Here is a 230,686-nt window from a genome sequence, read left to right on the forward strand (position 1 = left end):
CTCGGAACAGTTTCCTGACTAAAAGGATTGCCTCATGGCTCTCGACGTTCAAGAAAAAGCTCAAATCGTAGCTGACTACCAGCAAGCTGTTGGTGACACGGGTTCGCCAGAAGTGCAAGTTGCACTGCTGACCGCCAACATCAACAAACTGCAAGGTCACTTCAAGGCCAACGGTAAGGATCACCACTCCCGTCGTGGTCTGATCCGCATGGTAAACCAGCGTCGTAAGCTGCTGGACTACCTGAAAGGCAAGGACGTGAGCCGTTACAGCGCTCTGATCGCTCGCCTGGGTCTGCGTCGCTAATCAGCGATTGCGCTAGAGGTTGGTGGTCTGTCGTGCGTCAGTGGGTTTCCCGCTGGCGGATGGCAGGCTCCCAGCCTCAAGTTTTATCTGGATACACGTTTTACCCTGGACAGGCGTCGGGCCGATTCCCGTCATTGCCCAAGAATTTCGCAAGAAGACAAGTTCCCCAAGAGCCACAAAGAAGGTAGGACACCGTGAACCCGGTAATCAAAAAATTCCAGTTCGGTCAGTCGACCGTTACCCTCGAGACTGGCCGTATCGCCCGTCAGGCCTCCGGCGCAGTGCTGGTCACCGTTGACGACGACGTCAGCGTATTGGTGACCGTTGTCGGTGCCAAGCAAGCCGATCCAGGCAAGGGCTTCTTCCCTCTGTCTGTCCACTACCAGGAAAAGACTTACGCTGCCGGTAAGATCCCTGGCGGTTTCTTCAAGCGCGAAGGCCGTCCTTCCGAGAAAGAAACCCTGACTTCCCGACTGATCGACCGTCCGATCCGTCCGCTGTTCCCAGAAGGCTTCATGAACGAAGTGCAGGTTGTCTGCACCGTCGTCTCCACCAGCAAGAAAACCGATCCGGACATCGCTGCGATGATCGGTACCTCGGCGGCCCTGGCCATCTCCGGTATTCCTTTCGATGGCCCGATCGGCGCTGCCCGTGTCGCGTTCCACGAAAGCACCGGCTACCTGCTGAACCCGACCTACGAGCAGTTGAAGGCTTCAAGCCTGGACATGGTCGTGGCCGGTACTTCCGAAGCCGTGCTGATGGTTGAATCCGAAGCCAAAGAGCTGACTGAAGACCAGATGCTGGGCGCCGTGCTGTTCGCCCACGACGAGTTCCAGGTGGTGATCAACGCCGTCAAGGAACTGGCCGCCGAAGCCGCCAAGCCAACCTGGACCTGGGCTCCACAAGCCGAAGCCACCGAACTGCTGGGCGCGATCCGTGCCGAATTCGGCGAAGCGATCTCCCAGGCCTACACCATCACCGTCAAGGCTGACCGTTATGCGCGCCTGGGCGAGCTGAAAGACCAGGTCGTTGCCAAGCTGTCCGGCGAAGAAGGCCAGCCATCGGCCAGCGACGTCAAAGCCGCTTTCGGTGAAATCGAATACCGCACCGTTCGCGAAAACATCGTCAACGGCAAGCCGCGTATCGACGGTCGCGACACTCGCACCGTGCGTCCGCTGAACATCGAAGTCGGCGTCCTGCCGAAGACCCACGGTTCGGCACTGTTCACCCGTGGCGAAACCCAGGCGCTGGTCGTTGCAACATTGGGTACCGCCCGTGACGCGCAACTGCTGGACACCCTGGAAGGCGAAAAGAAAGACCCGTTCATGCTGCACTACAACTTCCCTCCGTTCTCGGTAGGTGAGTGTGGTCGCATGGGTGGCGCCGGTCGTCGCGAAATCGGTCACGGCCGTCTGGCCCGTCGTTCGGTCCAGGCCATGCTGCCAGCCGCTGACGTGTTCCCGTACACCATTCGTGTGGTATCGGAAATCACCGAGTCCAACGGTTCGAGCTCGATGGCTTCGGTCTGCGGCGCTTCCCTGGCCCTGATGGACGCGGGTGTGCCGATGAAGGCACCGGTGGCCGGTATCGCCATGGGTCTGGTTAAAGAAGGCGAGAAATTCGCCGTCCTGACCGACATCCTGGGTGACGAAGACCACCTGGGCGACATGGACTTCAAAGTGGCCGGTACCGCCAAGGGCGTCACCGCACTGCAGATGGACATCAAGATCAAGGGCATCACCGAAGAGATCATGGAAATCGCCCTGGGCCAGGCCCTGGAAGCGCGCCTGAACATCCTCGGCCAGATGAACCAGATCATCGGTCAGTCCCGTACCGAGCTGTCGGAAAATGCTCCGACCATGATCGCGATGAAGATCGACACCGACAAGATCCGTGATGTCATCGGTAAAGGCGGCGCGACCATCCGTGCGATCTGCGAAGAAACCAAGGCTTCGATCGACATCGAAGACGACGGTTCGATCAAGATCTTCGGCGAAACCAAGGAAGCGGCAGAAGCAGCACGCCAGCGCGTCCTGGGTATCACCGCAGAAGCCGAGATCGGCAAGATCTACGTCGGCAAGGTTGAACGCATCGTCGACTTCGGCGCGTTCGTCAACATCCTGCCGGGCAAGGACGGTCTGGTTCACATCTCCATGCTGAGCGATGCTCGCGTCGAGAAAGTGACCGACATCCTCAAAGAAGGCCAGGAAGTGGAAGTGCTGGTACTGGACGTGGACAACCGCGGCCGTATCAAGCTGTCCATCAAGGACGTCGCAGCAGCCAAGGCATCGGGCGTTTAATCACCCCGTCGCCTGACCGCTGAACAAGCAAACGCCCCGACTGGTTCGGGGCGTTTTGCTATGTGACGAAAATCCCTGACAGGCAGGTTGCCTGGCCACCGGGGACGGTGCTAGTTTTAGCCACCGCCCGTGTAGCTCAGTCGGTAGAGCAGCGCACTCGTAACGCGAAGGTCGCAGGTTCGATTCCTGTCTCGGGCAAGATCTCTCCCTCGTTATTTCACCTTCCTGCTCAGTTCCTCGACCGTGCGTTTGAGCTGGTCCATCTGACTGTCCTGATCGCTGAGTTCCCGCTTCAGGGACGAAATCTCGCTGTTGCTCGAACTCGAACTGGAGCCGCTATTGCGCTTGAGTTCTTCCACTTGCTTGCCAAGGTCCTTCAGATCGTCTTGCTGTTCCTTGATCGTGCGCTTGAGCTCGTCAATTTCCTTGCTGCTGGAGGTGGAGCTGGAGCCGCTGTTGCGCTTGAATTCTTCGATCAGGCGGGCCTGCTCGCTGAGGGTGCGCTTCTGGTTTTCCAGTTCGGCGGCGTTATCCTTGACTGCTTCTGGCAAGTTTTCCAAGTCACCCACGCTGATATTGGTCTTGATGAGAACATCTTTATCAAATGAGTTGCGGAGCACGGGGATTGTGTCGGAAGGCAAAGGTGTACCGGAGCTAACTTCGACAGCCGCTTGAGCAAGGCCGGCCAAGGTCAGGCTGCCGAGCAGCAAGGTTGCGGTTGCAAGCTGGGTCGACGAACGTTTCGAAAAGCTGCGCATCACTGGGGTTCCTTGTGAAGTGCCGGTATGGCACATGGCTATGACTGGTTATTTTGACAGATGTTCCAAAGCCCACGAAGCTTCTTCCGCACAGGATTTTTTGTGGAATAGATGTAAAGAACCGTGTAAATCACCGGCAAAACGTCCTATATTCGTTGCCTGCATGTGCACCGCCCAGCAGTTTTCAGATGATCCCCGAATGGTTCTGAAGGCCAGATAAACCGGGCTTCACACGGTTTTTTGCGTCAGAGAGATCCTTGATGATCCAGATCCATCTTCCATTCCCCAGATCAACGAGAACGCCATGACTGTTAAAGCATTGACCCAGGAAGCCAGGCACGAAGAAGCGCTGAAGAAGTACGTGCTGGATGCGCCCCAGTTGCTGGAAGAGATCAAGGACTTGTCCGCCGACGATCAGAAAGACCAGATCCAATGGGCATTCGAGGACGAGGCCGAAGCCCAGGGGCTGCAGCCCTGGGAGTTGACGCTCAAGTACACCAGCACGCCTGAAGAATTCGAGACGCAGCGCCTTGCGTTGCACAAGGAGGCGGCTGAGGTGCTGGGTGTGGAATGGGATGAGTACTGCGAGATGAACAATCTGGTGGTCTGAAAAAAACGCCAGCCTTTCAGGGCTGGCGTTTTTTATTGTCAGAGGCTCAAGCGCATCGACAGATCCACCGCCTTCACATCCTTGGTCATCGCGCCGATCGAGATGTAGTCCACCCCGGTCTCGGCAATCGGGCGCAATGTGCTTTCGTTGATCCCGCCGCTGGCCTCCAGCTTCGCCTTGCCGCCATTGAGGCGTACGGCTTCACGCATGTCGTCCAGGCTCAGTTCGTCGAGCATGATGATGTCGGCATTGGCCGCCAGCGCCTCTTTCAACTCCGCCAGGCTTTCCACTTCAATTTCCACCGGTTTGCCCGGTGCGATCTTGTGGGCCGCCGCGATGGCCTGGGCGATCCCGCCGCAGGCGGCGATGTGGTTTTCCTTGATCAGAAAAGCGTCGTACAGGCCGATGCGGTGGTTGTGGCAGCCGCCGCAGGTGACCGCGTACTTCTGGGCCAGGCGCAGCCCAGGCAGGGTCTTGCGGGTGTCCAGCAGCTTGACCTGGGTGTCGGCGACGAAATCGGCCAGGTAGCGGGCCCGCGTGGCGACGCCCGAAAGCATTTGCAGGAAGTTCAGCGCGCTGCGTTCGCCGGTCAGCAGCGAGCGGGCCGGGCCTTCCAGGTGGAACAGCACCTGATCGGGGCTGACTCGGTCGCCGTCGCGCACTTGCCAATGCACCGCGACACGCGGGTCAAGTTGCCGGAACACGGCATCGACCCAGGCCGTGCCACTGATGATCGCCGCATCGCGGGTAATGATGGTGGCCTTGGCCAGGCGTTCGGCGGGGATCAGTTGCGCGGTGATGTCGCCGCTGCCGACGTCTTCGAGCAACGCACGGCGCACGTTGGCTTCGATTTCGGCGGTCAGATCGGCGAGGCGTAGATTCGGCATAACGGGCTCCACAAACAAAGTGGCCTGATTATAGGGTGTCGAAACCTGCATTTGGTCGCGTCCTCGCAACATTTCCTCATTTTCCCGGTCACTTATTGCGCCGTATTTCGAGCTGGATCACAGAGTACTGCTGGTACGACGGGGTTGTTTTACCCGATAATCCGCCTTTCGATTGACGTCATGACTTTGACGTTGCGAACCGAAAACCGTTTCAGGAGGCCAGGATGCACAACGACGGGAATGTAGTGCCTTTGCACAAGGTGGCTACCGATCAGGCGAATCGCTCGCCGCTCGCCCGCTTGCCTGTGATTCTGCTTCAGGTTCGCGACAAGGCCGCCCAACAGTTACGCCTGGGCTTGCAGGGGCTGTTCGATAACGCCGACGACACCTTGTTTGAAATGGCCGACCGGGCGCGCGACGACGTCGAGCAGAACCTGTACTTCGAGGCCATGCGAGACCTGCGCCTGAAGCGCAAAAGCATCGAGCGGGAATTCATCGAGCAGTTTTTCGAGACCTTCGTCAGCCTGGCCCAGTACGACCTGACCCACGCCAGCTTGGCGCCCACCCTGGCGCCGGACGGCCAGACCCAGCGCTCCCACGATGAGCTGGAACGTCATCTGGCGGTCGACGCCATGGTCACTCGGGTGCTCAGGCGCGATGGCGTGGCGCTGGAGCAACTGACGGCCCGGCTCGGTGTGCTGCTGGACCGACCGCTGGCCAATCAGCACAACCCCCTGAGCCCGGCACTGCTGTGCGAAAAGTTCCTGCAGGCCGGGCGTAACCTGGGCGTGGGCATCAAGGTCAAACTGATCCTGCTCAAGCTCTTCGAGCGTTATGTGCTCAGCGAATGCGACCAGCTCTATACCGAGGCCAACCAATTGCTGGCTGCCACGGGCATCTTGCCGGAGCTCAAGGTGACCCCGGCGCGCCGGGCGTCGGATCGCCCCGAAGATAACCCCAGGCCCAATGCCGAAATCGCTGCCAAGCCCAGCGATGCCGAGGTCGACGACAGCGTGCAGGAAGTGTTCGCCGCGTTGCAGAAACTATTGATGCAAGTGCGTGGCAGCGTGGCGCCGACCCTGGAAGCCAGCGCATCGCCCCAGCCGATCTCCACCCGTGACCTGCTGCGGCTGCTCTCGCATTTGCAGCAGTACGTGCCAGCGCCTGCCGTGCAGGACGAATTCGACCTGCGTAGCCAGCTTGAACAACTGTTGACTCGGGTCAGCGTCAGGAGTGGCAAGTCCCGGGTGGTCGAAGGCGCCGATGAAGATGTGATCAACCTGATCTCGATGATGTTCGAGTTCATCCTCGACGACCATAACCTCCCAGACTCATTCAAGGCCCTGATCGGCCGCCTGCAGATCCCGATGCTCAAGGTCGCGGTGCAGGACAAGAGCTTCTTCAGCCGCGGCAATCATCCGGCCCGACGGCTGCTGAACGAAATCGCCGCCGCCGCCATGGGTTGGGGCGATTGCGACGATCATCAGCGCGACAGCCTGTATTTGCGCATCGAACAGGTCGTGCAGCGCTTGCTGAACGATTTCGTCGACGACCCGGCAATCTTTTCCGAACTGCTGGCTGACTTCCTGGCCTTCACCAGTGACGAGCGGCGGCGTAGCGAGTTGCTTGAACAGCGTATCCGCGACGCCGAAGAGGGCCGGGCCAAGGCCGAACTGGCGCGCCAGCGCGTCGAAGGGGCGCTGAACCAGGTGATGCTGGGCAAAGTCTTGCCGCAAGCCGTGGTGGAGTTCGTGCAACACGCCTGGAGCCAGGTGTTGTTGCTGACCTGTTTCAAGCACGGCAAGTATTCCGCCGAGTGGCAAGCCGATGTCTTGACCTTGGAGCAACTGATCTGGAGCGTCCAGCCCCACGACGAACCCGACGCCGGCCTGCGCTTGCTGGCGATGGTGCCGGAGCTGCTCAAGGCCCTGCGTGAGGGCCTGAGCCGTTCGGCGTTCGACCCGTTCGCCACCAGCGAGTTTTTCAGTGAGCTGGAAGTCCTGCATGTGCAGGCGCTCGAGCGCACGGGCCAGGCAACGGAACAGGCCCAGCCGTTCGATTCGCCGGCCATGGTCGAGGTGCGGGACAGAATCGTCCTGCGCCCCCCGCAAAAATCGGCGGGGGAAAGCGTGGCGGTGCATTTGCCGGCGGATGATGTCGGCCTGCTGCAGGTCGACCAGTTGCACCTGGGGAGCTGGGTCGAGTTCCAGGAGGACGATGACAATACCCTGCGTTGCAAACTGGCGGCGATCATCGAGGCCACCGGCAAATACGTCTTCGTCAATCGCACCGGCCTCAAGGTGCTGGAGCACAGCCGCACCAGCCTGGCCCTGGAGTTTCGTCGTGGCGCGGCGCGGCTGTTGGACGACACCCTGTTGTTCGACCGGGCGCTGGAGTCGGTGCTGGGCAATCTGCGCCAGCTCAATCGCGGCAAGTGATCGCGCAGCCTGGTCCGATCACGGCATACTGACGGCATTCACCGTCGTCATCGAAGGAACCTGTATGCAGTTGGACTCCGCGAGCGGTTGGTGCGAGGGGGTGCGTCATTGCCCATCGCCCAACTTCAATGCGCGCCCGGAAGGCGAAATCTCCCTGCTGGTGATCCACAACATCAGCCTGCCCCCGGCACAATTCGCCACCGGCAAGGTGCAGGAATTCTTCCAGAATCGTCTGGATGTCACGGAACATCCCTACTTTGCCGGTATCGCCGACCTGCGCGTCTCTGCGCATTTTCTGATCGAGCGTGACGGCGCCGTGACCCAGTTTGTCTCTTGTCTGGATCGCGCGTGGCATGCGGGCGTTTCGTGCTTCGAGGGGCGTGAGACCTGTAACGATTTTTCCCTGGGCATCGAGCTTGAGGGCACGGATGATCTGCCGTTCACCGACGCGCAATATGTGGCATTGGTGGACCTGACCCGGCAGTTGCAAGCGGCGTTCAGGGCGATCACTGTGCAGCGTATCTGCGGGCACAGCGACATCGCGCCGGGGCGCAAGACCGATCCGGGACCGGCATTCGACTGGGTGCGCTATCGCGCAGCCCTGACAGAAGGGGAAGGACAATGAGTTTTCTGGTGTTGCTGCTGGCCGTCTGGATCGAGAAATTCTCGGCCTTGCGCCAGCGGGTCCAGCGCGACGGCGGTTGGCTGAGCGAGCTGAACAAGCTCGAGGCGAGCCCACGGTGGGTCAACCGACCCTGGGTGGTGCTGACGGTGATGGTCCTGCTGCCCGTGGCACTGCTGGCGTTGCTTTTGTGGGTACTGGAGCCGGTGGCCTATGGTTTTCTGGCGCTGCCGGTGCATTTGCTGGTGGTGATTTACAGCCTGGGGCGCGGTGATCTGCTAGCCGCCCTCGGGCCGTTTCGCGACGCCTGGCGTCGGGAAGACCTGCAAGCGGCGGCCCATGTGGCCAAGCGCGACCTGGACATCGAAGCCGATGACGGTGAGCAATTGCTGGAGCGGGTCCAGGGGCATCTGTTGTGGCAGGCCTACCAGAGCTTTTTCGCGGTGATTTTCTGGTACTTCGTGTTGGGCCCGGTGGCGGCCTTGAGCTATCGACTGCTGGCACTGGCCGCCGAGCACAGCCAGAACCCCGGCGTGGCCGAGCGGGCCGCGCAGATGCGCCATGCCTTCGACTGGGTGCCGGTGCGGTTGCTGGCGGCGAGCTTCGCCCTGGTGGGCAATTTCGTCGCGGTCAGCCGGGTCATGTTGCATGAGCTGTTGAACTGGAACATCAGCGCCGCCGATCTCATCGACAAGGTTGGCTTGGTGGCTGGCGAAATCCCCAAGCCCGTCGCCGGGCCGGATGGCATCAACAGCCTGGACCGTCTTTGGGAATTGCTGCTGCGTGCGGCGGTGCTCTGGTATGCCGGGTTCGCGTTGTGGACGGTGTTGGCCTGATCAACGCAAGCAGGGTTGTGGCTAGGCGCTTGTGTGGCGAGGGAGCTTGCTCCCGCTCGGCTGCGCAGCGGCCGCAAACCCGGACAACGCGATCTTCCTGAAGAAAACCCGGGGGCCTGCTTCGCAGGCCAGCGGGAGCAAGCTCCCTCGCCACGGCGCTACTGTGGTGAATCTCGCTCGTTAACCTTAAGTTACAAATCTCCCCGCCGATTTAGGCTATACAGGGACAGCGCCCGAATAGTGGCTTTCTGCTGTCTCCGTGCGCGAGTTCATAACAATAAGAACACTACCGGGAGACTTCCTTGTGAAGAGTTTGCTCTGGCCCGCCGTCGCGTTGATGAACCGCCTGAGCTTCGGCATGAAGTTCAGCCTGATCAGCGTGCTGTTCCTGCTGCCCATGTTGGTGACCAACTTCTTTCTGGTGCGTGATTCCTATCGGGAATTCCAGGGCACCCGAGTGGAGCTGCAAAGCCTCGACCTGCTGGGCAGCAGCCTGACCCTGCGCCGAGACCTGGAAACCCTCAACAACCTGGTGCAGATCAACGCCAGCCTGGGCCAGTCCGGCAAGGCCGGGGATGTGGAAGCGAAGATCGGCAGCCTGGAACAACAGGTCCTCACGCGCCTGCAAGGCATGACCGCCATGGCCATCGAACCTGAGCAGGTCAGCGCCTTCGAGGCCAAGCGCGACGAGATGATCGGCGCTTTCAAGGCCCAGCAGGCGGAAAGCTCCCTGCAGAGCAAAAGTGCGCTGATCGGCAAGTTGCTCAACAGCGCCCAGATGTTCAGCCAGATCATCGCCAGCCAGGCGGGGCTGAGCCGCGACAACCAGAGCGACATCCGTCAACTCAGCGAATTGATCATCGGCACCACCCCCAAGGTCACTCAGATCCTCGGCGAAGGCCGGGCATTGGGCGCGTCCTCATTGGGGCTGGGGTTTCTCAACTCGGCGTCGAGCACCCGCTTCGACGAGTTGCTGGCGCAGATCGAAAAGCTTCAGGGCGAGTACGACTTGAAACTGCAGGACGCCCTCGGCTCCAGCAAGGCCGCCGGGCAAGCCCTTGGCATCCAGGCTGACGGCAGCAAGAGCGCCCTCAAGAAAGCGTCGGAGTTGATTGAGGAACAGGTGGTGATGGCCGACACCCTCGATGCGCCATGGCCGGCGTTTTTTGAGCAGGTCAGCGGCCTGATGGAGCAGACTTATCGGTTGAACGAAGCGACCCAGGGTTTTCTCGGTGTGCAGTTACAGCAGCGCCTGGAGCAGAATCGTAGCCATATGGTGCTGCAGGCCGTGGCGCTGGTGGCGGTGTTCCTGTTGATTTTTTACCTGTATGCCGGCTTCTATGCGTCGACCCGCACCACCCTCCAACACCTGGGCCAGATGATGGACAAGGTGGCAGCGGGGGACATGACGGTCAATTTCGTGGCGCGCAGCAAGGATGAACTGGGCGAATTGGGTGAAGTGTTCAACGGTACGGTGGCAAAGATCCATGACCTGATCGAACAGGTCGGCCGCACCGTCGCGGAAGTCGAACGCCAGGCCGGGCAGGTGGAAACGGTATCGGCCCAGAGCAACCAGGCCGTCGCCGGCCAGCGCAGCCAGATCGAGCTGGTGGCCACGGCGATGAACCAGATGTCGGCCACGGCCCAGGAAGTGGCCCGCAGTGCCGCCGCTGCCGTGAGCAGCGCCCACAGCGTGAACGACGAGACCCTCAGCGGACGCGGGCTGGTGGAATCCCAGCAGGGCAGCATCGCCCGCTTGGCCAGTGAGATCGATCAGTCGGTGCAGGTGATCAACCAACTGGCGACCGACAGCCAGGCCATCAGCCGCGTGCTGGATGTGATCAAGAGCATCGCCGAGCAGACCAACCTGCTGGCCCTCAATGCCGCCATTGAAGCCGCCCGGGCCGGTGAGCAGGGTCGGGGGTTCGCGGTGGTGGCCGATGAGGTGCGGACCCTGGCCAAGCGGACCCAGCAATCGACCGAAGAAATCGAAGCGATGATCACCCGCTTGCACGGCGGTGTTAGCGCCGCGGTCAAGGCGATGGGCACCAGCCATGAGATGGCCAGCGGCACGGTTGGCCAATCGGAAAAGGTCCAGCAGGCCTTGGAAAATATCCTCGGTGCGGTCGGCATGATCGTCGACCAGAACCAGCAGATCGCCGCCGCCGTGGAGCAACAGACGGCCGTGGCCCATGACATCGACCAGAACATCGTCGAGATCAACCGAGCTGGCGAACGTACGGCCGAAGGCGCGCACCAGACCGAAAACGCCAGCCGTGCGTTGTCTGCCCAGGTGGTGCAGCTCAAGCAGTTGATCAATGCATTCAGGGTGTGATTGCCACTGATTCACCGCAGGTCAGTGTGGGAGCGAGCTTGCTCGCGATAGCGGTGTATCAGTCAAAAACAGGTTGCCTGACATTCCGCTATCGCGAGCAAGCTCGCTCCCACAGGAGGCTGTCACCAATTGAACAGTTGGCGGGCGTTGGCCGTGCTGGCCTCGGCCAGCCGCTCAGGCGTCACCGCCATGATCCCCGCCAGCGCCTCGCAAATCGCCGGCAAATGCGCCGGGCTGTTGCGTTGGCCGGGAAACATCGCCGGGGCCATGTCCGGTGAGTCGGTTTCCAGCACCACCGCGTCCAGCGGCAGTTTCGCCAGCACCCGGTGCATGCGCAGGGCCTGGGGCCAGGTCGCGGCACCGCCGAGGCCAAGCTTGAAGCCGAGCTTGGTGTATTCGCGGGCCTCTTCAAAACTGCCGGCGAAGGCGTGGATAATCCCCGCGCGCGCCGGGCGAATGCGCTTGAGGGTCGCGATCACGGCAGCATGGCTGCGGCGTACGTGGATCAGTGCCGGCAGTTCGAACTCCACGGCCAGTTCCAGCTGCGCCTCGAACAGCGCTTGCTGGCGGTCACGGTCCAGGGTCTCGATGTAATAGTCCAGGCCGATTTCCCCCACGGCGCACAATTGCCGGTGCCCGGCCAGACGGCTCAGCCAGTCGCGCAGCAGCGCCACGTCGTCGGGTCGATGCTGGTCGAGGTACACCGGATGCAGGCCCAGGGCGGCATGCAGGTCCGGGTCGCTTTGCACCAGGTCCCAGACCCGCTGCCAATTGTCCCGGTACACACCCAGTACCACCATTTGTCGCACGCCCAGGGCGCGGCTTTCGGCCAGCAGCGCCGGGCGGTCCGGGTCAAAGTCCGGGAAGTCCAGGTGAGTGTGGGTGTCGATCAACTCCATGCATCAATCCTGAAGAAACGTCAGCCCTGGTGGATCCGCTGCTTGAACGTGCGTGCGATGGCCTGCACGCCAGGCTGGTAGTCATCGTTTTCAATGGCCGCCAGGGCCAGTTCCAGAGCCTTGTCGGCGATCAACTGATGTTGTTGGGACATGGCATTGACCGGCAGCGGCAGGAAATCCAGCAATTGCGTGTCGCCAAACGTGCCCAGGCGCAATGGCCGCGTCTTGAGCGGGAAGTCGTGCAGAGCGTCGAACACCCCTTGCAGCAGCACGTAGGACGTGGTGATCAGCGCATCGGGCAGATGCCCCAGGCGCGCGAGCATTTCATCCATCAACTGGCGGCCGCATTCACGGCTGAACGACTCGCCATGTTCGATCAACACCTGGCCCTCGAACCCGGCCAAGGCTTCGCGAAAGCCGGCGGCCCGTTCCTGGCTGATGCTCAACTCGGGACGGGCGCTGATCAAGGCGATTTGCCGAGGGTGGGTTTCCAGCAGGCTGCGTGTCAGGTGCAGGCTGGCCTGGCGGTCGTCGCTGATCACCGAGCAGAAATGCGCCGGTTCCATCACCCGGTCGATGGCGATGATCGGAATGCCCTTGGCCTGCAACTGCTGGTAGCTGTCGTCGCCGGCCGGCAGGCAACTGGCGACAATCAGCGCATCGCAGCGCCGGGCGCGGAACAATTGCAACAGTTGCCTTTCACTGTCGGGCGCATCATCGGAGCTGGCGATCAGCAACTGATAGCCCCGGGCCCGCGCGCCTTGTTCCAGCAACTTGGCGATGCGTGCGTAACTGGGGTTTTCCAGGTCTGGCAGGATGAAGCCCAGGGTGCGGGTGTGCCGGCTGCGCAGCCCGGCGGCCTGGGGGTTGGGCGTGAAGCCGTGTTCTTCGACCACCGCCCGCACCCGTTCGACGGTGGCGCTGCTGATGCGTTGCTGTTCGGCCTTGCCATTGATGACATAGCTGGCGGTGGTCACGGACACACCGGCCAATTGGGCAATATCACTGAGTTTCAACCCGGTTTTCCTTGTTTTTTCGAGTTAGCCCCGACGATAAGGGCCATCCTACCCGATTCAAGCCGACGGTTACCGTCCAAGCGCTTACGACAAGTTGCACTTCAACGATGAGAGATTATCGAGTAACGTGCCAATCTTTCTAGATTAAACGTTTCAGCAAGCGTATTTTCAAGGCTAGCAGGATTTTTGGCCGTGCTGCCGCGATACCGCCAAAAGCCGTCCTGTAACGCTAAGCTGATTCATTCAAAACAATACCTGGCGCCAACCCGGTCGCCAAAAAGGAGAAAGCATGCTCGAGCTCACTCTAGAGCAGATATCCATGGCGCAGACAGCTGTGGATAAAGACGCTGCACTGCAACTGCTCGCCGACAAACTGGTGGCCGATGGCCTGGTAGCCGAGGGTTACCTCGCTGGCTTGCAGGCTCGCGAAGCCCAGGGTTCGACCTTTCTTGGCCAAGGTATTGCCATCCCCCACGGCACCCCGCAGACCCGCGACCTGGTCTATTCCACCGGCGTGCGTCTGCTGCAATTCCCCGAAGGCGTGGACTGGGGCGATGGCCAGATTGTCTACCTGGCCATCGGCATCGCCGCCAAGTCCGACGAGCACCTGCGCCTGCTGCAGCTGCTGACCCGCGCCCTTGGCGAGACGGACCTGGGCCAGGCCTTGCGCCGCGCCGGTTCCGCCGAAGCCTTGCTGAAGCTGCTGCAAGGCGCGCCGCAGGAACTGGCCCTGGATGCCCAGATGATCGGTCTCGGTGTGTCGGCTGACGATTTTGAAGAACTGGTATGGCGCGGCGCCCGCCTGTTGCGCCAGGCCGACTGCGTGAGCAACGGCTTTGCCGGCGTATTGCAGCAAGTCGATGCGCTGCCCCTGGGCGATGGCTTGTGGTGGCTGCACAGCGAGCAGACCGTCAAGCGCCCGGGGCTGGCGTTCGTCACCCCGGACAAACCGATCCGTTACCTGGGCCAACCGTTGAGCGGTCTGTTCTGCCTCGCCAGCCTCGGCGAGGCCCACCAGGCCTTGCTGGAAAGGCTCTGCGCCTTGCTGATCGAAGGCCGTGGCCACGAACTGGGTCGCGCCACCAGCAGCCGCAAGGTGCTGGAAGTGCTCGGCGGCGAATTGCCCGCCGACTGGCCCAGTGCCCGCATCGGCCTGGCCAATGCCCATGGTCTGCATGCGCGCCCGGCGAAAATTCTTGCCCAGTTGGCGAAAAGCTTCGAAGGCGAGATCCGCGTGCGGATTGTCGATGGTCAGGACAGCGCCGTGTCGGCCAAGAGCTTGAGCAAGCTGTTGAGCCTGGGCGCCCGTCGCGGCCAGATCCTGGAATTCATCGCCGAGCCGAGCATTGCCGCCGATGCGTTGCCGGCACTGTTGGCGGCCATTGAGGAAGGCCTTGGCGAAGAGGTTGAACCGCTGCCACCACCGAGTGCGCCGCGGGAAACGGTAATGGCCGAAGTCGCGACCGTCATGTTGGCGCCCGAATCCGGCAGCCTGATCCAGGCCGTCGCCGCTGCCCCGGGCATCGCCATTGGCCCGGCCCACATCCAAGTGTTGCAGGCCATCGACTATCCGTTGCGTGGTGAATCGGCGGCCATCGAGCGTGAGCGCCTGCAGAACGCCTTGAACCAGGTGCGCCGCGACATCCAAGGCTTGATCGAGCGCGCCAAGGCCAAGGCCATCCGCGAGATCTTCATCACCCACCAGGAAATGCTCGACGACCCGGAACTGACCGACGAAGTCGACACCCGCTTGAAGCTGGGCGAGAGCGCGCAGGCCGCGTGGATGGGCGTGATCGAAGCCGCCGCCAAAGAGCAGGAAGCCTTGCAGGATGCCTTGCTGGCCGAACGGGCCGCCGATCTGCGAGACGTCGGCCGTCGAGTGCTGGCGCAACTGTGTGGCGTCGAAACCCCGAACGAACCCGATCAACCCTACATCCTGGTGATGGACGAAGTCGGCCCGTCCGACGTGGCCCGCCTGGACCCGACTCGCGTGGCGGGGATTCTCACCGCCCGTGGCGGCGCCACCGCCCACAGCGCCATCGTCGCCCGCGCCTTGGGTATTCCGGCGCTGGTGGGCGCCGGTGCGGCGGTGTTGCTGCTGGCACCGGGCACGTCCTTGCTGTTGGATGGCCAGCGCGGTCGCTTGCACGTAGACCCTGACGCCGCCACTTTGCAGCGCGCCAGGGACGAACGCGACACCCGCGAACAGCGCCTCAAGGTCGCCGCCGAGCAGCGTCACGAACCGGCGGTGACCCGTGACGGGCATGCCGTGGAAGTGTTCGCCAACATTGGTGAAAGCGCCGGTGTCGCCAGCGCGGTGGAGCAGGGCGCCGAAGGCATTGGCCTGTTGCGCACCGAGCTGATTTTCATGGCCCATACCCAGGCGCCGGACGAAGCGACCCAGGAAGCCGAATACCGCAAGGTGCTCGATGGCCTGGCCGGTCGGCCGCTGGTGGTGCGCACCCTCGATGTGGGCGGCGACAAGCCGCTTCCGTACTGGCCGATCGCGAAAGAAGAAAACCCGTTCCTCGGCGTGCGCGGCATTCGCCTGACCTTGCAGCGTCCGCAAGTCATGGAAGCGCAACTGCGGGCCTTGTTGCGTTCGGCGGACAGCCGTCCGCTGCGGATCATGTTCCCGATGGTGGGCAGCGTCGATGAATGGCGCCAGGCCCGGGCCATGACCGAGCGCCTGCGCCGGGAAATCCCCGTTGCGGATCTGCAACTGGGGATCATGATCGAAGTGCCGTCCGCCGCATTGCTGGCGCCGGTCCTCGCCAAGGAAGTCGACTTCTTCAGCGTTGGCACCAACGACCTGACGCAATACACCCTGGCGATCGATCGGGGTCATCCGACCCTGTCGGCCCAGGCCGATGGCTTGCACCCGGCCGTGCTGCAACTGATCGACATCACCGTGCGTGCCGCCCATGCCCATGGCAAATGGGTCGGTGTGTGTGGCGAGCTGGCGGCCGATCCGCTGGCGGTGCCGGTGCTGGTGGGCCTGGGGGTGGACGAACTGAGTGTCTCGGCCCGCAGCATTGCCGAGGTCAAGGCGCGGGTCCGCGAGTTGAGCCTGGCGCAAGTACAAACCCTGGCCCAAGCGGCATTGGCCGTGGGCAGCGCCGATGACGTGCGCGCATTAGTGGAGGCGCTGTAATGGCGAAGATTCTTACCCTGACCCTCAACCCGGCGCTCGACCTCACGGTGGAGTTGGCGCGCCTGGAGCCGGGCCAGGTCAACCGCAGTGACGGCATGCACGCCCACGCCGCCGGCAAGGGCGTGAACGTGGCCCAGGTGTTGGCCGATCTCGGCCATACGCTGACGGTCAGTGGCTTTCTGGGCGAAGACAATGCCCAAGTGTTCGAGACGCTGTTTGTCCAGCGTGGTTTTGTCGACGCCTTTATCCGGGTTCCCGGCGAGACCCGCAGCAATATCAAGCTGGCCGAGCATGACGGGCGCATCACTGACCTCAACGGGCCCGGCCCGGTGGTCGATGCCGCCGCACAGCAGGCCCTGTTGGCGCGACTGGAGCAAATCGCCCCCGGCCATGACGTGGTCGTGGTGGCCGGCAGCTTGCCCCGAGGCGTCAGCCCGCAGTGGTTGCAGGCATTGATCACCCGCTTGAAGACACTCGGCCTGAACGTGGCCCTCGACACCAGTGGCGAAGCCTTGCGCGTTGCCCTGGCGGCGGGGCCGTGGCTGATCAAGCCGAACACCGAGGAACTGGCCGATGCGCTGGGTTGCGAGGTGGTGAGTGAAGTGGCCCAGGCACAAGCGGCGCAGCGCCTGCATACCCAGGGTGTCGAGCATGTGGTGATTTCCCACGGCGCCGATGGCGTGAACTGGTTCAGTGTCGGTGCGGCGCTGCATGCCTCGCCGCCCAAGGTCAGCGTCGCCAGCACCGTGGGGGCCGGGGATTCGCTGCTGGCGGGCATGCTCCACGGCTTGCTCAGCGCCGACACCCCGGAACAGACGCTGCGCACCGCCACGGCCATCGCCGCCATGGCGGTCACGCAGATCGGTTTTGGCATTCACGACACCGCGATGCTGGCGTCGCTTGAACAGGGCGTGCGCGTGCGCCCCCTGACAGAACAATAAGAGGGTTCGCAAGAATGAAACTAGCCATTGTGACGGCCTGCCCGAACGGCATGGTTACCAGTGTGTTGTGCGCCCGCCTGCTGGATGCCGCGGCGCAGCGCCAGGGTTGGAGCACCAGTGTCGAGGTCCATGACGCGGCCCATCCGGAACGCCAGTTGTCGGCGGCGACCCTCGAAGCGGCCGAGTGGGTGTTGCTGGTCGCCAGCGGCCCGGTGGACCTGTCGCGGTTCGTCGGCAAGCGGGTGTTCCGCAGCACACCGGCCCTGGCCCTCCAGGACGTTGATGCGGTGCTGCGTCGTGGCGCCGTAGAGGCTGAGGTACTGGGCGAGGCAGACGTATTCGCGCAAGAGCCGGCGGCGTCGACCGACCGTGCCCCGCGCCTGGTCGCCATCACCGCATGCCCGACAGGCGTTGCCCATACTTTCATGGCCGCCGAGGCCTTGCAGCAGGCGGCGAAGAAGCTGGGCTATGACCTGCAAGTGGAAACCCAGGGCTCGGTCGGTGCGCGCAATCCGTTGAGCGCCGAGGCCATCGCCGAAGCGGACGTGGTGCTGCTGGCGACCGACATTGAGGTCGCCACCGAGCGTTTCGCCGGCAAGAAAATCTACCGTTGCAGCACGGGCATCGCCTTGAAACAGGCCGAAGCGACGCTGAACAAAGCGCTGGTCGAAGGTCGCCAGGAAAGCGCCTCGAGCGGCGCCAGCGCCCCGGCCAAGTCGGAGAAGACCGGCGTCTACAAGCACCTGCTCACGGGCGTTTCGTTCATGCTGCCGATGGTGGTGGCCGGTGGTTTGTTGATCGCCTTGTCGTTCGTGTTCGGCATCGAGGCCTTCAAGGAACCTGGAACCCTGGCGGCGGCGCTGATGCAGATCGGCGGCGACACCGCGTTCAAATTGATGGTGCCGCTGCTGGCCGGCTACATCGCCTATTCCATCGCCGACCGGCCGGGCCTGGCGCCAGGCATGATCGGCGGGATGCTGGCGAGCACCCTCGGCGCCGGCTTCATTGGCGGGATCATTGCCGGCTTCCTCGCCGGTTACGCGGCCAAGGCGATCAACCGCTACGCGCGCTTGCCCCAGAGCCTGGAAGCACTCAAGCCGATCCTGATCATTCCGCTGCTGGCGAGCCTGTTCACCGGCCTGGTGATGATCTACATCGTCGGCAAACCGGTGGCGGGCATGCTCGACGCCCTGACCCATTTCCTCGACAGCATGGGCACCACCAATGCGATTCTGTTGGGCGTGTTGCTGGGGGCGATGATGTGCGTCGACCTCGGCGGACCGATCAACAAGGCCGCCTATGCGTTTTCGGTGGGGCTGCTGGCTTCGCAGAGTTATGCACCGATGGCCGCGGCCATGGCCGCCGGCATGGTGCCGCCCATTGGCTTGGGCATCGCCACGTTCATCGCCCGGCGCAAATTTGCCCAGACCGAGCGCGAAGCCGGTAAAGCGGCGCTGGTGCTGGGGCTGTGCTTCATTTCCGAAGGCGCGATCCCGTTCGCGGCCAAGGATCCGCTGCGGGTGATCCCGGCCAGCATCGCCGGCGGTGCGCTGACCGGTGCGCTGTCGATGTACTTCGGCTGCAAGCTCATGGCCCCCCACGGCGGCCTGTTCGTGATGCTGATCCCCAACGCCATCAACCATGCGTTGTTGTACTTGCTGGCGATCGTGGCGGGGAGCCTGCTGACGGCGGTGGCGTATGCGCTGCTCAAGCGGCCCGAGGTGGTGGAGATGGCGTTGGAGCCGGCGAAGGCCTGATCACATCCTTTGAAGCAATGAAATCCCCCTGTGGGAGCGAGCTTGCTCGCGATAGCGGAGTGTCAGACCACATTTTTGTCGGCTGATACACCGCTATCGCGAGCAAGCTCGCTCCCACAATGGTTTTGGGGTGTTCATGAGGTCCTGTCACACCCACTTCACACGGCCATGCTTAAGTTTTCCCATTTCAAGGGAGAACACCATGAGCGAATTCGACCTGGGCCGTCGTCGGGTGATGCAAGCCGTGGGGGCGGGGTTGTTGTTGCCGGGGCTGGCGCCGGCGGTGATGGCTTCGGTCAAGGATCGTCCGGTGCTCACCGACGGCGTGCAGTCTGGCGACTTGCAGGGCGACCGGGCGATGATCTGGAGCCGCAGCGACCGTCCGGCGCGGATGGTGGTGGAGTGGGACACCCGCAGTAAATTCAGCAATCCCCGTCGTTTCGTTTCGCCCATGGCCGACGCCCGCAGCGATTTCACTGCCCGGGTCGAACTCACCGGGCTGCCCCGCGACCAGGCGATTTTCTACCGGGTGCATTTCGAAGACGCCCAGAGCGGCGTTGCCAGCGAACCCTGGCTCGGCCACCTGCGCAGCGTGCCGCAGTTCAAGCGCAACATCCGCTTTGTCTGGAGTGGCGACACCGTCGGCCAGGGCTTCGGGATCAACCCGGACATCGGCGGCATGCGCATCTACGAAGCCATGCGCCTGCGCCTGCCGGATTTCTTTATCCACAGCGGCGACACCATCTATGCCGACGGCCCGGTGCCGGCGCAAATCACCGTCGAGGGTGGGCGCATCTGGCGCAACCTCACCACCGACGCCAAGAGCAAGGTCGCCGAGACCTTGGATGAGTATCGCGGCAACTATCGCTACAACCTGATGGACGAAAACGTACGTCGCTTCAATGCCGAGGTGCCGCAGATCTGGCAGTGGGACGACCATGAGGTGGTCAACAACTGGTCGCCGGGCAAGCAACTGGACGAGCGTTACCAGACCAAGGATATCCACACCCTCGTGGGGCGTGCGCGACAGGCCTGGCTGGAATACGCGCCGATGCGCCGGCAGAAGGCCGACGGCGGTGGACGGATCTACCGCAAGCTGGGTTACGGGCCGCTGCTGGATGTGTTCGTGCTGGACATGCGCAGTTACCGCGAAGCCAACGACGCCAACCTCGGTGCGGCCAAACCGTTCCTGGGGCGTGAGCAATTGAATTGGCTCAAGCGCGAGTTGAAGCAATCCCGCGCCCAGTGGAAAGTCATCGCCGCCGACATGCCCATCGGTCTGGGTGTGCCGGATGGCGAGGTCAGCCCCGGCGTGCCGCGTTGGGAAGCGGTCGCCAACGGTGACCCGGGCGCAGCCCAGGGGCGTGAACTGGAGATCGCCGAACTGTTGGGTTACCTGCGCAAGCATCAGGTGCGCAACTACGTCTGGCTCACCGCCGACGTCCACTATTGCGCCGCCCATCACTACCACCCCGAACAGGCCGCCTTCCAGGATTTCGAACCGTTCTGGGAGTTCGTCGCCGGGCCGTTGAACGCCGGCAGCTTCGGGCCCAATGGCCTGGACAAGACCTTCGGCCCGGAAGTGGTGTTCCAGAAAGCCCCCCCGGCCCAGAACACCTCGCCGTTCGCCGGGTATCAGTTTTTTGGCGAAGTGAACATCGACGGGCCGAGCGGGGAGATGAGCGTGGTGTTGCGGGATCTGGAGGGGGTGGCGGTGTTCGAGAAGAAGTTGCAGCCGGTTTGACTGTTTGGCCGTAGGTATCTCCTGTGGGAGCGAGCTTGCTCGCGATGGCGGTGTATCTGTCAATGAAGTGTTGACTGAAGATCCGCTATCGCGAGCAAGCTCGCTCCCACAGGGTTAGTGCTTTAGCTGGGGCCCGTCAGTAGACATCCCGTCGATACCGCCCCTGCTCGATCAGTCGCTCCACTTCCTCGCGCCCCAGCACGCTGTTGAGCACGTGGTCCACCCCGGATGCCATGCCCTGCAGGCTGCCGCAGACGTAGATCACCGCGCCGTCGGCCAGCCATTGCTTGAGCAGCGCGGCCGATTCCAGCAAGCGGTCCTGGACGTAGATTTTCTGCTTCTGATCCCGGGAGAAGGCCAGGTCCAGGCGTTCCAGGTCACCGGAGGTCACCCATTCCTGCAGCTCATCGCGGCAATGGAAATCGTGTTCGCGGTTGCGTTCGCCGAACAGCAGCCAGTTGCGCTGCATGCCCTCGGCGACGCGAGCCTTGAGCAGGCTGCGCAGGCCCGCCAGGCCCGTGCCGTTGCCCAGCAGGATCATCGGCACGCCCTGGGGCGGTAGGTGGAAGCTGCTGTTGCGGCGCAGCCGCAGGCTGATGGCGCTGCCCAGCGGTGCGTGCTCGGTCAGCCAGCCGGAACCGACGCCCAGGCTGCCGTCGACGTGACGTTCCTGGCGCACGATCAACTCCAGTACGCCGTCGGCCGGAATCGAGGCAATGGAGTATTCGCGCATCGCCAGCGGTGCCAGCGCATCCACCAGCGCCTGGGCATGCAGGCCGACCAGGTGGGCGCGGTTTTCCGGCAACTGGCGGGTCGCCAGGGCCTGCTCGAGGCTCTGGGACAGGCCGTCGACTTGCACGCGCGCCTGGCCGGAAAGGCCGAGGCCATCGAGGAAATGTTCGATGGCCCACAGGTCATTGCGCGGCAGGATTTCCACCAGGTCACCGGCCAGCCAACTGCTCGGCCCGGGGGCGCTGAGGCCGAGCAGGTACACGCCCGAACCGCTGCTGTCGGGGTTGAGCAGGGTGCGTTGGCTCAGTGTCCAATTTTCGAAACGGGGCGCCTGCCAAGTCTCCGCGGGCGCCTGGCCGGTCAGTTCGGCCAGTTGTTGTTGCCAGTGGCGCAAGGCGTAAGGGTCGCCGCTGTCGACTTCCACCGGCGCGAACAGGGTCTTGCCGCCGTGTTCCGCCAGCCAGGCGTGCAGACGCCGGGCAAAGCCGCAGAAGTGCTCGTATTGCCGGTCGCCCAGGCCCAGCACCGAATACTGCAAGCGCTCCAGGCTCAAGGCCTGGCCCAGTACCTTGCGTTCGAAGCCACGGGCACTGTCCGGCCCTTCGCCGTCGCCAAAGGTGCTGACGACAAACAGCGCGTGGGTGGCGTTGTTCAGGTCTTGCTCGCGAACACCGGCCAGTGGTTGGACGTTCACGGGCAAGCCGGCGGCCTGGAGTTGGCCGGCGGTCTGCCAGGCCAGTCGCTCGGCGAAACCGCTCTGGCTGGCGAAGCCGATCAGCCAGGCCGGCGCATCGGTCGGGTTGGCGAGCAGGGCCTGGCGAGCATTTCTGGCTTGGCGCTTTTTGCGGCGACGGTCCAGGTACAACAACCAGCCGGTGATGAAGAACAGCGGCATGGTCAGCGCGGCGACGGTCACCAGGATCCGCCCGACCAGGCCGAAATAGCTGCCGATATGCAGGGCATAGACACTGGTCAGCAACTGCGCCTTGAGGCTCTTGTCGCTGTAACGACTGTGGCGGCTGATGACGCCAGTGGCGGGGTGGAGAATGAGCTGGTTCAGCGCCCGGTCGTGGGGTGCGTCGTTCAGCAGGTAGAACACGGTCGCCGGCTGCCCGGCCACGGGCGGCATGCGCACGTTATAGGCGGACAGGCCCGGGCCGGCGGCGCTGTAGATGCTGCTCCACATGGCCCGGTAATCGGCCACGGGCAGTGGGCCGCTCGGCGCCGGGCCGCGATTGCGCACCCGTTCCTCTTCCGGCGAATCGGAGAGCAGGCGGGTCACGCCTTTGTTGTACCACTCGTAGGACCAGGTCAGCCCGGTCAATGCCGCCAGCAGATAGAACACCAGGCACCAGGTGCCCGCCACCGAGTGCAGGTCCCAGTTGAAGCTGCGACCTTTTTTCCGCCAGTCGAGGGTCAGCCAGGCGCGCCAGCTTTTCCATTGGCGCGGCCAACGCAGGTACAGCCCGGACAGGCAGAAGAGCACCAGGATCAACGTACAGGCCCCGGTGATTTGCCGGCCGACGTCATCCAGGGTCAGGACGCGGTGCAGCCTGAGCATCAGGGCAAAGAAATCCTGGCCGGTCACCTCACCCGTGAACTGTGCGGTGTAGGGATTGAAATAGCGCATGGGGCCACGCTTTTCCCCAGGAGGCGCCGCGAAAATCACCCGCGCGGCGTTGCCACTGTCGGTCTCGACCCAGAGCAGGGCGACGGTCTTGCCGGAAGCGGCTTCGATCTGCTCCACCAACTCGGCGGGCGGCAAAACGCCGGCCGGTTGCTTCTCGACCGTCAGCACCTGCGGGTTCAAGGCCCGCAGAATTTCATCCTGAAACGACACCACCGCCCCGGTAACGCCCATCAACGCCAGGACCAGCCCGGCACTGATGCCGAAAAACCAGTGCAACTGGAACAGGGTTTTCTTCAACACGTCGCCCGCCTTGTTCATCTAATACTGTTCATCACGGTGCGCATTATGCCGTGTGTTATCGAGAAGCATTCATAAACACACCTAAAAGTCCCGATCATTTGCATGAACGGGCAGGCGACGAAATCCTGTGGGAGCGAGCTTGCTCGCGAAGAGGCCGGCACATCCAACATCTTCGCTGACTGGGACACCGCCTTCGCGAGCAAGCCCGCTCCCACATTAGAACTGCGGCAGACCCCAAATTTGTGTGCACCCAGAGTCTCTTTGTGCGAGCTTGCTCGCGATGAGGCCGGCACATCCAACATCTTCATTGCTGAGCCACCGCTATCGCGAGCAAGCTTTGCTCCCACAGATCCGATGGGTGTACGACCGGGAGAGCCAGGTCGGCTATCAGGCCGCCTCGCGGTGGACGTTGATCTCGAGCGCCCCGTTAACCACGCTGGCCGAACGCAGGCATTGTGGAGTGGGTAACCCGGCATGGATGCCGGGTTAGCCGCGCTGGGCCATGGATGGCCCTTCGCGGCGGGCCCACGGAGCAATGTCTGCGTTCGGGCATGCCGAGCCTAGGCGAGGCACCGAGTGGTGGGGCATGAGCGTTTTGGTTACTTTTGCGCTCTTCAAAAGTGACCCGCCGTCAGGGCGGAACCATAAGCCGCCGTTACCGAAATAACGGATATACACACCAACCCAACGGCAAAATACTCTCTCAAAACCAAAAAAACGGCGCTTTCCATTTCTGAAAAAGCGCCGTTTTTTATTACGCAACAGAACTACAAAGGCTCAAGCCCCCAAGCGCATCACACGTAAAACGATTTCAACGGCGGAAAGCCATTGAACTCCACCGCGCTATAGCTGGTGGTATAGGCCCCGGTCGACAACCAGTACAGGCGATCCCCAATAGCCAGGTTCAACGGCAACCCGTACTTGTAGTTCTCATACATGATGTCAGCGCTATCGCAGGTCGGCCCGGCGATGACCACTTCTTCCATCTCGCCTTTCTTCTCGGTCCAGATCGGAAACTTGATGGCTTCGTCCATGGTTTCGATCAGGCCGGAAAACTTGCCCACATCCGTGTACACCCAACGCTCGACAGCGGTACGGGACTTACGCGCCACCAACACCACTTCGCTGACCAGGATACCGGCGTTGGCGATCAACGAACGGCCCGGCTCCAGGATGATTTCCGGCAGGTCGTCGCCGAAGTCTTCCTTGAGGAAACGGATGATTTCCTCGGCGTAGGTTTCCAGGCTGTTGGTGCGAGTGATGTAGTTGGCCGGGAAGCCACCGCCCATGTTGATCAACTGCAGAACGATGCCGTCTTCTTCCTTCAGGCGCTCAAAGATCACCTTGACCTTGGCGATGGCGGCGTCCCAGACGCTGATGTCGCGCTGTTGCGAGCCGACGTGGAACGAAATGCCGTACGGCACCAGGCCCAGGTCGCGGGCCAGGATCAGCAGGTCCATGGCCATGTCGGTCTGGCAGCCGAACTTGCGCGACAACGGCCAGTCGGCGGTGGTCGAGCCTTCGGTGAGGATGCGCACATAGACCTTCGAGCCCGGTGCGGCCTTGGCGATGTTGCGCAGGTCGGCTTCGGAGTCGGTGGCATACAGGCGCACGCCCTTCTCGTAGAAGTAGCGGATGTCGCGGGATTTCTTGATGGTGTTGCCGTAGCTGATCTGATCCGGGCCCACGCCACGGCTCATGACCTTATCCAGCTCATAGATCGAGGCGATGTCGAAGTTCGAACCTTTTTCCTTGAGCAGGTCGATGATTTCCACCGCCGGGTTGGCCTTGACGGCGTAATAGACCTTGGCGAATTCGAAACCGGCGCGCAGGTCGTCATAGGCCTGGGAGATCATCGCGGTGTCGATCACCACGAACGGGGTTTCCTGCTTGTCGGCGAACGCTTTCATTTTCTGGAAGGTTTCGCGCGCGAAATAATCTTCGACCTGGATCGACATACTTGGGACTCCTACTGGCAAACATCAGGATCAATGGGTGTGAAGGCTAGCAGCCTTCGTGAACGTCCTCCGTATCCCCACTTTGGTTCGCCTACTTCCCAAGGCATGTCGCCGAAAGCAAAAAGGCCACGGGATGCGTGATGCCCTTGGCCTTGCTGTCTCGTCGTCAGTACTTGAGCCGGATGGATCGTTTCCAGCATGGACGTTCGGCGCGAACTTTAGGGCGTGAGGGGCCTGAGATCAACTAAAAATGTCGCGTTTTTGCACGCATCCGTCGTGCGGCCGGCGACAGCTCATGATGTAACCGACCTGCGTGACAGATTGATGTTCCCTTGGATCGAGTGCCGAGCCTGCCCTGACCTCGAAGGAGAGCGCTTTTTCTCCCTTGATTGTGCGTTAGCGCTGGTCAAGGGAAGCCGCTTTTTGCGGGGCCGGCCTTGATCCGCGGAAACGTTGGCTTTCGCTTCGCTAAACCGGACGCAAAGGAGTGGCGCGATGGAAATAGCGGCGTTGTTTTTTATATCTACATAGTCTTTCGAAGGGCTGCGCACTGTTACTTCTGACAGGTGCCAAGTAGTTGGCACCTCATTATGGTAATGACACCCGCCGCTTGAATGCATGGCCAAAAACTGTCTTCCAGAAGCGTAACGGGCAGTCCAGCACTCGGGCATTTTGGCAACTCGTCCTCGAAGTTATCAATAACGTTGAGCGAGTGACTGTTCCTGTGCTGAAAGCGAAAATTGCCAGGAGAGCAGACATGAGCACATGTCCGGTAGTAAAAGTATTAACACTTGGCGTTCTGTTAGGGCTTGCATCGGCATCCGGCATATCGCAGGCCAGCCCGGGCACCGATACGGCATCATTGATGGAGTACTGGTATCGACTGACGGCGAGGGATTGCGGTGGAAGGTTGGCATCCGATTGTTCAGGGCTGGTGTTCAGAGGGATAACCAGTAAACAGGTCTTTCTGCCTTGGGACCCCAGCCCCTATTCCCATAGCCTCGAAGCGGGGGGCACCGGGATTGCGATGGGAGGTACGTCGGTTTCATATTTAAGAACAGACACTGAGTATGATGGCCTTGGCTTGTTTAAATTCAATGGTTTTGCACTGATACCCAATGATTTTGTAAACAAGGAAAAACATTTCACGCTCAAGGTACTCTGCGCTTTTCCCATCGATGCGTGGACGAATCTTCGGACCGAAGGCGGCTGCGGTGATTACCAGGAGAATGGGAACACGCTGGGGGTGGTTGAAGACTATTGCCAGAAATTGAGCATCGCCACCGCCAAGGCCTGGATGGATCATTATTATCGCCAGGCCAATGACCCCGACCCGAACAAGGCACACAAATTTCAATGTGGTTTCGACACCACCAGGGATTATTTTGCTACGTACACCAAGGCCGACGCATTTAATACTTTCGTGGAGGCACGCAAGTTACTGGCCAGTGATCCCCAGGAATCGGCAGATGCGCGAGTGACCCAGACCGAGTTGCGAGTTGAAACATGGCCGAATAATGTATTTTGGAAGCGAGACTGGGGCAGTTCCGGACGAGTAAAATTTGACGCGCCGGTGTTCAGTGACAATGACCCGTTGAAAGCGACATACCGAGAACTTCCTATCGCTGCTTTCGTGTACATAGGCGATATCGGTAAAACAGATGCTCAAATGCTCGCTGCTCTTGAGCTTGCTCAGGATGACCAACGCCGCTGGATTGAACAAGGTAACAGTTGGAAACCGATCGTCAGGGTGCAGTTACCGAGAACGACAGCTGAGGATGCAAGATTTGCCTACTATGCGCAGGATCAGAAAGCCGCACCGCCTGTGGACAGCCGTTCATGCGACCAATACATAGAAAAGCTCGAGTGGACTGACAATTATGTGGAACCGGTAATGGGGACGATCTCGTCGCTTAGAATAACGCCAACCGTCTGCGGGAGACGGGCCGGAGTCGGGAAAACCGATGTGGTGCTGGCCGAGGTGGCGATCAAGTCCGCTGTGGTTGCTCCGAATCATAAGGATTGGAATTTTGATCGCATGGGCACCAGCATGCGCCGCCAGCTTGCCTGTCATCTGGATTCGCCCGAGATTGCCCTGAATAAACCTACTTGGAGTATTGAGCCGGCTCGTCCCTACGTGGCTCACGATGTGATCATGCAATTGCCGGGCGACGCCAAATGTAATCCGCATTGATTGGGAGGGCCAAGGGGCCAAGCCGCCGTCGAGCGGCTGGCATCCGTGGCGTCACCGAGGTCAGTTCATCGCCGTTTCTGCTGGCGAAACGATGCTGGTCTTGCCTCCACGAGAGCGCCCCGAGCTCAGGTACTCGGCAATCGACTCCTGGGTCACTTCCCCCAGGAACACCCGCTCGGCGTCCAGCACCGGCAGCCACGAACGGTTGAACTCGTACATGCGCGACAGCAGGATCCGCAGGTGTTCGTCGTAGGCGGCAGTGGCGTTGAATTCGCGCAGGTATTGGCCGCACGTACCGCTCTGGCGGTGCAGGTCGCGACGGCGTACATAACCCAGGGCCTTGTTCTCGGCACAGGTGACCACCACGTAGCGTCGGTCATGTTCGTCCATCAACTCCAGCGCCTCACCCACTGGCGTTTCGGGGCTGACCGACGGGGCGTTGTCGGCGGCGTCTTCGGCCTTGACCAGCAACAGGCGCTTGAGCGTGCTGTCCTGGCCGACGAAGTTGCTGACGAACTCGTCGGCCGGATGCGCCAGCAACGTGTCCGGGTGATCGCACTGGACCAGCTTGCCGGCGCGGAAGATCGCGATCTTGTCCCCCAGCTTGATGGCCTCGTCGATGTCGTGGCTGACCATGATCACGGTCTTGTTCAGCGCCCGTTGCATCTCGAAGAACTCGTTCTGGATCATCTCGCGATTGATCGGGTCGACCGCGCCGAAGGGTTCGTCCATCAGCAGCAGCGGCGCATCGGCCGCCAAGGCCCGGATCACGCCGATCCGCTGCTGCTGGCCGCCGGACAGTTCACGAGGGTAGCGATGCAGGTACTGCTTGGGTTCGAGCTTGATCATGTTCATCAATTCGCGGGCGCGGTCGTGGCATTTCTGCTTGTCCCAGCCCAGCAGACGCGGGACGACGGTGATGTTTTCCTCGATGGTCATGTTCGGGAACAGGCCGATCTGCTGGATCACGTAGCCGATGTTGCGGCGCAGGGTCACTTCGTCGAGGCCGGTGGTGTCTTCGCCGTTGATCAATACCTTGCCCGAGGTGGGCGGGATCAGCCGGTTGATCATCTTCAGCGTGGTGCTTTTGCCACAGCCCGACGGCCCGAGGAACACGCAGATCTCGCCTTCATTGACGATCAGGTTCACCGAGTCCACGGCCTTGACGTCTTTGCCGTTGCTCTTGAAGGTTTTGCTGAGGTTTTGAAGTTCGATCATTTCAGTAGTCCTTTTGGGGTCAGCGAGCGTTGCAGCCATTGCAGAAGCAGGTCGGCGAAGATGGCCAGGAGACTGACCAGCACGGCGCCGACGATCAGCATCGACATGTCGCTGCGGCTGATGGAAGCGAGGATGAGCACGCCCAGGCCACCGGCACCGATGGTGGCGGCGATGGTCATGACGCCGATGTTCATGACCACGGCGGTGCGTACGCCGGCCAGGATCACCGGCACGGCGATGGGCAGTTCGACCATGCGCAGGCGCTGGGCGAAGGTCATGCCGATGCCGCGGGCGGCTTCACGGATGCCCGGTTCGACGCCGGTCAGGGCCAGGTAGGTGTTGCGCATGATCGGCAACAGCGAATAGAGAAACACTGCGGTGATCGCCGGCATCGGGCCCAGGCCCTGGCCGAATTTGGAATAGAACGGCAGCAGCAGGCCGAACAGCGCAATCGACGGAATCGTCAGCAGCACCGTGGCGCTGGCCTGTAGTGGGCCGGCGAGCGCCGGGAAGCGGGTCATGAAAATGCCCAGGGGTACGCCGACGACAATCGCCAGGGTCACGGCGATGCCCACCAGGGTGATGTGCTGCCAGGTCAGGTGCAGCACCAGCGGCCAGTCCAGATGGGAAAAGGCGTCAAGAAAGTCCATGGCTTTTCCTCCAGGTCATTGGGTTGAGAGCAGCGGATGTTGGCGCAGGAAATCGGCGGCAACGGCGGAGGGGCTTTCATGATCGACGTCCACGCGGGCGTTGAGCTGGCGCATGGTTGCATCGTCGAACAGCTCGGCCAGGGGCTTGAGCTGTGCGGCCAGTTGCGGGTGCGCGTCGAGGTACGCCTGGCGCACCACCGGCGCGGCGGTGTAGTCGGGGAAATAATGCTTGTCGTCTTCCAGCAACTTCAGCTTGAACGCGTTCAGCCGGCCGTCGGTGGTATAGACCAGGCCGGCGAACACCTGGCTATTGCGCAGGGCGGTGTAGACCAGGCCCGCGTCCATCTGCCGGATATTCTTGCGGGTCAGGTTCATGCCGTACTGCTCGACCATGCCCGCCAGGCCGTCGGAACGGTTGGCGAACTCGGTGTCCAGGGCCACCAGATGATTGTCATCGGCTTCGGCTTGCAACACCGTGTTCAATTGGCTGATAGTGTTGATTTGCGGGTATTTCTGCGCAACCTTTTCCGGCAGGGCCAGGGCGAAGGTATTGCTGAATTTCGACGGTGCCAACCAGACCAGGCCCTTTTTCGCGTCGAGTTCTTTCACCCGGGCGTAGGACTGGGCGCTGTCGAGTTTTTCCGTGACGTGGTTGTAGGCCACCAGCGACACGCCGGTGTACTCCCACAACAGGTCCAGTTGCCCGGTCTCATGGGCACTGCGGGCCAGGTTGCTGCCCAGGCCGCCGGTGATCTGCGCGTCGTAGCCCTTGGTGCGCAAATATTGCGCGGTGATTTCCGCCAGCAGCGTCTGCTCGGTGAACACCCGGGCGCCGAGGCGGATCAACGGTTTTTCAGCCGCTTGGGCGAACCCTGCGAACAGCAGGACACAGCCCAGTATCAAGCTCAACTTCTTCATAAACGATTTCCTTTTTCCAGCCGGACTTATGACGGTCGCAGACCGCGTTCCAGCCAGAGGCGGCTGGCCAGTGTCACCAGGCCGTCGAGCAGCAGCGCCAGCAAGGCGGTGCAGGCCGCGCCGAGCAACAGCTGCGGCTGGTTGTTCAGGGCGATGCCGGGGAAGATCAGGCTGCCGAGGCTGTTGGCGCCGATCAGGAACGCCAAGGGCGCGGTGCCGACGTTGATCGCCAGGGCCACGCGCACGCCACCGACGATGATCGGCACGGCGTTGGGCAACTCGACTTTCCACAACACCTGGCGCGGGGTCATGCCGATGCCGACAGCGGCCTCCTTGAGGGAGCCCTGGACATTCTTCAGGCCTTCATAGGTGTTGCGCACGATGGGCAACAACGAAGCGAGGAACAGGGCGAAGATAGCGGGCCCGCTGCCGATGCCCAGGATGCCCAGGGCGATGGCCAGTACGGCCAGGGGCGGTACGGTGTTACCGATGTTGAACACTTGCATGAAGCGTTCGGCGCGCCCGACCAGGCCAGGGCGGCTTAAGGCGATGCCGGCGGGGATGCCGACAATCAGGGCCGCCAACATGGAGGCCAAGACAAGCATCAGGTGCGCTTGCAGGTAAAACAGCAGATCGTCGCGGTAATGTCGGATCGTATCGATGCCGATCCAGTGGACCAACAGGGCCAGGAGGGCGACGACGACCGCACCTCCGATAAGCCCTTTGCCATAGCGGATAGCCACAGGCGGACTCCTTTGTCTTTCAGTCGGCGCACGCTTTCCCGGGCGGCAAACCATCACTGGTTGCCGGGAAACGTTCGCGAGAAGCAGCTCTTTGCAAGGCCGGTAAAACGGCCGTCGAAGTGAGCCATGAGCGCAGCCTCGTCAGGCTAACTTGCTGATTTTCAGACCCTGACGAATAGCCGTAACAGGGGGTGGACGCCTCCACGCGGCAAAAGGTTCCCATGTAAGGGAAGATCTGGCCACCCTGGATGTGCTCAACGGTTCGGTTCCTGGCGCAAGTTGAGCTATAATCGCCGCCCTTTTTTGAATCACCTGCCAGGCGATTTCCCATGACCAAACAGGCCGCCGAAGTCGCGAAACGCCGCACTTTCGCCATTATTTCCCACCCCGATGCCGGTAAGACCACCATCACCGAGAAGCTCTTGCTGATGGGCAAGGCGATTGCGGTCGCCGGCACGGTGAAGTCTCGCAAGTCCGACCGCCATGCCACCTCCGACTGGATGGAAATGGAAAAGCAACGGGGTATCTCCATTACCACGTCGGTCATGCAGTTTCCGTATCGCGATCACATGATCAACCTGCTCGACACCCCGGGCCACGAAGACTTCTCCGAAGACACCTACCGCACCCTGACCGCGGTGGACTCGGCCTTGATGGTCCTCGACGGCGGTAAAGGCGTCGAGCCACGGACCATCGCGCTGATGGACGTCTGCCGTCTGCGGGACACGCCGATCGTCAGCTTCATCAACAAACTCGACCGCGACATCCGTGACCCGATCGAACTGCTCGACGAGATCGAAGCGGTCCTGAAGATCAAGGCGGCGCCGATCACCTGGCCGATCGGTTGCTACCGCGACTTCAAGGGCGTGTACCACCTGGCCGACGACTACATCATCGTCTACACCGCCGGTCACGGGCACGAGCGCACCGACGTCAAGATCATCGAGAAGCTCGATTCCGACGAGGCCCGCGCCCACCTGGGCGATGAGTACGAGCGTTTTGTCGAGCAGTTGGAACTGGTGCAGGGCGCCTGCCATGAGTTCAACCAGCAGGAATTCCTCGACGGCCAACTGACCCCGGTGTTCTTCGGGACTGCCCTGGGCAACTTCGGCGTGGACCATGTGCTCGACGCCGTGGTCGACTGGGCTCCGCGCCCGCTACCACGCGTCGCCAACGAGCGCACCGTGGAGCCGGTGGAAGAGAAGTTCTCGGGCTTCGTGTTCAAGATCCAGGCGAACATGGACCCCAAGCACCGCGACCGCATCGCCTTCATGCGCATCTGCTCCGGCAAATACGACAAGGGCATGAAGATGCGCCACGTGCGCACCGGCAAGGACGTGCGCATCGGCGACGCCTTGACCTTCTTCTCCTCGGAGCGCGAACAACTGGAAGAAGCCTTCGCCGGTGACATCATCGGCCTGCACAACCACGGCACCATCCAGATCGGCGACACCTTCACCGAAGGCGAAGCCCTGGGCTTTACCGGCATCCCGCACTTCGCCCCGGAACTGTTCCGCCGCGTGCGCCTGAAGGACCCGCTCAAGTCCAAGCAATTGCGCCAGGGCCTGCAGCAACTGGCCGAAGAGGGCGCCACCCAGGTGTTCTTCCCGGAGCGCAGTAACGACATCATCCTCGGCGCCGTCGGTGTGCTGCAGTTCGACGTCGTCGCCAGCCGCTTGAAAGAGGAATACAAGGTTGAGTGCTCCTACGAGCCGATCACCGTGTACTCCGCCCGTTGGGTCGAATGCGGCGACAAGAAGAAACTCGAGGAATTCTCCAACAAGGCCGTGGAAAACCTCGCGTTGGATGGCGGCGGCCACCTGACCTACCTAGCCCCAACCCGGGTCAATCTGGCACTGATGGAAGAGCGCTGGCCGGATGTCAAATTCCGCGCGACGCGTGAGCATCACTAAGCAATAAGCGTTAAAACCGAAAACCTGTGGGAGCGAGCTTGCTCGCGATAGCGGTGGGACAGTCAGCATCTGTGCCGGATGTGCCACCGTCATCGCGAGCCGGCTCGCTCCCACATGGGTCTTGTGCCAGTGCTCAATCTCCCGGTCATCCATAACCCCTGTGGGAGCGAGCCTGCTCGCGATAGCGGTGGGTCAGTCAGCATCTATGTCGGATGTGCCGCCGTCATCGCGAGCAAGCCCGCTCCCACACTGGCTTCTGGCGTTAGTTGGTTTGGAGATAACGCTTATTCGAAACCAATCTGTCGGGCAGCGGCATTTCTGTTGGTTCTGTGGCGTCCTATCTGGTGAACCGGCCTGTTCAGAACTAGATTTTCTTGAGCGCCGTCGGGCCCCGGCTTTATCCGGAAAAAGAAGGAAATGGCTATGAATAAGCTGCTACGCATGATGTTTTTGCTAAAGGTACTGGTGATGCTTTCCCTCGGTTCAACGGCTGCGTGGGCCGAGTGCGATGAGCATGAGAAGCACGCGTCGAGTGGCTCGGTGGTTCAGGGTGAGTTGATGCTTGCCGCGACCGATGCGGACGCAGGTGATCCGGACGATGGTGAGGACGATGATGGTTCGCCAATCGACACCCCGGATGACGATGAGGATGCAGAGGGCGATAGCCAGACGTAGAGGTCTGTTCTAAAGAAAACCCCTCCAGCCCCAACTGAGACTCAGTCGGGCCTGGAGGGGTTTTTTATGCAGGGTGCATGACCCAAGGCGAAGACTTACCCCTGTGGCGAGGGAGCTTGCTCCCGCTGGACTGCGTAGCAGGCCCGAAAAAGAGGGGCCGCTGCGCGGCCCAGCGGGAGCAAGCTCCCTCGCCACAAAGGCTCTATTTGCCTTTGCCTGACACCTTACGCCGCGCCGTCGAGAAACCGCTCGGCGTAGTGACACGCCACCTGCCGGTTATCGAGCAACCGCAACGCCGGTTCTTCGGTTTGGCAACGCTCGGTGGCGTACGGGCAGCGCTTGTGGAAGGCGCAGCCGGACGGCGGGTTGAGCGGGTTGGGCAGTTCGCCGACGATCTTGATCTTCGGCTTGTTCGGGTCCGGGTGGATGGTCGGGGTGGCCGACAGCAGCGCCTGGGTGTAGGGGTGCAGCGGGCGGCTGTAGATGTTCTCGTTGGGGCCCATTTCCACCGGGCGGCCGAGGTACATCACCATCACGTCGTCGGCCACGTGCTGCACCACTGCCAGGTTGTGGGAAATGAACACGTAGGCGGTGTTGAATTCCTGCTGCAGGTCCATGAACAGGTTCAGCACCTGGGCCTGGATCGACACGTCCAGCGCCGACGTCGGTTCGTCCGCCACCAGCACCTTGGGTTGCAACATCATGGCGCGGGCCAGGGCGATGCGCTGGCGCTGGCCGCCGGAGAACATGTGCGGGTAGCGCTGGTAATGCTCGGGACGCAAGCCCACCTGCTTCATCATCGCCTGGACTTTCTCCCGCCGCTCGGTGGCCGACAGGTTGGTGTTGATCAGCAACGGCTCGGCCAGTTGATCGCCGATTTTCTGCCGTGGGTTGAGGGACGCGTAGGGGCTCTGGAAGACCATCTGCACGTCTTTGCGCAATTGCTTGCGTTCGGCCTTGTTGGCGCCGGCCACTTCCTGGCCGGCGATTTTCAAGGAGCCGGCGGACGGTTCTTCGATCAGCGTCAGGGCCCGGGCGAGGGTGGATTTGCCGCAACCGGATTCGCCCACCACGGCCAGGGTCTTGCCGGCTTCCAGTTCGAACGACACACCGTTGAGGGCGCGCACGGTCGCATGGCCCTTGAACATGCCACGGGACACTTCGTAATGACGGGTCAGGTCACGGGCGGTAAGTACGACGGCCATCACGCCACCTCCTGGTTCAACGGGTAGAAGCAGCGGGCGAGGCTGTTGGATTTCGGATCGAGGGCCGGGCGTTGTTGACGGCAGTTGTCCTGCACGTACGGGCAGCGCGGCGACAGCAGGCAGCCTTGTGGACGGTCGTAGCGACCGGGCACGATGCCCGGCAGAGTCGCCAGGCGTTCGGCGCCCATGCTGTGCTCCGGAATCGCCGCCAGCAGCGCTTCGCTGTAGGGGTGGGCCGGAATGTCGAACAGCTGCGGCACCTGGCCCACTTCCACGGCCTGGCCGGCGTACATCACGCACACGCGCTGGGCGGTTTCAGCCACCACGGCCAGGTCGTGGGTGATCAGCACCAGGCCCATGTTCTGCTCTTTTTGCAGGGCCAGCAGCAGGTCCATGATCTGCGCCTGAATGGTCACGTCGAGGGCGGTGGTCGGTTCGTCGGCGATCAACAATTTCGGCTCGCCGGCAATCGCCATGGCAATCGCCACGCGCTGGCTCATGCCGCCGGACAGTTGATGCGGGTAGGCGTCCATGCGGCTGGAGGCGCCGGGGATCTCGACCTTTTCCAGCAGCTCGATGGCGCGCTTGCGGGCGGCCTTGCCGGACATCTTCAGGTGCAGGCGCAGCACTTCTTCAATCTGGAAACCCACGGTGTAGCTGGGGTTGAGCGCGGTCATCGGGTCCTGGAACACCATCGCCAGGTCCTTGCCGACGATCTGCCGGCGCTGGCGGTTGCTCAGCTTGAGCATGTTCTTGCCATCGAAGTTCAGCGCATCGGCGGTGACGATGCCGGGGTGCTCGATCAGGCCCATCAGCGCCATCATGGTCACGGATTTACCCGAGCCCGATTCGCCGACGATGGCCAGGACTTCGCCTTTTTCCACGCTCAGGTCCAGGCCGTCGACCACCGGCACGGCGGTGGCGTCGCCGAAGCGAACGTTGAGATTCTTGATTTCTAGCAGTGACATGGGAATCTCCTCAGGCGGCATTCTTGAGTTTCGGGTCCAGCGCATCGCGCAGCCCGTCGCCCATCAGGTTGATTGCCAGCACGCTGAGCAAAATGGTCAAGCCAGGCAGGCTCACGACCCACCAGGCGCGTTCGATGTAGTCGCGGGCCGAGGCCAGCATGGTGCCCCACTCCGGGGTGGGCGGTTGCACGCCGAGGCCGAGGAAGCCCAGGGCGGCGGCGTCGAGGATGGCCGAGGAAAAGCTCAGGGTCGCCTGGACGATCAGCGGAGCCATGCAGTTAGGCAGCACGGTGATGAACATCAGGCGCGGCAGGCCGGCACCGGCGAGGCGGGCGGCGGTCACGTAGTCGCGGTTCAGTTCGCCCATCACCGCGGCACGGGTCAGGCGCACGTAGGACGGCAGCGACACGATGGCGATGGCGATCACGGTGTTGATCAGGCCTGGGCCGAGGATGGCGACGATCGCCACGGCCAGTAGCAGCGAAGGCAGGGCGAGCATGATGTCCATCAGGCGCATGATGGTCGGGCCGAGGATGCGCGGGAAAAACCCGGCGAACAGCCCCAGCAGGATGCCCGGGATCAGCGACATCACCACCGATGACAAGCCGATCAGCAGCGACAGGCGCGAACCCTGGATCAGGCGCGACAGCAGGTCGCGGCCCAGTTCGTCGGTGCCCAGCAGGAACTGGATCTGCCCGCCTTCAAGCCAGGCCGGCGGCGTCAGCAGGAAGTCGCGGTATTGCTCGCTCGGGTCATGGGGCGCGACCCACGGGGCGAAGATCGCGCAGAACACGATCAGGATCATGAACAGCAGCCCGGCCACGGCGCCCTTGTTGCGGGAAAACGCCTGCCAGAATTCTTTGTACGGGGACGGGTACAGCAGGCTTTGATCGACTGCTACCGCGGTAGTTGGAGTACTCATGGTTTTGATCTCAGCGCTGGTGACGGATGCGTGGGTTGGCAAAGCCGTAGAGGATGTCCACGACGAAGTTGACCAGAATCACCAGGCAGGCGATTAACAGGATGCCGTTCTGCACCACGGGGTAGTCCCGGGCGCCGATGGCTTCGATCAGCCACTTGCCGATGCCCGGCCAGGAGAAGATCGTTTCGGTCAGGACCGCACCGGCCAGCAGCGTGCCGACTTGCAGGCCAACCACGGTCAGTACCGGGATCAGTGCGTTGCGCAGGCCATGCACGAACACCACGCGCGACGGCGACAGGCCCTTGGCCTTGGCGGTGCGGATGTAGTCTTCACGCAGCACTTCGAGCATCGAAGAACGGGTCATGCGGGCGATGACCGCCAGCGGAATGGTGCCCAGCACGATGGCCGGCAGGATCAGGTGGTGCAGGGCATCGAGGAACGCGCCCGGCTCGTCGGCCAGCAGCGTGTCGATCAGCATGAAGCCGGTTTTCGGCTCGATGTCGTAGAGCAGGTCGATCCGTCCCGACACCGGCGTCCAGCCCAGGGAGACCGAGAAGAACATGATCAGGATCAGGCCCCACCAGAAGATCGGCATAGAATACCCCGCCAGGGAGATGCCCATCACCCCATGGTCGAACAGGGATCCTCGCTTGAGTGCCGCGATCACCCCGGCCAGCAGGCCCAGGATACCGGCGAACAACAGGGCGGCCATGGACAGTTCCAGGGTCGCGGGAAACAGGGAGCTGAACTCGGTCCATACGCTTTCACGGGTACGCAGCGATTCGCCGAGGTCGCCGTGGGCCAGTTTGCCGATGTAGTCCAGGTACTGGGCATACAGCGGTTTGTTGAGGCCAAGGCGTTCCATTGCCTGTGCATGCATTTCGGGATCGACCCGACGTTCGCCCATCATCACTTCCACGGGGTCGCCGGGGATCATGCGAATCAACGCGAAGGTCAGCAAGGTGATGCCGAAGAACGTGGGGATCAGTAATCCCAATCGGCGGGCAATAAAACTAAACATCTTCAGGTGTACCTCATCAGCCGGTTAGGCGTGCCCGGTAGCCCTCGGATAAGGGATACCGGGCGTTTTCTTATCTACTTCACCTGGGTGGTGGCGAAGTTGTTGGTGGTGAGCGGGCTAATCACATAGCCCTCTACGTTGTTGCGCATTGCGGTGAACATGCGGGTGTGGGCCATGCTGATCCACGGTTGGTCCTGGTTGAAAATCACCTGGGCCTGTTCATAGAGCTTGGCGCGCTCTTCGGGGTTCACCGTGGCGCGTGCCTGGTCGATCAGCGTCTGGAATTTCTCGTTGCACCAGCGCGCGTAGTTTTCGCCGTTCTTGGCCGCCTCGCAACTGAGCATAGGCGTCAGGAAGTTATCCGGGTCGCCGTTGTCGCCCGCCCATCCGGCGGACACCATGTCGTGCTCGCCGTTTTTCGCGCGCTTGAGCATTTCGCCCCATTCCATCACGCGGATGTCGACCTTGATCCCGACCTTCGCCAGGTCCGCCTGCATCATCTGTGCGCCGAGCATCGGGTTGGGGTTGGTCGGGCCGCCGCCGTTGCGGGTGAACAGGGTGAACACGGTGCCTTCCGGCACGCCGGCTTCCTTGAGCAACTGGCGGGCTTTGTCCAGGTCGCGGGTGGGGTTCTTCAGGTCGTGGTTGAAGCCCAGCAGGGTTGGCGGGTACGGGTTGACCGCCACGGTGGCGTTGCCCTTGCCGAACAGCGCGTTGACGTAGGCTTCCTTGTCGAAGGCCAGGTCGATGGCCTTGCGCACCCGCACGTCGCTCATGTATTTGTGGCTGGTGTTCAGGGCGGTGTAGGAGACGGTCATCGCGTCCAGTTCAGTGACCTTCAGGTTCGGGTCTTTCTTGATGCTGGGGATGTCATCGGGTTTCGGATACAGCGCGATCTGGCACTCGTTGGTCTTGAGTTTTTGCATGCGTACGTTGTTGTCGGTGGCGATGGCCAATACCAGCGCATCGGCCGGCGGCTTGCCACGGAAGTAGTCCGGGTTGGCCTTGAAGCGAACCTGGGCGTCCTTGTTGTAGCGCTGGAAGACGAACGGCCCGGTGCCGACTGGCTTGCTGTTGAGGTCGCCGGCCTTGCCTGCCTTGAGCAACTGGTCGGCGTATTCGGCCGGGTAGATCGAGGAGAAGGCCATGGCGATGTCGGCCAGGAACGGCGCTTCGCGGCGGGTCAGGCTGAACTTGACCGTGTGCTCGTCGACTTTCTCGACGCTTTTGAGCAGTTCCTTGAAGCCCATGCTTTCAAAGTAGGGGAAGCCCACGCTCGACAGTTTGTGCCACGGGTGGTTCGGGTCCAGCTGGCGCTGGAAGCTCCAGACCACGTCGTCGGCGTTCATGTCGCGGGTCGGCTTGAAGTAGTCGGTGGTGTGGAACTTGACGCCCTTGCGCAGGTGGAAGGTGTACGTCAGGCCATCGTCACTGATGTCCCAGGATTCGGCCAGGGCCGGAATCACTTCGGTGGTGCCGGGCTTGAAATCGGCCAGGCGATTGAAAATGGTTTCCGCCACGGCATCGGCGGTGACTGCAGTCGTGTACTGGACCATGTCGAAGCCTTCCGGGCTGGCTTCTGTGCAAACCACCAGGGGTTTGGCCGTGGCGCCAACGGCGACGCTCAGCAGCGCGGCGGCGATGGCGGCGCGTAGGGGAATCATGTTCATCGTCAATCCTCTGCAATCGGGTCAATGGCAAAAGACCGGGCGGACGACCTCGTGAGTCGACCGCCCGGTGGCAGTTTAGAGAATGTTGAACGGGATGGTGGTGACCAGGCGGAACTCGTTGAGGCTGCCGTCGGCCTGGTTTTCGCTGGCGCGGTGTGCGGTGTAGGTCGCACGGATCGCGGTGGCTTTCAGAGGACCGCTCTGTACGGCATAGGACGCGCCGACGCCGTATTCGTAGTGGTGCTCACCGTCCATGGCCCGCACGTCGCTGTAACCGGTGCTGTTGTAATGCGTACCGTCGATGCCCCAGCCGCGCGCCTGGTAGATGTTGAACTTCAGGCCGGGCACGCCGTATTCGGCCATGTTCAGGCCGTAGGCGATCTGGAAGGATTTCTCGTTCGGGCCGTTGAAGTCCGACAGCAGGGAGTTGGCCAGGTAGATGCCGTTGGTTTCGTGCAGGTAGTCGAAGTACTCGTTACCGTTCACTTCCTGGTACGAGAACGTCAGGCTGTGGGCCTGGTGCGTCAGGCCGAACGACAGGGAGTAGGTGTCGTTGTCGATCTCGCCCAGCTTGCTTTTGCCCGAGTCCACGGTCTTGTAGTAGTTCAGGCCGGTGGTCAGGCTCAGCACCGAGCTGTCGCCCAGTTCATGGGTGGCGCCGAAATAGTACTGGTTCCACATGTCTTCGGCTTCGGTCGCCCAGAGGCTGGTCTTCAGGCTGGCCAGTGGCTGGTAAGTGATACCAGCGGTGTTGACGTGATCGGTCTCGACGCTGCTGTCACCGTATTCGGAACGGAACTTGCGCTGGCTCTCTTCGGTACGCGGCGAGTTGCGGTCGAAGGTGGCGATATCGAACGCCAGGTTTTCGAATTCTTCGCTGTGCAGGCTCACACCTTGGAAGCTGGAGGGCAGGGCACGGTTGCCGATGACGTCGACCATCGGGCTGCTGAAGTTCTGGCGGCCGGCGGTCAGGGTGGTGTTGGAAACACGGGCCTTGAGGTTGGCCAGGCCCAGTTTGCTCCACTGGCCCACGGCGTCGCCGCCTTCGCGGGTCAGGGTACGGTTGTTGCCGGCGCCAGGACGGGTGGTCGGTGCACCGCCATTGTTGGACGCCAGGTCCTTGCGGTCCTGGTCCAGGGCGATAGCGTTGTAGGCGGCCACTTCGGTGCTGAAGCCTACGGTGCCTTCGGTGAAGCCCGAGTTGTACTTGACGATGGTGCCTTGCACCCAGTTGATCCGGCGGTCGGTCTCGCGTGCTTCACCGTTTTTGCGATAGGTGAGTTTCGTGCCGCGCTTGAATTGCTCGTTGGCGTACCAGTTGCGCGTGGTGCCAGTGATGGACTGGCCATCGATGAAACCCTTGGCTTCGCTTTGCTCGCTGGTGGTCTTGAGGGTCACCGGGGTGACGGCCTGGCTCTGGGATTCTGCAAACGCCGTTGCGCTAATGCTGCTAATGGCCAAGGCCAGTATCGCGGTGCTGCTCAGTTTCATCGGTAACGCTCCTTTTCTTTCTTTTTTAATGCCGTTCTTTTTTGGTGATACGGCTATCGGTTTTACAACTCATTCACAGCTTGCAAACGTTTGCTTGATGCCTGATTGGCGAATTACGGCAAGACGTCGGCGTGGGGCTTCCAAAGGAAGCCCGCGCTGTGTGGCTAACGGTTATGGGTTCAGGCTGACGCCCGAGAAGACATTGCGACCGAAGGGGCTGACCTTGAACCCTTCGACTTTGGTACTCAGCGGCTGGTTGACCGTCGAGTGGGCAACAGGGGTGATCGGCACTTGCTGCTTGAGCAACTGCTGGGCCTGTTTGTAGAGCACGGTGCGCTGGTCGCGGTCGGTGACGACCTTGGCCTGCTTGATCAGCTTGTCGTAGTCCTGGTCACACCACATGGAGTAGTTGTTGCCGCCAATCGCATCACAGCTGTACAGCGTACCGAGCCAGTTGTCCGGGTCCCCGTTGTCACCGGTCCAACCGATCAGGCTCACGTCATGCTCGCCGTTCTTGGTGCGCTTGATGTACTCGCCCCATTCGTAGCTGACGATCTTCACTTTCAAGCCGATCTTCGCCCAGTCGGCCTGGAGCATCTCGGCCATCAGCTTGGCGTTGGGGTTGTACGGGCGTTGCACGGGCATGGCCCAGAGGGTGATTTCGGTGCCTTCCTTGACCCCGGCGGCCTTGAGCAACTCCTTGGCTTTTTCCGGGTTGTAGGCGGTGTCCTTGATGGTGTCGTCATAGGACCACTGCGTCGGCGGCATGGCATTGACCGCCAGTTGTCCCGCGCCCTGGTACACGGCATTGAGAATGCCTTGCTTGTTCACCGCCATGTCCAGCGCCCGGCGCACTTCGACCTGGTCGAACGGCTTGTGGCGGGTGTTATAGGCGATGTAGCCCAGGTTGAAGCCGGGCTTCTCGATCAACTGCAGCTTGGGGTCGTTCTTCAAGGCCGGCACGTCGGCGGGACGCGGATGCAGGGTGATCTGGCATTCGTTGGCCTTGAGTTTCTGCACCCGCACCGAGGCATCGGTGTTGATGGAGAAGATCAGGTTGTTCAGCTTCACCCGCTCCGGCGCCCAGTATTGCTGGTTGGCGACGTAGCGGATGTTGGAGTCTTTCTGGTAGCTCTTGAACTCGAACGGCCCGGTGCCGATCGGCTTCTGGTTGATGTCGCTCGGCTTGCCGCTCTTGAGCAACTGGTCGGCGTATTCGGCGGACAGGATCGCGGCGAAACTCATGGCGATGTTCTGGATGAACGCGGCGTCCACGCTGTTGAGCGTCATGACCACGGTCAACGGCCCGGTCGCTTCCACCTTGGCGATGTTCTTGTTCAGGCTCATGCCGTTGAAGTAGGGGAACTCGGTGGGGTAGGCCTTGCGGAACGGATGCTGCGGATCAAGCATGCGGTTGAAGGTGAACAGCACGTCGTCGGCGTTGAAATCCCGGGTCGGCGTGAAGTAGTCGGTGGTGTGAAACTTCACCCCTTCGCGCAGGTGGAAGGTGTACTTCAAGCCGTCTTCGGAAATGTCCCAACTGGTCGCCAGGCCCGGGACGACGTTGGTCGCGCCTTTTTCGAACTCGGCCAGGCGGTTGTACAGCGGTTCGGCGGCATCGTTGTCGGTGGCCGTGGTGTATTGCGCGGTGTCGAAACCGGCGGGGCTGCCTTCGGAACAGAACACCAGGCTACCGCCGGCGGCCTGGGCTGCGGATGTGGCGGCCAGCAGGCCGGTGCCCAGCAATGCGGATAAAACCAAGGTATGGCGCATGACGCTCCCTCTCTCGTTCGGGGTGTTTTAACAGTGAACCGGTGTCCTTCCGGGGACAGGTCCGGCGTACTGAGCTCGTTCCATTGCGTAGCGATGCCGCAGGGCTGGCAAGCCGTCCAGGTGCCGACGGTATGAGCCGTGGGCCGGGCGGTAAATGCGTAATACCTGAAAGACTTGTGGGAAAAGGCGATACGTCCCAAACCAACTGCTGTGGTACGCAGTGCTTTTGGATGTAGGCGTTTTCCTGGGTCTTGGCTTAAAGCAACGGCATGCCGTGGGAGCGAGCCCTGCTCGCGATGGCGTTGTTGGTACACCGCCATCGCGCTCAAAAGAGGGGCTGCTACGCAGCCCAGCGGGAGCAAGCTCCCTCGCCACAGGTCACCTTATTTGCTGACGCTGACGCCGTAGAAGGAGTTCAAGCCAAATGGGCTGATCTTGAAGTCCTGCACGTTGGCGCGCATGGGTTGATACACCGTCGAGTGAGCGATAGGTGTCATTGGCACGGCATCCTTGAGGACGTGTTGTGCCTGTTTGTACAGTTCGGTGCGTTTGGACTGGTCGGTGGTGCGCTTGGCTTCCTTGACCAGGCCATCGAATTTCTTGTCGCACCATTTGGAGAAGTTGTTGCCGGCCAGCGAGTCGCAACCGAACAGCACGTTGAGCCAGTTGTCCGGGTCACCGTTGTCGCCGCTCCAGCCGATGATCATCGCCTGGTTCTCGCCGCCTTTGGAGCGCTTGATGTACTCGCCCCATTCGTAGCTGACGATGTTGACGTTCAGGCCGATCTTCTTCCAGTCGGACTGCAGCATCTCGGCCATCAGCTTGGCGTTCGGGTTATACGGACGCTGAACCGGCATCGCCCACAGGGTGATGTTGGTGCCTTCCTTGACGCCGGCTTCCTTGAGCAGCTCTTTAGCTTTCTCAGGATCGTACTTGGCGTCCTTGATGGTGGTGTCGTAGGACCATTGGGTTGGCGGCATGGCGTTGACCGCCAGTTGGCCGGCGCCCTGGTAGACCGAGTCGATGATCTGCGGCTTGTTGACCGCCATGTCCAGCGCCTGGCGGACTTTCAGGTCAGCCAGCACGTTTGGCTCGTTGCTGCCCTTGATCTTGTCCATCACGTTATAGGCGATGTAGCCCAGGTTGAAACCCGCCTGGTCCGGCATCTTCAGTGTCTTGTCTTCCTTCAGGGCCTTGAGGTCGGCCGGGCGTGGGAAGAGGGTGATCTGGCATTCGTTTTTCTTGAGCTTTTGCATGCGCACCGACGGGTCGGTGGTGATGGCGAAGATCAGGTTGTCGATCTTCACGTCGTCAGGCTTCCAGTAGTCCTTGTTCCCGGTGTAGCGGATGTTGGAGTCTTTCTGGTAGCTCTTGAATACGAATGGGCCGGTGCCGATCGGCTTCTGGTTGATGTCGGGGGCCTTGCCTTCCTTGAGCAACTGGGCGGCGTATTCGGCGGACTGGATCGAAGCGAAGCTCATGGCCATGTTCTGGATGAACGCGGCGTCGACATCCTTGAGGGTGAACTTGACGGTGTGGTCGTCGACTTTATCGATCTTGGTGATGTTGGTGTCCATCCCCATGTCGGTGAAGTACGGGAATTCGGTCGGGTAGGCCTTACGGAACGGGTCGTCCTTGTTGATCATCCGATTGAAGGTGAACAGCACATCGTCGGCGTTGAATTCGCGGGTCGGCTTGAAGTACGGGGTGGTGTGGAACTTGACGCCTTCACGCAGGTGGAAGGTGTAGGTCAGGCCGTCTTCGGAAATGTCCCATTTGGTCGCCAGGCCAGGAATCACGACGGTGCCGCCACGTTCGAACTGGGTCAGACGGTTGAACATGGTCTCTGCAGAGGCGTCGAAGTCGGTTCCGGTGGTGTACTGACCCGGGTCAAAACCGGCCGGGCTCCCTTCGGAGCAGAACACCAGGTTAGTCGCGGCTTGGGCGAAAGGTGCGCTGGCTAATAAGCTTGCGCCGACTAAAAACGGAATGACCGCTTGTTTAAGCATGTTGGCCTCATGATTTGTTGTCATTTTTGGATTTGAGGGCGACCTCGTGAGTCGTCCTGCGGATACTTATGCAGGCCCCATACCCAATGCAAGATCCAGAGCGGTTACAAGTCTGAAACAGTGGCACGAACGTACCTTAATGTCGCATCTGTGTAACTTCCGACGCATTTGATCGTTTGCGCGCGTTTTTTAGGGGCGAATTGCGCCCTTTCCCGGTGCGCCGCGTGGCTTCGATGCACCGGGAATGGGCGGGTATTACTTCTTCAAACCCACGCCGTAGAAGGGTGTGAGGCCGAATGGGCTGAGTTTGAAATCCACCACCTGCCTGTTTATCGGCTGGAATACCGTGGAGTTGGCGATCGGGGTGATCGGCACCTGTTGCTTGAGGATTTTCTGCGCTTGTTGGTACAGATCGATCCGTTGCTGGCGGTCGGTGGAGACCTTGGCCTGCTGGATCAAGCGGTCGTAGGCCGGGTCGCACCACTTGGCGTAGTTGCTGCCCTTGACCGCCGCGCAGCTGTACAGCACCCCCAGCCAGTTGTCGGGGTCGCCGTTATCGCCGGTCCAACCGTAGATCATCACATCATGTTCGCCATTTTTCGCACGCTTGATGTACTCGCCCCATTCATAACTGACGATGTTGGCCTTGATCCCGATCTTGGCCCAATCCTGCTGGATCATCTGTGCCGACATCCGGGCGTTGGGGTTGGAGGCGCGTTGCACCGTCATTGCCCATAAATTGAGGGTGGTACCCGGCGCAACCCCGGCCTCCTTGAGTAGCGCCTTGGCCTTGGTCACGTCGTGGGGCGCGTCCTGGATGCTCGGGTCGAACGACCACTGGGCCGGCGGCAAGGCGTTCTGCGCCAGTTGTCCGGCGCTCTGGTACACGGCCTTGATGATCGCCGGCTTGTCGATGGCCATGTCCAGCGCCTGGCGGACCTTGAGTTGGTCCAGGGGCGGGTGCGTCACGTTGTAGGCCAGGAAGCCCAGGTTGAAACCGGGCTGCTTGAGTACTTGTAGGTTCGGATCCTGTTCGATCACCTCGATGTCGGCCGGGCGTGGGTAGCCACTGACCTGGCATTCGCCGCGCTTGAGTTTTTGCAGGCGCACGGCGGCGTCTGGGGTGATGGAGAAAATCAGGTTGTCGAGCTTCACGTCCTCGGGTTTCCAGTACGCGGTATTGGCGGCGTAGCGGATCTGCGAGTCCTTCTGATAGCGCTTGAACACGAACGGCCCGGTGCCGACGGGTTTCTGGTTGAGATCGCCGGCCTTGCCTTCCTTCAACAACTGCGCCGCGTATTCGGCGGACTGCACGGAAGCGAAACTCATCGCCAGGTTTTGCACGAAGGCGGCGTCGACGTTGTTCAGGTTGAAACGCACGGTGTGTTCATCGACTTTTTCAACGCTTTTGATCGTGGTGTTCAGGCCCATGTCGGTGAAGTACGGCGATTCGGTGGGGTAGGCCTGGCGGAACGGGTGCTGCGGGTCGAGCAGGCGCTGGAAGGTGAACAGCACATCGTCGGCGTTGAAGTCGCGGGTGGGGGTGAAGGTGTCGGTGGTGTGGAATTTCACGCCGTCGCGCAGGTGGAAGGTGTAGGCCAGGCCGTCGGGCGATACGTCCCAGCTCGTGGCTAATCCAGGTTCGACCTCGGTGCCGCCGCGTTTGAATTGGGTGAGGCGGTTGAAGACGGTTTCGGCTGAGGCGTCGAAGTCGGTGCCGCTGGTGTATTGGCTGGGGTCGAATCCGGCGGGGCTGGCTTCGGAGCAGTAGACCAGGGTGGTGGCGGCCTGGGCCAGTGGGGCGCTGCTGATCAGGGTCAGGGTGAGCAGGAGGGGTTTGAAGGTGGTTCTGTCCATGAAATCCCTTGGGGGGTGGCGAGGTTTTCAGGAGAGTAGCGTTGCGGGTGGGGGTGTTGGAAATATCGAAAAGTGAGGGGGACTGTTGGGTTTGGGCATAGCGCTTTGGACGAGGCGGCCTTATAGCCGGCCTGTTTCTCCCGGGTGTACACCTGTCAGGTTTGTGGGAGCAAAGCTTGCTCGCGATGGCGGCCTGAGGGACAACCTCAAATTGCGGGCCGACCACAAAATCGTGGCGAGGGAGCTTGCTCCCGCTGGGGCGCGAAGCGGCCCTAAACAGCGACTCCATTCATCTGACACTCCGAGGTGTTGGTTGGGGGGCTGCTGCGCAGCCCAAGCGGGAGCAAGCTCCCTCGCCACGGGTTTGCGGGGACCTGAGAAGCGGGATGAGTCATTCATTTGTGTCGGAAGGATCATCGGCCCCGAAACGAAACATCCCACAGCTTTTTAGGGTTGTCCCTCGGAAATGCGCTCTCTAACCTTTGAACGTCGCTGCCTAATCAGCGACCGGGTGTGGAAACCTGAACCTTTAGCAGTGGCATGGCTGAACATCGTGTTGCCGACGTCTCGTTTCGTCTGCAAACTGCGTCTTGGCGGCTGTGCGTGGGCAGACTTCGGTCTGGCCGGGTCCTGCTAACCGGTATTTCCACCCCGCGTACCGCTGCCACCTTATTGTCGCGTGGAAACGACACAGGGATGGCTCCAATTTTTAAGCAGGAGCAATGAATATGGATAAGTCAGTCCCCGACCCACCCTTCAACAAAACCAACCCTCTTTCCGGCTTCGATTCCATCGAAGACCTGCTCAAAGACCGCGCCGCCGCCGAGCGCGCCCTCAATCATTACCTCAACCCAAAGCCTTCAGAGCCAAGCACCGATCAGCGCATCGACAGCCTGTTTTCCGTCACCGCCAAAGCCGACGCCGACACGCTGTTGACCAGCACCTCCGAAACCCTGGCTTCGATAAAAGCCATGGCCGAGGACCTGGCCTTTGAAGTGGAGGGTACGCGGCGCAGCGTGGCGCTGGGGATTCATCAGTTAGTGGAGTTGTGCCAGTTGCTGGTGGACAAGGCGTTGGATCAGCTTGAGGCACCGGTCAGCCCGGCAGCGTGATCCCCCGTGGCGAGGGAGCTTGCTCCCGCTGGGGCGCGAAGCGGCCCCAACAGCAGCGACTGCATCCAGCTGATACACCGAGGTGTCAGGGTTGGGGCTGCTGCGCAGCCCAGCGGGGATAAATCCCCTCGCCACAGGGTTTCTCCTCGCAAGTTTGAGAGGTTCGGTCCGTATGGGCGTCCACCTGTCAGCTCTGACAGTAGACGGTCTCGGGGGCGTGGTTAGGATGCTGGATACGGGCGTGCTTTATTCAAAGCAGCGATGCCGTACCGATCTAACTTAACGGATGAGGTTCGATGATGGCCGCTAACGAAATCCGCATATCACTTAAAGATCTTGACCGTGATGAAAACCCTGAGGTTCGGCTCAAGTTCTATCGTGACGAACAGTGTTACCTCGATACCTTTGTGTCGTCCTCTCTGAAGGATGGCCGCTACGACAAGGTGGGGATAAAAACTGATTTAAACGAGGATGGCGCGCGCGACGGGCAAGATATCGAATTGCTCACCAAGCTCGCGCAGGCGGCTGCGCCTTTGCTGAAGTAAAAACATAGCAGACAGTTTGATCGTTCCTACGCTCCGCGTGGGAATGCCTCCACGGACGCTCCGCGTTCGGCTTTGGACGGGACGCAGAGGGTCTCGGGCTGCATTCCCACGCGGAGCGTGGGAATGATCGGCTCAGGCGGGTTACGGCATCAACACCTCAACCACCCCATCCGCCGTCATCGTCACTTGGCTGGTGCCAGGTACGACTTCCGGCGTGACCGACTCAGCATCCATGGACGCCGCTTTCATCATCATTTGCGGGCGCATGTACGGTTGTGGATAACCGTTGGTGTTGAAGTTCAGATTGACGATTTTGTAACCCTTGCCGCCCAGGGCATCGGTGGCCAGTTGGGCGCGGGCCTTGAAGGCGTTGACGGCATCTTTGAGCAGGGCGTCTTCGCTGCTCTGGCGGGTGGCGGTGGCGATGGCGAAGTCCATGCCGCCCATTTTCAGGTCGCCCAGCAGTTCGCCGGTGAGTTTGGACAGGGCGGCGAAGTCGGCGCTTTCCAGGCGCAGTTCGGCGCGTTCGCGCCAGCCGGTGATTTTCTGGCCTTTGTTGTCGTAGATCGGGTAACTGCTACGGCTGCCCTGGCGCAGGGTGATGTCCTTGACTTGTTTGGCCTGGTCGATGGCTTTGTTCAGCGTAGTGCTGACGGTCGCGGCGAGTTTGGCCGGGTCGGTGTTTTGTTCCTCGGTGTAGAGGGTGACGATCATCAGGTCACGCGCCACGTCCTTGTTGACTTCGGCGCGCAGGGAAATCTGGTTGTAGTGAAGCTCGTCGGCGGCCAGGGCCGGCAGGCTGGCGACGGTGCCGAGGCTGAGGGCGAGCAGGGCGGCGGGGCGACTGAACGTGTGCATGAAAGCTCCTTGAGGATGATGCGCAGGGGTAGGTTCCAGGCCTGCGTGAACGATAAGACTCTAGCTTTTATGGGCGGGTTCGCACAGTTACAACTTCTATACAGATCATGCCCGGCGAAAAGCTCTTGTGGCGAGGGAGCTTGCTCCCGCTCGGCTGCGCAGCAGTCGTAGTCTTTTTGGGCCTGCTGCGCAGTCCAGCGGGAGCAAGCTCCCTCGCCACAAGGGGATCTGTGGCATCCAGGGCTGTGGCGCTTTGCCGCATATCTGCCGCGGCAACCCGCGCCTTGGTTATACTCCGTGCGATCCGCCTGGAGCGCTCATCAGGAGAGCTCATGCTCGCCCCTTTGCAAATGACTTCCGCCTCTCGCCAGAACCTCTGGCGTCTGACGTTTATCCGAATTCTGGTCCTGGCCGCCCAGGCCGGGTCCGTGGGGCTCGCCTATTGGTTCGAGCTGCTGCCGCTGCCGTGGCTGCAATTGGCGATCACCCTGGCCTGCTCTTCGATACTGTGCGCGCTGACCGCCATCCGTCTGCGCACCTCGTGGCCGGTGACCGAGCTGGAATACGCCGTGCAACTGGCCTGCGATCTGTTTATCCACAGCGCGCTGCTGTATTTCTCCGGCGGCTCCACCAACCCCTTCGTCTCCTATTACCTGGTGCCGCTGACCATCGCCGCCGTGACCTTGCCCTGGCGGTATTCGCTGATCCTGTCCGGCATCGCCCTGGCGCTGTACACCTTGCTGCTGGCGCGCTTCTACCCACTGGAAACCTTCCCCATCGCTCGGGAAAACCTGCAGATCTACGGCATGTGGCTGAGTTTCGCCCTGGCTGCGGCGGTCATCACGTTTTTTGCCGCGCGCATGGCCGAGGAGCTGCGCCGTCAGGAAGAGTTGCGGGCGATCCGTCGTGAAGAGGGCCTGCGGGATGAGCAATTGCTGGCCGTGGCCACCCAGGCCGCTGGCGCCGCCCATGAGCTGGGCACACCGCTGGCGACCATGAGCGTGCTGCTCAAGGAAATGCGCCAGGATCATCACGACCCTGCGTTGCAGGAAGACCTCAGCGTGCTGCAGGACCAGGTCAAGCTGTGCAAGGAAACCCTGCAATACCTGGTGCGCGCCGCCGAGGCCAATCGCCGGCTGGACATCGACATGCAGGCGGTCACCTTCTGGCTCGACGATGCCCTGAACCGCTGGCACCTGATGCGCCCGGAGGCCAGTTATCGCTTCCAATGCCTGGGCAAGGGGGTGGTGCCGCGCATGGCGCCGCCGCCGGACCTGACCCAGGCGCTGTTGAACCTGCTGAACAATGCCGCCGATGCCTGTCCCGACAACCTGGAGGTGGCGCTGGACTGGAATGCCTATGAGCTGACGATCCGCATTCGCGACCATGGCGCCGGCGTGCCCCTGGCGATTGCCGAGCAGATCGGCAAGCCGTTCTATACCACCAAGGGCAAAGGTTTCGGCCTGGGCCTGTTCTTGAGCAAAGCCAGCGTGACACGCGCCGGCGGCTCGGTGAAACTCTACCCCCATGAGGAAGGCGGCACGCTCACCGAGCTGCGCCTGCCCCATGCCGACCGAGGAGACGAATATGAGTGACGAGATCCAAGTCGACGGCGAAGAACTGCCGCACCTGTTGCTGGTGGATGACGACGCCACCTTCACCCGCGTCATGGCCCGGGCCATGTCCCGTCGCGGTTTTCGTGTGAGTACCGCCGGTTCCGCCGAGGAAGGCCTGACCATCGCCCAGGCCGACCTGCCGGACTATGCCGCCCTGGACCTGAAGATGGACGGCGACTCGGGTCTGGTGCTGCTGCCCAAGTTGCTGGAGCTGGACCCGGAGATGCGCGTGGTGATCCTCACCGGTTATTCGAGCATCGCCACCGCGGTCGAGGCCATCAAGCGCGGTGCGTGCAATTACCTGTGCAAACCGGCGGATGCCGATGATGTCCTGGCAGCGCTGTTGTCCGAGCACGCCGACCTCGACACCCTGGTGCCGGAAAATCCCATGTCGGTGGATCGCCTGCAATGGGAGCACATCCAGCGGGTGCTGACCGAGCACGAAGGCAATATTTCCGCCACCGCCCGTGCCTTGGGCATGCATCGGCGGACTTTGCAGCGCAAATTGCAAAAGCGTCCCGTGCGTCGCTGAACCTGCGCTGAACGAATGCTGTCCACCCTCGCGACACATCGGGCCGTTGTTCTATGATCGGCCCGAGTCTTTTCTTTATTTGAGCCTTAACCATGAATCAGAACGCTGAATATTCCGCGGTCAATGACGCGGTGCGCGGGCAGTTTTTCCGCCGTGTCTGGCAAATGACCACGCCGTACTGGCGCAGTGAGGAGAAGGGCAAGGCCTGGACGTTGTTGATCGCTGTCATCGCGTTGTCGCTGTTCAGTGTGGCAATTTCGGTGTGGATCAACAGTTGGTACAAGGATTTCTACAACGCCCTGCAAGAGAAGGACAGCGCGGCGTTCTGGCAGTTGATCCTGTATTTCTGCGGCATCGCGGCGGTGGCGATCCTCGGCGCCGTCTATCGCTTGTACCTCACGCAGATGCTCACCATTCGTTGGCGGGCCTGGCTCACCGAGCAGCACTTCGCCCGCTGGCTGGGCAACAAGAATTACTACCGGCTGGAGCAGGGCGGCTACACCGATAACCCGGACCAGCGGATTTCCGAAGACCTCAACAGTTTCACCACCAACACCTTGGGCCTGGGGCTGGGATTGCTGCGCACCGTGGTCAGCCTGGTGTCGTTCTCGATCATCTTGTGGGGCGTGTCCGGCAGCATCGAAGTGTTCGGCTACACCATCCCCGGCTACATGTTCTGGTGCGCGCTGGTGTATGCGGCGGTGGGCAGTTGGCTGACGCACCTGATCGGCCGACGCCTGATCGGGCTGAACAACAACCAGCAACGCTTCGAAGCCGACCTGCGTTTCTCCATGGTCCGGGTGCGGGAAAACGCCGAGAGCATTGCGCTGTACAACGGCGAGCCGAACGAGAACCGCCGCCTGAGCGGGCGTTTCGGCCTGGTCTGGCATAACTTCTGGGACATCATGCGGGTGTCCAAACGCCTGACGTTCTTCACTTCCGGCTACGGCCAGATCGCGATCATCTTCCCGTTCATCGTCGCCGCGCCGCGCTACTTCGCCGGCAAGATCCAGCTGGGCGAGCTCATGCAGATCAACTCGGCGTTCGGCAATGTGCAAGAGAACTTCAGCTGGTTCATCAGCGCTTATGCCGACCTCGCCGCGTGGCGCGCCACCTGTGATCGTCTGTTGAGTTTCCGCCAGGCCATGAGCGACAACGAAGACCGCGTGCCGGCCATCGATGTGCAGAACCAGGGCAGCGCGTTGACGGTTCATAACCTGGGGTTGGACCTGGCCGACGGTCGTCATCTGCTCGACAACGCCGACATGAGCGTGGCGCCGGGCGAGCGGGTCATGCTCAGTGGTCGTTCCGGCAGTGGCAAATCCACCCTGTTTCGCGCGATGGGGCATTTGTGGCCAGCGGGGCACGGGACGATCCGGCTTCCGGCGGCGCGTTACCTGTTCCTACCGCAGAAACCCTATCTGCCCATTGGCAGCCTGCGCGAAGTACTGAGTTATCCACAGGCTGGCGACGTCTACCCCAACGAACGTTATGCACAGGTGCTGGAAACCTGCCGCCTGCCGCATCTGGTCTCGCGGCTGGATGAAAGCAACCACTGGCAGCGCATGCTCTCGCCTGGCGAGCAACAACGCCTGGCCTTTGCCCGCGCATTGCTTTATGCACCGCAATGGTTGTACATGGACGAAGCCACGTCGGCGATGGACGAAGAAGACGAGGCGACGCTGTACCAGGCGCTGATCGACCAGTTGCCGGGCCTGAGCATCGTCAGCGTTGGCCACCGAAGCAGTTTGAAACGTTTCCACCCGCGACATGTGCGTATCGAAAATGGCCAACTGGTGGAGCGCACCGTGACCGCCTGACCACCCCAGAACCTGTGGGAGCGAGCTTGCTCGCGATAGCGGTAGGTCAGTTGATATTGCTGTGGCTGACCCGCCGCCATCGCGAGCAAGCTCGCTCCCACACGGGTTTGTGGTGAATCGGATGTTTATGTCTACAACCGATCCAATGTGGGAGCGAGCTTGCTCGCGATGAGGCCGACTCGGTTTCAGTTGCAGACTCGCCACTGCACCCACGGTGATCGTACAACCACGTTGCGCTATGATGTTGTCATTCAGCCGCTTGCCGAGACACGACACAATGGAAAACCCCATCGACGTACCCCGCCTTCCCCGCAAGCGCCGCAGCCTGGCGCAGGAGCTGGTGACGGTGCTGACCGAGCAGATTCGCGATGGCCTGCTCAAGCGTGGCGATAAACTGCCCACCGAGTCGGCGATCATGGAAGCCCATGGCGTCAGCCGCACCGTGGTGCGCGAGGCGATTTCCCGGTTGCAGGCCGCCGGCCAGGTGGAAACCCGCCATGGCATTGGCACCTTCGTGCTGGACACGCCCAGCCCGAGCGGTTTTCGCATCGACCCGGCCACGGTGGTCACCTTGCGGGACGTGCTGGCGATCCTGGAGTTGCGCATCAGCCTGGAAGTGGAATCCGCCGGGCTGGCGGCGCAGCGCCGCAGCGACGAGCAACTGGCGACGATGCGCGCCGCCCTCGATGCCTTGAAGGAAAGCGCCGCCCACGCCAGCGACGCGGTGGCTTCGGACTTCGCCTTCCACCTGGAAATCGCCCTGTCCACCGGCAACCGCTACTTCACCGATATCATGACCCACCTGGGCACCAGCATCATCCCGCGCACCCGGCTGAACTCGGCGCGCCTGGCCCACGACGACCACCAGCACTACATGGATCGCCTGAGCCGCGAGCACGAGGAAATCTACGAAGCCATCGCCCGTCAGGATTCGGATGCGGCCCGCGCGGCCATGCGTTTGCACCTGACCAACAGCCGCGAAAGGCTGCGTCAGGCCCATGAGGAGGCGCAGGCGCAGGGATGAGCATCGTTTTAGATCAGGAGAAGTGTCAGCTTGGGCGACCTATCCATGTTTCCGCTGTCGTATCTGATAAATAAGTAATAAAGTTCGGCTGTAAAAAATTTAATATCTTCCGAGAAAACTTCTTTCGGAATTGAACAGGTCAGTGGAAATGTTGTTTCGGCTGTAATAACAACTTTGTCTACCAATTGGTCTCTGTCATTGATCCTCACGAAAAATTCGACTTCGTCGTGAAGGCTGGCATGTTCGATTTTGGGCACCTCTACCTGTACGGGGTCTGGTAGTGAGGATGTTTGAATCAATAGGTAATTGTGATTGAGCATCGGTGTGCGTAATGTCATGGTAGTTTCATCCTTAAATGAAGGGCACGTTTGTTAGTCGGCATGCGATGAGCGCTATTTGAATTGCGCCGCTTCATTGAAGGGCAAGACGCTACCCGACGCCTACTGTCAAACCTTACAGTCTGGATGAGTGGCACATTTTTTATTACCGCTGTGCAGCGCAGGAATCAGCGCCGCCGCAAAAGACGGCGCAAGCCCCTGAAGAGGCGCAGGGCTGAAAGCGCTCGCTGCTCGGATAACAGGATGCTTTTGTGGCGAGGGAGCTTGCTCCCGCTGGGCTGCGAAGCGGCCCCTCAGCTCTTTCGGTCGAGCGCCGCTCAACAGGTTGGCGACTGCTTCGCAGTCGAACGGGAGCAAGCTCCCTCGCCACAGAGAAATCCCCTTCGCCACAAGAGCAGGGTGCCCGGCTCTGTACTTGTGCACCGGTCTGACAAATCGGAGGCGCACAGTCCTACGCGCTGATCCGCAACATTAGCGGCTCGGATATATCGGGATCCCCGCTCTCGTAGCTAACCTCGTAACGAAGCTCAACCAATTTATCGATGTAATCTGTCAAGTCTTTGCCGACGTAACCTGTCAAGTCGGCATTGGTTAGAGGCATTGTCACATCCTTGAGTGGCGTACTTTCCTCACCCTCGGTCAGAGGTGTAAACACGCCTACCGGAGTTGGACGCGTCGAGCCTTCGCCCAGAGTTAGGCGGGCGTTCGAGTATGGGGCGAAATCTGCATCCGGAATCTCCACTGTTAACGTCTCTGTATTTGACAAACTGATCGCGATTTCCTCAGAGGGTTGAAAACCCTTTAGCGCCGGTTTCGCATACGTCTTCTCCATGATGTCACTCCCTGTGAGACCGCCCTGATCGTCGCGTACGGGCGACTCACTTTTTAAGATTGTGAAAGGGACTACGGCCGTGCCCAGCACGGCCATACGTGGGTTATGCCCCCATGCCGCGACGGTGCCTACTGGTAGAGTTGACAGTGGCGATGAGCGGTCCTAGTGCCCGGTCGGCAAGTTTCATCCGTCCTTCAATCCCGCTCAAAGCCCTGATTTACAAGGCCTCACGCCAAACACCTCAGCCCCGACACCCGACAAAAGACGAAATGCAGTTGACGTTCATATTTTAAGTTGTACGATGACCTACAACTTCTCAGCGAAGCTAACCGTTTCCTACAACACATCATTTGCGTCCAGGGTGTTCGAATAATGAATCCACAAGAACTGAAGTCCATCCTCTCGTCTGGCCTGCTGTCGTTCCCGGTCACCGATTTCACTGCCCAAGGCGATTTCAATCGCGACAGCTACATCAAACGCCTCGAGTGGCTGGCCCCGTATGGCGCCTCTGCATTGTTCGCAGCGGGCGGCACCGGTGAATTCTTCTCCCTGGCCGCCAGCGAGTATTCGCAGGTCATCAAGACCGCCGTCGATACCTGCGCCACCAGCGTGCCAATCCTTGCCGGTGTCGGCGGTGCCACCCGCCAGGCCATCGAGTACGCTCAGGAAGCCGAGCGCCTGGGTGCCAAGGGCCTGTTGTTGCTGCCGCACTACCTGACCGAAGCCAGCCAGGACGGCGTTGCCGCCCACGTGGAAGCCGTGTGCAAATCGGTGAAGATCGGCGTGGTGGTGTACAACCGCAACGTCTGCCGCCTGAACGCCACTCAGCTGGAACAGCTGGCCGAGCGCTGCCCGAACCTGATCGGCTACAAGGATGGCCTGGGCGATATCGAACTGATGGTGTCGATCCGTCGTCGCCTCGGCGATCGTTTCAGCTACCTGGGCGGCCTGCCGACCGCTGAAGTCTACGCCGCGGCCTACAAGGCCCTGGGCGTGCCGGTCTACTCCTCGGCGGTGTTCAACTTCATCCCGAAAACCGCGATGGACTTCTACCACGCCATTGCCCGCGACGATCACGAGACCGTCGGCAAGATCATCGACGACTTCTTCCTGCCTTACCTGGACATCCGTAACCGCAAGGCCGGTTACGCGGTGAGCATCGTCAAGGCCGGCGCGAAGATCGTTGGCTATGACGCGGGCCCTGTGCGCACCCCGCTGACCGACCTGCTGCCAGAAGAATACGAAGCCCTGGCCGCGCTGATCGACAAGCAAGGCAAGCAGTAACAGACCCGATGAGGCCGCTGAGTAATCAGCGGCTTTTTGCGTAAGGTTTGTTCGTTCCCGCGCTCCAGGTGGGAATGCCACCAGGGACGCTTTGCGTCCCTAGACAGCTTTTGTAGAAGGAGTAGCTCCGTGGCAGATTCAAAGCGTTTCGATAACTACATCAACGGTCAGTGGGTGGCCGGTGCCGACTATTGCACCAACATCAACCCGTCTGACTTGTCCGATGTCATCGGTGAATACGCCAAGGCTGACGCAGCGCAAGTCAACGCCGCCATCGAAGCCGCCCGCGCCGCCTTCCCGGCCTGGTCGACCTCGGGCATCCAGGCCCGTCACGATGCGCTGGACAAAGTCGGCAGCGAGATCCTCGCCCGCCGTGAAGAACTTGGCCAACTGCTGGCCCGGGAAGAGGGCAAGACCCTGCCCGAAGCCATCGGCGAAGTGACTCGCGCCGGCAACATCTTCAAGTTCTTCGCCGGTGAATGCCTGCGCCTGTCGGGCGATTACGTGCCGTCGGTGCGCCCAGGCGTCAACGTCGAAGTGACCCGTGAAGCCCTCGGTGTGGTCGGCCTGATCACCCCGTGGAACTTCCCGATCGCCATTCCCGCGTGGAAGATCGCTCCGGCCCTGGCCTACGGCAACTGCGTGGTGATCAAGCCCGCCGAGCTGGTGCCGGGCTGCGCCTGGGCCCTGGCCGAGATCATTTCCCGCGCCGGTTTCCCGGCCGGTGCGTTCAACCTGGTGATGGGCAGCGGCCGCGTGGTCGGCGAAGTGTTGGTCAACAGCCCGAAAGTCGACGGCATCAGCTTCACCGGTTCCGTGGGCGTGGGCCGGCAGATCGCGGTCAACTGCGTGTCGCGCCAGGCCAAGGTGCAGTTGGAGATGGGCGGCAAGAACCCGCAGATCATCCTCGACGACGCCGACCTCAAGCAAGCCGTCGAACTGGCGGTGCAGAGCGCGTTCTACTCCACCGGTCAACGCTGCACGGCCTCGAGCCGCCTGATCGTCACCGCCGGCATCCACGACCAATTCGTTGCGGCCATGGCCGAGCGCATGCAGTCGATCAAGGTCGGTCATGCGTTGAAGGCGGGCACCGACATCGGCCCGGTGGTTTCCGAAGCCCAGCTCAGCCAGGACTTGAAGTACATCGACATCGGCCAGAGCGAAGGCGCGCGGCTGGTCAGCGGTGGCGGTCTGGTGACGTGCGACACCGAAGGTTACTTCCTGGCGCCGACCCTGTTCGCCGACAGCGAAGCGTCGATGCGCATCAGCCGCGAAGAGATCTTCGGCCCGGTGGCCAACGTCGTGCGCGTGGCCGACTACGAGGCGGCGCTGGCGATGGCCAACGACACCGAGTTCGGCCTGTCGGCCGGTATCGCCACCACCTCGCTGAAGTACGCCAACCACTTCAAGCGCCATTCCCAGGCGGGCATGGTGATGGTCAACCTGCCGACCGCCGGCGTGGATTACCACGTGCCGTTCGGCGGGCGCAAAGGTTCGTCCTATGGTTCGCGTGAGCAAGGTCGCTACGCGCAAGAGTTCTACACCGTGGTGAAGACCTCCTACATCGGTTCGTAATACGCAACACCGGTCGGCGCCGAGTCCCGGCGCCGACCGCACAAATTGATTTCCCGTATAAAAATAAATAGTGGAAGTAGATTACATGCAAGAGACCAAGCCGACACACGTCCGCTATTTGATCCTGCTCATGCTGTTTCTGGTGACAACGATCAACTATGCCGACCGCGCCACTATCGCCATCGCAGGCTCCAGCCTGCAAAAAGACCTCGGCATCGATGCCGTCACCCTCGGTTATATCTTCTCCGCTTTCGGCTGGGCCTACGTGGCCGGGCAGATTCCTGGCGGCTGGCTGCTCGACCGTTTCGGCTCGAAAAAAATCTATGCCTTGAGCATTTTCACCTGGTCGCTGTTCACCGTGCTGCAAGGCTATGTGGGTGAATTCGGCATGTCCACGGCCGTGGTTGCGCTGTTCATGCTGCGCTTTCTGGTGGGATTGGCCGAAGCGCCGTCCTTCCCGGGCAACGCACGGATCGTCGCCGCCTGGTTCCCCACCGCAGAACGCGGCACTGCCTCGGCGATCTTCAACTCGGCGCAGTATTTCGCCACCGTGTTGTTCGCACCGCTGATGGGCTGGATCGTCTACCGCTTCGGCTGGCAGCACGTGTTCATCGTGATGGGCGTGATCGGCATCGTGTTCTCGCTGATCTGGCTGAAAGTGATCTACAGCCCGCGTCAGCACCCGATGATCAACGAAGCCGAGTTCAATCACATCGCCGCCAACGGTGCGATGGTCGACATGGACCAGGACAAGGGCAAGGAAAAGAAAGCCGACGGTCCGAAGTGGGATTACATCCGCCAACTGCTGACCAACCGCATGATGCTGGGCGTGTACCTGGGCCAGTACTGCATCAACGGCATCACGTACTTCTTCCTGACCTGGTTTCCGGTGTATCTGGTGCAGGAACGCGGCATGACCATCCTCAAGGCCGGTTTCATCGCGTCCTTGCCGGCGATCTGCGGCTTCATCGGCGGCGTGCTGGGCGGGGTGATTTCCGATTATCTGCTGCGCAAGGGCCACTCGCTGACCTTCGCCCGCAAGACGCCGATCATCGCCGGCCTGCTGGTCTCCAGCAGCATCGTGGCGTGCAATTACGTCGACATCGAATGGATGGTGGTGGGCTTCATGGCCCTGGCCTTCTTCGGCAAAGGCGTCGGCGCACTGGGCTGGGCCGTGGTGTCCGACACGTCGCCAAAACAGATCGCCGGCTTGAGCGGTGGCCTGTTCAACACCTTCGGCAACCTGGCATCGATCACTACGCCAATCGTCATCGGCTACATCATCAGCGCCACCGGTTCGTTCAAGTGGGCACTGGTGTTCGTCGGTTGCAATGCGCTGGTGGCGGTGTTCAGCTACCTGGTCATCGTCGGGCCGATCAAGCGTGTCGTGCTCAAGGAACCCACGGCCCAGGATGCCGACCTCGCCAGCCTGTCTGAAGCTAAATCCTGAAGGAGCGGCATCGATGCAACTGATTGAACATGCCGATTCGCCCCGTTACATCCGCCTGCATGAGCGGGACAACGTGGTGATCGTCGTCAATGACCAGGGCGTACCGGCCGGGACCGCGTTCCCGGACGGGCTGGTCACCGTCGACTTCGTGCCGCAGAGTCACAAGGTCACCCTGGTGGACATTCCCGAGGGGGGCGAGGTGATTCGCTACGGCCAGGTCATCGGCTATGCGCTGCAACCGATTCCCCGTGGCAGCTGGGTCAAGGAAGACCAGCTGCGCATGCCTACCGCGCCGCCGCTGGACAGCTTGCCGCTGTCCACCGACGTGCCGGTGGCCGATGCGCCGCTGGAGGGCTACACCTTCGAGGGTTATCGCAACGCCGACGGTACCGTCGGCACGCGCAACATCCTGGGCATCACCACCACGGTGCAGTGCGTGACCGGCGTGTTGGACCACGCGGTCAAGCGCATCAAGGACGAGCTGCTGCCCAAGTACCCGAACGTCGATGACGTGGTGGCGCTGACCCACAGCTACGGCTGTGGCGTGGCGATCACCGCCACCGATGCCTACATCCCGATCCGCACCGTGCGCAACCTGGCGCGCAACCCGAACCTGGGGGGCGAGGCATTGGTGATCAGCCTGGGCTGCGAGAAATTGCAGGCCGGGCAGGTGATGCATGAGAACGACAGCTCGGTGGACCTCAGCGAGCCGTGGTTGTATCGCTTGCAGGATTCCAGTCACGGTTTCACCGAAATGATCGAGCAGATCATGGAGCTGGCCGAGACCCGCCTGAAGAAACTCGACCAGCGTCGTCGCGAAACCGTGCCCGCCTCGGAGTTGATCCTGGGCATGCAGTGCGGCGGCAGCGATGCGTTTTCCGGCATCACCGCCAACCCGGCCCTGGGCTATGCCTCGGACCTGTTGCTGCGGGCGGGGGCGACGGTGATGTTCTCTGAAGTCACCGAAGTGCGCGATGCGATCTACCTGCTGACCTCCCGGGCGCAAACCCAGGAAGTCGCCCAGGAACTGGTGCGGGAAATGGACTGGTACGACCGCTACCTGGCCAAGGGTGAAGCCGATCGCAGTGCCAACACCACGCCGGGGAACAAGAAGGGCGGGCTGTCGAACATCGTCGAAAAATCCCTGGGCTCGATCGTCAAGTCCGGCAGCAGCGCGATCAACGGCGTGCTCGGCCCGGGCGAGCGGTTCAAGCAAAAGGGCCTGATTTTCTGTGCCACACCGGCCAGTGATTTTGTCTGCGGCACGCTGCAACTGGCGGCGGGGATGAACCTGCACGTGTTCACCACCGGCCGGGGCACGCCGTACGGCTTGGCCATGGCCCCAGTGGTGAAGGTCTCGACCCGCACCGAGCTGGCCCAGCGCTGGCCGGACCTGATCGACATCGACGCCGGCCGGATCGCCACCGGACGGGCGACCATCGAAGAGTTGGGCTGGGAGCTGTTCCACTACTACCTGGACGTGGCCAGCGGCAAGAAACAGACCTGGGCTGAACAGCACAAGCTGTACAACGACATCACCTTGTTCAACCCGGCGCCGATTACCTGATCCGCTGCCCACTGAAGAACCAATGTGGGAGCGGGCTTGCTCGCGAAAGCGATGGATCAGTTGCATGGATGTTGGATGTGCCGCCGTCTTCGCGAGCAAGCCCGCTCCCACAGGGATGTAGGGGGAATGTGGGTTTTGTGTTCGGCACAGAACAAATGTGGGAGCGAGCTTGCTCGCGATAGCGGTGGTTCAGCTTGGATTGATGTTGCATGTGCCGCCGCCATCGCGAGCAAGCCCGCTCCCACAGGGAATGGAGTGAATTCAGTCTCTGTGAGCGCCCCAAAAAATGTGGGAGCGAGCCTGCTCGCGATAACGCTCTACCAGACGCCAGTGCCGTGAGTGGCTTATCATTAGCCACCTAACGACACCCTTCTGAAGGTCCCCGGCATGCTGGCAATTTTCCTCGAAACCCTGAACGTCACCGCGCCGGTGTTCGCCATGCTGTTTCTAGGGGCGTTGCTCAAGCGCGTCGGCTGGATCAACGACAACTTCATCCATATCGCCTCGTCCCTGGTGTTCAACGTCACCATGCCGGCGCTGTTGTTCCTCGGCATCCTCCATGCCGACCTGCACGCGGCGTTGCAGCCAGACCTGCTGATCTATTTCTCCATCGCCACCCTGGCGAGTTTCGCCATGGCCTGGGGCTGGGCGATCTGGCGTTGCCCGCGGGAAGATCGCGGCATTTACACCCAAGGTGCGTTTCGCGGCAACAACGGGGTCATCGGCCTGGCGCTGGCGGCGAGCATGTATGGCGACTACGGGATTTCCCTGGGGGCGATTCTCGCGGCGCTGGTGATCCTGTTCTACAACACCTTGTCGACCATCGTGCTGGCGGTCTACAGCCCGGTGATCAAGTCCGATCCCTGGAACATCTGCAAAAGCGTGGTCAGCAACCCGTTGATCATCAGTGTGGTGCTGGCCGCGCCGTTCGCCTATTGGCAGATCGGCCTGCCGAACTGGTTCGAGACCTCGGCCAAGTACCTGTCGCAAATGACCTTGCCCCTGGCGCTGATCTGCATCGGTGGCACGCTGTCGCTGGCGGCCCTGCGCAAGAGCGGCAAGATGGCCCTGAGTTCGAGCCTGGTGAAAATGGTCGGCCTGCCGCTGGTGGCCACCCTCGGCGCATGGCTCTGGGGCTTTCGCGGGGCGGAACTGGGGATCCTGTTCCTGTACTTCGGCAGCCCCACCGCCGCCGCCAGCTACGTCATGGCCCGGGCGGCCGATGGCAATCATGAACTGGCAGCGGCGATCATCGTCATCACCACCTTGATGGCGGCGATTACCACCAACCTGGGGATCTTTGTGTTGCAGTGGGGTGGGTGGATCTAGCCTTGGGCTTGCGGTGTTCTTGAGGGCCAATCGCGAGCAAGCTCGCTCCCACAGTGGATATGCGGTGTATACAAGTTTCCGGTACACCTGCGATCACCTGTGGGAGCGAGCTTGCTCGCGATAGCGATCTAATGGTCACTCAGATTTCTGGTAGCTATCGATCACTTCCTGCGCCGCCCGAAACGCATCGATCGCCGCCGGCACGCCCGCGTACACCGCGCAATGCAGCAACGCCTCGCGAATCTCCTCCACCGTGCAACCATTGTTCAGCGCACCGCGCACATGGCCCTTGAGCTCCTGCGGGCACTTGAGGGCGGTGAGGGCAGCGAGGGTGATCAGGCTGCGGGTCTTCAGCGGCAGGCCTTCGCGGCTCCAGACGCTGCCCCAGGCATGTTCGTTGACGAAGTCCTGCAACGGCTGGGTGAAGTCGGTGGCGTTGCCCAGGGCGCGGTCGACGAACGCGTCGCCCATGACCTGGCGACGCATGTCCAGGCCGGTTTTTTGAGTGTCGGTCATGGCAAATCCCTCTTGTGGTGTTGGCGGCGCCAGGCGCGCAGGGAGGTGAACAGCAAAAACGCGAGCAGGGCCGGCAGCACATAGAACAGCATCAGCCGTTCCAGTTGGCCGGCCAGGGGCATGCCGGTGGTGAACGACACCACGTGCAGCCCGTAGGCCAGGTACAAGCCCAGGAACAGCAGGCCTTCGGCGCGGGTGACGCGATAGCCGGAATAGAACACCGGCAGGCACAGCACCGCCACGCCGAGCATCACCGGCAGGTCGAAATCCAGGGCGTTCGGCGAGACCGACAGTGGCGTGGGCGCGGCGAGGGCGGTGACCCCCAGCACGCCCAGCAGGTTGAACAGGTTGCTGCCGATCACGTTGCCCACGGCAATGTCCCGCTGGCCCCGCAAGGCGGCGATCAGCGAAGTGGCGAGTTCAGGCAGCGAGGTGCTGACGGCGACGATGGTCAGGCCGATGATGCGTTCCGAGAGCCCGAGGTCCGTCGCCACTTCCACTGCCGCACCCAGCAACAGGTGCCCGGCGAAAACCAGCATCCCCAGGCCCGACGCAATCATCAACACACTCTTGAACCAGGACATGTGGGCGACTTCGCCCCCCACCGGGTGCGGTCGCGCCGAATGCCGCGACTGGCGCAGCAACAACCCGAGGTACACCGCCAAGGCCAGCAGCAGCCAGACGCCGTCCAACCGGGTCAGTTCTTCATTCCAGGCCAGTACGAACACCAGCAGGCTGGCGCCGATCATCAACGGTATGTCCAGGCGCACCAGTTGGCGCGAGACGCGCAACGGAATGATCAGCGCCGACAGCCCGAGGGTGACGAGGATGTTGAAGATACTGCTGCCGATCACGCTGCCCACGGCGATGTCGGCGTTCTGCGCCAGGGTCGCCTGCAGGCTGACGGCCATTTGCGGCGCGCTGCTGCCGAAGGCGACGACGGTCAGGCCGATGATCAGCGGCCGTACCTGCAAGCGTGCCGCCAGGCCTACGGCGGCGCGCACCAGCAGTTCGGCGCCACCGATCAGCAGCAGCAGGGCGCCGAACAATTCGATCAGGCTGAGCAGCGGTAGGGCGGTGAGTAGGGAAATGGCCGGGCTCCGTCTATCAATCGTCGAGGGCTTGCACGCGTACCCGTGCAGTGCCGCTGCGCAACATGCCCAGTTGCTCGGCGGCTTCGCGGGACACGTCGATCAAACGGCCTCGGGAGTATGGGCCACGGTCGTTGATGCGCACCACCACGCTGTTATTGTTGCCCAGGTTGGTGATTTTCACCCGTGTACCGAACGGCAACTGGCGATGGGCGGCAGTCAGGCCGTGCTGGTTGAAGCGCTCGCCGCTGGCAGTGCGCTTGCCATGGTGCCTGGCACCGTAATAAGAGGCGACGCCGGTCTGGTCGTAGCCGTGTGGATCGACCGTCCCGCTCTGGCTGGCGCAACCGGCCAGCAAGGACAGCAGGGCGCAGGCGCCGAGGAGACGCTTCATGGTGGGTTTTCCAAATCCAAATGTGGGAGCGAGCTTGCTCGCGATGACGACGTCACATTCAGCATCAATGCAAGCTGAACCACCGCTATCGCGAGCAAGCTCGCTCCCACAGGGAATTGAGCCAGACAGCAAGACTGGCTCCATGGCAATCAGCCCTCGAGCTTGCTTTTGAGCAGTTCGTTGACCTGTTGCGGGTTGGCCTTGCCCTTGGAGGCTTTCATGGCCTGGCCGACGAAGAAACCGAACATCTTGCCGCGCTTGGCTTCATCTGCCGCACGGTATTGTTCGACCTGCTCGGCGTTGGCCGCGAGCATTTCATCGAGCACGGCGGAAATGGCGCCGGTGTCGGTGACCTGCTTCAAGCCGCGCTTCTCGATGATCTCGTCGGCGCTGCCTTCACCATTGGCCATGGCTTCGAACACCATTTTGGCGATCTTGCCGGAAATGGTGTTGTCCTTGATCCGCACCAGCATGCCGCCCAGTTGCTCGGCCGAGACCGGCGACTCATCGATTTCCAGACCCTGCTTGTTCAACAGGCTGCCCAACTCGACCATCACCCAGTTGGCCGCCAGCTTGGCGTCGCCGCCGATGCTCACGACTTTTTCGAAGTAATCGGCCTGTTCGCGGCTGGTGGCCAGGACGTTGGCGTCATAGCTCGACAGTCCGAATTGTGCCTGGAAGCGCTCGCGTTTCTGTGGCGGCAGTTCGGGCAGGGTGGCGCGCACGTCATTGAGGAACGAGTCCTCGATGACCACCGGCAGCAGGTCCGGGTCGGGGAAGTAGCGGTAGTCGTTGGCTTCTTCCTTGCTGCGCATCGGACGGGTCTCGTCCTTGTTCGGGTCATACAGGCGTGTTTGCTGGATGACCTTGCCGCCGTCCTCGATCAGTTCGATCTGGCGCTGGATCTCACTGTTGATCGCCTTCTCGATGAAACGGAACGAGTTGACGTTCTTGATCTCGCAGCGGGTGCCGAACTCGACCTGGCCCTTGGGCCGGATCGACACGTTGCAGTCGCAGCGCAGCGAGCCTTCGGCCATGTTGCCGTCGCAGATGCCCAGGTAGCGCACCAGCGCGTGGATCGCCTTGACGTAGGCCACGGCTTCCTTGGCGCTGCGCATGTCAGGTTCGGAGACGATCTCCAGAAGCGGCGTGCCGGCACGGTTCAGGTCGATGCCCGTGGCGCCGTTGAATTCTTCGTGCAGGCTCTTGCCGGCGTCTTCTTCCAGGTGTGCGCGGGTGATGCCGACACGCTTGACCGTGCCGTCTTCGAGGGCGATGTCCAGGTGGCCCTTGCCGACGATCGGCAGTTCCATCTGGCTGATCTGGTAGCCCTTGGGCAGGTCCGGGTAGAAGTAGTTCTTGCGGGCGAACACGTTGTGCTGGCCGATCTCGGCGTCAATCGCCAGGCCGAACATCACCGCCATGCGTACTGCTTCGGCGTTGAGCACGGGCAGCACGCCGGGCATGCCCAGGTCCACCAGGCTGGCCTGGGTGTTGGGCTCGGAACCGAATGTGGTGGAGCTACCGGAAAAGATTTTCGACCGGGTGGTGAGCTGGGTATGAATCTCCAGCCCGATCACGACTTCCCATTGCATGTGTTTCTCCTCAGAAGCCGGTTGGGGTGCGGGTGTGCCAGTCAGTGTTCAACTGATACTGGTGAGCAACGTTCAACAGGCGGCCTTCCTGGAAATACGGCGCGAGCAGTTGCACGCCCACCGGCAGGCCATCGACGAAACCGGCCGGCATGGACAGGCCCGGCAAGCCGGCGAGGTTGGCGGTGATGGTGTAGACGTCTTCCAGGTATTCGGCGACCGGGTCGCTGTTCTTGGCGCCGAGTTTCCAGGCCGGGTTCGGCGTGGTCGGGCCGAGGATGATGTCGACCTCGTTGAAGGCGGCCATGAAGTCGTTTTTCACCAGGCGACGGATTTTCTGCGCCTTGAGGTAGTAGGCATCGTAGTAGCCGGCGGACAACGCGTAGGCGCCAACCATGATCCGACGCTGCACTTCGGCGCCGAAGCCTTCGCCACGGGAGCGCTTGTACAGGTCGACCAGGTTTTCCGGGTTCTCGCAGCGATAGCCGAAGCGCACGCCGTCGAAGCGCGACAGGTTCGAGGACGCTTCCGCCGGGGCGATCACGTAGTACGCAGGGATCGCGTGCTGCATGTTCGGCAGGCTGATTTCCTTGATGACCGCGCCGAGCTTCTCCAGCTCCTTGACGCTGTTGTGGACCAGCTCGGCGATGCGTGGGTCGAGACCGGCGCTGAAGTATTCCTTCGGCACGCCGATGCGCAGGCCTTGCAGCGAACCGTTGAGGCTGGCGCTGTAGTCCGGCACGGGCTCATCGATGCTGGTGGAGTCGTTCGGGTCGAAGCCGGCCATGCCTTGCAGCAGGATCGCGCAGTCTTCGGCGGTGCGGGCCAGCGGGCCACCCTGGTCGAGGCTGGAGGCGTAGGCGATCATGCCCCAGCGCGAGACGCGACCATAGGTCGGTTTCAGGCCCGTGAGGTTGGTGAACGCCGCCGGCTGGCGAATCGAGCCGCCGGTGTCGGTGGCGGTGGCGGCCGGCAACAGGCGCGCGGCCACGGCGGCGGCGGAACCGCCGGACGAGCCGCCCGGTACGTGTTCCAGGTTCCACGGGTTCTTCACCGCGCCGTAGTAGCTCGACTCGTTGGCCGAGCCCATGGCGAATTCGTCCATGTTGGTCTTGCCCAGGGTCACGGTGCCGGCGGCGGCCAGCTTGGCGACCACGGTGGCATCGTACGGGGCCTTGAAGTTGTCGAGCATCTTCGAACCGCAGCTGGTGCGGATGCCCTGGGTGCAGAACAAGTCCTTGTGGGCAATCGGCGCACCGAGCAGGGCGCCGGTCTCACCGTTGGCGCGACGGGCGTCGGCGGCCTTGGCCTGGCTCAGGGCCAGCTCCTGGGTGAGGCTGATGAAGCTGTTGAGTTGCGGGTCGAGCTGGGCGATGCGCGCCAGCAGGACCTGGGTCAGCTCTTCGGAGGAAAACTTTTTATCGGCGAGTCCGCGGGCGATCTCGGCCAGGGTCATGTGATGCATGAGAGGCTCTTTCCCTTTAGTCGATGACTTTCGGAACCAGATACAGGCCGTTTTCGACCGCTGGTGCGATGGACTGATAGGCCTCGCGGTGATTGGACTCGGTCACGACGTCGGCGCGCAGGCGCTGGCTGGCTTCCAGTGGGTGGGCCAGTGGTTCGATACCGTCGGTGTCGACCGCCTGCATCTCGTCGACCAGCCCCAGAATGCTGTTCAGGGCAGAAGTAATGTGTGGAAGATCGGCTTCATTGAGGCCCAGGCAGGCCAGATGAGCGATTTTTTCCACGTCGGAGCGTTCAAGCGCCATGGGTTTCTCCAGTGGAAAACAAAACGGACGCAGTCTGTCCGTGTGTTAGATTGTCGGAACACTACCGCATTTCTACGGCCCTAGTGCCCTGTGTCACAAGTGCTGTTCCTTTTTGACGGCGTCTATTGCCGTCATGCTGCGTTGCCGCTTCTCGCCATAGCGGGCTATGACTCGTCGCGGCGCCTGGCCTGACGACAATAGCCACTCGTCAAAGAAGAAACGCACTTGCGAAACAGGGCACGGGCCGCGATTTCGGGGTTTGGTGCACAGAAAAGCGGCCAATTTAACATATTGGCGCCTTGCCCAAAATCCCTGTCGTTGTTAGAGTTTGCCGCACTTTTTTACCCACGCGTTGCCTAGGGTCCCTTTCCCATGTTCAAGAAACTGCGTGGCATGTTTTCCAGCGATCTTTCCATCGACCTGGGCACTGCCAACACCCTTATTTACGTGCGCGAGCGCGGTATCGTCCTGAATGAACCCTCGGTCGTGGCCATCCGCACCCATGGTAACCAGAAGAGTGTCGTGGCTGTCGGTACGGAAGCCAAGCGCATGCTGGGCCGTACACCGGGCAACATCGCGGCCATTCGCCCCATGAAGGACGGCGTGATTGCCGACTTCAGCGTCTGCGAAAAGATGCTGCAGTACTTCATCAACAAGGTTCACGAAAACAGCTTTCTGCAGCCCAGCCCTCGTGTGCTGATCTGCGTTCCATGCAAGTCCACCCAGGTAGAGCGTCGCGCTATCCGTGAATCGGCCCTCGGTGCCGGTGCCCGTGAAGTGTTCCTGATCGAAGAACCCATGGCCGCTGCCATCGGTGCCGGCCTGCCGGTGGAAGAAGCCCGCGGCTCGATGGTCGTGGACATCGGTGGCGGTACCACTGAAATCGCGCTGATCTCCCTCAACGGTGTGGTCTACGCCGAATCCGTACGTGTGGGCGGCGACCGTTTCGACGAAGCGATCATCACGTATGTGCGTCGCAACTACGGCAGCCTGATCGGCGAATCCACCGCCGAGCGTATCAAGCAGGAAATCGGCACGGCCTACCCGGGCGGTGAAGTGCGCGAAGTCGATGTGCGCGGTCGCAACCTGGCCGAAGGCGTTCCACGGGCCTTTACCCTCAATTCCAACGAAGTGCTCGAAGCGCTGCAAGAGTCGCTGGCGACCATCGTCCAGGCCGTCAAGAGCGCCTTGGAACAGTCGCCGCCGGAGCTGGCGTCGGACATCGCCGAGCGCGGCCTGGTGCTGACCGGTGGTGGCGCGCTGTTGCGTGACCTCGACAAGCTGCTGGCCCAGGAAACCGGCCTGCCGGTGATCGTTGCCGAAGACCCGTTGACCTGCGTTGCCCGCGGCGGTGGCCGTGCATTGGAAATGATGGACAAGCACACCATGGACCTGCTCTCCAGCGAATAAGTCTGGCTGAGAGCTCTATGTTGTTCGCTCCCGGGCAGCACTTTGCAGTGCTGCCCGTTGGCGTTTATCTTCTGTCATTCGTATCCAGGCCGGTTTGATGCCGTATGAATAAAGAAAACATTTGCCTGGGAGGAGCGGCCTATTAAACCGCTTTTCGCCAAAGGCCCCTCATTGGGCGTGCGCCTGCTGGTGCTGACCGTGCTATCGGTCGCGCTGATGGTGGTCGATGCCCGCTTCACGCTGCTCAAGCCTGTACGCAGCCAGATGTCGCTGGTGTTGATGGAATCCTATTGGATCACCGACCTGCCGCAGCGCTTGTGGCAAGGTGTCGCCAGCCAATTCGGCAGCCGGACCGAACTGGTCGCCGAAAACGAAAAACTCAAGACCGAAAACCTGCTGTTGCAGGGGCGCATGCAGAAGCTGGCAGCCCTCACCGAGCAGAACGTGCGGCTGCGCGAGTTGCTCAACTCCTCCGCGCTGGTCAACGAGAAGGTCGAAGTGGCCGAGTTGATCGGCATGGACCCCAACCCCTTCACCCACCGCATCCTGATCAACAAGGGCGAGCGCGACGGCGTGGTCCTTGGCCAGCCGGTGCTCGATGCCCGGGGCCTGATGGGCCAGGTGGTGGAGTTGATGCCCTATACCTCCCGCGTGCTGTTGCTGACCGATACCACCCACAGCATTCCGGTGCAGGTCAACCGCAACGGCCTGCGAGCGATTGCCAGCGGCACCGGCAACCCGGAGCGCCTGGAGCTGCGGCACGTGGCCGATACCGCCGACATCAAGGAAGGCGATCTGCTGGTCAGCTCTGGCCTCGGCCAGCGCTTCCCGGCCGGGTATCCGGTGGCGACGGTCAAGGAAGTCATCCATGACTCCGGCCAGCCGTTCGCCATTGTCCGCGCGGTGCCGACGGCGGCGCTGAATCGTAGTCGCTACCTGCTGCTGGTCTTCAGTGACAACCGCACGCCGGAAGAGCGTGCCAACGACGCCGCCGTGGCCCAGGAAGCCCAGGACCGGCAGGGCGGCGAGTCGGCCGCCCCGACCGTACCCGCGGCACCGGCCACGGTGCCCAAGCCTCCAGCGGCAACACCCGCTGCGACCGCCCCGGCCACCACGCCGTCGACCGCACCCGCCACGCCTGCCGCGACACCCGCCCGGCCGGCCAACCATGCGCCGGCGTCCCAGCCTGCGAGGCCTGCGGCTCGACCACCGGCCTCGACACCCGCCGCTACACCGGCGACCAGGGGAGCACGAGAAGAATGAGCAGTACCCAATCCGGTAACGGCTGGATGGTCTGGCTGACCTTCGCCATCGGCCTGTTGCTCAGCGTTTCGCCGCTGCCGCAGTTCATGGAAATCCTGCGTCCCCTGTGGCTGGCCCTGTTGCTGGCCTTCTGGGCGCTGGCCTTGCCCCACAAGGTCGGCATGGTCACCGCCTGGTGCCTGGGCCTGGCCGAGGACGTGCTGTATGGCACGCTGCTGGGGCAGAACGCATTGATCCTGACCCTGATCACCTTCCTGGTGCTGTCCCTGCAACAGCGCCTGCGGATGTTCCCCATGTGGCAACAGTGCCTGGTGATCCTGGTGATCTTCGGCCTGGCGCAACTGGTGCAGTTGTGGCTCAGCGCGCTGACCGGCAATCGCCAGCCGACCCTGGCGCTGGTCTTGCCAGCCCTGGTCAGTGCCTTGCTCTGGCCATGGGTCAGCTTCGGTTTGCGTGGCCTGCGCCTGCGTTTCAAAATCAACTGATTCGGTCAGGCATTGGCCTTGATAGGGAGATGTCTTGATGAAACCGCTTTACCTCGCCTCAGGCTCGCCGCGTCGGCGTGAACTGCTCACGCAGATCGGCGTGCCCTTTACCGCCGTCGGAGCGGACATCGATGAAACGCCCCTGGATCACGAAACCCCATCGGTCTATGTCGAGCGCCTGGCGCGCGGCAAGGCCGAGGCGGGGCGGCGTGCCCTGGACGCCGGTGCGGAGGGCTGCGTGCTCGGCGCGGACACCGCCGTGGTGTTGGAGGGGCGGATTCTCGGCAAGCCAGTGGATCAGGCCGATGCCTTGTCCATGCTCCTGAGTCTGTCCGGTCGCGACCATGAGGTGCTGACCGCCATTGCCGTGCTGGACGGCTCGCGCTGCGAATCACGGGTGGTGCGCAGTCGGGTGCGTTTTCGCTCCATCACCGAACAGGAAGCGATGGCCTATTGGGCCAGTGGCGAGCCCCGGGACAAAGCTGGCAGCTATGGTATTCAAGGGCTGGGCGCGGTGTTCGTCGCCGGGCTCGAAGGCAGTTATTCAGCCGTGGTCGGCCTGCCCCTGTGCGAAACCGCAGAACTACTGGGCCATTTCGGCATACCCTGTTGGCAACCCTTGAGCGCGCGCTGAGCGCCGTCTGACTTGATGCGGCCATTATCGTGAACATGCCTGAACGAGACCCTGCCATGAGTGAAGAGATCCTGATCAACATCACGCCGATGGAATCGCGCGTGGCGGTGGTTGAAAACGGTGTGCTGCAAGAGGTCCACGTCGAGCGCACGCAAAAGCGTGGCATCGTCGGCAATATCTATAAAGGCAAGGTCGTGCGGGTGCTGCCGGGCATGCAGGCGGCCTTCGTCGACATCGGCCTGGACCGTGCGGCGTTCATTCATGCCTCGGAAATTTCCATGCGCGAAGGACCGGCCGTGGAGAGCATCAGCGCGCTGGTGCATGAAGGCCAGAGCCTGGTGGTGCAGGTCACCAAGGACCCCATCGGCTCCAAGGGCGCCCGCCTGACCACGCAACTGTCGATTCCGTCGCGCTACCTGGTGTACATGCCGCGCACCGCCCACGTTGGCATTTCCTTGAAGATCGAAGACGAAGCCGAGCGCGAGCGCCTCAAGCAGGTGGTCAGCGACTGCGTGGAAAAAGAAGGCATCAAGGAAGCCGGTGGGTTCATCCTGCGCACCGCCGCCGAAGGGGCCGGGGCCGATGAGATCCTCATGGACATCCGCTACCTGCGCAGGCTTTGGGACCAGATCGCCGCGCAGATCAAGACCATCGCCACCCCCAGCGTGATCTACGAAGACCTGGGCCTGGCGCTGCGGACCTTGCGCGACCTGGTCAGCCCCAAGATCGAGAAAATCCGCATCGACTCCCGGGAAACCTTCCAGAAAACCACTCAGTTCGTCGCCGAGCTGATGCCGGAAATCGCCGACCGTCTGGAACATTACCCTGGCGAGCGGCCGATTTTCGACCTGTACGGGGTCGAGGACGAAATCCAGAAAGCTTTGGAACGCAAGGTGCCGCTCAAGTCCGGCGGTTACCTGGTGGTCGATCCGGCCGAAGCCATGAGCACCATCGACGTCAACACCGGGGCGTTCGTCGGCCATCGCAACCTGGAAGAAACCATCTTCAAGACCAACCTGGAAGCCGCCACGGCCATCGCCCGGCAACTGCGTCTGCGCAACCTGGGCGGGATCATCATCATCGACTTCATCGACATGGAAGATGAAGAGCACCAGCGCCAGGTGCTGCGGACCCTGGAAAAACAACTCGAACGCGATCACGCCAAGACCAACATCATCGGGATCACCGAACTGGGCCTGGTGCAGATGACTCGCAAGCGCACCCGCGAAAGCCTCGAGCAGGTGCTGTGCGAGCCGTGCAGCAGTTGCCAGGGGCGCGGCAAGCTGAAGACCCCGGAAACCGTGTGTTACGAAATCTTCCGGGAAATCCTCCGGGAGGCGCGCGCCTACCAGGCGACCGGTTATAGAGTGTTGGCGAACCAGAAAGTGGTGGATCGCCTGCTCGACGAAGAGTCAGGCAATGTCGCGGAGTTGGAAGCGTTCATCGGACGCACGATTCGCTTCCAGGTTGAAACCATGTATTCCCAGGAACAATACGACGTGGTGCTGCTCTGAAGAGCTTGGGAAGCGGCGGGCCCGCGGATTTGATTGTCTTAGCCAGGGGAGCCCACTGACATGGAGCGTCTGACACGCATGATCGCGACGCTGACCCGTTGGGGGCTGGGGCTTTGTGCCCTGCTGCTGGTGTTGTTGGCGTTGTACGTCAGCCTCGGTCGCGAGCTGGTCCCGCTGGTGGCCGAATACCGCGCCGAGGTCGAGACCCGCGCCGGTGCCGCCTTGGGCATGCCCGTGCACATCGGCAGCCTCGACGGTAGTTGGGACGCCCTGGCGCCGATCCTGGCAGCGCGCGACGTGGTGGTGGGTGAGGGACCCAACGCCTTGCACCTGGACCAGGTGCGGGCCGTGCCCGACCTGTGGGACAGCCTGCTGGCACGTCAGGTGCGCATCGCCCACCTGGAAGTCAGTGGCCTGAAGATCAGCCTCAAGGAAGGCACCGACGGCAAGTGGGCTTTGGAAGGCCTGCCGGTGAAGGACGAGCAGCCCTTCGATCCACAGCAACTGCTCGAACGCATGCAAGTGGTCTCCAAGCTCTCGGTGCTCGATAGCCAGGTGACCTTGCAACCCGTCGAGCAACCGCCACTGACCCTGACCTACGTCGGCTTGAGCCTGCGCACCGGCGCCACTCGCCAGCGCCTGGACGCGCGCCTGACCCTGCCTGACGGGCAGCCGGTGGCGATCAACCTGCGCACCCGCCTGCGCGCCAGCGACTGGAAGAATGGCCAGGCCGACGCCTATTTGAGCCTGCCCCAAAGCGACTGGTCCAAGTGGCTGCCGAAACGCCTGACCCAGCAATGGAATTTCTCCCGGATTCAGGCCGGCGGTGAGTTCTGGCTCAGTTGGGGCGAGGGCACGGTGCAAAGCGCGACCATGCGCCTGAACGCGCCGCAGCTCCAGGGTGCCTATGGCGAACGCAAGCCGGTGCAGATTCACAACCTGGCCCTCAACGCTTATTTCCAGCGCGGCAGCCAAGGGTTCACCGCGACCTTCGACTCCCTGGCGATGAACCTGGGCGAGACCCGCTGGGAATCGCACCTGCAACTGCAACAAACCGTCGCCACCGAGCAGGCCGAGGAACGTTGGCACCTGCAGGCCGACCGCCTCGACCTGACCCCGCTCACGCCTTTGCTCAAGGCCCTGGCGCCGTTGCCCGAAGGCCTGGCCACGGCGATTGATCGGCTCAAGGTGACCGGTGGCCTGCGCAACGTGCTGCTGGACTACCGGCCGCAAAACACCGGCGATCAGAAAATCAGCTTCGCCACCAACCTGGACACCGTGGGCTTTGATGCCTATCGCGGCGCTCCGGCGGCGCGCAACGTCTCCGGGAGCCTGAGCGGCGACCTGGGCGGCGGTGAGCTGCGCATGGACAGCAAGGACTTTTCCCTGCACCTGGACCCGATCTTCGCCAAGCCCTGGCAGTACCTGCAGGCCAATGCCCGGTTGACCTGGAAGCTCGACAAGCAAGGCTTCACCCTGATCGCGCCATACCTGAAGGTGCTGGGCGAAGAGGGCCGGATTGCCGGCGACTTCCTGATCCGCCTGCACTTCGACCACAGCCAGGAAGACTACATGGACCTGCGGGTCGGCCTGGTGGACGGCGACGGGCGCTACACCGCCAAGTACCTGCCGGCGGTCCTCAGCCCGGCGCTGGATGAGTGGCTGCGCACGGCCATCGTCAAGGGCGCGGTGGATGAGGGCTTTTTCCAGTACCAAGGCTCACTGAATAAAGGCGCCGGGGACGCGGACCGCAGCATCAGCCTGTTTTTCAAGGTGCATGACGCCGAGCTGGCGTTCCAGCCGGGCTGGCCTTCGGTCAGCAAGGTCAGCGGCGATGTCTTCGTCGAAGACAGTGGCGTGCGCATTTTCGCCAGCCAGGGGCAGTTGCTCGATACCCAGGTCAAGGATGTTTCGGTGAACATTCCCCATGTCCCGACCGGCCAGAGTTCTCATCTGCTGCTGGACGGCGGCTTCGCCGGTGGGCTGGGCGACGGCCTGAAAATCCTCCAGACCGCGCCGATCGGGACTGCCGAGACGTTCGCCGGCTGGGAAGGCGAGGGTGACCTGAAAGGCAGCGTGAAGCTGGATATCCCGCTGGTCAAAGGCGAGCAACCGAAGATCCTGGTGGACTTCGCCACCGACCAGGCCCGTCTCAAACTCAGCGAGCCGGCGCTGGAACTGACCCAACTCAAGGGCGATTTCCGCTTCGACAGCAACAAGGGCCTGAGCGGCAAGGGCATCAGCGCCCGGGCATTCGACCGGCCCGTGACCGCGCAGATTTTCGCCGAGGGCCGTGCCGGCGCGCTCAACACGCGGGTCGCCGCCTCTGGACAGGTGGAGGTCAAGAAGCTCACCAGTTGGTTGAACGTCACCCAACCGTTGCCGGTATCGGGCGTCGTGCCCTACCAGTTGCAAGTGATCCTCGACGGCGCCGACAGCCAGTTGTCGGTCAGCTCCAGTCTCAAGGGCGTGGCCGTAGACCTGCCGGCCCCCTTCGGCATGGCCGCCGATGTCGGGCGCGACACGGTGTTTCGCATGACCCTGCAGGGGCCGGAGCGGCGTTACTGGGTCGATTATGGCGACCTGGCCAGCTTCACTTACGCCGCGCCGAGCGGAACAATGGCCGAAGGTCGCGGCGAATTGCTGCTGGGCGCCGGCGATGCGGTGCTGCCTGGCGCCAAGGGGTTGCGACTGCGTGGCACGTTGTCGGAGCTGGACGTCAGTCCTTGGCAGGACCTGGTGAACAAGTACGCCGGCCAGGATCCGGGTGGCAGTGCCAAGCAACTGCTCAGCAGTGCCGATCTGACTGTCGGCAAACTCACGGCCATGGGCACCACCCTGGACCAGGCGTCGGTGCAATTGGACCGCAAGCCGGACGCCTGGGCCTTGCGGCTCGACAGCCAGCAGGCCAAGGGCAATGTCAACCTGCCGGATGCCAAGGCTGCACCGATTGGCATCAAGCTTGATTATGTGCGCCTGCCGGCCACGGACCCGACGGTCCAGGCGGATGAAAACGCACCGGACCCGTTGGCGTCGGTCGATCCCGGCAAGATCCCGGCCATGGATATCGCCATTGACCAATTGTTCCAGGGCCCCGACCTCATCGGCGCCTGGTCGTTGAAAGTGCGACCGACCGCCAAGGGCATCGCGCTGAACAACCTGGACATGGGCCTCAAGGGCATGGTGTTGAACGGCAGTGGTGGCTGGGAAGGCGTGCCCGGTTCCACCAGCAGTTGGTACAAGGGCCGGATCAGCGGCAAGAACCTGGGCGATGTGCTCAAGGGCTGGGGCTTCGCCCCGAGCGTGACCAGCCAGACATTCCGCCTGGACGTCGATGGGCGCTGGCCCGGTTCGCCGGCGTGGGTGGCCACCAAGCGCTTTTCAGGTAGCCTCGACGCGTCGCTGAGCAAGGGCCAGTTCGTCGAAGTCGAAGGCAGTGCCCAGGCGTTGCGGGTATTTGGCCTGCTGAACTTCAACTCCATCGGCCGACGCTTGCGCCTGGACTTCTCCGACCTGTTCGGCAAGGGGCTGAGCTACGACCGGGTCAAAGGGCTGTTGGTGGCGAGCGACGGGGTGTACGTGACCCGCGAACCCATTACCCTGACCGGGCCGTCGAGCAACCTGGAACTCAACGGCACGCTGGACATGGTGGCCGACCGCGTCGACGCCAAGCTGCTGGTGACGCTGCCGGTGACCAACAACCTGCCGATCGCCGCGCTGATTGTCGGCGCACCGGCGGTGGGTGGGGCGCTGTTTCTGATCGACAAGCTGATCGGGGACCGCGTGGCGCGCTTTGCCAGCGTAAGATATGACGTCAAGGGGCCGTGGAAAGAGCCGAAGATCACCTTTGACAAACCGTTCTGACAGACGATGCGATAACCCCTGTGGGAGCGAGCTTGCTCGCGATGAGGCCGGTACATCCAACATTTATGTTGACTGATCCACCGCTATCGCGAGCAAGCTCGCTCCCACAGGGGAACTATGCAGAAGTGAGGGAAGCACCATGCCAGTCGCCGTGATTCAAATGGTCAGCCAAAGCGATGTGCTCGCCAATCTGGCCCGTGCCCGGATCCTGCTGGAGCAGGCGGCCGCAAGCGGCGCAAGGCTGGCGGTGCTGCCGGAGAATTTCGCGGCGATGGGGCGGCGGGACGTTGCCGATATCGGCCGTGCCGAAGCCTTTGGTCAGGGACCGATCCTGCCGTGGTTGAAACAGGCCGCCCGTGACCTCAAGTTATGGATTGTGGCCGGCACGTTGCCGTTGCCGCCGGTGGACCAGCCCGAGGCCAGGTCCCATGCCTGTTCGTTGCTGGTGGACGACCAGGGCCAGATCGTGGCGCGCTACGACAAGTTGCACCTGTTCGATGTGGATGTGGCGGACAATCGCGGGCGCTATCGCGAGTCGGATGACTATGCTTATGGTGCCAACGTGGTGGTTGCCGATACCCCCGTCGGCCGGGTGGGCCTGACGGTTTGTTATGACTTGCGGTTCCCGGAGCTCTACAGCGAGCTACGGGCGGCGGGGGCCGAGCTGATCACGGCGCCGTCGGCGTTTACCGCAGTGACCGGCGCGGCTCATTGGGACGTGCTGATCCGCGCCCGTGCCATCGAGACCCAGTGCTATGTGCTGGCGGCCGCCCAGGGCGGCGTGCATCCGGGGCCTCGGGAAACCTTTGGTCATGCCGCGATTGTCGACCCGTGGGGCCGCGTGCTCGCACAACAGGATCAAGGCGAGGCCGTGCTGGTGGCCGAGCGCGACAGCAGCGAACAGGCGTCCATCCGGACGCGCATGCCGGTGGCCAGCCATCGGCGCTTTTTTTCGCAGGGCGCTCGACAGCGGCCTGTCCAAGACGACGAATTCAAGGCGTAAAACATATGAGCGGGTTGTTATCCTCAGTCAGTGAACACCTTTTAGCCCCCGGCGGCGTGACTCTCGAAAGCCTGCAAGGCGTGCTGGGCGACCTGGCCGGCCCGGGCATCGATGCCGCCGACCTGTATTTCCAGGGCCAGATTTCCGAGTCCTGGTCGCTGGAAGACGGCATCGTCAAGGAAGGCAGTTTCAACCTCGACCAGGGCGTGGGCGTGCGCGCCCAGTCCGGGGAAAAGACCGGTTTTGCCTACAGCAACGCCATCACCCTCGAAGCCCTCGGCGCTGCGGCCCGTGCGGCCCGTTCGATTTCCCGCGCCGGGCAGAATGGCACGGTCCAGGCGTTCAGCAGCCAGGACGTGGCGCAACTGTACGCACCGGACAACCCGCTGGAAGTCATGAGCCGCGCCGAAAAAGTCGAGCTGCTCAAGCGCATCGACGTCGCCACCCGCGCCCTCGACCCGCGCATCCAGCAGGTGTCGGTCAGCATGGCCGGGGTCTGGGAGCGGATCCTGGTGGCTTCCACCGACGGTGGCCTGGCGGCGGATGTGCGGCCGCTGGTGCGCTTCAACGTCAGCGTGATCGTCGAGCAGAACGGTCGTCGTGAGCGCGGCGGCCATGGCGGCGGAGGGCGCACCGATTACCGTTATTTCCTCAGCGAAGACCGCGCCATGGGCTACGCCCGTGAGGCGCTGCGCCAGGCGCTGGTCAACCTGGAAGCCATCCCGGCCCCGGCCGGCACATTGCCGGTGGTGCTCGGCTCCGGCTGGTCCGGTGTGCTGCTGCACGAAGCGGTGGGCCACGGCCTGGAAGGCGATTTCAACCGCAAGGGCAGTTCGGCCTACAGCGGGCGCATGGGGGAAATGGTCGCCTCGAAACTCTGCACCATTGTCGATGACGGCACCTTGGCCGGGCGTCGTGGCTCCCTGAGCGTCGACGATGAAGGCACGCCAACCGAATGCACCACGCTGATCGAGAACGGTGTACTCAAGGGCTACATGCAGGACAAGCTCAATGCCCGGCTGATGGGCGTGGCCCGCACCGGCAACGGCCGTCGTGAGTCCTACGCGCATCTGCCGATGCCGCGCATGACCAACACCTACATGCTCGGTGGCCAAAGCGACCCGGCGGAAATCATCGCCTCGGTGAAAAAAGGCATCTATTGCGCCAACCTCGGCGGCGGCCAGGTGGACATCACCAGCGGCAAGTTCGTGTTCTCCACCAGCGAGGCCTATCTGATCGAAGACGGCAAGATCACCGCGCCGGTCAAGGGCGCGACCCTGATCGGCAACGGGCCGGAGGCGATGAGCAAGGTGTCGATGGTCGGTAACGACCTGGCGCTGGACAGCGGGGTGGGTACGTGCGGCAAGGACGGGCAATCGGTGCCAGTGGGCGTCGGCCAGCCGACCCTGAAAATCGATGCGATTACCGTGGGTGGCACGGGCGCATGAAAATGTTCAGGGGCTTGCGTGAGTCATTGTGGCGAGGGAGCTTGCTCCCGCTGGGCTACGCAGTAGCCCCGATGCGGTTGCTACGCAACCGAGCGGGAGCAAGCTCCCTCGCCACGATAACCGCTACCCCTGGCAGGGGAATGAAGCTGTTGGCGATCAGCGCAGGCCGCGCTGAGTTTCGTCCAGCTCACGGATGTACTTGAAGATTTTACGGCTCGAAGCCGGTGGCTTGTTCTGCGCCAGTTCGTGCTGGGCCTGACGGATCAGGGAGCGCAATTGCTGGCGATCGGCCTCCGGGTAGTCGATGACGAATTTTTCCAGCACGCCGTCGTCGCCTGCGATCAAGCGATCGCGCCAGCGCTCCAGGTTGTGGAAGCGTTCGTTGTACTGCCGGGTGGAGGCATCGAGTTGATCGAGCAGCACCAGGATGGCGTCAGTGTCCTGATCGCGCATCAGTTTGCCGATGAATTGCAGGTGCCGTTTACGCGCGATATTCGCGGTGTGCTTGGGCGCATCGGCCAGGGCCCGGCGCAAGGCGTCGGTCAAAGGCAGTTTGGCCAGCAAGTCAGGCTTGAGTGTTGTCAGGCGCTCGCCGAGGTCAACCAGAGCATGCAGCTCGCGTTTGACCTGGGATTTGCTTTTTTCACCCTCGTAGAGGGAGTCGTCGTAAGAATCAACCATGGTGGCAGTCCGCAAAGAAACGCCGCCATGATAACCAGTCGGGGGCCGCTTGTCCGGCCCGGTCGCTCGAAGGCCATTACCGAGAGCAGAATTTGAGTGGAGAACACCATGAGTGCAGTTCAGAGCGTCGGCCCGCAAGCGTTGCCGGCACTGCAGGAACAAGTCGAGCAGATCCTCGCCGAGGCCAAGCGGCAGGGTGCCAGTGCGTGCGAGGTGGCGGTGTCCCTGGAGCAGGGCCTGTCGACATCGGTACGCCAGCGCGAGGTGGAAACCGTCGAATTCAATCGTAACCAAGGCTTTGGCATCACCTTGTACGTGGGCCAGCGCAAGGGCTCGGCCAGCACATCGGCCAGCGGCCCGGAGGCCATTCGCGAAACCGTCGCCGCGGCACTGGCGATTGCCAAGCACACTTCCGAAGACGAAGCATCCGGTCTGGCCGATGCCGCTCTGATGTGCAAAGAGTTGCGGGATTTTGACCTGTTCCACGCCTGGGACATCACCCCTGAACAGGCCATCGAGCAGGCGCTGCGTTGCGAAGCGGCGGCGTTCGATGCCGACTCGCGGATCAAGAACGCCGACGGTACGACGCTCAATACCCACCAGGGCTGCCGCGTCTACGGCAACAGCCACGGTTTCATCGGCGGTTATGCATCGACCCGTCACAGCCTTAGCTGCGTGATGATCGCCGAAGCCAACGGCCAGATGCAGCGCGACTACTGGTACGACGTGAGCCGCCAGGGCACCTTGCTGGCGGACCCGGTGAGCATCGGCCAGAAAGCCGCGCAACGGGCGGCCAGCCGCCTGGGCGCGCGACCGGTGCCGACCTGCGAAGTGCCAGTGCTGTTTTCTGCCGAGTTGGCCGGTGGCCTGTTCGGCAGTTTCCTGTCGGCGGTGTCCGGCGGCAACCTGTACCGCAAGTCGTCGTTCCTCGAGGGCGCGCTGGGCCAGAAACTGTTCCCGGAATGGATGACCATCGACGAGCGTCCGCACCTGATGCAAGCCATGGGCAGCTCGGCGTTCGATGGCGATGGCCTGGCCACCTATGCCAAGCCGTTTGTGGAAAACGGCGAGCTGGTGTCCTACATCCTCGGCACCTATTCGGGCCGCAAGCTCGGGATGCCGAGCACCGCCAATGCCGGCGGCGTGCATAACCTGTTCGTGACCCATGGCGAAGAAGACCAGGCCGCCTTGCTGCGGCGCATGGGCCGAGGCTTGCTGGTGACCGAACTGATGGGCCACGGCCTGAACATGGTCACCGGCGACTATTCCCGTGGCGCGGCGGGTTTCTGGGTCGAGAACGGCGAGATCCAGTTCCCGGTCCAGGAAGTGACCATCGCTGGCAACATGCGCGACATGTTCAAGCAGATCGTGGCCGTGGGCAACGACTTGGAGTTGCGCAGCAACATCCGCACCGGCTCGGTGCTGATCGAGCGGATGATGGTGGCGGGTAGCTGATACTCATCCCATAAAAAAGGCGCGTCATCCGCTGGGTGACGCGCCTTTTTTGTATCCGAAAATCCTGTGGCGACGACGCTTTTGTGGCGAGGGAGCTTGCTCCCGATGGGCCGCGAAGCGACCCCAAAATCTTGCGGTCGCTGCGCAACCGAGCGGGAGCAAGCTCCCTCGCCACGATGAATTTGTGGTGCCTTATGGTTGTGTTGCTTCTTATTATCATCTAATAATGAATCTCATTAGCCGAGTGAGCCCCGGTCATGAGTTCTGCCCTGCACGAACAACCCTACTTTGAAAGCTGGCGCTGGATGAGTCGCCAGATCCGTTGCGCGATGAACCCGGATGAGCCGCGGCTGATCGAGCACTACCTGGCCGAGGGCCGCTACCTGGCCTGTTGCACCGCCACCTCGCCGTGGATGATCTCCGAAACCGCCTTCCGCCTGCTGCTCGACACCGCCTCGGACGTCGCGCTGCCCTGGCATTGGCGCAGCCTCTGCCTCGACCAGGCTTGGCGCCCCTTGCGTGACCTCGAACGACAATCATTGTGCCGCTGCCGCCTCAAGCTCTGGCAGAGCCATGCCTGGGCGCTGGCGACCTGCGCCCTGGCGCCATCGATTCCCCTTATTGAACTGGTGCAAGGATCTCCCGATGAGTAATACCCGTATCGAACGCGACAGCATGGGCGAGCTGCACGTCCCGGTGGACGCCCTCTATGGCGCCCAGACCCAGCGTGCCGTGGATAATTTCCCAGTCAGCGGCCAGCGCATGCCGGCGCCGTTCATTCGCGCCCTGATCCTGGCCAAGGCCGCGGCCGCCCGGGCCAACGTAGAGCTGGAACAAATCAGCGCGGCCCAGGGCAAGGCCATCGTCGATGCCGCCCTGGGGCTACTCGAAGGCCGTTTCATGGATCATTTTCCGGTGGATATCTTTCAGACCGGCTCCGGCACCAGCTCCAACATGAACGCCAACGAAGTGATCGCCACCCTTGCCAGCGGTCTGCTGGGAGAGGCGATCAACCCGAATGACCACGTCAACTGCGGCCAGAGCAGCAACGACATCATCCCCACCAGCATTCATGTCAGCGCCGCGCTGGCCTTGCATGAGCAATTGCTGCCGGCGTTGTTGCACCTGGTGCAGGTGATCGAGCGCAAGGCCGAAGACGTCCACCCGTTCATCAAGACTGGCCGCACCCACCTGATGGATGCCATGCCGGTGCGCCTGAGCCAGGTGCTCGACGGTTGGGCGCAACAGCTCAAGGCCAATATCGGCCACTTGCAGGACCTGCTGCCGAGCCTGCAATCCCTGGCCCAGGGCGGCACGGCGGTCGGCACTGGGGTCAATGCCCATCCACGCTTCGCCGAGTTGTTCAGCCAGCAACTGACCCAATTGACCCAGGTGCAATTCACTCCGGGCAAGAACCTGTTCGCGCTGATCGGCTCCCAGGACACCGCCGTGGCGGTTTCCGGGCAGCTCAAGACCACGGCCGTGTCGCTGATGAAAATCGCCAACGACCTGCGCTGGATGAATTCCGGGCCGCTGGCAGGCCTGGGCGAGATCGAACTCGAAGGCCTGCAGCCGGGCTCCTCGATCATGCCCGGCAAGGTCAATCCGGTCATTCCCGAAGCCACCGCGATGGTCGCGGCCCAGGTGATCGGCAACGACACGGTGATCACCATCGCCGGTCAATCGGGCAACTTCGAATTGAACGTGATGCTGCCGATCATCGCCCAGAACCTGTTGAGCAGCATCACCCTGATGTCCACCGCCAGCCGCTTGCTGGCCGATAAGGCCATCGCCACGTTCAAGGTCAACGAAGCCAGGCTCAAGGAAGCGTTGTCACGCAACCCGATCCTGGTGACCGCGCTGAATCCGATCATCGGTTACCAGAAGGCTGCTGAAATCGCCAAGAAGGCTTACCAGCAAGGCCGGCCGGTCATCGATGTCGCCCTGGAACACACCGACCTGTCTCGCAGCGAGCTCGAAGTCCTGTTGGACCCGGAGAAGCTCACCGCCGGCGGCGTGTAACCCCGACACCTGTGTGGAGGACTCATCATGGAACACTGGAAACGTACGATCGAACGGGCCAATCGCTGTTTCATGCAAGGTGAGCTGGTAGACGCTCGCGAAGCCTACCTGCAAGCCCTGGCGTTGGCCCAAGTGCTGTACGAGCGCTGGGCGGATGCCGACGAAGCGGTCGCCGCTTGCGTCGTCTCCCATCACAACCTGGCGGACCTGCACTTGCGCCTGAACCAGCCAGAGGAGAGCGCCGAATACTTGTGTGCGATCCACCAACGGTTGTTGCAGACGATGCAGGACGAACGCCTGACACCGGCCCTGCGCGCCGCCGCGCAGCGCCAGAGCCACAAGACCTACGTCGAACTGCTGAATTTCATCAGCGAGCACGGTGAGTACCCACGCACCCAGCGCCTGTTGCACTGCAATGCCGCCACGCCCCGGCAGCGCTATGCCTCTCTTCATCATGGAGTTCATTGAACATGGCTTTTACCTTGCCTGCATTGCCCTACGCCTACGACGCCCTGGAACCGCACATCGATGCGCAAACCATGGAGATCCACTACACCAAGCACCACCAGACCTACATCAATAACCTCAACGCAGCGGTGGACGGCACCGAATACGCCGAGTGGCCCGTCGAAAAACTGGTGTCCAGCGTGGAGCAGTTGCCGCCAAGCCTGAAGGCTGCGGTGATCAACCAGGGCGGTGGCCACGCCAACCATTCGTTGTTCTGGGAGGTGATGACGCCCCGGGGCGGCGGCCAGCCCGAGGGCGCCCTGGCGGCGGCGATCGATGGGCAACTGGGCGGTATCGAGCGTTTCAAGGAGGCTTTCACCAAAGCGGCGCTGACCCGTTTCGGCAGCGGCTGGGCCTGGTTGAGCGTGACCCCGCAAAAGACCCTGGTGGTGGAAAGCAGCGGTAACCAGGACAGTCCGTTGATGAATGGCAACACGCCGATTCTTGGCCTGGACGTCTGGGAGCATGCCTATTACCTGCGCTACCAGAACCGTCGTCCGGAATACATCAACGCGTTCTACAACGTGATCAACTGGCCTGAAGTCGCCCGACGCTATCAGGCGGCGCTGGCTTCGAGCCCTTCATGAACACCCGCCAAGGCTGACTATGGATACTCAAACACTGGCGATTGGAAGCGGACGGATGTTCCGCTATGCCTTGGGGTCGTTGTTGCTGTTGGCCGGGATGACGTTGTTGGCGGCCCAAGGCCTGGCGTGGCTGGACCTGGAGCCCAGGTTGTTGCGGGCTCTCCAGGGAGGTGGGCTTTGCGCCTTGGGCACTGCGCTGGGGGCGGTGCCAGTGCTGGTCATCCGGCGCATGCCCCAGGCCGTGAGCGATTCGCTGCTGGGCTTCGGTGCCGGGGTGATGCTCGCCGCCACGGCGTTTTCGCTGATCGTGCCGGGCATTGCCGCGGCCGAGCAGTTGGGGTTCACGCCTTGGGCGGCCAGCGGCCTCATCTGTTTTGGCATTCTGTCGGGGGCGTTCGGGCTGTACCTGGTGGACCGCAAGGTCTCGGCCAGCCCCGAAAGGCTGGTGGCGGTGCCTGGACGTCCGATCATTGCGCCGCGGATCTGGTTGTTCGTGTTTGCCATCATCGCTCACAACATTCCGGAAGGCATGGCGGTGGGCGTGTCGGCGGGCGGTGGCATGCCGGATGCCGACAGCCTGGCGATGGGCATCGCTTTGCAGGATGTCCCCGAGGGGTTGGTGATCGCGCTGGTGCTGGCCGCGGCGGGCATGTCGCGGGTCAAGGCGTTCCTGATTGGCGCGGCGTCAGGGCTGGTCGAGCCCGTATTCGCGCTGCTGTGCGCCTGGCTGGTGAGCCTGGCCGAGATGCTCTTGCCCCTAGGCCTGGCGTTGGCGGCCGGGGCGATGCTGCTGGTGGTGACCCACGAGGTCATTCCCGAATCCCGCCGCAATGGTCACGAGAAACTGGCGAGCCTGGGGTTGTTGGTGGGGTTTTGTCTGATGATGGTGCTGGATACGGCGTTGGCGTGATGCAGGTCTGCGGGGGAGTGAGCTTTTTGTGGCAAGGGCGCTTTCATGACAAGGGAGCTTTTGTGGCGAGGGAGCTTGCTCCCTCGCCACAAAGGCTAGCTCTGTCCACACAACAAGCGCGCCTTGAGCTTGGGCGGTTATTCGCCTTCGTCGAAGTATCTTTTGATCAGGTCAACCAGAGCATCCATCGCTTCCTGCGCCTCTTCACCTTCAGTGCTCAGATGGATCTTGGTGCCCTTGCCGGCGGCGAGCATCATCATCGCCATGATGCTTTTACCGTCGACCGTGGACTCCGGCGTGCGGCCGACCCTGATGGTGGTGTCCTTGAACTGTCCCGCGACTCCGACAAACTTGGCCGACGCTCGGGCATGCAACCCCAGCTTGTTGATGATTTCAATTTCCCGAGCAGGCATCGCGATGTGAATCCTTTAGCTGAGGTCGCGGTGGCGAACCTGGACATTCTTCAGGGATTGTTGCAGGAGCTGACCCAGGCGTTCGGTCAGGTAGACGGAGCGGTGATGACCGCCGGTGCAACCGATGGCGATCGTGACATAGGCCCGGTTGCTCGCGGCAAAGCGGGGTAGCCATTTGAGCAGGTAGCTGGAGATGTCCTGGTACATTTCCTCGACATCCGGCTGTGCGGCCAGGTAGTCGATCACCGGTTGGTCAAGCCCGGACTGCTCGCGCAATTCCGGTTTCCAATAAGGGTTGGGCAGGCAACGCACATCGAACACCAGGTCGGCGTCTACCGGCATGCCACGCTTGAAGCCGAACGACTCCACCAGGAACGCGGTGCCCGGCTCCGGCTGGTTCAGCAGGCGCAGCTTGATTGTGTCGCGCAACTGATACAGGTTCAGGTGGGTGGTGTTGACCTTCAGGTCCGCCAGGTCGGCGATCGGCCCCAACAGCTGGCTTTCATCCTCGATGGCTTCGGCCAGGGAGCGGTTGGCGTTGCTCAGGGGGTGACGCCGGCGCGTTTCGGAAAAACGCTTGAGCAGCGTCTCCTCATCGGCATCCAGGTACAACACATCGCATTGGATATGCCGGCTGCGCACTTCCGCGAGCAGTTCGGGAAAGCGCGACAGGTGGCTCGGCAGGTTGCGTGCATCGATAGACACCGCCACCAGCGGCTGCGCCAGCTCGGTGTGGATCAGGGCGCGCTCGGCCAGTTCCGGCAGCAGGCCGGCGGGCAGGTTGTCGATGCAGTAGTAGCCGCTGTCCTCAAGCACGTTGAGGGCCGTGCTTTTACCGGAGCCGGAGCGGCCACTGACGATGATCATGCGCATGTTTAATGACCGTTCTGCTCGTCCAGGACCACCTGGTACAGAGCTTCGTTACTCGGCGCGCTGCGCAGTTTTTCGCGCACTTCCTTGCGGTCCAGCATGCTGGCAATCTGGCGCAGCAGCTCGAGGTGCGCATCGGTCGCCGCTTCCGGAACCAGCAATACAAACAGCAGGTCGACCGGCGCGCCGTCGATGGCGTCGAAATCTATGGGGGCTTCAAGGTGCAACAGTGCGCTGATTGGCGTGGTGCAACCCTTGAGGCGGCAATGGGGAATGGCGATGCCGTTGCCAAAACCGGTGGAACCGAGTTTTTCACGGGCAACCAGGGCCTCGAAGACGTCCTGCATTTCCAGATCCGGCACCTCGCGGTGGATCAGGTTGGCAATTTGTTCGAGGGCTTTCTTTTTACTGCCGCCCGGCGCGTTCACTTGGGAACGGCCGGGGGTCAGGATGGTTTCTAGTCGGATCATGGATTGGGGGGGTTAACGACCGGTCGCGCCCTGGAGGAGGCTCTGGGTCTTTTCCTTATGCTTTTTGAGTTGGCGATCCAGCTTGTCGGTCAGCAGGTCAATCGCGGCATACATGTCTGTGTGCTCTGCGTTGGCAACCACTTCTCCGCCGGGGATATGCAGCGTGGCTTCGATTTTCTGCAGCAGCTTTTCGACGTTCATCGTGACTTGCACGTTGGTGATCTTGTCGAAATGCCTCTCCAATCGGTCGAGTTTTTCGCCGATGTAGGTGCGCAGGGGTTCGGTCACTTCCAGTTGGTGTCCACTGATGTTGACTTGCATACAGCTTCTCCTTCGTTGCCAGTGCATAAAGCGGCAGGCAGAAATGCCTGCCACTGGAACGCTGTGGCGTGGCCTGTTACATCAACCGCTTGCGTTCGCTCGAAGGCGCGATCCCGAGGGATTCACGGTACTTGGCGACGGTACGGCGGGCCACCTGAATGCCTTGTGCCTCCAGTAAACCAGCGATCTTGCTGTCACTCAACGGCTTTTTCTGATTTTCCGCGGCCACCAGTTTTTTGATGATCGCGCGGATGGCCGTGGACGAGCATTCGCCGCCTTCGGAGGTGCTGACGTGGCTGGAGAAAAAGTATTTCAATTCATAGATGCCCCGGGGGGTATGCATGAATTTCTGGGTGGTCACCCGGGAAATCGTCGACTCGTGCATGCCCACTGCCTCGGCAATGTCATGCAGGACCAACGGTTTCATCGCTTCATCGCCGTACTCCAGGAAGCCGCGCTGATGCTCGACGATCTGGGTGGCCACTTTCATCAGGGTTTCGTTGCGGCTTTGCAGGCTCTTGATGAACCAGCGGGCTTCCTGCAACTGGTTGCGCATGAAGGTGTTGTCGGCGCTGGTGTCGGCGCGCTTGACGAAACCGGCGTACTGGGCGTTGACCCGCAGCTTGGGCACCGACTCCTGGTTGAGTTCCACCAGCCAGCGATCGTTGTGCTTGCGCACGATCACGTCGGGGACCACGTACTCGGGCTCGGTGGATTCGATCTGCGAGCCGGGGCGCGGGTTGAGGCTCTGCACCAGTTCGATGACCTGGCGCAGCTCATCTTCCTTGAGCTTCATGCGACGCATCAACTGGCTGTAGTCGCGACCGCCCAGCAGGTCGATGTAATCGGTGACCAGTCGCTTGGCTTCGGCCAGCCATGGCGTCTTGGCAGGCAACTGGCGCAGTTGCAGCAACAGGCACTCGCCCAGGTTGCGGGCGCCAATGCCGGCCGGTTCGAATTGCTGGATGCGATGCAGGACGGCTTCGATCTCGTCCAGCTCGATGTCGAGCTCGGGGTCGAAGGCTTCGAGGATTTCTTCGAGGGTCTCGTCCAGGTAGCCCTGGTTGTTGATGCAATCGATCAGGGTCACGGCGATCAGGCGATCGGTGTCGGACATCGGTGCCAGGTTCAGTTGCCACAGCAGGTGGCTTTGCAGGCTCTCGCCGGCCGAGGTGCGGGTGGTGAAGTCCCACTCGTCGTCATCGCTGCTGGGCAGGTTGCTGGCGCTGGTCTGGTAGACATCTTCCCAGGCCGTGTCCACGGGCAGTTCGTTGGGGATGCGCTCGTTCCATTCGCCATCCTCGAGGTTATCCACCGTTGGGGCGGCTTCCTGGTAGGACGGTTCCGGGATCTCGGTGTTGGTCTTCTGCTCGACGTTGTCGGCCAGCGGGTCGGTGTTATCGAAGTCGTCGCCTTCTTCCTGGCGTTCGAGCATCGGATTGGACTCCAGGGCCTCCTGGATTTCCTGTTGCAGGTCCAGGGTCGACAATTGGAGCAGGCGGATGGCCTGTTGCAGCTGCGGTGTCATCGTCAGCTGCTGGCCCATTCTCAAGACTAGCGATGGTTTCATGGCAGGGGCTTAACACCTTATTCGCCGGCGCACATGCGCCATCCACTACAGGGCGCCGGAGCGCCAAAATTAAGCAAATTATATGCCTGAAACTGAAGTGTTTGCCTAGAGCGTCGCCATAATAAAATTAAACGACGCCCAGGCAATTCGCCAGACACGTGTGCTTACAGGCGGAACTCATGGCCCAGGTACACTTCCTTGACCAGGTCATTGGCCAGGATCGCGGCGGAGTCTCCTTCGGCGATCAATTGGCCGTCATTGACAATGTAGGCGGTTTCGCAGATGTCCAAGGTCTCGCGCACGTTGTGGTCGGTGATCAGCACGCCGATACCCTTGGCCTTGAGGTGATGGATGATCTGCTTGATGTCGCCCACCGAGATCGGGTCCACGCCGGCGAACGGTTCGTCGAGCAGGATGAACTTCGGTGCGGTGGCCAGAGCGCGGGCGATTTCCACGCGGCGCCGTTCGCCACCCGACAGGCTCATGCCCAGGTTGTCGCGAATGTGGCTGATGTGGAATTCCTGCAGCAGGCTTTCCAGTTCCTGGCGACGGCCGGCCTTGTCGAGTTCCTTGCGGGTCTCGAGGATCGCCATGATGTTGTCGGCAACCGACAGTTTGCGGAAGATCGATGCTTCTTGCGGCAAATAGCCGATGCCGGCCTTCGCCCGACCGTGCATCGGCTGGTGGCTGACATCCAGGTCGTCAATCAGCACGCGACCCTGATCGGCCTGGACCAGGCCGACGATCATATAGAAGCAGGTGGTCTTGCCCGCGCCATTGGGGCCGAGCAGGCCGACGATCTGGCCGCTGTCGATGGACAGGCTGACATCACGCACGACTTGACGGCTCTTGTAGCTCTTGGCCAAGTGCTGAGCTTTCAGAGTTGCCATTACTGGGCCTTCTGCTCGGTTTTCTTTTTAGGCTGGATCACCATATCGATCCGCGGACGCTGCTCGGTCACCTTGCTGCCGGTGGCGCGACCGGCGCTGGCGAGTTTCTTGTTGGTGTCGTAGACGATTTTCTCGCCTTGGGTAACGTTGTTGTCCTTGTCGACGACCTTAGCACGGTCGATCAGAACCACGCGATCCTGGGAGGCGTGGTACTGGATAGTGACCCCGTAGCCCTGTACCGGCTTGGTGTCGCCCGCGGTTTGCATCTGTTCGAAATAGGCCAGGTTGCCCACCGAGGTCACCACATCGATATCGCCGGACGGGGTGCGGGTGATGGTCACGGTGTTGCCGGTGACCTTCATCGAGCCCTGGGTGATGATCACGTCGCCTTTATAGGTGGCGACGCCATTCTTGTCGTCGAGTTGGGCGTCGTCGGCCTGGATGCGGATAGGCTGGTCGCGGTCGTTGGGAAGAGCCCAGGCGCTCGCGCTTCCCAGTGCTGCGCCCAGACTGAGCAAAATAGGGAGGGTTTTAGCGAGCTTCATACTGTCCTCTTACGTTCGATAGCAGGTGTATCCTGCTTTCCTTCAAATACGCTTTCATTCCCGTGCCGGTCGATACACCCCCGGCGCCGTCGATTCTAACGGGTTGCTCGGTCTGCGCATATTCTTGCTGTGGGAACACGGTCATGCGTGTACTGGTGATGACGGTCGTGCGGTTTTTCTCGTCGGTTCGGGCAATGCGTACCGAGTCGATCAGTTCCACTTCGGTGCCACCGGAATTGACTTCGGCGTGCTCGCTCTGCACGTGCCACGGGAATTCGGTGCCGCGGAACATGTTCAGGTCCGGCTTGGTGACCAGCGTAATGTCAGTGGCCTTTACGTGGTCGACCTTGTCGGACGTCATCTCATATTGCACTTTGCCGTCGGGCAGGTACTGCAGGGTATGGGTGTTGGTGGCGTACCAGTCGATCCGCTCCTCGACCTGGGGTGCAGGCTGGTCGAGAAACCGTTCGGGGCTGATGTTCCAATAGCCCACTGCGGCGAAAATCGCCGCGATACAGGCAAACACCACAATGGTGCGAATCTTTTTGCTCAGCATAAATGGCTCACAGGTACGCGGCGTTGGCCGCTTCGAGGCGGCCCTGGGCGCGCAGGATCAGTTCACAGAATTCGCGGGCCGCACCTTCGCCGCCTCGCGCCGTGGTGACGCCGTGGGCATGCTCGCGGACGAAGCCGGCCGCGTTGGCGACCGCCATGCCCAGGCCGACCCGGCGAATCACCGGCAGGTCTGGCAGGTCGTCACCGAGGTAGGCCACCTGTTCATAGCTTAGGTTGAGTTGACCCAGAAGCTCGTCCAGCACCACCAGTTTGTCTTCGCGACCCTGGTAAAGGTGCGGGATGCCGAGGTTCTTCGCACGCCGTTCGACCACCGGAGTCTTGCGGCCGCTGATGATAGCGGTCTGTACGCCGGCGGCCATCAACATCTTGATACCTTGGCCGTCGAGGGTGTTGAAGGTCTTGAATTCGCTGCCGTCTTCGAGGAAGTACAGGCGACCGTCGGTCAGCACGCCGTCCACATCGAACACGGCCAACTTGATGGCTTTGCCCCGTTGCAACAGGTCTGTGTTCATTTACATGACTCCCGCACGCAGCAAATCGTGCATGTTCAGGGCGCCCACCGGACGGTCGTCGTCATCGACGACCACCAGGGCGCTGATCTTGTGGTCTTCCATGATTTTCAGGGCCTCGGCGGCGAGCATCTCGGCGCGGGCGGTCTTGCCGTGGGGCGTCATGACTTGTTCGATGGTCGCGCTGTGGATGTCGATGGTGCGGTCCAGGGTGCGGCGCAGGTCGCCGTCGGTAAAAATCCCGGCGAGCTTGCCGTCGGCCTCCAGGACCACCGTCATGCCCAGCCCCTTGCGGGTCATCTCCATGAGCGCGTCCTTGAGCAGTGTGCCGCGCACGACCTGTGGCAATTCCTGGCCGGCGTGCATCACGTTTTCGACTTTCAGCAGCAGGCGACGGCCGAGGGCGCCACCGGGATGGGAAAAAGCAAAGTCTTCCGCCGTGAAACCTCGGGCTTCCAACAGCGCCACGGCCAAGGCATCGCCCATGACCAGGGCGGCGGTGGTGGAGGAGGTCGGTGCCAGGTTCAACGGGCAGGCTTCGTGTTCGACATTGACATTGAGGTTCACTTCGGCGGCCTTGGCCAGCGGCGAGTCGGGGTTGCCGGTCACGCTGATCAACTGGATGCCCAGGCGCTTGATCAGCGGCAGCAGGGTGATGATTTCGTTGGTGGAGCCGGAGTTGGACAGGGCCAGGATGATGTCGTCCCGGGTGATCATGCCCATGTCCCCATGGCTGGCTTCGGCCGGATGGACGAAAAAGGCCGTGGTGCCAGTGCTGGCGAGGGTGGCGGCGATCTTGTTGCCGATGTGCCCGGACTTGCCCATGCCGACCACGACCACGCGGCCCTTGCTGGCCAGAATCATCTCGCAGGCGCGTACGAAATCAGCGTCGATATGGGGCAGCAAGCCTTGCACGGCTTCGAGCTCGAGGCGGATGGTACGTTGTGCCGATTGAATCAGGTCGCTGGATTGGCTCATGTCTGAAATCGTATAGCCCGATGAAAAGGCGGCGATTATAGCGGTAATGAACAATTCCCTCACGTAAGTTCGTCATGCTTTGTTCAAGGGGCCGCAACGTTTGACATAAAATGTGGCTTTTACCTTAAGCCAGGCTTAACGGGCGGGGCGTTGGCCTTGGGCGCTTGGCTGTTGCAGTGATATAGTTCGCCGCCGGTTCGCGTGCCCGGCGGTGCCGGCGCTTGTCGGCTGCCCAGGGCATTCGAATGTGAGGCTGCATCGCAAGGAGTTTAGATGAGTGCCGACAACGCCTACGCGGTCGAGCTGAAGGGGCTGTCCTTCAAGCGAGGGACGCGCAGCATTTTCAATGACATCGATATTCGCATACCACGGGGCAAGGTCACCGGCATCATGGGGCCTTCCGGGTGTGGCAAGACCACGCTGCTGCGGCTGATGGGGGCACAGTTGCGCCCCAGCGCCGGCGAAGTCTGGGTCAATGGCCAGAATCTTCCCCAATTGTCTCGCAGCGACCTGTTCGATGCGCGCAAGCACATGGGCGTGCTGTTCCAGAGCGGCGCGCTGTTCACCGACCTCGATGTGTTCGAGAACGTGGCGTTTCCGTTGCGGGTCCATACCGACCTGCCGGAAGAAATGATCCGCGACATCGTCCTGCTCAAGTTGCAGGCCGTCGGGCTGCGTGGCGCCATCGACCTGATGCCGGACGAGCTGTCCGGCGGCATGAAGCGGCGGGTCGCGCTGGCGCGGGCGATTGCCCTCGACCCGAAGATCCTCATGTACGACGAACCCTTCGTCGGCCAGGACCCGATCGCCATGGGTGTGCTCGTGCGCCTGATCCGCCTGCTCAACGATGCGCTGGGCATCACCAGTATCGTGGTCTCCCACGACCTGGCCGAAACCGCCAGCATTGCCGACTACATCTATGTGGTCGGCGATGGCCAGGTGCTGGGACAGGGCACACCGCAGGAACTGGCGGATTCGGACAACCCGCGTATTCGCCAATTCATGAAAGGTGATCCGGACGGGCCGGTGGCGTTCCATTTTCCGGCCACGGATTACCGTACCGATCTGCTGGGGAAGCGCTGATGCGCAAGAAATCACTATTGGAAAGAATTCGCCTGTTCGGCCGCTCCGGCATCGACGTGGTGGCGGTGCTGGGCCGTTCCTCGCTGTTCCTGATGCACGCATTGCTCGGTCGCAACGCGACGGGCGGCGGCTTTGGCCTGCTGGTCAAGCAGTTGCACTCGGTGGGTGTGATGTCCCTGGTGATCATCGTGGTCTCCGGGATCTTCATCGGCATGGTGCTGGCGCTGCAGGGCTTCAGCATTTTGTCCAGCTACGGTTCGGAGCAGGCGGTCGGGCAGATGGTCGCCCTGACGCTGCTGCGCGAGCTCGGCCCCGTGGTGACCGCGCTGCTGTTCGCCGGGCGGGCCGGTTCGGCGCTGACGGCTGAAATCGGTAACATGAAGTCCACCGAGCAGTTGTCCAGCCTGGAAATGATCGGCGTCGACCCGCTCAAGTACATCATTGCCCCGCGCCTGTGGGCCGGCTTCATTTCCCTGCCGGTGCTGGCGATGATTTTCAGCGTCGTGGGGATCTGGGGCGGTTCGTGGGTGGCCGTCGACTGGCTGGGGGTCTATGAGGGTTCCTACTGGGCCAACATGCAAAACAGCGTCGACTTCCTCGACGATGTTCTCAATGGCGTGATCAAAAGTGCCGTGTTCGCGTTCGTCGTGACCTGGATCGCCGTGTTTCAAGGCTATGACTGTGAGCCCACTTCAGAGGGGATCAGCCGTGCCACAACCAAGACCGTGGTGTACGCCTCGCTGGCGGTCCTGGGCCTCGACTTTATTCTGACCGCCTTGATGTTTGGAGATTTCTGATGCAAAACCGCACCCTGGAAATCGGTGTCGGCCTTTTCTTGCTGGCTGGCATCCTGGCTTTGCTGCTGCTGGCCCTGCGGGTCAGTGGACTGGCGCCGACGGCAAGCACCGATACTTATAAACTTTATGCCAATTTCGACAATATCGCCGGTTTGACGGTCAGAGCCAAGGTGACCATGGCCGGTGTGACCATCGGCAAGGTCACGGCAATCGATCTGAACCGCGAGGATTTCACCGGTCGGGTGACGCTGCAGCTGGAAAAGCGCGTGGACAACCTGCCGACTGACTCCACTGCATCTATTCTCACGGCCGGGCTGCTGGGCGAGAAATACATTGGCATCAGCGTGGGTGGGGAAGACACCGTGCTCAAGGACGGCGGGGTCATCCATGACACGCAGTCGTCCCTGGTGCTCGAGGACCTGATCGGTAAATTCCTGCTCAATACCGTTAGCAAAGACGCCAAATGAGGAGCTTTTGAATGATCTCTATCTTGCGACGTAGCCTGTTGGTGCTGCTCGCGGCGCTGCCGTTGATGGCCAACGCCGTGGCCGCGCCTTCGGCCCATGACATCATCCAGGACACGACCACCCGGTTGTTGGCGGACCTTGCCGCCAATAAAGAGAAATACAAGCAGGACCCCAGCGCGTTCTATGACGCGCTGAACGGCATCGTCGGCCCCGTGGTGGACGCCGATGGCATTTCCAAGAGCATCATGACCGTCAAGTACTCGCGCAAGGCAACCCCGGCGCAGATGACCCGCTTCCAGGAGAACTTCAAGCGCAGCCTGATGCAGTTCTATGGCAACGCCTTGCTGGAATACAACAACCAGGGCATCACCGTTTCCCCGGCCAAGGATGAAAGCGGCACCCGCACCAGCGTCGACATGCAGGTCAAGGGCAACAACGGCGCGGTCTACCCTGTCTCCTACACGCTGGAGAAAATCAACAGCGAGTGGAAGGTGCGCAACGTGATCATCAATGGCATCAACATTGGCAAGCTGTTCCGCGATCAGTTCGCCGATGCGATGCAGCGCAACGGCAACGACCTGGACAAGACCATCGACGGTTGGGCCGGTGAAGTCGCCAAGGCCAAGGAAGTGACCGAAGAAGCCAAAGAGAAGCAGGAACAATGATCGAGTCGGTGAGTGAGTCGGCCGTTCGTCTGGGCGGCGCCGGTGAGCTGCTGCTCAGTGGCGTGCTGGACTACCGCACCGGCCCGGCCTTGCGCAAGCAGGGCCAGGCGCTGATCAAGTCCGTCGGCGGCGCCGAAGTGATCATTGACTGCTCGGCGGTGCAGAAGTCCAGCAGTGTCGGCTTGTCGCTGCTGCTGTGCTTCATGCGGGACGCCAAGGCGGCCGGCAAAACGTGGAGCATCCGTGGGATGCCCGAAGACATGCGCGAAATAGCCCAGGTCAGCGAGCTGACCGAGCTGTTGGCGCACTCCTGACCCACATCGTTGGAAAAGTCCCCCCGTCAGAGTCCTGCTTCGCGGGGTTCGCAGGCGCGGGGCTTTTTTGTATGATGTGCGACCCGCGCGCACAGGGCGCCGATTGAGGTTGAGCATGCAGGCTGTAGAAGTGAAGAGCTTCCTTGAAGGAAAGCTGCCTGGTACGCAGGTGGAAGTTGAAGGCGAAGGCTGCAACTTCCAGCTGAACGTAATCAGCGATGAACTGGCGGCATTGAGCCCAGTGAAGCGTCAGCAGAGCATCTATGCCCATTTGAACCCATGGATTGCCGATGGCAGCATCCACGCGGTCACGATGAAATTTTTCAGCAGCGCGGCCTGGGCCGAGCGCACCTGAGCCCAAGGGCCTCGAGATTCTTATGGATAAACTGATTATTACCGGCGGCGTTCGTCTTGATGGCGAAATCCGTATTTCCGGGGCAAAGAACTCCGCCCTGCCCATCCTGGCCGCGACCCTGCTGTGCGACGGTCCTGTGACCGTGGCCAACCTGCCGCACCTGCACGACATCACCACGATGATCGAGCTGTTCGGCCGCATGGGCATCGAGCCTGTGATCGACGAGAAGCTCAGCGTCGAAATCGACCCACGCACCATCAAGACCCTGATCGCCCCGTACGAGCTGGTGAAGACCATGCGTGCGTCGATCCTGGTACTGGGGCCGATGGTCGCCCGTTTCGGTGAAGCCGAAGTCGCCTTGCCTGGCGGCTGTGCCATCGGCTCGCGTCCGGTGGACCTGCACATCCGCGGCCTGGAAGCCATGGGCGCGGTGATCGACGTCGAAGGTGGCTACATCAAGGCCAAGGCGCCGAAAGGCGGTTTGCGCGGCGCGCACTTCTTCTTCGATACCGTCAGCGTGACCGGTACCGAGAACATCATGATGGCCGCCGCACTGGCCAAGGGCCGCAGCGTGCTGCAAAACGCCGCTCGCGAGCCTGAAGTGGTCGACTTGGCGAACTTCCTGATCGCCATGGGCGCCAAGATCAGCGGTGCCGGCACCGACACCATCACCATCGATGGCGTCGAGCGGCTGCATTCGGCCACCTACAAAGTGATGCCGGACCGGATCGAAACCGGCACCTACCTGGTGGCCGCTGCCGTCACCGGTGGCCGTGTCAAGGTCAAGGATACCGATCCGACCATCCTCGAAGCCGTCCTGGAGAAACTCAAGGAAGCCGGTGCCGAAGTCACCTGCGGCGAAGACTGGATCGAAGTGAACATGCACGGCAAGCGGCCCAAGGCTGTCAACGTGCGGACCGCGCCATACCCGGCGTTCCCGACCGACATGCAGGCGCAGTTCATCTCCCTCAACGCCATTGCCGAAGGCACCGGCGCGGTGATCGAGACGATCTTCGAAAACCGCTTCATGCACGTCTACGAACTGCACCGCATGGGCGCCAAGATCCAGGTCGAAGGCAACACGGCCATCGTCACCGGCACCGAGAAACTCAAGGGCGCGCCCGTCATGGCCACCGACCTGCGGGCTTCGGCCAGCCTGGTCATCTCGGCCCTGATTGCCGAAGGCGATACCCTGATCGACCGCATCTACCACATCGACCGTGGCTACGAGTGCATCGAAGAAAAACTGCAGATGCTCGGCGCCAAGATCCGCCGCGTGCCGGGCTAATTGGAAAGTGACTGCGCGGCGATCAGGCAAGGCGAAAACAGGCGAGGAAGCGGAGTTGACTGGTTGTCAATGAGCATTCCGAGCCTGTTTTCAACGCAGTATGATCGTCGCGCAGGCGCTTTCCGTGGGCACAAGGATGTGCCCGTTGATTTTGTTTCACATCGAGGGTCTTTGCACCCTCGATGTGTGTCCGGCGCCGCTTGCGACCGGGCATGAGTACCTTGATAAGGACTGACGTTTCCCATGTTGACCATCGCACTGTCCAAGGGCCGCATCCTTGACGACACCCTGCCGCTTCTGGCTGAAGCGGGCATCGTGCCGACCGAGAATCCGGACAAGAGCCGCAAGCTGATCATCCCCACGACCCAGGCCGACGTGCGCTTGCTGATCGTGCGTGCCACCGACGTGCCGACCTATGTGGAACATGGTGCCGCCGACCTGGGCGTTGCCGGCAAGGACGTGCTGATGGAATACGGCGGCCAGGGCCTGTACGAGCCCCTGGACCTGCGGATCGCCCGTTGCAAGCTGATGACCGCCGGTAAAGTCGGCGCGCCGGAGCCCAAGGGGCGTTTGCGCGTGGCGACCAAGTTCGTCAACATTGCCAAGCGTTATTACGCCGAGCAGGGCCGTCAGGTCGACATCATCAAGCTGTACGGTTCGATGGAGCTGGCGCCGCTGATCGGCCTGGCGGACAAGATCATCGACGTGGTCGACACCGGCAACACCCTGCGGGCCAACGGCCTGGAACCCCAGGACTTCATCGCTGACATCACCTCCCGGTTGATCGTCAACAAGGCGTCGATGAAAATGCAGCATGCTCGTATCCAGGCTCTGATCGATACCCTGCGCAAGGCAGTGGAATCGCGACACCGCGGCTGATTCACCTGCGCGGCCTTGAGTCGCGCCCGTCTATCCGTGTCATAGCCAATTTTCTCAGGTGCCCACGCGAATGGACTGGTAGCTTAGGGCGCCTGAGCATTTGCCATTAATGAGGCCCTCGCTATGACCGCTCCCACTTCGATTCGCCGACTCAACGCTGCCGACCCGGATTTCGCACATCATCTGGATCATCTGCTGAGCTGGGAAAGCGTGTCTGACGACTCGGTCAATCAGCGGGTGCTGGACATCATCAAGGCCGTGCGCGAGCGTGGCGATGCCGCCCTGGTGGAATTCACCCAGAAATTCGACGGCCTGCAAGTGGCGTCCATGGCTGACCTGATCCTGCCGCGCGAGCGCCTGGAACTGGCCCTGACCCGGATCACCGTGCCCCAGCGCGAAGCCCTGGAAAAAGCCGCGTCGCGGGTGCGTGACTATCACGAAAGGCAGAAACAGGACTCCTGGAGCTACACCGAGGCCGACGGCACGGTGCTGGGCCAGAAAGTCACGCCACTGGACCGCGCCGGCCTGTACGTACCGGGCGGCAAGGCGTCCTATCCGTCCTCGGTGCTGATGAACGCCATCCCGGCCAAGGTCGCCGGTGTGACCGAAGTGGTCATGGTCGTCCCGACCCCGCGCGGTGAAATCAACGAACTGGTGCTGGCCGCCGCTTGCATCGCTGGCGTGGACCGGGTGTTCACCATCGGTGGCGCCCAGGCCGTTGCCGCGCTGGCCTATGGCACCGAAAGCGTGCCACGGGTGGACAAGGTGGTCGGGCCGGGCAATATCTATGTCGCCACCGCCAAGCGCCACGTGTTTGGCCAGGTCGGCATCGATATGATCGCCGGCCCTTCGGAAATCCTCGTGGTGTGCGACGGCCAGACCGATCCGGACTGGATCGCCATGGACCTGTTTTCCCAGGCCGAGCACGACGAAGACGCCCAGGCGATCCTGGTCAGCCCGGACGCCGAGTTCCTCGACAAGGTCGCCGCCAGCATCGACAAGCTGCTGCCGACCATGGACCGCGCCGAGATCATCAACACCTCCATCAATGGCCGTGGGGCGCTGATCAAGGTCGATGACATGGCGCAGGCCATCGAGGTTGCCAACCGCATCGCGCCGGAACACCTGGAGCTGTCGGTCGCCGACCCGCAGGCCTGGTTGCCGCAGATCCGCCACGCCGGTGCGATCTTCATGGGCCGCCACACCAGTGAGGCCCTGGGTGACTATTGCGCAGGTCCTAACCACGTGTTGCCGACGTCCGGCACCGCGCGCTTCTCGTCGCCGCTGGGGGTGTATGACTTCCAGAAACGTTCGTCGATCATCTTCTGCTCCGAGCAGGGTGCTTCCGAACTGGGCAAGACCGCCTCGGTGCTGGCCCGTGGCGAATCGCTGAGCGCCCATGCCCGCAGCGCCGAATACCGCATTCTTGATGAGCCATCCATTGACGAGCCATCCGTTGAACGGCAGGGGAACTGAAATGAGTAAATTCTGGAGCCCGTTCGTCAAGAACCTGGTGCCCTACGTGCCGGGTGAACAGCCGAAGCTGACCCGGTTGGTCAAGCTCAACACCAACGAGAACCCCTACGGTCCATCGCCCAAGGCCCTGGCGGCGATGCAGACCGAACTGAATGACAACCTGCGCCTGTATCCGGACCCCAACAGCGACCTGCTCAAAGGCGCCGTGGCCCGCTACTACGGCGTGCAGAGCAACCAGGTGTTCCTGGGTAACGGCTCGGATGAAGTGCTGGCGCACATTTTTCACGGCCTGTTGCAGCACGACCAGCCGCTGTTGTTTCCGGACATCAGCTACAGCTTCTATCCGGTGTATTGCGGGTTGTACGGCATCCAGTTCGAGGCGGTGCCGCTGGATGAGCAATTCCGGATCGACCCGGCCGATTACGCCAAACCCAACGGCGGGATCATTTTCCCCAACCCGAACGCGCCGACCGGCTGCCTGTTGGCGCTGGAGGCGGTCGAGCAGATCCTCAAGGCCAGCCCGGATTCGGTGGTGGTGGTCGACGAGGCCTACATCGACTTCGGCGGCGAAACGGCCATCAGCCTGGTGGACCGTTATCCGAACCTGCTGGTGACCCAGACATTGTCCAAGTCCCGCTCGCTGGCGGGGCTACGCGTGGGCCTGGCGGTGGGCCATCCTGACCTGATCGAAGCGCTGGAGCGGATCAAGAACAGCTTCAACTCCTACCCGCTGGATCGCCTGGCAAATGTCGGCGGCGCGGCGGCGTTCGATGATCGCGAGCATTTCGACCGGACCTGCCAGTGGGTCATCGAGCACCGTGAATGGGTCGTGGCCCAGTTGCAAGCCAAGGGCTTTGAAGTGCTGCCCTCGGCGGCCAACTTCATCTTCGCCCGCCACCCCCGGCACGATGCGGCAGGGTTGGCGGCGAAACTGCGGGAACAGGGTGTGATCGTGCGGCACTTCAAGCAGGAGCGGATTGCCCAGTTCCTGCGAATCAGCATCGGCACACCGGAGCAGAACCAGGCCCTGATCGAAGCCCTCGGCGAACTCTGAAACCCTGCATTGGACCTGTGGGAGTCTGTGGGAGCAAAGCTTGCTCGCGATAGTGTGTCAGTCACCTCAATGTCGGCTGACCTGACGCCATCGCGAGCAAGCTCGCTCCCACAGTTTTTTGGGGTATTCATCAGATCGGCATGCCACCGAACATCCCCTGTGGGAGCGAGCCTGCTCGCGAAGGCGTAGTGTCAGTCACCTCAATGTCGGCTGGCTTGACGCTATCGCGAGCAAGCTCGCCCCCACAGTTTTTTGGGGTGTTAGCAAGGTCGGAATTCCACTGCAAATCCTCTGTGGGAGCGGGCTTGCTTGCGAGGGCGTAGTGTCAGTCACCTCAATGTCGGCTGACTTGACGCCATCGCGAGCAAGCTCGCTCCCACAGTTTTTTGGGGTGTTAGCAAGGTCGGAATTCCACTGCAAATCCTCTGTGGGAGCGGGCTTGCTCGCGAAGGCGTCGTGTCAGTCACTTCAATGTCGGCTGACCTGACGCCATCGCGAGCAAGCTCGCTCCCACAGTTTTTTGGGGCATTCATCAGATCGGCATGCCACCGAGCATCCCCTGTGGGAGCGAGCTTGCTCGCGATGGGGCCTTCGGATCAGACCCTGAACTGATTGATCAACCGCCGCTGCTGCTCCGCCAGTTTGGTCAGCCCGGCGCTGGCCGCGCTGGATTCGTCGGCGCCGCTGGCCACTTCGTTTGCCACTTGCCCGATGTTGATCACGTTGCGGTTGATGTCATCGGCCACGGCGCTTTGTTCCTCGGCAGCGCTGGCGATCTGGGTGTTCATGTCGTTGATCACCGACACCGCCTGGGTAATCGTCTCCAGGGCCTGGGCCGCTTTCGCCGCATGCTGCACGCTTTCGTCGGTACGGTGCTGGCTGTCTTCCATCACCCGCACCACATCCCGGGTGCCTTGTTGCAACTGCTGGATCATCGCCTGGATTTCTTCGGTCGCCTGTTGCGTTTTCTGCGCCAGGTTGCGCACTTCATCGGCGACCACCGCGAAACCACGGCCCTGCTCACCGGCCCGAGCGGCTTCGATGGCCGCGTTGAGGGCCAAGAGGTTGGTCTGCTCGGCGATCCCGCGGATGGCGGTGAGGATCGCGTTGATGTTCTCGCTGTCCTTGGCCAGGGTCTGCACCACACCCACCGCCTTGCCGATTTCCACGGCCAGGGCACCAATGGAGGTGGAGGTGTCCCGGACGATCTGCATGCCCTGGCTGGCAGCCTGGTCCGCATGACTGGCGGCCTGGGCCGCCTGGGTCGCGTTGCGGGCCACGTCCTGGGCGGTGGCGGTCATTTCGTGCACGGCCGTGGCGACCTGATCGATCTCGGACATCTGCTTGTGCACGCCCTGGTTGGTGCGGATCGCGATATCGGCGGTGTGCTCCGATGAATCGCTGACGCTCTGCACCGAGGTCACCACCTGGGTGATCATGCCCTGCAACTTGCTCAGGAAGGTGTTGAAGCCCCTGGCGATCGCCCCCAGCTCATCGGCGCGGTCGCTCACCAAGCGGCGGGTCAGGTCGCCTTCGCCCTGGGCGATGTCATCGAGCATCGCCACCATCTGCTTGAGCGGTCGGGCAATGCCGTGACCCACCAGCCAGATCACCAGCAGACCAATGCCGGCAATCACCAGGCCCACCATTGCCATGCCGAAGATATCGGCCTGGCGCTGATGGTCGAGGTCTTGCTGCAGCGCTTGCAGGTCGGCCATGACCGCATTCAGCGGCAACTGCAGCATCAGCGTCCAACGGGCGTTGGTCTCGCCAATGCCGAACGGCATGTACACCTCGATATGCCCGTGTTCGTCGTCGATGTCGTAGCGCACTTCACCGACCCCCAGCTTGGCGAGGTTGTCCAGTTCGCTGGCATCCAGCAGGTCGCTGGCCTTTTCCCCGAGTTTGCTCGGGTCCTTGGTGAAGGCCACCAACCGGTTGTTGCTCGAGAGCAAGGCCATTTCCCCGGCGCCGTCGTACAGCTTGCCGTCGGCGGCCACGAGCATGTCCTGGATGAAGTTCACCGACAGGTCGGCGCCGACGATGCCCTGGAACTTGCCATCGATCATGATCGGTTCGATGAACGAGGCGAGCATGGTCATCGTGCTGCCGACACGGTAGGGCGCCGGGTCGATCACGCAGGCTTTCTTGCTGTCCTGGGAGCACAGGTAGTACTCACTGGCGCGGATGCCGGTGGAGAGCAGTTTCTGGTCGGTCACGTCGGCGAGTTTTTCCAGGCCCAGGGTGCCGTCCTGATTGCGGAACCACCACGGCAGGAAACGCCCGTTGGTTTCCATGCCCACGACCGGGCTGTTCACATAATTGGCGTCGTCGTGGTCGATGGCGTTCGGCTCCCAAGCGATATAGGCGCCGAGGATCTTCGGGTTGCGCACCACGGTTTCGCGCAGCAGGCTGATCATTTGTTCGCGGGGCACCTTCAGGGGCGGATTGCCGTCCGCGCCGTTCATGCCCATCAAGGCGTTCGTGGTGGCCAGGCCGCGGGCGAGCAACAGCGGTGCTTCCAATTCCCGCTGGATCAGGCTGGCCTGGGTGCGCGCCAGGGCGCTGAGGCGTTGTTCGATGAGTTGCTCGAACTGCGCCTTGGTGCGCTGTTGCACCATCTCCTGGGTGCGGGCGCCGGCAAACAGCGCGTACAGCACCAGGGCGCCGACCACGCTGAGCACGATGGCACCGGCCAGGGCGGCCACGGAAAACTGGATCGATCTGAATTTCATAAAGGCTCCGGACGCGGAAATGACGTCTGGGATCTTTATCGGCGTTTCTGTGGCGCAGCATGAGGCGCTGTTCGTCGGGTGACTGTATTGGAGAAGTGGGTGTCGCAAATGGATGCGGTGGGATCTGTCCGAAAAAACTGTAATCCCCCCGTTGTGTATCTGGCGCCGATACAAATCAAGGCCTAGGATACGTCCACGTTTCCAGGGAGCTTCTTTTACATGAACAAGACATTGATGGTGAGTGCTCTGAGCGCGGCTTTGCTGCTCGCCGGTTGTCAGTCGGTCAACACCACCAGCGGCGGAGCCGTGGGCGTGGAACGCAAGCAGTACATGTTCAGCATGCTGTCGACCGACCAGGTCAACCAGATGTACGCCCAGTCCTATCAAAAGACGATGGGCGAGGCGAGTGCCCAGGGCGTGTTGGACAAGACCAGCAGCGATGCCAAGCGGGTCCAGGCTATCTCCAGTCGGCTGATCGCCCAGGCGCCGGTGTTCCGTCCGGATTCTGCGCAATGGAACTGGGAAGTGAACCTGATCAAGAGCGATGAGCTCAACGCCAGCTGCGGCCCAGGTGGGAAAATTATTTTCTACACCGGCCTGATCAATAAGCTGAAGCTCACCGACGATGAAATCGCCGCGATCATCGGCCATGAAATCGCCCACGCCCTGCGCGAGCACGGGCGCGAAGCGATGTCCAAGGCCTATGGCATCGAAATGGCCAAGCAGGGTGCCGGTGCCTTGTTCGGTCTCGGCCAGGACAGCCTGGCATTGGCCGACACCGTCGCCAACTACGGCATGACCTTGCCCAACAGCCGTGGCAACGAGAACGAAGCCGACCTGATCGGCCTCGAACTGGCCGCCCGCGCCGGCTACGACCCGAACGCCGCGATCACCTTGTGGAACAAGATGGCCAAGGCTTCTGAAGGCGCGCCGCCGGAATTCATGAGCACCCACCCGTCGTCGAGCAGCCGTATCGCTTCGTTGCAGGCGGCGATTCCGAAGGTGATGCCGCTGTATCAGCAGGCCAAGAAGTAAGCTCCATCATGCGGTGAAACTGTTTTTTGTGGCGAGGGAGCTTGCTCCCGCTGGGCTGCGAAGCGGCCCCAAAATCTTGCGGTCGCTGCGCAACCGAGCGGGAGCAAGCTCCCTCGCCACAACAGCCTCAAACCCACCCGCTGCCCTGCATCGCCTTGTACACCGCCACGATCGCCAGGACGAAGAACGCCGAGGCGGCCAGGCGGCGGATCAGGGTCAGGGGCAGCTTCTCGGCGGCGAAATTGCCCGCCAGGACCACCGGCACGTTGGCAATCAACATGCCGACGGTGGTGCCGATGATCACCAGCCACAGCTCCGGGTATTGCGCGGCGAGCATCACCGTGGCGATCTGGGTCTTGTCGCCGATTTCCGCCAGGAAGAATGCAATCAGCGTGGTCAGGAACGGTCCGAACCGGCGGGCCGTGTTGGCTTCCTCATCGTCCAGTTTGTCCGGGACCAGGGTCCACAGTGCCGTGGCCGTGAAGCTGGCCGCCAATATCCAGTGCAGGACCGCGTCGGAGAAGAAACCGCTGACCCAGGCGCCGACCGCGCCGGCCGCCGCATGGTTGGCCAGGGTCGCGGCAACGATGCCGGCGATGATCGGCCAGGGTTTGCGAAAGCGAGCGGCAAGAATGAGCGCGAGCAATTGCGTCTTGTCGCCGATTTCGGCCAGCGCAACGATCGCCGTGGGTACGAGGAGTGAGTCCAGCATCAGGGATTTCCTAAAGGGGCGGGTCGACACGGCTATGACACGTACAGCCTTCCCGCCCCGGGTAAGGTGTGCGTGTCATAGGTCTTGTCAAACCCAGCGACCATCTGCGTGGACGCTTGGGCCGCATACGCCATGGTCTGCTGACCAAGTATGTTGACGTATGCCGGGCGAGCATGGCGCTCGCGGGAGACTACTCCCCTAGGACGGAGCGGATTCTGCCTAGGCAAATCCGATTGAGCAAGTGCTGTTGCCTAAAAAACCTCAACCGCGTTTGGCCCGATAGATGCGAAAGCCCTGGCCTTCGGCCTTGATCGCGCAGACGCCCAAATGCTCTTCGATCAGCGGCTGGTACTTGAGGAAGCTATTGGCGACCAGCCGAAGTTCTCCGCCGTTTTTCAGATGTTTGGCCGCTTTTCGCAGCAGGTTCTCCGTGGCGTGGTAATCGGTATGCACGCCGACATGGAACGGTGGGTTGCTCAGGATCGCGCTCAAACCCATCGGTGCGGCGTCGATGCCATCGCCGGTCAGCACGTCGGCTTCCAGGCCATTGGCGGCCAGGGTCAGGCGACTGCTGGCGGCGGCGAATGCGTCTACGTCCAACAGGGTGACGGTGTTGTGCGGATAGCGCCGCTTGACCGCAGCCCCCAGCACGCCGGCACCGCAGCCGAAGTCGAGCAAATGCCCGCTGGGCAGCTTATCCAGGTGTTCCAACAGCAGCGCACTGCCGCGATCCAGGCGACCGTGGCTGAACACCCCCGGCAGGCTGATGACCTTCAGCGGACCTTCGGCCAAGGGCAGTTCATAGGTCTGGGCCAGGCTTTCCAGGGGCTTGGCCTCGGGCGCGTTGGCGACCGTGACTTGCCACAGCTGGCAGTGCCGCGCGCTGTCGAGCTTGCGAGGCTTGCCGAACGGGTTGAGCTGCTTGGAGGCGCCTTCGATGCCGCTGCGTTTTTCCCCCACCAGGTACACCTCGCGCCCGGCCAGGCGCGCCGCCACGGCATTGAGGAGGTAGTCGGTCAGGTCCTTGGCCTTGGGCAGGAACACCACGGCGGTGTCGAACCCAAGCTCGGGGATGTTCACGCCAAAGTGGCTGCGCTCGGGAAAACGAGCGTCCAACGCCGCCTGATCGCCGGCATGCCAGCACCAGCCATGGGCCTCGGGCAAACGGCCGAGCAGATCGTCGGCGGGCAGGCCGGCCAACAACACCGAACCCTGGAATAACTCGGCCTGACGAAGCAGTACTTCACTGCGCGGATCCATGGTCTGCTCCTTGAAAAAAAGTGCGGCAGTTTATCAACTGACGACACGCCGCGCTGTACCGCTGAAAAAGCCTTGGGCGTTTTCGCTCATTTGATCGACGATCCGTTGTCGCGCCTCGCGGCTGCCCCAGGCGTTGTGTGGAGTGACGATCAATCGTGGGATATCGCCGGCCAGCAGCGGGTTGCCTTGGGTTGGCGGCTCCACACTGAGCACGTCGGTGGCGGCCCCCCCCAAGTGACCACTGCGCAGTGCCTCGGCCAGGGCCTGTTCGTCGATCAGGCCGCCACGGGCGGTGTTGACCACGAATGCGCCGGGCTTGAGCTGCGCCAGTTCGCGGGCGCCGATGAAGTTTCGGGTGTGCTCGTTGAGCGGGCAGTGCAAGGTCAGGGCATCGACTTGCGGCAACAACTGCTCCAACGGCAAGCGGTCGGGGCGGGCCGGGCGCCCAGGGATCTGCCCCAGCAGCACGCGCATGCCAAAAGCTTCGGCCAGCCGCCCGACGGCGCTGCCCAATTCACCGTGGCCAAGCAAGCCCAACGTCTTGCCTTCCAGCTCGACAATCGGATAGTCCAGCAGGCAGAACTGCGAAGCCTGCTGCCAGCGACCTTCCCCCACCGCTTTTTGATAATCGGCCAGGCGCGTTGCCAGGTTCAGCAACAGCATGATGGTGTGTTGGGCCACCGACGGCGTGCCGTAGCCCTGGCAATTGCACACCGTGATGCCGTGGCGGCGGGCGGCTTCCAGGTCGACGTTATTGGTGCCGGTGGCGCTGATCAGGATCAGCTTCAGCCCGGGGCTGGCCGCCATGGCCTGGGCATCGATCACGGCCTTGTTGGTGATCGCCACGGTGGCGCCCTTGAGCCGCTCGATGACCTGGTCCGGCGTGGTCCGGGCGAACAGTTGCAGTTCGCCGAAGCAGCTGCGCAACGGGTTCAGGTCCAGGTCGCCGAGGTCCAGGGAAGGGTGGTCGAGGAAAACGGCGCGGGCGGTGTTCGTCATCAGCTGTACCTTTTATGTCAAGAACCGAAGGCGTAATGTGGCGAGCCTATCAGATGCATTACAGCCATGGCTGCGAACCCTGGTGGCGAGGGAGCTTTCTGTGGCGAGGGAGCTTGCTCCCGCTGGCCTGCGAAGCAGGCCCTGATACAAGACAAGCGACCGCTGCGCAGTCGAGCGGGAGCAAGCTCCCTCGCCACGGGATTTCATCCAACAAAAGATTGTCGCAAGGAGCTCCACCATGTACCTCACCGAATTCCTCACCGTCGCCCTGATCCACCTGCTGGCCGTCGCCAGCCCTGGGCCGGATTTTGCCGTGGTGGTGCGCGAAAGCGTGACCCATGGCCGGCGCGCCGGGACCTGGACGGCACTGGGCGTCGGCACGGCGATTTTCCTGCATGTGGGCTATTCGTTGCTGGGCATCGGCCTGATCGTGTCGCAATCGATCGTGCTGTTCAACGCATTGAAGTGGGCCGCCGCCGCGTACCTGCTGTACATCGGCTTCAAGGCATTGCGGGCGCAACCGGCCAAGCCGGCCGAGGAAAACCTGCACAAGGAAGTCGGTGAACGGACCGCCCGTGGCGCGTTCATTTCGGGCTTCGTCACCAATGGCCTGAACCCCAAGGCGACGCTGTTTTTCCTGTCGCTGTTCACCGTGGTGATCAACCCGCATACGCCGTTGGCGATCCAGGCCGGTTACGGCGTGTACCTGGCGGTGGCGACGGCCGTCTGGTTCTGCCTGGTGGCGCTGTTGTTCAGCCAGCAACGCGTGCGCGCCGGTTTCGCGCGCATGGGCCACTGGTTCGACCGGACCATGGGCGCGGTACTCGTTGCAATTGGCGTGAAGCTGGCGTTTACCGAGTCGCACTGATTCAGCCCTGTGTAGGAGCTGCCGAAGGCTGCGATCTTTTGATCTTTTGATCTTTCGATCTTTCGCTCTGGACTCAATTGGCAGGGGAAAGATCGCAGCCTCGTTTCACTCGGCAGCTCCTACAGTCCCGGACATGGCTCAAGGCTAGTATCTGCGCGCTGATCAAATCATTCCTTTGGCTGATTTGATCTGCGTATAAGGGCTCTAGAGTGCTTGCTTCCAGCCAAGACCGTGCAGTCAGAAAAGGGACTCTTATGTTGCAGACTCGCGTTATTCCTCCAGCCGAAGGCGCCTATCAATACCCGCTGCTGATCAAGCGGCTGCTGATGTCTGGCACGCGTTACGAGAAAACCCGCGAGATCGTCTACCGTGACCAGTTGCGCTACAGCTATCCGACGCTGATAGAGCGGGTCGCGCGCCTGGCCAACGTGTTGACCGAGGCGGGGGTCAAGGCCGGCGATACCGTGGCGGTGATGGACTGGGACAGCCATCGCTACCTGGAATGCATGTTCGCGATCCCGATGATCGGCGCGGTGATCCACACCATCAACGTGCGCCTGTCACCGGAGCAGATCGTTTACACCATGAACCACGCCGAGGACCGCTTCGTGCTGGTCAACAGCGAGTTCGTCGGCTTGTACCAGGCGATAGCCGGGCACCTGACCACGGTGGACAAGACCCTGCTGCTGACCGACCTGCCGGAAAAAACCGCCGACCTGCCGAACCTGGTGGGTGAATACGAGCAATTGCTGGCCGCCGCCGCGCCCACCTACGATTTCCAGGACTTCGACGAAAACTCCGTCGCCACCACGTTCTACACCACCGGCACCACGGGCAATCCCAAGGGCGTGTACTTCACCCATCGGCAACTGGTGCTGCACACCATGGGCGTGGCGACCATCATGGGGGCCATCGACAGCGTGCGGCTGCTGGGCACCAACGACGTGTACATGCCGATCACGCCGATGTTCCACGTCCACGCCTGGGGCCTGCCCTACGTGGCGACCATGCTCGGGCTCAAGCAGGTCTACCCGGGCCGCTACGACCCCGAATTCCTGGTCCAGCTGTGGCGCAAGGAAAAGGTCACCTTTTCCCATTGCGTGCCAACCATCCTGCAAATGGTCCTCAATGCCAAGGGCGCCCAGGACACCGACTTCGGCGGCTGGAAGATCGTCATCGGCGGCAGCGCCCTGAACCGCAGCCTGTACGAAGCGGCCAAGGCCCGGGGCATCCAGCTCACCGCCGCCTACGGCATGTCGGAAACCGGCCCGCTGGTGTCCTGCGCCCACCTCAACGCTGAACTGATGGCCGGCAGCGAAGACGAACGCACCACCTACCGGATCAAGGCCGGCGTGCCGGGGCCGCTGGTGGAGGCGGCGATTGTCGACGCCGAGGGACGCTTCCTGCCGGCCGATGGCGAGACCCAGGGCGAACTGGTGCTGCGCGCGCCGTGGCTCACCGAGGGCTATTTCAACGAGCCGCAGAAGGGCGCCGAGCTCTGGGCCGGCGGCTGGCTGCACACCGGCGACGTCGCCACGCTGGACAACATGGGTTTCATCGACATCCGCGACCGCATCAAGGACGTGATCAAGACCGGTGGCGAATGGATATCCTCCCTGGACCTGGAAGACCTCATCAGCCGTCACGCGGCGGTACGCGAAGTAGCAGTGGTCGGCATTCCCGATCCGCAGTGGGGCGAGCGGCCGTTTGCCTTGCTGGTGGTTCGCGAAGGGCATGAGATCGGGGCTCGCGAACTCAAGGAGCACCTCAAGCCGTTCGTCGAACTGGGGCACTTGAGCAAGTGGGCGATCCCGAGCCAGATCGCCCTTGTTACGGAAATTCCCAAGACCAGTGTCGGCAAGCTCGACAAGAAGCGTATCCGCGTCGACATCACCGAATGGCAGAGCAACAACAGCACCTTCCTCTCTACGCTTTAGGCCTTTTTGCCGTGCCCGAAAGGGCACGGCAAGCCCCACCAAGCAAGCGCTTGCCTTGTCAAACCGAAAATTTCAGCCATCCTTGCCGTGCCGACACCTGTCGGACTGGCGAAAGGACTGTTCCAGAGTGGTCGCGGGCTGCAAATCACACTTTAGAGGGATCAAGCCGTACTACCTGCTGGCTATAGTCCGCTCACGGATTCTCAAGAACGGGGCGCACGCACGAAAGGGCGATGCGACTTCGACGGATGTCGGGATGCTGTCGCTCCCAGCCGCCGAGGTGTTTTTGAAATGTCCATTGCCATAACAATAATGCACATGGAGTAGCGTCGATGACCTCAGCAACCACGTTCTGGCGCCGGGCAAAACTGCCTCTGGCGGTCAGTCTCGCCTCTTCGCTCGCCGGGCCTGCATTCGGCGTCAGTTTCAACATCGGTGAAATCGAAGGCCAGTTCGACTCGTCCCTGTCGGTCGGCGCGAGCTGGTCCACGGCCAAGGCCAACAAGGACCTGATCGGCGTCAACAATGGCGGCAAGGGCTTGTCGCAGACCTCCGATGACGGCCACCTGAACTTCAAGCGAGGGGAAACCTTCTCGAAGATCTTCAAGGGCATCCATGACCTGGAACTGAAGTACGGCGATACCGGCGTATTCGTGCGCGGCAAGTACTGGTACGACTTCGAACTCAAGGACGAACACCGCCTGTACAAGGACATCAGCGACAGCAACCGCAAGGAAGGCGCCAAGTCCTCCGGCGGGCAGATCCTCGACGCATTCGTCTACCACAACTACGCCATTGCCGATCAGCCGGGTTCGGTCCGCCTGGGCAAGCAAGTGGTCAGCTGGGGTGAAAGTACCTTCATCCAGGGCGGCATCAACTCCATCAACCCGGTCGACGTGTCCGCGTTCCGTCGCCCTGGTGCCGAGATCAAGGAAGGCCTGATCCCGGTCAACATGTTCTACGTCTCCCAGAGCCTGACCGACAACCTGTCGGCCGAGGCGTTCTACCAGTTGGAGTGGGACCAGACCGTGGTGGACAACTGCGGAACGTTTTTCTCCCAGCCGGATGTGATTGCCGATGGGTGTACCGATAACCTGCGGGTGCTGAACAAGCGTTCGACGCTCCCAGCCGCTGCGTTGGGTCCAGCGGCCGCACTGGGTATCGACGTCAACGAAGAAGGCGTGCTGGTACGCCGCGGGCCGGATCGCGACGCCCGTGACGGTGGCCAATGGGGCGCCTCGTTGAAATACATGTTCGAGCCGTTGGACACCGAATTCGGTGCCTACTTCATGAATTACCACAGCCGTGCGCCGATTTTCAGTGCCACAGGCGCTTCGCAGGCCATCTACAACCTTGCGCCAGTGGCTGGTCAACTGGCGCCGCTGCTGGTCGCGGGTAGTTCGAAATATTTCGTAGAGTACCCTGAAGACATCCGCCTCTATGGCCTGAGCTTCTCTACAACCCTGCCCACCGGCACGGCGTGGAGCGGTGAACTCAGCTATCGCCCGAATGCGCCGGTGCAATTGAGCACCACCGATATCCTGTTCGCCGGCATTCGCCCGCTCGGTGGTCCTACGTTGGGCAATGCTTCGCTGCTCACAGGTGTGCCAGGCCAGGATCTGCATGGTTATCGCCGCAAGGAAATCACTCAGTTCCAGACCACCTTCACTCACTTCTTGGATCAGGTCATGGGCGCCAGTCGCCTCACACTGGTAGGTGAAGTCGGCGTGACTCATGTTGGAGGCTTGGAAAGCAAGTCGGACGTTCGCTACGGTCGTGACCCTGTCTTTGGTCCGGGTCAACTGCCCAACGGAGCCTGTGACAGGCTCAACGGCTCTACCGCCGCAGGCGGCGGCCAGACCATCAACGACGTGAGCAGCAACTGCAACAACGACGGCTTCACCACCTCCACGTCCTGGGGCTACCGCGCGCGCGCCATCTGGGAATACCCGGACGTGTTCGCGGGTGTGAACCTCAAGCCCAACGTGGCCTGGTCCCATGACGTCAAGGGTTACTCGCCAGGCCCTGGCGGCAACTTCGAAGAAGGCCGCAAAGCCGTCAGCCTCGGGCTGGATGCCGAGTACCAGAACACCTACAACGCCAGCCTGGCCTACACCAACTTCTTTGGTGGCGACTTCAGTACCGTGGACGATCGTGACTTCCTGGCGCTCAGCGTCGGCGTGACCTTCTAAGCACCGAATTTCAGGACGACACACTATGAAAATAACAAAAAATCTGTTGCAGGTCGGTGTTCTGGGGCTATCCCTGCTGGCTGCCAGCGTCATGGCGGCAGTACCCGCCGCCGAGGCCGACAAACTGGGCAAGAGCCTGACGCCGATGGGCGCCGAGATGGCCGGTAATGCCGACGGCTCGATCTCCGCCTGGAAACCCATGGCCAAGAACGCCGGTGCCGTGGACAGCAAGGGCTTCCTCGCCGATCCATTCCCGACGGAAAAACCGCTGTTCACCATCACGGCGCAGAACGTCGAGCAGTACAAGGCCAAACTCGCCCCGGGCCAGTACGCGATGTTCAAGCGCTACCCGGAAACCTTCAAGATGCCGGTCTACCCGACCCATCGCGGCGCCACCGTGCCGGACGAGGTGTTCGCCTCCATCAAGAAAAACGCGGTCAACACCAAGCTGGTCTCCGGTGGCAACGGCCTGGAGAACTTCGAGACGGCCGTGCCGTTCCCGATTCCCCAGAGCGGCGTGGAAGTCATCTGGAACCACATCACCCGTTATCGCGGCGGCAGCGTGACGCGCCTGGTCACCCAGGCCACCCCGCAGCCCAACGGCTCTTACAGCCTGGTGTATTTCCGCGACCAGTTCGTGTTCCGCGACAAGATGAAGGATTTCGATCCGGCCAACCCAGGCAACATCCTGTTCTACTTCAAGCAACAAGTGACCGCGCCGGCGCGCCTGGCCGGTGGCGTGCTGCTGGTGCACGAAACCCTCGACCAAGTGAAGGAGCCGCGTTCGGCGTGGGTCTACAACGCTGGCCAGCGCCGTGTGCGCCGCGCCCCGCAAGTGTCCTATGACGGCCCGGGTACGGCGGCCGACGGCCTGCGTACCTCCGACAACCTGGACATGTACAACGGCGCGCCGGACCGCTACGACTGGAAGCTGGAAGGCAAGCAAGAGATGTTCATCGCTGCCAACAGCTACAAGATCGATTCGCCGCAACTCAAGTACGCCGACATCATCAAGGCCGGCCACATCAACCAGGACCTGACCCGCTACGAGCTGCGTCGTGTCTGGCATGTGACCGCGACCCTGAAGGAAGGCCAGCGCCACATCTACGCCAAGCGTGACTTCTTCATCGATGAAGACACCTGGCAAGCCGCGGTGATCGACCACTACGACGGTCGTGGCCAACTGTGGCGCGTGGCCGAGGCTCATGCCGAGAACTACTACGACAAGCAAGTGCCGTGGTACGCCCTGGAAACCCTCTACGACCTGCAGTCCGGCCGCTACCTGGCACTGGGCATGAAGAACGAAGAGAAATCGGCCTACGACTTCGGCTTCACCGCCACCACCGCCGACTTCACTCCGAACGCATTGCGTCAGGACGGCATCCGCTAAACCGCTCCGCCCGAGGCCGCATCCTCGAAACAACGCCCCGACTGGTTCGGGGCGTTTTTTTGGTGCGCCCAGCATGGGCGCAATCTTGTGGGTGAAAGTCCCGCCGTAAGCTGACCACAGCGAATGAAGTGAAGCGCAACTGTATGAGGGCGACCGAGTGTGGGGAGGAAGCGTGGAGCGAAGCCGTGAGCCGATGAACAAGAACCGGATATAAGGCGAAGCCGACCAGGGTGAGCGGGCCAAAAACCGCGAAACTCTTGTGGTCAAAGGGCGGCTGCGTAGATCCGGCGGCTGTGCGGTGAAGGATTGCGTTCTTACCTGGGGAGATCTCGCCTTATGCCTGAAAGGGCGACGGTGCAAACCGGAGCGAGAAGTCAGCAGAGGCCGTAGTAGTCTTTTTTTTCTTTTTTTTTGACGAAGGGCCGAACGAGAGAAAGCGTCATAGGCCATGTTGATGCGAAAGACCGGAAGTCAGATGCCTGCCAAACGCGGGGCGGATGGGAGGGACGCGAGCGGTGAAGCCGTGAGTGCCTCCATCAGCGACGAGGTCAATTGCCCGCAAGATGAATCCTACAACGCAGGGCAAGGGCTGCTGGAACGGGCCTTTGCGAGAGCGAACCTGAAACGGGCTTGGAGACGAGTCAGGGCCAACAAAGGAGCTGCTGGAGTCGACGGTTTGGACATTGAACAGACCGCCAAACTTTTGCAGTCCCGATGGCCTGTGATCTGCGAACAGCTTCTTTCAGGCGTCTACCGGCCCAGTCCGGTACGGCGCGTGGTCATTCCCAAGCCTGACGGCGGTGAACGCGAGTTAGGCATTCCAACGGTCACCGACCGGTTGATTCAACAAGCGCTGCTGCAAGTCCTGCAACCACTGCTCGATCCAACCTTCAGTGAACACAGCTACGGCTTTCGTCCGGGGCGCAGTGCGCAGGACGCCATCCTGGCGGCTCAGCGCCATGTGTCTGCGGGGCTCAAGGTGGTAGTGGATGTTGATCTGGAGAAGTTCTTCGACCGGGTCGACCACGACATCTTGATGGATCGCTTACGCAAACGGATAGCAGATCAGGCGGTCATTCGCCTGATCCGTGCGTATCTGGATGCGGGAACGCTGATCAATGGCGTGGTCGAGAAAAGCCGCCTGGGGACGCCGCAAGGCGGCCCGCTGTCGCCGTTGCTGGCGAACGTGCTGCTGGACGAAGTGGATCGAGAGCTTGAACGCCGAGGTCATAGTTTTGTGCGCTATGCCGATGATGCGAATGTGTACGTTCGCAGTCAGAAGGCCGGGCAGCGAGTGATGTCCTTGCTCAAGTGTCTGTATGAAAAGCTGCACTTGAGCGTCAACGAGAGCAAGAGTGCGGTGACGAGTGCGTTTGGTTGCAAGTTTCTGGGATACGCCTTCTGGGCCTCTCAGGGCGAAGCCAAGCGAGCCGTCTCATTTAAAGCGCAAAAGCAGTTCAAGCAGCGAATACGCTGGCACACCCGACGCTCATGTGGCCGTAGTTTGCAGCAGATCGTCGATGATCTGCGCCCTTACATTCTGGGTTGGAAAGCTTATTTCGGACTGTCGCAAACCCCAGCCGTCTGGCGCGAGCTGGACGAATGGATACGGCACCGATTACGAGCAATCCAGCTCAAGCAATGGAAGCGCGGAACGACGACCTACCGGGCGTTGCGGGCACTGGGGGCGAGTGTGGAAGTCGCGAGGAAGATCGCGGGGAATGCTCGCCGTTGGTGGAGCAACAGCCGGTATGAGCTGAACCGTGTGCTGAGTATCGCCTGGTTCGACAGCTTGGGTTTACCGCGTCTCTCCTGACCTCAATCTCTCGAACCGCCCGGTGCGGACCCGCATGCCGGGTGGTGTGGCAGGGGAACGGCCTATGAAGGCCGTCCCCTATGCCGATCTTGATCAGTCAACACAAAACCTGTGGCGAGGGAGCTTGCTCCCGCTTGAGTGCGAAGCGCTCATCGCTTTTTTGTGGCGGCTTCGCCACCCAGCGGGAGCAAGCCCCCTCGCCACAAGAGCGGTGGCTGCCTGAATTTTTCAAGTCAATCGGCTTGTAGTCTTTTTGTAGCCATTTGTAGCACTCCCTTCAATACCTCCTCGTTTACCGCTAGTCTGCGGACATCTGCAACGCCGCCACCCGCATTCCAACAAGAGCCGGCCATGACTGATTTGTCTTCACTTCCGGATTCTGCCCGCGCAGCCATCGCGGTACAGGACGGGCGTTTCTACCGCCCGCCCTTGCCCGACGGCCATGTCGCGCGGCCGCGGTTGTGCGAGCGTTTGAGCGCGGGGCTCGGGGGGCGGTTGCTGTTGGTCAGCGCACCGGCGGGGTTCGGTAAAAGCTCCCTGGCGGTGGAGTTCTGCCAGGGCCTGCCGGCCCATTGGCAAAGCCTCTGGCTGGGGCTCAATGCCCGGGACAACGATCCGGGGCGTTTCCTGGAACGCTTGCTCGAAGGGCTCCAGGCCTTTTACCCGCAGCTGGGTGGCCGGGCACTGGGGCTGCTGAAAATGCGCCAGCGCCATCAACCCTTTGCCTTCGAAGAATGGCTCGATGGCCTGCTGGACGAATTGTCCGCGCACTTATCGCCCCGTAATCCCTTGTTGCTGGTCCTCGACGATTACCACCTGGCCCAGAGCCCGGTGCTGGATCGCTGCCTGCAATTTTTCCTCAATCACCTGCCCGACGGTTTGCTGGTCCTCGTCACCAGTCGTCAACGCCCGGACTGGCACCTGGCGCGCCTGCGCTTGTCGCGGCAATTGCTCGAACTCAATGAGCAAGACCTGCGCCTGACCCATGACGAAGCCTTGACCCTGCTCCAGCATCACAGCAGCTCGTTGCGCGGCGAGGCGCTGGAAAACCTCATCCAGCGCAGTGAGGGCTGGGTGGCGGGGCTGCGGTTCTGGTTGCTGGCCGCCTCCGAAGCTGGCACCGAAGGCCTGCTGCCCCAGGCCTTGCACGGTGGGGAGGGTCTGATCCGCGATTACCTGCTCGAAGAAGTCATCGATTGCCTACCCGCCGAGGTGCAGGCGTTCCTCTACGACACGGCCCCTCAGGAGCGCTTTTGCAGCGCGCTGTGCGATGCCGTACGCGAAGCCCATGACAGCGCCGAAATCCTGCGTTACCTGGCGTCCCACCAGGTATTCCTGGTGCCGTTGGACGAGCACGGCCATTGGTACCGTTACCACCACTTGTTTTCCGATCTGTTGCGCAGTCGCCCCAGCGCGCCGGCCATGGTCCCGGTCGCGACCCTGCACCTGCGGGCCTGTCGCTGGTTCAATGCCCAGGGCCTGATCGATGAAGCCGTGGAACAAGCGCTGCGGGCCGGGCACCTGGACGTGGCGGCGAACCTGGTGCAGAACCTTTCGGAGGAACAACTGCTGGCCGAGCAGAACGTCGGCATGTTGCTGCGCTGGAAAATGGATTTGCCCGACAGCCTGCTCATCAGCACGCCGCGGCTGATCGTGCTCTACAGCTGGGCATTGGGCCTGGCCTGCCAACTGGACGCCGCCGAAGAGCTGGCCGCGCATTTGAGTCGTTTCCTGCCGGCCCCCTCGGCCACCGCGCAAAAATCCATGCTCGCCCAATGGCTGGCCCTGAGCGGCATCGTCGCCCGTGGTCGCGGGGATCGCGAGGCCACCGTGCGTTATTGCAGCGAAGCCCTGGAGAGCCTGCCGCAAAAACGCTATGGCCAGCGGTTGATGTGCCTGTCCACGTTGTCGAACCTGGCCATTGCCGATGGCGACCTGTGGCGGGCCCGGAACCTGAACCGCGATTCCCTGGAGCTGGCGCAGCGGGTCGGCAACCCCTTGTTCGAGGCCCTGGCCCACTACGATCGTGCCCGGGTCTTGCAGGCGCGGGGGGAGATCCTGCGAGCGTTGGACGAAGTGCACCAGGGCCTGCAACGTTTGCACAAGCTACCGCCCCAACGGCTGTATGCGGTGCGGGCGCGGTTGATCATGTACGAGGGGTTCCTGCTGACCTTGCGCATGCAGCCCCAGGTCGGCCTGGCGCGGTTGCAGGCAGGCCTCACCGAAGCCCGCGCCTGCCGTGACATCAGCGTGCTGATCGGTCATTGCGTGATCGCGCGGATCGAAGGCTACAACGGCGAATTCGCCCGGGCCTTTGCCGAACTGGCTGAAGCCGAACGCCTGATGCACATCTGGGACGTTCCGCCGATCTATTACCTGGCGATGATTACCCTGGTCAAATGCGAACTCTGGCTGGCCCAGGGCCGCACCGACCTGGCCGAAGCCTGGCTGGCCCGCTTGGGCCAGACCTACACGGGGGAGCGGGCCGCCGCGCCACCGGAGTTCCACCCGCAACTGCCGCTGCATGTCGAACTGCAGCAGGCGGTGCTGGAGTCCATCCGGGGGCAACCGATGCTCGCGGAGGGGCGGCTCGATGCCCTGCTTGAACACGGCCAGCAAACCGGCCGGCAAATGCTCAGCGTGATGGCGCTCAACCAGAAGGTCGCCTTGCTGCTGAGCGTCGGCCGCGAACCTGAGGCCCGTCGTACCCTGGCCCAGGCTTTCGAAGCCGCCAGCGGCGGGGTGTTGCAGCCCTTCGAGTGGTTGTTCGGCAAGCACCGTGAATGGCTGCGCGAACAACTGCTGCACGCGCCGCCCAGTACCTTGCGCGACCACTTGCTCGAACGCCTGCCCTCGACCATGGCCCAGCCTGCCGAACCCGCGGCACCTGTCGAAACCCTCAGCAGTCGCGAACGGGCGGTATTGCAGTTGATTGCCCAAGGCTGTTCGAACCAGGAAATCAGCGAGCAATTGTTCATTTCACTGCACACCGTCAAGACCCACGCCAGTCACATCAACAGTAAACTTGGCGTCGAGCGCCGCACCCAGGCGGTGGCGCGGGCGAAGGCGTTGGGGTTGTTGGGCTGACGGGGCCGGTGAGAACCCTGTGGCGCGGGAGCTTGCTCCCGCTGGGCTGCGAAGCAGCCCCACTGATAATCTGACGCACTGCGGTGCCAAGTTCAGGGTCGCTTCGCAACCCAGCGGGAGCAAGCTCCCTCGCCACAAAGGCTTTGATAAGGAATCCCCCGATGTTGCCCCTCTACAAAACCATCCCATCCCCCGTCGGCCAACTGATCCTCGTCGCCCGGGAGACAAGACTGGCGGCCATCCTGTGGGAAAACGAGCGGCTCAACCGGGTGCGCCTGGGGCCTTTGGAAGAAGACACCCAGCATCCGGTCCTCAAGGAAACCGAACGTCAGTTGCTGGAATACTTCGCCGGTCAGCGCCGTCGTTTCGAACTGGCGCTGGACTTCGCCGGCACGGATTTCCAGATCCGGGTCTGGCACGCACTGCTGACCATTCCCTTCGGTGAAACCCGCAGCTACCGCGACATCGCCGTCCAGATCGGCCAACCCACGGCGGTCCGGGCGGTCGGCGCCGCCAATGGTCGCAACCCCATCTCGATCATCGCCCCGTGCCACCGCGTCATCGGCAGCTCCGGCAGCCTCACCGGTTTCGCTGGCGGCCTGGCGGCCAAACAATTGCTGCTCAGCCTCGAAGGCCAGCAGAGTCTGCAATTGGCGTTCTGAACCGATTTCACACCTCTATCCTTTGTGGGAGCGGGGGTGGATGCAAAATTGACAGTCATACCAAAACAATTGTGGGAGCGAGCTTGCTCGCGATAGTGCCGTGTCAGCTTGCCTAAGTGTTGGGTGTGTGCCGTCGTCATCGCGAGCAGGCTCGCTCCCACATTGGTCACAGATTTCAGGCAGAGGGTGGTTTGGGAGGCCGCATGCGTGTCGGTGGCTGGCCGTTGGCGTTGTGCTGGATGATCTGCGCGGGCTGACCCTGTTCATTGAAGAACACCTGGCCAATGCCGGCGCTGTTCCACAACCGTTCGCCCGCTTCGGCGTGTCCCGGGGTGTGGGGGACGATGCGCATGCTGCGGCGCTTGGTGAACCAGTTCAGGGGTGAGCGCGGAGAGTAGAGCCAGCGGTTCAGGCGGTCGAACCATTCCAGCAACGCCGGCGGGAATTCATTCTTGATGCCGCTGCTGGTGATCTGCCAGATGCGCGGACCGCCCTTGCGGTGTGGGATCAGCACCTCGTAGACGAAGGAATAATGCACGTCCCCTGACAGCACCACGTAATTACCGGGTGTGCGTGAGTGGCGGAAAATGTTCAGGATCACCTGGGCCGCGCCGCGGTGGGCCATCCAGTTTTCCGCGTCCACCAGCAGCGGATAACCGCACCAACTGAACACCCGCTGCACGGTCTCGATCAGCTTCACGCCGAAGATCGGCGCCGGTGAGACGATGATGGCCGAGGGATGGTCCAACAACTCCTGCTGCAACTCGCTCAGGGCTTCCCAATCCAGCAGGCCGGAAGGCTGCTTGAGGTTGTTCTCGCTGCGCCAGCGGCGAGTGCGGGTGTCGAGCACCACCAGGGCCGGGGTGCTCGGCAGCACGTAATGCCATTGCTGGAAACCCAGCAGGGTGTCGATCAGTTGGTCCTGTGGCTCGCTGTCGAGGTAGCGGTCTCGGGCGGTCTCGCTCAGGGCCAAGGTTTGCGGGAGCACGTCCGCGAAGGCATCGGGGTTGTTGCCCCAGCCCTGGCAGAGCATGTAGGCGATCAAGGCGTTGCCGATGATGCGCTTGGAGAACGGATGGCCGTAGGCCGTTTCCTCCCACTGGGCGGACAGGTTCCAGTCATCGGTAATGTCGTGGTCATCGAAAATCATCAGGCACGACAAGTGCGCAAATACCCGCGCCACACCGCCCAGCCCGGTCTTGAACGCATCGATGCGTTGCTGTTCCAGGTCGTAGCGCTGGCGCCGCTCGACGGTCAGCTCGGGCGGCTGCACAGCGATCAGTGTCCAGGGCACTGGCGACCACACCAGCAGGTACATCGCCATGACCTCGGCGAAGGTCACCAGGTGATTGTCGGCGCTGCTGCTGGTGAAGATCGGTTTACGTGCGCCGCCGAAAAAACGTTCGCGCAGGGTTTCGTTGCTCTCGAGGGCCGGTAGCAAATCGGCGCGGTGGTAGTAACTGGCCGGATGTTGGTAGAGCCTGGCGCTGTCTTCCACCACGGCGCCGTCCAGGCATTCCTCGAACAGCCCCAAGCGTTCGATCAGCCCATGAATCGCCCGCAGCATGGGCCCGGCGACATCGTCGGCATAGACCTGGTCGCCACTCATCATCAACAGTGCCGGGCGTTGCGCCGGATCTTGTGCGAGCAGACGGTCGACGCAGAGCAGGCCGTCGTTGGCCGGGTAGTGGGGTTTTCGGCAGGAACCGTGGACCAATTGCTCGATGCGCGAATGCAGCATGAAGTTCGGGCACTGTGCGCCGTCATACAACAGGTGCGGTGCCCACTCGGCGATGGGCGCGCCGTCCACCAGCAGGTCGTAGTCAATCGCCACGTCCTGGGGCAGGGGCGCGTCGAGTGTCACATCGATCAAGTGCACAAACGCCCGCTGCCCCACCGGCACCACGGTGCAGCGCGATGCGTCGAGTGCCAGGTCGCCGACACCGTCAATGCGCAGCGTCAACGCCAACGCTCGCGAGCCCACCAGCCACATCACCAGGCGCGCAGGCTCCAGCCGCCGTAACAACGGGCCGACCAGGACGGGGGGCAGGGTAGAGGTGAGGTCTGGGGTGGACGACAGCATTCGGGAGAAAAGCTCTGTTCAGGGAGAGGCGGGGATCATAGCGCAATGTGCCGGGTTGCTGGGGATGGTAGCTTGACCGCTTTTGTGGCGAGGGAGCTTGCTCCCGCTGGGGCGCGAAGCGCCCCCCAAAACCTGACATCGCGATGTGTCAGCCAAATATTTGGGGGGCTGCTTCGCACCCCAGCGGGAGCTTGCGGGGCATTGTTACGTCATTGGGTCGTGTTGGAAGCCTGCGCCGCCTCGATCAAATCCGCCCCGATGTCCTTTTCGAACTTGGCCCACACCGGTCTCATCTTGTCACGCCACGCGCTGCGTTCTTGCGGCGTGAGGGCAATGATCTCGGTGGTCTTGGCGTCCAGCACGTGCTGCTTGTCCAGCTGGTTGAATCGTTCCGCTTCCCGGTTGGCATGGGCGGTGGACTCGACCACGATCTTGTCCAGTTCGCTGCGGATATCCGGCGGCAGGCCGTTCCAGAAGTCCGACGTGGTGATCAACATGTAGTCGAGTATGCCGTGGTTGGACTCGGTGACGTATTTCTGCACCTCATTGAGCTTCTGGTTGTAGAAGTTCGAATAGGTGTTTTCCGTGCCGTGGACCAGGCCGGTGCGCAGCCCCTGGTACACCACCGAGAAAATCATCGGTTTGGCTTTGGCATCCACCGCCTTGAACTGCTCCTCCAGTACCGCAGAGGTCTGTATCCGGAACGTCAGGCCACGGGCATCCTCAGGGGTGCGCAATGGCCTGTCGGCCGACAGCTGTTTCATGCCGTTGTGCCAATAGGCCAGGCCGGTGACGTTCTTGCTTTCCATGGACTTGAGCAGCTTCTGGCCCTCGGGGCTTTGCTGAAAACGGTCCACTGCGGCGATGTCGTCGAATAGAAAGGGTAAATCGAACAGCTGCACGGTCTTGGTGTACTGATCGAACTTGGCCAGTGATCGCGCAATGATCTGCACCTCCCCCAGGAGCAGCGCCTCCATCTCCTTGTCATCGCCGTACAGCGTGGAGTTGGGGTATACCTCGACCTTCACTTTGCCCGGCAACCGCTCCTCCGCGAGCTTCTTGAACATCAACGCGCCCTGGCCCTTGGGCGTTTGTTCGCCTACCACGTGGGAGAACTTGATGACGATCGGCTCAGCCGCCATGACCATGCCCCACGCGCCGAAAGCCAGGGTGCAGGCGAGTGCTTTGCATACAGGTTTTAGCATTGCAAGGTGTCCCTTTTAGTGTTCGAGGGCACAGGGCCGACAGGTCGGCCCCATACCTCTGTGACGGGCAAGTTGTCCTGCGCCCGCCACGGTGTGTGTTTGTAGGGTTTAACTCATCCCCAACCAGTTAGGCAGCACCAGCGAAATCCATGGCACATAGGTAATCAGCACCAGGAACGCCAACAGGATCATCAACCACGGCATCGCCGCACGAATCGTGGCGGGCAGGGACATGCCGGTCACCGCCGAGGTGACGAACAGGTTCAGCCCCACCGGTGGCGTGATCAGGCCAATCTCCAGGTTGACCACCATGATGATGCCCAAGTGAATCGGGTCGATGCCCAGCTTCATGGCGATGGGGAACAGGATCGGTGCCAGGATCAGGATGATCGCCGAAGGCTCCATGAACGCGCCGGCAATCAGCAGCACGATGTTCACCACCAGCAGGAAGGTCACCGGCGTCAACCCGGCATCGATCACCCATGCGGTGATTTGCTGCGGCAGTTGTTCGGTGGTCAGCACATGGGCGAAGAGCATGGCGTTGGCGATGATGAACATCAGCATGATGCTCAGCTTGGCCGACTCCAGCAGCACCTTGGGCGTTTCACGGAACGTGAGGTCCTTGTAGACGAACAAGGCAATGAACGCCGAATACACCGCTGCCACCGCGGCCGCTTCGGTGGGGGTGAACATCCCGGAATAAATCCCGCCGAGGATGATGAACATCAGCAACAGGCCCCAGATCGCCTGGCGTGCCGTGCTCAACCATTCCCGCAGCGTCGCCCGTGGCATTGCCGGCAGGTTTTTCTTCACGGCGACGATGTAGATCGCCACCATCAGGAAAAAACCCAACAGCAAACCGGGAATCACACCGGCCATGAACAACTTGCCCACCGAGGTTTCGGTCGCCGCGGCATACACCACCATCACGATCGAGGGCGGAATCAGGATGCCCAGGGTCCCGGCGTTGCAGACGATGCCGGCGCCAAACGCCTGTGGATAACCCGAACGCACCATCCCGGCAATGGCAATGGAGCCGACCGCCGCCACTGTCGCGGGACTTGAACCCGACAACGCCGCAAACAGCATACAGGCCAGCACCGCCGCAATCGCCAGGCCGCCACGGATATGCCCGACGCAGGCATTGGCAAAATCGATCAACCGTCGCGCCACGCCGCCCGTGGTCATGAACGCACCGGCCAGCAGGAAGAACGGAATCGCCAGCAGCGTGTAGTGCTCGGAGGTTTCGAACAGCTTGATCGCCAGGGAACGGACCGAATCGGGACTGAAGAAAATGATGGTCAGTGATCCAGCCAGCCCCAACGAAATGGCAATGGGCACGCCGATGAACATCAGTACGAACAGTGCGATGAACAGGAAGGCAATGGTCATGGCTTGTCTTCCTCGTGTTCGGTCAATTTGATGGCTTCGGCCGCTTCATCGGCCAGGCCCAGGCCGGTCTGGCGATTCATCAGGATGCGCACGAGAATTTCCGCGAAACGAATGAACACCAGTGCGAACCCCACCGGCACGATCAGCCCGATATGCCATTGCATGATGCCGAAATGGCCAAGGTCCTCGGCGCCGATCTCGGCAATCATCAAGGTGTTGATCCATTCGAAACTCGCCACCGCCAGCAGCCCGGCGTAGGCGAGGCAGCACAGGCAGGCGATGACACCGATCAAGCGCTGCACCGGTTTGCTCGCCAGCTTCACCAGCGCATCGACGCCGATATGCCCGGCCGTGCGCACGCCGTACGACAGGCCAAAGAAAATCAGCCAGCCAAACAGCGCCTTGGTCAGCGAACTACTCCAGGTCATTGCCTGGGCCATGCCCATGATGTTGTCGCCGATGGCGAACATCGGCTCGCTGGCGGCGGGCCAATGGTCGCCGAGGCTGTAGAAAACCGCGTAGAGGTTGTTGAGTACCACGTAGACGAACGTGACGAGCGTCATGGCGGCCAGGAGAAAGGCAATGAAACCTTCCTCGAAGTGTTCCCAGATGCGCCGGAGGGCGTTCATGGATGACATCTCCTGTAGGGGGGACGACAGGCTGATGCCGCCAGGGTGACGGCATCGGCCAACCAATCACTGGGCCTTGTTGGAGGCTTCGGCGGCTTTGATCAGGTCAGCGCCGATATCGCCCTCGAACTTCTTCCACACCGGTTTCATCTTGTCGCGCCACTCGCCGCGTTCTTCTGGCGTCAGGGTGATGATCTCGGTGGTCTTGGCGTCGAGGATGCGTTGTTTGTCGTGCTCGTTGAGTTGCGCCGCCTCTTTGTTCACATGGGCCGTGACGTCCACCAGGATCTTGTCCAGTTCCGTGCGGATGTCCGGCGGCAGGCCATTCCAGAACTTGGTATTGGTAATCAGCATGTAGTCGAGCAAACCGTGGTTGGACTCGGTGATGTACTTTTGCACTTCATGCATTTTCTGGCTGTAGATGTTCGAGTAGGGGTTTTCCGCACCGTTGACCACACCGGTCTGCAAGCCTTGGTACACCTCGGCGAAACTCATCTTGCGCGGGTTGGCGTTCACCGCCTTGAATTGCTCTTCCAGCACCGCCGATGCCTGTACCCGGAACTTCAGGCCCCGGGCATCCTTGGGTTCACGCAACGGCTTGTTTGCCGACAACTGCTTCATACCGTTGTGCCAATAGGCCAGGCCGGTAATGTTCTTGCTTTCCATGGACTTGAGCAGTTTCTGGCCCTCAGGGCTCAACTGGAAGCGATCCACAGCGGAAATGTCATCGAACAGAAACGGCAAGTCGAACAACTGCACCGTCTTGGTGTACTGCTCGAACTTGGCCAGCGATGGCGCAATCATCTGCACGTCGCCCAACAACAAGGCTTCCATCTCCTTGCCGTCGCCGAACAACGAAGAGTTGGGGTAGACCTCGACCTTCACCTTGCCGGGCAGCCGTTCTTCCACCAACTTCTTGAACAGCAGTGCGCCTTGGCCTTTTGGTGTTTGTTCGGCGACCACATGGGAGAACTTGATGACCACCGGATCTGCCGCCATGGCCGTGCTCATCGCACCGAGGGCCAATGTGCAAGCGAGCGCCTTCCAGAGAGGTTTGAACATTAGGGGCTTTCCTCTTGTTTTTAGTATTTTCGTGCGGGCTCATTCAAAACACAGCGCACGGCGGAACAATGATGAGTCTAGGCAGAAAAACAACTTGCGGGGGACGGTTAACGGGAAAAACCGTCCTTTGGCTGTACGTCTCGACAGGTTGCCTCGAACCTTCCTTGCGTCGGGCTGAAACATCACAAACGGGTCATTTCGAAAGGTTTCAGTCGATACCCGTGCCTGGGGCAGGAATCCATAAAGGGGCGGTGATAGCTACTGGCTTTCAATCTCACGCCAGCGCTTATCGAATCCAGGGGGCGAGTGGGTCTGCTAGGCTATTCGTCCAGGATAAAAAACTCATGGAGAGGGCAGAATGTTTACATTCGACACGTTGTGGAACAGCCATCCGCAGATATTTGGTGATGCCGCGCCTTGCAGAACCAATGGCGCCAAGAACTTCAGTGACCAATGCGCGATCAACCTCGGCGTGGCCCTGCGTCGCGCTGGTGCAGACATGAGTCAGCTCAAAAGCGTGCGACATTGCTGGCAACACCCCAAGAGCGACGGGCACATATTGGCCGCCGAAGAACTCGCCAAGGCCTTGAGCCGCGCCAAGATTCCTGGCTTGCAAGCCAGGAAAACCATTAAAAGCGAGGAATTCGAAGAGACCCTGAGCGGACAGCAGGGCGTTATTTTCTTCAAGGACTTCTGGCGTCGGGCAAACGAAACCACGGCCAACCGCAGCGGCGATCACATCGATCTGTGGAATGGCCGTCGCCTGACGGATTGGCTGAGCTACCCACGTATACAAATGGGTTTTTCGATTGAAGGCACGTTCTCGGACTTTCACGATTCCAAGGACATCTGGTTCTGGAAAGTCATATGAACGTCATCAAGGGAACCTTGTTCGTCCTCCTGATCATCGTGTTGGCGGTCGGCACATTCAATTTGGCGTTCATGGCCGTTGGCAGTTATTTCGGACCGTTCTACGAGAGCGAAGCAGACCAGAGCCGCAACTTTGCGATCTGGTTGTTTGGCAATGTCGGGGTGGTGGTTGTGGCTGCGGCGGTGGGCATTGTCTGGAGTCGACGGCGCAAACCTCGGATCTAGCCAGCCAAAGTCTGCACAAAACCTGTGACAGGGAGTTCACCCTCAGCAGCCACCGCCTCCCACAGTTTTTGATTGCGGCTGTTCACAAATTCGGCGTCCGCCAGAGATCCCCTGTGGGAGCGAGCCTGCTCGCGAAGACGGCGGCACATCCAACATCATCGCCTCAGACAGACCGCCTTCGCGAGCAGGCTCGCTCCCACAGTTTTTGATTGCGGCTGTTCACAAATTCGGCGTCTGCCAGAGATCCCCTGTGGGAGCGAGCTTGCTCGCGATGGCGGCGGCACAGTCAACATCACCGCCTCAGGCAGACTGCTTTCGCGAGCTAGCTCGCTCCCACAGTTTTTACTCTTCCGCTTCGATTTCCAGTCCTCCGTCATCGTGGCCCTCCCGCGGCAAGTCGTATCGTTTTTGCTTTGTGGTATGACGACATTATGAGTTTCTCTCAGGAAAAATAATCTCTTTTCTCTAGCTAACCCCAGGGCCTCCCAATTTTTATTGATTTTGTGGGTTGACAGCCCACGCGAAACGTCAGAATAATCCGACACGTTGTATGACGACATACAAATAAACAATAACAACAGGGTGCTCCCTTCTATGAGAATCACAGGCGTTCACGTCGAAGTCTTTTCCACACCTTCGCGCCGTGCCCAGGACAGCGCCGGTCACGCCCACCCGGGCGATGAGGTCATGATCAAGATGGCCTTGCTGCGAATCGGCTGCGACGATGGCTCCGAGGGTTATGCCTTTGGCCCGCCTGAGTTGATTCGTCCGCACATCATCGAATCCTTCGTGCGCAAAGTGCTGATCGGTCGCAACCCGATGGACCGTGAAAGCATCTGGCAAGACCTGGCGCACTGGCAGCGCGGCAGCGCCGGGCAGTTCACCGACCGGGCGCTGGCGCTGGTGGAGCAAGCGTTGTGGGACCTGGCCGGGCGCACGCTCAAGTTGCCGGTGCACAAGTTGATTGGGGGTTATCGCGACAAGGTCCCGGCGTACGGCTCGACGATGTGCGGCGATGACCTGCCGGGTGGTCTGTCGACGCCGGACGAGTACGGTCAGTTCGCCGAGAAGCTGGTGCAGCGCGGCTACAAGGCCATCAAGTTGCACACCTGGATGCCGCCGATTTCCTTCGCGCCGAATCCGCACATGGACATCCAGGCCTGCGCCGCCGTGCGTGAGGCGGTGGGGCCGGACATCGCGCTGATGCTCGATGGTTATCACTGGTACAGCCGCATGGACGCGCTGACCATTGGCAAGGCGCTGCAAAAGCTGAATTTCGCCTGGTTCGAAGAACCGATGATGGAAGACTCCGCAGAGTCCTATGCCTGGCTGGCGGCCAACCTGGACATCCCGGTGCTGGGCCCGGAAAGCATCGCCGGCAAGTTCCATAGCCGCGCCAGTTGGGTGACCCAGAAGTCCTGTGACATCCTGCGCGCCGGCGTGGCCGGGGTCGGGGGGATCGGGCCGTGCCTGAAGGTGGCGCACCTGGCCGAGTCGTTCGGCATGGATTGCGAGGTCCACGGCAACGGCGCGGCGAACCTGGCGGTGGTCGGGGCCATCAGCAATTGCCGTTGGTACGAACGCGGCCTGCTGCACCCATTCCTCGACTATGAAGAGGTCCCGGCGCACCTCAACAGCATCGTCGACCCCATGGACGCCGACGGTTTTGTGCACCTGTCCGACCGGCCGGGGTTGGGCGAGGACATCAACTTCGCGTATATCGAGGCCAATACCTTGTCCCGACATTGATCCTGTTCCACGCCTGAGGCTGATGGCTGCCCGGGCGACAAGTCTTAATAAATATAAGAAAGGACTGAACCATGAATCTCTGGCCCAAGCGCCTGACCAGGCTGCTGTGTGTCACCGTGGCCCTGTGCGCAGTGCAGGTGCCCGTCAGCCTGGCCCAAGGCGAAACGCCCCCCGACCAATTGGTGGTGGGTATGAGCATGATCAACCTGCTGTCCCTGGACCCTGCCGCGGCGACGGGGCTGGAGGTCGCCGAGGTCAACGCCAACGTCTACGACATGCTCCTGGAGCAGGACGCGGCGCAGCCGGACACGCTGATTCCGGCCCTGGCGAAAACCTGGGACGTCAGCCCCGACCGCATGCGCCTGACCTTCCAGCTGCGCGACGACGTACGTTTTCACTCCGGTGCGCCACTGACCGCCCAAGACGTCGCCTGGTCGTTGCAGCGTGTGGTCACCCTCAACCGCGCCCTGGCCTCCACCTGGAAAGCCTACGGTTTCAACGCCGACAACGTCGTCAAACTGATGCGCGCCGAAGGGCCGCACACCTTTGTCATGGAGTTGCCACGCGTCACCGACCCGATGCTGGTGCTCAACACGCTGGCGACCTCTCCCAGCGCCTTCATCGTCGATCGCAGTGTCGCCTTGCAGCATCAGGTCGGTGACGATCAGGGCGCGGCGTGGCTGGCGACGCATACGGCCGGGTCCGGCGCGTTCAAGCTCGACATCTGGCGGGCCAATGACGTGATCCTGATGAGTCGCAATGACGACTATTGGCGCGGCGCGGCGAAGTTGCGCCGGGTGATCATGCGCAACATGACCGAGTCCCAGGCCCTGCGGCTGATGGTCGAGCGCGGTGACCTGGACGTCGCCCGCGGCATGGCCGCCACTGATATCAAGGCGCTGGGCAAGGTCGATGAAGTGCGCATCCAGAGCATTGCCCGGGGCACGCTGTACTACGTGGCGATGAGCATGCAGCAACCGTTGTTCCAGGACATCCGCGTGCGCCAGGCCATCCGCCTGCTGATCGACTACCAGGGCATCAACGACGTGGTCATGCCGCACTACGGCGTGATCAATCAGCGGCCCTTGCAGTTGGGTCTGCCGGCACGCCTGGACGATCCGGGCTATCGCCTTGACGTGGCCGAAGCCAAGCGCCTGTTGGCGGCGGCCGGGCATGCCGAAGGCTTCAAGGTGACCATCCGTTCGCTGACCGATCCGCCGTTCATCAACATCGCCACCAGCCTCCAGGCGACGCTGGCCCAGGCGGGTATCCAGGCGACGATCATCACCGGCACCGGCAACCAGATCTATGGGGCGATGCGCGACCGCCAGTTCGACATCCTCGTCGGTCGTGGCGGTGGCGGGGCGGAGCGTCATCCGCATTCGAGCCTGCGGGCCCTGGTGTACAACCCGGACAACCGCACCGAAGCCAAGCTGAGCAACTTCCAGGGCTGGCGCACCTCGTTCTTCAACCCGCAGCTCAATCAACTGATCGAGCAAGCCGAACGCGAGCGTGAACCCGAGCGCCAGCGGGAAATCTATGCGCAGATCCAGACCCTCTACGACCAACAGGCCGGGGCGATCATGCCGGTCTCACAGATGGTGGACGAAGTGGTAATCCACGCCGACGTGCGTAACTACATCGGCCACACCGCCGCCACCACGCGTCTTCGGGACGTCTACAAGCAGCGCTGAAATCGACGGCCACAGGGCCAAGGCAGGAATGAACATGTCGACTGCATCCTTTTCAATCTGGACCACCCGGGCCGCTTCGGCGACCCGGCGCGGCGGCTCGGTGGCGGTGACGCTGCTGGGGTTGCTGCTGCTGACCTTTTTCATCGGGCGAGTGATGCCCCTGGACCCGGTGCTGGCCATCGTCGGCCCGGACGCCGACGCCTCGGCCTACGCCCAGGTGTACAAAGAACTGGGCCTGGACAAACCGTTGTGGACCCAGTTCGCGATCTACCTCGGCGACCTGCTGCACGGTGACTTCGGCATGGCCTTGCTGACCGGCAACCCGGTCATCACCGACATCGCCCGGGTCTTCCCGGCCACCTTGGAACTGGCCACCCTCGCCATTTTGTTCGGCGTGTTGGCGGGCCTACCGTTGGGCGTCTACGCGGCGACGCATCAGGGCCGTGCCGGTGACCATGTCGCGCGGCTGATCACGCTGTTCGGTTACTCCACGCCGATTTTCTGGATCGGCATGATGGCCTTCCTGGTGTTCTACGCCTGGCTGGGTTGGGCCGGCGGCGTCGGACGCATCGGTCTGGCCTACGACGGGCTGATCCCGAAACACACAGGGTTGCTGTTGATCGACACCGCCTGGTCTGGCGAGTGGGAGGCCTTTCGCAGCGCACTGCGACACATCCTGTTGCCGGCGGTGATCCTCAGCTTCAACTCGGTCGCCTACATCAGCCGCATGACCCGCAGTTTCATGCTCGAGCAACTGTCCCAGGAGTACATCATCACCGCCCGGGTCAAGGGCTTGTCCCAGCGCCGCATCGTCTGGGGCCATGCCTTCGGCAACATCCGCGTGCAGCTGTTGACCATCGTCGCGCTGGCCTACGGCGGCCTGCTGGAAGGCGCGGTGCTGATCGAAACCGTGTTCGCCTGGCCGGGCTTCGGCCAGTACCTGACCAGCAGTTTGCTGCTCGGTGACATGAACGCGGTGATGGCTTGCGTGCTGCTGATCGGCCTCATCTTCGTGACGCTGAACCTGATCAGCGATGCGCTGTACAAGATCTTCGACCCGAGGACTCGCTAATGAACCTGCCCCTTGCTTCCAGCGCCCCTGGCAGCGCCACGTTGCCGGCGTCCAGTACGGCGGCGATGGTCGCCAGTACGCTGCGCCTGTTGCGTTTTTTGTTGCGCAACCCGATGACCTTCGCTGGCCTGATCGTCGTTGCGACCTTGATGCTGGTCGCGGTCTTCGCGCCCTGGATCGCCGGCCACGATCCGCTGCTGCAGAACCTCGCCGGAGCCTTGCAGGCACCCAGCGGCGCGCACTGGTTCGGTACTGACGAATACGGTCGCGATGTCTTCGCGCGGCTGGTGTATGGCTCGCGCATCACCCTGTACATCGTCTTGCTGGTGACGGTGATCGTCGGCCCCATCGGCCTGTTGGTCGGGACGGTGTCCGGTTACTTCGGCGGTTGGGTCGACAGCCTGTTCATGCGCATCACCGACATCTTCATCTCGTTCCCCAGCCTGGTCCTGGCGCTGGCCTTCATCGCCGCTCTCGGCCCGGGGCTCGAGCACGCGGTGATCGCCATCGCACTCACCGCCTGGCCGCCGATTGCCCGGCTCGCCCGCGCCGAAACCCTGCCGCTGCGCAACGCCGACTTCGTCGTCGCGGTGCAGCTTCAAGGCGCGTCGAGCACCCGGATCATCCTGCGCCACATCATCCCGATGTGCCTGTCGTCGGTGATCATCCGCCTGACCATGAACATGGCGAGCATCATCCTCACCGCCGCCGCCCTGGGCTTTCTCGGCCTCGGCGCCCAGGCACCGTTGCCGGAGTGGGGCGCGATGATCTCCACCGGGCGGCGCTACATGCTCGAAAGCTGGTGGCTGGTGGCGGCGCCGGGTGCGGCGATCATGCTGGTCAGCCTGGCCTTCAACCTGTTGGGCGACGGTTTGCGCGACGTCCTCGACCCCCGCAGCCAATCCTGAGGAGCAGCCCATGACTGAGATCAAACTTGTGGTACAGGACTTGTGCGTGGAATTTCGCAACGCCGGCAAAACCTCCCAGGCGGTGCGTGATGTGTCGTTCACGTTGGGGCGGGAAAAGCTCGCCATCGTCGGTGAGTCCGGCTCGGGAAAATCCACCGTTGGCCGCAGCCTTTTGCGTCTGCATCCGCCGACGGCGCGGGTCACCGCCAAGACCTTGCGCTTCGGCGATATCGACCTGTTGGCCGCCAGCGAAAAGCAGATCCAGGCGATTCGCGGTGCGCGCATGTCGATGATCATGCAAGACCCCAAATACTCGTTGAACCCGGTGGTGCGGGTCGGCGAACAAATCGCCGAGGCGTACCTGGCCCATCACAAGGTGCCCCATCGCGAAGCCCGCGAACGGGCCCTGGACATGCTTGCCAAGGTGCACATTCGCGACCCTCGGCGGGTCTACGACCTGTACCCCCACGAGGTTTCGGGCGGCATGGGCCAGCGGATCATGATCGCCATGATGGTGATCACCGATCCCCAGGTGATCATCGCCGACGAACCCACCTCGGCCCTGGACGTGTCGGTGCGCCGACAGGTGCTCAACGTGCTGGAGGAGTTGGTCAGCGAACGTGACCTGGGGCTGATCTTCATCAGCCACGACCTGAACCTGGTGCGGCATTTCTGTGACCGCGTGCTGGTGATGTACGCCGGTCGCGTGGTCGAGTCGATTGCCGCCGCCGACCTGGATCACGCCACCCATCCCTACACACAAGGCCTGTTGGCCGCATTGCCGAGCCTGGATCATCGACGCGCCACCTTGCCGGTGCTGCAGCGTGACCCACAGTGGTTGAATGCTTGAGGAGCCTGTCATGAGCATGATTGAAATCGCCGGCCTGAACCTCAGTTTCGGCACCGGCGCGGCACTGAACGCGGTATTGCACGACGTCGATTTGCGCGTCGCCGAAGGCGAGGCATTCGGCCTGGTGGGGGAGTCCGGTTCGGGCAAGACCACCGTGCTGCGCTGCCTGGCCGGGCAGTACCAGCATTGGAGCGGACAACTGCGGGTGGCCGGCCAAGTCGTCACGCGAAACCTGCCGTTGAACCACTACCGCACCGTGCAGATGGTGTTCCAGGACCCGTATGCCTCATTGCATCCGCGCTACACCATCGACGCCGCGTTGCAGGAGCCGCTGCGCATCCATGGCATCGATGGGCGCGCGCAGAAGGTCAGTGAGATCCTGCGCAAGGTCGGCTTGAACGACAGCTTTCGCTTCCGTTATCCGCACCAGTTGTCCGGTGGCCAGCGCCAGCGCGTGGCGATTGCCCGGGCGCTGATCCTGCGTCCCCGGGTGCTGTTGCTGGACGAGCCGACCTCGGCGCTGGACGTCTCGGTGCAGGCGGAAATCCTCAACCTGCTGGCCGACTTGCGTCGCCAGGAGGGGCTGACCTACCTGATGGTCACCCACGATCTGGCGGTGGTGGCGCACCTGTGTGATCGGCTGGCGGTGATGCAGCAGGGCAGGGTGGTGGAGACGCTCGACAGCCATCTGCTGGCGAGCGATGGCGCGAGCCATGCGTACACCCGTTTGCTGGTGCAAGCCAGTCGGGACATACAGCGAATACCTGTCGCTGTTTGAGGTAACTGATTCGTTGCACGTGTTTTAACCCGCAGAAGACGTTGAACCGCAGGTTTCAATGCCGCGCACGCGCTCGCCTGTGATTTGGCGTTCAACCCAACTAATCACTCAACTAACAAGAATAAAAAAACATGAAAAAGACACTCGTCGTGCTGTCCCTCGCTTCCTTGTTCACTTCAGTGGTTGCCATGGCCGATACCGGCTATATCAACGTCCGCCATCAATATGCGGAAAAAACCCGCATGCACGCCGACCGCGCCAAGTTCGGCATGCGGCTGGACAACGGCGTGGGCCTGGAAGGTGAACTCAAATACAAGACCGCCGGCGATCGCGAAGACGTTGCCTTCGATAACACCGTCGGCAGTGGCCATGAATTCACCGTCAATTACCAGCACAAGCTCAATGATCGCTGGACGCTGACGCCCTCGTTCGCCATGGAAAGCGACGAGGAATCCACCACCTACAAGATGGGCATGCGCCTGGGCTACAAGATCACCAAGGAGCTGAGCATCGCCGGACGCTACCGTTACGATTCCTCCAAGCTCGACCGCGACAAAGTCGACCATGACGTACCGGACAACGGCCAGGACGACCAGAAGATCCATCGCTACGACGTATACATCAACTACGCGAACCAGGGGCCGTGGGCGTATGAATATCAACTGACGTACTTCGATGCCAACTACATTCGTTATAACGGCGGCACCGACGACTATGAACAGAATGCCGTGGTCAAGTACAAGTGGGATAAGCGCTGGGCGCCGTTTTTCGAAGTGGGGGATATCAAGGTCAACTCCGTCGACAGTGATCGCCAACTGCGTCTGCGGGTCGGCATCCAATACAACTTTTTCTGAGCTATGAGGCGGGCCTTACAGACAGCACCGCCAATTCAAGGAACAGATGAGCCCGTGGCGAGGGAGCTTGCTCCCGCTGGACTGCGCAGCAGTCCTTCTTTGTGGGCGCTTCGCGCCCAAGCGGGAGCAAGCTCCCTCGCCACAGGGGTCTATGGGCACTTATTCGTTGTAGAACGCCTGGCGCTGTTGTGTTTCACACAGGCGCATGCGGCTGTTGCTCAGGTGCAGGTACATGGCCGCCCGCGCCGCGTCGACATTGCCGCTGGCGATGGCGTCGAAGATCTGCTGATGTTCGGCGTTGATCCCTTGCAAGTAAGCGCTGCGATCACTTTGCCCGGAATAGGCGGAGTTCATGCGCGTACGCGGGATCAGCTTCGTGCCCAGGTGCTTCATGATGTCGATCAGGTAGTAATTGCCGGCGGCCTTGGCGATTTTCAGGTGGAACTGGAAATCGGCATTGATGGTGGTGCCGGACTTTTCCGGCCCTTGCAGCAACGCCTCCAGCGCCTGGGCCAGTTCGGCCAGGGCTTCGGGGGTTGCGCGCTGCGCGGCCATGCCAGCGGCCTGGACTTCCAGGCTCAGGCGAAACTCCAACAGGTTGAGCACATCCGACAACGTCGCAATCGTCGCCGGCCCCAGGGTGAAACCCTCCGGCGCCGGCATGTCGAGGACAAAGGTGCCGACACCGTGCCGCGTCTCCACCAGCCCCGCCGCCTGCAAGCGCGACAGCGCTTCACGCACCACCGAACGACTGACCCCTTCGGCCTCCATGATATGCACTTCGGTCGGGAGCTTTTCGCCGCACTTGAGGATGCCGTCGCGCATGCGCTGGGCAAAGCGGTCGACCAGGGTTTCGGCGAGGCGGCGGGGCTTGTTCAATGGAGATAACGCTTGATCCGTCATCGGCGTGCTCTAGTGTGATCAGCGGGCATTATAGTGAGTTTTAGCGCAACGTCGCGGCTATAATGCCGCGATCGTCTGGCTTTAATGGATAGGTGCAATGGACCGTGTCACACCCGATCGACGCCTGAGCATGACCCAACAACTGGTGGTCGACCTGACGCAGCAGATACTGGCCGGCGAATTGCCTGCGGGCAGCAAGTTACCCACCGAACAAGTCATCATCAAGGAGCGCGGCGTCAGTCGGACAGTGGTTCGCGAGGCCATGTCGCGGCTCCAGGCCGAAGGCTTGGTGGAAACCCGTCACGGCATCGGCACCTTCGTGGTGGACACCGCCCGCCCGGGGGATTTCCAGGGCAGCAAACACGTCAAGGGCGGCGCCTACGATGCGCTGGCCGTCATCGAACTGCGCCTGAGCCTGGAAGTGGAAGCCGCCGGCATCGCCGCGCAACGCGCCACGCCGGAGCAGTTGCAGGCGATGCGTGAAGCGCTCGACGCATCGAATGCTTTCGACCCAACGGATGACGAAAGCGCCCGGGTCGATTTCGAATTTCACCTGCAGATCGCTCAGTGCACCGGCAACAGCTTTTTCATCGACGCCATGGCCCATGTGGGCAATACGTTGATCGCCGTCGTGCAACAGGCCGGGCCGGCGGTGACGGGTGAAAATCGGGCATTGGTGATGCGTGAGCGGGAGCAGATCTACGCGGCGTTGGCGCGGCACGATGCGGAAGCGGCGCGGGCGTCGATGCGGTTGCATTTGATCAATATGCAGCAGCGGGTTCGGGGTGTGGTCGAGATGACTGCGCAATAACCGCCACCGCAGAACACTGTGGGAGCGAGCCTGCTCGCGATAGCGGCGGATCAGCCAACATTAGTGCAGCTGACACACCATCATCGCGAGCAAGCTCGCTCCCACAGTTTTGATCTTGGGTGTTTGCAAATGCTGCGCCCACCACCGCCCCCTGTGGGAGCGAGCTAGTTCGCGATGACGGCGGTACAGCCGGGTGAAGTGTTCTGCTAGTTGCGCTTCCAGCACTCCGCAAACCTTGCACATACCCCGTAACGCTCATCCATCTGCGCCATCCTTTCCAGGTGATGCTGTACCGCTTCGACCGTTACCCCATTCCCGATCCGGAAGTACTCCACCATCATCGCCACGTCCAGATCGATCTCGGCTTTCTCCGGCTTGGCATTGGCGGTTTTGGGCACCGCCCACTGCTCCAACTGCTCATCCTTCAACTGCCGCAGACGCGTCTGGTATTCGTCCTTGAAGCGCTCCATCGAGCGCGTCTTGTTCTGCGCCATGTCATCGCCAAACGTCTTCAGGTTTTCCCGGTACAGCGTCCAGTAGTCAGGTGGCAGGTCGAAGCCGAGCTTGGCCTTGCGTTCGCTGATCAACGTGTCCAGTTTCTCCGGCGAATAAGACTCGACTTTTTCCTTGGCCGGATCCGTCTTCACGGTGACGACGAGGCTTTTATCGATGACCCGGTTCATCAGCTCCAAGCGGCGGGGTGTGTCCGGGTAGGTCTTGGGAAACAGCGCGTTGCGACCGGCGCAAGCGGGAAAATCTTTATTCAGGATCGGGATCGGCGTGCGCACGTCCTTGCCGTCGACCCGTTGCAAGCGTTGCAACTGAGTCAGGCAGAAGTTCTTCTCGGACTTGAACGTCACCTCGTATTCGGCATTGGCCTCGGGCGTAAAGTTGAAGCCCTTGCCGCATACGGCATAACCGCTGTTCATGTTGGTGCGCAGGTGAATCTGCTCACCGGACTTGAGCTTGACCTCCAAATAACCCCTGGCATCCTTGGGTGCCGGAACGCTCATCCCCACCCGCCGCGCGGTATCGCTCAGCAGCATATTGTTGAGAATGCCCGTGGTTTGCCCGTCGCAATGGGCGGCATCGAAATAATCCAGCGTGGCGTTGCTGGTATTGGCGACGAACCGCAACTTGGCGGCGTCCGGTTCGATGGCGTCGGGGTAACTGCCGTTGACGCTGCAACCGCCGAGCAATACGAACAACGCGGATAATGCTAACAACGGGGCAGGACAGCGAGGCAGGGCGAGCATAGTCATCCTTGAAGGATTGATAGAGTTGGCGGATGCTACTGAAGTGCCACTATTGCGTCTATCACCTGCCGCTGGACTGTAGGCAATACCATTTTCTTCTCGACAAGGATTTATTGATGATCGAGGGACTGTCAGAAATTTTGTGTTCGGGCATAACATGCTGAAGAGGTGCATGTATGCCAATCAAAAAGAAGACGGCCTTGGAGGCCAAAACCGAGTTCCCTTCGATCCCGAAGGAGCTGATTGATCAGTTCGTCAAAGGTCCTATGACTGCCGAGGCGATTCAGGACGCGTCGATGGCCTTCAAGAAGGCGCTTATCGAGCGAGCCCTGGGTGCAGAGCTGGGTCACCATCTTGGCTATCCTCAGGGCGCGGAGCGCCCCGAGGAGTCGAGTAACCAGCGCAACGGTAAAAGTGGCAAGACCGTTTTGACAGACGACGGTCCGCTTCGTCTGGAGATTCCCCGAGATCGCGATGGCAGCTTTGCGCCGATTCTGATTCCCAAGCATGAGCGGCGCTTTACCGGTTTCGATGACAAGATCATCGCCATGTACGCTCGGGGCATGACGGTTCGCGAGATTCGTGCGTTTCTCCTGGAGCAGTACGGCACGGATGTCTCGCACGACTTCATCAGCTCGGTCACCGACGCGGTGATGGAAGAGATCGGCGCTTGGCAGCAACGACCGCTTGAGCCGATGTACCCGGTCATCTTCTTCGACGCGCTGCGGGTCAAAATCAGGGAAGAAGGTCTGGTCCGCAATAAGGCCATCTACTTGGCCTTGGGCGTACTACCGGACGGAACCCGCGATATCTTGGGCATCTGGATCGAGACAACGGAAGGCGCCAAGTTCTGGATGAAGGTCTTCAATGACCTCAAGACACGCGGCGTCGAAGACGTGTTGATTGCCGTGACCGATGGCCTCAAAGGCATGCCAGAAGCCCTGAGCGCGGTGTTTCCTGAGACGACGTTGCAAACCTGCATCGTGCATCTGATCCGCAACAGCCTCGACTATGCAGCCTGGGACAAACGTCGGGAACTGGCCAAGGCTCTCAAGCCGATCTATCAAGCGATCAACGCCGAGGCCGCCGAAGTGGCTCTGGACTCATTCGAAACCGGCCCCTGGGGCAAGCAGTACCCGACCGTCGTGGCTGCCTGGCGACGCGCCTGGGATCGAGTTATCCCGTTTTTTGTCTTCCCGCCCGCCATCCGGAAAGTGATTTACACGACCAATGCAATCGAGAGCATCAACGCTCAACTGCGAAAGATCATTAAAACGAGAGGACACTTTCCAACCGATGATGCTGCCACGAAGCTGATCTGGCTGGGCTTGCGCAATATCACAGCAAACTGGGGCAGTGCGGCCCATGATTGGAAAAGTGCGATGAATCAGTTCGCGATCCTGTACGGGGATCGGTTCATCAGGCCGACGTGGTAAATGAAGGTCTGCCTAACGGCAGGCCGTTACCGGCCCGCACACAAAAAATCTGACACTCCCATGATCGACTTCAACAACAAAGGCTTCTTCAAGCTCAAGCAAAACGACGAATATGCTGAGCGCGTCACGGCCCTGCTGCTGGACGGTGAACAGGTTATCGACGCTTACAAATCGATGCGCGACGGTGTGGTTTTCACCAACAAACGCATCATCGCGGTGAACGTGCAAGGCATCACCGGCAGCAAAAAAGACTTCACTTCCTTGCCCTACAAAAACATCGTCGCCTACTCAGTCGAAACCTCCGGCACTTTCGACCTGGACTCTGAACTGGAGATCTACTTTTCATCCCTGGGCAAAGTGAAATTCGAATTCACCGGCAAGACCGGCATTGTGGAAATATCCAAGGTGATCTCCAAACACCTCCTGGCCTGATCGGCAAACTCAGTGTCCACCGCCAACCCCCTGTGGGAGCGGGCTTGCTCGCGAAGGCTATGGCACATTCAACATCACCGACCCAGACAGACCGCATTCGCGAGCAAGCTCGCTCCCACAGGGGATTGCCCGCCAGTTGCCGCTCAGGGCTCCAGCGCCGGGCCCTTCAACTCGATCTGGTTGCCATCCGGATCGAAGCAGTAAATCGACCAACCCTTGCCCTCCGCGCCATAACGCATCTGCGCCTTCTCAACGGTCAGGCCGGCTGAGGCCAAATGCGCGAGGAGGGCGGGTTCATCAAACGGTTCGATACGCAGGCAGAGGTGATCGACATTGTGCCCTTGCTTACCGGCTGCCGGCCCACCCTGGCGACCGAGAGGCCCGTCGACGGCAACCAGGTCAATCATCGAAATACCGGTGCCAAGGTGGACCATGCCAAGATCGTCCCGGCGTTTCTTGAGCTCGCAACCGAGCACCGAGGTATAGAAAGCGAGGCTGCGCTCGATGTCTTTTACCCGCAGGACGATGTGGTCAATACGTTGAATCGTGAAGTTCTTCATAGGGGCCTCATGTGTTCAGTGGTGGACGCTACGGGTTACTTCATCTTAGGTCATGCGGTGCCGCCACCGCCGAGCTAATGGGCTTTTCCATCAAGCGCAGCTCTGGCTTATCTTGCCTGGGCCCGATATCGGCCCAGCCGTGGTGACGATAAAACCGCGCCGCCCTTTGGTTCGTTTCGCTCACCGACAATCTCATCCGCTCGCAGCCCAGCCCTGCAAGAAAGTGGGTCGCGTAAGCCAGCAACAACTTTCCTGCACCGCGGGATCGCCACTCGGGGGTGAGATAGAAAAAGTGGATGTAGCCCACTGCAGGTTCTGTCTTCAGCAGCGACATCTCTATCTGCCCCACGATCCGTGTTTCATCCCAGGCATGGACAACGCTGCCAGGAGCTTCGGCTGCTTTTTCTTGCAGCGACTGAAGGTATCGCTGCCTACCATCGGGGACGTGAAGCTGTTGTGCAGAACCCAACGCACACAGCAGCATGTCCTCAAAGAAGCGCACGCAAACATCGCTGTCCTGGTTGAGGTTAACCGGTCGAAAGCTCAGCAGAGCGTCTGACGCATTTCCTATAACCATTTGGGCATGCCTCAGCGTCTCTAGAAGTCACTATCATTGACCAACCGATCACCCGCGGACACCCGAACCATGAAAAAACAAGAACAAGACAACCTCATTCAAACCCTGAAAATCCGCTTCGAACAAAACCTGAGCCGTCACCCGGCCATCCTTTGGACCGACGTCCAGACCCGGCTCGAAAACAACCCCACTGCCTTGAAATCCCTCCAGGCCATGGAAGCCACCGGCGGCGAGCCCGACGTGATCGACCTCGACCCGAAGACCGGCGCAGTCACCTTCTGCGATTGCGCCAAGGAGAGCCCCACCGGCCGCCGGAGCCTTTGCTACGACCGCGCGGCCCTGGATGCGCGCAAGGAGAACAAGCCCAAAGGCAGTGCTATCGAAATGGCCGAAGAGATGGGCATCGCCCTGCTGACGGAAGACCAGTACCGGGCGCTGCAAAAGCTCGGCGAGTTTGATGCCAAGACCTCCAGTTGGCTGGCAACCCCTCCAGAACTTCGCTCGCTCGATGGGGCGATTTTTGGCGACTATCGGTATGGCCGGGTGTTCATCTACCACAATGGCGTGCAGTCGTATTACGCGGCGCGCGGGTTTCGCGGCGTGCTGTGTATTTGAGCAAACAGCTTGGTAGGTGCGGATGATTGAGTTTGCATGAACACGCAATGTTCAGCCAACCACCGCCCCGTGGCGAGGGAGCTTGCTCCCGCTGGGGTGCGCAGCAGCCCTAAAAACCATCCAACGCGGTGGTGCCAGGAAAAAACAGTTGGCAGTTTTTACGACTGCTGCGCAGCCGAGCGGGAGCAAGCTCCCTCGCCACAAAAGCTCCTGTGTTCGGACGGCCGCGGTGCAGCAAAACCACCTCACTCAAAAACCAAAACCTCACTGCCCTTGGCCTCGACCATTTCGCTAAATTCCGGCAACCGCGCCACAAACTCCGTCTCGAACGCCAGATACCGATCCTGCGCCGGCACATAACGAATGTCCGGCTTGATCCGTGGAATGTCCTTGGTCGACAGCTTCACCACCTCATTGCTGTCCTGATTCCAAAACCACGCCAACGTCTGTGTGCCAAAGGTGTTGGCGCGGTAATTCCACACCCACCAATCCCCATGCCCCCGGGACACCTGAAGCTGCCCATGAAAGGTGCGCAACGTGATGACTTGCTTGGGCTGGGTGACGAGCAGGCGTGTGTCCTGGCGCAGTTCACTGCCGAAACCGTCCAGCGTCGCCTGGGTCTTGGCGCCGGTCATGAAGTTGAAGCGCCAGGCCAGCAGTACGGTTTCCTGATAACCCGAATGCTCGACGTTCTGCCGCGCGCTTTCGCTGAACAACAGGATCTCGTCGCCCCCCAGGTACACGGTTGATGCCCGCAACTTATAGGCCTGCGCAGGCATCGGCTTGGCGACGATGGCCTGGTGCGGCGGGTCTTGCTGCCAGACCCAGCACTTCGGGCCGTTGTGCTGCATGAACAGCAAGCGGCGGGGGCCGATGGGCAGGATCGTCAGTTCATCCGCGTGCTCGAAAATCACCTCGCTGCTGTCCGCCGTGATCCGCCAGATCCGCGTCAAATGCTCGGGTTCATAGAGGCGCTGACGTTCGAATATCGCCGAACCCAGCACCACGCAAGGCTGTTCAAATTCCGGCCATTGCACCCCGGCTGGCCCGAACGCCGCGATCTCATCGCCTTGCCGAATTTCGTACTGGTAGCGGTCGTCCGCACTGTAATCGCCGCGTACGACCTGACGTTTCCACAGGCTGCGCTGAGCATCGGCATCGATGAGCTGCAGGTCCGCGCCGTCCACGCCATCGCTCCGGTGTTCGAGCATGTCCTGTTCGGCGGGTGGCCACTGGTTGTAATCGATCAGGAAACACAACCACTGGTCTTCGTCCTGCTCGGTGATGGCGGCCCAACCGTTGCGGTAGTTGTATTCATGCACATAGGTGGCGCCGGGATAGTCATGCACCTCCTGCAGCCACTTCACCTTGCCGCGCTTGGGTTTGGCCGGTTTGCGTTCGGCGGCGGCAGGCTTCGGCGGCTCGATCAAACGCGCCGTGAACCTCGGCTCGCCGCGCTGGCCCTGCCAATGCTGGGCAAACGCCTCGCGCTGATCGACCGGGACAATGACCGGCCGATAATCATCGCCACCGGCATCCAGGTTCCACAGGTCATAACCTTGACCGGCCAACACCGGCGCCAGCGCCTCGAAGCAGACCTCGGGCATTTCGTTGGACAGCTCATCCAACAACGCCTCGAACCCCGGGCCGGCAAACACACCGAGGTCGGGATAGTAATGCTGCAACAGCCCGAGCAATTCGCCGCCCGGTGTTTTCCAATCGATATGAACCAACGGATCAAATTGCGATTGCATCACGCCTGTCTTCCTTGTGATTGTGTCTGCGGTGCCCGGCCAATGGGTTTGTGGCTAAACAACGCGTGCAACGCTGTTGCTGTCAATAAGGCTGTGCGCGGCCAGCGCTCGGAGTCGCTCTGCAAGCACTGCTCGCTCGGCCTTTGGTGTGACCGGATCGACCATCAGATATTGACGATCGCACCATAGGTTCAGCTGACGGAGCCAAAATGCCTGCACCGTTGGTTCCGCGTCCAGCCGAGCCAACAGGTACTCAGCCTGCTGCCATAGCGGTCGCAACCGGAAAATCGCGTCTCGGCGTTTTGGTGAAAGGTCATGCCAATCTCGATCCAGCTTGGCGTCTACCCCAGCCTTCACTAATGACCAGGGTTGTTTGTTCAAGCGAGCGATTGCGGCGGTAAAAACCTTGTCCGACGGGTCATCAAGCGCGCTGAGCAGTTCCGGCAGCAGGCTGTCGGACACCGCGCTGACAGCGGCATGCCTCACCGTTGAATAGCTGGAACGCATCGCTTCTTTTTGCCACTGCGGTTCCAGCTCGATGTTGAGCTCCGCTGCAAGGCCAAGTACACCAAGCCAGTCCCGCTTTCTGATGGGGATAGCCTGCTTCAGTCGGTCAGCCAGGATCATCGCAGCATCGACGTTGCTGCTTGGCGCAGCCCAGCGCGCCAGGCTACGGATCGAGGGGGATGCGTCGAGCAAGGCCTCACATACGACAGGCCTGGGGTCATCAAGCAGAGGAAGCAGCGCGCGCAGCACGCAAACGCGAAATTTGGCGCCGCGTTGAGACAGGGCTTCAAGCAGCAGAAGACGAGCGTGGGCGCCCGGCATTTGCTGACAGGCAGAAACGGCCATCAACTTTACGGTCACTTCACGATGGGCGAGGGCGCTGCGTAGGAGTGCTTCCGGGGCCGGATCATTCTCGAGCAGAAGTTCGAACAAATAGCGGGCAGCTTTACCTTGGCGTGTCAGGAAGTTCGTGTGGACCGTGTCTCGGATAACAGGCGATTGCAAAACAGCACGAGCGGTTTGCAGGGTCTTGCCATGATCGGCTCTACGCCGGGCAGCCAAAGCCAAGAGGGGCTCCACCGCAAACAGCAGTGCCTGGACGTGGTCGGGCGAAAGGTAATGCTCCAGGCCCGCGGTGGCTAAATCGCGAATTTGCGGGACCCAATCATTCAGCCGTTCTATCAAAGCGACTAACGCTTCAGGCGAGGGATGCCTGCACAGTTCCCTTACGGCGATTTCCCGGACGAAACCGTTGTAGTGACTGCTGAGCTCTGGCCACGTTGCGTGGGTCTCTGCGCGCGCGAGCAGTTCCAGCGCTTCGTTCTGCCGCCGATCGGCCCAAGAGAGCACAGGCGTCTGCTTGTTCTTCAACCTGTCCAGCCATGATCGTATTGCGCTCACGCTTCAGTCCTTTACACGCTTTAATGCGGGTTTTTCTTATACCTCATTCCAGGGTTCAAATTCGCGTCGACTCTGTCCCAAACTACTGAACACTCCCACTCAGGCGCGTGAAGCCATCGACCGACCAGGCGCAGCCCACTGTGGGAGCGAGCCTGCTCGCGATAGGGCCAGGTCAGGCAGCATCAATGGCGGCTGGATTACCGCTATCGCGAGCAAGCTCGCTCCCACAGGTAGTTCAGTGTCGAACACACTTCGATCAGACCCACGCTCTGCGTGAGAACGATCTAACGGCGCCGAACTTAAACAAACGAATAAACCCGTGGCGAGGGAGCTTGCTCCCGCTGGGCTGCGCAGCAGCCCCCAGGCGACTAATCGTTCCCGCGGAGCGCGGGAATAATCAGCTGGCCGGCCACATGCCACTGTGGGAGCGAGCCTGCTCGCGAAAGGGCCAGGTCAGGCAGCATCAATGACGGCTGGATTACCGCTATCGCGAGCAAGCTTGCTCCCACAGGTAGTTCAGTGTCGAACACACTTCGATCAGACCCACGCTCTGCGTGAGAACGATCTAACGGCGCCGAACGTAAGCAAACGAATAAACCCGTGGCGAGGGAGCTTGCTCCCGCTGGGCTGCGCAGCAGCCCCCAGGCGACTAATCGTTCCCGCGGAGCGCGGGAATAATCAGCTGGCCGGCCACATGCCACTGTGGGAGCGAGCCTGCTCGCGAAAGGGCCAGGTCAGCCAGCATCAATGACGGCTGGATTACCGCTATCGCGAGCAAGCTCGCTCCCACAGGTAGTTCAGTGTCGAACACACTTCGATCAGACCCACGCTCTGCGTGAGAACGATCTAACGGCGCCGAACTTAAGCAAACGAATAAACCCGTGGCGAGGGAGCTTGCTCCCGCTGGGCTGCGCAGCAGCCCCCAGGCGACTAATCGTTCCCGCGCAGCGCGGGAATAATCAGCTGGCCGGCCACATGCCACTGTGGGAGCGAGCCTGCTCGCGATAGGGCCAGGTCAGGCAGCATCAATGACGGCTGGATTACCGCTATCGTGAGCAAGCTCGCTCCCACAGGTAGTTCAGTGACTCAACGCTCTGGAAACTCAGACAAATAACAAACCGCTGAGCTCCCCTCCGCCCGCTTCTCCACCTCATCCTCCAACCATTGCGCCAACACTACCGCATTATTCTCAACCATCGACTTGGCCGCATACACCAACGTCAGCGTCCCACCCCGCGCAATATCCACCAGCTTCCACCAATGCTCTGGCCGTCCCGCCAGTTCTCGCCGATACGCCACGCTGAACTCGGCAAACGAAGCCGCTCCCGCCTTGAACGCCTTGCGCAACTCATGGGAAGGCCCAACCTCCGGCAGCCACTCGGCAATCGCCAACGCATCCTTGCGGCAATTGCGCGGCCACAAGCGGTCCACAAGAATCCGTACGCCATCTTCGGCGCTCGCCGTTTCATAGGCCCGTTTGCATTGGATCATCACAGCCAGCCTGTCGAAGTGAGATCGTCCCAGCATAGGTCGTCAACAATAGGGCGGCCATGGGCAATTGAACGCCTTCAAGTCTTTGCCGGACCTGCCGCTATCGGTATAACGATTTTCACCGATCCATCGATTAGCTTTGCAATACGGTTGCTTTCCGGCAATTAATTGGCAAATGCACGATAAGAGAACGTAGCGCATGGACGACCGACGATACGAAAGGCGGGCGGCGACGGTGGGAGGCGCGGCGGTGTCATCCGAACCGCCGCATATTCTGCTGATCGACGATGTTCCGGAGGATATCCGTGCGACGCTGATCCTGCTCAAGGCGCAGCCCTGGCGCATTTCCCTGGCCAGCGATGCCCACCAGGGCTACCAGCGGGCATTGGCCTTGCGTCCGGATTTGATCGTGCTGGATGTGCACATGCCGCACATGAACGGTTTCAGCCTGTGCCGGCTGTTGCGCGAGGCCCCGACGACCCGGCACACGCCGATCCTGTTCCTGTCTTCGGCCAACAGCTCAATCGAGCGCCTGGAAGGCCTGACCGTGGGCGGCGTCGATTACATCCCCAAGTCCTGTGCGCCCGAAGAAGTGCTGGCGCGTATCAAGATCCACCTGCAATTGACCTGGCGCGCGCCGCCCACCGGCCAAGCCAGCCCGGCCGATCCGGAGCCGGAGGGCGATGAGATCGTCCTGCGCGCCGCGATGCGACTGATCGAGCAACACCTCGATGACATGCCTTCCCTGGTCCAACTGGCGCAAAAAGTCGGCACCCACGAGAAACGCCTCTCGCGGATCTTTCGCGAGCACCTGGGGCTGACCGTGTTCGCGTACATTCGCGACGCGCGATTGCGGCGCGGCCAGGATCTGCTCTGTGAAAGCGCCATGAGCGTGCAGGACGTTGCCGAACTGGTGGGCTTTCGCAACGCTTGCAACTTCACCACGGCCTTCCGCCAGCGAATCGGCATGACGCCCGGCCAGTTTCGCCAGCAAGCCTCGGGTATCCCCGAAACCGAGTCGGCTGGGCGCGCCTGATGCGGCTTCTACAGTTTTTATTGCTGACGATAGCGTTGTTATCCACAGGCCTGCTACACGCCGCGCCTGTGGATATCTGCCGGGCTGACCACCTGGACTTGATGCCCGAGATACAGTTTTTCGAAGACACCCAGGCCAGCCTGAGCCTGGAAGACGTCGCGCAACTGCCCGAAACGCGCTTCGCCGCCGCCACCCCAAGCTGGCCGACTCAAGGCTACAGCCGCTCCGCCTTCTGGTTGAAAGTGCCGCTCACCAATTCAAGCGCTGTGGCGTGTTCGCGCCTGCTGGTGATCGGGGCGCCGCGCCTGGAAGACATCCGCGTCTACCAACCGGGGCGTGTTGCCCACGGCGGAGCCGCCTATCCCTTGGTCGAATGGCTCCAGCCGGCGGCGCGTCAGCCGGCGTTCCCGGTTTCGTTGGCGGCAGGGGAGAGCGTTACGGTGTTCGTCCGCGTGGCGAGCAATTTCCAGATGTTGCTGGAACCGGAACTGTGGTCCGAGCCGGTGCTGCTGCGCAGTCAGCAACAGACTTACCTGAGCGACGGACTGACCCTCGGCATTGTCCTGCTGGTCGTCCCGTTCGGCCTCATCGTCGGCTGGATCCTGCGCTCCCGACTGCTCACCGTGAACGCGGGCGCGGTGCTGAGCTACATCCTGCTGACCTGCATCATCAACGGTTACCTGATCTACTGGCCTTCGGCGCTGGGCTGGACCCGCGAGCTGCTGGTCTGTGCCAGCGCGATCTCGTTCGTGCTGTTCCTGGCCTACTTCCGCGTGCTGTTGCAGGTTTCCCGGCTGCCCAAAGTCATCGGCTGGAGCTATTGGGTGCCGCTGTTGGGCTGTGTCTGCGGCCGACTCTGGTGGCTCAAGGTCGACCCGGTCCAGGGCGCGCAGATCGTCCAGATATCCCTGTTCAGTTTTTATGGCGCGTTGCTCGCCACGCTATTGATGGCTTGGCGCAGAAGGCTCACTTACCACTGGATGGCGTGGCTGGTGCCGGCGCTATTGGTTGGGCAATTGCTGATGCGGATTTTCTTCCCGCAAGAACAACTGCCCTGGCAGTCGCCGCAAAGCAGAAACAACTTATCGTCGACCTTGCCGGGCGTGGTGTTGCTGGTGTGCACGTTGATCATGGAAGTCGCCCGCAGCCGCAACCGCGAAAGAAACGCCCTGTCCACCCTCGAACAACAACGCCAGGCCGAGCACGAACGCCTGGAAAGCACCGTGGCGCTGCGCACGTCGCAGTTGCGCGAATCCCTGGCGGCCCGCAGTGCGTTGATGGCGCGGATCAGTCATGACCTGCGCTCGCCGCTGGTGCGCATCATTGATTACGCGCGACTGCTGCACGCCGGACCCAACCGCGATTATCAAGCGACCATCGAGCGCAACGCCCGCCAGCAACTGGAATTGATCGACGAGATGCTCGAGTTTTCCCGTGGCGAGCTGGAGCAGATGCAACTGACCCTCGCGCCGGGCTACCTGTATGGCTTCCTCAAAGAGATCGCAGACGAGGCGGGTTTTCTCGCCGCGCGCCAGGGCAACACCTTCGAGGCTGTGCTGGCGGATGACCTGCCGCCACTGGTAGAGGCCGACTTCAAACGCCTCCGGCAGATCCTCATGAACCTCCTGGCCAACGCGGCGAAATTCACCCGCCACGGCCAGATCCGCTTCGAAGTGAGTTGGTGTCCAGGCGTAATCCCCGACACCGTGGAACTGCGCTTCGGCGTGATCGACACTGGCATCGGCATCGACCCGCAAGAGTTCGAACAACTCCTGCAGCCGTTCCGCCGCGGCCGCAATGCCCAGCGTTACGAAGGCAGCGGGCTGGGCCTGTCCATCGTCACGCAACTGTTGGAGCGCATGGACAGCCGCCTCGAACCCCAAGCCACGGGGCAGGGCAGCCACTTCAGTTTTCGCTTGCAGCTGAAATACGCCGAGGAGCACGACCTGGAAAACGGCATCGTCGACAACAACGTCAAGCCGCTCAACGGCCAGGGCAAACACGTTCTGTTGGTGGACGACGTCGAGCAAAACAGCGAATGGCTCTATGACCTGCTGGCCGGCTACGGTTTCGACGTGAGCATGGCGGCGACCGGCGAAGACGCCTTGGCCTGCCTGGCTGAACAGTCGGTCGACCTGCTGATCAGCGACCAGATGATGCCCGGCATGGACGGCTGGGAGCTGCTGCGCCACGTGCGCGAGCGTTGGCGTCATCTGCCCGTGATGCTTTACTCAGCGGTCCCGCCACGCCGACCAGAGGACTGTCCAAAGAACCTGGCCTTCGACGCGGTATTGCTCAAGCCTGCCGACAGCCGCGAATTGCTGGCCTGCGTCAAGGCACTGGCCTGCCCGGACACAGTGCGTCGCGAAATGGCTCGGGAGTTCTAGCATGCCGGGTTTGGGGTACCGACTGCTCTTGCTCGGCAGCCTTTCGACGTTGCCTTGGGCGTCTGTCCATGGCGAGCAAGCGGCGCCCGGCGCCCTCACGCTCGACGAAACCACCGTTACCGCCCGACGTCGCGAGGAAGACCCGCAAAACGTACCGATCCCGATCAACGTCCTCTACGGCGAGCAACTGGACGAGGCCGGCCTGCATCGTCTGCAAGACATTCAGCAACGCGTGCCCGGCTTGATCGTGTCCGGCCATGACGCCCGCTACGCCGGCTTCGGCCTGCGCGGTTTCGGCGCTACCGCCTACAACGATGGCCTGGAAGGCAGCGTCGGCACCTACGTCGATGGCGTCTATCAGGCGCGCCAGGGCATGGCCTTCACCGAATTGATGGACATCGAGCGCATCGAAGTATTGCGCGGGCCGCAAGGCACTTTGTTCGGCAAGAACACCACCGCCGGCGCGCTGAACATCATCACCCGGCAACCGACGTTCCAGCCCGAAGCCAACCTCGAAGCCAGTTACGGCGAGCATGGCTTGCGTGAGTTTCGCGGGACGATTTCCGGCCCGCTGCAGGACGACGTGCTCGCCGGGCGACTGAATGTCTTCGACAGCTCCACCGATGGCGCAGTGGAAAACCTGCAAGACGGCGCCCGCCTCGGCGACGCCGACAGTCAAGGCCTGCGCGGTCAGTTGCTGTGGACGCCGACCCCGGACTTCAGCGCCCGCCTCATCGCCGACTATGCCGAGCAAAACGAAGCCGGCAACGTGCTGCTGGTCAATCACTACAGCAGCCAGACCCGCAAGCGCGCCAAATTCTTCGGCTATCCCTTGGCGGAGCCCGACCCTTACCAACGTGAAACCCGGATCGACGCGCCAGGTCATCCGCAAACCCTGCAGAACGGCGTGTCACTGGAATTGAACTGGGACCTCGACGAGGCCATGCGCTTCACCAGCATCACCGCCTACCGCGACTGGGACTACCGCGCCACCCGCGATACCGACAGCACCGCGCTGTCGGTGATCCAATCCGAAACCGAGCTGGGCCACCGCCAGTTCAGCCAGGAATGGCGCCTGTCCGGCACGGCCGGCTCGTCCATCGACTATGTCGCCGGGCTCTACTACCTGCGCCAACAGCTCGACCGCGGGATCGATACCGAATTCGGCAAGGACGCCGCGCCCTGGTTCGTTGGCGATCAACTGGAGCAATTGAAAAAACTCTATGGCATCACCTTCACCAATCCGAAGCAGGTGCCGGTCGTGCTGCTGGACGGCGCCCGGCAACGCTATGACGGCGAACAGAAGGGCGACAGCCGAGCCATTTTCGGCCAGCTTTCCTGGCGCCCGATTGACCCGCTGGAACTCACCGGTGGCCTGCGCTACAGCCAAGAGCGCAAGAACGCCTGGATCTCCCGCGACGCCAGCAACCTCGCCCCGCTGACCGGCTTGCCAGCCGTGTTCCAGTCGGGTGGACAATTGCTGCGGGACATTGCCCTCGGCGGTGGTTATTACCGCGAGGACTCGATTGAAGAAGACAACGTCTCCAGCCTCGTCAGCGCCAGCTACCGCTTCAGCGATGCGGTGATGGGTTACGTCAGCTGGTCGCGGGGCTACAAGGCCGGCGGCATCAACTTCGACGTGGTCGGCCCGTTCACCGCGCCCACCTTCGAACCGGAGCGGGCCACGTCCCTGGAACTGGGCATGAAAACGCGCTTCTGGGATGAGCGCGCGTTGCTCGACCTCGCCGTCTACCAGACCGACGTCGACAACTACCAGGCGCTCACCTACAGCCCACCCACCTCGCTGTTCGCACCACCGCTGCGGGACAACCTGATCAACGTCGGCAAAGTCCGCCTGCGCGGCATCGAACTCGATTCCGCCTGGCAACTCACCCCCCGACTCACCGGGCGCCTGGGCCTGGCCTGGAGCGATGCGCGCTACCGCAGCTTCCCCAACGCACCGTGCCCACCAGAGTCGGGCCAATGGACCTGCGACCTCAGCGGCGAACGCCTCTACAACGCGCCGGAATGGAACCTCAGCAGCGGCCTCGACCACACCCATCCGCTGCCCTACGGCCTGGAAGCCTACAGCGGCATCGACTACAGCTTCCGCACCGGCTACTCCGGCACCCTCGAAGGCGGCGAAGGCAGCTATCAACCCAGCTACGGCCTCGCCAATTTGCGCCTGGGCCTGCGCAGCCAGGACCGCGCCTGGGAAGTGGAAGGCTGGGTGCGCAACGTCTTCGATCGCCAGTACATCACCGCCGTGTATTCACTGCTCGGCTCCGGCGACTACGGCGTCATGACCGGCAGCGAACGAACCGTCGGCACCACCGTCAGGCTTCGCTATTGAGGGAAATAAACCGCGTCGGACAAAACGCCAAACGATTACCGCCGGCCTTTTTCGACAGGTACATCGCCTGATCGGCTTTACTGATCAGCCCATCGACTTCATGCCCATGCTCAGGATAAAACGCCACCCCGATACTCGCGGCAATCTCCACCGTCTGCGCACCAATCAAAATAGGCGCATTGGCCGCCGCCAGCATCCGCTTGAGCAACGGCTCGCTGTCCTCCACCGCCTGCAAGCCCACCAGCCCCGCGACAAACTCATCACCCCCCAGCCGCGCCAACGTATCGCCCTCACGCAACGTCGCATTGATCCGCGCCGCGACAATCTGCAACACCCGATCACCCCAGTCATGGCCATAACTGTCGTTCAGCGCCTTGAACCCATCCAGGTCAATAAACGCGATCGCCACCTTCTGCTGATGAATACGCGCCTTGCCCAACGCCTGACGCATCCGCTCGGCCAACAACAACCGATTGGGCAACTGCGTGAGCGCGTCATACCGCGCATCACGCTCCAGCAACTGCAGCCGCTGCTTCATCTGCGTCATATCGCCGAGCAGCGCCACATAGTGCTGAACATTGCCGTGCCGGTCATGCACCGCACTGACGCTGATCCGCGACGTCATCTCCCGACCGTCCTTGTGGCTGCTTTGGATTTCACCGGACCAATGCCCGTGAAAATCCAACGCGTTTTTCATCGGCGCATAAAACGCCGTGAGCCGACGGACCATGCGATGGGCGTTCAACTCGCGGCCCTCTATCTCTTCCTGCCCGTAACCGGTGAGCCGGGTGAAGGCCTCGTTCACGGCGATGACCCGGCCAAAGGGGTCGACCAGGATGATGCCTTCGCGGGCGTGGCTGAACACGGTGGCGGCCAGCTCTGGGCAGACGGTGTTGAGGCGACGGTCCTGCGTGGCTTCGTCACGGGTGGTTGGCCATGTATTGGAATCGAAGCCTTGTTGGGCCAGGTAGCCGGCCAGGGAGGACAGCGCCTTGTGCAGGCGGGTCAGGGTATGTGTGGCGAGCCTGGAGTTGAGGCAATAGCTCCGGATGAAGGTGCGTAGGTTCATGGGGGTACACGGTGCTCGGTTGTAGCGGTAGGGGGTGAGTGAAGGGGGCATTATCGAGGTGGGGATGGGTGGGGGCGTTTGCTGGAGCGGATGGGGGCTTTGCGGGAGGGGATGGAATGGAAAGATTTTTTGCGCGTGTCAGGTAGGGCTGTCAGACATTGGGCGGTAGCGGCTTACCAGCCGACGTCGCCTTGCGCCTTTGCCTACAACTACGCCAGAATCCGCCGGCTTGTTCGCCTGGGGTTGCGTCGGTAGTTTGGGGCCTGTCACTGCTCATCAGTGATCGGGTTTAGCAGCTCGCGGTGAAACAGGTTGTGCAAGGCGTCATCCAGTCGGGATTCCCATCCTGCACTTGATGGTGGCTGTGCGCAGGGCGTCCCCGGACGCGCCGGTTTCTTGTTTCCCCGGTCTGCTAACCTGCGTACAGCTGCCTCCCATCGTTTAGCAGCGAGCGGGTGATGGCTCCAATGACAGGAAGCAAGACGATGGCAAAAGATACGCCGAATCCCCCTGATACGAACGAACACGTCTCCCGTGCTCAGTCTGCCCGCAACAAGAAAATCGATGACGCTGCCACGCGAGCGTTGGATTTTTACCTGAAACCCAAGCCTAAGGGCGAAACGTCTGACAAGTCTGACTCCATTTTACGGATTGATCCGGGGGTTGATTCTGAGTGTTTGCTGGCGAATCTCAGTGAGAACCTGGCTTCGGTGAACGCGATGATCAGTGATTTGGCGTTTGATCTGGATGGGTCGAGGCGGCGTGTTGCGTTGGGGATTTTGCAGGTGATTGAGGTGAGTGAGCTGTTGGCGAATCGGGCTTTGGATATTGTTGAGGTGAGGTAGATTTGGCGGGTAACTCTACCTCTGGTAAAAAAGGTCTTGCTTTGCAAGATCTTTTTTACTTATAGATAAATAAAATCTCCCCCTGAGCTGGCTTTAGATCAAATTTTGATCTGGATCCTGCGCCCGCTTCCAAGATTGCGCCATCGATTGTTCGGATACGGAAGAGTTGAAGCGCAGTACCTATGCTACCTGCCTTATCGCTTAGCTCTATCATGGTGTATTGAATGCAGGAAGCTAGTATCCCGGCGTTCCGTCTGCCTCTAGAGGAAAGTCATCTCTTACTTGCTCGTATAGAATTACTCGTTCACCATCGTTTTTTGTTCGCATGACGCGAGTGGCGAATGTCCATTGCTCAGCACCTGTCCTTTTGAACCTTAGCTCCTGAAGAAATATCCCATTGCTCGCTGTGTAGTAAATATTGAAGCGGCGACGTTTTCCTGTCAGGGGGGCGACAAAACATCGATGGATCATGTCTTTGAATAATGTTCCAATTGATATGTCGGATTTGGCGAGTTGTAACCAATCAGGATATTCAGATGAGGCATCCAGGTCACATACACGAGCACTGAGGTTAAGTAGGTGGTGTTCGCCTTTATGAATAGCAATCCAGGTGGCGTCGTCCGCCATTACCGTCATGTAGCAAAAGCTATCCCCACCAGTGATGTGGTTGAGTAATTCTTGCGTCTCGGTCTCTATTTTGTTCACCAAACCAACCAGTCGTTCCTCTAATAGCTGCAGATGGTTTTCTACTCCCGCCTGCTTTTTTATCCTAAAAATTTGACCGGTTAACCAACTTGCAAGGAAAAATGCGGGCCCAAAGGCTCCCATGAAAGTCTTTAGGGTAAATGTGCCACCCCAAACCACATAGGTTGTCCAGCCGCCGGCAACAAAGCCAGGAATCCAGAATTCCTTAATTAGTTGTTTCCAAGTTTTCTTCCACATTTTCAAAGCTCCTTAGAAACTTCGGCTGATCTTTCGGGTGGTACAGATCAATAATTTTTCCCTAGGGCGCCGTTTTGGGGGAAGGCTGATTTTTGGATCGGCGAAGTAGATTTTTTTTCTGCATGGTAAATGTTTATCTATTTGTACTTGTCGTGGGTGTGCGGATGTAATTTTGAGGGCGGCTCATTCTTAGCTGTTTTTTGGTACGGCTCTATAATGTCCATATTCAGTCCTTTGGATTTTTATTGAGATCAATGTGAATAAGTAAATTATCCCAAAGGCCCCTGTTAAAGCTACGGTTAGGGGGAATGGCCCCCACAGATTTTGGATTAATCCAGTGCTTTTCTGTGCTGAGAAAACTAAACAGATTAAAGACGTGACGAAACCCAAGATCGATATTGTCATAGAGCACTCCCGCTCGAATTTGTCTTGAGTAGGTGCTCCTCCAGTAAATGCACGAGGAGTTTCTCGTAAGCAAGCAGCCCAGATTGAAAGACAAAAAAACGAAAAAGCTGGGAGCTCCAAACTGATATTTGGCGTTGGCGTGGAGAAGGTTATGATAAATACCCATATTAGAACTGGCATTAACGTTAAAAGAACTTCATAACTTGCCCAAGTAGATGATCGAATAATTATCTGAGCTCTTGAATTGCTTGGCTCGATTTGTTTGGTTGGTGTGGCCACTTCAGATTCCTTCAGGACTGGATGAAATTGATGCCTTTAATAACATGTCAACTTTTTAAGTTGATTTTGTATGGGTCAATCGTAGAAAAGGCTCTCACTCGGAAAGTGCTCGGATGATATCAAAATGATGCGCCTGTCGGGAATGCTTATGATGTGCTGATCTACAAGGAAATTCGAGAAAAATTAGGCTCTTGGTTCTCGGATCCTGCTCCTCATGGTGGCCTACCAGTCGACGAGAAACGGCCTTAAGCACGGGCCCACAGCTGTGCGCAGTACGCCCTCGGACGCGTCACCGCTGTCTTAAGATGGTAAAGCAATTGGTCAATCCCCTAACGTCCAGTAGTGGAAGTTTTCTGTCGTTTCGATAGATGCTTATACCTCCTCGACGGCTGTATCTGGGGTTGCTTCAAGGTCATCACTCTCGCCATTATCACGGCTATACTCACCGGCCTCATCTCCCTCATCGAACCTGTAACTCTTTGGCACAGGTGCTTGGTCATCCTCAGTTGGGCTGTAGAAGCCCTTTTTGATTTTTTTCATGTAACCTTTTGAATAGAATGTGCCCATCGCATTAGCGAAGATCTTTCTCCACTCTACTAAAGAAACGTATTCCAGCCCTTTGAAACGTCTATAAATTTCGTCAGCGAGGGCATTTGCCTCCATGATGCTACCCGGCTTATGAGTAGCAATCCTGGCTTGAACGAAAGCAAAGGCAATTAGATAAGATTTTCGCCCCGACGGAAATTGGACTTTTAGCACGTTCGAACGCATTTTGTTTCGCTCCGCACGGAATAGAGCGGCAGCTGCGGCAATATTTAATGACAGGTCTGGTTGTAACTCGCGAATACGGTCCTTAGGCAGTTCTCCGGACACCACTCCATCCATTAAGCGTATTTTATCTATGATATCTTCATGGGGATATGGTGTTCTGTCCGTTGCTGTTATACACAATGTACAAGTATTTTTGGTGATGTCAGTGTGTGGTGTTAGGCCTCCGCACGCTTCGCAGGAGTAGAAAAACAAGTTCTGTGGATAGTACGAATCTGGCGAAATTGACGGATCAATTCTGGCTAAATAAAACCTTGAGATAGCATTTGTCGGCCAAAAATATATCGGTTGAGGCAGGTTTTGCGACAGATAGGTGATCCACATATTCACTATTGGCTGGTCGTCGTCCCCCTCTATCAGCCAAGCTTGCCAGGATTCAGCCCAAGAGATGTTAAGGCTTGCAAGATTGAGCGATATCCTTTCGGTGCAACGGGAAATGATATTGTCTATACGCAGTTTGTTTTTTTCTTCCTGCAAGATCGCTTGGTTTTTAGGGAGGCTTTTGAGCCTCGATCGAAATACTTCTTTTCCTGACCAGTAGTGACTACCAGCATTGTAAATTGCTATGCATTTCGACGTTGCCCGAGAATAGGCGCTAAATAACTCTGCGGTGTCAAGTAGGTCCGCACCCAGTATTAATATGATAGGTGCTTCCAAACCACGGAATTTAGCGATTGCCTCACAACGTGGACGCTCTTTTACTATATAGTCGATGTAATGCCGGGGAACAAAACTAGCCATTAGAATTACAATATCTTCAGGTGAAACGCCGCCATCAATGAGATTTTTCCTAATCGCAGATGCTTCCTCGCATGGATTTGCGGTAATTATCTCTATGGCGGTGTCGTGCTCCAACGTCCTAGGCGTCGAATGTTGAAGCTTAGGGGGCACAACCTCTTCGAGTATGCTCGTGACCGCCTTTGGCATTCGCAGAATGATCGTTAGCGGAAAAGGCTCCACGTCGAGCAGCTCGCTGAGGCCCTTCAGGGGAATGGTCCCACGCTCATACGGGAACACCTGTGTTTCGTCGCAGAAAAATGCTTTGGGTTTATTGTGGAACCAGATAGCTAGCGTCTCGCACCAGGACGGGGTGAGGGCTTGAGACTCGTCGACAAGTAGTGCGTTGTAATCGGCCATGAGCCCTTGATCAATGGCATCCTTCAGATCGAGCTCGCATTGCTGCCTATACCACTCATCTCCCTTTCCTGCTTCGCTGGTACGGCCCAAGGCATTAAATGCCTGTCCACATAGGCTGTGCCAAGTCATCACGTCGCAGCCTTTCGAGTCGGCGAGCTGGGTGCGAACATACTCCGTGAGCTTGTTGTTGAACGAGACCACAAGCACTTTCTTTCTCTGGGCGGCCAGTCTCCGAGCAGTTTCAATTACGATCAGTGTTTTGCCGGTTCCAGGCCAGCCGGTAACGAGGGACGTCTGTTTTTTTAATACCCCCGTTACGACCTTGTTCTGTTCCTCGGTCAGCTGTAGCCAAAGCTTGTTATCGAACAAGATGCGACTGGCCCATCCGGGTTCGCCGTTGATTGTAGGGGTGAGAAATTCTATGAGGGCCGCGACACGAGCTTCGCCCAACTCGAAATTTCCCAGTGTGGTTTTCCAGTAGTCCATCAGCTCGACGACACGCTGCGTAACGTTCGGCATCTCTCGATAATCGATGTAGAGCGGCTGTGGAGGATTGGCAGATGTGTCGTACATTCCTGGCGTTGTAGGCTTTCCTGCAAAATCGGAGTCAGGAAAAATAAATCCGTAGCCGATCCGGAATCGAAGTGACGGATCGGACCCCAACCACCTGGCGATTCCGTGCACATTGTTTCGGGTCTGGCCGATGGGGTCGATGGCGTAGTTCTTGTGGAGGTGTACAAACCGATTGTTGTTAACGCTGTACTTGCCGCTCTTCACTTCAAGGACTAGCAGCCCTTTTTCCGGATGGATGATCAAAAAATCGATCTCTCCAGTTGGCTTGGCTTTCGGGTCAACCTTACGCATAGCGGAGCAGAGCCAGGGAAGGCTGTGGATAACGACATAGTCATCTGGTAGCTCCGTCTGGAAGACGGTGTAAAGATTTCGTTCGCCCTTGCTGTCGGTGTCGCAAGGACCGCGGTCAGGAATCATCCTTGCCATCAATGCAGTGCCTTCTACTGATTTAACTCAATACCGCTGGTGCACTTCGGACGCATAGAGCCTCCGTGCTGAGCGGTACTCAAACGTTTGATTGGGGTTACTCGCGAACTTGCATCCAGTCGAAGAAGTCTTCGGAGGCGAAGCCGACGCTACAGTTGGCCTCGAACCGTTCGTTGATTCTGACGAGAATCATCCGCTGAGCTTCGTCTGGTGAGGTCGGAAAGAATGCTCCGCCAGGTTCACTGTGCATGAAAAAATCGCCGAGCTTTGCTCCGCAGTGCTCGCAGTGATTCATCATGTAACGGCTGTCAGCCGTTCTACTGTAGGCGTGCTTGAACCTGTCGGTGAAGCGGCGAATCTGCTTTACGACCTGAGGGGCGAGGCTGTCCACGTTGGAGACGGTTCCACGATACCCGTGGCACTTCCATTCTCCGAGATTGCTCGTGAGCGTGAAACCTTCGTCTTCATCTTCCACGTAATCAAATTCTTCGTGCTCTTCGGCCAGTTTAAACGAAAATACGCAGGTCCAATTGGAGCAACTCCAGCACTCGGATACTGACTCCATCACGTAATAGTAAGGCGCTCTGACGTGAAACTCCGGTTCGTGCTCTAGATCGGAATGCTCTGTCACCGGCAGCCATCGAGCCAATGGGCCTAACTCGACGCCCTCGGGGACGTACCAGGTCTTCAGGTTTGGGTCCCAACGGGCGCCCAATGATTTTGCTTCGTCTTTCTGTGAGAACGGGACAATCAGACTGATCCTTGCCATTTTTGCATCCGTACGTATTGATAAATCACCAACCGCCAGAGCCTATGCTAGAGGCTTCTGGCCTAATCCGGGCAACCAGTATCCCAGAAAAGCGCGGCTTATCAGTAGAGCCCGGTTCGGTCCAAACGGCGGGCAAAGATAGAGGAAGCTGCGCTTGCCTTGTTGGTAGCCTTCAGCTCCGACAGCGGCAATGCCTGGAAAGGTTTCGACTTCGAGGTCATGAACCGATTGCATGAACAAGGCCTCATCAGCGATTCGGTAAACAAGCACAAGTCGATCTGGTTGACGACTGAAGGGTTGGAGCGAGGTCGTCAGATTGCCGACCGGTTATTTGGAAAAGAGCGTTTAGGGTGTACACCGCATCGTGATCGCTCGCCAGAAAGCCACGGCGAACCGTGTCGAAAGCCTGCTTCAGCTAATGCCTCGTTTAGCGATCACCCTGTCGTCAGCACAACCCGGCCAAACCTGGCGTTCTTATCCTGCGGCGCAACCGCCAATAAGTGATCGAGGCGAATCTCCTGGCGGCCGTCCGTGGTTTCGACTTCTAGAAACTCTTCCCGCGTGGAAGCGGTTCTCGTGGTGATCGCACGGGCTGTCAGGCGTTGGCCGTCAGTCAGCTCGATATCCAGCGTGTAGCCGCACAGGCAGGCAATCTCCAGGTAGTCGTGCAGGTCGCAGTGCAACGGTTTATAGGTACTCATCTCATGCCTCGTCTCTTTCGGGATAAATCTCAAACGTGTTGGATGGGCGGGTGACTAGTCGGTTTTTTTACCAACTGGTTCGGTACCGGAATGCAATTTGATAGTCGAATTTTTCTGGTTGGATTGGATGCTCAAAGAAGGGCTGGATGATAGGTATCCATTCGGCGCGCACATCAAAGCCCCCATCATATATTTCTGGTTCGCTTTCCAGATTCAACGCCGAGATTACCGATACGTCATCTCCCATGTCGTTCGAATATTCTTTGCCTTCACCCAACTCGGTTTTTCTGTCGTACCAATCCAATCTTAGTTTTAAGCCCATCGAGTCCTCACAAATATTTTTTGATGTTGCGGTTTTTCCTGGCCGGACCTACTTGCACACCCGTCTCGTGATCGAACGCGCCTAAATGACTTCCGTCGCTTGCGCGATATGCCTCTAGCTCTCCATGTCTGGAGTCCCATTCATAAATGGTCCTTCCTTTAGGATCAGCCCACCGTTCTCTAAGTCCTGCCCCTGCTTGTTTTGGTGTTTTCTTTTTTACCGATTTTAGATTTGGAAAACCGGTAATTTCTTCGGTTTCTGGGGCTGGATGATAGTCATGGTCGGCGTTACCGCTTCGCCTGACAGAGACCACGACATAAAGCGGCCGAACCCCCGAATCCGCCGGAAACACCAGAATGAAATCCTTGTACTCCGGCGGATAGATCGGGTTGACGATGATGCTGTCGGCCATCGGCGTCGGCGGATAGATCCAAATAGGCGGTGCCTGGGGCGCCGCTTCCAGAGCGGGGATGCCGAGGGTGTCGGACGGGTTGATGGCTGGCGTCCAGATCAGTTCGATGCCGTCACCCAAGTCGGCGATGAACTGATCGGCTCGCGACGTGAACTGAACAACATCAACCATTTCCCAATCGGGATGCTGGCCGGTGTAGAAACCGTAGCCCTTGAGGCTGCCATCGGCCTGTTGCTCGACGCTCAAGCGCATGCGGCTGCGGGCTTGCTTGAGGTCGCGTAGCTGGTCTTCGCTGTAAAGCGCGCTGTCGCCCAGGCTGGAGGGCCAGAGCAGGGCGACGATGCCTGTCAGCAGGGCAGCGCCGACGGTTCCGCCGGCAGCGGCAACCGTGGAAGTTGCCGAACCGCCCAGCGCGAGCCTGCCCAAGGTAGCGGGAACCGCGCCCGCACCAATCCTCTTGAGGGGGATGGCGCCGGATGGGTCTGCACTCCGACCGCCCAGCCACATGAGATCGCCGTACTGCTTGACCAGATCCGCCGGGACGTAGCCGTTGGGATTGCTGTAATCGATGATGCCGTTGGGGAGCTTGCAGCTCTTGGCAAACACACTTCCGGTTACGCTGGACAACGACTTGTTATCCACCGTGGCCCAGCGCGCTTGTTCGTGGGCTGTTTGTCGGGCAAGCATGGCTTCATAAGTCTGCTGTAGGGCGTCGCGCTCGGCCAGTTCACTGGCGCTCATGTCCCTATAGGTGAGGTGATGCCCGTCGCCGCCGGGCGGGTTTCGAACCTGGGGGATGTCTTTTTTGCGTGTCGCCACGTAGTGAATCTCGTCCGCTAAATGCAGGACAGACGCTAACGCGGGAAGGGAGGGGCGCGATGTAGGAGGTTTCTTGAAGTGGTCGTTCCGGTTTCCTCAATTCAGGTAGGGCTGACTATTGAGGGACGGAACAATCTGAAGCGTCAGCCGGGGCTGTCAGTCGTTGGGCAACCGCAACCCGCCAGCCGACGTCGCCTTGCGCCTTTGCCTACAACTACGCCAGAATCCGCCGGCTTGTTCGCCTTGGGTTGCGTCGGTAGTTTGGAACCTGTCACTGCTCATCAGTGATCGGGTTTAGTCGCCCGTCGTTGCTAAGTCGCTCAAGCGTCCATCAGTCAGGTATCCCCATCCCTGCACTCGATGGTGGCTGTGCGCAGGGCGCCCTTGGGCGCGCCGATCCCTTAGCTCGTCGGTCGACTAACCTGCGTACAGCTGCCTCCCAATCGTTTAGTCGCGAGCGGGAAGTAGCCTCAACCAAAGAGAGCTAAGGCTATGGTCAAAATTACACCGAATCCTCCAGTTACAGATGGACCCTGTCCTGTTTAAAGAACATCCCGCAAGTAGTCCTTGAGAATGACAGCCGGAGCATAAAGCCCCTCCATCGTTTGCACGGTGCTGAAGTCTGCAGCCAACCGCCCCAACTCTCGACCCAACACGGTATCCACCCCGCCAACCACCCCCAGCGCCAAATCCAAGCACCGACCAATCTCGGCCTGAATCCCTGCCACATCCCCCCGCCGCACCAACAACCCAAAAACCTCCCGATCACAGCCTCCCATCAACGGATCATCCCGCAGGATCGGGCTGTGGCCCTCTGTCTCATAAGCCAGCTTGAGGGAGTAAAGAGCGACCGTTTCCAGCAGCAATTCCATGGGGTGAAATCCTTAGTGACTGGGTGAGGAGGGTGGGGTGGAGTTGGGTTGGTGGGTTATGTCTTGGCGGTGGCAACTTGGAGTATCGGTGAGGATGGTGACTGCTTTGTGAGCGCTTCGCGCTCAAGCGGGAGCAAGCTCCCTCGCCACAGTAGTTCTCTGCCACAGGTTCTTCTCTACCACCGGTTCTCCCTTGACCCCAGGTTCTTCCTCGTCATGGGGTTGGCTATGGGGCGCCGCTTCGCGGCCCAGCGGGGATAAATCCCCTCGCCACAAAGGGACCCCTCGCCATAAAAGGGGATCGGGGATTGGTTGGGATCGGCATTAGCCCCGGCCAACCCACTTTCCTACAGACGAAAAAAAAGACCTTGAATTTCAAGGTCTTTCTTTAAGATGGTGCCCCGAGGGAGACTCGAACTCCCACTCCTTTCGAAAACGGATTTTGAATCCGCCGCGTCTACCAATTCCGCCATCAGGGCTCAATGGCGGCGAAGTATAGAGAGGTGCCTACCGTTGGTCAATCACGTTTCATGGTGAATTTTTGATATTTCCGCTAGACTTTCCGGCCCTGCTAGACGAACCCCATCATGCGTGTTGCTGACTTTACCTTCGAACTCCCGGATTCGCTGATCGCTCGCCACCCTCTGGCCGAGCGTCGCGCCAGTCGACTGTTGACCCTGGACGGGGTCAGCGGTGCCATGGCTCACCGTCAATTCACTGATTTGCTTGAGCATTTGCGCCCGGGCGATTTGATGGTGTTCAACAATACCCGGGTGATTCCGGCGCGGTTGTTTGGCCAGAAGGCCTCCGGCGGCAAGCTGGAGATTCTGGTGGAGCGGGTGCTGGACAGTCACCGTGTGCTGGCCCATGTGCGCTCCAGCAAGTCGCCCAAGCCGGGTTCGTCGATTTTGATCGACGGCGGCGGTGAGGCGGTGATGGTGGCGCGGCATGACGCGTTGTTCGAGCTGGAATTTGCCGAAGAGGTGTTGCCGCTGCTCGACCGTGTCGGGCACATGCCGTTGCCTCCTTATATAGACCGCCCGGACGAAGGTTCGGACCGCGAGCGTTATCAGACCGTGTACGCCGAGCGCCTGGGGGCGGTGGCGGCGCCGACGGCGGGGCTGCATTTTGATCAGCCGTTGCTGGAGGCGATTGCTGCCAAGGGCGTGGAAACGGCGTTCGTGACGCTGCACGTCGGCGCCGGTACGTTTCAGCCGGTGCGTGTGGAGCGTATCGAAGACCACCACATGCACAACGAATGGCTCGAAGTGAGCCAGGAAGTGGTCGATGCCGTGGCGGCCTGTCGCGCGCGCGGTGGTCGGGTGGTGGCGGTGGGGACCACCAGCGTGCGGTCCCTGGAAAGTGCCGCACGCGATGGCGTGCTCAAGCCGTTCAGTGGCGACACCGACATCTTTATCTACCCGGGCCGGCCGTTCCATGTGGTCGATGCCCTGGTCACCAATTTTCATTTGCCCGAATCCACGCTGTTGATGCTGGTTTCGGCGTTCGCCGGTTATCCCGAAGCCATGGCCGCCTACAAGGCCGCCGTCGAGCATGGATACCGCTTTTTCAGCTACGGTGATGCGATGTTCATCACCCGTAACCCCGCGCCACGCGGACCCGAGGAAACAGTATGAGTCGCACCTGTCGCATGTCCTTCGAGTTGCTCGCCACCGATGGCAAGGCTCGTCGCGGTCGTCTGACCTTCCCCCGCGGTACCGTGGAAACCCCAGCGTTCATGCCGGTGGGCACCTACGGCACGGTCAAGGGCATGCTGCCGCGTGACATCGAGGCGATTGGCGCGGAGATCATCCTCGGCAACACCTTCCACCTGTGGCTGCGCCCGGGCATGGAAGTGATCAAGGCCCACGGTGACTTGCACGATTTCATGCAGTGGAAGGGCCCGATCCTGACCGACTCCGGCGGTTTCCAGGTGTTCAGCCTCGGTGCGATGCGCAAGATCAAGGAGGAGGGCGTGACCTTCGCTTCTCCGGTGGATGGTTCCAAGGTGTTCATGGGCCCGGAAGAGTCGATGCAGGTACAACGCGACCTGGGCTCGGACATCGTGATGATCTTCGACGAATGCACGCCGTACCCGGCTGATGAAGATGTGGCGCGGGTGTCCATGGAGCTGTCGTTGCGCTGGGCCCAGCGTTCGAAGAACGCCCATGGCGAGAACACCGCGGCGCTGTTCGGCATCGTCCAGGGCGGCATGCACCGCGACCTGCGCATGCGCTCCCTCGAAGGCCTGGACAAGATCGGCTTCGACGGCCTGGCGATTGGCGGCCTGTCGGTGGGCGAACCCAAGCACGAGATGATCAAGGTGCTCGATTACCTGCCGGGCGAAATGCCCGCTGACAAACCTCGTTACCTTATGGGCGTTGGCAAACCGGAAGATCTGGTTGAGGGTGTGCGCCGCGGTGTGGACATGTTCGATTGCGTGATGCCAACCCGTAATGCCCGCAATGGGCATCTGTTCATCGACACTGGTGTGCTGAAGATCCGTAACGCGTTCCATCGCCATGATGATTCGCCGCTGGATCCGACGTGCGATTGCTACACCTGCCAGAACTTCTCCCGCGCTTATCTGCATCATTTGGACAAGTGCGGCGAAATGCTCGGCAGTATGCTCAATACCATCCACAATTTGCGCCATTATCAGGTGCTTATGGCTGGTTTGCGCGAGGCTATCCAACAGGGTACATTGGCCGCCTTTGTCGAGGCCTTCTATGCCAAGCGCGGGTTGCCTGTTCCGCCTTTGGACTGAGTTTTCCGATCCCTAGATTCAATACTTGCAACTGGAGTGCTAAATGAGCTTTTTTATCTCTAATGCCATGGCTGACGCGGCTGCACCTGCTGCTGCCGGCCCTATGGGCGGTGGTTTCGAGTGGATTTTCCTGGTCGGCTTCCTGGTCATCTTCTACCTGATGATCTGGCGTCCACAGGCCAAGCGCGCCAAAGAGCAGAAGAACCTGCTGAGCAGCTTGCAGAAGGGCGATGAAGTGGTCACCACCGGCGGCATCGCTGGCAAGATCACCAAAGTGGCTGATGACTTCGTGGTACTGGAAGTGTCCGACACTGTTGAAATGAAGTTCCAGAAGGGCGCTATCGCGGCCACGCTGCCAAAAGGCACGCTGAAAGCGATCTAAGTAACAACTTCTATTCAATCGACGGGGCGCGCAAGGCGCCCCGCGTCATAAGCGGGCGGCGTGATGCTGAACAAATACCCTCTGTGGAAATATGTACTGATCCTGGCGGTGCTGGCGGTCGGTCTGATTTATTCCGCTCCCAATCTATACCCGGATGACCCGGCCATTCAGGTCAGTGGCGCAAGCACTGCGCTGCAGGTCACCCAGGCCGATCTGGACCGTGCGAGCGCTGCGCTCAAGGCGTCCAATATCGAGGTCAAGGCTGCGTCCATCGCCGAAAACGGCAAGGGCGGCCTGTTGCGCCTGGTCAAGTCTGAAGACCAGTTGCCAGCCAAGGACGTGGTACGCAAGGCGTTGGGCGACGATTACGTGGTGGCCCTGAACCTGGCCCAGACCACTCCGCAATGGCTGCGCAAGCTCGGCGCGCATCCGATGAAGCTGGGCCTGGACTTGTCCGGCGGTGTGCACTTCCTGCTGGAAGTGGACATGGAAAAAGCCCTCGACGCGCGGATGAAAGTCTACGAAGGCGACGTCAAGAGTTTGTTGCGCAAAGAGCGCCTGCGTTATCGCAGCCTGCCGCCACTCGACGGTGCCATTCAGTTGGGCTTCAGCGATGAAGATACCCGCGAGCAGGCCCGTGCACTGATCCGCAAGAACTTCAATGATTTCGACATTGTGCCGGCCGACCTCAATGGTCAGGCGGTGCTGCGTCTGGCGATGACCCCGGCCAAGCTGGCGGAAATCCGCGAATACTCCATCAAGCAGAACTTGACCACGGTGCGTAACCGCGTCAACGAGCTGGGTGTGGCCGAGCCGATCGTGCAGCGCCAGGGCGCCAACCGCATCGTGGTTGAGCTGCCAGGCGTGCAGGACACCGCCGAAGCCAAGCGTATCCTTGGCAAGACCGCCAACCTGGAGTTCCGCCTGGCTGCTGAGCCGGGTGCGTCCAAGGCCACTTCCGAGAGCTTCGAGTTCCGTGAAGGCGGTCGTCCGGCGGCGCAGATCGAGCGTGGCCTGATCATCACCGGTGACCAGGTGACCGACGCCCAGGCGGGCTTCGACGAGCAGGGTCGCCCACAGGTGAACATTCGTCTGGACGGCCACGGCGGCGAACTGATGAGTCGCGCCACGCGCAGCAACGTCGGTCGCAGCATGGCGGTGATCTTCATCGAGCAGAAGCCGACCACCACCTACACCAAGCAAGTGGTCAACGGTGTCGAGAAAGACGTACCGGTACAGACCTTCAAGGAAGAGAAGAAGATCATCAGCCTGGCGACCATCCAGTCGCCGCTGGGCAGCCAGTTCCGCATCACTGGCCTGAACGGCCAGGGCGAATCTTCGGAACTGGCCCTGCTGCTGCGTGCCGGTGGTCTGGCCGCGCCGATGTACTTCGCTGAAGAGCGCACCATTGGCCCGAGCCTGGGTGCCGACAACATCACCAAGGGTATCGATGCTTCGCTGTGGGGCATGTTGTTTGTGTCGCTGTTCATCATCGCCATCTACCGCTTCTTCGGCCTGATCGCCACGGTTGCGCTGGCGGTGAACATGGTGCTGCTGCTGGCCCTGATGTCCTTGCTGGGCGCCACGCTGACCCTGCCGGGTATCGCCGGTATCGTGTTGACCATGGGTATGGCGGTGGACGCCAACGTGCTGATCTTCTCGCGGATACGTGAAGAGATCGCCGCGGGCATGTCGATCCAGCGGGCAATCAACGAAGGCTTCGGCCGGGCATTCACCGCGATTCTCGACTCCAACCTGACCACGTTGCTGGTCGGCGGGATTCTCTTTGCCATGGGCACCGGCCCGGTCAAGGGCTTCGCAGTGACCATGTCCCTCGGGATCTTTACCTCGATGTTCACAGCCATCATGGTGACCCGCGCAATGGTCAACCTGATCTTTGGCGGTCGTGACTTCAAGAAGTTGTGGATTTAAGGGGCTGCCATGTTACGTACAATCAACTTCATGGGCGTTCGCAATATTGCGTTCGGCGTCACATTGTTCCTTACCGTCCTGGCGTTGTTCAGCTGGGCCACCAAGGGCCTGAACTACGGCTTGGACTTCACCGGCGGTACGCTCATCGAGCTGACCTACGAGCGTCCGGCCGACGTCACCAAGGTGCGAGAGCAACTGGCGACCTCGGGCTACAGCGATGCCATCGTGCAGAGCTTTGGCGCCACGACTGACCTGTTGGTGCGCATGCCAGGTGAAGACCCGCAATTGGGTCACCAGGTCGCCGAAGCCTTGCAGAAGGCCGGCGGCGACAACCCGGCCCAGGTCAAGCGCGTCGAGTTCGTCGGCCCGCAGGTGGGTGAAGAGCTGCGCGACCAGGGCGGCCTCGGCATGCTGCTGGCGCTGGGCGGCGTGATGCTCTACCTGGCGTTCCGCTTCCAGTGGAAGTTCGCGGTGGGCGCGATTGTCTCGCTGATTCACGACGTGATCGTGACCGTGGGCATCCTGTCGTTCTTCCAGATCACCTTCGACTTGACGGTGCTGGCGGCGGTGCTGGCGATCATCGGCTACTCGCTCAACGACACCATCGTGGTGTTCGACCGGGTGCGTGAAAACTTCCGGGTGCTGCGCAAGGCCTCCTTGGTCGAGAACATCAACATCTCGACCACCCAGACCCTGCTGCGGACCATGGCGACATCGATCTCCACCTTGCTGGCGATTGCCGCGCTGCTGGTGTTTGGCGGCGACAACCTGTTCGGTTTCTCCATCGCGCTGTTCATCGGTGTGATGGCGGGTACCTACTCGTCGATCTACATCGCCAACGTGGTGTTGATCTGGCTGAACCTGAGCTCCGAGGATCTGATTCCTCCTGCGGCCACTGACACGGAAGTGGACGACCGCCCATAAGGCTCGTCGCTCCGTCCGTCACAGCAGAAAAGGCGCGAGTTGAACTCGCGCCTTTTTTTGTGCTCCAAGGCTGGGAGAAGCGCGGATTAATCCGCTTGTGATGGTCAGGAGGTTCAAGTGAACAAATCGATGCTGGTTGGTGCGGTATTGGGTGCTGTCGGTGTAACAGCCGGTGGTGCGGTCGCCACCTACAGCTTGGTAAAAAGTGGCCCTGAGTATGCGCAAGTATTGGCCGTGGAGCCGGTCAAGACCCAAATCAAGACCCCGCGTGAAGTGTGCAAGGACGTCACCGTGACTCGGCAGAAGCCAGTCCAGGACCAGCACCAGATCGCCGGCACCGTGTTGGGCGCCGTAGCGGGTGGCCTGCTGGGTAACCAGATCGGCGGCGGCACCGGCAAGAAAATCGCCACCGTGGCGGGTGCGGCCGGTGGTGGTTATGCCGGTAACAAGATTCAGGAAGGCATGCAGGAACGCGACACCTACACCACCACCCAAACTCGCTGCAATACGGTCAATGACATCAGCGACAAGGTTGTAGGCTACGACGTTCGTTACATGCTCGACGGCAAAGAAGGCAAAGTCCGCATGGACCGCGACCCGGGCAACCAGATCCCGGTGAGCAAGGAAGGCCAACTGATCCTGGGCCAGAACGAACCGGCTCAGTGATCCAACCGCTATAAAAAAAGCACCTTTCGGGGTGCTTTTTTTGCGCCCGCATTTTATGGCCCGTCTAGACCCCTGTGGGAGCTGCAGTGGACACAAATCTTGTTTCCGGCCCAAATCCCCTGTGGGAGCGAGCTTGCTCGCGATAGCGGTGGTTCAGCCTGCATCCATGCTCAGGTGTCATCCATTGTGGCGAGGGAGCTTGCTCCCGCTCGGTTGCGCAGCGACCGCAAGATCTTGGGTCTGCTGCGCAGCCCAGCGGGAGCAAGCTCCCTCGCCACGGCGTGTTCACATCTGAGTCGAGGGTGTGAAACAGGCATAAAAAAAGCACCCCGAAGGGTGCTTTTCTGTAGCCGGTTGCTTAACGCTTCAACGAAGCCGGCAAGTGCGGCTGGATAGCCGTCAGCACGGCCTTGAAGCATTTGGTGTTGCCAGCAACGATGTGACCTTTCTCAAGGAAATCGTGGCCGCCAGTGAAGTCGCTCACCAGACCACCGGCTTCCTGGATCAACAGGGCGCCCGCTGCCATGTCCCACTCGGACAGGCCCGACTCCCAGAACGCATCGAAACGGCCAGCGGCCACATAAGCCAGGTCCAGGCTCGCAGCGCCGGCGCGGCGGATGCCGGCGGTCTGGCCGACCAGGGCGCGGAACATGCCCAGGTAGTTGTCCAGGTTGTCCATCTGGTCATCCCGGAACGGGAAGCCGGTACCCAGCAGGGCGCCATCCAGGCTGGTGCGGCCGCTGACGCGCAGGCGACGACCGTTCAGTTGGGCGCCACGGCCACGGCTGGCGGTGAATTCTTCCTGGCGAACCGGGTCCAGCACAACGGCGTGTTCCAGGCGGCCACGGTATTTGCAGGCGATGCTGACAGCGAAGTGAGGAATACCGCGCAGGAAGTTGGTGGTGCCGTCCAGTGGATCGATGATCCACAGGTACTCTTCGCCTTCGATGCCGGTACCGGCGTGCATGCCGGTCTCTTCACCGAGGATGGAGTGGTTCGGGTAAGCCTTGCGCAGGGCGTCGACGATCTTTTGCTCGGCGGCGCGATCCACCTCGGACACGTAGTCCTTGGCGTCTTTTTCATCGACCTTGATGGTATCCAGGCGCTCGATGGAGCGGAAGATCAGTTCACTGGCGCTGCGGGCGGCGCGCAGCGCGATATTCAGCATGGGCTGCATGGATGTGTCACCTAAGGTTGTTAAAGAAAGCCGCGCATTCTATCAGAAAGTTTTCCGAGGAGAAGGTTGGTGTTCGCTTTCATAGCTTAACGGTAGGTGCTTATGTAAGATTTGCTCCCTTTATCGTGTTCGAGAGCGCCTCCCTTGTTGCAGAACATTCGTGTCGTCCTGGTCAATACCAGCCATCCGGGTAACATCGGCGGAGCTGCGCGGGCCATGAAGAACATGGGCCTGTCGCGCCTGGTGCTGGTCGAGCCGCGCTTGTTTCCCCATCACGAAGCCGACGCTCGGGCCTCCGGCGCCGGTGACATCCTCGCCAACGCCCAAGTCGTCGCCACGTTGGAAGACGCCCTGGTGGGTTGCAACCTGGTGCTCGGCACCAGCGCCCGCGACCGGCGTATCCCCTGGCCGCTGCTGGACCCCCGCGAATGCGGCACCAAAGTGGTCGAGGAGGCCGCGCAAGGCTTTGAAATCGCCCTGGTGTTCGGCCGTGAAGACTCCGGCCTGACCAACGACGAGCTGCAGCGATGTCACTTTCACGTGCATATCCCTTCCGACCCCGAGTTCAGTTCCTTGAACCTGGGGGCGGCGGTGCAGGTGTTGAGTTATGAAGTGCGCATGGCTTGGCTGGCGGCCGAAGGCAAGCCCAGCAAAGTCGAAAAAACCGAGGTCACGTCGCCGCGCAGTGAGACACTGGCGACCATGGACGAGCTGGAACGATTCTTTGAACACCTGGAGCAGACCCTGGTGGACATCGAATTCCTCGACCCGGAAAAACCGCGACACTTGATGGCGCGCCTGCGTCGGTTGTACGGACGAAGCTCGGTCAGCCGGGCGGAGATGAATATATTGCGCGGCATCCTCACGGAAACCCAGAAGGCGGCCCGTGGCGAGCTGATTAAGCGGAAGAAATAAAATGTTCGAACGTTTGCGTGAAGATATCCAAAGTGTTTTCCATCGTGACCCGGCGGCGCGCAATGCCTTTGAAGTGCTGACCTGCTACCCGGGCATGCACGCCATCTGGATCCATCGCCTGTCCGGTGCCTTGTGGAACATGGGCTGGAAGTGGCTGGCGCGGCTGGTCTCGAACTTCGGCCGCTGGCTGACCGGGATCGAGATCCACCCGGGTGCCAAGGTCGGCCGTCGGTTCTTCATCGACCACGGCATGGGCATCGTCATCGGTGAAACCGCCGAGATCGGCGACGACGTGACCCTGTACCAGGGCGTGACCCTCGGCGGCACCAGCTGGAACAAAGGCAAGCGCCACCCAACTCTGGAAGACGGCGTGGTGGTCGGTGCCGGCGCCAAGGTGCTTGGGCCGTTCACGGTGGGGGCGGGGGCGAAAGTCGGCTCCAACGCCGTGGTGACCAAGGCCGTGCCGCCCGGAGCGACCGTGGTGGGGATTCCGGGGCGGATCATCGTCAAGTCCGATGAGGAGCAGGATGCCCGTCGCAAGGCCATGGCCGAGAAGATCGGCTTCGACGCCTACGGTGTTGGCGAAGACATGCCCGACCCGGTCGCCCGCGCCATCAACCAGTTGCTCGATCACCTGCAGGCCGTCGATGGGCGCCTGGAGGGGATGTGCGGCGCCCTGAAAGACCTGGGCAGTAATTACTGTGCCAAGGACCTGCCTGAGCTGCGCGAGGAAGATTTCGCGTGTGTGAAGGACAAGGATGAGAGCCAGGCCAGCTGAAGCCCTGCTGGCCCCATCGCGAGCAAGCTCGCTCCCACAGGGAACCTGTGGTGTACGCAAATTGCGCAGCCACCAAAGAACCCTTGTGGGAGCGAGCTTGCTCGCGATGAACGATAACGCGGTATCACTGGTCGCCGCCGACCAGCCTTTGCTATCATGCGCGCGCTCTTTCGCGGGTAAACCTGAGTAAAGCACTAGGTCTTATACTTGACTTAAATACTCGGGAATTGCATACTCGTCCCCATTCCGAACTCCGTGGTAATTGTCCATGCGACTGACTACAAAAGGCCGATACGCCGTGACCGCAATGCTGGATCTGGCATTGCACGCGCAGCACGGGCCGGTGTCCCTGGCCGATATCTCCGAGCGCCAGGGCATTTCCCTGTCTTACCTTGAACAGCTGTTCGCCAAGCTGCGCCGCAGCAACCTGGTTTCCAGTGTTCGCGGCCCCGGCGGCGGCTACCAGCTGTCGCGCGACATGCAAGGCATCCAGGTCGCCCAGGTGATCGATGCGGTGAACGAATCGGTCGATGCGACCAAATGCCAGGGCCTTGGCGACTGCCATGGCGGCGATACTTGCCTGACCCACCACTTGTGGTGCGACCTCAGCCTGCAGATTCACGAATTTCTAAGCGGTATCAGCTTGGCTGACCTTGTAACTCGCCGTGAGGTGCAGGAAGTAGCCCAGCGTCAGGACCAGCGCCGTTGCAACAGCAAGGCGCCGCACCTGGACAAGATTGAAGCGTCCGCCGTCGAATGACCGCCGCAGAGCACGCGGAACGCCAGCCAGCCTGATTTAGGAGAAAGTCCATGAAATTGCCGATTTACCTTGATTACTCTGCGACCACCCCGGTTGATCCGCGTGTTGCGCAAAAAATGAGTGAGTGCTTGCTGGTCGACGGAAACTTCGGCAACCCGGCGTCCCGTTCCCACGTGTTTGGCTGGAAAGCCGAAGAGTCGGTCGAAAACGCCCGCCGCCAGGTCGCTGATCTGGTCAATGCCGACCCACGTGAAATCGTCTGGACCTCCGGTGCCACCGAATCCGACAACCTGGCAATCAAGGGTGTCGCGCATTTCTACCACACCAAGGGCAAGCACCTGATCACCTCCAAGATCGAGCACAAGGCTGTCCTGGACACCATGCGCCAACTGGAGCGTGAAGGCTTCGAAGTCACCTACATCGAGCCCGGCGAAGACGGCATCATCACCCCGGCCATGGTCGAAGCCGCCCTGCGCGACGACACCATCCTGGTCTCGATCATGCACGTGAACAACGAGATCGGCACCGTCAACGACATCGCGGCCATCGGCGAACTGACCCGCTCCAAGGGCGTCCTGTTCCACGTCGACGGCGCGCAGTCCACCGGCAAGGTCGACATCGACCTGTCCAAGCTGAAAGTCGACCTGATGTCGTTCTCCGCCCACAAGACCTACGGCCCTAAAGGCATCGGCGCCCTGTACGTCAGCCGCAAGCCGCGTGTTCGCCTCGAAGCGACCATGCACGGCGGCGGCCACGAGCGTGGCATGCGTTCCGGTACCCTGGCGACCCACCAGATCGTCGGCATGGGCGAAGCCTTCCGCGTCGCCAAGGAAGACATGGCGGCCGAGAATGTACGCATCAAGGCCCTGAGCGACCGCTTCTACAAGCAGGTCGAGCACCTCGAAGAACTCTACGTCAACGGCAGCATGACCGCCCGCGTACCGCACAACCTGAACCTGAGCTTCAACTACGTTGAAGGCGAGTCGCTGATCATGGCGCTCAAGGATCTGGCTGTGTCGTCCGGTTCGGCGTGCACCTCGGCGTCCCTGGAGCCTTCGTATGTGCTGCGCGCCCTGGGCCGCAACGACGAACTGGCCCACAGTTCCATTCGCTTCACCTTCGGCCGTTTCACCACCGAAGAAGAAATCGATTACGCCGCGCAGAAAGTCTGCGAGGCCGTTACCAAGCTGCGCGCTCTGTCGCCGCTGTGGGACATGTACAAAGACGGCGTCGACATTTCGAAAATCGAGTGGGCGGCGCACTGAAGAAGTCGCCACCAGAGCGACTCACTGATGAGGATTGAAGCAAATGGCATATAGCGAAAAGGTCATCGACCACTACGAGAACCCGCGCAACGTCGGCAAGATGGACGCGCAGGATCCTGATGTCGGCACCGGCATGGTCGGCGCCCCGGCGTGCGGCGACGTCATGCGCCTGCAAATCAAGGTCAACGAGCAAGGCATCATCGAAGACGCCAAGTTCAAGACCTATGGCTGCGGTTCGGCCATTGCGTCCAGCTCCCTGGCCACCGAGTGGATGAAGGGCAAGACCCTTGATGAAGCCGAAACCATCAAGAACACCCAACTGGCCGAAGAACTGGCTCTGCCGCCAGTGAAGATCCACTGCTCGGTACTCGCCGAAGACGCCATCAAGGCCGCCGTTCGTGATTACAAGCAGAAGAAAGGCTTGATCTGATCCGCGTTACGGTAAGGAGTTTCCATGGCTATCCAGATGACAGAAGCGGCAGCTAAGCATATCCAGCGCTCCCTCGCGGGGCGCGGCAAGGGCGAGGGTATCCGCCTGGGTGTTCGCACCACGGGCTGCTCTGGCCTTGCCTATGTGCTGGAATTCGTCGACGAAGTGGGCGAAGACGATCAGGTATTCGAAAGTCATGGTCAGAAAGTGATCATCGACCCGAAAAGCCTGACGTACCTGGACGGCACCGAACTGGATTTCGTCAAGGAAGGGTTGAACGAAGGCTTCAAGTTCAACAACCCCAACGTGCGCGGTGAATGTGGCTGCGGCGAAAGCTTCAACATCTGAGGCGGCTTGTGGGTACTCCTTGTCATTTTGCGTTGTTCCAGATGCAGCCTGCGTTCCAGCTGGATCTCGAGCAGTTGTCCGCGCGTTACCTCGAGCTGGCCCGTGGCGTCCATCCCGACCGCTTTGCCGATGCCTCCGAGGCGGAGCAGCGGCGGGCGCTCGAGCAGTCGGCGAACCTCAACGAGGCTTACCAGACGCTCAAGCACCCGGCCAAGCGCGCGCGTTACCTGCTCGCCATCAGCGGCCATGAGTTGCCGCTGGAGGTCACGGTCCACGACCCCGAGTTTCTTTTGCAGCAGATGCAGTGGCGCGAAGAGCTCGAGGACCTGCAGGACAGCGCCGACCTGGCCGGTGTCGCGGTATTCAAGCGGCGCTTGAAAGACGCCCAGCAAACACTGAACGACAGCTTCGCAGCCTGCTGGAACGATGCCGCGCAACGCGAACAGGCCGAACGCCTGATGCGGCGCATGCAGTTCCTCGACAAGCTCACCTACGAAGTGCGCCAGCTAGAAGAGCGCCTCGACGATTAACCCAGTGCCGCTCCGGTCGCACGCCTGATTACAGATAAGTCCTGATTACGATGGCCCTACTGCAGATCGCCGAACCCGGCCAAAGTCCACAACCGCACCAGCGTCGCCTGGCTGTGGGGATCGACTTGGGTACTACCAATTCCCTGGTCGCTGCCTTGCGCAGCGGTCTTTCCGAACCGCTGGCCGACGAGCAGGGGCGGGTGATCCTGCCGTCCGCCGTGCGTTATCACGCCGACCGCGTCGAAGTGGGCGAGTCGGCCAAGCTGGCCGCCGCCACCGACCCTCTGAACACCATTGTCTCGGTCAAGCGCTTGATGGGTCGTGGTCTGTCCGACGTCAAGCAATTGGGCGACCAGCTGCCGTACCGCTTCGTCGGTGGCGAATCCCACATGCCGTTCATCGACACCGTGCAGGGCCCGAAAAGCCCAGTCGAGGTTTCCGCCGACATCCTCAAGGTCCTGCGCCAGCGTGCCGAAGCGGCGTTGGGCGGTGAGCTGGTGGGGGCGGTCATCACTGTTCCGGCCTATTTCGACGACGCCCAGCGTCAAGCCACCAAGGACGCCGCCAAGCTCGCGGGCCTGAACGTGCTGCGCCTGCTCAACGAGCCGACCGCAGCGGCGGTCGCGTATGGCCTGGACCAGCATGCCGAAGGCCTTGTCGCCATCTACGACCTGGGCGGCGGTACATTCGATATTTCGATCCTGCGCCTGACCGGTGGTGTCTTCGAAGTCCTGGCCACCGGTGGCGACAGTGCCCTGGGCGGCGATGACTTCGACCACGCCATCGCCGGCTGGATCATCGAGCAGGCGGGCCTGTCCGCTGACCTCGACCCGGGTGCGCAACGCCATCTGCTGCAAACCGCCTGCGCCGCCAAGGAAGCCTTGACCGACGCCGCCACCGTTGAAGTCGCCTATGGCGAGTGGAAAGCCTCGCTGACCCGCGAAGCCTTCGACGCCCTGATCGAACCCATGGTCGCCCGCAGCCTCAAGGCCTGCCGCCGTGCCGTGCGCGATTCCGGCGTCGAGCTTGAAGATGTGAAAGCCGTGGTCATGGTCGGTGGTTCGACCCGTGTGCCTCGGGTTCGCGAAGCCGTTGCCGAGGCCTTTGGCCGCCAGCCGCTGACCGAAATCGACCCGGACCAGGTGGTGGCCATCGGCGCCGCGATCCAGGCCGATACCCTGGCCGGCAACAAGCGTGACGGCGGCGAGCTGCTGTTGCTCGACGTGATTCCGTTGTCCCTGGGGCTGGAAACCATGGGCGGCCTGATGGAGAAGGTGATTCCACGCAACACCACCATCCCGGTTGCTCGTGCCCAGGACTTCACCACTTATAAAGACGGCCAGTCGGCCATGATGGTCCACGTGCTGCAAGGCGAGCGTGAACTGATCAGCGACTGCCGTTCCCTGGCCCGCTTCGAGTTGCGCGGCATCCCGGCCATGGTCGCGGGTGCGGCGAAGATCCGCGTGACCTTCCAGGTCGATGCTGACGGCTTGCTCAACGTTTCCGCTCGCGAACTGGGTTCGGGCGTTGAGGCGAGCATCCAGGTCAAACCGTCCTACGGCCTGACCGACGGCGAAATCGCCAAGATGCTCAAGGACTCCTTCCAGCACGCCAGCGACGACAAGGTGGCGCGGGTGCTGCGCGAGCAACAGGTCGACGCCCAGCGTCTGATCGAAGCCGTGCAAGGTGCCCTTGAAGCCGATGGCGACCGTTTGCTCGACGCTGAAGAACGCATGGTCATCGAGCTGCAGATGCAGGAACTGTCCGAATTGATCAAAGGCACTGATGGCTATGCCATCGAGCAGCAGACCAAGCGTCTGTCGCAAGTCACCGACGCCTTTGCTGCCCGCCGCCTGGACTCGACGGTGAAAGCCGCCCTGGCGGGGCGCAACCTGAATGAAATCGAGGAATAACTGATGCCGCAGGTGATTTTTCTGCCCCACGAGAAGTTCTGTCCGGAGGGCATGGTCGTGGAGGCTGAGCCGGGAATTTCCATTCTCGAGCTGGCCCATGAGCACCATATCGAGATGGAAAGTGCCTGTGGCGGCGTCTGTGCTTGCACGACTTGCCATTGCATCATTCGTGAGGGCTTCGATTCGCTGGAAGAAGCGGACGATCTGGAGGAAGATTTCCTCGATCGGGCCTGGGGCCTGGAAGCGCAATCGCGCCTGGGCTGCCAAGCCATCGTCGGCACCGAAGACCTGACCGTCGAAATTCCGAAATATTCGCTTAACCATGCGGCCGAAGCGCCGCACTGATGGTGACACTGTCATGAGCTATGGTTGGAATGATGTACAACGCATCGCAGAAGAACTGGCCGAAGCCAAGCCGGACGTGAATCCGCTGACTGTGAATTTTGTCGATTTGCAGCGCTGGATCATGGAGCTACCCGATTTCGACAATACCTCTGGCCGTTGTGGCGAGAAGGTCTTGGAAGCGGTCCAGACGCTCTGGATCGAAGAAATCGACTGATCGACCTGGCAGGTTAGGCAATACCCCTGAACCCGCGTATAATTCGCGGGTTTAATTTTTCGCAAATTACCGTTTCTGGAGTTACACCATGGCTGTTCAACGTACTTTCTCCATCATCAAGCCTGACGCCGTTGCTAAAAACGTGATCGGCAAGATCGTTACCCGCTTCGAAGACGCTGGCCTGCGCGTTGTAGCTTCGAAAATGAAGCAACTGTCCAAAGCCGAAGCCGAAGGCTTCTACGCTGAGCACAGCGAGCGCGGTTTCTTCGGTGAGCTGGTTGCCTTCATGACTTCCGGTCCGGTTGTTGTTCAGGTGCTGGAAGGCGAAAACGCCATCGCTCGCAACCGTGAGCTGATGGGCGCTACCAACCCTAAAGAAGCCGCTGCCGGCACCATCCGTGCTGACTTCGCCGAGTCCATCGACGCCAACGCCGTCCACGGTTCGGACTCCGAAGCCGCTGCCGCTCGCGAAATCGCTTACTTTTTCTCCGCTACTGAAGTAACCACTCGCTAAGCCCAGGCTTTTGAGTGAAGGTGAATCCATGACTACATCGAACGGCAAAACCAACCTGTTGGGCCTGACCCAGCCGGAAATGGAGAAATTCTTCGACTCGATCGGGGAGAAGCGTTTCCGTGCCGGCCAGGTGATGAAATGGATTCACCACTTTGGCGTCGACGACTTCGACGCCATGACGAATGTCGGCAAGGCCCTGCGCGAAAAGCTCAAGGCTGTTGCCGAGATTCGCGGCCCCGAAGTGGTCAGCCAGGACATTTCCAGCGACGGCACCCGCAAGTGGGTGGTGCGCGTGGCGTCCGGCAGCTGCGTCGAGACCGTCTACATTCCCCAGGGCAAGCGCGGCACCTTGTGCGTTTCGTCCCAGGCAGGCTGTGCCCTGGACTGCAGTTTCTGCTCCACCGGCAAGCAAGGCTTCAATAGCAACCTCACCGCCGCCGAAGTGATCGGTCAGGTGTGGATTGCCAACAAATCCTTTGGCAGCGTCCCGGCGACCGTCGACCGTGCCATCACCAACGTGGTGATGATGGGCATGGGTGAGCCGCTGCTGAACTTCGACAACGTCGTTTCCGCCATGCACCTGATGATGGATGACCTGGGCTACGGCATCTCCAAGCGCCGCGTGACCCTGTCCACCTCCGGCGTGGTGCCGATGATCGATGAGCTGGCCAAGCACATCGACGTTTCCCTGGCGTTGTCGCTGCACGCACCCAATGACGCATTGCGTAACCAATTGGTGCCGATCAACAAGAAATATCCGCTTAAGATGCTGCTCGAGTCGTGCCAGCGCTACATGTCGTCCCTGGGCGAAAAACGCGTGCTGACCATCGAGTACACGCTGCTCAAGGATGTGAACGACAAGGTCGAGCACGCGGTCGAGATGATCGAACTGCTCAAGAACATCCCGTGCAAGATCAACCTGATCCCGTTCAATCCGTTCCCGCATTCCGGTTACGAGCGTCCGAGCAACAACGCGATTCGTCGCTTCCAGGATCAGCTTCACCACGCTGGCTTCAACGTCACCGTGCGCACCACCCGCGGCGAAGACATCGACGCCGCCTGTGGCCAATTGGTAGGACAGGTGCTGGATCGCACCCGTCGCAGCGAACGCTACATTGCCGTGCGTGAGTTGAACGCCGCGGACGATGCGGTGCAGAACGCTGCGAACAGTCACTAAGAGAGGAACTCTATGTCCCTGCGCTTCGCGCTCGTTTTGCTGTTGGCCGGCCTTTGTTCCGGTTGTGTCCTGTCGGGTGACTACAACCCGATGAAGACCAGCAAAGGGCGCGACGAGGCACGTGTGGCCTATGTGCAGCTGGGCATCGGCTACCTGCAGCAGGGCATGACCGAACGGGCCAAGGTGCCGCTCAAGAAAGCCCTGGAGCTGGACGATTCAGACCCGGACGCCAACGCGGCCCTGGCCCTGGTGTTCCAGGCCGAGATGGAGTCGGAGCTGGCCGACCAGCATTTTCGCAAGGCGCTGTCCGGCCGGCCCCAGGATGCACGGATCCTGAATAATTACGGCAGCTTTCTTTTCGAGCAGAAACGCTACAAGGAAGCCTACGAGCGCTTCGAGCAGGCTGCCGCCGACACCCTTTACCCTGAGCGTTCGCGGGTTTTCGAGAACCTCGGCATGACGGCTGCGCAGTTGGGCCAGCGTGACCTGGCCCGCCAGCAGCTGGAAAAGGCGCTGCGGCTCAACCGCCAGCAACCGCGGGCGCTGCTGGAAATGGCTGAGTTGTCCTACGAAGACAGGCATTATGTGCCCGCGCGTGACTACTACGAGCGTTTTAGCCTGCTGAGCGAGCAAAATGCACGTAGTCTATTGCTCGGCGTTCGGCTGGCACATGTGTTTGAAGATCGCGACAAAGCTGCAAGTTACGGCTTGCAACTCAAAAGACTCTATCCCGGTACGCCGGAATATCAGCAATACCTGTCGGAGCAATGATGAAAGCGGCGCATCCCGAAGTTGTAGCAGCGACTCGCGTAAATCCCGGTGAGACCCTGCGTCAAGCCCGCGAAAGCAATGGTTGGTCGCTGGCCGAAGTGGCCCTCAAGCTCAATCTTACCGTGGCTTCCCTGGGCAATCTGGAAGCGGGCGCGTTCGACAAGCTGCCTGGGCACACCTTCGCCCGGGGCTACATCCGCGCCTATGCCAAATTGCTCGGCATGGACCAGACCGTGCTGGTCCAGCAATTCGATCAATACACCGGTTCCGATGCCCAGGGCAGCAACGTGCACAGCCTGGGACGCATCGAGGAGCCGGTTCGCGTTTCCCACACCATTTTGCGAATCGTCAGCCTGCTGCTGCTGATCGCGGTGATTGGTGGCGGTTTTGTGTGGTGGCAGGACCAGGCTTCCTTGCGCAACAAGGAGCCAGTCGTCATGAACCCTGAGCACGTCGAGGTCGAGGGCGCTGACGGCACCACCCAGATCCATCCGCTGGACGAGCCGGAAGACCAGGCGGTCGTCGAAGGCCAGGCCGAAGGCGAAACCGCCCTGGCGCTGCCACAAAGCCCGGACGACGCCGATGCCCAGGCGGGTGCCGAGCCGGCTGTTCCAGCCCCGGCCCCGGCAGCCCCGAACACCGGCAGTGCACCGCTTGCCACGGCACCGGCCGCGCCGAGCACGCCAGCGCCGACCGTGGCTGCGCCTGCCACCCACGCCGCGCCTACCGCTCCTGTCGCCCCGGCCGCTCCAGCGGTCCCGACCCCGGCGCCAATCGCGGGTGAAGGCCAGGTGCAGATCCAGTTTGTCGCCGACTGCTGGACGCAGATCACCGACGGCAACGGCAAGGTGCTGTTCAGCGGGCTCAAGCGCAAGGGCGACAGCACGGCCGTCAACGGCAAGCCGCCGTTCGCCGTACGCCTGGGTTATGCCCGTGGCGCGCAGGTCAGCTACAACGGCCAGCCGGTCGACATCGCTCCGTTCACCAGTGGCGAGACCGCTCGCCTGAAGTTGGGTCAATAAGTCATGCACGGCGAATCTCCAATCAAGCGTCGCGAATCCCGAAAGATCTGGGTCGGTAACGTGCCCGTGGGCGGCGATGCGCCTATCGCTGTGCAGAGCATGACCAACAGCGACACCAATGACGTGGCCGCCACGGTCGCGCAGATCAACCGCCTGGAAGCCGCCGGTGTCGACATCGTGCGGGTATCGGTGCCGGACATGGACGCCGCCGAGGCGTTCGGCAAGATCAAGCAACTGGTCAAGGTGCCCTTGGTCGCCGATATCCACTTCGACTACCGCATCGCCCTGCGCGTGGCCGAATTGGGCGTCGATTGCCTGCGCATCAACCCGGGCAACATCGGTCGCGAAGACCGTGTACGCGCCGTGGTGGATGCCGCCCGAGACCGGGGCATCCCGATCCGCATCGGCGTGAACGCCGGTTCCCTGGAAAAAGACCTGCAAAAGAAATACGGCGAACCGACCCCGGCGGCGCTGGTGGAGTCGGCCCTGCGCCATGTCGAGCACCTGGAGCGGCTGAATTTCCAAGACTTCAAGGTCAGCGTGAAGGCCTCCGACGTGTTCATGGCCGTCGAAGCCTACCGCCTGCTGGCCAAGGAAATCGTCCAGCCGCTGCACCTGGGCATCACCGAAGCCGGTGGGTTGCGCTCGGGCACGGTGAAATCCGCCGTCGGCCTCGGTATGCTGCTCGCCGAAGGGATTGGCGATACCATCCGCATCTCGTTGGCGGCTGACCCGGTCGAGGAAGTGAAAGTCGGCTACGACATTCTCAAGTCCCTGCACCTGCGTTCCCGTGGCATCAACTTCATCGCCTGCCCGAGCTGCTCGCGGCAGAACTTCGATGTGGTCAAGACCATGAACGAACTGGAAGGGCGCCTCGAAGACCTGCTGGTGCCGCTGGATGTCGCGGTGATCGGTTGCGTGGTCAACGGGCCGGGCGAAGCCAAGGAGGCCCATATCGGCCTGACTGGCGGTACGCCGAACCTGATTTACATCGACGGCAAGCCGTCGCAGAAACTGACGAATGACAATCTGGTGGATGAGCTGGAACGGCTGATTCGCCAGAAAGCGGCCGAAAAGGTCGAAGCCGACGCAGCGGTTATCGCGCGCGGTTAAGTCGAAAGATTAAGGAATACACGTGAGCAAGTCTCTGCAAGCCATTCGTGGCATGAACGACATCCTGCCCGAGCAGACGCCCCTGTGGCGCTATTTCGAGGGCACCGTGGCGCGCCTGCTGGATAACTACGGTTACCGGCAGATCCGCATGCCGATCGTCGAGTTCACCGAGCTGTTCAAGCGCTCCATCGGTGAAGTGACCGACATCGTCGAAAAAGAGATGTACACCTTCGACGACCGCAACGGCGACTCCCTGACCCTGCGCCCCGAAGGCACGGCGGCCTGCGTGCGTGCGGTGCTCGAACACGGCATCACCGGCGGCGGCCAGGTGCAGAAACTCTGGTACATCGGCCCGATGTTCCGTCACGAGCGCCCGCAGAAAGGCCGTTATCGCCAGTTTCACCAGATTGGCCTGGAAGTGTTCAACCTCGACGGCCCGGACATCGACGCCGAGCTGATTGTCATGACCTGGCGCCTGTGGGGTGAGCTGGGGCTGCGTGACGCGGTCAAGCTCGAACTCAACAGCCTGGGCACCAGCGAGTCCCGTGGCCGCTACCGTGAGGCGTTGGTGGAGTTTCTTTCCGCCCACCTGGACAAGCTCGACGAAGACAGCCAGCGCCGTCTGAAGACCAATCCACTGCGCGTGCTCGACACCAAGAATGCCGACACCCAAGCGGTCCTGGCCGACGCGCCGAAAATGGCCGACTACCTCGACGACGAATCCCGTGCGCACTTCGAAGGGCTGAAGGCCCGCCTGGACGCCGTGGGCATTCCTTACGTGATCAACCCCAAGCTGGTGCGCGGCCTGGATTACTACAGCAAGACCGTCTTCGAGTGGGTCACCGACAAGCTCGGCGCCCAGGGCACCGTGTGTGCCGGTGGCCGCTACGACGGGCTGGTGGAGCAGATGGGCGGCAAGCCGACCCCGGGCGTGGGCTTTGCCATGGGCATCGAGCGCCTGGTGCTGATGCTGGAAGCCTTGGACAAGGTGCCGGAAGCGCTGTCCCGTCAGGTCGACGTCTATCTGTGCGCCTTTGGCGAGGCCGCCGAACTGGCCGCCTTGTCGTTGAGCGAGCGGATCCGCGACCAGTTGCCCAACCTGCGCCTGCAGATCAACGCCGGCGCTGGCAGCTTCAAGAGCCAATTCAAGAAGGCCGACAAGAGCGGTGCGCTTTACGCATTGATCCTCGGTGACGACGAACTGGCCCAACAAGTGGTAGGTTTCAAACCCCTGCGTGGCCAGGGCGAACAACAAAGCATTGCCTGGGATGCGCTTGCTGCACACCTGGCCACCTGCGTCGTGCAGGGTTGAAGCTGTCAAACAGCCGATTTAGCGATTAAGGAGTATTGGGGTGTCGAGTACCGAAGATGAACAGCTGGCGGATTTGAAGGACTGGTGGACGCGCAACGGCAAGCCGCTGGTCACTGGCGGCCTGTTGGCGCTGGTCATCGTGTTCGGCTGGCAGGCCTACCAGAAATACCAGAGCAACCAGTCGCAAGGCGCCTCGGTGCTCTACCAGCAATTGCTGGAAACCACCCTGACCCCGGACGGCAAGCCTGACGCGGCCCGCGTAGCGGACCTGGCCGGCAAGCTGGACAAGGAATTCGGCGGCACTGCCTACGCCCAGTACGGTCGCCTGTTCGTGGCCAAGGTCGCGGTGGACAGCGGCAAGCTGGACGACGCGGCCACCGAGCTCAAAGGTATCGTCGACAAACCGGCCAACCCGACCCTGGGCGAAGTGGCGCGTCAGCGCCTGGCACAGGTGCTGGCGGCACAGAACAAGGCCGAAGAGGCGTTGAAGCTGCTCGACGGTGATGCCGACAAGGCATTCCTGGCGACCCGCGAAGAACTCAAGGGCGACCTGCTGGTACAGCTGGGCCGTGCCGATGAGGCCCATGCGGCCTACCAAAAAGCCAAGGCTGCGCTGTCGGATGAAGCCGCAGTCGGTGGCCTGCAAATCAAGCTGGACGACCTGGCCAAAGGGGATGCGTGACGTGATCCGTTGGAAACATGCAGCATTGCTGGCCCTGGCCATTCTGGCCGCGGGTTGCAGCAGCAACAGCAAGAAAGAACTGCCGCCAGCCGAACTGACCGATTTCAAAGAAGAAGTCGTGTTGCAGAAGCAGTGGAGCCGTTCCATCGGCGATGGCCAGGGTGAAACCTACAACATGCTGGTGCCGGCCATCGATGGCGACACCATCTATGCTGGCGACGTCACCGGTGTGGTGATGGCGATGGACCGCGCCAACGGCGACGTCAAATGGGAAAAGGATCTTGAACTGCCTGTTTCCGGCGCCGTTGGCGTGGGTTACGGCCTGGTCATGATCGGCACGCTCAAGGGCGAGATCGTCGCCCTGGACGCGAGCAGCGGCGAAGAGAAATGGCGCGCCCGCGTGACCAGCGAAGTGCTCGCACCGCCAGCCACCAACGGTGACGTGGTGGTCGTCCAGACCCAGGACGACCGCCTGATCGGCCTGGATGCTGCTACCGGCAACCAGCGCTGGTTGTACGACAGCACCCCGGCGGTACTGACCCTGCGTGGCACCAGCGCACCGATCGTCACCAACCGCCTGGCGGTGGCTGGCTTGTCGACCGGTAAAGTGGTGGCCCTGGATATTTCCAACGGCGTGCCGGTGTGGGAACAGCGCGTAGCGATCCCGCAAGGTCGTTCGGAACTGGAGCGTGTGGTCGACATCGACGGCGGCTTGCTGCTGTCCGGCGGTACGCTGTACGTCGCCAGCTACCAGGGCCGCGTGGCGGCACTGGACCTGGAAAGCGGTCGTCCGCTGTGGCAGCGCGATGCGTCCAGCTATGCCGGTGTCGCCCAGGGCTTTGGCAGCGTCTACGTGAGCCTGTCCTCGGGCACCGTCGAAGGCGTTGACGAGCGTTCCACCACCGCTTTGTGGAGCAACGACTCCCTGGCCCGCCGTCAACTGTCGGCTCCGGAAGTGTTCTCCAGCTACATCGCAGTGGGTGACCTGGAAGGTTACCTGCACCTGCTCAGCCAGGTGGACGGTCGTTTCGTCGGCCGTGAGCGCATCGACAGCGACGGCCTGCGTGCCCGTCCGCTGGTGGCGGGCAACATGATTTATGTGTATGGCAACAGCGGCAAACTGGAAGCCCTGACCATCAAGTAAGACTATGCTTGGGTTAATTCCCAAGCGGCTTCATTCATGTGGGAGCGGGCTTGCTCGCGAAAGCGGTGGATCAGTCGACATTCATGTCAGTGGACTACCGCTATCGCGAGCAAGCTCGCTCCTACAGAATGGCCCCCGAGCACCAGCCGCTGCCTCGCAGCGGCTTTTGTATTTTCTGAAATAACGAAGTGGAGAGCCGCATGGTTCCCGTAATCGCCCTGGTGGGCCGACCGAACGTCGGCAAGTCCACCTTGTTCAACCGCCTGACCAGGACTCGCGACGCCATTGTCGGCGACTTGTCCGGTCTGACCCGTGATCGCCAATACGGTGAGGCCAAGTGGCAAGGGCGTACCTATATTCTGGTCGACACCGGCGGCATCTCCGGTGATGAACATGGCATGGACGAAAAAATGGCCGAGCAGTCGCTGCTCGCCATCGAAGAAGCCGATGTGGTGCTGTTCCTGGTAGACGCCAAGGCCGGTTTCACCGCCGCCGACCAGATGATCGCCGAGCATTTGCGCAAGCGTAACAAGCGTTCCTACGTGGTCGCCAACAAGGTCGACAACATCGACCCGGACATGGCCCGCGCCGAGTTCGCACCGTTGGGCATGGGCCAGGCGATCCCGATCGCCGGCGCCCACGGGCGTGGCATCACCCAGATGCTGGAAATCGCCCTGGAGAGTTTCCCCAAGGACGACGAAGAAGAACCGGAAGAGGGCGAGGAAGAGATCGTTGCCGAAGGCGAGGAAGCCAAGCGCATTCCGGGCCCGAGCGAAAAAGACGGGATCAAGATCGCGATCATCGGCCGCCCCAACGTGGGCAAGTCGACACTGGTCAACCGTATGCTCGGTGAAGACCGGGTCATCGTCTACGACCAGCCCGGCACCACCCGCGACAGCATCTACATTCCCTTCGAGCGTAACGAAGAGAAGTACACGCTGATCGACACCGCCGGTGTGCGCAAGCGCGGCAAGATCCACGAAGAAGTTGAAAAGTTCTCCGTGGTCAAGACCCTGCAGGCGATCAAAGACGCCAACGTGGTGATCTTCGTGATGGACGCCCGCGAAGGCGTGGTCGATCACGACCTGAACCTGCTGGGCTTCGCCCTGGAAGCCGGTCGTGCGTTGGTCATCGCGATCAACAAGTGGGACGGCATGACGCCGAGCGAGCGGGATTTCGTCAAGGTCGAATTGCAGCGCCGGCTGTTCTTCGTCGACTTCGCCGACATCCACTTCATCTCGGCCCTGCACGGCACGGGCGTGGGCAACCTCTACGCTTCGGTGCAGAACTCGTTCAAGTCGGCGGTCACCCGCTGGCCGACCAACCGCCTGACCCAGATCCTCGAAGATGCGGTAGGCGAGCACGCGCCACCGATGGTCAACAACCGTCGGATCAAGCTGCGCTACGCTCACTTGGGTGGTGCCAACCCGCCGATTATCGTGATCCACGGTAACCAGATCGAGAAGGTGCCCAAGTCGTATGTCCGCTACCTGGAGAACACCTACCGTCGCGTCCTGAAGCTGGTCGGCACGCCGATCCGCATCGAGTTCAAGGGCGGCGAGAACCCGTACGAAGGCAACAAGAACACGCTCACCGACCGCCAGGTCAACAAGAAGCGCCGCTTGATGTCGCACCACAAGAAGGCCGACAAGAAGCGCCGCGACAAGCGCTGATCCAGGCCTTCCCAAGACCGCTTTTGTGGCGAGGGAGCTTGCTCCCGCTGGGCTGCGCAGCAGCCCCCGGGGTCATGTCTGACGCACCACTGCGCCAGGTGCATCTTGGGGTTGCTTCGCAACCCAGCGGGAGCAAGCTCCCTCGCCACGGTTGTTCGGCGACATAAGAAGGGTGCCCTGTGTGGCACCCTTTTTCATGCCCGGCGATTGGGCTATCCTCGACCTCTCCCGCGCCGCGCCTGAGCCGGGTGCAGACCCAGGGAGCCCCGATGATCACCAGCAAGTTGCCGAACGTCGGCATCACGATTTTCACCCAGATGTCCCAGCTCGCCGCGCAGACGGGGGCGTTGAACCTGTCCCAGGGCTTTCCCGATTTCGATGGCCCGCAGGCCCTGCGCGATGCGGTCGGCCGGCACATTGCCCAAGGTCATAACCAGTACTCACCGATGACCGGCCTGCCGGCGCTGCGCCAGCAGATCGCGGCGAAGATCGCCCGCTGCTACGGCGCCAACGTCGATGCCGATCAGGAAGTCACCGTGACCCCTGGCGCGACCCAGGCGATTTTCTGTGCCATCGCGGCGGTGGTCCACAGCGGTGACGAAGTGATCGTCTTCGACCCAAGCTACGACAGCTACGAGCCTTCCGTGCAATTGGCCGGTGGCCGTTGCGTGCACGTGCCATTGGGCCTGGATGACTTCGCCATCGATTTCGAGAAGCTCGGCGAAGCCCTGAGCCCGCGTACGCGCATGATCATCCTCAACTCGCCGCACAACCCCAGCGGCGCCCTGATCAGCCGCGCCGAGCTGGATCAATTGGCGGCGCTGATTCGCGACCGTGATATCTATCTGGTCAGCGACGAGGTCTACGAACACCTGGTGTTCGACGGTGTTGCCCACGCCAGTGTCCTGGCCCATGAAGAACTGTACCGCCGCGCCTTCGTGGTCAGCTCGTTCGGCAAGACCTACCACGTCACCGGCTGGAAAACCGGCTACGTGGTGGCGCCAGCGGCCCTGACGGCGGAGCTGCGCAAGGTGCACCAGTACGTCAGCTTTTGTGGGGTGACACCGTTGCAGTACGCCCTGGCCGACTACATGGCCGAGCGTCCGGAACACGTCGATGAACTGCCGGACTTCTACCAGGCCAAGCGCGACCTGTTCTGCGATCTGCTCACCCCGTCGCGGTTCAGCTTCAAGCGCGTGACCGGCACGTATTTCCAGTTGGTGGATTATTCGCGGATTCGCCCGGACCTGAATGACGTCGACATGGCGATGTGGATGACCCGCGAGCATGGCGTGGCGACGATTCCGATCTCGGTGTTCTACCAGGACCCACCCCAAGGCCAGCGCCTGGTACGCCTGTGCTTTGCCAAACGCGAGGAGACGCTGCGCGAAGCGGCGGAAAAACTATGCGTGATTTGAGCGCGTTGCCGGACCTCGACATTGCCCTGGTCCAGACCACCCTGGCCTGGCACGACCGCGAGGCCAACCTGGAACATTTCGATGCGCTGCTGGAGCAGGCGCGCGGGGCTGACCTGATCATCCTTCCGGAAATGTTCACCACGGGTTTTTCCATGGAGTCCGAAACCCTGGCGGAGCCGGAAAACGGCCCGACGCGTCAATGGCTCAAGGCCCAGGCGGCAAAGCTGGGCGCGGTCATCACCGGCAGTGTGATCATCCAGGCCGCTGACGGCAGTCACCGTAATCGCCTGCTGTGGGCCCGACCGGACGGTGATGTACTGCATTACGACAAGCGCCACCTGTTTCGCATGGCCGGCGAGCACAACCACTACACGCCGGGTGAGCGACAGGTGCTGTTCGAGCTCAAGGGCTGGCGAATTCGTCCGCTGATTTGCTACGACCTGCGCTTTCCGGTGTGGAGCCGCGACGCCGAGGACACCGACCTGCTGCTGTACACCGCCAACTGGCCCGGAGCGCGGCGCATGCACTGGAACCGGTTGCTGCCGGCCCGGGCGATCGAGAACCTGTGCTACGTGGCGGCGGTCAACCGCGTCGGCACCGATGGCAAGGGCTTCGCCTACACCGGTGACAGTCAGGTGCTGGATTTCCAGGGTGAAACCTTGCTCAGCGCCGGTGACGCGGATGGTGTGTTCACGGTGTGTTTGAAGGCGGCGGACCTGGCGGCCTATCGCACGCGCTTTCCAGCGAACCTGGATGCCGATCGCTTCGAATTCACAAATTGAAACGATTCAGCCTCAAGGAACGGTGTTGCGTGCCGATAACCGGTCAGCCAAGGAGAAGTCCCTATGACCAGCATCAGCGCAACCACCGTAAATCCTTATCCATTGTCAGCCCCTAAAGTCTCCATTCGTGGGGCTGAAGAAGAGAAAGCTGTCAGTCCAGTGGCATCGACTGACAGCAGCGAAGACAAAGACAAGAAACTGAAAGTCGACACCAGCGGCGCGAATATCGCTGGCGTGGGCGGTAGCAACGGCAGCAATGTCATCGAACAGCTGAAGAAGCAGATCGAGCGGACCGAGAAGTTACTGGCCGAACAGCAAGCCCAACTGGCCCGCGTCCAGAAAAGCCGGGCCGATCAGGAGCAGAAGGCCCAGGAAACCATGGCGATTCAAACCCAGATCATGGCGACCCAAGCGACTTTGCAAACCTTGCAGGCCGCGCTATTGCAGGCGATGACTGTCTCGATCGATACCCATGCCTGAGATTTTGGTTGCCTGACAGGCGGCCATCGCGAGCAAGCTCGCTCCCACAGGTTGCATCATGTCGATCCGTGTGGGAGCGAGCTTGCTCGCGATGAGGCCCTGACAGGCACCACAAAACCACCCGCCAAACAAAAAGGCCCCAGGGTTCACACCCCGGGGCCTTTTGCATTTCATCGGTGGATCAGGCCGCCTTGGCCTCCGGCTGGCTCAGCGAACGGTTCAGCGCGCTGAACAGCGCCTTGAAGCTGGCCGTGGTGATGTTCTCATCGATACCCACGCCATGCACCGCACGCTCGCCGTTGACTCGCAGTTCGATGTACGCCGCCGCCTTGGCGTTGGTGCCGGCGCCGATGGCGTGTTCGTTGTAGTCCATGATCTCCACCGGAATCGGCAGGCCGGCCACCAGCGCTTCCAGGGCGCCGTTGCCTCTGCCACGCCAATGCAGGTTGGTCTCGCCCTGGCCCTTGCTCGCCACTTCCACTTCCACGGCGCTGTTGCCGTTTTCCTCTTGCAGGCGATGGCTGACCAGCGCGTACGGGGTGTTGGCTTGCAGGTATTCACGCTGCAGCAGGGCGTGGATCTGCTGGGCGGTCATTTCCAGCCCCAGGCGATCGGTTTCGCGCTGTACCACCTGGCTGAACTCGATCTGCATGCGACGCGGCAGGCTGATGCCGTATTCCTGCTCCAGCAGGTAAGCGATGCCGCCCTTGCCCGACTGGCTGTTGACGCGAATCACCGCCTCGTAGCTGCGGCCGATGTCGGCCGGGTCGATCGGCAGGTACGGCACTTCCCACAGTCCGTCCGATTTCTGCTGGGCGAAGCCCTTGCGGATCGCGTCCTGGTGCGAACCGGAGAACGCGGTGTGAACCAGGTCACCGACGTACGGATGGCGTGGGTGCACCGGGATCTGGTTGCATTCCTCGACCACTTTGCGCACGCCGTCGATGTCGGAGAAGTCCAGCTCAGGGTTGATGCCCTGGGTGTAGAGGTTCAGCGCCACGGTCACCAGGTCGACGTTACCGGTGCGTTCGCCGTTGCCGAACAGGCAGCCTTCGACGCGGTCGGCACCGGCCATCAGGCCCAGCTCGGTGGCGGCCACGCCGGTGCCACGGTCGTTGTGGGTGTGCAGGCTGATGAGTACGCTGTCACGACGGGTGATGTTGCGGTGGAACCACTCGATCTGGTCGGCGTAGATGTTCGGGGTGGCGACTTCCACGGTGGCGGGCAGGTTGAGGATCACCTTGCGCTCGGGCGTCGGGTTCCAGACTTCGATCACGGCGTCGCAGACTTCCTTGGCGAACTCCAGCTCAGTGGCGCTGAACGTCTCTGGCGAGTATTCGAACTGCCATTGGGTTTCCGGCTGCTGCGCGGCGTATTTGACGAACAGCTTGGCCGCGTTCACCGCGATTTCCTTCACGCCTTCCTTGTCCTGGTTGAACACGATGCGGCGGAACGACGGGCAGGTAGCGTTGTACAGGTGGACGATGGCTTTCTTCGCGCCACGCAGGGACTCGAACGTACGGGCGATCAGGTCTTCACGGGCCTGGGTCAGCACCTGGATGGTGGTGTCGTCCGGGATGTGGCCTTCTTCGATGAGGGTGCGCACGAAGTCGAAGTCGGTCTGGGAAGCGGCCGGGAACGAGGCTTCGATTTCCTTCACGCCCACCGCGACCAGGGTTTTCCAGAAGCGCAGCTTCTTGACCGCATCCATCGGCTCGATCAGCGACTGGTTGCCGTCGCGCAGGTCGGAGCTGCACCAGATCGGCGCGGCGGTGATGGTCTTCGACGGCCAGGTGCGATCCGGCAGGTTGATGGTCGGGAAGGCGCGGTATTTGGAAGACGGGTCTTTGAGCATGCTCATGGGGCAATCCTTATTGTCGTGGCCGGAAAAAGGCGGCCTGCCGGTGGTTCGAATGGGGGGCTTCACAGCCGGGACGAGGTGCCGCGATTCAGCCCGGCAGTCGTGCGCTGACGAGGCACAGGCTGCGGTGCTGGCGAAGCTGGATGAGGGTGTGAGAGGTTTTCATGCCCTCAACCCTAACCGCGTGAAGGGCGGATCGCAAGCAGTCGGGAAAAATTGAGATAAGTTCTGCTTTTGCGCGGGTTTGCGAGATTTAATCGCGCATATTTGAAGTGTTTATATTGGAAATTGCGTCGATGTTTTGGGCTTGGCAATTCACAGGAGGGTGGCGATGCGGCTGCCGCCATCGCGAGCAAGCTCGCTCCCACAGGTGTAGCGGCGTTTTTGAGTGCGCCGAAATACCCATGTGGGAGCGAGCTTGCTCGCGATGAGGCCAGTGGTCCCACCACAGCACTCAGGGCTGAAACGCCCCGATGAAAATCGCCGGATCCACCCGCGCATCGTTCAAGCTGACGTTCCAGTGCATATGCGGCCCCGTCGCGCGGCCGGTGGCGCCGACCTTGCCCACCACCGTGCCCCGGGCCAGTTGCTGGCCGACCTTCACGTCGATCTTCGACATGTGGCAGAACATGCTGATGAAGCCCTGGCCGTGGTCGACGAACACGGTGTTGCCATTGAAGAAGTAATTGCCGGTGAGGATCACTTTGCCGGCGGCCGGGGTCTTGATCGGCGTGCCGGCGGGCACTGCGAAGTCCAGGCCGGCGTGGGGGTTGCGCTCTTCGCCGTTGAAGAAGCGGCGCACGCCGAACTTGCTCGACAGCGGGCCGTTGACCGGTTTGTCCAACAACAGGTTGCTGGGGATGTTCGGGCTGAAGCTGCGGTAGGCCTTCAGTTGCACCGCCAGCTCGGCGTCGATGCGCTTGAGGTCCGCCGGGTTCGGATTGACCTGGCGTTTGTTCTTCAGGGTGATGTGTTGTTCGGGGTACTTCTTGTAGCCGACCACGAACGGCTGGGTGCTGCCGCCGCTGCTGATCTGCTGGGTGCCGGGCTGGACCGTCAGCGGGATGCCGACAATCGCCAGCCAGTTTTGTTGTTCCTTGACCACCAGCACCGGTTTGCCTTGGTAGGTGGCTTTGGGGGCCTGGGCCGCGCTGCCCAGGTCCACCACGGCCACGCCGCCGGGCACCGGTTTGTTCAACAGGCGGGTGATGTAGCTGTCGGCGTGGGCATTGAAGGTCAGGCACAGCAAGAGCAATGGGGCGAGATATCGCGGCATGAATCAATCCAGTAAAGAAAGGGTGACCGGCGTCAGGTGATTGTCTTCGACCCGCACCAGCAGTTCGCCTTCGCCGAGCTTGGCGGTCAGGCGCTGGCCGGTCTGGGTTTGCCCGGCGCTGCGGATCGCCTGGCCGCGTTCGTCGAGCAAAATGCTGTAGCCCCGGCCGAGGGTCGCCAGGGGGCTGACGATGTGCAGCGTTTGCATCTGGTTGTGCAATTGCACGCGCCGTGCCTTGAGCCCTTCGCGCATGGCCCGGGGCAGGCGTTCGGCCAGGCTGTCCAGGCGTTGGCGCAGCATGGCCAGTTGTCGGCCCGGGTGTTGCCCGGCCAGGCGGGTTTCCAGGCGGATCAGCCGTTCGCGACGGGTGTTGAGGCTGCGTTCGAACGCCCGGCGCATGCGCATGTCCAGGTCGTCGAGGCGCTGGGCTTGCTGGCGCAGGCGTTCGCCGGGATGACGCAGGCGCCGGGTGAGGCCTTCGAGGCGCAATTGGTCGCGCATCAACCGGTCGCGCATGCGCATCACCAGCCGGCGATGCAGGCTTTCGACCCGACGCACCAGGTCGCCGGCATCCGGCGCCAGCAGTTCGGCGGCGGCGGACGGGGTCGGGGCGCGGACGTCGGCGACGAAATCGCTGATGGACACGTCGGTTTCATGGCCTACGGCGCTGACGATTGGCGTGATGCAGGCGTCCACCGCCCGGGCCACGGCTTCTTCGTTGAAGCACCACAAGTCTTCCAGCGAACCGCCGCCTCGGGCCAGGATCAGTGCATCGAAACCGCGGGCATCGGCCAGTTTCAGGGCGCGGACGATTTGCGCGGTGGCTTCGCGGCCTTGCACGGCGGTGGGAATCAAGGTCAGGGATATCTGCGGCGCGCGGCGGCGGAACACGCTGATGATGTCGCGGATCACCGCGCCGGTGGGCGAACTGATGATGCCGATGCGTTGCGGGTGGGCCGGCAACGGCACCTTGCGCTCGGCACTGAACAGGCCTTCGGCGCTGAGTTTTTCCTTCAAGGCATCGAAGGCCAGGCGCAGGGCGCCATCGCCGGCCGGCTCCACGGTGTCGAGGATCAATTGATAGTCGCCACGGCCTTCGAACAGCGAGACCTTGCCGCGCACTTTCACCGCCAGGCCATCCTTTAGGGCCTGGCGCACCCGCGCGGCATTCTGCCGGAACAGCGCGCAACGCACCTGGGCGCCGCTGTCCTTGAGGGTGAAATACACGTGGCCGGAGGCCGGACGGGCGAGGTTGGAGATTTCGCCCTCGACCCAGATGTTGCTGAACACGTCTTCAAGCAACACCCGCGCACGGCCGTTGAGCTGGCTGACAGTCAGGACCTCGCGGTCCAGGCCCAGTCGGGCAAAGGGATCTTTAATCATGGGCGGCATGATAAGGGCATTCGCCGGTGAATCTCCATGTGTGCAGACAAATCAGACCGAGTTGTCTGCATCGCGAGCAGGCTCGCTCCCACACTGGATCTTTGCTGCGACACAAATCCCCTGTGGGAGCGAGCCTGCTCGCGATTGCAATGGGTCAGTCACCACAAATGCTGGATGTGTCGCCCTGGATCTGGCTAAAGTCGCCCGCTTCATCACCAAGGAAGTCGGCAATGGATCTTCTGTCATGGTTGGGCCAATGGGCATTTGCGCCAACGCAATGGCTGGTGATCGGCCTGGCCATCGCCGTTGCCTACATCGTGTTCGGCATCGCCGGCTTCGGCACGGCGCTGGTGGCCGCGCCCATCCTGCTGCTGTTCATGCCGCTGTCGAAGATCGTCCCGCTGCTGGTCTTGCTCGATTTTGTCGCAGCCTTTGGCAACCTGTTGCCATCGCGTCGGGACGTGTCCCGACCGGAGCTGCTGCGGTTGCTGCCATGCATGGCCGTGGGCTGCACCCTGGGGGTGATTTTCCTGCTCAACCTCAAGTCCGACCTGTTGCTGCTGTTGATGGGGCTGTTCATCTGCTGCTATGCCATCTACAGCCTGTTGATAAAGACCCGGCCCACGCAGTTGTCATCGCTGTGGGCGTTTCCGATGGGCACGGTGGGCGGGATGTTCGGGGCATTGTTCGGCAGTGGCGGCTTTTTATATGCAATCTACCTGAACAGCCGCCTACCTAAAGATCCGGCCCGAGCCACGCAAAGTGCCTTGATCAGTTGCAGCACCGTGGTGCGCTTGAGCTTGTTTATCGTCGCCGGTGTGTATGCCGAGCTACCCTTGCTGGTACTGGCGCTGTGTTTGTTGCCGGCCATGGCGCTGGGGTTGTGGGTAGGGCGTCGCTTGACCATGAGGTTGTCGCGCGAGGCATTCGTGCGATTGGTGACCTGGCTGGTGCTCGCCAGCGGCATTGCCTTGATCGGGCGTTACCTGAGTGCTTGACCTGGCCCCGCCAGGGATTAAGCTGCCGGCCTTTGATCAGACCCTGCCAGGGAAACAGCCAGGCCTCGCCATGAATTCGCAAAGCATCATCGTCCCGAAAATTTCTACCCTGCCGGTCCACGAGCCTCGGGCCCGAGCGATCGTGCGCTGGCTGGTGCGCAAAAATATCGTCGAAGAACAACTGACCACCTGCGGACGTACCGGCAATCGCATGGCCCACGCCATCGCCCCCGGGGCTCGCGACGTGGTCATGCACCCCGAAGCCTTGCCGTTCGGCGAATCGATCAACGGCCTGGAGATCATCACCAAGCGCTGCATCTATACACCGGCCAAGGGCTTTCTCGAAGAAGCCGGTTGTGCCGAGTGTCGCCGGGAGGTTGGCGAAGCGTTGTTCGAAAGCCTGGAAGACTGGATGCCGGCGCGCACCGACAACTTCACCTGCCCCGAATGCGGTCATGAAGATGACATCAATGGTTTCCTGTTCCTGCAGCCGTGTGGTTTTTCCAACCTGGGATTCATCTTCAACAACTGGCTGGAGGCGGGGTTCAAGCAGGACTTTCTCGATGAATTCGCCGATTGGCTCGATCAGCCGGTGAGTTGGGTGAAGGTGGAGTTGTAGCGAGCAACACACACTGCGGCGATGAATACACAACCCTGTGGCGAGGGAGCTTGCTCCCGCTCGGTTGCGCAGCAACCGCCAAAAAGCCGGGGCCGCTTCGCAGCCCAGCGGGAGCAAGGGGCAGCCTGTCCCTGCTCCAAACAGGTTCTGAGCTTAGATGGGCGTGCAGTGATTTAGCCCGTCAATCACCCCGCCAATAATAGACAGAGTTTTACATTGAGCCAGACGGGGTCCATGAGTATAATGGCGCGCTTCCATTTTCCCGCTCGGGAGCCCCCGCGATGCTGCGTATCAGCCAAGAAGCTCTGACCTTCGACGACATTCTCCTAGTGCCCGGTTATTCCGAAGTACTGCCTAACGAAGTCAGTCTCAAAACCCGTCTCACCCGTGGCATCGAACTGAATATCCCTCTGGTTTCCGCCGCCATGGACACCGTGACCGAAGCCCGTCTGGCCATTGCCATGGCCCAGGAAGGCGGTATCGGGATCATCCACAAGAACATGACCATCGAACAGCAGGCCGCCGAAGTGCGCAAGGTCAAGCGGTTCGAGGCTGGCGTGGTCAAGGATCCGATCACCATCGAGGCTGACGCCACGGTCCGGGATCTGTTCGAACTGACCCGCATGCACAACATCTCCGGCGTTCCGGTGCTGCACGATGGCGACCTGGTCGGCATCGTCACCTCCCGCGACGTGCGTTTCGAGAACCGCCTGGATGCTTCCGTCCGCCAAGTGATGACGCCTAAAGAGCGCCTGGTCACGGTCAAGGAAGGCACCAGCAAGGATGACGTGCGCGAGTTGCTGCACAAGCACCGCATCGAGCGCGTGCTGATCGTCGACGACAAATTCGCCCTCAAGGGCATGATGACCGTCAACGACATCGAAAAAGCCAAGGCCTACCCGCTGGCCAGCAAGGACGACCAGGGTCGTCTGCGCGTCGGCGCTGCGGTCGGCACCGGCAAGGACACTGGCGACCGCGTCGCCGCCCTGGTCAATGCCGGTGTTGACGTGGTGGTGGTCGACACCGCCCACGGTCATTCCAAAGGTGTGATCGACCGCGTTCGCTGGGTCAAGCAGAACTTCCCTGACGTGCAGGTGATCGGCGGCAACATCGCCACCGGCGAAGCCGCCAAGGCCCTGGCCGACGCCGGCGCCGACGCGGTCAAGGTCGGTATCGGCCCTGGCTCGATCTGCACCACCCGCATCGTCGCCGGTGTCGGCGTGCCGCAGATCAGCGCCATCGCCAACGTCGCCGCCGCCCTTGAAGGCACTGGCGTGCCGTTGATCGCCGACGGCGGTATCCGCTTCTCCGGTGACCTGTCCAAGGCCATCGTCGCCGGTGCCTACTGCGTGATGATGGGGTCGATGTTCGCCGGTACCGAAGAAGCACCGGGCGAGATCGAACTGTTCCAGGGCCGTAGCTACAAGGCCTATCGCGGCATGGGTTCGCTGGGCGCCATGTCCCAGGCCCAGGGTTCTTCCGACCGTTACTTCCAGGACTCCTCCGCGGGTGCCGAGAAGCTGGTGCCGGAAGGCATCGAAGGTCGCGTGCCGTACAAAGGCACCCTGAGCGCCATCATCCATCAACTGATGGGCGGCCTGCGTTCTTCCATGGGGTATACCGGCAGCGCGGACATCGAAGAGATGCGCACCAAGCCGGAATTCGTGCGTATCACCGGTGCCGGTATGGCCGAGTCCCATGTCCACGACGTACAGATCACCAAGGAAGCGCCGAACTACCGCGTAGGTTAAGGCCTTCAGCAAAACGTTAATCACCGGGGCTGTTCATTCAGCCCCGAGTTGTTTCTGATTCACTACATGAGAATGAGTCATGGCCCTCGACATTCACGCTCACCGCATCCTGATCCTCGACTTCGGTTCCCAGTACACCCAGCTGATCGCCCGCCGCGTGCGTGAAATCGGCGTGTACTGCGAACTGCATCCGTTCGACATGGATGACGAAGCGATTCGCGAATTCGCGCCTAAAGGCGTCATCCTCGCCGGCGGCCCCGAGTCCGTGCACGAAGCCGACAGCCCGCGCTGCCCGCAAGCCGTGTTCGACCTGGGCGTGCCCGTCTTCGGTATCTGCTACGGCATGCAGACCATGGCTGAACAGCTGGGCGGCAAGGTCGAAGGTTCGGACCTGCGTGAGTTCGGTTACGCACGCGTCGACGTAGTCGGCAAGAGCCGGCTGCTGGACGGTATCGAGGACCACATCGACGCCGACGGCCTGTTCGGCCTGGACGTGTGGATGAGCCACGGTGACAAGGTCACCAAGATGCCGGAAGACTTCCACATCCTGGCCAGCACCCCGAGCTGCCCGATTGCCGGCATGTTCAACGATGATCGTCGCTACTACGGCGTGCAGTTCCACCCTGAAGTGACCCACACCAAGCAGGGCGGCCGCATCCTGTCGCGCTTCATCCTCGACATCTGCGGGTGCGAAGCCCTGTGGACCCCGTCGAAAATCGCGGAAGACGCCATCGCCCAGGTCCGCGCCCAGGTCGGCACCGACAACGTGCTGCTGGGCCTGTCCGGCGGCGTCGACTCCTCGGTGGTTGCCGCATTGCTGCACAAGGCCATTGGCGACCAACTGACCTGCGTCTTCGTCGACAACGGCCTGCTGCGTCTGCACGAAGGCGAGCAAGTGATGGCCATGTTCGCCGAGAACATGGGCGTCAAGGTGATCCGCGCCAACGCCGAAGAGCAATTCCTGAACAACCTGGCCGGCGAGTCCGACCCGGAGAAGAAACGCAAGATCATCGGCCGTACCTTCATCGACGTGTTCGATGCCGAATCCTGCAAGCTGGACAACATCAAGTACCTGGCCCAGGGCACCATCTACCCCGACGTGATCGAGTCGGCCGGCGCCAAGAGCGGCAAGGCCCACGTGATCAAGTCCCACCACAACGTCGGTGGCCTGCCGGAAGAGATGAACCTCAAGCTGGTCGAACCGCTGCGCGAACTGTTCAAGGACGAAGTGCGTCGTCTCGGCCTGGAACTGGGCCTGCCGTACGACATGGTCTACCGCCACCCATTCCCGGGCCCGGGCCTGGGCGTGCGGATCCTCGGTGAAGTGAAGAAGGAATACGCCGACCTGCTGCGTCGCGCCGACCACATCTTCATCGAAGAACTGCGCAAGGCCGACTGGTACCACAAGGTCAGCCAGGCCTTCGTGGTGTTCCAGCCGGTGAAATCGGTGGGCGTGGTTGGCGATGGCCGTCGTTACGCCTGGGTCGTGGCCCTGCGTGCCGTGGAAACCATCGACTTCATGACCGCTCGCTGGGCGCACCTGCCGTATGAGCTGCTGGAAACCGTTTCCGGGCGGATCATCAACGAAATCGAAGGTATTTCTCGCGTGACATATGACGTGTCGAGCAAGCCGCCGGCGACGATTGAGTGGGAATGATTGGGCGTCCAGCGCTGATCGGTAGCCACTAGTAAGAAACACCCTGAAGCCCGCTTAATTGCGGGCTTTTGGCGTTTGAGCCCAGGACTTGGTCACATTCGACTGATAATAACTTTCCGATAGGGCTGTTCGGCAAAACACCTATGTGGCGAGGGAGCTTGCTCCCGCTGGGGTGCGAAGCGCCCCCAATTCATGCGGGCTGGGTTAACTTGGCACACCGCAATGATGTTTGGGGCTGCTGCGCAGCCCAGCGGGAGCAAGCTCCCTCGCCACAAGAGCGGTTCGCCACAAGGGAGATCGGTGCGGGTTCCAAGCGCGTTTTATACTCCTGGCACCCTTGCGGCGACAAACACGCCGCAATAAGGAGCCTGCCATGAATGACACTCAAAAACTCGCCGCGTTGCGCATTGTTTTGGTCGTGGTTGGTCTGATTGCTGTCTTCGCGATCTGGCCGTTGATGATTCTGTGGCCGTCCGGCTGGGCGTGGCACAGCGGCCATTCCGACTATCCGCTGATGATCGTTGGCATCTACGCGACACTGGGCGTGTTCCTGCTGATGGCGTCTCGCGAGCCGATGAAACACTTGAGCCTGATCTGGTTCACCGTGTGGTCGAGCATCGTGCACGGCGCGATCATGGCCGTGCAGTCGTTTGGCATCGGGATGGACGGGGCGTCGCACTACGGCCATCTGCTCGGCGATGTGCCCGCCCTGTTCATCGTCGCGGCGGCGCTGGCTTTTTTCACGCCACGCGGTGACAAGGCGCGTTTGCTGCACGATTGATCACTGAATCGATGGATGCGTACAGAAAAAACTGGGGATAACTTCTCTGGTTTTTTCATGTACGCGGCGCAATCGTGCTGGTGAAAAAGTCCCGCTGTAAGCTGATTCAGTTGAGCCGGGGCGATTGCCGTTGGTCGTCACTGTCATTGTTGACAGTAGAGTCTGGTCTTGTAGCCGTCTAGGGTCTTGCTCATCAGACAGCCTGTTTCATGAGCGTCCAATAAATAGGTTGGAGCTTTGTCGTCGCAGCTGCCGTGTGTCAATAGACTCGGCGTGTCATGAGTTCTCAAGACTAATCGGATCCTCCATGGTTTAGTTGGGTTGGATGACGTTGATTTTAATGTCATCGAAGTGGAACGATCGTTGGGTTTTGTCCCGTCATATGAAGCGCCTGGTGAAGTCATTGCAAAGTAGTGAGTGATCTTACTGTTGTGTAATAGACGAGGGTGACTTCAATGAAAACAATATCATATGTTTTTGGGCTCGGTTTACTTGCTATCTATCATCAGGTTGGCGCCCAGTGGATTTCAGGTGATGCTGGTAATTCATCAGCAGATGGTAGTGCGACATTGGCTGATATTCGTAGTCGTTATTCCAATGTGGTTGAACATTGCGGTACAAATAATAGGCCAGCCTTTCTCTGTAGTGGTGTTATTCTGAGGGTCACTAAAAAATCTGATCAGTATAGGGTTTGGGACCCGAGTCCTATATCTCGGGAGCGAGGAGGGGTTGCCTTTTCCTATTTGAGAGCAGATTCAAAGTTTCAGACGTTTGCCTGGGGCTATAATAATGGTTATATTTTCTATCCGAAATTTTCGGCGCCTGCGAATAAGCTCTCTATTAATGTGCTTTGTGCATTCCCAATGGATTCTTGGGATTGGCATCGCGATGCTCTTTGTGGAAGCATTGTATTGGAAGAGAGTAAATATAAAAATGCTAGCCGTCCCTGCCAGTCGCAAGGGATTTTAAATTCAGATCAGTGGGCGAGTCACTGGAATCAATCTGTCAGTGGCAACCCCCACTTGGAACAATGTGGTTTTGATGTGGCTAGCGCTACGCCCAACGGAGCGGTTTTCTTTAATGAAGCCCTAAAAGCCAAACAGAAGATAAATGGCTTTTACGAGTGGAATGAATTGCAACTGGTTACCTGGCCACAGAGCAGTGCCAGCACGCTGCCGCTTCAAGCATTTTTTTACTCTGATCCTGCCGGCCTGGCAGACGCCAGATCCAATCAGAAAGAATTCTATAGCGATACCGGGGGTATTGTCGTTCCGATTATAAAAGTCAACCTGCCGTCCTCGTTAAGTCAAGACACTACCTTCGACTTCAACAGTTCTGATCAGGAGATTACCGCTGGAGCGGGAACGGTGCCGTCTTATTCGGAGCCACCCTGGATTTTAAGTCCAGTTGAGGGCGCAACTGTAACATCTCCCTTCAGGCTTTCGGGAAAAAGCGCGGCAGGTGCGACAATCGACGTATGCCTGGAAGGCGCAGGCTATTGTTTTGACAAGCGAGTGGCCGATAGCAACGGGTACTGGTTTATTGATAACGCCAAGTTTAACCCAGGAACTTATAAGTTCACGGCAAGACAGACCTTCAATGGGAAAGTATCGGGTTGGGCTGGTAACCGAACGATCACGATTCCCTGAGCACTGGACAAGAAGGGGGCTGTTAGCTGTCCGCCTTGATGGTGGGTCATCGAGGTGATGGCTAAAACACTCGGTATACAGAAGGAGTTGGACATGAGAACGTATGTTTTTATTTTATTATTTACCCTCCGAACTTCTTATGGCCTCGAGGCTGGCCCCGTTACGGGGGGGCGAGCATGCGAGCAATATATAGAGTCTGCTTCGTGGACTGAGCGCTATGATCCCGGAACTCAAAAAAATGAATGGAGCTTGTCGGTCATACCAACAGCCTGTGGCAGGGCTATAGATATAGAAAAGATTGAGGACACCAACGCCGAGTATGCAGAGCTTGTTCAAAAATTTGGCGGCGATTGGCAGTGGAAAAATAATGATGGTGGGGGGGGCGTCGTCAAATGGTTTGTCATCTAGAAATTGCTCGATACAAGATACCTTGGAATCTGGAGCCCTACCGACCTGATGTGACGCAGGAGGTTTCGATCGGCAGTGGTTGTAATAATGGTATCGTCGCTGGCGGTGGGGCGATGCCCGCGGCCTCGGATCCCCCGTGGATCTTAAGTCCGATTGAGGGCGCTACTGTAACGTCCCCCTACCGAATTTCGGGAAAAAGTGCGGCAAGTGCGACAATCGACGTATGCCTGGAAGGCGCAACATACTGTTTTGACAAGCAAGTAGCTGATGGCAATGGAAACTGGTTTATCGATGTGGCCAAGTTTGATTCAGGTGCCTATAAAATTACGGCAAGGCAAACACTCAATGGCCAAGTATCCAGCTGGGCCACCAACCGAGTGTTCATGGTGTTGAATCCACCGAGTATTTCCAGTCCCACTGAAGGGGCCTCTGTATCGTCGCCCTTCAGGATCACGGGGAAAAGCGCTGCGAACGCGACGATGGACGTGTGCCTTGAAGGTGCTGGATATTGCTTTGGCAAACCTATGGCCGATGGCAATGGGAACTGGTTCATTGAGGGCGCTCGGTTGAGTCCGGGAACTTATAAATTCACGGCAAGGCAGACCCTCAATGGACAAGTTTCGAATTGGGCCAGCAACCGAATGATCACGGTTCCCTGAGTCGAGCATACCTGGTAAAAATAGATGCGCCCGGTAATCCCGGGCGCAGAGTGGAAAGGTTAATTAAAGCGGGAAGAAATTTATACGGACGCTGTTGTATGCGTCCGTATTTGCGTATGTACGGCCACCTGTCTCGTCGTTGAATCCGACAATTTTTTTGTGAACAGGATCGGTGATTTCATATTTTTTTCCGATAAACGTTGCCAGCGCTTCTTGACGACTGGTGAATTTTCCAATCTCTTCCGTTATCTCTTCTGGCGCCCACGTTGCAGCGACTTTTCCAATAAAGCCCTTCACTGGCTTCCTGGTGATGTTTGAGAGGGTTTGAGCGAAAGAGGCATTTCCGCCGTCGGCCGAATGGCACATTAACAGGCGAATGTAATCGTAGTTGTTAACGTCATAGCCAAGGCTTTTTGCCAGGTCTACGGCTTCACCCGGACCGATGAGTCTTCCTCCGACAACCATGCGTGCTGATTCCTCCCCTGGAGGGACAGTGCCATGAACGTTGAAAGTTAGTCGCTTTCCTCCTTTGAACGTTTCTTGACTTAATGCAAGGCTATCCTCCGTCAGTTTTAGTTTTTCTATCGGGCCTCCCAGTACCTGGGTTATTTTTTTCGTTTGTCCAAAGTGCTCGGTTGACAAGGAGGCTGCTCGCCTGAAATCGCTGAGAGTGGAATAGATGGTTCTTCCCGCACGAAATGAGCCATAGGCAATATTCGAAAGCCCTAAGCCCAGAGAGGCCCAGCCTAGTTTTTTCGAAAGTTCAGGATTGCTCCTTTCAGTCAGCACGCTGGCTATACCAAATGAAGTGGCGGCGATTTCGGTGCCAAGAAGCGCGCCTCCCAACAGAAGGGAGGTGCCGCCTGTCGGTATGGTTGCCAAAATTGCAACGCCTCCCCATATAATCGTATTAAACAATCTTCCACGGTCGCTGTCTCGAGCGTCCGACCAATACCTGTATTCTCCATACCTGGCACGGGAATGTCCGGTCGGATCGCTATAATTAATAGGGTCAGAGCAGTAACTATAACTATTAATTCCTCCTGCGCCAAAAGGGCTCTGACTATCGGGTGAGTGGAAACGGAGGGTGACGGGATTGTAGGTACGATATCCATTGCCTAAATGGTAGAGACCTGTTGCCGAATCCATAGGTTCACCATTGAAACCGATGAAAGAACGGTTGTTGTTATCAAACGGTCTGTATCCATGGGCGGTATAGGAAAAGTAAGAAGCTGTTTTGTTGAGAATGTCATAGCTGGCAATGAGTGAGCCGTGTGGGTCTTTCAGCTCCATGCAACGGACGACTTGTGTTGCTCCTGTATTGTGATCCCATACGGATTTTACCTGAATGCAGCAGGCATTACTTGAGTTGAGTTGGTTGTTGATGGCTGAATGTGTTTGTCCCTGGCCGATTGAGAATATACTCTCGGATTGCGCAAAGACCGAGGACCCTTTATAAAAAAAGTTCTGGGTGCGAAGAGCGCTTCTTGTTCCAATCAACCGGTTATAGGCATCATACGTATAAGTAATGGCTATGCCTTGGTTGGCTGAAAATACTTCTTTTAACTGCCCAAGGCTGTCGTAGTTCAGGGTTCGGCCAGCTTCGTCCCTAGTCAATCGGCCCGCCCTGTCATACTCGAAGAGTATTGAGTTGGGGTAGGTAGAGTGTGTATTGGTGATGGAGCTCAACTGGGTTTTATCATAGGGATTATCATAATGAAATGAGGTGATATTTGTCTCTGTACCAAATTGGCTGGTGCAGGTTAATATATTGTCCAGTGCATCATAAGTGAAGTGTTGCGCATTGAGTGAATTGCCCCAAGGATCCACAGGGCATTCAGTGCCGTAGTAAGAGCAGGTTTCCAGTTGTCCGGAAGAAAGATAGGTAAAAGTTTCTTGGCGGACCAGGACGCCATCTCTGCTGAAAGTGATATCGCTGATTAACCAGTCAGCCTGATAGTTGTATGCTATTTTTAATGTCGGGAATCCTGCCGCAGAAAAAGTACGGCTTGTTTCGCGATGGTTTTCATCGTATGTGTAGGTAATGGTCATCGTCGTGCCTGAAGCAGCGTCGTACACGTCTTCTTTTATTAGGAGTCCTGAGTTGTCATGAGATAGTTGTATATTTACCGTTGGGCTGGATAGACCTATGTAACGGCCGTTCTGGTTGTAATGATAAGTCGTTTCATTTCCAAAAAAATCGGTTTCGGACGTTAATAGACCATTTAGAGAGTATCGATATGTTGAAGATCTGTTGGCTTCGTTGTTGAGGTTTGACAGCTCTTCTGCCATGAGGAAACCATTCGCATTGTAGTAGCGACTTACAGAGGTGCCTGGAATTCTAGATGCTGTTTCGGAAAAGTTACCAGATGTTTGATAGGTATAGGATTGTTGCTGTCCACTGGATGCTACGCTCTGCTTTATAAGTTTGTTATTGAGTTCGGCTTGGTACTCGAAGCTAATTTCTCGATCATCAGGTAGAGTGGCCTTGGTGGCTGAGCTTGACGAAGTTTCATAAAGGAAAGTGTAAGTTCTTCCGCCGCTGGACGAATGAATAAGTCGGTTCAGGCCGTCATGATTTTGCTGCCCGAGATTGTAGAGGGAAGCGTTGCTGTGGTCGAATACTGAGATGCCAGATACTATTCTTTCTGGGGTGTGATTTGGATAGCTATAAGTGATTGTTTTATTCTCAGAAGTTATGGTGATGGGTCTGCCAAAATTATCATAAGTGTAGGTGGTGTCCAGCGAGTTTGATAATGAACGAGTTTGTTGGGTTTGCGTGATAATCCTCTGAAATTTGTCATGTGTATAACTTTGGGTTGCTTCTATGTTTCCCGATGTGTCGAAAGTGGTGATAAGGGTTGTTTCTCCCAGTGGGTTGTAAGTCGTTATGGTTTTCCCGCAAGGGGTGCCTCCGAACTCTATCCAGTTCTCCAATGTGTTGCTTATAGGGTCGTAGTTTGAGTGTGTGGTTTTTTCATTATTGATAATTGATATGCTTGGATTTCCCCAGTTGTCATAGTGTGTTTCTGTCCTAGAACTGAGTACTGAGCCATCCGCAAGGTGATCATAGAGGTAAATCTTCTCTTCTCGGCCTACAGCATCATATTGGGTGTTCGTAACTGTCAGCCATTGAGGAAAACCAGATATGTCTGTCCATACTTCTGCGCTTATAGGACGTTGTAACGCGTCGCTTTTTATCCACTGTTTGACTCCGGTATCAGAGGTGACAACGACAGAGGGGCCCGTGGGTGTCTGGATATATTGATAATTTGTTGTCTTGCGGTACTGATCATTTTGTGAGTTTTGAGTTTTTTTGATGGTTCTACCAAAAGAGTCGTATGCGTATTCGGTTATGTTCTTCAATGTATCGATAAATTTTATGATTCTTCCACTGAAAATTGAGGTCGTCTCTTCAGTGGTATTCGAGATACCTTCGGATGATACGACTTCTGTTGTTTGTTTTAGGTGGGTATCTGTGATTTCGTAAGAAAAAATAGTTGTGTATCTTGAATAAGGTACGGTATTTCCATGGGCATCCAGAATTTCGGTGGTCGTGGACTTTACCCGGCCATGATGGGGGGAAGATGGATCTTCTATATATATGATCTTTTCGAGGATCATTGATCCATCTTTCCATCGACCTAGGGAGGAACCTAGAACTGAGTCCGGGTTGTGTACTGTTAGGCACAGTGAGGGGCGAATATTTCCTGCTGATAACGACGGTTCTTTTTTTGGCAAAAGAGTATAGCTGTAGAATTTTCTCATTAGGTCGGTATCGGTGGGGGACGTATAGGAATGTTCAGATTCTATATGTCTTCCGATTGAGTTTAGCAAATTAGAGCGTATGTTGTTGTCAGGTTGGTTTGGGTATTCCAGATCTATTGGTAAGTTAAAATTTTGCTTGGAGTTTGATGAGTCTATATCCGCGTATTTCCAGCGTGTGGGGGTTCCGCTTATGTCGCTGTATATTACATTGTTTTCTGATGAGAAAAGTGTTTGTCTGGTTGGGGTTGTTCTGGAAGCTCCGCTGTTTTGGTTTGTGTATTGTATTTTATTAAGATAGGGCGCGGAACCAAGATACTCATATTTTATTGTTGTGTTGCACTCGTTGATGATTTGCGCTTCTGATGTAAGGAGGTTTTTCTCGAAGGTAAATACCTTGTTGATAACCTGCCTGGATGTATAGTTTGTTGAGGTGGTTGTGTATGAGTCACTTGACGCTCTTGTGTAGCTATAATTCGTTACTATTTCGGGTTGCCCTCCCCCTGGAGTCAAAGTGTGTTGCGTTACCCAGGGAATGTCATATTGTTGGCGGTTACGCCTTGGCTATCATATAGAACCTTCTCTATCAGTCCTGACGAGCTAGTCACAGTGGTGAGAATATGGCCTAAAGTGGGGTTGGATTCGTAATAAAAATTTTGGTTGGAGGGGGTGGATGAGTCAGGGAAGGAGACAGCGTTTAGGGTGTTGCCGAAGCTTAAAATTACTCTGTATTGCTCTTGCGTGTCTGGCCATATAGTGAAGGTTGCGCTGCTGTCATCGTAACTTGCGTTGAGTAATAGGTTTTTTTCATCTCTGATGGATGTGATTCTGCTTACGTCGCCTTGGTTACCTTGTTGGATTTCCCAGGTTATATCAAGTGTGAAGCCATGGTTTGTCATTATTTGGGTTGGCAGTAGCTCGTGATTGGCACCTACGAAACTCAGTTTTTCTATGCTTCCATCTTTGTGATAAATCCGCATTACATTTGTGGGGAATGCAAACTCATCAAATTCTTCATCTATTCCAGCAAAAAATCCAAACGATTTGAGTACTTCTTCGGCACTCATGCTAATTGGGTTATCAATGGAGACTCCCGTCGAAAGAGTCAGTGTCTTGCGAAGTATGTCATAGCTTGACAGGCGAAGCCCCCAGCCTAAGCCTACGCCAAGACGATTGGATTTGTTCGGTCGATAGAACAAGTCAATATCTAAGTTCGGGCCTTGAGCAGCGTTGGCGATCAAGGAAGCGATAGGGAAATACGCATTGAATAGGCCAGTTCTTGGATCTACATAATTTTCTTTTTTGTTCGCAGTGTTGAAAATTTCATTTTTCAGCAGGCTATCGTAATCAATGTTGGGCCCGGGAGTTCCGGTATTGGGCTGGACGGAGGACTTTGGAGGCTGAACGTTGTAATACTGTATCGGCGACCAGGGCGAGGTCTGGCCATTCAATGATTGCTGGCTGCAGACCATATAGCTCCCGTCAGGCTTGGTGACCTGGGGGATCGACCAGTTGCCATTGGGGTCGGCGTAGAGGTTGTCATTGTCATAGCGAACGGCGCCGCCGGGTTCATAGACCACAACCTTGGCACCGGGTGTGGCCTTGCCGCTGATGCTGAACGGCGAGGTGACGGTCGTCGCCGGGGCATCCATCACCGGTGCACTGGTGATGGGGAGCGCTGGGGCTTTGACGTTGTAATACTGTATTGGCGACCAGGGCGAGGTCTGGCCATTCAATGATTGCTGGCTGCAGACCATATAGCTCCCGTCAGGCTTGGTGACCTGGGGGATCGACCAGTTGCCATTGGGGTCGGCGTAGAGGTTGTCATCGTCATAGCGAACGGCGCCGCCGGGTTCATAGACCACAACCTTGGCACCGGGCATGGCCTTGCCGCTGATGCTGAACGGCGAGGAGACGGTAGTCGCCGGGGCATCCATCACCGGTGCACTGGTGATGGGGAGCGCTGGGGCTTTGACGTTGTAATACTGTATCGGCGACCAGGGCGAGGTCTGGCCATTCAATGATTGCTGGCTGCAGACCATATAGCTCCCATCAGGCTTGGTGACCTGGGGGATCGACCAGTTGCCATTGGGGTCGGCGTAGAGGTTGTCATCATCATAGCGAACGGCGCCGCCGGGTTCATAGACCACAACCTTGGCACCGGGCGTGGCCTTGCCGCTGATGCTGAACGGCGAGGTGACGGTAGTCGCCGGGGCATCCATCACCGGTGCACTGGTGATGGGGAGCGCTGGGGCTTTGACGTTGTAATACTGTATCGGCGACCAGGGCGAGGTCTGGCCATTCAATGATTGCTGGCTGCAGACCATATAGCTCCCGTCAGGCTTGGTGACCTGGGGGATCGACCAGTTGCCATTGGGGTCGGCGTAGAGGTTGTCATCATCATAGCGAACGGCGCCGCCGGGTTCATAGACCACAACCTTGGCACCGGGTGTGGCCTTGCCGCTGATGCTGAACGGCGAGGTGACGGTCGTCGCCGGGGCATCCATCACCGGTGCACTGGTGATGGGGAGCGCTGGGGCTTTGACGTTGTAATACTGTATCGGCGACCAGGGCGAGGTCTGGCCATTCAATGATTGCTGGCTGCAGACCATATAGCTCCCATCAGGCTTGGTGACCTGGGGGATCGACCAGTTGCCATTGGGGTCGGCGTAGAGGTTGTCATCGTCATAGCGAACGGCGCCGCCGGGTTCATAGACCACAACCTTGGCACCGGGTGTGGCCTTGCCGCTGATGCTGAACGGCGAGGTGACGGTAGTCGCCGGGGCATCCATCACCGGTGCACTGGTAATGGGGAGTGCTGGGGCTTTGACGTTGTAATACTGTATCGGCGACCAGGGTGAGGTCTGGCCATTCAATGATTGCTGGCTGCAGACCATATAGCTCCCATCGGGCTTGGTGACCTGAGGGATCGACCAGTTGCCGTTGGGGTCGGCGTAGAGGTTGTCATCGTCATAGCGAACGGCGCCACCGGGTTCATAGACCACAACCTTGGCACCGGGCGTGGCTTTGCCGCTGATGCTGAACGGCGAGGAGACGGTAGTCGCCGGGGCATCCATCACCGGTGCACTGGTGATGGGGAGCGCTGGGGCTTTGACGTTGTAATACTGTATTGGCGACCAGGGCGAGGTCTGGCCATTCAATGATTGCTGGCTGCAGACCATATAGCTCCCATCAGGCTTGGTGACCTGGGGGATCGACCAGTTGCCATTGGGGTCGGCGTAGAGGTTGTCATCGTCATAGCGAACGGCGCCGCCGGGTTCATAGACCACAACCTTGGCACCGGGTGTGGCCTTGCCGCTGATGCTGAACGGCGAGGTGACGGTAGTCGCCGGGGCATCCATCACCGGTGCACTGGTAATGGGGAGTGCTGGGGCTTTGACGTTGTAATACTGTATCGGCGACCAGGGTGAGGTCTGGCCATTCAATGATTGCTGGCTGCAGACCATATAGCTCCCATCAGGCTTGGTGACCTGGGGGATCGACCAGTTGCCGTTGGGGTCGGCGTAGAGGTTGTCATTGTCATAGCGAACGGCGCCGCCGGGTTCATAGACCACAACCTTGGCACCGGGTGTGGCTTTGCCGCTGATGCTGAACGGCGAGGTGACGGTAGTTGCAGGGGCGTCGATGATGACCGTGTCAGAGATATTCATTTATTTCTCCCTCAACGGGGCTGAATGGGAGCAATGCTCTCCGCACGTCAGCAATAAGAACGCTTCCAAGCATGGGCGGGAGCTGCACCGATACCCAGTGCACTCTTTTCTATCCTGTGGAAGCGATGCTAGGAGTCGGCCAATTCAGCGGCTACTGTCAGGAATGACAGTGACGACCAATGGTGATCCGCTTTGAAAAGGTGTCGGCATCGGCACTTTGTTGATCGGCGCGACTGCTTGCCATTGCTGCGGACATCAACACGCAGCCCTTACTGTTTCTCATCTGCGGGTGTATCGTATTCGCCTTTTGCGGACCCACCGGTCCGTCGCAGATTCAGAGGTAGTTGCGTTCATGTCCTTTACCCGTCGCCAAATACTCGGTGGCCTGGCCGGTCTTGTTGTCGTTGGTGTGGGTGCAGGCGGCGCGTCGCGGTATTGGCTGGGGAAGAGGGCGGATGCCGAAGCCGGTCACGACTATGAATTGATCGCCGCGCCTCTGGACGTCGAGCTGGTGGCCGGGCACAAGACCCAGGCCTGGGCGTTTGGCCCTTCGGCGCCGGGCACCGAGTTGCGGGTGCGTCAGGGCGAATGGTTGCGGGTACGCTTCATCAACCACTTGCCGGTCGCCACCACGATTCATTGGCACGGGATCCGTTTGCCGTTGGAGATGGACGGTGTGCCGTATGTTTCGCAACTGCCGGTGCTGCCGGGCGAGTATTTCGATTACAAGTTCCGCGTGCCGGACGCCGGCAGCTACTGGTATCACCCCCACGTCAACAGCAGCGAAGAGCTCGGACGTGGGTTGGTGGGACCGTTGATCATCGAAGAGCGTGAACCCACCGGTTTCAAATACGAGCAGACCCTGAGCCTCAAGAGCTGGCATGTGGATGAGCAGGGCGAGTTCGTCGCGTTCAGCATTCCCCGCGAGGCGGCGCGTGGCGGCACGGCCGGGCGACTGGCAACCATCAACGGCGTGCCCCAGGCGGTGATTGACCTGCCGGCCGGGCAGATCACCCGGGTACGTTTGCTCAACCTCGACAACACCCTGACTTACCGCATCAACATCCCCGGCGTTGAAGCGCAGATCTATGCGCTGGACGGCAACCCCATCGAACCGCGCCCGCTGGGCAAGGAATACTGGCTTGGCCCAGGCATGCGCATTTGCCTGGCGATCAAGGCGCCGCCGGCCGGCGAGGAGTTGTCGTTGCGCAATGGCCCGGTGCGCCTGGGCACCTTGCGTTCGGTGCCCAACAGTGACGCACCGACCCCGTGGCCGCCGGCATTGCCCGCCAACCCGGTGTCCGAGCCGGACCTGGCCAATGCCGAGAAACTCAACTTCAATTTCGAATGGGTTGGCTCGGTGTCGGTCAATGTCGATAACGGCAAGCCGCCAAGTCTCTGGCAGATCAACGGCAAGGCCTGGGACATCACCGACAAGACCTGCGCCGACCGGCCGATCGCCACGCTGAAGAAAGGCCAGAGTTACATTTTCGAATTGAAGAACATGACCCAGTACCAGCACCCGATCCATTTGCACGGCATGAGCTTCAAGGTGATCGCGTCGAACCGGCACAAGGTCGTGCCGTATTTCACTGACACTTATCTGCTGGGCAAGAACGAGCGGGCGCAGGTGGCGCTGGTGGCGGATAATCCAGGCGTGTGGATGTTCCACTGCCATGTGGTCGACCACATGGAAACCGGCCTGATGGCCGCCATCGAGGTGGCGTGATGCGTCAGATTCGCCCCGCCAAGATCATCGACCGCAGCCGTGACCAGGACTTCATGCGCGAAGCCCTGGCCCTCGCCGCCCAAGGCGCCGCCCTGGGCGAAGTGCCGGTGGGCGCGGTGCTGGTGCAGGACGGCGAGATCATCGGGCGTGGCTTCAACTGCCCGATCAGCGGCCACGACCCCAGCGCCCACGCGGAAATGGTCGCCATCCGTGCCGCCGCCCAGGCGGTGAGCAACTATCGCCTGCCCGGCAGTACGCTGTATGTGACGCTGGAACCGTGCAGCATGTGTGCCGGCCTCATCGTCCACTCGCGCATCGCCCGGGTCGTCTATGGCGCCCTGGAGCCCAAGGCCGGCATCGTCCAGAGCCAGGGGCAGTTTTTCAGCCAGGGTTTCCTGAACCATCGGGTGATGTTCGAAGGTGGGGTATTGGCTGAGGAGTGCAGTACGGTGTTGAGTGAGTTCTTCAAGGCTCGAAGAGCCAAATCGCCAGGTTGAACACATAACCCTGTGGCGAGGGAGCTTGCTCCCGCTGGGCTGCGCAGCGGCCCCAAATCATTCAACACCGTGCCTCAGGAAAAAACGGTTGGCAGGTTTTACGACTGCTGCGCAGCCGAGCGGGAGCAAGCTCCCTCGCCACAATGATTGGCAGCCCTTAAGTAAACAAGGTTGCTCTCCCACAGGGGGCTCGGGCGATTTACTTACGCGCCACAATCACCGCCCGCATCGGCGCCGGCAGCCCTTCGATGGTCTTGCTGTGGTCGGCGGGATCGAGGAAGTCACTCAGCGACTGATACTTCATCCACTCGGTGCTGCGCTGTTCTTCCACGGTGGTCAGGCTCACGTCCACGCAACGCACGTCGCTGAACCCGGCGCGGCGCAGCCAGCGTTCCAAGGCCGGGACCGACGGCAGGAACCATACGTTGCGCATCTGCGCGTAGCGGTCCTCGGGCACCAGCACCTGGTGTTCGTCGCCTTCGATCACCAGGGTCTCCAGCACCAGTTCGCCGCCCTTGACCAGGCAATCCTTCAAGGCCAGCAAGTGTTCGATCGGCGAGCGGCGGTGGTAGAACACGCCCATGGAAAACACCGTGTCGAAGCCTTCCAGCTCCGGGGGCAGGGCCTCGAAGGGGAACGGCAAATGCCAGGCGTTGGGCTGCGACAGGTAGCGCTGGACCGCCTGGAACTGGCAGAAGAACAGCCAGTTGGGGTCGACGCCGATCACCGTGTCCGCCCCGGCACCGAGCATCCGCCACATGTAATAGCCGTTGCCGCAGCCCACGTCGAGGATGCGCTTGCCTTTGAGATCAAGGTGCGGCGCCACCCGCGACCACTTCCAATCCGAGCGCCATTCGGTGTCCACGTGCACGCCAAACAGGTCGAACGGCCCTTTGCGCCATGGCGAAAGGCCCATCAACGCGGTACGCATTTTCCCACGGGTTTCGTCGGAACAATCGGCGTCGAGCGTCAGCCCGTTCAGCAGGTCGACGGTGGTGGGTTGCAAAACCGGCAACGCATCGAGCGCGCTTTGCCAGCGCTCCAGGTCGCCGTGGCCCTTTTCCATCTTGCTGTCGAGTTGCGTCTGCAGCGTCGCGGCCCAATCGGCCAAGGGCGTGCCGGCCAGATGGCGGGCGAGGGGGGACAGATCAATCATGGCAAGGCAATCAACGAGGCGAAGTTAAGACACTGGAACCACGGCACGACTTTCGAAAACCCGGCCGCCAAGAGGCGCTCGCGGTGTTCTTCGAGGCTGTCGGGCTTCATGACGTTTTCGATGGCGCTGCGTTTCTGGGCAATCTCCAGCTCGCTGTAGCCGTTGGCGCGCTTGAACGCCACGTGCAGGTCGGTGAGCAAGGCGTGTTCCTCGGCATCGTTGAAACGCAATTTTTCCGACAGGATCAGGGCGCCACCCGGCAGCAGGGACTGATGAATGCGGCTCAACAGTGCGCTGCGCTGGTCCGGCGCGATGAATTGCAGGGTGAAATTCAGGGCCACCACCGAGGCCGGCTGGAACGTCAGGGCGAGGATGTCGCCTTCGATCACTTCAACCGGCAGCAACTCCTGGAACATCGAGTCCTGGCCGTTGAGGTATTCGCGACAACGCTCGACCATGGCCGCCGAGTTATCCACAGCGATGACACGGCAACCGTCGGTGCGCACATGGCGACGCAGGGCCTGGGTTACCGCACCCAGGGACGAACCCAGGTCATAGAGCACGCTGCCCGGTTGGGCGAATTGCGCGGCGAGCACGCCGAGGTTTTCGACGATGGTCGGATAACCCGGCACCGAACGCTTGATCATGTCCGGAAACACCCGCACCACGTCCTCGTTGAAGGCGAAGTCCGGCACTTGGGCCAGGGGTTGGGCGAATAGGCGATCGGGGTCTTTGCTCACGGCGGTTCCAGCGGCATGGGGGGTGAAAAGGCCGGCATTTTAACTAAAAAACCTGTGGGAGCGAGCTTGCTCGCGATAGCGATGGTTCAGCCAGCCATAATGTTGACTGACAGACCGCTATCGCGAGCAAGCTCGCTCCCACATTATTTGGCTCCGTGTGGCTTTCGGACGAACGCCGACGCCGTAATGCCCCATTGGCCCAGCCAGTAACTGATGATGATCAGGTAAGGCGCGGCATGGAAGGGCTGCACGAACCGGTTGATGCCGATCAGGCTGTCGGAAAACACAAACGCCAGGGCCCCGGCGGCGGCCAGCCACGCCGAACGCTTGGGCACGTCGGTGCCCAGCCGTGCCAACGCTCGCCAGAGCATGGCGCTGATGACCAGGCCGTAGACCACCACCGGCAGCAGCAACGGTCCGAGACCGCTCGACACCAGAATCCCCAACAGCACCGCGCCGATGCCCAAGGCCAGGGTCAAGGGCAGCAGTGCCGGGCGGCGGCAGTCGCTGAGGTAGGCTTTCAGGTAGGCCAGGTGGGCCAGCAGAAACGCGCCGAGGCCGAACACGAACAGGTCCCCCGGCCAGGCCAGCAGCACATCGCCCACCAGCGAAAAAATCAGCCCGAGGCTGATCCAGCGCCGATAGTCGCTGGGCGGCGCATCGTGCAGCCAGCCGAGCAGGGCCAGCACCGGCATGGGCTTGACCAGCAGGCACAGCAGCGTGGCGTGCATGGCCAGGCCGTACAGGTAGGTGGCCGCACCCATCAGTGCGAGGATCAGCCAACACACGGTCAGTTCACCGCAATGACGCAGTCAAAGGTTTCCACGGGCGGCACTTCCGGTGCCCAGGGCTGTTGATAAGTCAGGCGCAAGCGCCCGGTGCCGGCGCTGAACGCCTGGAAGCGCCAGGTCGAGACACCCGCGGCGCCAACGATGCCGGCGTCTTCCGGGTTGCGATAGACCTCCGGCCCCAAGCCTTTCAACACGCCGCCGGCCGAATCCTGGATCGCCCAGCGATAACCGGTAGTGGGATTGCTGGGCAGGCTCAGGATCAGGTTTTGTCCGTTATTGAGCTTTACCGGGCACTGGCTCAGTTTTTCCACGGTCACGTTGTTGCTGGTTTGCGTGGCGCAGGCGCTCAGCAGGGCGAGGCTGAGGGGGACGAGCAGGCGGGTGAGGGACATAAAGACTCCGGCATTCACGACGAACGGCGAGCATAACCGAAGATGATACTGGGTGTGTCAGCTGGGGAAGTGCTGTCGCTGATGACGCCATCGCGGGCAAGCCTTGCTCCCACAATGGATTTTTGTTGCACACAAAATCCGTGAGCGACATTTTAACCCTGTGGGAGCAAGGCTTGCCCGCGATGGAGCCCGCGCAAGCGCTAGAGGACCATCAGAACAACACCTTCGCCACATCCGCAAACCGCTTGGCAAAGTGCACCGTCACACCTTCCTTGAGGTAGTCCGGCAGTTCTTCGAAGTTGCCCCGGTTGGCTTCCGGCAGGATCAGTTCATTGATTTTCTGCCGGCGCGCCGCGATCACCTTCTCGCGCACCCCGCCAATAGGCAGCACATGCCCGGTGAGGGTCAGTTCGCCGGTCATGGCCACGCCTTTTTTCGGCGGCTGGTTGCGGGCCAGGGACAGCAAGGCGCTGGCCATGGTCACGCCGGCGCTCGGGCCGTCCTTGGGCGTGGCGCCTTCCGGTACGTGCAGGTGAACGAAGGCCTCGTCAAAGAACTTCGGATCGCCGCCGAATTGCTTCAGGTGCGAACTGACGTAGCTGTGGGCGATCTCCGCCGACTCCTTCATCACCTCTCCCAGTTGCCCGGTCAGCTTGAAGCCGCGATTGAGGGTGTGGATGCGCGTCGCTTCGATCGGCAAGGTCGCGCCGCCCATGCTGGTCCAGGCCAGGCCGGTAATCACGCCGATGCCGGACAGCACCTGCTCGTTACGGAATACCGGTTTGCCCAGGGATGCCTCAAGATCCTTCGGGCCCAGCTTGATCACCGCTTTCGGGTCGTCGATCAGCTTCATCACCGCCTTGCGCACCAGTTTGCCCAGCTGTTTCTCCAGCTGTCGCACCCCGGCCTCACGGGCGTAACCGTCGATCAGGGCCTTGAGGGCGCTGTCGTTGATGCTCAGGCTGCCCTTGGACACGCCGGCCTTGGCCAGTTGCTTGGGCCACAGATGGCGCTTGGCGATGGCGACTTTTTCTTCGGTGATGTAGCCCGACAGGCGAATCACTTCCATCCGGTCCAGCAACGGGCCGGGGATCGAGTCCAGGGTGTTGGCGGTGCACACGAAGAGTACTTTCGACAGGTCCAGGCGCAGGTCCAGGTAGTGGTCGAGGAATTCGACGTTCTGTTCCGGATCGAGGGTCTCCAGCAAGGCCGAGGCCGGGTCGCCTTGGTAGCTCTGGCCCATCTTGTCGATTTCGTCGAGCATGATCACCGGGTTCATCACTTCGACATCCTTGAGCGCCTGCACCAGCTTGCCCGGCTGGGCGCCGATGTAGGTGCGCCGATGGCCCTTGATCTCGGCTTCATCGCGCATGCCGCCAACGCTGAAGCGGTAGAACGGCCGGCCCAGGGATTCGGCGATGGACTTGCCGACACTGGTCTTGCCCACGCCCGGCGGGCCCACCAGCAGCACGATGGAACCGCTGATCTCACCTTTGTAGGCACCGACGGCGAGGAATTCGAGGATGCGGTCCTTGATGTCGTCCAGGCCGGCGTGGTGCTGGTCGAGCACCTTGCGCGCATGCTTGAGGTCGAGTTTGTCCTGGCCATACACGCCCCACGGTACCGAGGTCGCCCAATCCAGGTAATTGCGGGTGACGGCGTATTCCGGCGAGCCGGTTTCCAGGATCGAGAGTTTGTTCATTTCCTCTTCGATACGCTTCTGCGCCTGGGCCGACAGCGCTTTGCCTTCCAGCCGCTGCTCGAATTGTTCGACGTCGGCGCTGCGATCGTCCTTGGTCAGCCCCAGTTCCTGCTGGATGACCTTGAGCTGTTCCTTGAGGAAGAACTGGCGCTGGTGTTCGCCAATCTTGTTGTTGACCTCGGCGGAAATCTCTTTCTGCAACCGTGCCACTTCGACTTCCTTGCGCAACATCGGCAGCACTTTTTCCATGCGCTTGAGCATGGGTACGCAGTCGAGCACTTCCTGCAGCTCATTGCCGGTGGCGGAGGTGAGCGCGGCGGCGAAGTCGGTCAGCGGCGAAGGGTCGTTGGGGCTGAAGCGGTTGAGGTAGTTCTTCAACTCTTCGCTGTACAGCGGATTGAGCGGCAGCAGTTCCTTGATCGCGTTGATCAGCGCCATGCCGTAGGCCTTGACCTCGTCGGTCGGCTCGCTCGGCTGGTGCGGGTATTCGACCTCCACCAGGTACGGTGGGCGATGGTGCTTGAGCCAGGTGCGGATGCGCACGCGGGTCAGGCCCTGGGCGACGAATTGCAGTTTGCCGCCTTCCCGGCTGGCGTGGTGCACCTTCACCAGCGTGCCGTACAGCGGCAGTTTCGAGGTGTCGAAATGGCGCGGGTCTTCCTGGGGCGTGTCCATGAAGAACAGCGCCAGGGAGTGGTGATCGGACTTGGCCACCAACTCCAGGGTCTCGGCCCACGGCTCTTCGTTGACGATGACCGGCAACACCTGGGCCGGGAAGAAGGGACGATTGTGGATGGGAATGATGTAGACCTTGTCCGGCAGGTTCTGGCCGGGCAGCGCCAGGCCGGTGCCGGAGGAGGTGTGTTCGATGTGTTCGGAATCAGCGTAGTCGTTAGTGGCTTCAGTAGAGTGCTGGTCGCTCATGGGGCACCTGCGCAATGGGGTATGGGTCTTAGATGGGGCAGGTGGGGGGTGGTTTCAATGGTGGGCGATTGTTAACGGTTATTTCCTTGGTGGCCGTTCAGGTTGGCGACAGGTTGGCGTGGCGAGGCGCGGACCCTCGCCACGGGCCCGGCCTAGGCCACCCGGTTCAAGTCGTTGTGGCGCGTTTCCTTCAGGCACAGCACGGCGATGACGCTGAGCAGCGCGGCTGCTGAAACATAGCCGCCGACATAGCTCAAGCCACCCATCGCCACCAGTTTCTGGGCGAAGAACGGCGCGGCCGAGGCGCCGACGATACCGCCCAGGTTGTAGGCCGCCGAGGCGCCGGTATAACGCACGTGGGTCGGAAACAGTTCCGGCAGCAAGGCACCCATGGGGGCGAAGGTTACCCCCATCAGGAACAGCTCGATGCACAAGAACAGCGCCACGCCGCCAGTGGAGCCGTGGGTCAGCAACGGCTCCATGAGGAAGCCCGAGGCAATCGCCAGCAGGCCACCGATGATCAATATCGGTTTGCGACCGTAGCGGTCGCTGGCCCAGGCGGACAACGGGGTAGCGGCGGCCATGAACAGCACGGCGAAGCACAGCAGGCCCAGGAACGTCTCGCGACTGTAGCCTAGGGTCGACACGCCGTAGCTCAGGGAAAACACCGTCGAGATGTAGAACAGGGCGTAACACACCACCATCGCCGCCGCGCCCAGCAAGGTCGGCGCCCAGTATTGGCTGAACAGCTCGACCAACGGCACTTTGACCCGTTCCTGGCGGGCCATGGCATTGGCGAACACCGGCGTTTCATGGAGCTTGAGCCGCACGTAGAGGCCGACGATCACCAGCGCGGCACTGAGCAGGAACGGAATCCGCCAGCCCCAGGAGCGGAATTGCTCGTCGTCCAGGGTCATCGCCAGGGTCAGGAACAGCCCATTGGCGGCCAGGAAGCCGATGGAGGGCCCCAGTTGGGGGAACATGCCGAACCAGGCACGCTTGCCCTTGGGCGCGTTCTCGGTGGCCAACAGCGCCGCGCCGCCCCATTCGCCGCCCAACCCCAGGCCCTGGCCGAAACGCAGCAGGCACAGCAGGATCGGCGCCCAGGCGCCAATGCTGGCGTAGCCGGGCAGCACGCCAATGAGCGTGGTGCATACGCCCATCAGCAGCAGGGACGCCACCAGCGTCGACTTGCGCCCGATCCGGTCGCCGAAATGGCCGAACAGCGCCGAACCCAGCGGACGGGCGAGGAAGGCGATGCCGAACGTCAGGAAGGACGACAGCATTTGTGCCGTGCCTGAGGTTTGTGGAAAGAACACCGGCCCGATCACCAGGGCCGCCGCCGTGGCATAGACGTAGAAGTCGTAGAACTCGATGGCGGTGCCGATGAAACTCGCGGTCGCCACGCGGGTGGCCGAATTGGTCGGCTGGGCAGGCACAGCCTCGTTGCAGGTAGCGGTCGTCATGCGGTTATCCCTGACAGTCATGTGCTCCGTTGGAGCGAATTATTATGGTCGAACACCCAGGGATGTGGGCGGGTATCCCGTCGCTGTTTCGGGTAGGAACAGTCCCAGGGCTGATGCGGATTTTGCCGATGGTCTGGCCGGAACCGGCTGAGTGCTGGGTAGACACAGGGTTCGGTAAGCGGCTTGAGTATAGGAAGGGGGCTAACGAATCAACAAGAGAGCCCGCACACAATATTGAAGCGTGCACTGCGCTTTTGTGGCGAGGGAGCTTGCTCCCGCTGGGCTGCGAAGCGGCCCTGAGATCTGACAGCTCGGTGTGTCAGGCGGTTTGGGGTTGCTGTTTTTGGGGCTGCTGCGCAGCCCAGCGGGAGCAAGCTCCCTCGCCACGGGGGCTGTGTTTAGAGCACCACCGGCACCGAGCTGTTGTGCCACGCCAGCACCTGGCTGACGCGGTTGTCCACGGTCTCGATGATTTCCAGCCGATAACGGCCGATCTTCAGGCAGACCGGGCTTTCGGGGATGGTTTCCAGAGCTTCGGTCACTAGCCCGTTGAGGGTCTTGGGGCCGTCGCAAGGCAGGTGCCAGCCCAGGGTCCTGTTCAATTCGCGGATCGACGCCGCGCCATCGATCATCAGGCGGCCATCGGGCTGGGGATGTACGTGGGGGTTGTCGAGGCTGTGCTCGCTCTCGAATTCGCCGACGATTTCTTCGAGGATGTCTTCCAGGGTGACGATACCCAGCACTTCGCCGTATTCGTCCACCACCATGCCCAGGCGCCGCTGCTGCTTGTGGAAATTCAACAGTTGCAGTTGCAGTGGCGTGCTTTCGGGCACGAAGTAGGGTTCGTGGGAGGCCGCCAGCAACGCTTCCTGGGTCAGGCTCGCGTCCGCCAGCAAGTGCCGGATCTGGCGGGTGTTGAGCACCGCTTCGACCTGGTTGATATCGCTGTGGAACACCGGCAGGCGGGTACGTCGGTTCAGGCGCAACTGTTCGATGATCTCGCCGATGGGGTCGTCGAGGTTGATCCCATCGACCTCGCTGCGGGGCACGAGGATATCGTTGACGGTGATGTTGTCCAGGGCGTGGATGCCGGAAATCGGATGCAGCCGGCCGCTGCCTTGCTCTGGCTCCTGCTCGCTGCGCGGTGGCGCGGGCATTTCGTCGTCGCTCTGCTGCACCATGCCGGGTTTGCGGGCAAATGGACGCAGCAACAACTGGCTGGCGCCATTCAACAACCAGGCAAATGGATAGAGGATTTTCAACGGGATGCCCAGCAAGGTGTTGCCCAGTGCCAGCACCGCGTCGGGCTGGCGGCTGGCCAGGGTGCGCGGCAGGTAGTCGGCGAATATCAGCAGGGCGGCGCTGGTGCCGAGCCAGGCGACCCAGGGGCCGTTTTCCAGCCAGGTAAAAATCGCCAGCAACGTGCCAATGACCACGGCCAGGGCGCGACAGAGGGTGTTGCACAGGATCAGGCTGGGCAGCGGGAATGTCAGCGTTGCCAGCGGTTTGTCACTGGCGCGAGAGGCCGTGCGCTGGGCCAGCAGGTGCTGCTGGGCGGCTTCGATGGCCGTGAACAGGGCCGACCAGAGGATCAGCACCACCAGCACGGCGAACAACGGCGCTACGGGCAATGTATCCATCAGGGCCGTCCGTCAGATATGCAGGATGTATTCACGGACCAGCTTGCTGCCGAAGTACGCCAGCATCAGCAGGCAGAAACCGGCCAGGGTCCAGCGAATTGCTTTGTGCCCACGCCAGCCGAGGCGGTTGCGGCCCCACAAAAGCACGCTGAACACCACCCACGCCAGGCAGGCCAGCAGGGTCTTGTGCACCAGGTGCTGGGCGAACAGGTTTTCGACGAACAACCAGCCGGAGATCAGCGACAGCGACAGCAGGGTCCAGCCGGCCCAGAGGAAACCGAACAGCAGGCTTTCCATGGTTTGCAGCGGCGGGAAGTTGCGGATCAGCCCGGACGGGTGCTTGTGCTTGAGCTGATGATCCTGCACCAGCAGCAACAGGGCCTGGAACACGGCGATGGTGAACAGGCCGTAGGCGAGGATCGACAGCAGGATGTGGGCAAGGATGCCCGGTTCTTCGTCGATGATCTGCACGGTGCCCGACGGCGCGAACTGCGCCAGCAGCACCGTGGCCAGCCCCAGCGGGAACAGCAGCACCAGCAGGTTTTCCACCGGGATGCGCGAACAGGCCAGCAGCGTCAGGGCGATCACGGCGACGGCGATCAGGCTGGCGGCGTTGAAAAAATCCAGGCCCAGGCCGATCGGTGTCATCAGGTGGGTATAAAGGCTGACCGCGTGGCCGAGCACCGCCAGCACGCCAAGCGTGACCAGCAGGCGTTTGTTCGCCTTGGCGCCGGTGGCCAGGCGGGTGCCTTGATAGAGGGTCGCAGCGGCATAAAGGCAAGCGGCGGCGAGGGTGGCAAGCAAGCTGGGTGACAAGGGGAGCATAAATCCTGTTAGGCAAGCCCGAAAGGCGCTGAGTTTGGCATAGAACCCCCTTCACACGAAAGACCACAGCAAGGTGTACGCCGCACGCTTCTTCGCTATAATCCGCGACCTGCCCACGCCGCAGGCTCGCCGAGCACATTTTTCACGGTCTGGGCCGCCATTATCCCGGTCTCATCTGGGCCTGAAAGGATCGCGCATGTTTGAAAACCTAACCGACCGTCTCTCGCAGACGCTGCGCCATGTCACCGGCAAGGCGAAACTGACCGAGGACAACATCAAAGACACCCTGCGCGAAGTGCGCATGGCGTTGCTCGAAGCCGACGTCGCCCTGCCGGTGGTCAAGGACTTCGTCAATTCGGTCAAGGAACGCGCCGTCGGCACCGAAGTGTCGCGCAGCCTGACGCCGGGCCAGGCGTTCGTGAAGATCGTCCAGGCCGAGCTCGAAAGCCTCATGGGCGCCGCCAACGAAGACCTGAACCTCGCGGCCGTACCGCCAGCGGTGGTGTTGATGGCCGGTCTGCAGGGCGCGGGCAAGACCACGACAGCCGGCAAGCTGGCGCGCTTCCTCAAAGAGCGCAAGAAGAAGTCGGTGATGGTGGTGTCGGCGGACATCTACCGTCCGGCGGCGATCAAGCAGCTGGAAACCCTGGCCAACGACATCGGCGTGACGTTCTTCCCGTCCGACCTGAGCCAGAAGCCGGTGGACATCGCCCAGGCGGCTATTAAAGAAGCGAAGCTCAAGTTCATCGACGTGGTCATCGTCGATACCGCCGGTCGCTTGCACATCGATGAAGAGATGATGGGCGAGATCAAGGCGCTGCATGCCGCGATCAACCCGGTGGAAACCCTGTTCGTGGTCGATGCCATGACCGGCCAGGACGCGGCCAACACCGCCAAGGCGTTCGGTGATGCACTGCCGCTGACCGGCGTGATCCTCACCAAGGTCGATGGTGACGCCCGTGGCGGTGCCGCGCTGTCGGTACGCGCCATCACCGGCAAGCCGATCAAGTTCATCGGTATGGGCGAGAAGAGCGAAGCGCTCGAGCCGTTCCACCCCGAACGTATCGCCTCGCGCATCCTCGGCATGGGCGACGTGCTCAGCCTGATCGAGCAGGCCGAGCAGACCCTCGACAAGGACAAGGCCGACAAACTGGCCAAGAAGCTGAAGAAGGGCAAGGGCTTCGACCTCGAAGACTTCCGCGACCAACTGCAACAAATGAAGAACATGGGCGGCCTTGGCGGCCTCATGGACAAACTGCCGAACATCGGTGGCGTGAACCTGGCGCAGATGGGCAATGCCCAGGGCGCGGCTGAAAAGCAGTTCAAGCAGATGGAAGCCATCATCAACTCCATGACCCCGGCCGAGCGCCGTGACCCTGAGCTGATCAGCGGTTCGCGCAAGCGCCGCATCGCCATGGGTTCCGGCACCCAGGTGCAGGACATCGGTCGCTTGATCAAGCAACACAAGCAGATGCAGAAGATGATGAAGAAATTCTCCGCCAAGGGCGGGATGGCCAAGATGATGCGCGGCATGGGCGGTATGTTGCCCGGTGGCGGCATGCCGAAAATGTAAAGAATCTGCGCCGGCTGTCATGCCGGCGTTGCCCCGCACGGATGCGGGGATCTCCAGCAAACCCGTGCTATGCGGGGGCTGATCTGCCGTTTTTCATGACGGCTCTATGGCAAATCTTGATCGCATGGCGCCAGGCGCCGGAAAAAGACATTTGCAAAAGTCCGGATATTCCTTAGAATATGCGGCCTTTCGGGCACCTATGCCCGCTGTGCATTTAGATTTGCAGCACCGACTACAGGAACGATGTTCACATGCTAACAATCCGTCTTGCCCTTGGCGGCTCCAAAAAGCGCCCGTTTTACCACCTGACCGTAACCGACAGCCGCAACCCGCGTGACGGTTCCCACAAGGAGCAGGTTGGTTTCTTCAACCCTGTTGCCCGTGGTCAGGAAGTTCGTCTGTCCGTGAACCAAGAGCGCGTAGCCTACTGGCTGAGCGTTGGTGCACAACCTTCTGAGCGCGTTGCTCAGTTGTTGAAGGAATCGGCTAAGGCTGCGGCCTGAGCAATATGAACGCGACGCCAAAAGATGCTGATGATTTGATCGTTGTCGGCAAGATCTATTCTGTACATGGCGTTCGCGGCGAAGTGAAGGTGTATTCCTTTACTGATCCGATCAAGAACCTGTTGGACTACAAAACCTGGACGCTCAAGCGCGAAGGTAGCGTGAAACAGGTGGAGCTGGTCAGCGGACGCGGGAACGACAAGTTCCTGGTCGCAAAGCTCAAGGGTCTCGATGATCGTGAAGAAGCACGTCTTCTGGCCGGTTATGAGATCTGCGTGCCGCGCAACCTGTTCCCTGAACTGACCGACGGCGAGTACTACTGGTACCAGCTGGTGGGTCTGAAGGTCATCGACCACCTCGGGCAATTGCTCGGGAAGATCGATCACCTGCTCGAGACCGGTTCGAACGATGTCATGGTGGTCAAGCCTTGCGTCGGCAGCCTGGATGATCGCGAACGCCTGTTGCCCTATACCGAGCAATGCGTGTTGGCCGTCGACCTTGCCGCAGGCGAGATGAAGGTGGAATGGGATGCGGATTTCTAAACGTGGCTAATTTGCGCGTTGAAGTCATCACATTGTTTCCCGAGATGTTTTCCGCCATCAGCGAGTACGGCATAACCAGCCGCGCGGTGAAACAGGAGCTGTTGCAGCTCACCTGTTGGAATCCGCGGGACTACACCACGGATCGGCATCACACTGTGGACGATCGCCCGTTTGGCGGTGGTCCGGGCATGGTGATGAAGATCAAGCCCCTGGAAGATGCGCTGGTTCAGGCCAGGACGGCAGCCGGGGAGGGTGCGAAGGTGATCTACCTGTCGCCCCAAGGCCGCCAGCTGACTCAGTCGGCGGTACGCGAGCTGGCGAATTCGGATGCATTGATCCTGATTGCCGGCCGTTATGAAGGCATTGACGAGCGTTTCATTGAAGCTCATGTCGATGAAGAGTGGTCGATTGGCGACTATGTACTGTCTGGCGGCGAGCTGCCGGCGATGGTCCTGATCGATGCGGTTACACGACTGCTGCCTGGAGCTTTAGGGCATGCAGATTCCGCTGAGGAAGATTCCTTTACGGATGGTCTGCTGGATTGCCCGCACTACACCCGACCGGAGGTGTATGCGGATCAGCGTGTTCCCGACGTGTTGCTAAGTGGCAACCACGCGCACATCCGGCGTTGGCGTTTGCAGCAGTCCCTTGGTCGGACCTACGAACGACGCGCCGATCTTCTGGAAAGCCGCTCGCTTTCTGGAGAAGAGAAGAAGCTGCTCGAGGAATACATCCGCGAGCGGGACGATAGTTAACAACGTATCGATGGTGAGTCCGACGACTCGCCTTAGGAGCACAGCATGACTAACAAAATCATCCTTGCACTCGAAGCAGAGCAGATGACCAAAGAAATCCCTACCTTTGCCCCGGGCGACACCATTGTCGTTCAGGTGAAAGTGAAGGAAGGCGACCGTTCCCGTCTGCAAGCGTTCGAAGGCGTCGTTATCGCCAAGCGTAACCGTGGCGTGAACAGTGCATTCACCGTTCGTAAAATCTCCAACGGTGTTGGCGTAGAGCGTACTTTCCAGACCTACAGCCCGCAAATCGACAGCATGGCTGTGAAACGTCGCGGTGACGTGCGTAAAGCCAAGCTGTACTACCTGCGTGACCTGTCGGGTAAAGCAGCTCGCATCAAGGAAAAACTGGCTTAAGTCCAGCTTCCGATGCAAAAAAAAGCAGCCTGCGGGCTGCTTTTTTGTTGCCTGCGATTTGCACTTTGAGCACCCTGCATAGCTTCATTTTCCATTTCGACGCCGTGTGTGCCCGCCTCCTTCAAGAGTTTTTATGCCAGCCATCGATCATCCGCTGATAGACCAGTTTCTCGACGCCCTGTGGTTGGAGAAGGGCCTGTCCGATAACACCCGTGATGCCTACCGCAGCGACCTGGCGTTGTTCAACGGCTGGCTGCAGGAAAACCACCTGGAGCTGGTCAATGCCGGTCGGGAGTTGATCCTCGATCACTTGGCGTGGCGCCTGGAGCAGAACTACAAACCCCGCTCGACCGCGCGGTTTCTCTCCGGTCTACGTGGGTTTTATCGCTATTTGCTGCGGGAAAAGCTGATCGCGGTGGACCCGACCTTGCGCGTGGAAATGCCGCAACTGGGGCGTCCGCTGCCCAAGTCCCTGTCGGAAGCCGATGTGGAGGCGCTGCTGGCGGCACCCGATCTCAGTGAGGCCATCGGTCAGCGCGACCGGGCCATGTTGGAAGTCCTGTATGCCTGTGGCTTGCGCGTCACCGAGTTGATCAGCTTGACGCTGGAACAGGTCAACCTGCGCCAGGGCGTGCTGCGGGTGATGGGCAAGGGCAGCAAGGAACGCCTGGTGCCGATGGGCGAGGAAGCGATTGTCTGGGTCGAGCGTTATATGCGTGATGCCCGTCATGAATTGCTGGGCGGGCGTCCCAGCGATGTGCTGTTTCCCAGCCTGCGCGGCGAGCAGATGACCCGCCAGACCTTCTGGCATCGCATCAAGCACCAGGCCAAGGTGGCCGGCATCAACAAATCCCTCTCGCCCCACACCTTGCGCCATGCCTTCGCCACGCACCTGCTCAACCACGGTGCCGACTTGCGGGTGGTGCAGATGCTGCTCGGCCATAGCGACCTGTCCACCACCCAGATCTACACCCATGTGGCCCGGGCGAGGTTGCAGGACTTGCATGCCAAGCATCATCCACGCGGTTGAATGAAGATCCCTGGATTGATGAGTACCTGATAGCCCATGTGGGAGCGAGCCTGCTCGCGATGACGGTGGCGCATTCAACATCTATGCAAGCTGATCCGCCGCCATCGCGAGCAGGCTCGCTCCCACAGGTGATCTGTGGTGAACGCCAGATCTGTGAACTCAAGCCCGCCCCCACAGAAAAAAGCATCCATCAATGCCTTGTATCACCGGCATTCGGTCACGCAGCCCTTATGTGGTAGGCTTTGCCGGTTTGCACAGTGGGCGGTTGGAACCCGAATCTGCGGGTCGGCGTTTCCCGTCTCATTTGTTCGCCTCAGGAGTCCCCATGCGTTTGATCCAGATGTTCACCGCCGCCGCCATTGCGTTGGCCAGTACCTTTGCCATCGCCGACGACGCGGCCGACAAGGCTATCCGCAAAAGCCTGGAAAACCTTCAGCTCGAAGTGCCGATCGACACCATCTCGGCCAGCCCCATGGCCGGCCTGTATGAGGTCAAGCTCAAGGGCAGCCGGGTGCTTTACGCCAGTGCCGACGGCCAGTACATCGTCCAGGGCAACCTGTTCGCGCTCAAGGACGGCAAGCCGGTCAACCTCACCGAGATGACCGAGCGTCAGGGCATTTCCAAGTTGATCAACGGCATTCCGGTCGCTGAAACCGTGGTTTATCCGGCGATCGGCGAAACCAAGTCCCACATCACCGTGTTCACCGACACCACCTGCCCGTATTGCCACAAGCTGCACGCCGAAGTACCGGAGCTGAACAAGCGCGGCATCGAAGTGCGCTACGTGGCGTTCCCGCGCCAGGGCCTGGGCTCGCCGGGCGATGAGCAGTTGCAGGCGGTCTGGTGCTCCAAGGACAAGAAAGCGGCCATGGACAAGATGGTCGACGGCAAGGAAATCAAGGCCGCCAAGTGCGAGAACCCGGTTTCCAAGCAGTTCGCCTTGGGTCAGTCCATTGGCGTGAACGGTACGCCGGCCATCGTTTTGGCCGACGGCCAGGTGATTCCGGGCTACCAGCCGGCGCCACAAGTGGCCAAACTGGCCCTGGGCGCGAAATGATCATGGGCGGTCCGCTTTTGAAGATCACGGCTCGGCGAATACATTCGCCGGGCCGTTAAACACAGAGTCGCGTTGCTGCGCGGCTGTATTTCACGGCCGACCTTGCGTCGGCCGTTTCATGGGGAGTCAAGAGTGAATCCGGTCAAAGTAGGCATCTGTGGGTTAGGTACCGTCGGTGGCGGCACCTTCAACGTACTTCAGCGCAACGCCGAGGAAATTTCTCGTCGTGCCGGGCGTGGGATCGAAGTGGCACAAATTGCCATGCGCACGCCAAAGCCTCAGTTCCAGACGACCGGTATTGCGATTACCAACGATGTCTTCGAAGTGGCCACGAACCCTGAGATCGACATCGTCATAGAGCTGGTGGGCGGCTATACCGTTGCCCGCGAGTTGGTACTCAAGGCCATCGAGAATGGCAAGCATGTGGTCACCGCGAACAAGGCGCTTATCGCTGTTCACGGTAATGAGATTTTCGCCAAGGCCCGCGAGAAGGGCGTGATCGTGGCGTTCGAAGCGGCCGTGGCTGGTGGTATCCCGGTGATCAAGGCGATCCGCGAAGGCCTGTCGGCCAACCGCATCAACTGGGTCGCGGGGATCATCAACGGCACCGGCAACTTCATCCTCACCGAGATGCGCGAGAAAGGTCGCACCTTCGAAGACGTGCTCGCCGAAGCCCAGGCCCTGGGCTACGCAGAGGCTGATCCGACGTTCGACGTGGAAGGCATCGACGCAGCGCACAAGCTGACGATCCTGGCGTCCATCGCGTTCGGCATTCCGTTGCAGTTCGACAAGGCCTACACCGAAGGCATCACCAAGCTGACCACCGCTGACGTGAACTACGCCGAAGCCTTGGGCTATCGCATCAAGCACCTGGGCGTGGCGCGCAGCACCGCCAGCGGCATCGAGCTGCGCGTGCACCCGACGCTGATCCCGGCCGACCGCCTGATCGCCAACGTCAACGGCGTGATGAACGCGGTGATGGTCAACGGTGATGCTTCCGGCTCGACGTTGTTCTACGGCGCTGGCGCCGGCATGGAACCGACCGCTTCCTCGGTGGTGGCCGACCTGGTGGACGTGGTTCGCGCCATGACCTCGGACCCGGAAAACCGCGTGCCGCACCTGGCCTTCCAGCCGGACTCGCTGTCGGCGCACCCGATTCTTCCGATCGAGGCGTGCGAAAGCTCCTACTACTTGCGCATCCAGGCCAAGGACCATCCGGGCGTGCTGGCTCAAGTGGCGAGCATCCTCTCGGAGCGCGGCATCAACATCGAGTCGATCATGCAGAAGGAGGTCGAGGAACACGACGGCCTGGTGCCGATGATCCTGCTGACCCACCGTGTGGTCGAGCAGAACATCAACGACGCGATTGCGGCGCTGGAAGCGCTCCAGGGTGTCGTTGGGCCGGTGGTCCGTATCCGCGTCGAACATTTGAATTAATTTAGCGGCAAGTTATAAGCTGCAAGCCGCAAGTAGAAGCCGAACCGCTTTGACTTGTCGCTTGCCGCTTGACCTTGAAGCTCAAACCGAAGGTTTGCCAAAAAATGCGCTATATCAGCACCCGCGGCCAGGCACCGGCCCTGAATTTCGAAGATGTCCTCCTGGCCGGCCTGGCCACGGATGGCGGTCTCTATGTGCCGGAAAACCTGCCGCGTTTCACCCAGGAGGAAATCGCCTCCTGGGCCGGCCTGCCGTATCACGAGCTGGCGTTCCGGGTCATGCGCCCGTTCGTCACCGGCAGCATCCCGGACGCCGATTTCAAAAAGATCCTGGAAGAGACCTATGGCGTCTTTTCCCACAATGCCATCGCACCGCTGCGTCAGCTCAACGGTAACGAATGGGTCATGGAGCTGTTCCACGGCCCGACCCTGGCGTTCAAGGACTTCGCCCTGCAACTGCTCGGTCGCCTGCTGGACTACGTGCTGCAAAAGCGTGGCGAGCGCGTGGTGATCGTCGGTGCCACCTCTGGCGACACCGGTTCGGCGGCCATCGAAGGCTGCAAGCATTGCGAAAACGTTGACATTTTCATCCTGCACCCGCACAACCGGGTTTCGGAAGTGCAGCGTCGGCAGATGACGACGATTTTCGGCGATAACATCCACAACATCGCCATCGAAGGCAACTTCGATGACTGCCAGGAAATGGTCAAGGCCAGCTTCGCCGACCAGAGCTTCCTCAAGGGCACGCGGCTGGTGGCGGTGAACTCGATCAACTGGGCGCGGATCATGGCCCAGATCGTTTATTACTTCCACGCGGCCCTGCAATTGGGCGGCCCGGCCCGTTCCGTGTCGTTCTCGGTGCCGACCGGCAACTTCGGCGATATTTTCGCCGGTTACCTGGCGCGCAACATGGGCCTGCCGATCAACCAATTGATCGTCGCCACCAACCGCAACGACATCCTGCACCGCTTCATGAGCGGCAATCAGTACGTCAAGGAAACCCTGCACGCCACGCTGTCGCCTTCAATGGACATCATGGTGTCGTCGAACTTCGAACGCCTGCTGTTCGACCTGCACGGTCGCAACGGTGCGGCGATTGCCGGGCTGATGGACAGCTTCCGCCAGGGCGGCGGTTTCAGCGTCG

Annotated in this window: 199 protein-coding genes, 2 tRNA genes, 1 pseudogene and 1 riboswitch (1 of these 203 running past the window's edge); of the genes and pseudogenes, 123 read left to right on the forward strand and 79 right to left on the reverse strand. The window is 60.7% G+C overall.

The window, feature by feature from the left end:
- Window positions 1–34 precede the first annotated feature (34 nt).
- From rpsO to AC515T_RS04140, 3 genes are all read left to right on the forward strand, one after another.
- Window positions 35–304, forward strand: a complete 270-nt coding sequence (gene rpsO, locus AC515T_RS04130; RefSeq protein ID WP_011332409.1) for a 30S ribosomal protein S15 — start codon at window positions 35–37, stop codon at window positions 302–304.
- Window positions 305–498: 194 nt separating this feature from the next.
- Entirely contained in the window at window positions 499–2,604 is a 2,106-nt protein-coding gene (pnp, locus tag AC515T_RS04135; protein WP_003197725.1) for a polyribonucleotide nucleotidyltransferase, read from the forward strand.
- 125 nt (window positions 2,605–2,729) lie between these two features.
- Window positions 2,730–2,802 (forward strand) — tRNA-Thr (locus AC515T_RS04140).
- Between the two features lie 14 nt (window positions 2,803–2,816).
- Here the strand turns inward: AC515T_RS04140 and AC515T_RS04145 are convergent.
- Window positions 2,817–3,362, reverse strand: a complete 546-nt coding sequence (locus tag AC515T_RS04145) for a hypothetical protein (protein WP_496531539.1) — start codon at window positions 3,360–3,362, stop codon at window positions 2,817–2,819.
- 304 nt (window positions 3,363–3,666) lie between these two features.
- Here AC515T_RS04145 and AC515T_RS04150 point away from each other — a divergent pair, with 304 nt between their 5' ends.
- Window positions 3,667–3,972 carry a DUF6388 family protein gene (locus tag AC515T_RS04150; protein WP_496531540.1) on the forward strand — a complete coding sequence of 102 codons (306 nt, stop codon included), beginning with the start codon at window positions 3,667–3,669 and terminating at the stop codon, window positions 3,970–3,972.
- A gap of 38 nt (window positions 3,973–4,010) precedes the next feature.
- On the opposite strand, the gene nadC is transcribed toward AC515T_RS04150, so the two are convergent.
- Window positions 4,011–4,859: a carboxylating nicotinate-nucleotide diphosphorylase gene (gene nadC / locus AC515T_RS04155; protein WP_496531541.1), complete on the reverse strand. Its 849-nt coding sequence runs from the start codon at window positions 4,857–4,859 to the stop codon at window positions 4,011–4,013.
- Between the two features lie 224 nt (window positions 4,860–5,083).
- On the opposite strand from nadC, the gene AC515T_RS04160 reads away from it, so the two are divergent.
- The 4 genes from AC515T_RS04160 to AC515T_RS04175 all read left to right on the forward strand — a co-directional run bounded on the left by AC515T_RS04160 (window position 5,084) and on the right by AC515T_RS04175 (window position 11,090).
- Window positions 5,084–7,297, forward strand: coding sequence for a DUF1631 domain-containing protein (locus tag AC515T_RS04160; RefSeq protein ID WP_496531542.1), 2,214 nt, complete (start codon window positions 5,084–5,086; stop codon window positions 7,295–7,297).
- Between the two features lie 64 nt (window positions 7,298–7,361).
- Window positions 7,362–7,922, forward strand: a complete 561-nt coding sequence (ampD, locus tag AC515T_RS04165; RefSeq protein WP_496531543.1) for a 1,6-anhydro-N-acetylmuramyl-L-alanine amidase AmpD — start codon at window positions 7,362–7,364, stop codon at window positions 7,920–7,922.
- Entirely contained in the window at window positions 7,919–8,755 is an 837-nt protein-coding gene (gene ampE, locus AC515T_RS04170) for a regulatory signaling modulator protein AmpE (RefSeq protein ID WP_496531544.1), read from the forward strand. The genes ampD and ampE overlap by 4 nt, the downstream gene beginning before the upstream one ends.
- 1,630 nt (window positions 8,756–10,385) lie before the next feature.
- Window positions 10,386–11,090 (forward strand): methyl-accepting chemotaxis protein, encoded by a 705-nt coding sequence (locus AC515T_RS04175; protein ID WP_496533070.1) that lies wholly within the window; start codon window positions 10,386–10,388, stop codon window positions 11,088–11,090.
- Window positions 11,091–11,212: 122 nt separating this feature from the next.
- Here AC515T_RS04175 and AC515T_RS04180 read toward each other — a convergent pair whose 3' ends face one another.
- A complete protein-coding gene (locus AC515T_RS04180; RefSeq protein WP_496531545.1) occupies window positions 11,213–11,989 on the reverse strand; it encodes a TatD family hydrolase in 777 nt (258 codons plus the stop codon).
- Between the two features lie 20 nt (window positions 11,990–12,009).
- Window positions 12,010–13,005 (reverse strand): catabolite repressor/activator, encoded by a 996-nt coding sequence (cra, locus tag AC515T_RS04185; RefSeq protein ID WP_496531546.1) that lies wholly within the window; start codon window positions 13,003–13,005, stop codon window positions 12,010–12,012.
- Window positions 13,006–13,294: 289 nt separating this feature from the next.
- Here cra and ptsP point away from each other — a divergent pair, with 289 nt between their 5' ends.
- From ptsP to AC515T_RS04205, 4 genes are all read left to right on the forward strand, one after another.
- Entirely contained in the window at window positions 13,295–16,159 is a 2,865-nt protein-coding gene (ptsP, locus tag AC515T_RS04190) for a phosphoenolpyruvate--protein phosphotransferase (RefSeq protein WP_496531547.1), read from the forward strand.
- A complete protein-coding gene (gene pfkB, locus AC515T_RS04195) occupies window positions 16,159–17,100 on the forward strand; it encodes a 1-phosphofructokinase (protein WP_496531548.1) in 942 nt (313 codons plus the stop codon). Before ptsP ends, pfkB begins: the two co-directional genes overlap by 1 nt.
- A gap of 14 nt (window positions 17,101–17,114) precedes the next feature.
- Window positions 17,115–18,857: a PTS fructose-like transporter subunit IIB gene (locus tag AC515T_RS04200; protein WP_496531549.1), complete on the forward strand. Its 1,743-nt coding sequence runs from the start codon at window positions 17,115–17,117 to the stop codon at window positions 18,855–18,857.
- A 202-nt stretch (window positions 18,858–19,059) separates the two neighbouring features.
- Window positions 19,060–20,601 (forward strand): alkaline phosphatase D family protein, encoded by a 1,542-nt coding sequence (locus AC515T_RS04205; protein WP_496531550.1) that lies wholly within the window; start codon window positions 19,060–19,062, stop codon window positions 20,599–20,601.
- A 136-nt stretch (window positions 20,602–20,737) separates the two neighbouring features.
- Here AC515T_RS04205 and AC515T_RS04210 read toward each other — a convergent pair whose 3' ends face one another.
- Together AC515T_RS04210 and AC515T_RS04215 are read right to left on the reverse strand one after the other, a co-directional pair.
- Window positions 20,738–23,263 carry a PepSY domain-containing protein gene (locus AC515T_RS04210; protein ID WP_496533071.1) on the reverse strand — a complete coding sequence of 842 codons (2,526 nt, stop codon included), beginning with the start codon at window positions 23,261–23,263 and terminating at the stop codon, window positions 20,738–20,740.
- A gap of 794 nt (window positions 23,264–24,057) precedes the next feature.
- The gene (locus tag AC515T_RS04215) at window positions 24,058–25,221 is read right to left on the reverse strand and encodes a type III PLP-dependent enzyme (protein ID WP_496531551.1); all 1,164 of its coding nucleotides are present in this window, start codon (window positions 25,219–25,221) and stop codon (window positions 24,058–24,060) included.
- Between the two features lie 577 nt (window positions 25,222–25,798).
- Here AC515T_RS04215 and AC515T_RS04220 point away from each other — a divergent pair.
- Window positions 25,799–27,415, forward strand: coding sequence for a DUF2599 domain-containing protein (locus AC515T_RS04220; protein WP_496531552.1), 1,617 nt, complete (start codon window positions 25,799–25,801; stop codon window positions 27,413–27,415).
- 60 nt (window positions 27,416–27,475) lie between these two features.
- On the opposite strand, the gene AC515T_RS04225 is transcribed toward AC515T_RS04220, so the two are convergent.
- The 4 genes from AC515T_RS04225 to AC515T_RS04240 are packed head-to-tail and all read right to left on the reverse strand — an operon-like array spanning window position 27,476 to window position 30,944.
- On the reverse strand, window positions 27,476–28,633 hold the full coding sequence (locus AC515T_RS04225; RefSeq protein ID WP_496531553.1) for an osmoprotectant ABC transporter ATP-binding protein OsmV: 1,158 nt from the start codon (window positions 28,631–28,633) through the stop codon (window positions 27,476–27,478).
- Window positions 28,630–29,283, reverse strand: coding sequence for an ABC transporter permease (locus AC515T_RS04230; protein WP_060739198.1), 654 nt, complete (start codon window positions 29,281–29,283; stop codon window positions 28,630–28,632). Before AC515T_RS04230 ends, AC515T_RS04225 begins: the two co-directional genes overlap by 4 nt.
- Before the next feature lie 15 nt (window positions 29,284–29,298).
- Complete coding sequence (locus AC515T_RS04235) at window positions 29,299–30,201, reverse strand: glycine betaine ABC transporter substrate-binding protein (RefSeq protein ID WP_496531554.1); 903 nt, start codon at window positions 30,199–30,201, stop codon at window positions 29,299–29,301.
- Between the two features lie 26 nt (window positions 30,202–30,227).
- A complete protein-coding gene (locus AC515T_RS04240; RefSeq protein WP_496531555.1) occupies window positions 30,228–30,944 on the reverse strand; it encodes an ABC transporter permease in 717 nt (238 codons plus the stop codon).
- Window positions 30,945–31,273: 329 nt separating this feature from the next.
- On the opposite strand from AC515T_RS04240, the gene AC515T_RS04245 reads away from it, so the two are divergent.
- Window positions 31,274–32,857, forward strand: coding sequence for a peptide chain release factor 3 (locus tag AC515T_RS04245; protein ID WP_192261457.1), 1,584 nt, complete (start codon window positions 31,274–31,276; stop codon window positions 32,855–32,857).
- A gap of 423 nt (window positions 32,858–33,280) precedes the next feature.
- Window positions 33,281–33,532: a hypothetical protein gene (locus AC515T_RS04250; RefSeq protein WP_186729509.1), complete on the forward strand. Its 252-nt coding sequence runs from the start codon at window positions 33,281–33,283 to the stop codon at window positions 33,530–33,532.
- Between the two features lie 224 nt (window positions 33,533–33,756).
- On the opposite strand, the gene AC515T_RS04255 is transcribed toward AC515T_RS04250, so the two are convergent.
- The 9 genes from AC515T_RS04255 to AC515T_RS04295 all read right to left on the reverse strand — a co-directional run bounded on the left by AC515T_RS04255 (window position 33,757) and on the right by AC515T_RS04295 (window position 46,448).
- On the reverse strand, window positions 33,757–34,737 hold the full coding sequence (locus AC515T_RS04255; protein ID WP_496531556.1) for a peptide ABC transporter ATP-binding protein: 981 nt from the start codon (window positions 34,735–34,737) through the stop codon (window positions 33,757–33,759).
- Window positions 34,737–35,705, reverse strand: coding sequence for an ABC transporter ATP-binding protein (locus AC515T_RS04260; RefSeq protein ID WP_487753534.1), 969 nt, complete (start codon window positions 35,703–35,705; stop codon window positions 34,737–34,739). Before AC515T_RS04260 ends, AC515T_RS04255 begins: the two co-directional genes overlap by 1 nt.
- Before the next feature lie 10 nt (window positions 35,706–35,715).
- A complete protein-coding gene (locus AC515T_RS04265; RefSeq protein ID WP_496531557.1) occupies window positions 35,716–36,627 on the reverse strand; it encodes an ABC transporter permease subunit in 912 nt (303 codons plus the stop codon).
- A 10-nt stretch (window positions 36,628–36,637) separates the two neighbouring features.
- Window positions 36,638–37,648 (reverse strand): ABC transporter permease subunit, encoded by a 1,011-nt coding sequence (locus AC515T_RS04270; RefSeq protein ID WP_030139822.1) that lies wholly within the window; start codon window positions 37,646–37,648, stop codon window positions 36,638–36,640.
- Window positions 37,649–37,722: 74 nt separating this feature from the next.
- Window positions 37,723–39,318, reverse strand: a complete 1,596-nt coding sequence (locus AC515T_RS04275) for an ABC transporter substrate-binding protein (protein WP_496531558.1) — start codon at window positions 39,316–39,318, stop codon at window positions 37,723–37,725.
- 75 nt (window positions 39,319–39,393) lie between these two features.
- On the reverse strand, window positions 39,394–40,809 hold the full coding sequence (locus AC515T_RS04280) for an OprD family porin (RefSeq protein WP_496531559.1): 1,416 nt from the start codon (window positions 40,807–40,809) through the stop codon (window positions 39,394–39,396).
- Between the two features lie 171 nt (window positions 40,810–40,980).
- Window positions 40,981–42,582, reverse strand: a complete 1,602-nt coding sequence (locus tag AC515T_RS04285; RefSeq protein WP_496531560.1) for an ABC transporter substrate-binding protein — start codon at window positions 42,580–42,582, stop codon at window positions 40,981–40,983.
- Between the two features lie 383 nt (window positions 42,583–42,965).
- On the reverse strand, window positions 42,966–44,591 hold the full coding sequence (locus AC515T_RS04290) for an ABC transporter substrate-binding protein (RefSeq protein ID WP_496531561.1): 1,626 nt from the start codon (window positions 44,589–44,591) through the stop codon (window positions 42,966–42,968).
- Window positions 44,592–44,846: 255 nt separating this feature from the next.
- Window positions 44,847–46,448: an ABC transporter substrate-binding protein gene (locus AC515T_RS04295; protein WP_496531562.1), complete on the reverse strand. Its 1,602-nt coding sequence runs from the start codon at window positions 46,446–46,448 to the stop codon at window positions 44,847–44,849.
- 728 nt (window positions 46,449–47,176) lie between these two features.
- Here AC515T_RS04295 and AC515T_RS04300 point away from each other — a divergent pair.
- Both AC515T_RS04300 and AC515T_RS04305 read left to right on the forward strand, forming a co-directional pair.
- On the forward strand, window positions 47,177–47,560 hold the full coding sequence (locus tag AC515T_RS04300; protein ID WP_496531563.1) for a DUF6124 family protein: 384 nt from the start codon (window positions 47,177–47,179) through the stop codon (window positions 47,558–47,560).
- 296 nt (window positions 47,561–47,856) lie between these two features.
- A complete protein-coding gene (locus AC515T_RS04305) occupies window positions 47,857–48,105 on the forward strand; it encodes a hypothetical protein (RefSeq protein WP_496531564.1) in 249 nt (82 codons plus the stop codon).
- Window positions 48,106–48,246: 141 nt separating this feature from the next.
- On the opposite strand, the gene AC515T_RS04310 is transcribed toward AC515T_RS04305, so the two are convergent.
- Window positions 48,247–48,963: an SIMPL domain-containing protein gene (locus AC515T_RS04310; protein WP_496531565.1), complete on the reverse strand. Its 717-nt coding sequence runs from the start codon at window positions 48,961–48,963 to the stop codon at window positions 48,247–48,249.
- A 332-nt stretch (window positions 48,964–49,295) separates the two neighbouring features.
- On the opposite strand from AC515T_RS04310, the gene AC515T_RS04315 reads away from it, so the two are divergent.
- From AC515T_RS04315 to AC515T_RS04330, 4 genes are all read left to right on the forward strand, one after another.
- Entirely contained in the window at window positions 49,296–50,558 is a 1,263-nt protein-coding gene (locus tag AC515T_RS04315) for an ATP-binding protein (RefSeq protein ID WP_496531566.1), read from the forward strand.
- Entirely contained in the window at window positions 50,551–51,111 is a 561-nt protein-coding gene (locus tag AC515T_RS04320; protein ID WP_003177957.1) for a response regulator transcription factor, read from the forward strand. The genes AC515T_RS04315 and AC515T_RS04320 overlap by 8 nt, the downstream gene beginning before the upstream one ends.
- 92 nt (window positions 51,112–51,203) lie before the next feature.
- A complete protein-coding gene (locus AC515T_RS04325; RefSeq protein WP_496531567.1) occupies window positions 51,204–52,931 on the forward strand; it encodes an ABC transporter ATP-binding protein/permease in 1,728 nt (575 codons plus the stop codon).
- 277 nt (window positions 52,932–53,208) lie between these two features.
- Window positions 53,209–53,955 carry a FadR/GntR family transcriptional regulator gene (locus AC515T_RS04330; protein ID WP_072410832.1) on the forward strand — a complete coding sequence of 249 codons (747 nt, stop codon included), beginning with the start codon at window positions 53,209–53,211 and terminating at the stop codon, window positions 53,953–53,955.
- Between the two features lie 8 nt (window positions 53,956–53,963).
- Here the strand turns inward: AC515T_RS04330 and AC515T_RS04335 are convergent, their stop codons facing one another.
- Both AC515T_RS04335 and AC515T_RS04340 read right to left on the reverse strand, forming a co-directional pair.
- A complete protein-coding gene (locus AC515T_RS04335; protein ID WP_496531568.1) occupies window positions 53,964–54,293 on the reverse strand; it encodes a hypothetical protein in 330 nt (109 codons plus the stop codon).
- A 451-nt stretch (window positions 54,294–54,744) separates the two neighbouring features.
- Window positions 54,745–55,125, reverse strand: coding sequence for a hypothetical protein (locus AC515T_RS04340; RefSeq protein ID WP_496531569.1), 381 nt, complete (start codon window positions 55,123–55,125; stop codon window positions 54,745–54,747).
- A gap of 372 nt (window positions 55,126–55,497) precedes the next feature.
- Between AC515T_RS04340 and kdgD the strand changes: the two genes are divergently transcribed.
- The 5 genes from kdgD (at window position 55,498) to AC515T_RS04365 (ending at window position 62,330) form a co-directional block, all read left to right on the forward strand.
- A complete protein-coding gene (gene kdgD, locus AC515T_RS04345; protein ID WP_014336610.1) occupies window positions 55,498–56,409 on the forward strand; it encodes a 5-dehydro-4-deoxyglucarate dehydratase in 912 nt (303 codons plus the stop codon).
- 129 nt (window positions 56,410–56,538) lie between these two features.
- Window positions 56,539–57,984 (forward strand): aldehyde dehydrogenase family protein, encoded by a 1,446-nt coding sequence (locus AC515T_RS04350; protein WP_496531570.1) that lies wholly within the window; start codon window positions 56,539–56,541, stop codon window positions 57,982–57,984.
- An 85-nt stretch (window positions 57,985–58,069) separates the two neighbouring features.
- Window positions 58,070–59,434 (forward strand): MFS transporter, encoded by a 1,365-nt coding sequence (locus AC515T_RS04355; RefSeq protein ID WP_496531571.1) that lies wholly within the window; start codon window positions 58,070–58,072, stop codon window positions 59,432–59,434.
- 13 nt (window positions 59,435–59,447) lie between these two features.
- Entirely contained in the window at window positions 59,448–61,001 is a 1,554-nt protein-coding gene (gene garD, locus AC515T_RS04360) for a galactarate dehydratase (RefSeq protein ID WP_496531572.1), read from the forward strand.
- A gap of 387 nt (window positions 61,002–61,388) precedes the next feature.
- Entirely contained in the window at window positions 61,389–62,330 is a 942-nt protein-coding gene (locus AC515T_RS04365; protein ID WP_496531573.1) for an AEC family transporter, read from the forward strand.
- Between the two features lie 135 nt (window positions 62,331–62,465).
- Here AC515T_RS04365 and AC515T_RS04370 read toward each other — a convergent pair whose 3' ends face one another.
- From AC515T_RS04370 to gatC, 6 genes are all read right to left on the reverse strand, one after another.
- Window positions 62,466–62,846 carry a carboxymuconolactone decarboxylase family protein gene (locus tag AC515T_RS04370; protein WP_496531574.1) on the reverse strand — a complete coding sequence of 127 codons (381 nt, stop codon included), beginning with the start codon at window positions 62,844–62,846 and terminating at the stop codon, window positions 62,466–62,468.
- The gene (locus AC515T_RS04375; RefSeq protein ID WP_496533072.1) at window positions 62,843–63,904 is read right to left on the reverse strand and encodes a calcium/sodium antiporter; all 1,062 of its coding nucleotides are present in this window, start codon (window positions 63,902–63,904) and stop codon (window positions 62,843–62,845) included. Before AC515T_RS04375 ends, AC515T_RS04370 begins: the two co-directional genes overlap by 4 nt.
- A gap of 49 nt (window positions 63,905–63,953) precedes the next feature.
- Window positions 63,954–64,331 (reverse strand): septal ring lytic transglycosylase RlpA family protein, encoded by a 378-nt coding sequence (locus tag AC515T_RS04380; RefSeq protein ID WP_265033724.1) that lies wholly within the window; start codon window positions 64,329–64,331, stop codon window positions 63,954–63,956.
- 149 nt (window positions 64,332–64,480) lie between these two features.
- Window positions 64,481–65,926 carry an Asp-tRNA(Asn)/Glu-tRNA(Gln) amidotransferase subunit GatB gene (gatB, locus tag AC515T_RS04385; protein WP_092204993.1) on the reverse strand — a complete coding sequence of 482 codons (1,446 nt, stop codon included), beginning with the start codon at window positions 65,924–65,926 and terminating at the stop codon, window positions 64,481–64,483.
- A gap of 10 nt (window positions 65,927–65,936) precedes the next feature.
- Window positions 65,937–67,388, reverse strand: a complete 1,452-nt coding sequence (gene gatA, locus AC515T_RS04390) for an Asp-tRNA(Asn)/Glu-tRNA(Gln) amidotransferase subunit GatA (RefSeq protein ID WP_496531575.1) — start codon at window positions 67,386–67,388, stop codon at window positions 65,937–65,939.
- A 16-nt stretch (window positions 67,389–67,404) separates the two neighbouring features.
- The gene (gene gatC / locus AC515T_RS04395) at window positions 67,405–67,692 is read right to left on the reverse strand and encodes an Asp-tRNA(Asn)/Glu-tRNA(Gln) amidotransferase subunit GatC (RefSeq protein WP_020297123.1); all 288 of its coding nucleotides are present in this window, start codon (window positions 67,690–67,692) and stop codon (window positions 67,405–67,407) included.
- Between the two features lie 372 nt (window positions 67,693–68,064).
- On the opposite strand from gatC, the gene mreB reads away from it, so the two are divergent.
- The 8 genes from mreB to tldD all read left to right on the forward strand — a co-directional run bounded on the left by mreB (window position 68,065) and on the right by tldD (window position 79,313).
- Entirely contained in the window at window positions 68,065–69,102 is a 1,038-nt protein-coding gene (gene mreB, locus AC515T_RS04400) for a rod shape-determining protein MreB (RefSeq protein ID WP_002555108.1), read from the forward strand.
- A gap of 141 nt (window positions 69,103–69,243) precedes the next feature.
- Window positions 69,244–70,365, forward strand: coding sequence for a rod shape-determining protein MreC (mreC, locus tag AC515T_RS04405; protein WP_496533073.1), 1,122 nt, complete (start codon window positions 69,244–69,246; stop codon window positions 70,363–70,365).
- Window positions 70,362–70,850, forward strand: a complete 489-nt coding sequence (mreD, locus tag AC515T_RS04410) for a rod shape-determining protein MreD (protein ID WP_003197820.1) — start codon at window positions 70,362–70,364, stop codon at window positions 70,848–70,850. Before mreC ends, mreD begins: the two co-directional genes overlap by 4 nt.
- Before the next feature lie 37 nt (window positions 70,851–70,887).
- On the forward strand, window positions 70,888–71,484 hold the full coding sequence (locus AC515T_RS04415; RefSeq protein ID WP_496531576.1) for a Maf family protein: 597 nt from the start codon (window positions 70,888–70,890) through the stop codon (window positions 71,482–71,484).
- Between the two features lie 56 nt (window positions 71,485–71,540).
- Complete coding sequence (gene rng, locus AC515T_RS04420; RefSeq protein ID WP_018613976.1) at window positions 71,541–72,998, forward strand: ribonuclease G; 1,458 nt, start codon at window positions 71,541–71,543, stop codon at window positions 72,996–72,998.
- Window positions 72,999–73,058: 60 nt separating this feature from the next.
- Complete coding sequence (locus tag AC515T_RS04425) at window positions 73,059–76,862, forward strand: YhdP family protein (protein ID WP_496531577.1); 3,804 nt, start codon at window positions 73,059–73,061, stop codon at window positions 76,860–76,862.
- Window positions 76,863–77,001: 139 nt separating this feature from the next.
- A complete protein-coding gene (locus tag AC515T_RS04430; RefSeq protein ID WP_496531578.1) occupies window positions 77,002–77,865 on the forward strand; it encodes a carbon-nitrogen hydrolase family protein in 864 nt (287 codons plus the stop codon).
- A gap of 5 nt (window positions 77,866–77,870) precedes the next feature.
- Window positions 77,871–79,313, forward strand: coding sequence for a metalloprotease TldD (tldD, locus tag AC515T_RS04435; protein WP_003197828.1), 1,443 nt, complete (start codon window positions 77,871–77,873; stop codon window positions 79,311–79,313).
- A 156-nt stretch (window positions 79,314–79,469) separates the two neighbouring features.
- Here tldD and yjgA read toward each other — a convergent pair whose 3' ends face one another.
- Window positions 79,470–79,994, reverse strand: a complete 525-nt coding sequence (gene yjgA, locus AC515T_RS04440; protein ID WP_003197830.1) for a ribosome biogenesis factor YjgA — start codon at window positions 79,992–79,994, stop codon at window positions 79,470–79,472.
- Between the two features lie 108 nt (window positions 79,995–80,102).
- On the opposite strand from yjgA, the gene pmbA reads away from it, so the two are divergent.
- From pmbA to AC515T_RS04470, 6 genes are all read left to right on the forward strand, one after another.
- Window positions 80,103–81,449 (forward strand): metalloprotease PmbA, encoded by a 1,347-nt coding sequence (gene pmbA / locus AC515T_RS04445; protein ID WP_496531579.1) that lies wholly within the window; start codon window positions 80,103–80,105, stop codon window positions 81,447–81,449.
- Window positions 81,450–81,706: 257 nt separating this feature from the next.
- Window positions 81,707–82,102: a FagA protein gene (locus AC515T_RS04450; RefSeq protein WP_496531580.1), complete on the forward strand. Its 396-nt coding sequence runs from the start codon at window positions 81,707–81,709 to the stop codon at window positions 82,100–82,102.
- Window positions 82,095–83,471, forward strand: coding sequence for a class II fumarate hydratase (locus AC515T_RS04455; RefSeq protein ID WP_496531581.1), 1,377 nt, complete (start codon window positions 82,095–82,097; stop codon window positions 83,469–83,471). The genes AC515T_RS04450 and AC515T_RS04455 overlap by 8 nt, the downstream gene beginning before the upstream one ends.
- A gap of 27 nt (window positions 83,472–83,498) precedes the next feature.
- Window positions 83,499–83,939 (forward strand): DUF2753 family protein, encoded by a 441-nt coding sequence (locus AC515T_RS04460; RefSeq protein WP_496531582.1) that lies wholly within the window; start codon window positions 83,499–83,501, stop codon window positions 83,937–83,939.
- Between the two features lie 2 nt (window positions 83,940–83,941).
- Complete coding sequence (locus AC515T_RS04465) at window positions 83,942–84,565, forward strand: superoxide dismutase (protein WP_496531583.1); 624 nt, start codon at window positions 83,942–83,944, stop codon at window positions 84,563–84,565.
- A gap of 19 nt (window positions 84,566–84,584) precedes the next feature.
- Entirely contained in the window at window positions 84,585–85,475 is an 891-nt protein-coding gene (locus AC515T_RS04470; RefSeq protein ID WP_496531584.1) for a ZIP family metal transporter, read from the forward strand.
- 137 nt (window positions 85,476–85,612) lie between these two features.
- On the opposite strand, the gene AC515T_RS04475 is transcribed toward AC515T_RS04470, so the two are convergent.
- The 10 genes from AC515T_RS04475 to AC515T_RS04520 all read right to left on the reverse strand — a co-directional run bounded on the left by AC515T_RS04475 (window position 85,613) and on the right by AC515T_RS04520 (window position 92,617).
- The gene (locus tag AC515T_RS04475; protein WP_496531585.1) at window positions 85,613–85,888 is read right to left on the reverse strand and encodes an HPr family phosphocarrier protein; all 276 of its coding nucleotides are present in this window, start codon (window positions 85,886–85,888) and stop codon (window positions 85,613–85,615) included.
- Window positions 85,889–85,903: 15 nt separating this feature from the next.
- Window positions 85,904–86,761: an RNase adapter RapZ gene (rapZ, locus tag AC515T_RS04480; RefSeq protein ID WP_496531586.1), complete on the reverse strand. Its 858-nt coding sequence runs from the start codon at window positions 86,759–86,761 to the stop codon at window positions 85,904–85,906.
- A gap of 2 nt (window positions 86,762–86,763) precedes the next feature.
- Window positions 86,764–87,228, reverse strand: coding sequence for a PTS IIA-like nitrogen regulatory protein PtsN (gene ptsN, locus AC515T_RS04485; protein ID WP_496531587.1), 465 nt, complete (start codon window positions 87,226–87,228; stop codon window positions 86,764–86,766).
- Between the two features lie 12 nt (window positions 87,229–87,240).
- Window positions 87,241–87,549 carry a ribosome hibernation-promoting factor, HPF/YfiA family gene (hpf, locus tag AC515T_RS04490; protein ID WP_003178005.1) on the reverse strand — a complete coding sequence of 103 codons (309 nt, stop codon included), beginning with the start codon at window positions 87,547–87,549 and terminating at the stop codon, window positions 87,241–87,243.
- A 76-nt stretch (window positions 87,550–87,625) separates the two neighbouring features.
- Window positions 87,626–89,119, reverse strand: a complete 1,494-nt coding sequence (locus AC515T_RS04495) for an RNA polymerase factor sigma-54 (RefSeq protein WP_072410874.1) — start codon at window positions 89,117–89,119, stop codon at window positions 87,626–87,628.
- Window positions 89,120–89,283: 164 nt separating this feature from the next.
- On the reverse strand, window positions 89,284–90,009 hold the full coding sequence (gene lptB, locus AC515T_RS04500) for an LPS export ABC transporter ATP-binding protein (RefSeq protein WP_018614004.1): 726 nt from the start codon (window positions 90,007–90,009) through the stop codon (window positions 89,284–89,286).
- Window positions 90,009–90,554 (reverse strand): lipopolysaccharide transport periplasmic protein LptA, encoded by a 546-nt coding sequence (gene lptA, locus AC515T_RS04505; protein ID WP_496531588.1) that lies wholly within the window; start codon window positions 90,552–90,554, stop codon window positions 90,009–90,011. Before lptA ends, lptB begins: the two co-directional genes overlap by 1 nt.
- Complete coding sequence (gene lptC, locus AC515T_RS04510; RefSeq protein WP_496531589.1) at window positions 90,541–91,110, reverse strand: LPS export ABC transporter periplasmic protein LptC; 570 nt, start codon at window positions 91,108–91,110, stop codon at window positions 90,541–90,543. The genes lptA and lptC overlap by 14 nt, the downstream gene beginning before the upstream one ends.
- Window positions 91,111–91,117: 7 nt before the next feature.
- On the reverse strand, window positions 91,118–91,642 hold the full coding sequence (locus tag AC515T_RS04515; RefSeq protein WP_489101874.1) for a KdsC family phosphatase: 525 nt from the start codon (window positions 91,640–91,642) through the stop codon (window positions 91,118–91,120).
- Entirely contained in the window at window positions 91,643–92,617 is a 975-nt protein-coding gene (locus AC515T_RS04520; protein WP_496531590.1) for a KpsF/GutQ family sugar-phosphate isomerase, read from the reverse strand.
- A 273-nt stretch (window positions 92,618–92,890) separates the two neighbouring features.
- Between AC515T_RS04520 and AC515T_RS04525 the strand changes: the two genes are divergently transcribed.
- The 10 genes from AC515T_RS04525 to hisC all read left to right on the forward strand — a co-directional run bounded on the left by AC515T_RS04525 (window position 92,891) and on the right by hisC (window position 100,995).
- Window positions 92,891–93,700 carry an ATP-binding cassette domain-containing protein gene (locus AC515T_RS04525; protein ID WP_092205009.1) on the forward strand — a complete coding sequence of 270 codons (810 nt, stop codon included), beginning with the start codon at window positions 92,891–92,893 and terminating at the stop codon, window positions 93,698–93,700.
- Complete coding sequence (gene mlaE / locus AC515T_RS04530; RefSeq protein WP_496531591.1) at window positions 93,700–94,497, forward strand: lipid asymmetry maintenance ABC transporter permease subunit MlaE; 798 nt, start codon at window positions 93,700–93,702, stop codon at window positions 94,495–94,497. The genes AC515T_RS04525 and mlaE overlap by 1 nt, the downstream gene beginning before the upstream one ends.
- A complete protein-coding gene (gene mlaD / locus AC515T_RS04535; protein ID WP_003178020.1) occupies window positions 94,497–94,964 on the forward strand; it encodes an outer membrane lipid asymmetry maintenance protein MlaD in 468 nt (155 codons plus the stop codon). Before mlaE ends, mlaD begins: the two co-directional genes overlap by 1 nt.
- An 11-nt stretch (window positions 94,965–94,975) precedes the next feature.
- On the forward strand, window positions 94,976–95,629 hold the full coding sequence (locus tag AC515T_RS04540; RefSeq protein ID WP_060739150.1) for an MlaC/ttg2D family ABC transporter substrate-binding protein: 654 nt from the start codon (window positions 94,976–94,978) through the stop codon (window positions 95,627–95,629).
- An 8-nt stretch (window positions 95,630–95,637) separates the two neighbouring features.
- Window positions 95,638–95,943: an STAS domain-containing protein gene (locus AC515T_RS04545; protein WP_496533074.1), complete on the forward strand. Its 306-nt coding sequence runs from the start codon at window positions 95,638–95,640 to the stop codon at window positions 95,941–95,943.
- A gap of 115 nt (window positions 95,944–96,058) precedes the next feature.
- On the forward strand, window positions 96,059–96,298 hold the full coding sequence (locus AC515T_RS04550) for a BolA family protein (protein WP_007953556.1): 240 nt from the start codon (window positions 96,059–96,061) through the stop codon (window positions 96,296–96,298).
- Window positions 96,299–96,320: 22 nt separating this feature from the next.
- The gene (murA, locus tag AC515T_RS04555; RefSeq protein ID WP_496531592.1) at window positions 96,321–97,586 is read left to right on the forward strand and encodes a UDP-N-acetylglucosamine 1-carboxyvinyltransferase; all 1,266 of its coding nucleotides are present in this window, start codon (window positions 96,321–96,323) and stop codon (window positions 97,584–97,586) included.
- 243 nt (window positions 97,587–97,829) lie between these two features.
- Window positions 97,830–98,465 carry an ATP phosphoribosyltransferase gene (gene hisG, locus AC515T_RS04560; RefSeq protein WP_047228656.1) on the forward strand — a complete coding sequence of 212 codons (636 nt, stop codon included), beginning with the start codon at window positions 97,830–97,832 and terminating at the stop codon, window positions 98,463–98,465.
- Window positions 98,466–98,588: 123 nt separating this feature from the next.
- Window positions 98,589–99,941: a histidinol dehydrogenase gene (gene hisD / locus AC515T_RS04565; protein WP_058546604.1), complete on the forward strand. Its 1,353-nt coding sequence runs from the start codon at window positions 98,589–98,591 to the stop codon at window positions 99,939–99,941.
- Between the two features lies 1 nt (window position 99,942).
- A complete protein-coding gene (hisC, locus tag AC515T_RS04570) occupies window positions 99,943–100,995 on the forward strand; it encodes a histidinol-phosphate transaminase (RefSeq protein WP_496531593.1) in 1,053 nt (350 codons plus the stop codon).
- Between the two features lie 596 nt (window positions 100,996–101,591).
- On the opposite strand, the gene AC515T_RS04575 is transcribed toward hisC, so the two are convergent.
- Both AC515T_RS04575 and AC515T_RS04580 read right to left on the reverse strand, forming a co-directional pair.
- Window positions 101,592–102,434, reverse strand: a complete 843-nt coding sequence (locus tag AC515T_RS04575) for a methyl-accepting chemotaxis protein (protein WP_370873798.1) — start codon at window positions 102,432–102,434, stop codon at window positions 101,592–101,594.
- 15 nt (window positions 102,435–102,449) lie between these two features.
- A pseudogene (locus AC515T_RS04580) lies at window positions 102,450–103,730 on the reverse strand (methyl-accepting chemotaxis protein); the annotation flags it as partial.
- Window positions 103,731–103,949: 219 nt separating this feature from the next.
- On the opposite strand from AC515T_RS04580, the gene AC515T_RS04585 reads away from it, so the two are divergent.
- The gene (locus tag AC515T_RS04585) at window positions 103,950–104,765 is read left to right on the forward strand and encodes a M48 family metallopeptidase (protein ID WP_207963219.1); all 816 of its coding nucleotides are present in this window, start codon (window positions 103,950–103,952) and stop codon (window positions 104,763–104,765) included.
- Window positions 104,766–104,892: 127 nt separating this feature from the next.
- On the opposite strand, the gene AC515T_RS04590 is transcribed toward AC515T_RS04585, so the two are convergent.
- The 3 genes from AC515T_RS04590 to AC515T_RS04600 all read right to left on the reverse strand — a co-directional run bounded on the left by AC515T_RS04590 (window position 104,893) and on the right by AC515T_RS04600 (window position 107,736).
- Window positions 104,893–105,477 carry a TMEM165/GDT1 family protein gene (locus AC515T_RS04590; RefSeq protein ID WP_496531594.1) on the reverse strand — a complete coding sequence of 195 codons (585 nt, stop codon included), beginning with the start codon at window positions 105,475–105,477 and terminating at the stop codon, window positions 104,893–104,895.
- A gap of 89 nt (window positions 105,478–105,566) precedes the next feature.
- Window positions 105,567–105,689, reverse strand: a riboswitch (yybP-ykoY riboswitch).
- A 49-nt stretch (window positions 105,690–105,738) separates the two neighbouring features.
- Complete coding sequence (locus AC515T_RS04595) at window positions 105,739–106,737, reverse strand: methyltransferase (protein ID WP_496531595.1); 999 nt, start codon at window positions 106,735–106,737, stop codon at window positions 105,739–105,741.
- A gap of 33 nt (window positions 106,738–106,770) precedes the next feature.
- The gene (locus AC515T_RS04600) at window positions 106,771–107,736 is read right to left on the reverse strand and encodes a 2-hydroxyacid dehydrogenase (RefSeq protein WP_496531596.1); all 966 of its coding nucleotides are present in this window, start codon (window positions 107,734–107,736) and stop codon (window positions 106,771–106,773) included.
- Window positions 107,737–107,974: 238 nt separating this feature from the next.
- Here AC515T_RS04600 and AC515T_RS04605 point away from each other — a divergent pair, with 238 nt between their 5' ends.
- The 7 genes from AC515T_RS04605 to AC515T_RS04635 all read left to right on the forward strand — a co-directional run bounded on the left by AC515T_RS04605 (window position 107,975) and on the right by AC515T_RS04635 (window position 119,688).
- Window positions 107,975–108,604 (forward strand): LysE family translocator, encoded by a 630-nt coding sequence (locus AC515T_RS04605; protein WP_496531597.1) that lies wholly within the window; start codon window positions 107,975–107,977, stop codon window positions 108,602–108,604.
- Between the two features lie 254 nt (window positions 108,605–108,858).
- Entirely contained in the window at window positions 108,859–110,541 is a 1,683-nt protein-coding gene (locus AC515T_RS04610; protein WP_496531598.1) for a fatty acid--CoA ligase, read from the forward strand.
- A gap of 332 nt (window positions 110,542–110,873) precedes the next feature.
- On the forward strand, window positions 110,874–112,733 hold the full coding sequence (locus AC515T_RS04615; RefSeq protein ID WP_496531599.1) for a DUF1302 domain-containing protein: 1,860 nt from the start codon (window positions 110,874–110,876) through the stop codon (window positions 112,731–112,733).
- 25 nt (window positions 112,734–112,758) lie between these two features.
- Window positions 112,759–114,123 carry a DUF1329 domain-containing protein gene (locus AC515T_RS04620; protein ID WP_496531600.1) on the forward strand — a complete coding sequence of 455 codons (1,365 nt, stop codon included), beginning with the start codon at window positions 112,759–112,761 and terminating at the stop codon, window positions 114,121–114,123.
- A gap of 448 nt (window positions 114,124–114,571) precedes the next feature.
- The gene (gene ltrA, locus AC515T_RS04625; RefSeq protein ID WP_496531601.1) at window positions 114,572–115,939 is read left to right on the forward strand and encodes a group II intron reverse transcriptase/maturase; all 1,368 of its coding nucleotides are present in this window, start codon (window positions 114,572–114,574) and stop codon (window positions 115,937–115,939) included.
- 351 nt (window positions 115,940–116,290) lie between these two features.
- A complete protein-coding gene (locus tag AC515T_RS04630; RefSeq protein ID WP_496531602.1) occupies window positions 116,291–119,026 on the forward strand; it encodes a winged helix-turn-helix domain-containing protein in 2,736 nt (911 codons plus the stop codon).
- Window positions 119,027–119,187: 161 nt separating this feature from the next.
- Window positions 119,188–119,688: a methylated-DNA--[protein]-cysteine S-methyltransferase gene (locus AC515T_RS04635; protein WP_496531603.1), complete on the forward strand. Its 501-nt coding sequence runs from the start codon at window positions 119,188–119,190 to the stop codon at window positions 119,686–119,688.
- A 175-nt stretch (window positions 119,689–119,863) separates the two neighbouring features.
- Here AC515T_RS04635 and AC515T_RS04640 read toward each other — a convergent pair whose 3' ends face one another.
- The 5 genes from AC515T_RS04640 to dctP form a co-directional block, all read right to left on the reverse strand.
- A complete protein-coding gene (locus AC515T_RS04640; RefSeq protein WP_496531604.1) occupies window positions 119,864–121,771 on the reverse strand; it encodes an alkaline phosphatase D family protein in 1,908 nt (635 codons plus the stop codon).
- 209 nt (window positions 121,772–121,980) lie between these two features.
- The gene (locus AC515T_RS04645) at window positions 121,981–122,976 is read right to left on the reverse strand and encodes a TRAP transporter substrate-binding protein (RefSeq protein WP_496531605.1); all 996 of its coding nucleotides are present in this window, start codon (window positions 122,974–122,976) and stop codon (window positions 121,981–121,983) included.
- 108 nt (window positions 122,977–123,084) lie between these two features.
- Window positions 123,085–124,368: a C4-dicarboxylate TRAP transporter large permease protein DctM gene (gene dctM / locus AC515T_RS04650; RefSeq protein ID WP_053118529.1), complete on the reverse strand. Its 1,284-nt coding sequence runs from the start codon at window positions 124,366–124,368 to the stop codon at window positions 123,085–123,087.
- Window positions 124,365–124,997 (reverse strand): TRAP transporter small permease, encoded by a 633-nt coding sequence (locus tag AC515T_RS04655; RefSeq protein ID WP_053118531.1) that lies wholly within the window; start codon window positions 124,995–124,997, stop codon window positions 124,365–124,367. Before AC515T_RS04655 ends, dctM begins: the two co-directional genes overlap by 4 nt.
- Before the next feature lie 66 nt (window positions 124,998–125,063).
- The gene (gene dctP / locus AC515T_RS04660; RefSeq protein WP_053118533.1) at window positions 125,064–126,059 is read right to left on the reverse strand and encodes a C4-dicarboxylate TRAP substrate-binding protein DctP; all 996 of its coding nucleotides are present in this window, start codon (window positions 126,057–126,059) and stop codon (window positions 125,064–125,066) included.
- 358 nt (window positions 126,060–126,417) lie between these two features.
- On the opposite strand from dctP, the gene AC515T_RS04665 reads away from it, so the two are divergent.
- The 9 genes from AC515T_RS04665 (at window position 126,418) to AC515T_RS04705 (ending at window position 135,059) form a co-directional block, all read left to right on the forward strand.
- A complete protein-coding gene (locus AC515T_RS04665; protein ID WP_496531606.1) occupies window positions 126,418–126,930 on the forward strand; it encodes a type VI secretion system amidase effector protein Tae4 in 513 nt (170 codons plus the stop codon).
- Window positions 126,927–127,154 carry a hypothetical protein gene (locus tag AC515T_RS04670; protein ID WP_053118537.1) on the forward strand — a complete coding sequence of 76 codons (228 nt, stop codon included), beginning with the start codon at window positions 126,927–126,929 and terminating at the stop codon, window positions 127,152–127,154. Before AC515T_RS04665 ends, AC515T_RS04670 begins: the two co-directional genes overlap by 4 nt.
- Window positions 127,155–127,748: 594 nt before the next feature.
- The gene (locus AC515T_RS04675) at window positions 127,749–128,903 is read left to right on the forward strand and encodes a mandelate racemase family protein (RefSeq protein ID WP_053118539.1); all 1,155 of its coding nucleotides are present in this window, start codon (window positions 127,749–127,751) and stop codon (window positions 128,901–128,903) included.
- A gap of 71 nt (window positions 128,904–128,974) precedes the next feature.
- A complete protein-coding gene (locus AC515T_RS04680; RefSeq protein ID WP_496531607.1) occupies window positions 128,975–130,597 on the forward strand; it encodes an ABC transporter substrate-binding protein in 1,623 nt (540 codons plus the stop codon).
- Window positions 130,598–130,631: 34 nt separating this feature from the next.
- Window positions 130,632–131,669, forward strand: coding sequence for an ABC transporter permease (locus AC515T_RS04685; protein ID WP_018614070.1), 1,038 nt, complete (start codon window positions 130,632–130,634; stop codon window positions 131,667–131,669).
- Window positions 131,669–132,577, forward strand: a complete 909-nt coding sequence (locus AC515T_RS04690) for an ABC transporter permease (protein WP_053118543.1) — start codon at window positions 131,669–131,671, stop codon at window positions 132,575–132,577. The genes AC515T_RS04685 and AC515T_RS04690 overlap by 1 nt, the downstream gene beginning before the upstream one ends.
- 10 nt (window positions 132,578–132,587) lie before the next feature.
- Entirely contained in the window at window positions 132,588–133,427 is an 840-nt protein-coding gene (locus tag AC515T_RS04695; RefSeq protein ID WP_496531608.1) for an ABC transporter ATP-binding protein, read from the forward strand.
- Window positions 133,428–133,437: 10 nt separating this feature from the next.
- Window positions 133,438–134,205 (forward strand): ABC transporter ATP-binding protein, encoded by a 768-nt coding sequence (locus AC515T_RS04700; RefSeq protein WP_496531609.1) that lies wholly within the window; start codon window positions 133,438–133,440, stop codon window positions 134,203–134,205.
- Between the two features lie 131 nt (window positions 134,206–134,336).
- Entirely contained in the window at window positions 134,337–135,059 is a 723-nt protein-coding gene (locus AC515T_RS04705) for an oligogalacturonate-specific porin KdgM family protein (RefSeq protein WP_496531610.1), read from the forward strand.
- A 159-nt stretch (window positions 135,060–135,218) separates the two neighbouring features.
- Here AC515T_RS04705 and AC515T_RS04710 read toward each other — a convergent pair whose 3' ends face one another.
- Window positions 135,219–135,962 carry a FadR/GntR family transcriptional regulator gene (locus AC515T_RS04710; protein ID WP_186708942.1) on the reverse strand — a complete coding sequence of 248 codons (744 nt, stop codon included), beginning with the start codon at window positions 135,960–135,962 and terminating at the stop codon, window positions 135,219–135,221.
- A gap of 97 nt (window positions 135,963–136,059) precedes the next feature.
- Between AC515T_RS04710 and AC515T_RS04715 the strand changes: the two genes are divergently transcribed.
- Complete coding sequence (locus tag AC515T_RS04715; RefSeq protein ID WP_496531611.1) at window positions 136,060–136,773, forward strand: FadR/GntR family transcriptional regulator; 714 nt, start codon at window positions 136,060–136,062, stop codon at window positions 136,771–136,773.
- 206 nt (window positions 136,774–136,979) lie between these two features.
- Here AC515T_RS04715 and AC515T_RS04720 read toward each other — a convergent pair whose 3' ends face one another.
- Complete coding sequence (locus AC515T_RS04720) at window positions 136,980–138,029, reverse strand: hypothetical protein (protein WP_496531612.1); 1,050 nt, start codon at window positions 138,027–138,029, stop codon at window positions 136,980–136,982.
- Between the two features lie 176 nt (window positions 138,030–138,205).
- On the opposite strand from AC515T_RS04720, the gene AC515T_RS04725 reads away from it, so the two are divergent.
- Together AC515T_RS04725 and AC515T_RS04730 are read left to right on the forward strand one after the other, a co-directional pair.
- Window positions 138,206–139,465 carry an IS256 family transposase gene (locus AC515T_RS04725; protein WP_496530171.1) on the forward strand — a complete coding sequence of 420 codons (1,260 nt, stop codon included), beginning with the start codon at window positions 138,206–138,208 and terminating at the stop codon, window positions 139,463–139,465.
- A gap of 60 nt (window positions 139,466–139,525) precedes the next feature.
- The gene (locus tag AC515T_RS04730) at window positions 139,526–139,897 is read left to right on the forward strand and encodes a PH domain-containing protein (protein WP_024777581.1); all 372 of its coding nucleotides are present in this window, start codon (window positions 139,526–139,528) and stop codon (window positions 139,895–139,897) included.
- A 143-nt stretch (window positions 139,898–140,040) separates the two neighbouring features.
- On the opposite strand, the gene AC515T_RS04735 is transcribed toward AC515T_RS04730, so the two are convergent.
- A complete protein-coding gene (locus AC515T_RS04735; RefSeq protein WP_496531613.1) occupies window positions 140,041–140,457 on the reverse strand; it encodes a VOC family protein in 417 nt (138 codons plus the stop codon).
- A gap of 40 nt (window positions 140,458–140,497) precedes the next feature.
- Complete coding sequence (locus AC515T_RS04740; RefSeq protein ID WP_496531614.1) at window positions 140,498–141,034, reverse strand: GNAT family N-acetyltransferase; 537 nt, start codon at window positions 141,032–141,034, stop codon at window positions 140,498–140,500.
- Between the two features lie 69 nt (window positions 141,035–141,103).
- On the opposite strand from AC515T_RS04740, the gene AC515T_RS04745 reads away from it, so the two are divergent.
- A complete protein-coding gene (locus AC515T_RS04745) occupies window positions 141,104–141,649 on the forward strand; it encodes a DUF4256 domain-containing protein (RefSeq protein WP_496531615.1) in 546 nt (181 codons plus the stop codon).
- Window positions 141,650–141,894: 245 nt separating this feature from the next.
- On the opposite strand, the gene AC515T_RS04750 is transcribed toward AC515T_RS04745, so the two are convergent.
- From AC515T_RS04750 to AC515T_RS04760, 3 genes are all read right to left on the reverse strand, one after another.
- Window positions 141,895–143,403: a DUF6630 family protein gene (locus tag AC515T_RS04750; protein ID WP_496531616.1), complete on the reverse strand. Its 1,509-nt coding sequence runs from the start codon at window positions 143,401–143,403 to the stop codon at window positions 141,895–141,897.
- Window positions 143,404–143,457: 54 nt separating this feature from the next.
- On the reverse strand, window positions 143,458–144,810 hold the full coding sequence (locus tag AC515T_RS04755; RefSeq protein WP_496531617.1) for a HEAT repeat domain-containing protein: 1,353 nt from the start codon (window positions 144,808–144,810) through the stop codon (window positions 143,458–143,460).
- Between the two features lie 1,086 nt (window positions 144,811–145,896).
- Entirely contained in the window at window positions 145,897–146,301 is a 405-nt protein-coding gene (locus tag AC515T_RS04760) for a DUF488 domain-containing protein (protein ID WP_496531618.1), read from the reverse strand.
- A gap of 199 nt (window positions 146,302–146,500) precedes the next feature.
- On the opposite strand from AC515T_RS04760, the gene AC515T_RS04765 reads away from it, so the two are divergent.
- From AC515T_RS04765 to AC515T_RS04775, 3 genes are read left to right on the forward strand one after another with little or no spacing between them, the layout of a single operon-like run.
- Window positions 146,501–147,337, forward strand: coding sequence for a helix-turn-helix domain-containing protein (locus AC515T_RS04765; RefSeq protein WP_496531619.1), 837 nt, complete (start codon window positions 146,501–146,503; stop codon window positions 147,335–147,337).
- Window positions 147,337–149,724: a hybrid sensor histidine kinase/response regulator gene (locus AC515T_RS04770; protein ID WP_496531620.1), complete on the forward strand. Its 2,388-nt coding sequence runs from the start codon at window positions 147,337–147,339 to the stop codon at window positions 149,722–149,724. Before AC515T_RS04765 ends, AC515T_RS04770 begins: the two co-directional genes overlap by 1 nt.
- A gap of 1 nt (window position 149,725) precedes the next feature.
- Window positions 149,726–152,077 carry a TonB-dependent receptor gene (locus AC515T_RS04775; protein WP_496531621.1) on the forward strand — a complete coding sequence of 784 codons (2,352 nt, stop codon included), beginning with the start codon at window positions 149,726–149,728 and terminating at the stop codon, window positions 152,075–152,077.
- Here AC515T_RS04775 and AC515T_RS04780 read toward each other — a convergent pair.
- On the reverse strand, window positions 152,061–153,146 hold the full coding sequence (locus AC515T_RS04780) for a diguanylate cyclase domain-containing protein (RefSeq protein ID WP_496531622.1): 1,086 nt from the start codon (window positions 153,144–153,146) through the stop codon (window positions 152,061–152,063). The two genes, AC515T_RS04775 and AC515T_RS04780, sit on opposite strands and share 17 nt — an antisense overlap.
- 485 nt (window positions 153,147–153,631) lie before the next feature.
- Between AC515T_RS04780 and AC515T_RS04785 the strand changes: the two genes are divergently transcribed.
- Window positions 153,632–153,991, forward strand: coding sequence for a DUF6124 family protein (locus tag AC515T_RS04785; RefSeq protein WP_496531623.1), 360 nt, complete (start codon window positions 153,632–153,634; stop codon window positions 153,989–153,991).
- Between the two features lie 234 nt (window positions 153,992–154,225).
- Here AC515T_RS04785 and AC515T_RS04790 read toward each other — a convergent pair whose 3' ends face one another.
- The 3 genes from AC515T_RS04790 to AC515T_RS04800 form a co-directional block, all read right to left on the reverse strand.
- Complete coding sequence (locus AC515T_RS04790) at window positions 154,226–154,933, reverse strand: hypothetical protein (protein WP_496531624.1); 708 nt, start codon at window positions 154,931–154,933, stop codon at window positions 154,226–154,228.
- A 1,056-nt stretch (window positions 154,934–155,989) separates the two neighbouring features.
- Window positions 155,990–158,581 (reverse strand): AAA family ATPase, encoded by a 2,592-nt coding sequence (locus AC515T_RS04795; RefSeq protein WP_496531625.1) that lies wholly within the window; start codon window positions 158,579–158,581, stop codon window positions 155,990–155,992.
- 97 nt (window positions 158,582–158,678) lie between these two features.
- A complete protein-coding gene (locus tag AC515T_RS04800) occupies window positions 158,679–159,350 on the reverse strand; it encodes a DUF5710 domain-containing protein (RefSeq protein WP_496531626.1) in 672 nt (223 codons plus the stop codon).
- A gap of 138 nt (window positions 159,351–159,488) precedes the next feature.
- Between AC515T_RS04800 and AC515T_RS04805 the strand changes: the two genes are divergently transcribed.
- Window positions 159,489–159,854: a DUF6429 family protein gene (locus tag AC515T_RS04805; RefSeq protein WP_496533075.1), complete on the forward strand. Its 366-nt coding sequence runs from the start codon at window positions 159,489–159,491 to the stop codon at window positions 159,852–159,854.
- Here the strand turns inward: AC515T_RS04805 and AC515T_RS04810 are convergent.
- The 5 genes from AC515T_RS04810 to AC515T_RS04830 form a co-directional block, all read right to left on the reverse strand.
- The gene (locus AC515T_RS04810; RefSeq protein ID WP_496531627.1) at window positions 159,785–160,051 is read right to left on the reverse strand and encodes a Rho-binding antiterminator; all 267 of its coding nucleotides are present in this window, start codon (window positions 160,049–160,051) and stop codon (window positions 159,785–159,787) included. The two genes, AC515T_RS04805 and AC515T_RS04810, sit on opposite strands and share 70 nt — an antisense overlap.
- A 67-nt stretch (window positions 160,052–160,118) precedes the next feature.
- Window positions 160,119–160,373 (reverse strand): colicin E3-like toxin immunity protein, encoded by a 255-nt coding sequence (locus tag AC515T_RS04815; protein WP_496531628.1) that lies wholly within the window; start codon window positions 160,371–160,373, stop codon window positions 160,119–160,121.
- A gap of 7 nt (window positions 160,374–160,380) precedes the next feature.
- Window positions 160,381–161,604 (reverse strand): colicin E3/pyocin S6 family cytotoxin, encoded by a 1,224-nt coding sequence (locus AC515T_RS04820; RefSeq protein ID WP_496531629.1) that lies wholly within the window; start codon window positions 161,602–161,604, stop codon window positions 160,381–160,383.
- Window positions 161,605–162,146: 542 nt separating this feature from the next.
- Window positions 162,147–162,476, reverse strand: coding sequence for a hypothetical protein (locus AC515T_RS04825; RefSeq protein ID WP_496531630.1), 330 nt, complete (start codon window positions 162,474–162,476; stop codon window positions 162,147–162,149).
- 394 nt (window positions 162,477–162,870) lie between these two features.
- Window positions 162,871–162,955 (reverse strand) — tRNA-Leu (locus AC515T_RS04830).
- Between the two features lie 108 nt (window positions 162,956–163,063).
- On the opposite strand from AC515T_RS04830, the gene queA reads away from it, so the two are divergent.
- The 6 genes from queA to AC515T_RS04860 all read left to right on the forward strand — a co-directional run bounded on the left by queA (window position 163,064) and on the right by AC515T_RS04860 (window position 169,147).
- Window positions 163,064–164,113 (forward strand): tRNA preQ1(34) S-adenosylmethionine ribosyltransferase-isomerase QueA, encoded by a 1,050-nt coding sequence (queA, locus tag AC515T_RS04835; protein WP_025211994.1) that lies wholly within the window; start codon window positions 163,064–163,066, stop codon window positions 164,111–164,113.
- A 14-nt stretch (window positions 164,114–164,127) separates the two neighbouring features.
- Entirely contained in the window at window positions 164,128–165,243 is a 1,116-nt protein-coding gene (tgt, locus tag AC515T_RS04840; RefSeq protein WP_161951757.1) for a tRNA guanosine(34) transglycosylase Tgt, read from the forward strand.
- A 43-nt stretch (window positions 165,244–165,286) separates the two neighbouring features.
- Window positions 165,287–165,625, forward strand: a complete 339-nt coding sequence (gene yajC / locus AC515T_RS04845; RefSeq protein WP_007916913.1) for a preprotein translocase subunit YajC — start codon at window positions 165,287–165,289, stop codon at window positions 165,623–165,625.
- A 63-nt stretch (window positions 165,626–165,688) separates the two neighbouring features.
- Window positions 165,689–167,557: a protein translocase subunit SecD gene (gene secD, locus AC515T_RS04850; RefSeq protein ID WP_496531631.1), complete on the forward strand. Its 1,869-nt coding sequence runs from the start codon at window positions 165,689–165,691 to the stop codon at window positions 167,555–167,557.
- 9 nt (window positions 167,558–167,566) lie between these two features.
- Window positions 167,567–168,481, forward strand: coding sequence for a protein translocase subunit SecF (gene secF, locus AC515T_RS04855; RefSeq protein WP_496531632.1), 915 nt, complete (start codon window positions 167,567–167,569; stop codon window positions 168,479–168,481).
- Between the two features lie 117 nt (window positions 168,482–168,598).
- Complete coding sequence (locus tag AC515T_RS04860) at window positions 168,599–169,147, forward strand: glycine zipper 2TM domain-containing protein (protein ID WP_014336691.1); 549 nt, start codon at window positions 168,599–168,601, stop codon at window positions 169,145–169,147.
- Window positions 169,148–169,505: 358 nt separating this feature from the next.
- Here the strand turns inward: AC515T_RS04860 and suhB are convergent, their stop codons facing one another.
- Window positions 169,506–170,324, reverse strand: a complete 819-nt coding sequence (suhB, locus tag AC515T_RS04865; RefSeq protein ID WP_003185165.1) for a type III secretion system regulator SuhB — start codon at window positions 170,322–170,324, stop codon at window positions 169,506–169,508.
- A 144-nt stretch (window positions 170,325–170,468) separates the two neighbouring features.
- Between suhB and trmJ the strand changes: the two genes are divergently transcribed.
- The 22 genes from trmJ to AC515T_RS04975 all read left to right on the forward strand — a co-directional run bounded on the left by trmJ (window position 170,469) and on the right by AC515T_RS04975 (window position 189,910).
- Window positions 170,469–171,239: a tRNA (cytosine(32)/uridine(32)-2'-O)-methyltransferase TrmJ gene (gene trmJ / locus AC515T_RS04870; RefSeq protein ID WP_003185164.1), complete on the forward strand. Its 771-nt coding sequence runs from the start codon at window positions 170,469–170,471 to the stop codon at window positions 171,237–171,239.
- A gap of 1 nt (window position 171,240) precedes the next feature.
- The gene (cysE, locus tag AC515T_RS04875) at window positions 171,241–172,017 is read left to right on the forward strand and encodes a serine O-acetyltransferase (protein WP_092165673.1); all 777 of its coding nucleotides are present in this window, start codon (window positions 171,241–171,243) and stop codon (window positions 172,015–172,017) included.
- Between the two features lie 268 nt (window positions 172,018–172,285).
- Window positions 172,286–172,777: a Fe-S cluster assembly transcriptional regulator IscR gene (gene iscR, locus AC515T_RS04880; RefSeq protein WP_003185160.1), complete on the forward strand. Its 492-nt coding sequence runs from the start codon at window positions 172,286–172,288 to the stop codon at window positions 172,775–172,777.
- A 50-nt stretch (window positions 172,778–172,827) separates the two neighbouring features.
- On the forward strand, window positions 172,828–174,042 hold the full coding sequence (locus tag AC515T_RS04885) for an IscS subfamily cysteine desulfurase (RefSeq protein WP_496531633.1): 1,215 nt from the start codon (window positions 172,828–172,830) through the stop codon (window positions 174,040–174,042).
- 43 nt (window positions 174,043–174,085) lie between these two features.
- Window positions 174,086–174,472 carry a Fe-S cluster assembly scaffold IscU gene (iscU, locus tag AC515T_RS04890; RefSeq protein WP_003185157.1) on the forward strand — a complete coding sequence of 129 codons (387 nt, stop codon included), beginning with the start codon at window positions 174,086–174,088 and terminating at the stop codon, window positions 174,470–174,472.
- 24 nt (window positions 174,473–174,496) lie between these two features.
- Window positions 174,497–174,820, forward strand: a complete 324-nt coding sequence (gene iscA, locus AC515T_RS04895; RefSeq protein ID WP_122568811.1) for an iron-sulfur cluster assembly protein IscA — start codon at window positions 174,497–174,499, stop codon at window positions 174,818–174,820.
- An 8-nt stretch (window positions 174,821–174,828) separates the two neighbouring features.
- Window positions 174,829–175,350 carry a co-chaperone HscB gene (gene hscB / locus AC515T_RS04900; RefSeq protein WP_250964535.1) on the forward strand — a complete coding sequence of 174 codons (522 nt, stop codon included), beginning with the start codon at window positions 174,829–174,831 and terminating at the stop codon, window positions 175,348–175,350.
- Between the two features lie 50 nt (window positions 175,351–175,400).
- Complete coding sequence (gene hscA, locus AC515T_RS04905) at window positions 175,401–177,263, forward strand: Fe-S protein assembly chaperone HscA (RefSeq protein WP_496531634.1); 1,863 nt, start codon at window positions 175,401–175,403, stop codon at window positions 177,261–177,263.
- A gap of 3 nt (window positions 177,264–177,266) precedes the next feature.
- Window positions 177,267–177,608 (forward strand): ISC system 2Fe-2S type ferredoxin, encoded by a 342-nt coding sequence (gene fdx, locus AC515T_RS04910; RefSeq protein WP_018611575.1) that lies wholly within the window; start codon window positions 177,267–177,269, stop codon window positions 177,606–177,608.
- 13 nt (window positions 177,609–177,621) lie between these two features.
- Complete coding sequence (iscX, locus tag AC515T_RS04915) at window positions 177,622–177,822, forward strand: Fe-S cluster assembly protein IscX (protein ID WP_109753617.1); 201 nt, start codon at window positions 177,622–177,624, stop codon at window positions 177,820–177,822.
- A gap of 88 nt (window positions 177,823–177,910) precedes the next feature.
- Entirely contained in the window at window positions 177,911–178,336 is a 426-nt protein-coding gene (gene ndk, locus AC515T_RS04920; RefSeq protein WP_042727994.1) for a nucleoside-diphosphate kinase, read from the forward strand.
- A 28-nt stretch (window positions 178,337–178,364) separates the two neighbouring features.
- Window positions 178,365–179,513: a dual-specificity RNA methyltransferase RlmN gene (gene rlmN, locus AC515T_RS04925; RefSeq protein ID WP_053118626.1), complete on the forward strand. Its 1,149-nt coding sequence runs from the start codon at window positions 178,365–178,367 to the stop codon at window positions 179,511–179,513.
- A gap of 12 nt (window positions 179,514–179,525) precedes the next feature.
- Complete coding sequence (gene pilW, locus AC515T_RS04930; protein ID WP_072408090.1) at window positions 179,526–180,284, forward strand: type IV pilus biogenesis/stability protein PilW; 759 nt, start codon at window positions 179,526–179,528, stop codon at window positions 180,282–180,284.
- Window positions 180,284–181,306 (forward strand): RodZ domain-containing protein, encoded by a 1,023-nt coding sequence (locus tag AC515T_RS04935; RefSeq protein WP_496531635.1) that lies wholly within the window; start codon window positions 180,284–180,286, stop codon window positions 181,304–181,306. The genes pilW and AC515T_RS04935 overlap by 1 nt, the downstream gene beginning before the upstream one ends.
- Before the next feature lie 3 nt (window positions 181,307–181,309).
- Entirely contained in the window at window positions 181,310–182,419 is a 1,110-nt protein-coding gene (gene ispG, locus AC515T_RS04940) for a flavodoxin-dependent (E)-4-hydroxy-3-methylbut-2-enyl-diphosphate synthase (protein ID WP_003185136.1), read from the forward strand.
- 22 nt (window positions 182,420–182,441) lie between these two features.
- Window positions 182,442–183,731, forward strand: coding sequence for a histidine--tRNA ligase (hisS, locus tag AC515T_RS04945; RefSeq protein ID WP_496531636.1), 1,290 nt, complete (start codon window positions 182,442–182,444; stop codon window positions 183,729–183,731).
- A gap of 40 nt (window positions 183,732–183,771) precedes the next feature.
- Window positions 183,772–184,413, forward strand: coding sequence for a YfgM family protein (locus AC515T_RS04950; RefSeq protein WP_063322849.1), 642 nt, complete (start codon window positions 183,772–183,774; stop codon window positions 184,411–184,413).
- Window positions 184,406–185,557, forward strand: a complete 1,152-nt coding sequence (bamB, locus tag AC515T_RS04955; RefSeq protein ID WP_496531637.1) for an outer membrane protein assembly factor BamB — start codon at window positions 184,406–184,408, stop codon at window positions 185,555–185,557. The genes AC515T_RS04950 and bamB overlap by 8 nt, the downstream gene beginning before the upstream one ends.
- A gap of 200 nt (window positions 185,558–185,757) precedes the next feature.
- Window positions 185,758–187,230: a ribosome biogenesis GTPase Der gene (gene der / locus AC515T_RS04960; protein WP_058542534.1), complete on the forward strand. Its 1,473-nt coding sequence runs from the start codon at window positions 185,758–185,760 to the stop codon at window positions 187,228–187,230.
- A gap of 269 nt (window positions 187,231–187,499) precedes the next feature.
- Window positions 187,500–188,648 carry a pyridoxal phosphate-dependent aminotransferase gene (locus AC515T_RS04965; protein WP_496531638.1) on the forward strand — a complete coding sequence of 383 codons (1,149 nt, stop codon included), beginning with the start codon at window positions 187,500–187,502 and terminating at the stop codon, window positions 188,646–188,648.
- Entirely contained in the window at window positions 188,636–189,430 is a 795-nt protein-coding gene (locus AC515T_RS04970; protein ID WP_496531639.1) for an amidohydrolase, read from the forward strand. Before AC515T_RS04965 ends, AC515T_RS04970 begins: the two co-directional genes overlap by 13 nt.
- Window positions 189,431–189,493: 63 nt before the next feature.
- A complete protein-coding gene (locus tag AC515T_RS04975; protein WP_496531640.1) occupies window positions 189,494–189,910 on the forward strand; it encodes a hypothetical protein in 417 nt (138 codons plus the stop codon).
- 181 nt (window positions 189,911–190,091) lie between these two features.
- Here AC515T_RS04975 and leuA read toward each other — a convergent pair whose 3' ends face one another.
- The 3 genes from leuA to xseA all read right to left on the reverse strand — a co-directional run bounded on the left by leuA (window position 190,092) and on the right by xseA (window position 194,430).
- Window positions 190,092–191,771 carry a 2-isopropylmalate synthase gene (leuA, locus tag AC515T_RS04980; RefSeq protein ID WP_496531641.1) on the reverse strand — a complete coding sequence of 560 codons (1,680 nt, stop codon included), beginning with the start codon at window positions 191,769–191,771 and terminating at the stop codon, window positions 190,092–190,094.
- Window positions 191,772–192,225: 454 nt separating this feature from the next.
- Window positions 192,226–193,047: a peptidoglycan DD-metalloendopeptidase family protein gene (locus tag AC515T_RS04985; protein ID WP_496531642.1), complete on the reverse strand. Its 822-nt coding sequence runs from the start codon at window positions 193,045–193,047 to the stop codon at window positions 192,226–192,228.
- Window positions 193,048–193,050: 3 nt separating this feature from the next.
- Window positions 193,051–194,430, reverse strand: coding sequence for an exodeoxyribonuclease VII large subunit (gene xseA, locus AC515T_RS04990; protein WP_496531643.1), 1,380 nt, complete (start codon window positions 194,428–194,430; stop codon window positions 193,051–193,053).
- A 230-nt stretch (window positions 194,431–194,660) separates the two neighbouring features.
- On the opposite strand from xseA, the gene AC515T_RS04995 reads away from it, so the two are divergent.
- The 8 genes from AC515T_RS04995 (at window position 194,661) to AC515T_RS05030 (ending at window position 202,952) form a co-directional block, all read left to right on the forward strand.
- Window positions 194,661–195,428, forward strand: a complete 768-nt coding sequence (locus tag AC515T_RS04995) for a sulfite exporter TauE/SafE family protein (RefSeq protein WP_496531644.1) — start codon at window positions 194,661–194,663, stop codon at window positions 195,426–195,428.
- 70 nt (window positions 195,429–195,498) lie between these two features.
- On the forward strand, window positions 195,499–196,047 hold the full coding sequence (locus tag AC515T_RS05000) for a sugar ABC transporter ATPase (protein WP_122568902.1): 549 nt from the start codon (window positions 195,499–195,501) through the stop codon (window positions 196,045–196,047).
- A gap of 281 nt (window positions 196,048–196,328) precedes the next feature.
- Window positions 196,329–197,798 carry an IMP dehydrogenase gene (gene guaB / locus AC515T_RS05005; RefSeq protein WP_053118653.1) on the forward strand — a complete coding sequence of 490 codons (1,470 nt, stop codon included), beginning with the start codon at window positions 196,329–196,331 and terminating at the stop codon, window positions 197,796–197,798.
- A 79-nt stretch (window positions 197,799–197,877) separates the two neighbouring features.
- A complete protein-coding gene (gene guaA, locus AC515T_RS05010) occupies window positions 197,878–199,455 on the forward strand; it encodes a glutamine-hydrolyzing GMP synthase (protein ID WP_072408106.1) in 1,578 nt (525 codons plus the stop codon).
- Window positions 199,456–199,828: 373 nt separating this feature from the next.
- Window positions 199,829–200,236 (forward strand): DUF6632 domain-containing protein, encoded by a 408-nt coding sequence (locus tag AC515T_RS05015; protein WP_496531645.1) that lies wholly within the window; start codon window positions 199,829–199,831, stop codon window positions 200,234–200,236.
- Between the two features lie 455 nt (window positions 200,237–200,691).
- Window positions 200,692–201,885, forward strand: coding sequence for a hypothetical protein (locus AC515T_RS05020; RefSeq protein WP_496531646.1), 1,194 nt, complete (start codon window positions 200,692–200,694; stop codon window positions 201,883–201,885).
- 93 nt (window positions 201,886–201,978) lie between these two features.
- Complete coding sequence (locus AC515T_RS05025; protein ID WP_496531647.1) at window positions 201,979–202,293, forward strand: hypothetical protein; 315 nt, start codon at window positions 201,979–201,981, stop codon at window positions 202,291–202,293.
- Window positions 202,278–202,952 carry a DUF2599 domain-containing protein gene (locus AC515T_RS05030; RefSeq protein WP_496531648.1) on the forward strand — a complete coding sequence of 225 codons (675 nt, stop codon included), beginning with the start codon at window positions 202,278–202,280 and terminating at the stop codon, window positions 202,950–202,952. Before AC515T_RS05025 ends, AC515T_RS05030 begins: the two co-directional genes overlap by 16 nt.
- Window positions 202,953–203,015: 63 nt before the next feature.
- Here the strand turns inward: AC515T_RS05030 and AC515T_RS05035 are convergent, their stop codons facing one another.
- Complete coding sequence (locus AC515T_RS05035; RefSeq protein WP_496531649.1) at window positions 203,016–206,576, reverse strand: RHS repeat-associated core domain-containing protein; 3,561 nt, start codon at window positions 206,574–206,576, stop codon at window positions 203,016–203,018.
- Between the two features lie 665 nt (window positions 206,577–207,241).
- Window positions 207,242–210,388 carry a hypothetical protein gene (locus AC515T_RS05040; RefSeq protein ID WP_496531650.1) on the reverse strand — a complete coding sequence of 1,049 codons (3,147 nt, stop codon included), beginning with the start codon at window positions 210,386–210,388 and terminating at the stop codon, window positions 207,242–207,244.
- A 352-nt stretch (window positions 210,389–210,740) separates the two neighbouring features.
- Here AC515T_RS05040 and AC515T_RS05045 point away from each other — a divergent pair, with 352 nt between their 5' ends.
- Window positions 210,741–212,117 carry a multicopper oxidase family protein gene (locus tag AC515T_RS05045; protein ID WP_496531651.1) on the forward strand — a complete coding sequence of 459 codons (1,377 nt, stop codon included), beginning with the start codon at window positions 210,741–210,743 and terminating at the stop codon, window positions 212,115–212,117.
- On the forward strand, window positions 212,117–212,614 hold the full coding sequence (tadA, locus tag AC515T_RS05050; RefSeq protein ID WP_496531652.1) for a tRNA adenosine(34) deaminase TadA: 498 nt from the start codon (window positions 212,117–212,119) through the stop codon (window positions 212,612–212,614). Before AC515T_RS05045 ends, tadA begins: the two co-directional genes overlap by 1 nt.
- A gap of 199 nt (window positions 212,615–212,813) precedes the next feature.
- Here the strand turns inward: tadA and cmoB are convergent, their stop codons facing one another.
- The 8 genes from cmoB to AC515T_RS05090 all read right to left on the reverse strand — a co-directional run bounded on the left by cmoB (window position 212,814) and on the right by AC515T_RS05090 (window position 222,250).
- A complete protein-coding gene (cmoB, locus tag AC515T_RS05055) occupies window positions 212,814–213,770 on the reverse strand; it encodes a tRNA 5-methoxyuridine(34)/uridine 5-oxyacetic acid(34) synthase CmoB (RefSeq protein ID WP_496531653.1) in 957 nt (318 codons plus the stop codon).
- Window positions 213,767–214,510, reverse strand: a complete 744-nt coding sequence (gene cmoA / locus AC515T_RS05060; RefSeq protein ID WP_496531654.1) for a carboxy-S-adenosyl-L-methionine synthase CmoA — start codon at window positions 214,508–214,510, stop codon at window positions 213,767–213,769. Before cmoA ends, cmoB begins: the two co-directional genes overlap by 4 nt.
- 143 nt (window positions 214,511–214,653) lie before the next feature.
- The gene (locus AC515T_RS05065) at window positions 214,654–215,298 is read right to left on the reverse strand and encodes a lysoplasmalogenase (RefSeq protein ID WP_496531655.1); all 645 of its coding nucleotides are present in this window, start codon (window positions 215,296–215,298) and stop codon (window positions 214,654–214,656) included.
- A gap of 2 nt (window positions 215,299–215,300) precedes the next feature.
- Window positions 215,301–215,693 carry a protease inhibitor I42 family protein gene (locus AC515T_RS05070; protein WP_496531656.1) on the reverse strand — a complete coding sequence of 131 codons (393 nt, stop codon included), beginning with the start codon at window positions 215,691–215,693 and terminating at the stop codon, window positions 215,301–215,303.
- A 211-nt stretch (window positions 215,694–215,904) separates the two neighbouring features.
- Window positions 215,905–218,319, reverse strand: coding sequence for an endopeptidase La (gene lon / locus AC515T_RS05075; protein ID WP_496531657.1), 2,415 nt, complete (start codon window positions 218,317–218,319; stop codon window positions 215,905–215,907).
- Window positions 218,320–218,471: 152 nt separating this feature from the next.
- Entirely contained in the window at window positions 218,472–219,785 is a 1,314-nt protein-coding gene (locus tag AC515T_RS05080) for an MFS transporter (protein ID WP_496531658.1), read from the reverse strand.
- Between the two features lie 398 nt (window positions 219,786–220,183).
- A complete protein-coding gene (locus AC515T_RS05085; protein ID WP_496531659.1) occupies window positions 220,184–221,425 on the reverse strand; it encodes a transporter associated domain-containing protein in 1,242 nt (413 codons plus the stop codon).
- A gap of 12 nt (window positions 221,426–221,437) precedes the next feature.
- Window positions 221,438–222,250, reverse strand: coding sequence for a cytochrome C assembly family protein (locus AC515T_RS05090; RefSeq protein ID WP_496531660.1), 813 nt, complete (start codon window positions 222,248–222,250; stop codon window positions 221,438–221,440).
- A gap of 196 nt (window positions 222,251–222,446) precedes the next feature.
- Between AC515T_RS05090 and ffh the strand changes: the two genes are divergently transcribed.
- The 9 genes from ffh to thrC form a co-directional block, all read left to right on the forward strand.
- A complete protein-coding gene (gene ffh / locus AC515T_RS05095; RefSeq protein ID WP_060739058.1) occupies window positions 222,447–223,823 on the forward strand; it encodes a signal recognition particle protein in 1,377 nt (458 codons plus the stop codon).
- Window positions 223,824–224,074: 251 nt separating this feature from the next.
- Window positions 224,075–224,326, forward strand: coding sequence for a 30S ribosomal protein S16 (gene rpsP / locus AC515T_RS05100; protein ID WP_003198088.1), 252 nt, complete (start codon window positions 224,075–224,077; stop codon window positions 224,324–224,326).
- 5 nt (window positions 224,327–224,331) lie between these two features.
- Window positions 224,332–224,868, forward strand: a complete 537-nt coding sequence (rimM, locus tag AC515T_RS05105) for a ribosome maturation factor RimM (RefSeq protein WP_058544503.1) — start codon at window positions 224,332–224,334, stop codon at window positions 224,866–224,868.
- Window positions 224,850–225,623 (forward strand): tRNA (guanosine(37)-N1)-methyltransferase TrmD, encoded by a 774-nt coding sequence (trmD, locus tag AC515T_RS05110; RefSeq protein WP_170845966.1) that lies wholly within the window; start codon window positions 224,850–224,852, stop codon window positions 225,621–225,623. The genes rimM and trmD overlap by 19 nt, the downstream gene beginning before the upstream one ends.
- Window positions 225,624–225,668: 45 nt before the next feature.
- Window positions 225,669–226,019, forward strand: coding sequence for a 50S ribosomal protein L19 (gene rplS, locus AC515T_RS05115; protein WP_003175895.1), 351 nt, complete (start codon window positions 225,669–225,671; stop codon window positions 226,017–226,019).
- Between the two features lie 133 nt (window positions 226,020–226,152).
- Complete coding sequence (gene xerD / locus AC515T_RS05120) at window positions 226,153–227,049, forward strand: site-specific tyrosine recombinase XerD (protein WP_092202311.1); 897 nt, start codon at window positions 226,153–226,155, stop codon at window positions 227,047–227,049.
- A 325-nt stretch (window positions 227,050–227,374) separates the two neighbouring features.
- Window positions 227,375–228,106: a DsbC family protein gene (locus tag AC515T_RS05125; RefSeq protein ID WP_496531661.1), complete on the forward strand. Its 732-nt coding sequence runs from the start codon at window positions 227,375–227,377 to the stop codon at window positions 228,104–228,106.
- Window positions 228,107–228,238: 132 nt separating this feature from the next.
- On the forward strand, window positions 228,239–229,543 hold the full coding sequence (locus AC515T_RS05130; RefSeq protein ID WP_122568774.1) for a homoserine dehydrogenase: 1,305 nt from the start codon (window positions 228,239–228,241) through the stop codon (window positions 229,541–229,543).
- Between the two features lie 104 nt (window positions 229,544–229,647).
- On the forward strand, window positions 229,648–230,686 hold the 5' portion of the coding sequence (thrC, locus tag AC515T_RS05135) for a threonine synthase (RefSeq protein WP_063322824.1). 371 nt of this gene lie beyond the right edge of the window; 1,039 of the gene's 1,410 nt are visible here — the first part of the coding sequence; its start codon is at window positions 229,648–229,650; the stop codon falls past the right edge of the window.

This window comes from Pseudomonas sp. FSO-7 (assembly GCF_059579345.1).

Coding starts and splice junctions, on each gene's coding strand:
- rpsO (WP_011332409.1), top strand. CDS start 35: ATGGCTCTCGACGTTCAAGAAAAAGCTCAAATCGTAGCTGACTACCAG.
- AC515T_RS04145 (WP_496531539.1), bottom strand. CDS start 3,362: ATGCGCAGCTTTTCGAAACGTTCGTCGACCCAGCTTGCAACCGCAACC.
- AC515T_RS04150 (WP_496531540.1), top strand. CDS start 3,667: ATGACTGTTAAAGCATTGACCCAGGAAGCCAGGCACGAAGAAGCGCTG.
- nadC (WP_496531541.1), bottom strand. CDS start 4,859: ATGCCGAATCTACGCCTCGCCGATCTGACCGCCGAAATCGAAGCCAAC.
- AC515T_RS04160 (WP_496531542.1), top strand. CDS start 5,084: ATGCACAACGACGGGAATGTAGTGCCTTTGCACAAGGTGGCTACCGAT.
- ampD (WP_496531543.1), top strand. CDS start 7,362: ATGCAGTTGGACTCCGCGAGCGGTTGGTGCGAGGGGGTGCGTCATTGC.
- ampE (WP_496531544.1), top strand. CDS start 7,919: ATGAGTTTTCTGGTGTTGCTGCTGGCCGTCTGGATCGAGAAATTCTCG.
- AC515T_RS04175 (WP_496533070.1), top strand. CDS start 10,386: ATGTCGGCCACGGCCCAGGAAGTGGCCCGCAGTGCCGCCGCTGCCGTG.
- AC515T_RS04180 (WP_496531545.1), bottom strand. CDS start 11,989: ATGGAGTTGATCGACACCCACACTCACCTGGACTTCCCGGACTTTGAC.
- ptsP (WP_496531547.1), top strand. CDS start 13,295: ATGCTCGAGCTCACTCTAGAGCAGATATCCATGGCGCAGACAGCTGTG.
- pfkB (WP_496531548.1), top strand. CDS start 16,159: ATGGCGAAGATTCTTACCCTGACCCTCAACCCGGCGCTCGACCTCACG.
- AC515T_RS04200 (WP_496531549.1), top strand. CDS start 17,115: ATGAAACTAGCCATTGTGACGGCCTGCCCGAACGGCATGGTTACCAGT.
- AC515T_RS04205 (WP_496531550.1), top strand. CDS start 19,060: ATGAGCGAATTCGACCTGGGCCGTCGTCGGGTGATGCAAGCCGTGGGG.
- AC515T_RS04215 (WP_496531551.1), bottom strand. CDS start 25,221: ATGTCGATCCAGGTCGAAGATTATTTCGCGCGCGAAACCTTCCAGAAA.
- AC515T_RS04225 (WP_496531553.1), bottom strand. CDS start 28,633: ATGATCGAACTTCAAAACCTCAGCAAAACCTTCAAGAGCAACGGCAAA.
- AC515T_RS04230 (WP_060739198.1), bottom strand. CDS start 29,283: ATGGACTTTCTTGACGCCTTTTCCCATCTGGACTGGCCGCTGGTGCTG.
- AC515T_RS04235 (WP_496531554.1), bottom strand. CDS start 30,201: ATGAAGAAGTTGAGCTTGATACTGGGCTGTGTCCTGCTGTTCGCAGGG.
- AC515T_RS04245 (WP_192261457.1), top strand. CDS start 31,274: ATGACCAAACAGGCCGCCGAAGTCGCGAAACGCCGCACTTTCGCCATT.
- AC515T_RS04250 (WP_186729509.1), top strand. CDS start 33,281: ATGAATAAGCTGCTACGCATGATGTTTTTGCTAAAGGTACTGGTGATG.
- AC515T_RS04255 (WP_496531556.1), bottom strand. CDS start 34,737: ATGGCCGTCGTACTTACCGCCCGTGACCTGACCCGTCATTACGAAGTG.
- AC515T_RS04260 (WP_487753534.1), bottom strand. CDS start 35,705: ATGTCACTGCTAGAAATCAAGAATCTCAACGTTCGCTTCGGCGACGCC.
- AC515T_RS04265 (WP_496531557.1), bottom strand. CDS start 36,627: ATGAGTACTCCAACTACCGCGGTAGCAGTCGATCAAAGCCTGCTGTAC.
- AC515T_RS04270 (WP_030139822.1), bottom strand. CDS start 37,648: ATGTTTAGTTTTATTGCCCGCCGATTGGGATTACTGATCCCCACGTTC.
- AC515T_RS04275 (WP_496531558.1), bottom strand. CDS start 39,318: ATGAACATGATTCCCCTACGCGCCGCCATCGCCGCCGCGCTGCTGAGC.
- AC515T_RS04280 (WP_496531559.1), bottom strand. CDS start 40,809: ATGAAACTGAGCAGCACCGCGATACTGGCCTTGGCCATTAGCAGCATT.
- AC515T_RS04285 (WP_496531560.1), bottom strand. CDS start 42,582: ATGCGCCATACCTTGGTTTTATCCGCATTGCTGGGCACCGGCCTGCTG.
- AC515T_RS04290 (WP_496531561.1), bottom strand. CDS start 44,591: ATGCTTAAACAAGCGGTCATTCCGTTTTTAGTCGGCGCAAGCTTATTA.
- AC515T_RS04295 (WP_496531562.1), bottom strand. CDS start 46,448: ATGGACAGAACCACCTTCAAACCCCTCCTGCTCACCCTGACCCTGATC.
- AC515T_RS04300 (WP_496531563.1), top strand. CDS start 47,177: ATGGATAAGTCAGTCCCCGACCCACCCTTCAACAAAACCAACCCTCTT.
- AC515T_RS04305 (WP_496531564.1), top strand. CDS start 47,857: ATGATGGCCGCTAACGAAATCCGCATATCACTTAAAGATCTTGACCGT.
- AC515T_RS04310 (WP_496531565.1), bottom strand. CDS start 48,963: ATGCACACGTTCAGTCGCCCCGCCGCCCTGCTCGCCCTCAGCCTCGGC.
- AC515T_RS04315 (WP_496531566.1), top strand. CDS start 49,296: ATGCTCGCCCCTTTGCAAATGACTTCCGCCTCTCGCCAGAACCTCTGG.
- AC515T_RS04320 (WP_003177957.1), top strand. CDS start 50,551: ATGAGTGACGAGATCCAAGTCGACGGCGAAGAACTGCCGCACCTGTTG.
- AC515T_RS04325 (WP_496531567.1), top strand. CDS start 51,204: ATGAATCAGAACGCTGAATATTCCGCGGTCAATGACGCGGTGCGCGGG.
- AC515T_RS04330 (WP_072410832.1), top strand. CDS start 53,209: ATGGAAAACCCCATCGACGTACCCCGCCTTCCCCGCAAGCGCCGCAGC.
- AC515T_RS04335 (WP_496531568.1), bottom strand. CDS start 54,293: ATGACATTACGCACACCGATGCTCAATCACAATTACCTATTGATTCAA.
- AC515T_RS04340 (WP_496531569.1), bottom strand. CDS start 55,125: ATGGAGAAGACGTATGCGAAACCGGCGCTAAAGGGTTTTCAACCCTCT.
- kdgD (WP_014336610.1), top strand. CDS start 55,498: ATGAATCCACAAGAACTGAAGTCCATCCTCTCGTCTGGCCTGCTGTCG.
- AC515T_RS04355 (WP_496531571.1), top strand. CDS start 58,070: ATGCAAGAGACCAAGCCGACACACGTCCGCTATTTGATCCTGCTCATG.
- garD (WP_496531572.1), top strand. CDS start 59,448: ATGCAACTGATTGAACATGCCGATTCGCCCCGTTACATCCGCCTGCAT.
- AC515T_RS04365 (WP_496531573.1), top strand. CDS start 61,389: ATGCTGGCAATTTTCCTCGAAACCCTGAACGTCACCGCGCCGGTGTTC.
- AC515T_RS04370 (WP_496531574.1), bottom strand. CDS start 62,846: ATGACCGACACTCAAAAAACCGGCCTGGACATGCGTCGCCAGGTCATG.
- AC515T_RS04380 (WP_265033724.1), bottom strand. CDS start 64,331: ATGAAGCGTCTCCTCGGCGCCTGCGCCCTGCTGTCCTTGCTGGCCGGT.
- gatB (WP_092204993.1), bottom strand. CDS start 65,926: ATGCAATGGGAAGTCGTGATCGGGCTGGAGATTCATACCCAGCTCACC.
- gatA (WP_496531575.1), bottom strand. CDS start 67,388: ATGCATCACATGACCCTGGCCGAGATCGCCCGCGGACTCGCCGATAAA.
- gatC (WP_020297123.1), bottom strand. CDS start 67,692: ATGGCGCTTGAACGCTCCGACGTGGAAAAAATCGCTCATCTGGCCTGC.
- mreB (WP_002555108.1), top strand. CDS start 68,065: ATGTTCAAGAAACTGCGTGGCATGTTTTCCAGCGATCTTTCCATCGAC.
- mreD (WP_003197820.1), top strand. CDS start 70,362: ATGAGCAGTACCCAATCCGGTAACGGCTGGATGGTCTGGCTGACCTTC.
- AC515T_RS04415 (WP_496531576.1), top strand. CDS start 70,888: ATGAAACCGCTTTACCTCGCCTCAGGCTCGCCGCGTCGGCGTGAACTG.
- rng (WP_018613976.1), top strand. CDS start 71,541: ATGAGTGAAGAGATCCTGATCAACATCACGCCGATGGAATCGCGCGTG.
- AC515T_RS04425 (WP_496531577.1), top strand. CDS start 73,059: ATGGAGCGTCTGACACGCATGATCGCGACGCTGACCCGTTGGGGGCTG.
- AC515T_RS04430 (WP_496531578.1), top strand. CDS start 77,002: ATGCCAGTCGCCGTGATTCAAATGGTCAGCCAAAGCGATGTGCTCGCC.
- tldD (WP_003197828.1), top strand. CDS start 77,871: ATGAGCGGGTTGTTATCCTCAGTCAGTGAACACCTTTTAGCCCCCGGC.
- yjgA (WP_003197830.1), bottom strand. CDS start 79,994: ATGGTTGATTCTTACGACGACTCCCTCTACGAGGGTGAAAAAAGCAAA.
- pmbA (WP_496531579.1), top strand. CDS start 80,103: ATGAGTGCAGTTCAGAGCGTCGGCCCGCAAGCGTTGCCGGCACTGCAG.
- AC515T_RS04450 (WP_496531580.1), top strand. CDS start 81,707: ATGAGTTCTGCCCTGCACGAACAACCCTACTTTGAAAGCTGGCGCTGG.
- AC515T_RS04455 (WP_496531581.1), top strand. CDS start 82,095: ATGAGTAATACCCGTATCGAACGCGACAGCATGGGCGAGCTGCACGTC.
- AC515T_RS04460 (WP_496531582.1), top strand. CDS start 83,499: ATGGAACACTGGAAACGTACGATCGAACGGGCCAATCGCTGTTTCATG.
- AC515T_RS04465 (WP_496531583.1), top strand. CDS start 83,942: ATGGCTTTTACCTTGCCTGCATTGCCCTACGCCTACGACGCCCTGGAA.
- AC515T_RS04470 (WP_496531584.1), top strand. CDS start 84,585: ATGGATACTCAAACACTGGCGATTGGAAGCGGACGGATGTTCCGCTAT.
- AC515T_RS04475 (WP_496531585.1), bottom strand. CDS start 85,888: ATGCCTGCTCGGGAAATTGAAATCATCAACAAGCTGGGGTTGCATGCC.
- rapZ (WP_496531586.1), bottom strand. CDS start 86,761: ATGCGCATGATCATCGTCAGTGGCCGCTCCGGCTCCGGTAAAAGCACG.
- ptsN (WP_496531587.1), bottom strand. CDS start 87,228: ATGATCCGACTAGAAACCATCCTGACCCCCGGCCGTTCCCAAGTGAAC.
- hpf (WP_003178005.1), bottom strand. CDS start 87,549: ATGCAAGTCAACATCAGTGGACACCAACTGGAAGTGACCGAACCCCTG.
- AC515T_RS04495 (WP_072410874.1), bottom strand. CDS start 89,119: ATGAAACCATCGCTAGTCTTGAGAATGGGCCAGCAGCTGACGATGACA.
- lptB (WP_018614004.1), bottom strand. CDS start 90,009: ATGGCAACTCTGAAAGCTCAGCACTTGGCCAAGAGCTACAAGAGCCGT.
- lptA (WP_496531588.1), bottom strand. CDS start 90,554: ATGAAGCTCGCTAAAACCCTCCCTATTTTGCTCAGTCTGGGCGCAGCA.
- lptC (WP_496531589.1), bottom strand. CDS start 91,110: ATGCTGAGCAAAAAGATTCGCACCATTGTGGTGTTTGCCTGTATCGCG.
- AC515T_RS04515 (WP_489101874.1), bottom strand. CDS start 91,642: ATGAACACAGACCTGTTGCAACGGGGCAAAGCCATCAAGTTGGCCGTG.
- AC515T_RS04520 (WP_496531590.1), bottom strand. CDS start 92,617: ATGAGCCAATCCAGCGACCTGATTCAATCGGCACAACGTACCATCCGC.
- AC515T_RS04525 (WP_092205009.1), top strand. CDS start 92,891: ATGAGTGCCGACAACGCCTACGCGGTCGAGCTGAAGGGGCTGTCCTTC.
- mlaE (WP_496531591.1), top strand. CDS start 93,700: ATGCGCAAGAAATCACTATTGGAAAGAATTCGCCTGTTCGGCCGCTCC.
- mlaD (WP_003178020.1), top strand. CDS start 94,497: ATGCAAAACCGCACCCTGGAAATCGGTGTCGGCCTTTTCTTGCTGGCT.
- AC515T_RS04540 (WP_060739150.1), top strand. CDS start 94,976: ATGATCTCTATCTTGCGACGTAGCCTGTTGGTGCTGCTCGCGGCGCTG.
- AC515T_RS04550 (WP_007953556.1), top strand. CDS start 96,059: ATGCAGGCTGTAGAAGTGAAGAGCTTCCTTGAAGGAAAGCTGCCTGGT.
- murA (WP_496531592.1), top strand. CDS start 96,321: ATGGATAAACTGATTATTACCGGCGGCGTTCGTCTTGATGGCGAAATC.
- hisG (WP_047228656.1), top strand. CDS start 97,830: ATGTTGACCATCGCACTGTCCAAGGGCCGCATCCTTGACGACACCCTG.
- hisD (WP_058546604.1), top strand. CDS start 98,589: ATGACCGCTCCCACTTCGATTCGCCGACTCAACGCTGCCGACCCGGAT.
- hisC (WP_496531593.1), top strand. CDS start 99,943: ATGAGTAAATTCTGGAGCCCGTTCGTCAAGAACCTGGTGCCCTACGTG.
- AC515T_RS04575 (WP_370873798.1), bottom strand. CDS start 102,434: ATGATCACCCAGGTGGTGACCTCGGTGCAGAGCGTCAGCGATTCATCG.
- AC515T_RS04585 (WP_207963219.1), top strand. CDS start 103,950: ATGAACAAGACATTGATGGTGAGTGCTCTGAGCGCGGCTTTGCTGCTC.
- AC515T_RS04590 (WP_496531594.1), bottom strand. CDS start 105,477: ATGCTGGACTCACTCCTCGTACCCACGGCGATCGTTGCGCTGGCCGAA.
- AC515T_RS04595 (WP_496531595.1), bottom strand. CDS start 106,737: ATGGATCCGCGCAGTGAAGTACTGCTTCGTCAGGCCGAGTTATTCCAG.
- AC515T_RS04600 (WP_496531596.1), bottom strand. CDS start 107,736: ATGACGAACACCGCCCGCGCCGTTTTCCTCGACCACCCTTCCCTGGAC.
- AC515T_RS04605 (WP_496531597.1), top strand. CDS start 107,975: ATGTACCTCACCGAATTCCTCACCGTCGCCCTGATCCACCTGCTGGCC.
- AC515T_RS04610 (WP_496531598.1), top strand. CDS start 108,859: ATGTTGCAGACTCGCGTTATTCCTCCAGCCGAAGGCGCCTATCAATAC.
- AC515T_RS04615 (WP_496531599.1), top strand. CDS start 110,874: ATGACCTCAGCAACCACGTTCTGGCGCCGGGCAAAACTGCCTCTGGCG.
- AC515T_RS04620 (WP_496531600.1), top strand. CDS start 112,759: ATGAAAATAACAAAAAATCTGTTGCAGGTCGGTGTTCTGGGGCTATCC.
- ltrA (WP_496531601.1), top strand. CDS start 114,572: ATGTTGATGCGAAAGACCGGAAGTCAGATGCCTGCCAAACGCGGGGCG.
- AC515T_RS04630 (WP_496531602.1), top strand. CDS start 116,291: ATGACTGATTTGTCTTCACTTCCGGATTCTGCCCGCGCAGCCATCGCG.
- AC515T_RS04635 (WP_496531603.1), top strand. CDS start 119,188: ATGTTGCCCCTCTACAAAACCATCCCATCCCCCGTCGGCCAACTGATC.
- AC515T_RS04640 (WP_496531604.1), bottom strand. CDS start 121,771: ATGCTGTCGTCCACCCCAGACCTCACCTCTACCCTGCCCCCCGTCCTG.
- AC515T_RS04645 (WP_496531605.1), bottom strand. CDS start 122,976: ATGCTAAAACCTGTATGCAAAGCACTCGCCTGCACCCTGGCTTTCGGC.
- dctM (WP_053118529.1), bottom strand. CDS start 124,368: ATGACCATTGCCTTCCTGTTCATCGCACTGTTCGTACTGATGTTCATC.
- AC515T_RS04655 (WP_053118531.1), bottom strand. CDS start 124,997: ATGAACGCCCTCCGGCGCATCTGGGAACACTTCGAGGAAGGTTTCATT.
- dctP (WP_053118533.1), bottom strand. CDS start 126,059: ATGTTCAAACCTCTCTGGAAGGCGCTCGCTTGCACATTGGCCCTCGGT.
- AC515T_RS04665 (WP_496531606.1), top strand. CDS start 126,418: ATGTTTACATTCGACACGTTGTGGAACAGCCATCCGCAGATATTTGGT.
- AC515T_RS04670 (WP_053118537.1), top strand. CDS start 126,927: ATGAACGTCATCAAGGGAACCTTGTTCGTCCTCCTGATCATCGTGTTG.
- AC515T_RS04675 (WP_053118539.1), top strand. CDS start 127,749: ATGAGAATCACAGGCGTTCACGTCGAAGTCTTTTCCACACCTTCGCGC.
- AC515T_RS04680 (WP_496531607.1), top strand. CDS start 128,975: ATGAATCTCTGGCCCAAGCGCCTGACCAGGCTGCTGTGTGTCACCGTG.
- AC515T_RS04685 (WP_018614070.1), top strand. CDS start 130,632: ATGTCGACTGCATCCTTTTCAATCTGGACCACCCGGGCCGCTTCGGCG.
- AC515T_RS04690 (WP_053118543.1), top strand. CDS start 131,669: ATGAACCTGCCCCTTGCTTCCAGCGCCCCTGGCAGCGCCACGTTGCCG.
- AC515T_RS04695 (WP_496531608.1), top strand. CDS start 132,588: ATGACTGAGATCAAACTTGTGGTACAGGACTTGTGCGTGGAATTTCGC.
- AC515T_RS04700 (WP_496531609.1), top strand. CDS start 133,438: ATGAGCATGATTGAAATCGCCGGCCTGAACCTCAGTTTCGGCACCGGC.
- AC515T_RS04705 (WP_496531610.1), top strand. CDS start 134,337: ATGAAAAAGACACTCGTCGTGCTGTCCCTCGCTTCCTTGTTCACTTCA.
- AC515T_RS04710 (WP_186708942.1), bottom strand. CDS start 135,962: ATGACGGATCAAGCGTTATCTCCATTGAACAAGCCCCGCCGCCTCGCC.
- AC515T_RS04715 (WP_496531611.1), top strand. CDS start 136,060: ATGGACCGTGTCACACCCGATCGACGCCTGAGCATGACCCAACAACTG.
- AC515T_RS04720 (WP_496531612.1), bottom strand. CDS start 138,029: ATGCTCGCCCTGCCTCGCTGTCCTGCCCCGTTGTTAGCATTATCCGCG.
- AC515T_RS04725 (WP_496530171.1), top strand. CDS start 138,206: ATGCCAATCAAAAAGAAGACGGCCTTGGAGGCCAAAACCGAGTTCCCT.
- AC515T_RS04730 (WP_024777581.1), top strand. CDS start 139,526: ATGATCGACTTCAACAACAAAGGCTTCTTCAAGCTCAAGCAAAACGAC.
- AC515T_RS04735 (WP_496531613.1), bottom strand. CDS start 140,457: ATGAAGAACTTCACGATTCAACGTATTGACCACATCGTCCTGCGGGTA.
- AC515T_RS04740 (WP_496531614.1), bottom strand. CDS start 141,034: ATGGTTATAGGAAATGCGTCAGACGCTCTGCTGAGCTTTCGACCGGTT.
- AC515T_RS04745 (WP_496531615.1), top strand. CDS start 141,104: ATGAAAAAACAAGAACAAGACAACCTCATTCAAACCCTGAAAATCCGC.
- AC515T_RS04750 (WP_496531616.1), bottom strand. CDS start 143,403: ATGCAATCGCAATTTGATCCGTTGGTTCATATCGATTGGAAAACACCG.
- AC515T_RS04760 (WP_496531618.1), bottom strand. CDS start 146,301: ATGATCCAATGCAAACGGGCCTATGAAACGGCGAGCGCCGAAGATGGC.
- AC515T_RS04765 (WP_496531619.1), top strand. CDS start 146,501: ATGGACGACCGACGATACGAAAGGCGGGCGGCGACGGTGGGAGGCGCG.
- AC515T_RS04770 (WP_496531620.1), top strand. CDS start 147,337: ATGCGGCTTCTACAGTTTTTATTGCTGACGATAGCGTTGTTATCCACA.
- AC515T_RS04775 (WP_496531621.1), top strand. CDS start 149,726: ATGCCGGGTTTGGGGTACCGACTGCTCTTGCTCGGCAGCCTTTCGACG.
- AC515T_RS04780 (WP_496531622.1), bottom strand. CDS start 153,146: ATGAACCTACGCACCTTCATCCGGAGCTATTGCCTCAACTCCAGGCTC.
- AC515T_RS04785 (WP_496531623.1), top strand. CDS start 153,632: ATGGCAAAAGATACGCCGAATCCCCCTGATACGAACGAACACGTCTCC.
- AC515T_RS04790 (WP_496531624.1), bottom strand. CDS start 154,933: ATGTGGAAGAAAACTTGGAAACAACTAATTAAGGAATTCTGGATTCCT.
- AC515T_RS04795 (WP_496531625.1), bottom strand. CDS start 158,581: ATGGCAAGGATGATTCCTGACCGCGGTCCTTGCGACACCGACAGCAAG.
- AC515T_RS04800 (WP_496531626.1), bottom strand. CDS start 159,350: ATGGCAAGGATCAGTCTGATTGTCCCGTTCTCACAGAAAGACGAAGCA.
- AC515T_RS04810 (WP_496531627.1), bottom strand. CDS start 160,051: ATGAGTACCTATAAACCGTTGCACTGCGACCTGCACGACTACCTGGAG.
- AC515T_RS04815 (WP_496531628.1), bottom strand. CDS start 160,373: ATGGGCTTAAAACTAAGATTGGATTGGTACGACAGAAAAACCGAGTTG.
- AC515T_RS04825 (WP_496531630.1), bottom strand. CDS start 162,476: ATGGAATTGCTGCTGGAAACGGTCGCTCTTTACTCCCTCAAGCTGGCT.
- queA (WP_025211994.1), top strand. CDS start 163,064: ATGCGTGTTGCTGACTTTACCTTCGAACTCCCGGATTCGCTGATCGCT.
- tgt (WP_161951757.1), top strand. CDS start 164,128: ATGTCCTTCGAGTTGCTCGCCACCGATGGCAAGGCTCGTCGCGGTCGT.
- yajC (WP_007916913.1), top strand. CDS start 165,287: ATGAGCTTTTTTATCTCTAATGCCATGGCTGACGCGGCTGCACCTGCT.
- secD (WP_496531631.1), top strand. CDS start 165,689: ATGCTGAACAAATACCCTCTGTGGAAATATGTACTGATCCTGGCGGTG.
- secF (WP_496531632.1), top strand. CDS start 167,567: ATGTTACGTACAATCAACTTCATGGGCGTTCGCAATATTGCGTTCGGC.
- suhB (WP_003185165.1), bottom strand. CDS start 170,324: ATGCAGCCCATGCTGAATATCGCGCTGCGCGCCGCCCGCAGCGCCAGT.
- cysE (WP_092165673.1), top strand. CDS start 171,241: ATGTTCGAACGTTTGCGTGAAGATATCCAAAGTGTTTTCCATCGTGAC.
- iscR (WP_003185160.1), top strand. CDS start 172,286: ATGCGACTGACTACAAAAGGCCGATACGCCGTGACCGCAATGCTGGAT.
- AC515T_RS04885 (WP_496531633.1), top strand. CDS start 172,828: ATGAAATTGCCGATTTACCTTGATTACTCTGCGACCACCCCGGTTGAT.
- iscU (WP_003185157.1), top strand. CDS start 174,086: ATGGCATATAGCGAAAAGGTCATCGACCACTACGAGAACCCGCGCAAC.
- iscA (WP_122568811.1), top strand. CDS start 174,497: ATGGCTATCCAGATGACAGAAGCGGCAGCTAAGCATATCCAGCGCTCC.
- hscA (WP_496531634.1), top strand. CDS start 175,401: ATGGCCCTACTGCAGATCGCCGAACCCGGCCAAAGTCCACAACCGCAC.
- fdx (WP_018611575.1), top strand. CDS start 177,267: ATGCCGCAGGTGATTTTTCTGCCCCACGAGAAGTTCTGTCCGGAGGGC.
- iscX (WP_109753617.1), top strand. CDS start 177,622: ATGAGCTATGGTTGGAATGATGTACAACGCATCGCAGAAGAACTGGCC.
- ndk (WP_042727994.1), top strand. CDS start 177,911: ATGGCTGTTCAACGTACTTTCTCCATCATCAAGCCTGACGCCGTTGCT.
- rlmN (WP_053118626.1), top strand. CDS start 178,365: ATGACTACATCGAACGGCAAAACCAACCTGTTGGGCCTGACCCAGCCG.
- pilW (WP_072408090.1), top strand. CDS start 179,526: ATGTCCCTGCGCTTCGCGCTCGTTTTGCTGTTGGCCGGCCTTTGTTCC.
- AC515T_RS04935 (WP_496531635.1), top strand. CDS start 180,284: ATGAAAGCGGCGCATCCCGAAGTTGTAGCAGCGACTCGCGTAAATCCC.
- ispG (WP_003185136.1), top strand. CDS start 181,310: ATGCACGGCGAATCTCCAATCAAGCGTCGCGAATCCCGAAAGATCTGG.
- bamB (WP_496531637.1), top strand. CDS start 184,406: ATGCGTGACGTGATCCGTTGGAAACATGCAGCATTGCTGGCCCTGGCC.
- der (WP_058542534.1), top strand. CDS start 185,758: ATGGTTCCCGTAATCGCCCTGGTGGGCCGACCGAACGTCGGCAAGTCC.
- AC515T_RS04965 (WP_496531638.1), top strand. CDS start 187,500: ATGATCACCAGCAAGTTGCCGAACGTCGGCATCACGATTTTCACCCAG.
- AC515T_RS04970 (WP_496531639.1), top strand. CDS start 188,636: ATGCGTGATTTGAGCGCGTTGCCGGACCTCGACATTGCCCTGGTCCAG.
- AC515T_RS04975 (WP_496531640.1), top strand. CDS start 189,494: ATGACCAGCATCAGCGCAACCACCGTAAATCCTTATCCATTGTCAGCC.
- leuA (WP_496531641.1), bottom strand. CDS start 191,771: ATGAGCATGCTCAAAGACCCGTCTTCCAAATACCGCGCCTTCCCGACC.
- AC515T_RS04985 (WP_496531642.1), bottom strand. CDS start 193,047: ATGCCGCGATATCTCGCCCCATTGCTCTTGCTGTGCCTGACCTTCAAT.
- xseA (WP_496531643.1), bottom strand. CDS start 194,430: ATGATTAAAGATCCCTTTGCCCGACTGGGCCTGGACCGCGAGGTCCTG.
- AC515T_RS04995 (WP_496531644.1), top strand. CDS start 194,661: ATGGATCTTCTGTCATGGTTGGGCCAATGGGCATTTGCGCCAACGCAA.
- AC515T_RS05000 (WP_122568902.1), top strand. CDS start 195,499: ATGAATTCGCAAAGCATCATCGTCCCGAAAATTTCTACCCTGCCGGTC.
- guaB (WP_053118653.1), top strand. CDS start 196,329: ATGCTGCGTATCAGCCAAGAAGCTCTGACCTTCGACGACATTCTCCTA.
- guaA (WP_072408106.1), top strand. CDS start 197,878: ATGGCCCTCGACATTCACGCTCACCGCATCCTGATCCTCGACTTCGGT.
- AC515T_RS05015 (WP_496531645.1), top strand. CDS start 199,829: ATGAATGACACTCAAAAACTCGCCGCGTTGCGCATTGTTTTGGTCGTG.
- AC515T_RS05020 (WP_496531646.1), top strand. CDS start 200,692: ATGAAAACAATATCATATGTTTTTGGGCTCGGTTTACTTGCTATCTAT.
- AC515T_RS05025 (WP_496531647.1), top strand. CDS start 201,979: ATGAGAACGTATGTTTTTATTTTATTATTTACCCTCCGAACTTCTTAT.
- AC515T_RS05030 (WP_496531648.1), top strand. CDS start 202,278: ATGGTTTGTCATCTAGAAATTGCTCGATACAAGATACCTTGGAATCTG.
- AC515T_RS05035 (WP_496531649.1), bottom strand. CDS start 206,576: ATGATCCTCGAAAAGATCATATATATAGAAGATCCATCTTCCCCCCAT.
- AC515T_RS05040 (WP_496531650.1), bottom strand. CDS start 210,388: ATGAATATCTCTGACACGGTCATCATCGACGCCCCTGCAACTACCGTC.
- AC515T_RS05045 (WP_496531651.1), top strand. CDS start 210,741: ATGTCCTTTACCCGTCGCCAAATACTCGGTGGCCTGGCCGGTCTTGTT.
- tadA (WP_496531652.1), top strand. CDS start 212,117: ATGCGTCAGATTCGCCCCGCCAAGATCATCGACCGCAGCCGTGACCAG.
- cmoB (WP_496531653.1), bottom strand. CDS start 213,770: ATGATTGATCTGTCCCCCCTCGCCCGCCATCTGGCCGGCACGCCCTTG.
- AC515T_RS05070 (WP_496531656.1), bottom strand. CDS start 215,693: ATGTCCCTCACCCGCCTGCTCGTCCCCCTCAGCCTCGCCCTGCTGAGC.
- lon (WP_496531657.1), bottom strand. CDS start 218,319: ATGAGCGACCAGCACTCTACTGAAGCCACTAACGACTACGCTGATTCC.
- AC515T_RS05080 (WP_496531658.1), bottom strand. CDS start 219,785: ATGACGACCGCTACCTGCAACGAGGCTGTGCCTGCCCAGCCGACCAAT.
- AC515T_RS05085 (WP_496531659.1), bottom strand. CDS start 221,425: ATGGATACATTGCCCGTAGCGCCGTTGTTCGCCGTGCTGGTGGTGCTG.
- AC515T_RS05090 (WP_496531660.1), bottom strand. CDS start 222,250: ATGCTCCCCTTGTCACCCAGCTTGCTTGCCACCCTCGCCGCCGCTTGC.
- ffh (WP_060739058.1), top strand. CDS start 222,447: ATGTTTGAAAACCTAACCGACCGTCTCTCGCAGACGCTGCGCCATGTC.
- rpsP (WP_003198088.1), top strand. CDS start 224,075: ATGCTAACAATCCGTCTTGCCCTTGGCGGCTCCAAAAAGCGCCCGTTT.
- rimM (WP_058544503.1), top strand. CDS start 224,332: ATGAACGCGACGCCAAAAGATGCTGATGATTTGATCGTTGTCGGCAAG.
- trmD (WP_170845966.1), top strand. CDS start 224,850: ATGGGATGCGGATTTCTAAACGTGGCTAATTTGCGCGTTGAAGTCATC.
- rplS (WP_003175895.1), top strand. CDS start 225,669: ATGACTAACAAAATCATCCTTGCACTCGAAGCAGAGCAGATGACCAAA.
- xerD (WP_092202311.1), top strand. CDS start 226,153: ATGCCAGCCATCGATCATCCGCTGATAGACCAGTTTCTCGACGCCCTG.
- AC515T_RS05125 (WP_496531661.1), top strand. CDS start 227,375: ATGCGTTTGATCCAGATGTTCACCGCCGCCGCCATTGCGTTGGCCAGT.